243 protein-coding genes, 7 tRNA genes, 2 riboswitches and 2 other annotated features (1 of these 254 running past the window's edge) are annotated in these 230,686 nt (G+C 39.5%); of the genes, 203 read left to right on the top strand and 47 right to left on the bottom strand.

Features of this window, described 5'->3' with window-relative positions; genetic code table 11:
* Nucleotides 1–115: 115 nt before the first annotated feature.
* From FS458_RS06550 to FS458_RS06660, 23 genes are all read left to right on the top strand, one after another.
* Nucleotides 116–775 (top strand): tetratricopeptide repeat protein, encoded by a 660-nt coding sequence (locus tag FS458_RS06550; RefSeq protein WP_144698871.1) that lies wholly within the window; start codon nucleotides 116–118, stop codon nucleotides 773–775.
* Nucleotides 776–787: 12 nt separating this feature from the next.
* Nucleotides 788–3,118, top strand: a complete 2,331-nt coding sequence (recD2, locus tag FS458_RS06555) for an SF1B family DNA helicase RecD2 (RefSeq protein ID WP_144698873.1) — start codon at nucleotides 788–790, stop codon at nucleotides 3,116–3,118.
* A gap of 147 nt (nucleotides 3,119–3,265) precedes the next feature.
* A complete protein-coding gene (locus FS458_RS06560; RefSeq protein ID WP_066240196.1) occupies nucleotides 3,266–3,463 on the top strand; it encodes a hypothetical protein in 198 nt (65 codons plus the stop codon).
* Between the two features lie 35 nt (nucleotides 3,464–3,498).
* A complete protein-coding gene (locus FS458_RS06565) occupies nucleotides 3,499–3,678 on the top strand; it encodes a DUF3918 domain-containing protein (protein WP_144698875.1) in 180 nt (59 codons plus the stop codon).
* Nucleotides 3,679–3,734: 56 nt separating this feature from the next.
* Nucleotides 3,735–4,808: an AI-2E family transporter gene (locus FS458_RS06570; protein ID WP_144698877.1), complete on the top strand. Its 1,074-nt coding sequence runs from the start codon at nucleotides 3,735–3,737 to the stop codon at nucleotides 4,806–4,808.
* A 40-nt stretch (nucleotides 4,809–4,848) separates the two neighbouring features.
* Nucleotides 4,849–5,070, top strand: a binding site (T-box leader).
* 312 nt (nucleotides 5,071–5,382) lie between these two features.
* Nucleotides 5,383–8,019 carry an alanine--tRNA ligase gene (gene alaS, locus FS458_RS06575; RefSeq protein ID WP_144698879.1) on the top strand — a complete coding sequence of 879 codons (2,637 nt, stop codon included), beginning with the start codon at nucleotides 5,383–5,385 and terminating at the stop codon, nucleotides 8,017–8,019.
* 78 nt (nucleotides 8,020–8,097) lie between these two features.
* Nucleotides 8,098–8,373, top strand: a complete 276-nt coding sequence (locus FS458_RS06580; protein ID WP_144698881.1) for an IreB family regulatory phosphoprotein — start codon at nucleotides 8,098–8,100, stop codon at nucleotides 8,371–8,373.
* A 1-nt stretch (nucleotide 8,374) separates the two neighbouring features.
* Entirely contained in the window at nucleotides 8,375–8,794 is a 420-nt protein-coding gene (gene ruvX / locus FS458_RS06585; RefSeq protein ID WP_144698883.1) for a Holliday junction resolvase RuvX, read from the top strand.
* Nucleotides 8,795–8,816: 22 nt separating this feature from the next.
* On the top strand, nucleotides 8,817–9,113 hold the full coding sequence (locus FS458_RS06590; RefSeq protein ID WP_137788788.1) for a DUF1292 domain-containing protein: 297 nt from the start codon (nucleotides 8,817–8,819) through the stop codon (nucleotides 9,111–9,113).
* A 120-nt stretch (nucleotides 9,114–9,233) separates the two neighbouring features.
* Entirely contained in the window at nucleotides 9,234–10,370 is a 1,137-nt protein-coding gene (gene mltG, locus FS458_RS06595) for an endolytic transglycosylase MltG (protein ID WP_144698885.1), read from the top strand.
* Nucleotides 10,371–10,556: 186 nt separating this feature from the next.
* On the top strand, nucleotides 10,557–11,201 hold the full coding sequence (locus FS458_RS06600; RefSeq protein ID WP_260858498.1) for an O-methyltransferase: 645 nt from the start codon (nucleotides 10,557–10,559) through the stop codon (nucleotides 11,199–11,201).
* Nucleotides 11,202–11,231: 30 nt separating this feature from the next.
* Nucleotides 11,232–11,873, top strand: coding sequence for a uridine kinase (gene udk, locus FS458_RS06605; RefSeq protein WP_144698887.1), 642 nt, complete (start codon nucleotides 11,232–11,234; stop codon nucleotides 11,871–11,873).
* A 153-nt stretch (nucleotides 11,874–12,026) separates the two neighbouring features.
* Nucleotides 12,027–12,503, top strand: a complete 477-nt coding sequence (gene greA / locus FS458_RS06610) for a transcription elongation factor GreA (RefSeq protein WP_144698889.1) — start codon at nucleotides 12,027–12,029, stop codon at nucleotides 12,501–12,503.
* A gap of 106 nt (nucleotides 12,504–12,609) precedes the next feature.
* Entirely contained in the window at nucleotides 12,610–14,358 is a 1,749-nt protein-coding gene (locus FS458_RS06615) for a peptidoglycan D,D-transpeptidase FtsI family protein (protein ID WP_144698891.1), read from the top strand.
* A 93-nt stretch (nucleotides 14,359–14,451) separates the two neighbouring features.
* Nucleotides 14,452–15,084 (top strand): YrrS family protein, encoded by a 633-nt coding sequence (locus FS458_RS06620; RefSeq protein WP_144698893.1) that lies wholly within the window; start codon nucleotides 14,452–14,454, stop codon nucleotides 15,082–15,084.
* A 286-nt stretch (nucleotides 15,085–15,370) separates the two neighbouring features.
* Nucleotides 15,371–16,009, top strand: a complete 639-nt coding sequence (locus tag FS458_RS06625) for a class I SAM-dependent methyltransferase (RefSeq protein ID WP_144698895.1) — start codon at nucleotides 15,371–15,373, stop codon at nucleotides 16,007–16,009.
* Nucleotides 16,010–16,026: 17 nt separating this feature from the next.
* Complete coding sequence (gene mtnN / locus FS458_RS06630; protein ID WP_144698897.1) at nucleotides 16,027–16,731, top strand: 5'-methylthioadenosine/S-adenosylhomocysteine nucleosidase; 705 nt, start codon at nucleotides 16,027–16,029, stop codon at nucleotides 16,729–16,731.
* A complete protein-coding gene (locus tag FS458_RS06635) occupies nucleotides 16,728–17,195 on the top strand; it encodes an S-ribosylhomocysteine lyase (protein WP_144698899.1) in 468 nt (155 codons plus the stop codon). Before mtnN ends, FS458_RS06635 begins: the two co-directional genes overlap by 4 nt.
* Before the next feature lie 12 nt (nucleotides 17,196–17,207).
* Nucleotides 17,208–18,131 carry a PLP-dependent cysteine synthase family protein gene (locus FS458_RS06640; RefSeq protein WP_144698901.1) on the top strand — a complete coding sequence of 308 codons (924 nt, stop codon included), beginning with the start codon at nucleotides 17,208–17,210 and terminating at the stop codon, nucleotides 18,129–18,131.
* A gap of 2 nt (nucleotides 18,132–18,133) precedes the next feature.
* Complete coding sequence (locus tag FS458_RS06645) at nucleotides 18,134–19,267, top strand: bifunctional cystathionine gamma-lyase/homocysteine desulfhydrase (RefSeq protein WP_144698903.1); 1,134 nt, start codon at nucleotides 18,134–18,136, stop codon at nucleotides 19,265–19,267.
* 488 nt (nucleotides 19,268–19,755) lie between these two features.
* Nucleotides 19,756–19,992, top strand: coding sequence for a YrhC family protein (locus tag FS458_RS06650; protein WP_137788796.1), 237 nt, complete (start codon nucleotides 19,756–19,758; stop codon nucleotides 19,990–19,992).
* Between the two features lie 216 nt (nucleotides 19,993–20,208).
* Nucleotides 20,209–21,063 (top strand): GRP family sugar transporter, encoded by an 855-nt coding sequence (locus FS458_RS06655; RefSeq protein WP_144703351.1) that lies wholly within the window; start codon nucleotides 20,209–20,211, stop codon nucleotides 21,061–21,063.
* A 13-nt stretch (nucleotides 21,064–21,076) separates the two neighbouring features.
* Nucleotides 21,077–21,868 (top strand): SDR family oxidoreductase, encoded by a 792-nt coding sequence (locus FS458_RS06660; protein WP_144698905.1) that lies wholly within the window; start codon nucleotides 21,077–21,079, stop codon nucleotides 21,866–21,868.
* Between the two features lie 39 nt (nucleotides 21,869–21,907).
* Here FS458_RS06660 and menA read toward each other — a convergent pair whose 3' ends face one another.
* The gene (gene menA / locus FS458_RS06665) at nucleotides 21,908–22,798 is read right to left on the bottom strand and encodes a 1,4-dihydroxy-2-naphthoate octaprenyltransferase (protein WP_186320474.1); all 891 of its coding nucleotides are present in this window, start codon (nucleotides 22,796–22,798) and stop codon (nucleotides 21,908–21,910) included.
* Nucleotides 22,799–23,316: 518 nt separating this feature from the next.
* Between menA and FS458_RS06670 the strand changes: the two genes are divergently transcribed.
* Nucleotides 23,317–23,469 (top strand): YrzI family small protein, encoded by a 153-nt coding sequence (locus tag FS458_RS06670; protein ID WP_144698909.1) that lies wholly within the window; start codon nucleotides 23,317–23,319, stop codon nucleotides 23,467–23,469.
* Nucleotides 23,470–23,497: 28 nt separating this feature from the next.
* Here FS458_RS06670 and FS458_RS06675 read toward each other — a convergent pair whose 3' ends face one another.
* Entirely contained in the window at nucleotides 23,498–24,739 is a 1,242-nt protein-coding gene (locus FS458_RS06675) for a glutathionylspermidine synthase family protein (RefSeq protein ID WP_144698911.1), read from the bottom strand.
* An 82-nt stretch (nucleotides 24,740–24,821) separates the two neighbouring features.
* On the opposite strand from FS458_RS06675, the gene FS458_RS06680 reads away from it, so the two are divergent.
* Nucleotides 24,822–25,268 carry an RNA helicase gene (locus tag FS458_RS06680; RefSeq protein WP_260858499.1) on the top strand — a complete coding sequence of 149 codons (447 nt, stop codon included), beginning with the start codon at nucleotides 24,822–24,824 and terminating at the stop codon, nucleotides 25,266–25,268.
* A gap of 28 nt (nucleotides 25,269–25,296) precedes the next feature.
* Here FS458_RS06680 and FS458_RS06685 read toward each other — a convergent pair whose 3' ends face one another.
* Complete coding sequence (locus FS458_RS06685) at nucleotides 25,297–25,695, bottom strand: DUF350 domain-containing protein (RefSeq protein ID WP_144698915.1); 399 nt, start codon at nucleotides 25,693–25,695, stop codon at nucleotides 25,297–25,299.
* A 19-nt stretch (nucleotides 25,696–25,714) separates the two neighbouring features.
* Nucleotides 25,715–26,038, bottom strand: a complete 324-nt coding sequence (locus FS458_RS06690) for an aminotransferase yhxA (RefSeq protein ID WP_144698917.1) — start codon at nucleotides 26,036–26,038, stop codon at nucleotides 25,715–25,717.
* A 176-nt stretch (nucleotides 26,039–26,214) separates the two neighbouring features.
* Between FS458_RS06690 and sigK the strand changes: the two genes are divergently transcribed.
* The 3 genes from sigK (at nucleotide 26,215) to FS458_RS06705 (ending at nucleotide 29,382) form a co-directional block, all read left to right on the top strand.
* On the top strand, nucleotides 26,215–26,922 hold the full coding sequence (sigK, locus tag FS458_RS06695; RefSeq protein ID WP_066237772.1) for an RNA polymerase sporulation sigma factor SigK: 708 nt from the start codon (nucleotides 26,215–26,217) through the stop codon (nucleotides 26,920–26,922).
* Nucleotides 26,923–27,006: 84 nt separating this feature from the next.
* Nucleotides 27,007–27,288, top strand: a complete 282-nt coding sequence (locus FS458_RS06700) for an alpha/beta-type small acid-soluble spore protein (RefSeq protein ID WP_144698918.1) — start codon at nucleotides 27,007–27,009, stop codon at nucleotides 27,286–27,288.
* Nucleotides 27,289–27,600: 312 nt separating this feature from the next.
* Nucleotides 27,601–29,382 (top strand): M3 family oligoendopeptidase, encoded by a 1,782-nt coding sequence (locus tag FS458_RS06705; protein WP_144698920.1) that lies wholly within the window; start codon nucleotides 27,601–27,603, stop codon nucleotides 29,380–29,382.
* A 185-nt stretch (nucleotides 29,383–29,567) separates the two neighbouring features.
* On the opposite strand, the gene pssA is transcribed toward FS458_RS06705, so the two are convergent.
* From pssA to FS458_RS06740, 7 genes are all read right to left on the bottom strand, one after another.
* Nucleotides 29,568–30,113, bottom strand: coding sequence for a CDP-diacylglycerol--serine O-phosphatidyltransferase (pssA, locus tag FS458_RS06710; RefSeq protein ID WP_144698922.1), 546 nt, complete (start codon nucleotides 30,111–30,113; stop codon nucleotides 29,568–29,570).
* A 170-nt stretch (nucleotides 30,114–30,283) separates the two neighbouring features.
* The gene (gene mnhG, locus FS458_RS06715; protein WP_313957518.1) at nucleotides 30,284–30,637 is read right to left on the bottom strand and encodes a monovalent cation/H(+) antiporter subunit G; all 354 of its coding nucleotides are present in this window, start codon (nucleotides 30,635–30,637) and stop codon (nucleotides 30,284–30,286) included.
* Nucleotides 30,609–30,899 (bottom strand): Na(+)/H(+) antiporter subunit F1, encoded by a 291-nt coding sequence (locus FS458_RS06720; RefSeq protein WP_144698926.1) that lies wholly within the window; start codon nucleotides 30,897–30,899, stop codon nucleotides 30,609–30,611. Before FS458_RS06720 ends, mnhG begins: the two co-directional genes overlap by 29 nt.
* Nucleotides 30,896–31,372 carry a Na+/H+ antiporter subunit E gene (locus FS458_RS06725; RefSeq protein ID WP_144698928.1) on the bottom strand — a complete coding sequence of 159 codons (477 nt, stop codon included), beginning with the start codon at nucleotides 31,370–31,372 and terminating at the stop codon, nucleotides 30,896–30,898. The genes FS458_RS06720 and FS458_RS06725 overlap by 4 nt, the downstream gene beginning before the upstream one ends.
* A gap of 4 nt (nucleotides 31,373–31,376) precedes the next feature.
* Nucleotides 31,377–32,852: a Na+/H+ antiporter subunit D gene (locus tag FS458_RS06730; protein WP_144698930.1), complete on the bottom strand. Its 1,476-nt coding sequence runs from the start codon at nucleotides 32,850–32,852 to the stop codon at nucleotides 31,377–31,379.
* Complete coding sequence (locus FS458_RS06735; RefSeq protein WP_137788810.1) at nucleotides 32,845–33,183, bottom strand: Na(+)/H(+) antiporter subunit C; 339 nt, start codon at nucleotides 33,181–33,183, stop codon at nucleotides 32,845–32,847. The genes FS458_RS06730 and FS458_RS06735 overlap by 8 nt, the downstream gene beginning before the upstream one ends.
* Complete coding sequence (locus FS458_RS06740) at nucleotides 33,183–35,525, bottom strand: Na+/H+ antiporter subunit A (protein WP_186320475.1); 2,343 nt, start codon at nucleotides 35,523–35,525, stop codon at nucleotides 33,183–33,185. Before FS458_RS06740 ends, FS458_RS06735 begins: the two co-directional genes overlap by 1 nt.
* Before the next feature lie 178 nt (nucleotides 35,526–35,703).
* On the opposite strand from FS458_RS06740, the gene FS458_RS06745 reads away from it, so the two are divergent.
* The gene (locus FS458_RS06745; protein WP_144698932.1) at nucleotides 35,704–36,114 is read left to right on the top strand and encodes a hypothetical protein; all 411 of its coding nucleotides are present in this window, start codon (nucleotides 35,704–35,706) and stop codon (nucleotides 36,112–36,114) included.
* Nucleotides 36,115–36,130: 16 nt separating this feature from the next.
* On the opposite strand, the gene FS458_RS06750 is transcribed toward FS458_RS06745, so the two are convergent.
* A complete protein-coding gene (locus tag FS458_RS06750; RefSeq protein ID WP_144703357.1) occupies nucleotides 36,131–36,274 on the bottom strand; it encodes a sporulation histidine kinase inhibitor Sda in 144 nt (47 codons plus the stop codon).
* A gap of 498 nt (nucleotides 36,275–36,772) precedes the next feature.
* Between FS458_RS06750 and FS458_RS06755 the strand changes: the two genes are divergently transcribed.
* The 13 genes from FS458_RS06755 to FS458_RS06815 all read left to right on the top strand — a co-directional run bounded on the left by FS458_RS06755 (nucleotide 36,773) and on the right by FS458_RS06815 (nucleotide 49,601).
* Nucleotides 36,773–37,288, top strand: a complete 516-nt coding sequence (locus FS458_RS06755; protein ID WP_144698934.1) for a YqeG family HAD IIIA-type phosphatase — start codon at nucleotides 36,773–36,775, stop codon at nucleotides 37,286–37,288.
* Nucleotides 37,285–38,388, top strand: a complete 1,104-nt coding sequence (yqeH, locus tag FS458_RS06760) for a ribosome biogenesis GTPase YqeH (RefSeq protein WP_144703360.1) — start codon at nucleotides 37,285–37,287, stop codon at nucleotides 38,386–38,388. The genes FS458_RS06755 and yqeH overlap by 4 nt, the downstream gene beginning before the upstream one ends.
* 15 nt (nucleotides 38,389–38,403) lie before the next feature.
* Nucleotides 38,404–39,231, top strand: a complete 828-nt coding sequence (gene aroE, locus FS458_RS06765) for a shikimate dehydrogenase (RefSeq protein ID WP_144698936.1) — start codon at nucleotides 38,404–38,406, stop codon at nucleotides 39,229–39,231.
* A 2-nt stretch (nucleotides 39,232–39,233) separates the two neighbouring features.
* The gene (gene yhbY, locus FS458_RS06770) at nucleotides 39,234–39,524 is read left to right on the top strand and encodes a ribosome assembly RNA-binding protein YhbY (protein WP_144698938.1); all 291 of its coding nucleotides are present in this window, start codon (nucleotides 39,234–39,236) and stop codon (nucleotides 39,522–39,524) included.
* A 14-nt stretch (nucleotides 39,525–39,538) separates the two neighbouring features.
* Entirely contained in the window at nucleotides 39,539–40,123 is a 585-nt protein-coding gene (locus FS458_RS06775) for a nicotinate-nucleotide adenylyltransferase (RefSeq protein ID WP_144698940.1), read from the top strand.
* Complete coding sequence (gene yqeK / locus FS458_RS06780; protein WP_144698942.1) at nucleotides 40,110–40,700, top strand: bis(5'-nucleosyl)-tetraphosphatase (symmetrical) YqeK; 591 nt, start codon at nucleotides 40,110–40,112, stop codon at nucleotides 40,698–40,700. The genes FS458_RS06775 and yqeK overlap by 14 nt, the downstream gene beginning before the upstream one ends.
* Nucleotides 40,697–41,065 (top strand): ribosome silencing factor, encoded by a 369-nt coding sequence (gene rsfS, locus FS458_RS06785; RefSeq protein ID WP_144698944.1) that lies wholly within the window; start codon nucleotides 40,697–40,699, stop codon nucleotides 41,063–41,065. Before yqeK ends, rsfS begins: the two co-directional genes overlap by 4 nt.
* Nucleotides 41,066–41,806 carry a class I SAM-dependent DNA methyltransferase gene (locus FS458_RS06790; RefSeq protein WP_144698946.1) on the top strand — a complete coding sequence of 247 codons (741 nt, stop codon included), beginning with the start codon at nucleotides 41,066–41,068 and terminating at the stop codon, nucleotides 41,804–41,806.
* A gap of 99 nt (nucleotides 41,807–41,905) precedes the next feature.
* Nucleotides 41,906–43,273, top strand: a complete 1,368-nt coding sequence (locus tag FS458_RS06795) for a sigma-54 interaction domain-containing protein (RefSeq protein WP_144698948.1) — start codon at nucleotides 41,906–41,908, stop codon at nucleotides 43,271–43,273.
* Between the two features lie 459 nt (nucleotides 43,274–43,732).
* The gene (locus FS458_RS06800; RefSeq protein ID WP_144698950.1) at nucleotides 43,733–45,127 is read left to right on the top strand and encodes a GntP family permease; all 1,395 of its coding nucleotides are present in this window, start codon (nucleotides 43,733–43,735) and stop codon (nucleotides 45,125–45,127) included.
* A 30-nt stretch (nucleotides 45,128–45,157) separates the two neighbouring features.
* Nucleotides 45,158–45,943, top strand: coding sequence for a 3-hydroxybutyrate dehydrogenase (locus FS458_RS06805; protein WP_144698952.1), 786 nt, complete (start codon nucleotides 45,158–45,160; stop codon nucleotides 45,941–45,943).
* Between the two features lie 57 nt (nucleotides 45,944–46,000).
* Nucleotides 46,001–46,202, top strand: a riboswitch (cobalamin riboswitch).
* A 131-nt stretch (nucleotides 46,203–46,333) separates the two neighbouring features.
* Complete coding sequence (locus FS458_RS06810; RefSeq protein WP_144698954.1) at nucleotides 46,334–48,559, top strand: ribonucleoside-diphosphate reductase subunit alpha; 2,226 nt, start codon at nucleotides 46,334–46,336, stop codon at nucleotides 48,557–48,559.
* Nucleotides 48,549–49,601 carry a ribonucleotide-diphosphate reductase subunit beta gene (locus FS458_RS06815; RefSeq protein WP_144698956.1) on the top strand — a complete coding sequence of 351 codons (1,053 nt, stop codon included), beginning with the start codon at nucleotides 48,549–48,551 and terminating at the stop codon, nucleotides 49,599–49,601. Before FS458_RS06810 ends, FS458_RS06815 begins: the two co-directional genes overlap by 11 nt.
* 59 nt (nucleotides 49,602–49,660) lie before the next feature.
* Here the strand turns inward: FS458_RS06815 and comER are convergent, their stop codons facing one another.
* Nucleotides 49,661–50,497: a late competence protein ComER gene (gene comER, locus FS458_RS06820; RefSeq protein ID WP_137788823.1), complete on the bottom strand. Its 837-nt coding sequence runs from the start codon at nucleotides 50,495–50,497 to the stop codon at nucleotides 49,661–49,663.
* Nucleotides 50,498–50,589: 92 nt separating this feature from the next.
* On the opposite strand from comER, the gene FS458_RS06825 reads away from it, so the two are divergent.
* The 3 genes from FS458_RS06825 (at nucleotide 50,590) to FS458_RS06835 (ending at nucleotide 54,047) form a co-directional block, all read left to right on the top strand.
* A complete protein-coding gene (locus FS458_RS06825) occupies nucleotides 50,590–51,231 on the top strand; it encodes a helix-hairpin-helix domain-containing protein (RefSeq protein ID WP_144698958.1) in 642 nt (213 codons plus the stop codon).
* A 69-nt stretch (nucleotides 51,232–51,300) separates the two neighbouring features.
* On the top strand, nucleotides 51,301–51,762 hold the full coding sequence (locus FS458_RS06830; RefSeq protein WP_066396327.1) for a ComE operon protein 2: 462 nt from the start codon (nucleotides 51,301–51,303) through the stop codon (nucleotides 51,760–51,762).
* The gene (locus FS458_RS06835) at nucleotides 51,759–54,047 is read left to right on the top strand and encodes a DNA internalization-related competence protein ComEC/Rec2 (protein ID WP_144698960.1); all 2,289 of its coding nucleotides are present in this window, start codon (nucleotides 51,759–51,761) and stop codon (nucleotides 54,045–54,047) included. Before FS458_RS06830 ends, FS458_RS06835 begins: the two co-directional genes overlap by 4 nt.
* Nucleotides 54,048–54,081: 34 nt before the next feature.
* On the opposite strand, the gene FS458_RS06840 is transcribed toward FS458_RS06835, so the two are convergent.
* Nucleotides 54,082–54,213: a YqzM family protein gene (locus FS458_RS06840; protein WP_082820577.1), complete on the bottom strand. Its 132-nt coding sequence runs from the start codon at nucleotides 54,211–54,213 to the stop codon at nucleotides 54,082–54,084.
* A 277-nt stretch (nucleotides 54,214–54,490) separates the two neighbouring features.
* On the opposite strand from FS458_RS06840, the gene holA reads away from it, so the two are divergent.
* Entirely contained in the window at nucleotides 54,491–55,525 is a 1,035-nt protein-coding gene (gene holA, locus FS458_RS06845) for a DNA polymerase III subunit delta (protein WP_260858501.1), read from the top strand.
* Nucleotides 55,526–55,753: 228 nt separating this feature from the next.
* Here the strand turns inward: holA and rpsT are convergent, their stop codons facing one another.
* Nucleotides 55,754–56,020: a 30S ribosomal protein S20 gene (rpsT, locus tag FS458_RS06850; RefSeq protein WP_066291124.1), complete on the bottom strand. Its 267-nt coding sequence runs from the start codon at nucleotides 56,018–56,020 to the stop codon at nucleotides 55,754–55,756.
* A 156-nt stretch (nucleotides 56,021–56,176) separates the two neighbouring features.
* Here rpsT and gpr point away from each other — a divergent pair, with 156 nt between their 5' ends.
* The 37 genes from gpr to FS458_RS07035 all read left to right on the top strand — a co-directional run bounded on the left by gpr (nucleotide 56,177) and on the right by FS458_RS07035 (nucleotide 92,867).
* Nucleotides 56,177–57,286 (top strand): GPR endopeptidase, encoded by a 1,110-nt coding sequence (gene gpr, locus FS458_RS06855; RefSeq protein ID WP_186320477.1) that lies wholly within the window; start codon nucleotides 56,177–56,179, stop codon nucleotides 57,284–57,286.
* A 68-nt stretch (nucleotides 57,287–57,354) separates the two neighbouring features.
* On the top strand, nucleotides 57,355–57,708 hold the full coding sequence (locus tag FS458_RS06860) for a DUF3679 domain-containing protein (RefSeq protein ID WP_186320478.1): 354 nt from the start codon (nucleotides 57,355–57,357) through the stop codon (nucleotides 57,706–57,708).
* Nucleotides 57,709–57,949: 241 nt separating this feature from the next.
* Entirely contained in the window at nucleotides 57,950–59,785 is a 1,836-nt protein-coding gene (gene lepA, locus FS458_RS06865; protein WP_144698966.1) for a translation elongation factor 4, read from the top strand.
* Nucleotides 59,786–59,856: 71 nt separating this feature from the next.
* Complete coding sequence (gene hemW, locus FS458_RS06870; RefSeq protein WP_144698968.1) at nucleotides 59,857–61,002, top strand: radical SAM family heme chaperone HemW; 1,146 nt, start codon at nucleotides 59,857–59,859, stop codon at nucleotides 61,000–61,002.
* A gap of 80 nt (nucleotides 61,003–61,082) precedes the next feature.
* Nucleotides 61,083–62,108, top strand: coding sequence for a heat-inducible transcriptional repressor HrcA (gene hrcA / locus FS458_RS06875; RefSeq protein WP_144698970.1), 1,026 nt, complete (start codon nucleotides 61,083–61,085; stop codon nucleotides 62,106–62,108).
* 25 nt (nucleotides 62,109–62,133) lie between these two features.
* The gene (gene grpE / locus FS458_RS06880) at nucleotides 62,134–62,706 is read left to right on the top strand and encodes a nucleotide exchange factor GrpE (protein WP_144698973.1); all 573 of its coding nucleotides are present in this window, start codon (nucleotides 62,134–62,136) and stop codon (nucleotides 62,704–62,706) included.
* A 34-nt stretch (nucleotides 62,707–62,740) separates the two neighbouring features.
* The gene (dnaK, locus tag FS458_RS06885) at nucleotides 62,741–64,573 is read left to right on the top strand and encodes a molecular chaperone DnaK (RefSeq protein WP_144698975.1); all 1,833 of its coding nucleotides are present in this window, start codon (nucleotides 62,741–62,743) and stop codon (nucleotides 64,571–64,573) included.
* A gap of 173 nt (nucleotides 64,574–64,746) precedes the next feature.
* Nucleotides 64,747–65,859, top strand: a complete 1,113-nt coding sequence (dnaJ, locus tag FS458_RS06890; RefSeq protein WP_144698977.1) for a molecular chaperone DnaJ — start codon at nucleotides 64,747–64,749, stop codon at nucleotides 65,857–65,859.
* Between the two features lie 290 nt (nucleotides 65,860–66,149).
* The gene (prmA, locus tag FS458_RS06895) at nucleotides 66,150–67,091 is read left to right on the top strand and encodes a 50S ribosomal protein L11 methyltransferase (protein WP_144703366.1); all 942 of its coding nucleotides are present in this window, start codon (nucleotides 66,150–66,152) and stop codon (nucleotides 67,089–67,091) included.
* Between the two features lie 17 nt (nucleotides 67,092–67,108).
* Nucleotides 67,109–67,861: a 16S rRNA (uracil(1498)-N(3))-methyltransferase gene (locus FS458_RS06900; RefSeq protein ID WP_144698979.1), complete on the top strand. Its 753-nt coding sequence runs from the start codon at nucleotides 67,109–67,111 to the stop codon at nucleotides 67,859–67,861.
* 5 nt (nucleotides 67,862–67,866) lie between these two features.
* Entirely contained in the window at nucleotides 67,867–69,219 is a 1,353-nt protein-coding gene (gene mtaB / locus FS458_RS06905) for a tRNA (N(6)-L-threonylcarbamoyladenosine(37)-C(2))-methylthiotransferase MtaB (protein ID WP_144698981.1), read from the top strand.
* Between the two features lie 160 nt (nucleotides 69,220–69,379).
* On the top strand, nucleotides 69,380–70,054 hold the full coding sequence (gene deoC / locus FS458_RS06910) for a deoxyribose-phosphate aldolase (RefSeq protein WP_144698983.1): 675 nt from the start codon (nucleotides 69,380–69,382) through the stop codon (nucleotides 70,052–70,054).
* Nucleotides 70,055–70,201: 147 nt separating this feature from the next.
* Nucleotides 70,202–70,375, top strand: coding sequence for a 30S ribosomal protein S21 (gene rpsU, locus FS458_RS06915; RefSeq protein WP_066237650.1), 174 nt, complete (start codon nucleotides 70,202–70,204; stop codon nucleotides 70,373–70,375).
* A gap of 20 nt (nucleotides 70,376–70,395) precedes the next feature.
* Nucleotides 70,396–70,839, top strand: coding sequence for a GatB/YqeY domain-containing protein (locus FS458_RS06920; protein WP_137788838.1), 444 nt, complete (start codon nucleotides 70,396–70,398; stop codon nucleotides 70,837–70,839).
* A 101-nt stretch (nucleotides 70,840–70,940) separates the two neighbouring features.
* Nucleotides 70,941–72,269, top strand: a complete 1,329-nt coding sequence (locus FS458_RS06925) for an NfeD family protein (RefSeq protein WP_260858502.1) — start codon at nucleotides 70,941–70,943, stop codon at nucleotides 72,267–72,269.
* A 22-nt stretch (nucleotides 72,270–72,291) separates the two neighbouring features.
* Nucleotides 72,292–73,299 carry a flotillin-like protein FloA gene (gene floA / locus FS458_RS06930; protein WP_066396287.1) on the top strand — a complete coding sequence of 336 codons (1,008 nt, stop codon included), beginning with the start codon at nucleotides 72,292–72,294 and terminating at the stop codon, nucleotides 73,297–73,299.
* 2 nt (nucleotides 73,300–73,301) lie between these two features.
* Nucleotides 73,302–73,736, top strand: coding sequence for a hypothetical protein (locus FS458_RS06935; protein WP_144698985.1), 435 nt, complete (start codon nucleotides 73,302–73,304; stop codon nucleotides 73,734–73,736).
* 72 nt (nucleotides 73,737–73,808) lie between these two features.
* A complete protein-coding gene (gene yqfC / locus FS458_RS06940; protein WP_137788840.1) occupies nucleotides 73,809–74,090 on the top strand; it encodes a sporulation protein YqfC in 282 nt (93 codons plus the stop codon).
* Nucleotides 74,091–74,117: 27 nt separating this feature from the next.
* Complete coding sequence (gene yqfD, locus FS458_RS06945; protein WP_144698987.1) at nucleotides 74,118–75,308, top strand: sporulation protein YqfD; 1,191 nt, start codon at nucleotides 74,118–74,120, stop codon at nucleotides 75,306–75,308.
* Nucleotides 75,309–75,313: 5 nt separating this feature from the next.
* Nucleotides 75,314–76,276, top strand: a complete 963-nt coding sequence (locus FS458_RS06950; RefSeq protein WP_144698989.1) for a PhoH family protein — start codon at nucleotides 75,314–75,316, stop codon at nucleotides 76,274–76,276.
* 193 nt (nucleotides 76,277–76,469) lie between these two features.
* Nucleotides 76,470–78,590, top strand: a complete 2,121-nt coding sequence (locus FS458_RS06955; protein ID WP_144698991.1) for an HD family phosphohydrolase — start codon at nucleotides 76,470–76,472, stop codon at nucleotides 78,588–78,590.
* On the top strand, nucleotides 78,587–79,054 hold the full coding sequence (gene ybeY / locus FS458_RS06960; protein ID WP_144698993.1) for an rRNA maturation RNase YbeY: 468 nt from the start codon (nucleotides 78,587–78,589) through the stop codon (nucleotides 79,052–79,054). Before FS458_RS06955 ends, ybeY begins: the two co-directional genes overlap by 4 nt.
* On the top strand, nucleotides 79,051–79,416 hold the full coding sequence (locus tag FS458_RS06965; protein WP_144698995.1) for a diacylglycerol kinase family protein: 366 nt from the start codon (nucleotides 79,051–79,053) through the stop codon (nucleotides 79,414–79,416). Before ybeY ends, FS458_RS06965 begins: the two co-directional genes overlap by 4 nt.
* Before the next feature lie 28 nt (nucleotides 79,417–79,444).
* On the top strand, nucleotides 79,445–79,843 hold the full coding sequence (locus FS458_RS06970) for a cytidine deaminase (protein ID WP_137788846.1): 399 nt from the start codon (nucleotides 79,445–79,447) through the stop codon (nucleotides 79,841–79,843).
* On the top strand, nucleotides 79,836–80,744 hold the full coding sequence (gene era / locus FS458_RS06975) for a GTPase Era (protein ID WP_144698997.1): 909 nt from the start codon (nucleotides 79,836–79,838) through the stop codon (nucleotides 80,742–80,744). The genes FS458_RS06970 and era overlap by 8 nt, the downstream gene beginning before the upstream one ends.
* Before the next feature lie 294 nt (nucleotides 80,745–81,038).
* Nucleotides 81,039–81,182 (top strand): YqzL family protein, encoded by a 144-nt coding sequence (locus tag FS458_RS06980; RefSeq protein WP_144698999.1) that lies wholly within the window; start codon nucleotides 81,039–81,041, stop codon nucleotides 81,180–81,182.
* Between the two features lie 47 nt (nucleotides 81,183–81,229).
* The gene (recO, locus tag FS458_RS06985) at nucleotides 81,230–81,973 is read left to right on the top strand and encodes a DNA repair protein RecO (protein WP_144699001.1); all 744 of its coding nucleotides are present in this window, start codon (nucleotides 81,230–81,232) and stop codon (nucleotides 81,971–81,973) included.
* Between the two features lie 67 nt (nucleotides 81,974–82,040).
* The gene (locus tag FS458_RS06990) at nucleotides 82,041–82,724 is read left to right on the top strand and encodes a helix-turn-helix transcriptional regulator (RefSeq protein WP_231607259.1); all 684 of its coding nucleotides are present in this window, start codon (nucleotides 82,041–82,043) and stop codon (nucleotides 82,722–82,724) included.
* Nucleotides 82,725–82,742: 18 nt separating this feature from the next.
* A complete protein-coding gene (locus FS458_RS06995) occupies nucleotides 82,743–83,558 on the top strand; it encodes a pyruvate, water dikinase regulatory protein (RefSeq protein ID WP_137788849.1) in 816 nt (271 codons plus the stop codon).
* Between the two features lie 185 nt (nucleotides 83,559–83,743).
* Complete coding sequence (locus FS458_RS07000) at nucleotides 83,744–84,211, top strand: YaiI/YqxD family protein (RefSeq protein WP_144699003.1); 468 nt, start codon at nucleotides 83,744–83,746, stop codon at nucleotides 84,209–84,211.
* 59 nt (nucleotides 84,212–84,270) lie between these two features.
* Nucleotides 84,271–86,079: a DNA primase gene (gene dnaG, locus FS458_RS07005; protein WP_144699005.1), complete on the top strand. Its 1,809-nt coding sequence runs from the start codon at nucleotides 84,271–84,273 to the stop codon at nucleotides 86,077–86,079.
* A 42-nt stretch (nucleotides 86,080–86,121) separates the two neighbouring features.
* Nucleotides 86,122–87,252, top strand: a complete 1,131-nt coding sequence (gene rpoD, locus FS458_RS07010) for an RNA polymerase sigma factor RpoD (RefSeq protein WP_066396256.1) — start codon at nucleotides 86,122–86,124, stop codon at nucleotides 87,250–87,252.
* Between the two features lie 253 nt (nucleotides 87,253–87,505).
* The gene (locus FS458_RS07015; RefSeq protein WP_144699007.1) at nucleotides 87,506–88,645 is read left to right on the top strand and encodes an acyl-CoA dehydrogenase family protein; all 1,140 of its coding nucleotides are present in this window, start codon (nucleotides 87,506–87,508) and stop codon (nucleotides 88,643–88,645) included.
* A 33-nt stretch (nucleotides 88,646–88,678) separates the two neighbouring features.
* Nucleotides 88,679–90,292: an AMP-binding protein gene (locus FS458_RS07020; RefSeq protein ID WP_144699009.1), complete on the top strand. Its 1,614-nt coding sequence runs from the start codon at nucleotides 88,679–88,681 to the stop codon at nucleotides 90,290–90,292.
* A gap of 239 nt (nucleotides 90,293–90,531) precedes the next feature.
* On the top strand, nucleotides 90,532–90,876 hold the full coding sequence (gene cccA / locus FS458_RS07025; RefSeq protein WP_144699011.1) for a cytochrome c550: 345 nt from the start codon (nucleotides 90,532–90,534) through the stop codon (nucleotides 90,874–90,876).
* 171 nt (nucleotides 90,877–91,047) lie between these two features.
* Nucleotides 91,048–91,749 (top strand): tRNA (adenine(22)-N(1))-methyltransferase, encoded by a 702-nt coding sequence (locus FS458_RS07030; protein ID WP_144699013.1) that lies wholly within the window; start codon nucleotides 91,048–91,050, stop codon nucleotides 91,747–91,749.
* Nucleotides 91,746–92,867: a Nif3-like dinuclear metal center hexameric protein gene (locus FS458_RS07035; RefSeq protein ID WP_144699015.1), complete on the top strand. Its 1,122-nt coding sequence runs from the start codon at nucleotides 91,746–91,748 to the stop codon at nucleotides 92,865–92,867. Before FS458_RS07030 ends, FS458_RS07035 begins: the two co-directional genes overlap by 4 nt.
* A 57-nt stretch (nucleotides 92,868–92,924) precedes the next feature.
* Here the strand turns inward: FS458_RS07035 and FS458_RS07040 are convergent, their stop codons facing one another.
* Both FS458_RS07040 and vrrA read right to left on the bottom strand, forming a co-directional pair.
* Nucleotides 92,925–93,872 (bottom strand): 4-hydroxy-3-methylbut-2-enyl diphosphate reductase, encoded by a 948-nt coding sequence (locus tag FS458_RS07040; protein WP_144699017.1) that lies wholly within the window; start codon nucleotides 93,870–93,872, stop codon nucleotides 92,925–92,927.
* Between the two features lie 118 nt (nucleotides 93,873–93,990).
* Complete coding sequence (vrrA, locus tag FS458_RS07045) at nucleotides 93,991–94,626, bottom strand: VrrA/YqfQ family protein (protein ID WP_186320479.1); 636 nt, start codon at nucleotides 94,624–94,626, stop codon at nucleotides 93,991–93,993.
* Nucleotides 94,627–94,801: 175 nt separating this feature from the next.
* On the opposite strand from vrrA, the gene FS458_RS07050 reads away from it, so the two are divergent.
* Together FS458_RS07050 and FS458_RS07055 are read left to right on the top strand one after the other, a co-directional pair.
* Entirely contained in the window at nucleotides 94,802–96,085 is a 1,284-nt protein-coding gene (locus tag FS458_RS07050; RefSeq protein WP_066396238.1) for a DEAD/DEAH box helicase, read from the top strand.
* Nucleotides 96,086–96,108: 23 nt separating this feature from the next.
* Nucleotides 96,109–97,002, top strand: a complete 894-nt coding sequence (locus FS458_RS07055) for a deoxyribonuclease IV (RefSeq protein WP_144699021.1) — start codon at nucleotides 96,109–96,111, stop codon at nucleotides 97,000–97,002.
* Between the two features lie 62 nt (nucleotides 97,003–97,064).
* On the opposite strand, the gene FS458_RS07060 is transcribed toward FS458_RS07055, so the two are convergent.
* Together FS458_RS07060 and FS458_RS07065 are read right to left on the bottom strand one after the other, a co-directional pair.
* Nucleotides 97,065–97,325, bottom strand: a complete 261-nt coding sequence (locus FS458_RS07060; RefSeq protein ID WP_066396234.1) for a DUF2624 domain-containing protein — start codon at nucleotides 97,323–97,325, stop codon at nucleotides 97,065–97,067.
* Nucleotides 97,326–97,425: 100 nt separating this feature from the next.
* Nucleotides 97,426–98,685, bottom strand: coding sequence for an NCS2 family permease (locus tag FS458_RS07065; protein WP_144699023.1), 1,260 nt, complete (start codon nucleotides 98,683–98,685; stop codon nucleotides 97,426–97,428).
* A gap of 291 nt (nucleotides 98,686–98,976) precedes the next feature.
* On the opposite strand from FS458_RS07065, the gene FS458_RS07070 reads away from it, so the two are divergent.
* The 9 genes from FS458_RS07070 to FS458_RS07110 all read left to right on the top strand — a co-directional run bounded on the left by FS458_RS07070 (nucleotide 98,977) and on the right by FS458_RS07110 (nucleotide 105,246).
* Nucleotides 98,977–99,726 (top strand): metal ABC transporter ATP-binding protein, encoded by a 750-nt coding sequence (locus FS458_RS07070; protein WP_144699025.1) that lies wholly within the window; start codon nucleotides 98,977–98,979, stop codon nucleotides 99,724–99,726.
* Nucleotides 99,723–100,595, top strand: a complete 873-nt coding sequence (locus FS458_RS07075) for a metal ABC transporter permease (protein ID WP_144699028.1) — start codon at nucleotides 99,723–99,725, stop codon at nucleotides 100,593–100,595. The genes FS458_RS07070 and FS458_RS07075 overlap by 4 nt, the downstream gene beginning before the upstream one ends.
* A gap of 13 nt (nucleotides 100,596–100,608) precedes the next feature.
* Nucleotides 100,609–101,529 carry a metal ABC transporter substrate-binding protein gene (locus FS458_RS07080; protein WP_144699030.1) on the top strand — a complete coding sequence of 307 codons (921 nt, stop codon included), beginning with the start codon at nucleotides 100,609–100,611 and terminating at the stop codon, nucleotides 101,527–101,529.
* 102 nt (nucleotides 101,530–101,631) lie between these two features.
* Nucleotides 101,632–102,285 carry an HAD family hydrolase gene (locus FS458_RS07085; protein ID WP_144699032.1) on the top strand — a complete coding sequence of 218 codons (654 nt, stop codon included), beginning with the start codon at nucleotides 101,632–101,634 and terminating at the stop codon, nucleotides 102,283–102,285.
* Between the two features lie 123 nt (nucleotides 102,286–102,408).
* Complete coding sequence (locus tag FS458_RS07090) at nucleotides 102,409–103,185, top strand: metal ABC transporter ATP-binding protein (protein ID WP_144699034.1); 777 nt, start codon at nucleotides 102,409–102,411, stop codon at nucleotides 103,183–103,185.
* 12 nt (nucleotides 103,186–103,197) lie between these two features.
* On the top strand, nucleotides 103,198–104,046 hold the full coding sequence (locus FS458_RS07095; protein WP_144699036.1) for a metal ABC transporter permease: 849 nt from the start codon (nucleotides 103,198–103,200) through the stop codon (nucleotides 104,044–104,046).
* 8 nt (nucleotides 104,047–104,054) lie between these two features.
* Nucleotides 104,055–104,468, top strand: coding sequence for a Fur family transcriptional regulator (locus tag FS458_RS07100; protein ID WP_144703375.1), 414 nt, complete (start codon nucleotides 104,055–104,057; stop codon nucleotides 104,466–104,468).
* A gap of 69 nt (nucleotides 104,469–104,537) precedes the next feature.
* The gene (locus tag FS458_RS07105; RefSeq protein ID WP_144699038.1) at nucleotides 104,538–104,750 is read left to right on the top strand and encodes a DUF1540 domain-containing protein; all 213 of its coding nucleotides are present in this window, start codon (nucleotides 104,538–104,540) and stop codon (nucleotides 104,748–104,750) included.
* 115 nt (nucleotides 104,751–104,865) lie between these two features.
* Entirely contained in the window at nucleotides 104,866–105,246 is a 381-nt protein-coding gene (locus FS458_RS07110; protein ID WP_144699040.1) for a DUF4190 domain-containing protein, read from the top strand.
* A gap of 621 nt (nucleotides 105,247–105,867) precedes the next feature.
* Here FS458_RS07110 and ispG read toward each other — a convergent pair.
* A complete protein-coding gene (gene ispG / locus FS458_RS07115) occupies nucleotides 105,868–106,980 on the bottom strand; it encodes a flavodoxin-dependent (E)-4-hydroxy-3-methylbut-2-enyl-diphosphate synthase (RefSeq protein WP_066396210.1) in 1,113 nt (370 codons plus the stop codon).
* 101 nt (nucleotides 106,981–107,081) lie between these two features.
* On the bottom strand, nucleotides 107,082–107,405 hold the full coding sequence (locus FS458_RS07120; protein ID WP_144699042.1) for a LysM peptidoglycan-binding domain-containing protein: 324 nt from the start codon (nucleotides 107,403–107,405) through the stop codon (nucleotides 107,082–107,084).
* 168 nt (nucleotides 107,406–107,573) lie between these two features.
* On the opposite strand from FS458_RS07120, the gene FS458_RS07125 reads away from it, so the two are divergent.
* Nucleotides 107,574–108,449 (top strand): DUF1002 domain-containing protein, encoded by an 876-nt coding sequence (locus FS458_RS07125; RefSeq protein WP_144699044.1) that lies wholly within the window; start codon nucleotides 107,574–107,576, stop codon nucleotides 108,447–108,449.
* A 31-nt stretch (nucleotides 108,450–108,480) separates the two neighbouring features.
* On the opposite strand, the gene FS458_RS07130 is transcribed toward FS458_RS07125, so the two are convergent.
* Nucleotides 108,481–109,020, bottom strand: a complete 540-nt coding sequence (locus tag FS458_RS07130; RefSeq protein WP_186320480.1) for a DUF1189 family protein — start codon at nucleotides 109,018–109,020, stop codon at nucleotides 108,481–108,483.
* Nucleotides 109,021–109,210: 190 nt separating this feature from the next.
* On the opposite strand from FS458_RS07130, the gene FS458_RS07135 reads away from it, so the two are divergent.
* The 9 genes from FS458_RS07135 (at nucleotide 109,211) to FS458_RS07175 (ending at nucleotide 113,013) form a co-directional block, all read left to right on the top strand.
* Nucleotides 109,211–110,815, top strand: a complete 1,605-nt coding sequence (locus tag FS458_RS07135; protein WP_144703378.1) for a Na/Pi cotransporter family protein — start codon at nucleotides 109,211–109,213, stop codon at nucleotides 110,813–110,815.
* Between the two features lie 58 nt (nucleotides 110,816–110,873).
* Nucleotides 110,874–111,356: a DUF456 domain-containing protein gene (locus FS458_RS07140; protein ID WP_144699048.1), complete on the top strand. Its 483-nt coding sequence runs from the start codon at nucleotides 110,874–110,876 to the stop codon at nucleotides 111,354–111,356.
* 153 nt (nucleotides 111,357–111,509) lie between these two features.
* Nucleotides 111,510–111,584, top strand: a tRNA-Asn gene (locus FS458_RS07145).
* Between the two features lie 4 nt (nucleotides 111,585–111,588).
* A tRNA-Met gene (locus FS458_RS07150) sits at nucleotides 111,589–111,665 on the top strand.
* 22 nt (nucleotides 111,666–111,687) lie between these two features.
* Nucleotides 111,688–111,763, top strand: a tRNA-His gene (locus FS458_RS07155).
* A gap of 25 nt (nucleotides 111,764–111,788) precedes the next feature.
* Nucleotides 111,789–111,865 (top strand) — tRNA-Ile (locus FS458_RS07160).
* A gap of 7 nt (nucleotides 111,866–111,872) precedes the next feature.
* Nucleotides 111,873–111,965: transfer RNA gene (locus tag FS458_RS07165), tRNA-Ser, on the top strand.
* A gap of 143 nt (nucleotides 111,966–112,108) precedes the next feature.
* A tRNA-Phe gene (locus tag FS458_RS07170) sits at nucleotides 112,109–112,184 on the top strand.
* Nucleotides 112,185–112,401: 217 nt separating this feature from the next.
* Nucleotides 112,402–113,013, top strand: a complete 612-nt coding sequence (locus FS458_RS07175; RefSeq protein WP_144699050.1) for a superoxide dismutase — start codon at nucleotides 112,402–112,404, stop codon at nucleotides 113,011–113,013.
* On the opposite strand, the gene FS458_RS07180 is transcribed toward FS458_RS07175, so the two are convergent.
* Nucleotides 113,014–113,274: a hypothetical protein gene (locus FS458_RS07180; RefSeq protein WP_144699052.1), complete on the bottom strand. Its 261-nt coding sequence runs from the start codon at nucleotides 113,272–113,274 to the stop codon at nucleotides 113,014–113,016.
* A 181-nt stretch (nucleotides 113,275–113,455) separates the two neighbouring features.
* Between FS458_RS07180 and FS458_RS07185 the strand changes: the two genes are divergently transcribed.
* From FS458_RS07185 to phoU, 7 genes are all read left to right on the top strand, one after another.
* Entirely contained in the window at nucleotides 113,456–114,736 is a 1,281-nt protein-coding gene (locus FS458_RS07185) for an MFS transporter (protein ID WP_370630040.1), read from the top strand.
* Between the two features lie 120 nt (nucleotides 114,737–114,856).
* Nucleotides 114,857–116,908: a penicillin-binding transpeptidase domain-containing protein gene (locus FS458_RS07190; protein ID WP_144699056.1), complete on the top strand. Its 2,052-nt coding sequence runs from the start codon at nucleotides 114,857–114,859 to the stop codon at nucleotides 116,906–116,908.
* A gap of 235 nt (nucleotides 116,909–117,143) precedes the next feature.
* Nucleotides 117,144–118,103, top strand: a complete 960-nt coding sequence (locus FS458_RS07195; RefSeq protein ID WP_144699058.1) for a PstS family phosphate ABC transporter substrate-binding protein — start codon at nucleotides 117,144–117,146, stop codon at nucleotides 118,101–118,103.
* A gap of 106 nt (nucleotides 118,104–118,209) precedes the next feature.
* Nucleotides 118,210–119,166, top strand: coding sequence for a phosphate ABC transporter permease subunit PstC (gene pstC, locus FS458_RS07200; protein WP_370630026.1), 957 nt, complete (start codon nucleotides 118,210–118,212; stop codon nucleotides 119,164–119,166).
* Nucleotides 119,166–120,044: a phosphate ABC transporter permease PstA gene (gene pstA, locus FS458_RS07205; RefSeq protein WP_144699060.1), complete on the top strand. Its 879-nt coding sequence runs from the start codon at nucleotides 119,166–119,168 to the stop codon at nucleotides 120,042–120,044. Before pstC ends, pstA begins: the two co-directional genes overlap by 1 nt.
* A 46-nt stretch (nucleotides 120,045–120,090) precedes the next feature.
* Entirely contained in the window at nucleotides 120,091–120,876 is a 786-nt protein-coding gene (gene pstB, locus FS458_RS07210) for a phosphate ABC transporter ATP-binding protein PstB (protein WP_370630039.1), read from the top strand.
* 24 nt (nucleotides 120,877–120,900) lie between these two features.
* The gene (gene phoU, locus FS458_RS07215; RefSeq protein WP_144699064.1) at nucleotides 120,901–121,560 is read left to right on the top strand and encodes a phosphate signaling complex protein PhoU; all 660 of its coding nucleotides are present in this window, start codon (nucleotides 120,901–120,903) and stop codon (nucleotides 121,558–121,560) included.
* A 483-nt stretch (nucleotides 121,561–122,043) separates the two neighbouring features.
* Here the strand turns inward: phoU and FS458_RS07220 are convergent, their stop codons facing one another.
* Nucleotides 122,044–122,511, bottom strand: coding sequence for an endolytic transglycosylase MltG (locus FS458_RS07220; RefSeq protein ID WP_144699066.1), 468 nt, complete (start codon nucleotides 122,509–122,511; stop codon nucleotides 122,044–122,046).
* Nucleotides 122,512–122,530: 19 nt separating this feature from the next.
* Complete coding sequence (locus FS458_RS07225) at nucleotides 122,531–122,722, bottom strand: hypothetical protein (protein ID WP_066396184.1); 192 nt, start codon at nucleotides 122,720–122,722, stop codon at nucleotides 122,531–122,533.
* Nucleotides 122,723–123,090: 368 nt separating this feature from the next.
* On the opposite strand from FS458_RS07225, the gene FS458_RS07230 reads away from it, so the two are divergent.
* The 10 genes from FS458_RS07230 to FS458_RS07270 all read left to right on the top strand — a co-directional run bounded on the left by FS458_RS07230 (nucleotide 123,091) and on the right by FS458_RS07270 (nucleotide 134,185).
* On the top strand, nucleotides 123,091–123,738 hold the full coding sequence (locus FS458_RS07230; protein ID WP_144699068.1) for a DUF4912 domain-containing protein: 648 nt from the start codon (nucleotides 123,091–123,093) through the stop codon (nucleotides 123,736–123,738).
* Nucleotides 123,739–123,749: 11 nt separating this feature from the next.
* Nucleotides 123,750–126,548: a 1,4-alpha-glucan branching protein domain-containing protein gene (locus tag FS458_RS07235; protein ID WP_144699070.1), complete on the top strand. Its 2,799-nt coding sequence runs from the start codon at nucleotides 123,750–123,752 to the stop codon at nucleotides 126,546–126,548.
* Entirely contained in the window at nucleotides 126,548–128,959 is a 2,412-nt protein-coding gene (locus FS458_RS07240; RefSeq protein WP_144699072.1) for a sugar phosphate nucleotidyltransferase, read from the top strand. The genes FS458_RS07235 and FS458_RS07240 overlap by 1 nt, the downstream gene beginning before the upstream one ends.
* A gap of 3 nt (nucleotides 128,960–128,962) precedes the next feature.
* Nucleotides 128,963–130,945 carry a glycoside hydrolase family 15 protein gene (locus FS458_RS07245; protein ID WP_144699074.1) on the top strand — a complete coding sequence of 661 codons (1,983 nt, stop codon included), beginning with the start codon at nucleotides 128,963–128,965 and terminating at the stop codon, nucleotides 130,943–130,945.
* A 99-nt stretch (nucleotides 130,946–131,044) separates the two neighbouring features.
* Nucleotides 131,045–131,194: a 50S ribosomal protein L33 gene (gene rpmG, locus FS458_RS07250; protein WP_066242361.1), complete on the top strand. Its 150-nt coding sequence runs from the start codon at nucleotides 131,045–131,047 to the stop codon at nucleotides 131,192–131,194.
* Between the two features lie 108 nt (nucleotides 131,195–131,302).
* Nucleotides 131,303–131,860 (top strand): 5-formyltetrahydrofolate cyclo-ligase, encoded by a 558-nt coding sequence (locus tag FS458_RS07255; protein WP_144699076.1) that lies wholly within the window; start codon nucleotides 131,303–131,305, stop codon nucleotides 131,858–131,860.
* The gene (locus FS458_RS07260; RefSeq protein ID WP_144699078.1) at nucleotides 131,861–132,646 is read left to right on the top strand and encodes a DUF92 domain-containing protein; all 786 of its coding nucleotides are present in this window, start codon (nucleotides 131,861–131,863) and stop codon (nucleotides 132,644–132,646) included.
* Nucleotides 132,631–133,236 (top strand): molybdenum cofactor guanylyltransferase, encoded by a 606-nt coding sequence (gene mobA / locus FS458_RS07265; RefSeq protein WP_144699080.1) that lies wholly within the window; start codon nucleotides 132,631–132,633, stop codon nucleotides 133,234–133,236. The genes FS458_RS07260 and mobA overlap by 16 nt, the downstream gene beginning before the upstream one ends.
* Before the next feature lie 44 nt (nucleotides 133,237–133,280).
* Nucleotides 133,281–133,457 carry a hypothetical protein gene (locus FS458_RS20615; protein WP_186320636.1) on the top strand — a complete coding sequence of 59 codons (177 nt, stop codon included), beginning with the start codon at nucleotides 133,281–133,283 and terminating at the stop codon, nucleotides 133,455–133,457.
* 2 nt (nucleotides 133,458–133,459) lie between these two features.
* On the top strand, nucleotides 133,460–134,185 hold the full coding sequence (locus FS458_RS07270) for an HAD family hydrolase (RefSeq protein ID WP_144699082.1): 726 nt from the start codon (nucleotides 133,460–133,462) through the stop codon (nucleotides 134,183–134,185).
* Here the strand turns inward: FS458_RS07270 and FS458_RS07275 are convergent.
* Nucleotides 134,166–135,029, bottom strand: a complete 864-nt coding sequence (locus FS458_RS07275; protein WP_144699084.1) for a hypothetical protein — start codon at nucleotides 135,027–135,029, stop codon at nucleotides 134,166–134,168. The two genes, FS458_RS07270 and FS458_RS07275, sit on opposite strands and share 20 nt — an antisense overlap.
* A gap of 116 nt (nucleotides 135,030–135,145) precedes the next feature.
* On the opposite strand from FS458_RS07275, the gene FS458_RS07280 reads away from it, so the two are divergent.
* The 6 genes from FS458_RS07280 to FS458_RS07305 all read left to right on the top strand — a co-directional run bounded on the left by FS458_RS07280 (nucleotide 135,146) and on the right by FS458_RS07305 (nucleotide 142,763).
* On the top strand, nucleotides 135,146–136,189 hold the full coding sequence (locus tag FS458_RS07280; protein WP_144699086.1) for a M42 family metallopeptidase: 1,044 nt from the start codon (nucleotides 135,146–135,148) through the stop codon (nucleotides 136,187–136,189).
* 155 nt (nucleotides 136,190–136,344) lie between these two features.
* A complete protein-coding gene (locus FS458_RS07285) occupies nucleotides 136,345–137,808 on the top strand; it encodes a spore germination protein (protein WP_144699088.1) in 1,464 nt (487 codons plus the stop codon).
* 105 nt (nucleotides 137,809–137,913) lie between these two features.
* Nucleotides 137,914–138,105, top strand: a complete 192-nt coding sequence (locus FS458_RS07290; RefSeq protein WP_137788894.1) for a YqgQ family protein — start codon at nucleotides 137,914–137,916, stop codon at nucleotides 138,103–138,105.
* 12 nt (nucleotides 138,106–138,117) lie between these two features.
* Nucleotides 138,118–139,077, top strand: coding sequence for an ROK family glucokinase (locus FS458_RS07295; protein ID WP_144699090.1), 960 nt, complete (start codon nucleotides 138,118–138,120; stop codon nucleotides 139,075–139,077).
* Between the two features lie 477 nt (nucleotides 139,078–139,554).
* Complete coding sequence (locus tag FS458_RS07300; RefSeq protein ID WP_260858504.1) at nucleotides 139,555–141,468, top strand: LTA synthase family protein; 1,914 nt, start codon at nucleotides 139,555–139,557, stop codon at nucleotides 141,466–141,468.
* Between the two features lie 101 nt (nucleotides 141,469–141,569).
* Nucleotides 141,570–142,763 (top strand): M14 family metallopeptidase, encoded by a 1,194-nt coding sequence (locus FS458_RS07305; RefSeq protein WP_144699092.1) that lies wholly within the window; start codon nucleotides 141,570–141,572, stop codon nucleotides 142,761–142,763.
* Nucleotides 142,764–142,870: 107 nt separating this feature from the next.
* On the opposite strand, the gene FS458_RS07310 is transcribed toward FS458_RS07305, so the two are convergent.
* Nucleotides 142,871–143,056: a DUF2759 domain-containing protein gene (locus tag FS458_RS07310; RefSeq protein WP_066242324.1), complete on the bottom strand. Its 186-nt coding sequence runs from the start codon at nucleotides 143,054–143,056 to the stop codon at nucleotides 142,871–142,873.
* An 86-nt stretch (nucleotides 143,057–143,142) separates the two neighbouring features.
* A complete protein-coding gene (locus FS458_RS07315) occupies nucleotides 143,143–143,571 on the bottom strand; it encodes a hypothetical protein (protein ID WP_144699094.1) in 429 nt (142 codons plus the stop codon).
* Nucleotides 143,572–143,642: 71 nt separating this feature from the next.
* Here FS458_RS07315 and FS458_RS07320 point away from each other — a divergent pair, with 71 nt between their 5' ends.
* A complete protein-coding gene (locus FS458_RS07320) occupies nucleotides 143,643–144,275 on the top strand; it encodes an MBL fold metallo-hydrolase (protein WP_144699096.1) in 633 nt (210 codons plus the stop codon).
* A gap of 2 nt (nucleotides 144,276–144,277) precedes the next feature.
* Nucleotides 144,278–145,363: an SAM-dependent methyltransferase gene (locus tag FS458_RS07325; RefSeq protein ID WP_144699098.1), complete on the top strand. Its 1,086-nt coding sequence runs from the start codon at nucleotides 144,278–144,280 to the stop codon at nucleotides 145,361–145,363.
* 33 nt (nucleotides 145,364–145,396) lie between these two features.
* Here the strand turns inward: FS458_RS07325 and FS458_RS07330 are convergent, their stop codons facing one another.
* Nucleotides 145,397–145,645, bottom strand: a complete 249-nt coding sequence (locus FS458_RS07330; protein ID WP_066242314.1) for a DUF2626 domain-containing protein — start codon at nucleotides 145,643–145,645, stop codon at nucleotides 145,397–145,399.
* A gap of 185 nt (nucleotides 145,646–145,830) precedes the next feature.
* Between FS458_RS07330 and FS458_RS07335 the strand changes: the two genes are divergently transcribed.
* Nucleotides 145,831–146,220 carry a Spx/MgsR family RNA polymerase-binding regulatory protein gene (locus FS458_RS07335; RefSeq protein ID WP_144699100.1) on the top strand — a complete coding sequence of 130 codons (390 nt, stop codon included), beginning with the start codon at nucleotides 145,831–145,833 and terminating at the stop codon, nucleotides 146,218–146,220.
* A gap of 39 nt (nucleotides 146,221–146,259) precedes the next feature.
* Here FS458_RS07335 and FS458_RS07340 read toward each other — a convergent pair.
* A tRNA-Gln gene (locus tag FS458_RS07340) sits at nucleotides 146,260–146,334 on the bottom strand.
* A 123-nt stretch (nucleotides 146,335–146,457) separates the two neighbouring features.
* On the opposite strand from FS458_RS07340, the gene comGA reads away from it, so the two are divergent.
* Genes comGA through FS458_RS07385 form a run of 9 tightly spaced genes read left to right on the top strand, consistent with a single transcriptional unit; the run spans nucleotide 146,458 to nucleotide 151,178 of the window.
* Complete coding sequence (gene comGA, locus FS458_RS07345; protein WP_144699102.1) at nucleotides 146,458–147,564, top strand: competence type IV pilus ATPase ComGA; 1,107 nt, start codon at nucleotides 146,458–146,460, stop codon at nucleotides 147,562–147,564.
* Entirely contained in the window at nucleotides 147,515–148,546 is a 1,032-nt protein-coding gene (gene comGB / locus FS458_RS07350) for a competence type IV pilus assembly protein ComGB (protein WP_186320481.1), read from the top strand. Before comGA ends, comGB begins: the two co-directional genes overlap by 50 nt.
* An 11-nt stretch (nucleotides 148,547–148,557) precedes the next feature.
* Nucleotides 148,558–148,860, top strand: coding sequence for a competence type IV pilus major pilin ComGC (comGC, locus tag FS458_RS07355; RefSeq protein WP_144699106.1), 303 nt, complete (start codon nucleotides 148,558–148,560; stop codon nucleotides 148,858–148,860).
* Nucleotides 148,857–149,315, top strand: a complete 459-nt coding sequence (gene comGD / locus FS458_RS07360; RefSeq protein ID WP_144699108.1) for a competence type IV pilus minor pilin ComGD — start codon at nucleotides 148,857–148,859, stop codon at nucleotides 149,313–149,315. The genes comGC and comGD overlap by 4 nt, the downstream gene beginning before the upstream one ends.
* Nucleotides 149,299–149,631 (top strand): hypothetical protein, encoded by a 333-nt coding sequence (locus FS458_RS07365; RefSeq protein ID WP_144699110.1) that lies wholly within the window; start codon nucleotides 149,299–149,301, stop codon nucleotides 149,629–149,631. Before comGD ends, FS458_RS07365 begins: the two co-directional genes overlap by 17 nt.
* Entirely contained in the window at nucleotides 149,558–150,055 is a 498-nt protein-coding gene (locus FS458_RS07370) for a competence type IV pilus minor pilin ComGF (RefSeq protein ID WP_144699112.1), read from the top strand. Before FS458_RS07365 ends, FS458_RS07370 begins: the two co-directional genes overlap by 74 nt.
* Complete coding sequence (gene comGG, locus FS458_RS07375) at nucleotides 150,048–150,422, top strand: competence type IV pilus minor pilin ComGG (RefSeq protein WP_144699114.1); 375 nt, start codon at nucleotides 150,048–150,050, stop codon at nucleotides 150,420–150,422. The genes FS458_RS07370 and comGG overlap by 8 nt, the downstream gene beginning before the upstream one ends.
* Before the next feature lie 2 nt (nucleotides 150,423–150,424).
* Nucleotides 150,425–150,943, top strand: a complete 519-nt coding sequence (locus FS458_RS07380) for a shikimate kinase (protein ID WP_186320482.1) — start codon at nucleotides 150,425–150,427, stop codon at nucleotides 150,941–150,943.
* Nucleotides 150,944–150,989: 46 nt separating this feature from the next.
* A complete protein-coding gene (locus FS458_RS07385; RefSeq protein WP_066396097.1) occupies nucleotides 150,990–151,178 on the top strand; it encodes a YqzE family protein in 189 nt (62 codons plus the stop codon).
* A 46-nt stretch (nucleotides 151,179–151,224) separates the two neighbouring features.
* On the opposite strand, the gene FS458_RS07390 is transcribed toward FS458_RS07385, so the two are convergent.
* Nucleotides 151,225–152,001: a YqhG family protein gene (locus FS458_RS07390; protein WP_144699118.1), complete on the bottom strand. Its 777-nt coding sequence runs from the start codon at nucleotides 151,999–152,001 to the stop codon at nucleotides 151,225–151,227.
* Entirely contained in the window at nucleotides 151,970–153,667 is a 1,698-nt protein-coding gene (locus FS458_RS07395; RefSeq protein WP_144699120.1) for a DEAD/DEAH box helicase, read from the bottom strand. The genes FS458_RS07390 and FS458_RS07395 overlap by 32 nt, the downstream gene beginning before the upstream one ends.
* Before the next feature lie 117 nt (nucleotides 153,668–153,784).
* Nucleotides 153,785–153,870, top strand: a riboswitch (glycine riboswitch).
* Between the two features lie 173 nt (nucleotides 153,871–154,043).
* Between FS458_RS07395 and gcvT the strand changes: the two genes are divergently transcribed.
* The 3 genes from gcvT to gcvPB are packed head-to-tail and all read left to right on the top strand — an operon-like array spanning nucleotide 154,044 to nucleotide 157,969.
* Nucleotides 154,044–155,144 carry a glycine cleavage system aminomethyltransferase GcvT gene (gcvT, locus tag FS458_RS07400; protein ID WP_144699122.1) on the top strand — a complete coding sequence of 367 codons (1,101 nt, stop codon included), beginning with the start codon at nucleotides 154,044–154,046 and terminating at the stop codon, nucleotides 155,142–155,144.
* A 21-nt stretch (nucleotides 155,145–155,165) separates the two neighbouring features.
* Nucleotides 155,166–156,530, top strand: a complete 1,365-nt coding sequence (gcvPA, locus tag FS458_RS07405) for an aminomethyl-transferring glycine dehydrogenase subunit GcvPA (RefSeq protein WP_144699124.1) — start codon at nucleotides 155,166–155,168, stop codon at nucleotides 156,528–156,530.
* On the top strand, nucleotides 156,506–157,969 hold the full coding sequence (gcvPB, locus tag FS458_RS07410) for an aminomethyl-transferring glycine dehydrogenase subunit GcvPB (RefSeq protein WP_144699126.1): 1,464 nt from the start codon (nucleotides 156,506–156,508) through the stop codon (nucleotides 157,967–157,969). The genes gcvPA and gcvPB overlap by 25 nt, the downstream gene beginning before the upstream one ends.
* Before the next feature lie 47 nt (nucleotides 157,970–158,016).
* Here gcvPB and FS458_RS07415 read toward each other — a convergent pair whose 3' ends face one another.
* Nucleotides 158,017–158,394 (bottom strand): rhodanese-like domain-containing protein, encoded by a 378-nt coding sequence (locus FS458_RS07415; RefSeq protein ID WP_144699128.1) that lies wholly within the window; start codon nucleotides 158,392–158,394, stop codon nucleotides 158,017–158,019.
* A 149-nt stretch (nucleotides 158,395–158,543) separates the two neighbouring features.
* Between FS458_RS07415 and FS458_RS07420 the strand changes: the two genes are divergently transcribed.
* From FS458_RS07420 to FS458_RS07440, 5 genes are all read left to right on the top strand, one after another.
* Nucleotides 158,544–159,380 (top strand): lipoate--protein ligase family protein, encoded by an 837-nt coding sequence (locus FS458_RS07420; RefSeq protein WP_144699130.1) that lies wholly within the window; start codon nucleotides 158,544–158,546, stop codon nucleotides 159,378–159,380.
* A 362-nt stretch (nucleotides 159,381–159,742) separates the two neighbouring features.
* Nucleotides 159,743–162,304: a vitamin B12-dependent ribonucleotide reductase gene (locus FS458_RS07425; RefSeq protein WP_144699132.1), complete on the top strand. Its 2,562-nt coding sequence runs from the start codon at nucleotides 159,743–159,745 to the stop codon at nucleotides 162,302–162,304.
* A 102-nt stretch (nucleotides 162,305–162,406) separates the two neighbouring features.
* Nucleotides 162,407–163,444 (top strand): spore photoproduct lyase, encoded by a 1,038-nt coding sequence (gene splB / locus FS458_RS07430; protein ID WP_144699134.1) that lies wholly within the window; start codon nucleotides 162,407–162,409, stop codon nucleotides 163,442–163,444.
* A 111-nt stretch (nucleotides 163,445–163,555) separates the two neighbouring features.
* Nucleotides 163,556–163,972 carry a transcriptional regulator MntR gene (mntR, locus tag FS458_RS07435; RefSeq protein ID WP_144703387.1) on the top strand — a complete coding sequence of 139 codons (417 nt, stop codon included), beginning with the start codon at nucleotides 163,556–163,558 and terminating at the stop codon, nucleotides 163,970–163,972.
* A gap of 292 nt (nucleotides 163,973–164,264) precedes the next feature.
* Nucleotides 164,265–165,194, top strand: coding sequence for a patatin-like phospholipase family protein (locus FS458_RS07440; protein WP_144699136.1), 930 nt, complete (start codon nucleotides 164,265–164,267; stop codon nucleotides 165,192–165,194).
* A gap of 3 nt (nucleotides 165,195–165,197) precedes the next feature.
* Here the strand turns inward: FS458_RS07440 and FS458_RS07445 are convergent, their stop codons facing one another.
* Nucleotides 165,198–165,572 carry an SA1362 family protein gene (locus tag FS458_RS07445; RefSeq protein WP_144699139.1) on the bottom strand — a complete coding sequence of 125 codons (375 nt, stop codon included), beginning with the start codon at nucleotides 165,570–165,572 and terminating at the stop codon, nucleotides 165,198–165,200.
* Between the two features lie 19 nt (nucleotides 165,573–165,591).
* A complete protein-coding gene (locus FS458_RS07450) occupies nucleotides 165,592–166,536 on the bottom strand; it encodes a DUF1385 domain-containing protein (protein ID WP_144699141.1) in 945 nt (314 codons plus the stop codon).
* Nucleotides 166,537–166,724: 188 nt separating this feature from the next.
* Between FS458_RS07450 and FS458_RS07455 the strand changes: the two genes are divergently transcribed.
* The 27 genes from FS458_RS07455 to spo0A all read left to right on the top strand — a co-directional run bounded on the left by FS458_RS07455 (nucleotide 166,725) and on the right by spo0A (nucleotide 190,964).
* Nucleotides 166,725–167,240, top strand: a complete 516-nt coding sequence (locus FS458_RS07455; RefSeq protein ID WP_144699143.1) for a YqhR family membrane protein — start codon at nucleotides 166,725–166,727, stop codon at nucleotides 167,238–167,240.
* 76 nt (nucleotides 167,241–167,316) lie between these two features.
* A complete protein-coding gene (aroQ, locus tag FS458_RS07460) occupies nucleotides 167,317–167,769 on the top strand; it encodes a type II 3-dehydroquinate dehydratase (RefSeq protein WP_144699145.1) in 453 nt (150 codons plus the stop codon).
* Nucleotides 167,766–168,839 carry a M24 family metallopeptidase gene (locus FS458_RS07465; RefSeq protein ID WP_144699147.1) on the top strand — a complete coding sequence of 358 codons (1,074 nt, stop codon included), beginning with the start codon at nucleotides 167,766–167,768 and terminating at the stop codon, nucleotides 168,837–168,839. The genes aroQ and FS458_RS07465 overlap by 4 nt, the downstream gene beginning before the upstream one ends.
* 22 nt (nucleotides 168,840–168,861) lie before the next feature.
* Nucleotides 168,862–169,419, top strand: coding sequence for an elongation factor P (gene efp, locus FS458_RS07470; RefSeq protein ID WP_066396040.1), 558 nt, complete (start codon nucleotides 168,862–168,864; stop codon nucleotides 169,417–169,419).
* A 627-nt stretch (nucleotides 169,420–170,046) separates the two neighbouring features.
* Nucleotides 170,047–170,976 (top strand): stage III sporulation protein AA, encoded by a 930-nt coding sequence (gene spoIIIAA, locus FS458_RS07475; RefSeq protein ID WP_144699149.1) that lies wholly within the window; start codon nucleotides 170,047–170,049, stop codon nucleotides 170,974–170,976.
* The gene (spoIIIAB, locus tag FS458_RS07480) at nucleotides 170,976–171,488 is read left to right on the top strand and encodes a stage III sporulation protein SpoIIIAB (RefSeq protein WP_144703390.1); all 513 of its coding nucleotides are present in this window, start codon (nucleotides 170,976–170,978) and stop codon (nucleotides 171,486–171,488) included. The genes spoIIIAA and spoIIIAB overlap by 1 nt, the downstream gene beginning before the upstream one ends.
* 16 nt (nucleotides 171,489–171,504) lie before the next feature.
* Nucleotides 171,505–171,711, top strand: coding sequence for a stage III sporulation protein AC (spoIIIAC, locus tag FS458_RS07485; RefSeq protein ID WP_066290831.1), 207 nt, complete (start codon nucleotides 171,505–171,507; stop codon nucleotides 171,709–171,711).
* Between the two features lie 13 nt (nucleotides 171,712–171,724).
* Nucleotides 171,725–172,114, top strand: a complete 390-nt coding sequence (gene spoIIIAD / locus FS458_RS07490) for a stage III sporulation protein AD (protein WP_066396033.1) — start codon at nucleotides 171,725–171,727, stop codon at nucleotides 172,112–172,114.
* 17 nt (nucleotides 172,115–172,131) lie between these two features.
* Nucleotides 172,132–173,316: a stage III sporulation protein AE gene (spoIIIAE, locus tag FS458_RS07495; RefSeq protein ID WP_144699151.1), complete on the top strand. Its 1,185-nt coding sequence runs from the start codon at nucleotides 172,132–172,134 to the stop codon at nucleotides 173,314–173,316.
* 10 nt (nucleotides 173,317–173,326) lie between these two features.
* Entirely contained in the window at nucleotides 173,327–173,953 is a 627-nt protein-coding gene (spoIIIAF, locus tag FS458_RS07500; RefSeq protein WP_144699153.1) for a stage III sporulation protein AF, read from the top strand.
* The gene (spoIIIAG, locus tag FS458_RS07505) at nucleotides 173,950–174,591 is read left to right on the top strand and encodes a stage III sporulation protein AG (RefSeq protein ID WP_144699155.1); all 642 of its coding nucleotides are present in this window, start codon (nucleotides 173,950–173,952) and stop codon (nucleotides 174,589–174,591) included. Before spoIIIAF ends, spoIIIAG begins: the two co-directional genes overlap by 4 nt.
* A gap of 4 nt (nucleotides 174,592–174,595) precedes the next feature.
* On the top strand, nucleotides 174,596–175,108 hold the full coding sequence (locus tag FS458_RS07510) for a SpoIIIAH-like family protein (protein ID WP_066396025.1): 513 nt from the start codon (nucleotides 174,596–174,598) through the stop codon (nucleotides 175,106–175,108).
* Between the two features lie 309 nt (nucleotides 175,109–175,417).
* Nucleotides 175,418–175,921 (top strand): acetyl-CoA carboxylase biotin carboxyl carrier protein, encoded by a 504-nt coding sequence (gene accB, locus FS458_RS07515; protein ID WP_144699157.1) that lies wholly within the window; start codon nucleotides 175,418–175,420, stop codon nucleotides 175,919–175,921.
* Between the two features lie 12 nt (nucleotides 175,922–175,933).
* Complete coding sequence (gene accC, locus FS458_RS07520; RefSeq protein ID WP_137788932.1) at nucleotides 175,934–177,292, top strand: acetyl-CoA carboxylase biotin carboxylase subunit; 1,359 nt, start codon at nucleotides 175,934–175,936, stop codon at nucleotides 177,290–177,292.
* Nucleotides 177,293–177,311: 19 nt separating this feature from the next.
* Complete coding sequence (locus FS458_RS07525) at nucleotides 177,312–177,719, top strand: Asp23/Gls24 family envelope stress response protein (protein WP_137788933.1); 408 nt, start codon at nucleotides 177,312–177,314, stop codon at nucleotides 177,717–177,719.
* A gap of 616 nt (nucleotides 177,720–178,335) precedes the next feature.
* Nucleotides 178,336–178,731 carry a transcription antitermination factor NusB gene (nusB, locus tag FS458_RS07530; RefSeq protein WP_144699159.1) on the top strand — a complete coding sequence of 132 codons (396 nt, stop codon included), beginning with the start codon at nucleotides 178,336–178,338 and terminating at the stop codon, nucleotides 178,729–178,731.
* A 40-nt stretch (nucleotides 178,732–178,771) separates the two neighbouring features.
* Complete coding sequence (folD, locus tag FS458_RS07535; RefSeq protein WP_144699161.1) at nucleotides 178,772–179,635, top strand: bifunctional methylenetetrahydrofolate dehydrogenase/methenyltetrahydrofolate cyclohydrolase FolD; 864 nt, start codon at nucleotides 178,772–178,774, stop codon at nucleotides 179,633–179,635.
* The gene (xseA, locus tag FS458_RS07540; RefSeq protein WP_144699163.1) at nucleotides 179,635–180,996 is read left to right on the top strand and encodes an exodeoxyribonuclease VII large subunit; all 1,362 of its coding nucleotides are present in this window, start codon (nucleotides 179,635–179,637) and stop codon (nucleotides 180,994–180,996) included. Before folD ends, xseA begins: the two co-directional genes overlap by 1 nt.
* Nucleotides 180,989–181,228 carry an exodeoxyribonuclease VII small subunit gene (locus tag FS458_RS07545; RefSeq protein ID WP_066396014.1) on the top strand — a complete coding sequence of 80 codons (240 nt, stop codon included), beginning with the start codon at nucleotides 180,989–180,991 and terminating at the stop codon, nucleotides 181,226–181,228. Before xseA ends, FS458_RS07545 begins: the two co-directional genes overlap by 8 nt.
* Nucleotides 181,225–182,106, top strand: a complete 882-nt coding sequence (locus FS458_RS07550) for a polyprenyl synthetase family protein (RefSeq protein WP_231607256.1) — start codon at nucleotides 181,225–181,227, stop codon at nucleotides 182,104–182,106. Before FS458_RS07545 ends, FS458_RS07550 begins: the two co-directional genes overlap by 4 nt.
* Before the next feature lie 695 nt (nucleotides 182,107–182,801).
* A complete protein-coding gene (locus FS458_RS07555) occupies nucleotides 182,802–183,398 on the top strand; it encodes a hypothetical protein (RefSeq protein WP_066396012.1) in 597 nt (198 codons plus the stop codon).
* Between the two features lie 20 nt (nucleotides 183,399–183,418).
* The gene (gene dxs, locus FS458_RS07560) at nucleotides 183,419–185,317 is read left to right on the top strand and encodes a 1-deoxy-D-xylulose-5-phosphate synthase (RefSeq protein ID WP_144699165.1); all 1,899 of its coding nucleotides are present in this window, start codon (nucleotides 183,419–183,421) and stop codon (nucleotides 185,315–185,317) included.
* Complete coding sequence (locus tag FS458_RS07565) at nucleotides 185,314–186,132, top strand: TlyA family RNA methyltransferase (protein ID WP_144699167.1); 819 nt, start codon at nucleotides 185,314–185,316, stop codon at nucleotides 186,130–186,132. The genes dxs and FS458_RS07565 overlap by 4 nt, the downstream gene beginning before the upstream one ends.
* 107 nt (nucleotides 186,133–186,239) lie before the next feature.
* On the top strand, nucleotides 186,240–186,689 hold the full coding sequence (gene ahrC / locus FS458_RS07570) for a transcriptional regulator AhrC/ArgR (protein ID WP_144699169.1): 450 nt from the start codon (nucleotides 186,240–186,242) through the stop codon (nucleotides 186,687–186,689).
* Between the two features lie 24 nt (nucleotides 186,690–186,713).
* Nucleotides 186,714–188,411 (top strand): DNA repair protein RecN, encoded by a 1,698-nt coding sequence (gene recN, locus FS458_RS07575; RefSeq protein WP_144699171.1) that lies wholly within the window; start codon nucleotides 186,714–186,716, stop codon nucleotides 188,409–188,411.
* A gap of 135 nt (nucleotides 188,412–188,546) precedes the next feature.
* Nucleotides 188,547–189,833 (top strand): SpoIVB peptidase, encoded by a 1,287-nt coding sequence (gene spoIVB, locus FS458_RS07580; protein ID WP_144699173.1) that lies wholly within the window; start codon nucleotides 188,547–188,549, stop codon nucleotides 189,831–189,833.
* Between the two features lie 327 nt (nucleotides 189,834–190,160).
* Entirely contained in the window at nucleotides 190,161–190,964 is an 804-nt protein-coding gene (gene spo0A, locus FS458_RS07585) for a sporulation transcription factor Spo0A (RefSeq protein WP_144703396.1), read from the top strand.
* Between the two features lie 43 nt (nucleotides 190,965–191,007).
* Here spo0A and FS458_RS07590 read toward each other — a convergent pair whose 3' ends face one another.
* Nucleotides 191,008–191,244 (bottom strand): DUF2627 domain-containing protein, encoded by a 237-nt coding sequence (locus FS458_RS07590; RefSeq protein WP_144699175.1) that lies wholly within the window; start codon nucleotides 191,242–191,244, stop codon nucleotides 191,008–191,010.
* A gap of 145 nt (nucleotides 191,245–191,389) precedes the next feature.
* Here FS458_RS07590 and FS458_RS07595 point away from each other — a divergent pair, with 145 nt between their 5' ends.
* The 9 genes from FS458_RS07595 to FS458_RS07635 all read left to right on the top strand — a co-directional run bounded on the left by FS458_RS07595 (nucleotide 191,390) and on the right by FS458_RS07635 (nucleotide 202,146).
* Nucleotides 191,390–193,447: a sigma 54-interacting transcriptional regulator gene (locus FS458_RS07595; RefSeq protein WP_425589494.1), complete on the top strand. Its 2,058-nt coding sequence runs from the start codon at nucleotides 191,390–191,392 to the stop codon at nucleotides 193,445–193,447.
* A gap of 131 nt (nucleotides 193,448–193,578) precedes the next feature.
* Nucleotides 193,579–194,484, top strand: a complete 906-nt coding sequence (gene yqiS / locus FS458_RS07600) for a phosphate butyryltransferase (protein WP_144699177.1) — start codon at nucleotides 193,579–193,581, stop codon at nucleotides 194,482–194,484.
* 19 nt (nucleotides 194,485–194,503) lie between these two features.
* Nucleotides 194,504–195,604, top strand: coding sequence for a branched-chain amino acid dehydrogenase (gene bcd / locus FS458_RS07605; RefSeq protein ID WP_144699179.1), 1,101 nt, complete (start codon nucleotides 194,504–194,506; stop codon nucleotides 195,602–195,604).
* Between the two features lie 27 nt (nucleotides 195,605–195,631).
* On the top strand, nucleotides 195,632–196,744 hold the full coding sequence (gene buk, locus FS458_RS07610) for a butyrate kinase (RefSeq protein WP_144699181.1): 1,113 nt from the start codon (nucleotides 195,632–195,634) through the stop codon (nucleotides 196,742–196,744).
* Nucleotides 196,745–196,770: 26 nt separating this feature from the next.
* Nucleotides 196,771–198,192 (top strand): dihydrolipoyl dehydrogenase, encoded by a 1,422-nt coding sequence (gene lpdA / locus FS458_RS07615; RefSeq protein ID WP_144699183.1) that lies wholly within the window; start codon nucleotides 196,771–196,773, stop codon nucleotides 198,190–198,192.
* A gap of 13 nt (nucleotides 198,193–198,205) precedes the next feature.
* Nucleotides 198,206–199,198, top strand: coding sequence for a thiamine pyrophosphate-dependent dehydrogenase E1 component subunit alpha (locus tag FS458_RS07620; protein ID WP_066395980.1), 993 nt, complete (start codon nucleotides 198,206–198,208; stop codon nucleotides 199,196–199,198).
* A gap of 14 nt (nucleotides 199,199–199,212) precedes the next feature.
* Nucleotides 199,213–200,196, top strand: coding sequence for an alpha-ketoacid dehydrogenase subunit beta (locus tag FS458_RS07625; protein WP_066395978.1), 984 nt, complete (start codon nucleotides 199,213–199,215; stop codon nucleotides 200,194–200,196).
* An 18-nt stretch (nucleotides 200,197–200,214) separates the two neighbouring features.
* A complete protein-coding gene (locus FS458_RS07630) occupies nucleotides 200,215–201,552 on the top strand; it encodes a dihydrolipoamide acetyltransferase family protein (RefSeq protein WP_144699185.1) in 1,338 nt (445 codons plus the stop codon).
* Nucleotides 201,553–201,717: 165 nt separating this feature from the next.
* Nucleotides 201,718–202,146, top strand: coding sequence for a BrxA/BrxB family bacilliredoxin (locus FS458_RS07635; protein WP_144699187.1), 429 nt, complete (start codon nucleotides 201,718–201,720; stop codon nucleotides 202,144–202,146).
* 273 nt (nucleotides 202,147–202,419) lie between these two features.
* Here the strand turns inward: FS458_RS07635 and FS458_RS07640 are convergent, their stop codons facing one another.
* Nucleotides 202,420–202,845, bottom strand: a complete 426-nt coding sequence (locus FS458_RS07640) for an NUDIX domain-containing protein (protein WP_144699189.1) — start codon at nucleotides 202,843–202,845, stop codon at nucleotides 202,420–202,422.
* Nucleotides 202,846–202,974: 129 nt separating this feature from the next.
* On the opposite strand from FS458_RS07640, the gene FS458_RS07645 reads away from it, so the two are divergent.
* From FS458_RS07645 to FS458_RS07665, 5 genes are all read left to right on the top strand, one after another.
* Complete coding sequence (locus FS458_RS07645) at nucleotides 202,975–203,760, top strand: transporter substrate-binding domain-containing protein (protein ID WP_144699191.1); 786 nt, start codon at nucleotides 202,975–202,977, stop codon at nucleotides 203,758–203,760.
* An 18-nt stretch (nucleotides 203,761–203,778) separates the two neighbouring features.
* Entirely contained in the window at nucleotides 203,779–204,438 is a 660-nt protein-coding gene (locus FS458_RS07650; RefSeq protein ID WP_066395966.1) for an amino acid ABC transporter permease, read from the top strand.
* On the top strand, nucleotides 204,431–205,144 hold the full coding sequence (locus tag FS458_RS07655) for an amino acid ABC transporter ATP-binding protein (protein WP_144699193.1): 714 nt from the start codon (nucleotides 204,431–204,433) through the stop codon (nucleotides 205,142–205,144). Before FS458_RS07650 ends, FS458_RS07655 begins: the two co-directional genes overlap by 8 nt.
* 111 nt (nucleotides 205,145–205,255) lie before the next feature.
* Nucleotides 205,256–206,203, top strand: a complete 948-nt coding sequence (locus FS458_RS07660; protein ID WP_144703402.1) for an aromatic acid exporter family protein — start codon at nucleotides 205,256–205,258, stop codon at nucleotides 206,201–206,203.
* Between the two features lie 308 nt (nucleotides 206,204–206,511).
* The gene (locus FS458_RS07665) at nucleotides 206,512–207,003 is read left to right on the top strand and encodes a L,D-transpeptidase (RefSeq protein WP_144699195.1); all 492 of its coding nucleotides are present in this window, start codon (nucleotides 206,512–206,514) and stop codon (nucleotides 207,001–207,003) included.
* A 41-nt stretch (nucleotides 207,004–207,044) separates the two neighbouring features.
* Here FS458_RS07665 and prli42 read toward each other — a convergent pair whose 3' ends face one another.
* Entirely contained in the window at nucleotides 207,045–207,137 is a 93-nt protein-coding gene (gene prli42, locus FS458_RS20620; RefSeq protein ID WP_197130929.1) for a stressosome-associated protein Prli42, read from the bottom strand.
* Nucleotides 207,138–207,322: 185 nt separating this feature from the next.
* Here prli42 and FS458_RS07670 point away from each other — a divergent pair, with 185 nt between their 5' ends.
* From FS458_RS07670 to FS458_RS07700, 7 genes are all read left to right on the top strand, one after another.
* On the top strand, nucleotides 207,323–208,963 hold the full coding sequence (locus FS458_RS07670) for an acyl-CoA mutase large subunit family protein (protein ID WP_144699197.1): 1,641 nt from the start codon (nucleotides 207,323–207,325) through the stop codon (nucleotides 208,961–208,963).
* Nucleotides 208,964–208,986: 23 nt separating this feature from the next.
* Entirely contained in the window at nucleotides 208,987–209,838 is an 852-nt protein-coding gene (mce, locus tag FS458_RS07675; RefSeq protein ID WP_144699199.1) for a methylmalonyl-CoA epimerase, read from the top strand.
* Nucleotides 209,838–211,385 carry an acyl-CoA carboxylase subunit beta gene (locus FS458_RS07680; RefSeq protein ID WP_144699201.1) on the top strand — a complete coding sequence of 516 codons (1,548 nt, stop codon included), beginning with the start codon at nucleotides 209,838–209,840 and terminating at the stop codon, nucleotides 211,383–211,385. Before mce ends, FS458_RS07680 begins: the two co-directional genes overlap by 1 nt.
* 19 nt (nucleotides 211,386–211,404) lie before the next feature.
* A complete protein-coding gene (locus tag FS458_RS07685; protein ID WP_144699203.1) occupies nucleotides 211,405–212,535 on the top strand; it encodes a M20/M25/M40 family metallo-hydrolase in 1,131 nt (376 codons plus the stop codon).
* Between the two features lie 195 nt (nucleotides 212,536–212,730).
* Entirely contained in the window at nucleotides 212,731–213,228 is a 498-nt protein-coding gene (locus FS458_RS07690) for a MarR family transcriptional regulator (RefSeq protein ID WP_186320483.1), read from the top strand.
* A gap of 101 nt (nucleotides 213,229–213,329) precedes the next feature.
* Nucleotides 213,330–214,505: a DNA polymerase IV gene (locus FS458_RS07695; RefSeq protein WP_260858508.1), complete on the top strand. Its 1,176-nt coding sequence runs from the start codon at nucleotides 213,330–213,332 to the stop codon at nucleotides 214,503–214,505.
* A 17-nt stretch (nucleotides 214,506–214,522) separates the two neighbouring features.
* Nucleotides 214,523–215,182 carry a phosphatase PAP2 family protein gene (locus FS458_RS07700; RefSeq protein ID WP_144699207.1) on the top strand — a complete coding sequence of 220 codons (660 nt, stop codon included), beginning with the start codon at nucleotides 214,523–214,525 and terminating at the stop codon, nucleotides 215,180–215,182.
* A 39-nt stretch (nucleotides 215,183–215,221) separates the two neighbouring features.
* Here FS458_RS07700 and namA read toward each other — a convergent pair whose 3' ends face one another.
* From namA to FS458_RS07715, 3 genes are all read right to left on the bottom strand, one after another.
* Nucleotides 215,222–216,259 (bottom strand): NADPH dehydrogenase NamA, encoded by a 1,038-nt coding sequence (gene namA / locus FS458_RS07705; protein WP_391503392.1) that lies wholly within the window; start codon nucleotides 216,257–216,259, stop codon nucleotides 215,222–215,224.
* A 58-nt stretch (nucleotides 216,260–216,317) separates the two neighbouring features.
* The gene (locus tag FS458_RS07710) at nucleotides 216,318–217,073 is read right to left on the bottom strand and encodes a glycerophosphodiester phosphodiesterase (RefSeq protein ID WP_144699208.1); all 756 of its coding nucleotides are present in this window, start codon (nucleotides 217,071–217,073) and stop codon (nucleotides 216,318–216,320) included.
* 327 nt (nucleotides 217,074–217,400) lie between these two features.
* Complete coding sequence (locus FS458_RS07715) at nucleotides 217,401–217,580, bottom strand: hypothetical protein (RefSeq protein ID WP_144699210.1); 180 nt, start codon at nucleotides 217,578–217,580, stop codon at nucleotides 217,401–217,403.
* Nucleotides 217,581–217,721: 141 nt separating this feature from the next.
* On the opposite strand from FS458_RS07715, the gene FS458_RS07720 reads away from it, so the two are divergent.
* Nucleotides 217,722–218,060: a DUF3889 domain-containing protein gene (locus FS458_RS07720; RefSeq protein WP_144699212.1), complete on the top strand. Its 339-nt coding sequence runs from the start codon at nucleotides 217,722–217,724 to the stop codon at nucleotides 218,058–218,060.
* Between the two features lie 4 nt (nucleotides 218,061–218,064).
* Here the strand turns inward: FS458_RS07720 and proC are convergent, their stop codons facing one another.
* The gene (gene proC / locus FS458_RS07725) at nucleotides 218,065–218,883 is read right to left on the bottom strand and encodes a pyrroline-5-carboxylate reductase (RefSeq protein ID WP_186320484.1); all 819 of its coding nucleotides are present in this window, start codon (nucleotides 218,881–218,883) and stop codon (nucleotides 218,065–218,067) included.
* Between the two features lie 50 nt (nucleotides 218,884–218,933).
* Nucleotides 218,934–219,143, bottom strand: a binding site (T-box leader).
* 96 nt (nucleotides 219,144–219,239) lie between these two features.
* Between proC and FS458_RS07730 the strand changes: the two genes are divergently transcribed.
* Together FS458_RS07730 and FS458_RS07735 are read left to right on the top strand one after the other, a co-directional pair.
* Nucleotides 219,240–220,217, top strand: a complete 978-nt coding sequence (locus FS458_RS07730) for an MBL fold metallo-hydrolase (protein WP_144699216.1) — start codon at nucleotides 219,240–219,242, stop codon at nucleotides 220,215–220,217.
* Entirely contained in the window at nucleotides 220,214–221,005 is a 792-nt protein-coding gene (locus FS458_RS07735) for an SDR family NAD(P)-dependent oxidoreductase (RefSeq protein ID WP_144699218.1), read from the top strand. The genes FS458_RS07730 and FS458_RS07735 overlap by 4 nt, the downstream gene beginning before the upstream one ends.
* A 249-nt stretch (nucleotides 221,006–221,254) precedes the next feature.
* On the opposite strand, the gene FS458_RS07740 is transcribed toward FS458_RS07735, so the two are convergent.
* The gene (locus FS458_RS07740; protein WP_144699220.1) at nucleotides 221,255–221,455 is read right to left on the bottom strand and encodes a YqzH family protein; all 201 of its coding nucleotides are present in this window, start codon (nucleotides 221,453–221,455) and stop codon (nucleotides 221,255–221,257) included.
* 164 nt (nucleotides 221,456–221,619) lie between these two features.
* Between FS458_RS07740 and FS458_RS07745 the strand changes: the two genes are divergently transcribed.
* Nucleotides 221,620–222,876 (top strand): DNA polymerase thumb domain-containing protein, encoded by a 1,257-nt coding sequence (locus FS458_RS07745; protein WP_144699222.1) that lies wholly within the window; start codon nucleotides 221,620–221,622, stop codon nucleotides 222,874–222,876.
* 15 nt (nucleotides 222,877–222,891) lie between these two features.
* Nucleotides 222,892–223,221, top strand: coding sequence for a YolD-like family protein (locus FS458_RS07750; RefSeq protein WP_144699224.1), 330 nt, complete (start codon nucleotides 222,892–222,894; stop codon nucleotides 223,219–223,221).
* Between the two features lie 67 nt (nucleotides 223,222–223,288).
* On the opposite strand, the gene FS458_RS07755 is transcribed toward FS458_RS07750, so the two are convergent.
* On the bottom strand, nucleotides 223,289–224,020 hold the full coding sequence (locus FS458_RS07755; RefSeq protein ID WP_137788969.1) for a ZIP family metal transporter: 732 nt from the start codon (nucleotides 224,018–224,020) through the stop codon (nucleotides 223,289–223,291).
* 145 nt (nucleotides 224,021–224,165) lie between these two features.
* Between FS458_RS07755 and FS458_RS07760 the strand changes: the two genes are divergently transcribed.
* Nucleotides 224,166–225,596, top strand: coding sequence for an N-acetylmuramoyl-L-alanine amidase (locus tag FS458_RS07760; RefSeq protein WP_144699226.1), 1,431 nt, complete (start codon nucleotides 224,166–224,168; stop codon nucleotides 225,594–225,596).
* A gap of 241 nt (nucleotides 225,597–225,837) precedes the next feature.
* Here FS458_RS07760 and FS458_RS07765 read toward each other — a convergent pair whose 3' ends face one another.
* A complete protein-coding gene (locus FS458_RS07765; protein ID WP_066395916.1) occupies nucleotides 225,838–226,086 on the bottom strand; it encodes an HPr family phosphocarrier protein in 249 nt (82 codons plus the stop codon).
* Between the two features lie 93 nt (nucleotides 226,087–226,179).
* Between FS458_RS07765 and FS458_RS07770 the strand changes: the two genes are divergently transcribed.
* Nucleotides 226,180–226,833 carry a TVP38/TMEM64 family protein gene (locus FS458_RS07770; RefSeq protein ID WP_186320485.1) on the top strand — a complete coding sequence of 218 codons (654 nt, stop codon included), beginning with the start codon at nucleotides 226,180–226,182 and terminating at the stop codon, nucleotides 226,831–226,833.
* Between the two features lie 3 nt (nucleotides 226,834–226,836).
* Here FS458_RS07770 and FS458_RS07775 read toward each other — a convergent pair whose 3' ends face one another.
* Nucleotides 226,837–227,100 (bottom strand): HPr family phosphocarrier protein, encoded by a 264-nt coding sequence (locus tag FS458_RS07775; RefSeq protein WP_066395914.1) that lies wholly within the window; start codon nucleotides 227,098–227,100, stop codon nucleotides 226,837–226,839.
* Nucleotides 227,101–227,320: 220 nt separating this feature from the next.
* On the opposite strand from FS458_RS07775, the gene FS458_RS07780 reads away from it, so the two are divergent.
* Nucleotides 227,321–227,584 carry a hypothetical protein gene (locus FS458_RS07780; RefSeq protein WP_144699230.1) on the top strand — a complete coding sequence of 88 codons (264 nt, stop codon included), beginning with the start codon at nucleotides 227,321–227,323 and terminating at the stop codon, nucleotides 227,582–227,584.
* A 247-nt stretch (nucleotides 227,585–227,831) separates the two neighbouring features.
* Here the strand turns inward: FS458_RS07780 and FS458_RS07785 are convergent, their stop codons facing one another.
* Nucleotides 227,832–230,686: the 3' portion of an efflux RND transporter permease subunit gene (locus tag FS458_RS07785; RefSeq protein WP_144699232.1), read on the bottom strand. It continues 307 nt past the right edge of the window; the window shows 2,855 of its 3,162 coding nt (coding positions 308–3,162); its start codon lies beyond the right edge, outside the window; the stop codon is at nucleotides 227,832–227,834.

Below are 230,686 nucleotides of genomic sequence, written 5' to 3' on the forward strand. Positions count from 1 at the left end.
GAGCGATTCAGAAAGCCTGAACGCACTATCCACAAGAGGAACCGACAAAAAATTATGCTTCAGTTGCCCTCATTTGTTATACTTTTGAAGGAAATTAAAAGTGGGGGTAATGAAGATGGAACCTTCAAAAGGTCTTGAATACTTACAAAAAGGAAAGTTTGAAGAAGCAGCAAAAAGTCTGGAATCCATGATCGAGGCAGATCCAGAAAACCCAGTACATTATATTAACTTTGGAAATCTGCTTTCTGCTGTTCATGAACACGAAAAAGCGATTCAATTCTTTGATAAAGCTCTATCGCTCGACGAAAATGCAGTTGCTGCATACTATGGTGCGGGTATTGCCTGCTATCATCTTGAAGAATTCTCTAAGAGTGCAAAATTGTTTCAAGAAGCACTTAAAGGCGGTCTGCAAGATAGTGACACTCACTTTATGACAGGCATGTCGTTCGTTTCACTAGGAGAACATAAGCTTGCATTCCCTTACTTAATGAGAGCAACTGAGCTTAACGATCAAGACCATGAAGCATTGTTTCAATTCGGTCTCTGTCAGGCACGAACAGGGGATATCATGTCTGCATCAACAACCTTTGAAAAAGTTGTTGAGCGCGATGAAACACATGCCGATGCTTGGTACAATCTAGGTGTGACGTATAGTTATTTTGACAAAAACATAGAAGCTCTAGAAGCTTTTAAAAAAGCGTTAGACATCCAGCCTGATCATTATCTTGCAGGGAATGGAAAACGAAATATCGAAAGTAAAAATACCAACCATTAAAGGGGGTGCTTTATGGCACAGCAGCCTTCTTTTCATTTAGAAGATGATTCGACTGAAATAAAAAAGTATATAAAAGGTACGTTGATCTCTACAATTTATCATCAAACAGAGAGTCTCTATACGGTCGCTAGAATACGGGTTAAAGAGACGAACGAAAATTACAATGAAAAAGAAATCATGATTACAGGCATCCTTCCTCCGTTAAGAGAAGATGAACTTTATGTGTTTTATGGAAAATTTAAAGATCATCCGAAATATGGTAAACAATACGAAGTTGATCTGTTTCAAAAAGAAATGCCTCAATCCAAAGAAGCGATGATTCAGTATCTTTCGAGCGATCTGTTTAAAGGGATCGGTAAGAAGACTGCCGAGCATATTGTAGAAGTCATGGGAAACGATGCGGTCACAAAGCTCTTAGAATCTCCAGAATATATCAGTCAGATTCCAAAGCTAACAGAAGAGCAAGCTCAAAGTTTGCAAAAATCCCTCATGCAGAATCGAGGATTAGATCAAGTGATGATGGTCGTTCAACCCTACGGGATCGGACCGCAGCTTGCGATGAAAATCTTTCAAACGTATCAGGATGATGCTGTAAAGATCATTAAAGACGAGCCGTATCGACTGATCGAAGACGTTTCTGGAATTGGGTTTCACCGGGCTGATGAAATCGCAAAAGGAAATGGGATGCAAGTCAACCACCCAAAACGAATTCAAGCTGCCTGTCAGTTCGTGCTTCGTGATCAAGGTACAGACCTTGGACACTCATATCTACCGATGGACGAACTGTTAGAAGGTGTAAGAAAGCTTTTAGCAGATGGAAAGAATACGGTAGATGAGATGAGTATTTTTCGAGAGATTCAAGATATGGAGACTGAGCAACGATTGATCGTAAAAGAAAACGTTGTATATCTGCCATCCCTATATTTCGCGGAGCGTGGATTTGCTCAAAAAATGAATCAATTATTACATAGTCAGAAAAATGAATATCACATTGAGGATTCAAAATTGGAATCTGAGCTAACAGCTCTTGAAAAAAGACTCAACATGAAATATGCGAAAAGTCAAAAAGCGGCGATTAAAAAGGCGTTAACCTCTTCTTTAATGGTTCTGACAGGAGGGCCTGGAACAGGGAAAACGACCGTAATTAAAGGAATCGTCGAACTTTATAGTGAGATTCATGGTGTAAGTCTAAATCCTGATGATTACCGAGGAAAAAAAGAGTCGTTTCCAGTTTTACTCGTTGCTCCAACAGGTCGAGCGGCAAAGCGTATGACTGAGTCTACAGGAATACCCGCTCACACGATCCATCGCTTATTAGGATGGAAAGGTGGAGGTACCTTTGAAAAAAATGAAGATGAACCCATTGAAGGAAAACTTTTGATCGTCGATGAAATGTCGATGGTCGACATATGGCTTGCTCATTCTTTAGCAAAAGCTCTGCCACCTCATATCCAGATCATTGTTGTTGGGGATGAAGATCAGTTACCATCAGTTGGTCCTGGTCAAGTACTAAAAGATCTACTGCAAGCACAGCATGTTCCACAATCTCGTTTAGTGGATATTTATAGACAGGCAGAAGGATCATCTATTATCCGGTTAGCTCATGAGATGAAGAACGGAAACGTGCCTCAAGATCTGCTTGTCCCACAGAACGACAGACGTTTTTTTGCATGTTCCGGTGAACAAGTGTTTCAAGCGATCCTTCAAGTTTGTGAAAATGCGATTAAAAAAGGATACAGTTCTCGAGATATCCAAGTGTTAGCACCTATGTACAAAGGGCCAGTTGGAATTGATCGATTAAATATGGAACTTCAGCGTCTGTTTAATCCCGAGAAACAAAAACAGCGTCAGTTACAGGTCGCAAATGTGTTTTATCGAAAAGGAGATAAGGTGCTTCAGCTCGTCAATCAACCTGAAGATCAGGTGTTCAATGGTGATATCGGTGAGATCGTTGCTGTTATCTATGCAAGAGAGAACACGGATAAAGAAGATCAGATCGTCATCAGTTTTGATGAGATTGAGGTTACGTATAAAAGAAGTGAATTTCATCATTTTACTCATGCATTCTGTTGTTCGATCCATAAGTCGCAGGGAAGTGAGTATCCGATCGTCGTTCTACCTGTCTTAAAAAGCTACTACCGAATGTTAAAACGGAACTTATTATATACAGCAATAACGAGAAGTAAAGAATATCTGATCCTGTGTGGAGAACAAGAAGCGTTTACTTGGGCTGTTGAACGATCAGATGAAACAGAACGATACTCGGGTCTTACTTCCCGACTTCAAGAGACCATACTGGAAAAAGATTTAATGAATGATACCCTTCTAAACGAAACAAACTAGAAATGTTCGAGAGATGTAAGATGTCATCTTGTCGGACATTTCTTTTTTGTATTTCTAGAAGTCATGATCCTTCAGATATATTTTCTGTATATTTTCTACAAATTCAGGACACCCTTGTAAAAGTAAAATTTAAAGGAGAGAGAGCAAGTGGAATGTCCGAACTGCAGTAGAAAAGATATCGGTAAAATCGGGGTGAACCAGTATTATTGCTGGAACTGTTTTATAGAGCTTTCCATTGTTAAAGGAAGACTGTCCCTTCATCAGGTGGAAGAAGACGGCTCTCTAACATCACTCGATGATTTATTTGAAGATCAAGATCTGACTTATAGAGAAAGCACATCATAAAAGAAAACAAATCTCTGATGTCGAGGTGATTTAGCATGAGCAGGACGATGAGTTCTCTTTTCGCACTTGGTATTGGAGCGGCAACATATGCGATGAGAAATAAGAGGATGTCAAGAATGTCTAAGATGAACTATAACCTTTCAGATATAGGTGATCTTTGGACATCACGACGTGTTAAGAAAATACGTAAAAAAGTCGCAAAAGCCATTTATTAAAGAAAGCAAACCCCGTCTCAAATAAAGACGGGGTTTTTTAAGAAAAGGGTGAAGAGATGACAAAAGACATTCGAATGAAGTGGGTTTATAGGCTTGCCCTTTCTTTATTATTGTTTTTATGTTTGTTTCTGTTAATGAAACTTTACCCTCTTTACGAGCCATTATGGAGTGCGATAAAAGGGGTCTTTCTACCTTTTTTTCTTGCTGCACTAATTACATATCTACTCCATCCCGTCGTGGAATACGTACATGAAAAAGGATTACCTCGCTTTGTTGCGATCTTGAGCATATATATCCTTTTCTTTGGTGGTCTAGGGATTGCGGCAGTAAAAGGGTTTCCTTATTTCGTTGTGCAGATGAAGCAGCTGTTAGTGAATGTGCCGGTTCTTGCAGAGGATTATAAGGATCTATTGTACCAAGTTGACAGAGGTACATCTGCACTGCCATATTCGGTACATTCTAAAATCGAAAATTATATTGTGAAAATGGAAAGTAACGCACAGGATGTGTTGACTAATGCCATCTTTTCACTAAGAAAGATCGTGGACTATTTCTTCGTTATCATCGTTGTCCCTTTTTTAGTGTTTTATTTTCTAAACGATTTTGAAAAACTGAAAAAAGCACTGTGGTACCTCACACCGAGAAAATACCGTTATGAAGGAAAGCACTTATTAAAAGATATCGATCAATCCCTTGGAGGATATATTAGAGGACAGCTGTTTGTAGGAGCTATACTTGGAGCTGCAGCCATGATTGCTCTATGGATCGTTGGTATGCCATACCCCATACTTTTAGGGCTCGTGATAGCGATAACAGACATCATCCCATACTTTGGTCCGATCTTAGGAGCGATACCTGTCGTATTGATCGCACTCACGATCTCTTGGAAGATGGTGTGGATCACAGTTGGCATCATGCTTGTTCTGCAGTTTATTGAGGGGAACATTCTTGGTCCGTTTATCGTCGGCAAGAATCTGCATATCCATCCTGTGTTTATCATTTTTTCATTACTACTTGGGGGAGAATTGGCCGGTGTACCAGGAATGATTTTAGCTGTTCCGATTTTTAGTGTGATCAAGGTAGTAATCATACACATCAGGGAACATCGACTTCAATCATCATCCGATTGACAAGTAAGAATAAATAAACGTATACTAACGCTAGAAGATCAAAAAATCGCTGAAAGAGAAAAGTACGTTTCAGTCCTTCCAAAAGAGAAAAACATCCATCGGCTGAAAGATGTTTTAGGAAGAAGAGAAACAGAAAGCTACTCTGGAGTGCAGAAGGAAAATCTGCCGTTATGCCGCGTTAAGGCTTTAATCAAGGTGATATGCTTGTATCTAAGCATATAACCAGGGTGGTACCGCGTGAATTCAAACTCTCGTCCCTGTATTTTTTATAGGGATGGGAGTTTTTTTATTGGCTTTTTTCGTTCGAAAGTAGTTGATTTCCTCTCCAGGTTGCTCGCTTTCCATGGGGCGAACGGTGAGCCTCCTGCCGCTTTGCGCCTTTAGGAGTCTCCACCTATTCACTCGTCCCATAGGAGTCTCGCACCTTGCGCTCCAATCAACTTACAAGGAAGACAAAAGACATTTAGAAGCAACATTTTGTTTTTCTGTTAATGAAACAAAATCAACTACTAAAAAAACAACCAAGTTTACGAAATCAGTCTTTATATTTATCTAAAAAAGGAGAATGAAAACGATGAGAAATTTGACTTCAGCTCAAGTAAGACAGATGTTTCTAGATTTTTTCCAGGAAAAAGGTCATGGTGTAGAACCTAGTGCATCCTTAGTTCCGCATGAAGATCCTACACTACTATGGATCAACAGTGGTGTTGCAACACTGAAAAAATATTTTGACGGACGTGTGATTCCTGAGAACCCTCGTATTACAAACGCACAAAAATCGATTCGTACGAACGATATCGAGAATGTTGGTATAACAGCAAGGCACCATACATTCTTTGAGATGTTAGGAAACTTCTCGATCGGTGATTATTTTAAAGTGGAAGCTATTCTTTGGGCATGGGAGTTCCTAACGAGTGAAAAATGGATCGGGTTTGATCCTGAAAAACTCTCTGTTACAATCCACCCAGAAGACGATGAAGCATTTGATATTTGGACAAAACAAGTAGGATTACCTGAAGAGCGTATCATTCGTTTAGAAGGAAACTTCTGGGATATCGGTGAGGGACCGAGTGGACCTAACACTGAGATTTTCTATGACCGCGGTGAAGCATACGGCAGCGATCCGTCAGATCCTGAACTATATCCGGGTGGAGAAAACGACAGATACCTTGAAGTATGGAACCTGGTGTTCTCACAGTTCAACCATAATCCAGACGGTACGTATACACCACTTCCTAAGAAGAATATCGATACGGGTATGGGACTTGAGAGAATGGTTTGTGTGATCCAAGACACGAAGACGAACTTTGAAACGGATCTTTTCATGCCGATCATCAAAGAAACAGAAAAGCTTTCTGACACGTCTTATGGCTTGAGTACAGAAACAGATACTGCATTTAAAGTAATCGCTGACCATGTACGTACGGTAAGTTTTGCGATCGGCGATAGTGCTCTACCATCAAATGAGGGAAGAGGATATATCCTTAGACGTTTGATCAGAAGAGCGATTCGTTTTGCGAAAAAGATCAACATCAACAAGCCTTTCATGTATGAACTAGTACCAACAGTTGCAGACATCATGGTAGACTTCTACCCGGAAGTAAAAGAAAAAGTTCCTTTCATCCAAAAAGTCATCAAGACGGAAGAAGAGCGTTTCCATGAAACGATCAACGAAGGTCTTGCTATCTTAGAAGATGTTATGGCAAGAGAAAAAGAAGAAGGAAGAAACGTCATCTCTGGAAAAGACGCGTTCAAGCTATACGATACATTTGGTTTCCCATTCGAGCTTACACAAGAGTATGCAGCTGAAAACGGAATGGATGTAGATTTAGAAGGCTTTGAGAACGAGATGAAGGCACAACGAGAACGTGCACGAGCGGCGAGACAAGAAGTAGACAGCATGCAAGTACAAGGTGGGGTTCTTTCTGATATTACCGTAAAAAGCGAGTTCTCTGGTTATGATAACTTAGCAGGAGAATCAAAAATTTTAGAAGTGCTACAAAACGGTGAACGCGTGGCGATGGTCGCATCAGGAGAAGAAGCTCAAGTTATTTTAGATGTAACACCATTCTACGCTGAGAGCGGTGGTCAGATCGCTGACCAAGGAAAAATAGCAGGGAAAGAACTTTTACTTTCAGTAAAAGATGTTCAAAAAGCACCTAATGGACAAAATCTTCATACCGTTGTTGTTGAGAAAGGCGTTCTTGAAAACAATATTGATGTTTCTGTCGAGGTTGACCCTGAAATTCGTGCAAAAGTTGTAAAGAACCATACGGCTACTCACCTTCTTCATCAGGCATTAAAAGATGTGCTTGGAACGCACGTAAATCAGGCAGGATCTCTCGTACAAGAAGGTCGTTTACGCTTTGACTTCACACACTTTGGTAGTATTTCTACAGAAGAGCTTGAGAAGATCGAAGAGATCGTTAACGAAAAAGTATGGGGTAACATTCCTGTCGAAAAGATGGTTAAAAACATAAACGAAGCAAAAGCGATGGGAGCAATGGCTCTGTTCGGTGAGAAGTATGGTGAAACAGTACGCGTTGTAAAAGTAGGAGACTATAGTCTAGAACTTTGCGGTGGATGTCACGTGAATAATACTTCAGAGATCGGTTTGTTTAAGATCGTATCAGAATCAGGGATCGGTGCTGGAACACGCAGGATCGAAGCTGTTACTGGTGAGAACGCGTACCGCTTGATGAACGGACAAGTACAGCTTTTAAAAGACACAGCTGCTAAGTTGAAAACGAATCTTAAGGACGTCCCACAGCGAATCGATGCGTTAAACGAGCAAATTCGTGAGTTGCAAAAAGAGAAAGAATCTCTTGCAGCTAAGATTGGAAATATGGAAGCAGGCAGCCTTGTTGATGAAGTTCAAACGATTAACGGTGTTTCTGTTATCGCTAAGAAACTAAGCGGCGTGGATATGAACGGCTTGCGTTCAATCGTAGATGATCTAAAGAATAAACTTCAAAGCGGAGTGGTTATCCTTGGTGCGGAAAACGGCGGAAAAGTAAATATCGTAGCGGGAGTAACAAAAGATTTAGTGACAAAAGGCTATCATGCAGGTAACCTAGTAAAAGAAGTGGCTGTCCGTTGCGGCGGAGGCGGTGGTGGCCGTCCTGATATGGCCCAAGCTGGAGGTAAAGATCCCCAAAAGCTGCAAGAAGGAATAGATTCTGCAGTTGAAATGATCAAAACCGTTTCCTAAGCTTTCATCTTTCATGTACAATAGAGACAAGAACTAATTTGTCCCTTAAGGGAGATCTTCAGAAAGAGGTGTTCGCCAGTGAGTTCAATGGACAAAACGATGAAGTTTAACTTCAACGAAGAAGATGCTTATAAGACGAATGTAGAAACTGTCCTGTTTTCTGTTTACGACGCCCTGCAGGATAAAGGATACAATCCTATCAATCAGATTGTAGGTTATTTGCTCTCAGGGGATCCGGCTTATATTCCTCGTCACAATGATGCGAGAAGCATGATTAGAAAACTGGAGCGAGATGAGCTTATTGAAGAGCTTGTAAAATCATATCTATCCACTCAAAAAGAAGGAAGTCGTTAATTTGACAAAAACACTCGGACTGGATGTTGGAACGAAGACGATCGGTGTTGCCGTCTCAGATGCACTGGGATGGACAGCACAAGGAGTAGAAACGATACGACGCCGTCCTAATAAGCCAGAAGAAGACTATGCAAGGATCCAAGAGCTGATTCAGTTACATGACATCAGTAAGATCGTAGTAGGTCTTCCGAAGAACATGAATGGTACGATCGGTCCCAGCGGAGAAGCTTGTCAAAACTTTGCTAAAGATATTGAAAGTCTGACAGGTCTTTCGGTTATCCTATGGGATGAGAGGCTGACCACCATGGCAGCTGAAAGAACATTGATTTCAGCTGACGTGAGCCGAAAGAAACGAAAACAGGTGATCGATAAGCTAGCAGCTTCGATCATTCTGCAAGGTTATTTGGACAGCCAACAATAAGAAAAGTAGAGGTGAGCCAATAATGGCAAAAGAAGAACGCGAACGCATCGTTATTCCAGACGAGAATGGTGACGAAAATCTATTTGAAGTTTTATTCAAATTTGATGTAGATCAAACAGGAAAATCATACATGGTAACTATACCTGTAGCTGATTCAGAAGATGATGATACAGATGAAGTAGAAGTTTTCCCTTTCCGTTATGAAGAAAATGGAGAAGAAGACGATCTTGCTCTATTCCCACTTGAGTCTGATGAAGAATGGGACATGATCGAAGAAATGTTAAACACATTTCAAGATGACGAATACGAAACAGAATAAGTATCAAAAAAAAAAGAAGTTGGTTTTCTAACCAACTTCTTTTTTTATTCCATTTTACGGCCAATCTCGACAATTTCTGCTAGTAAACGTATAATTAAACAGGTGGAAGGGGGAAATACCATGTTACATCTCCAGTCATCTGGGAATTACATAAATGAAAATAAAAGTAAAAAACGTACTAAAACCATTGTTCTATCTATCTTATTTCTATTTCTTGCGTTATTCATTGCTGCAGCTATAGGTGCTTATTTTTATTACAATAAGAACATTGGACCGATCGATTCAGCTAATAATGAAAAAATTACGGTGGAAATTCCAATTGGTTCTTCCTCTTCAAAAATAGGACAAGAGCTCGAGAATAAAGGATTGATAAACAACGGTGATTTCTTTAGAATCTATACTCGAGTTAAAGGTGAAGGAAACTTCCAAGCCGGTATTTACGAACTAACTCCTTCCATGAATCTTACAGAGATCATTTCAGCACTTAAAGACGGAAAGATGTTCAAGAAGCCAGCTTTAACCATAACGATTCCAGAAGGATACAATGTCCCGCAGATCGCAAAATTAATCAGTCAGAAAACGGGTTACAGTGAAGCGGATATCATCAAAAAGATGGCCGATAAAGCTTATTTGCAACAGCTTAAAGATAAGTATCCGATCTTACCTGATGATATAATGAAAGCTGGACTGTACTATCCGCTAGAAGGATTTTTGTTTCCTGCCACATATGATTTCGATGTAAAGAAACCAGAATTATCAAATGTGATAGACAAGATGGTCGAACAATCTTCTGTTGTCCTAACTAAACATGAGAAAGATATCAAGAATAGCGGTTATTCACTCTTTCAGATCATCACCTTGTCATCTCTTATAGAAGAAGAATCTCAGCTTGAAGAGGATCGCAAAAAGATTGCTGGTGTTTTTTATAATCGCTTAAGTAAAGATATGAAGCTTGATTCTGATCCAACGGTGAAATATGCTCGAAAGAATTTCGATGTTCAAGTTTTATACGAACATCTGAAATTTGATTCAAAGTACAATACGTACCTTTATAAAGGCATACCGATCGGACCGATCACTTCACCAGGTGAAAAAGCGATTGAAGCTGCACTTCAACCCGTGAAGATGGACGAGCTTTTCTTTTATGCGAGACCAAACGGTGAGGTCATCTACACGAAAACCTTGAGCGAACATAATGCTGTATATAAAAAATACAGAGATGAATGGAAAGTTTGGCAGGAAAAAGACAATAATTAAGCATGTTTCTGAGGATACTAGTATGTATTCTCTTTTTTATTGCTGCAAAACTTACATCTTATATAGCATTTTAAGAGTGAATAACTCAGTTATCTTATTGATAACAAAAGTATAGAAATAGGACTCTCGCCTTCAAATAAAGATTATGATACAATATACCGGTTAGTGTGAAGGAGGCGTGTTACTTTGGTCTCAAAAGAAGTGAACCAATATATCGAAAAAATTATTCCAACGCGCTCTGAACAAGTACTAAAAATGGAGCAATACGCGAAAGAGCATAATGTGCCGATCATGGATCTAACAGGTATGGAGACTCTATTGTCCTATGTTAGATTGAAGAAACCGAAACGTATATTAGAAGTAGGAACAGCGATTGGATATTCAGCCATTCGAATGGCTCTTGCATGTGAGAATGCTGAAATTATTAGTATTGAAAGAGATGAAGAACGGTACAATATAGCAAAAGATAATGTTAGATCGTTTCATCTAGAGAGCAGAATTAATTTGTTACTTGGAGATGCAAATGAATTGCAGAGCCAAGTAGAAAAGTATGCCCCATATGACTTTATTTTTATAGATGCAGCAAAAGGACAATATCAAAACTTTTTTGATCATTATTCTTCCATGCTGTCACCTGATGGCATCATCGTAACAGATAATGTTCTTTTTAGAGGGTATGTCGCTGATGAAAGCGGCTTAGAGAGTAGAAGACTTCGTTCTCTCGTAAAAAAAATTAGAAGTTTTAACGAATACATGATGCAGCATCCTGACTATCAGTCTTCAATCTTACCGGTTGGAGATGGAATGATGGTGAGTATTAGAAATTCTTAATGGGACATGCAGTTTGGAGGAGTAATCAAAATGGCACAAAAACCAATAGTAATTGGGGTTGCAGGTGGATCTGGATCAGGTAAGACGACGGTAGCAAAAGAAATTTACAGGCAGTTTGCTAACCAATCCATCTTAATCATAGAGCAAGATGCGTATTATAGAGATCAATCAGATAAATCAATGGAAGAACGATTGGATACGAACTATGATCATCCTCTTGCTTTCGATAATGATTTGTTAATCCAGCACATTTCTTCACTTCTAAAATACGATTCCATCGAAAAACCAGTGTACGACTATACAGCACATACAAGAAGTGATAAAATTATCCCAGTTGATGCTAAAGATGTCATTATACTGGAAGGTATTTTGATCCTTGAAGACGAACGACTACGTGATTTGATGGACATCAAGCTGTTTGTAGACACGGATGCAGATGTTCGTATTATTAGAAGGATGGTTCGAGATATCCGAGACCGTGGAAGAACACTTGAATCTGTTATCGATCAATATACTTCAGTGGTTCGGCCGATGCATAATCAATTCATAGAGCCAACGAAACGATATGCGGATATCATTATTCCAGAAGGCGGTCAGAATCTTGTGGCGATCGACTTAATGGTAACAAAGATTAAGACGATATTGGAAGACAAAGCATTATTGAAAAAATGAGGAACATCATCCTCATTTTTTCGGTATACACGGACAAAAATTTCAGCTTTAAGCCATTTGGCAATCAACTAATGACCCATATTTTATACATACCCTAGCCGAATTATCATATAACGTAACAAGGGTACTGATTATTTAAGGAGTGAAAAAACAATGGCAGACGAGAAAAAACACTATATGACCTTAGAAGGTAAAGAGAAGTTAGAGAACGAACTAGAGTTTTTAAAAACAGAACGAAGAAAAGAAGTTGTTGAACGAATTAAAGTAGCTCGCAGTTTTGGAGACCTTTCTGAGAACTCTGAGTATGATGCAGCAAAAGACGAGCAGGCATTCGTAGAAGCTCGTATCGTTCAACTAGAAAAAATGATTCGTGATTCGGTTATTATTGAAGATAATAAAGACCAATCTGATAACGTTTCCATCGGGAAAACAGTTAAGTTTAAAGAGCTTCCAGACGGTGACGAAGAAACATATATCATCGTAGGTAGTGCAGAAGCAGATCCATTCGAAGGGAAAATTTCTAACGATTCTCCAATGGCTAAAAGTCTTTTGGGTAAAAAGCCTGGAGATAAAGTTTCTGTTCAAACGCCTGGTGGAGAAATCAGCGTTGTGATTCTAGAAGTAAAATAAACGTATTATGTATTAGAAGACTTGTATTTATCTGCAAGTCTTCTTTTTTTTGTAATCGTTTAGGAACAAAAGTAGTGGGTGAGAATAGGGGTAAGGGGGTGAGCCTATGTTATCAAAGAAAAGAACGATGGTCGTAGCACTTTTATTCCTGTTCCTTATCCTTGGTCTTACGTATCGGCTAGCAGATATACAGCTGATCTCTACTACTTCCTTTTCCAAAAATAAAGTGAACCTCATTCAAGAAAGTGTGGATCAGCGTACACATCGTTTCATGATCAACGATGGAAGAGGCTATTTTCTTGATCGAAATGGTGAACTGCTCTCAACAGATGTAAGAGCTCAAGTCATCGTTTTTCCGAATCTTTACTCCCGTAGATGGCCGATTGATTCGATAACTAACATCCTCGATACATCAAGCAGAAACTTAACAAAAAGTATCAGTGAACTAAAGAAGCCATCTGCCCTCTCTCTTTCAAAAGAAATAAGTATCGAGCAGATGAATGAGATTAATAAACTAGAAATTCCTGGGCTTTACGCTCAGCTTGTCACAAAACGAAACCCTACTCCATTTGCTAATCATATCCTTGGGGCAGTCGGACAAGATCCGGATCTGATCAAAAGAAAGTATGAAGATAAACTAAAAAAAGGCACGGTTACGATCAGTACAAAAACAGGAAAGAATGGCATGCAGTATACGTTTGATCCCTTCCTAATATCAGAAGGGGAAACAGAATATATCTATCATGTAGATCGTCAAGGACATCCGTTGTTTGGACTTGATGTTAAGTTCCGTTCACAATCCAATCCCCTATATCCTCTTCACGTGAAGACGACGCTTGATAAGAAGATGCAGGAAACAGTGGAGAAAACACTTGATGCCCACAATGTAATAGAAGGTGGAGCTGTTTTGATAGATATAGAAACAAACGAGCTGTTGGCAATGTCAAGCAGACCTTTGTTCTCGAGTGAAACTATCTATAAACATGTTGACCATATGACGTCTCAACAAATTCCTGGTTCTGTTTTTAAAATTGTAACAGCAGCTGCAGCTATTGAAGAAAATAGGATACAAAACGATAAGATGTATGATTGTAACCTAAACATATATGGTGATAAAGATGAAAGACAGTTAGGGATGTTAAATGTAGAGAACAGTTTTACACAAAGCTGCAACAGAACATTCGGAGATCTAGCTAATGAATTACAAAAAAAAGATCCGGATTTTATGGAAAAGTATGCTGAAAAATTAGGACTACTTACGCACAACGGCTGGCAAGGAGAAGTCTATCATCTAGAAGCATTCTCGCACTTTTATAAAGAAGAAGCGGGTCAGATCTACAACTCAAAAAAGAAAGAATCCAATTACAAAAGTTCATTAGCGACTTCTCAAACTGCGATTGGCCAGCTGGATGTGAAAGTTACCCCCCTTGCTGTTGCTAACATGATGGCGACGATCGCTAGAGGTGGGGTCAGTTATGAGGTAAAGTCAGCTAAAAGCGTGAATTTTGCTAATGGTACCGAACTGATTGAGTTTGCAGATCATAAGAAAGAGGGTGAAAAGCTTTCTCCCTATACGATTATGAGACTTCAATCCCTGCTTTTGAATGTCGTAAAAAACGAAGAAGGAACTGGACACGCATTACAGTCATTGCCTTTTCAAGTTGCAGGCAAATCAGGAACGGCACAAAAAGGAGGGGATCAACGCTTTAACAATAAATGGTTTGCAGGATACTTTCCAGCCGAAAATCCACGTTTTGCACTAGTAATAGTAGATTTAAAACATGATACCGTTAATCGAACAATCCCTGTATTTCGGGGTATCGCAACAGAAATCATGGAAGAAAAAGATCGATAAAGAATATAATCTCAAAAAGAGTAATAGGAAATAGTGTTCCTATACCACTTCCTCGTGGTAAAATAAAAAAAGTATTTTACTGAGGAGGATATTATGAAACGAAACCAGCGTTATGAATCAAGACTAGAAAAACGAAAACAAAATCGTTTTTTAAACATAGCAATCGGGTTAGTTGTTTTGCTGATTGTTGTTGTTGCATTCAATCTTTTCTCAGGCGATGATAACGAAACAGCTTCAACGAACAAATCTAATTCTGAACAAAATGAAAACAACGAATCCAATAACAGTTCAATTGAGATGGAAACGGATGATTCAAAGTCAAAACCTGATAATGAAGATTCTGAGTCTCAAGATAAAGAAGAGTCAGCTGAAGATCAAGACAAAGCAGATGAAGAAACAACTGAAGAAGAAAAAACAGAATCAGAAACGCCTGAAGGTGGCGGTCCTGAGGGTCCATGGCAACCAATCGGAACTTCACAAGCAGAACCTCATACAAAGACGTATGATGATGGTTCACAAGATTGGAACGAGATGGTCCAAGCCCTTTCATATGCGACCAGCATTCCACAAGACCAGATGACCATTTTTTGGTTAGGTAACGGTGGAGGTCCTGATCTTTCAAAAGGTACTGTACAATCGAAAGCCGATGGGAAAAAATATGATGTTATGCTTCAGTGGGTGCCGGAAAAAGGATGGCAACCTACAAGCGTAACACCTGTTCAATAAAACGAAGAAAAGCAACCTGTTAATTATTGCAGGTTGTTTTTTTTGTTTATAGAGCTTAACCGAGCAAGATTACAAAAAATCAGATACAAAAAACGCGGAGGTCCAATAGTCTATATATTATTGCTAATAACGTTCGTTCGTGAAGTGGCATGTATACGTAATTTTTGCCAATTGAAAAAGATTTTTCATTTGAAAATTTTTAGGAATTATGATAATTTGGAACCTGTAAGATTTTAATTCATAGTATATTGATAGGAATTATATAAATTAAAGGTGAGTGTGAAAAATGGGACGAGAATTTATTGATCTGTTTGATGAGTGGTCATCCTCTTATGATGAGACGGTTTCAGGAAATGATCAGGAATATAAGGAAGTTTTTCATAAATATGATGAAATTTTAGAAACGGTTGTTCAGCGTTCAGGAAGTGTTGTTTTGGAGTTCGGCGTCGGAACAGGCAATTTAAGCGAAAAACTTCTTCGCAGCAAAAAGCAAGTCATTGGGATTGAGCCTTCAAAAGGGATGCGAGAAAAAGCATCTGACCGTCATCCGGATCTAACTCTTCATGATGGTGACTTTTTATCTTTTCCAAAGTTCGATCAAGAGATTGATACAATAGTAAGTACTTATGCGTTCCACCACCTAACCGACGAAGAAAAAGATCTGGCGATCGGACAGTATAGCCAGCTGCTTAAAAAGAATGGTAAAATTGTGTTTGCAGATACCGCTTATCTTCACGAGGATGATAAAAAAGAGCGTCATGAAAAAGTAAGATCTCAAGGCTTCCTTAATCTGTTAAAAGACCTTCAGACCGAGTATTATACAACACTTGGCGTACTAGAAGAACTATTTAAAAAACATGATTTTGAAGTCTCGTTTAAAAAACTAAATGAATATGTCTGGCTGATGGAAGCGGTAAAAAAATAGACATTGGAGAATCACTCATGAAAAAAATTGGAATTATTGGTGCAATGGAAGAAGAGGTTGTTCTTTTAAGAGAGCAATTAGAAAATCTTGAAGAAAAGAAGCTTGCAGGTTGTGAATTCTATAAAGGTTTACTTAACGGTCAAGAAGTCGTGCTATTAAAATCAGGGATCGGAAAAGTAAACGCAGCGATCGGAACTACGTTGTTGATCCAACTTTATGGACCAGATGTTATTTTGAACACGGGATCTGCTGGTGGTTTTCATTCAGACCTGAACGTCGGCGATGTAGTCATCTCAACAGATGTGCGCCATCATGATGTAGATGCAACGATCTTTGGTTATGAACACGGTCAAGTGCCACAGATGCCGCCAAACTATCTGCCTGACGAAAAACTTGTGCATGCAGCAGAAAGAGCTGGAGCGCGAGTAGAAAACATACAAGTAGCAAAAGGTTTGATCGCTTCAGGCGATTCGTTTATGAGTGATCATGCTAGGGTAGAAGATATCAGAGGCAAGTTTCCGGCTCTATATGCAGCTGAGATGGAAGCTGCAGCTATCGCTCAAACGTGTTATCAATTTAAAGTTCCTTTTGTGATCATCCGCTCTTTATCAGATATTGCAGGAAAAGATGCACGTGTGTCTTATGATCAATTCTTACAAACTGCATCTAAGAACTCAGCAGAACTAGTACAAAAAATCGTAGAGGAGCTGAAATCATTATGACAAAAAAAATGAACGTTGAAAGCTTTAACCTTGACCATACGAAAGTAGTCGCGCCTTATATTCGTTTAGCAGGTACAACGACAGGTGCTAACGGAGATATCATCCACAAGTATGACATCCGTTTTTGTCAGCCGAATAAAGATCATATGCCGATGGAAGGACTTCATTCTATCGAACATCTGATGGCGGAAAATATTCGTAATCATCATTCTACTGTAGTTGATATAAGTCCTATGGGTTGTCAGACTGGTTTTTATCTTTCTGTGATCAACCATGATAACTATGATGAGATTTTAGACGTTCTTGAGAAGACGTTGAACGATGTTTTAGAAGCGACTGAAGTGCCTGCATGTAATGAAGTTCAATGTGGCTGGGCCGCTAACCATAGTCTTGAAGGTGCAAAAGAAATCGCGCGCAAGATGCTTGCAAAAAAAGACGAGTGGCATATTGTTTTCGGAGAATAGAGGACGATATTTATGAAATACTTTAAAAACGTGCATGAGATGATCGGTAATACACCTCTTATGGAGATCACTCAGTTTTCACTTCCAGAAGGAGTTCGTTTGTTTGCCAAACTCGAATTTATGAACCCTGGAGGAAGTGTAAAAGATCGTCTAGGTATGGAACTGCTAGATGCAGCCCTAGTTAAAGGTGATCTTGTAGAAGGCGGAACGATCATCGAGCCTACAGCAGGAAATACTGGAATCGGTCTTGCTCTTGCAGCGATCAATAAAGGGATAGACGTAATCTTTGTTATTCCAGAAAAGTTTAGTATTGAAAAGCAAGAGCTCATGAAGGCATTGGGCGCGACCATCGTTCATACCCCTACTGCCGATGGAATAAAAGGAGCGATCAAAAGAACGAAAGAATTGCTGAATGAGATTCCGAATTCTTTTTCTCCTTCTCAATTTTCTAATCCGGATAACCCGAACACGTACTACAAAACATTAGGTCCAGAAATCTGGGATGCGCTTGATGGTCATGTAGATGTTTTTGTAGCCGGGGCGGGTACAGGTGGTACATTCATGGGTACAGCTCGCTATTTAAAAGAAAAGAACGAAAACGTGAAGACGGTTATTGTTGAACCTGAAGGCTCTATTCTTAATGGTGGAGAATCCGGACCTCATAAGACAGAAGGTATCGGCATGGAATTTCTTCCAGCATATATGGATTCATCTTATTTCAACAGCATCCATACGGTAATGGATGTTGATGCATTCCAAAGAGTTGCTGAACTAGCAAGAAAAGAAGGGCTTCTTGTTGGAAGTTCTTCAGGAGCAGCGTTGCACGCAGCCCTGATTGAAGCTCAAAGTGCACAACCCGGGCAAAACATTGTGACTATTTTTGCTGACAGCTCAGAGCGATATTTAAGCAAGAAAATCTATGAAGGAGGCATCTGATAATGAAACGTAAAACAAAATTAATCCACGGAGGCATTCCTTCTGATAAGACAACAGGAGCTGTGTCTTTTCCAATCTACCAAGTAAGTACTTATAAGCAAGAAGATGTGGGAGTGCATAGCGGATTTGAATATTCACGTACAGGAAACCCAACAAGACATGCGTTAGAAGAACTGATCAAAGATCTAGAAGGTGGCAAACGCGGATTTGCGTTTGGTTCTGGTATGGCTGCCATTACAGCAGTTATGATGCTGTTTGATTCTGGTGATCATGTTATTTTAACAGATGATGTTTACGGCGGTACGTATCGTGTGATGACGAAGGTCTTGAACCGTCTTGGAATCGATTCAACGTTTGTAGATACAACGGACATCGAACAGATCGAAGCTGCATTAAAACCAAACACGAAAGCGGTGTATGTAGAAACACCTACAAATCCTCTATTAAAGGTTACAGACATCGAAGCTGTAGCTTCTTGGGCAAAAGCGAAAAACCTTCTGTTCATGGTGGATAATACGTTTAATACACCATACTGGCAGAACCCGATCGAATTAGGAGCAGATATAGTTCTTCACTCTGCAACGAAATATATTGGTGGTCATAGTGACGTTGTAGCAGGTCTAGTCGTAGTAAACGATGAAAAGCTAGGAGAAGATCTGCATTTCGTACAAAACTCAACAGGCGGCGTTTTAGGGCCTCAAGATTCATGGTTGCTTATTCGCGGGATCAAAACGCTTGGTTTGCGAATGGAAGCTCACGAAAACAATACGAAAAAAATCGTTGAATTTTTAAAATCTCATTCAGCGGTAGAGAAAATTTATTACCCAGGACTTGAAGATCATCCTCAGCATGATATCGCTAAAAAACAATCTGGCGGCTTTGGTGGTATGGTATCGTTTGATGTTGGATCACAAGCGAATGCTGATGCCCTTCTTAAAAAAGTAAAATACTTTACACTTGCAGAAAGCCTAGGTGCAGTTGAGAGTTTGATCTCGGTACCTGCCCGTATGACACATGCTTCAATACCTGCAGAGCGAAGAGCAGAATTAGGAATCACAGATGGATTGGTACGTATCTCAGTTGGTATTGAAGATGCTGACGATTTGATCGATGATTTAAAAAATGCTTTAAGCTAAATGAAGAACACAAATAAAAGAACAAGTGCTTTAACAGGCACTTGTTCTTTTATTTGTGCTGGCTTAGTATGTCAATTACACGAGGGCAAAATGTGAACCTGAAAAAGTGCATTGGAGAGGGTATAAGACACGTTTTGATTGTCGAAATTTGTAAACTCGCCGGTTTAGAAGTAAACTCGCTGTATTAAAGTCATAACTCGCCGGATTAATCCCAAAATTTCCAGAAATAATTACTAAATTTCCTGAATTCCCTCTTTGGATACCCCGTAAGGTATAACCTGCTAACCTTTTCAAGACGCACAATGAACCTTTTTTTAACCTTTTTTGGCTCTAATAAATTTATCCTCAAATTAAAGCGTACGATGCTAATTTTTGATCACAATTTAGACAAAATTACTTCACGCTTTTGTCAAAATCTGCTTGGTAGGTTGCTATCTTACCTATGTTATCCTTTATATAGAGATTAGGAGTAGGAGGTAGACACCGCTATGAAAAACAATGCTGAATTCATTCAAAAGAAAATCGCTGACTACCAGCGCTTCGGTTTTATTTTATTGGCTGTTAGCACGTTCTTTTATTTAGGACTAGTACTTCCTGTTGAAGACAAAAACTTTGTTCAATCCATCACACTAGGTATTGCATCTACAACGTGCTTAGGGTTCACTGCACTTATGTATAAAGTCGTAAGAAAGTGCAAAACACAATTACAAGAATTAAGTGAATAAACCATATAGATAATTTCACGTACCGTCCCTTAAGTAGGGGCGGTATTTTTTATGTCTTCAAAAGAAAGCGATTACGCTGAATGTATTCTTTTATATCACTCAAAGAAGTTCGGTTGAGATAGTTTATTTCGTTAGAACAATAGGGTATGGATACAGAACGGCCGAAGAAGGTCATACTAAGTTTTAACAATCTATATGGAGAAAGAAGTGGAGTTAGTGGGTATCATCTGGGCACTTATTACAGCAGTCTGCTGGGGAAGTATCGTATTAGTAAGCGAAAAACTTGGCGGAGACTTTCACAGTCAAACTTTTGGAATGACACTCGGAGCATTGTTGTTTTCGATTGTTGCATTCTTTATCGTTCAACCGGACCTGAATATAACAGTTTTTGCGATCGGTATCGTGTCAGGAATCTTTTGGGTGATCGGACAGCGAAATCAATTTGCTAGTGTAGATTATTTAGGCGTTTCTAAAATCGTTCCGCTTTCAACAGGCATGCAGTTGTTCGGAACAACATTGTTCGGTGTTATTGTTTTTCATGAATGGAAAACCATGACGGAAATCATAATCGGGATTATTGCAATCTGTGCAATTATAGCAGGGGCCCTATTAACATCTAGAAGAAGTGAGCAAGGCGACCAAAAAGACAAACAAAACTTTAAAAAAGGACTAACCATCCTCCTTATTTCAACGATTGGGTATGTTACATATGTTGTAATCATCAGATGGTTTGAAGTAAACGGATGGCAGGCGATTTTACCGCAAGCGGTAGGGATGTTTATAGGTGCGCTCGTTTTATCATTTAAACATAAGCCTTTTAATAAGTACTCTTATCGCAATATCTTAACTGGTTTAATCTGGAGCACAGGTAATCTGACATTATTGCTGTCATTGCCTCTTATCGGAATCGCGACCAGCTTCTCGCTCTCACAGACCGGTATCATCATTTCAACGCTTGGAGGAATTTTTCTTTTAGGTGAAAAAAGGAGCAAAAAAGAGATCATTTGGGTAATCTCAGGCTGTGTTCTCATCATAGCGGGTGGCGTCATGTTAGGATTTACAAAATCATAAGGAGATGAACAATATGTATCCAGATTTAAAAGGGAAAACGGTTATTATTACAGGTGCCGCTACGGGTATCGGGAAGGCTTGTGCATTAAGATTTGGACAAGAACATGCTAACGTTGTTATTAATTTTCATTCAGATAAACAAGTGAAAGAAACAGAAGAAATGATAAAGGAAATTAAGAATAGCGGTGGAAATGCAATTGCTGTTCAAGGAGATGTAACAAAAGAAAGTGACATCAAACAACTTATTAAGAAAGCAATTGATGAATTTGGGTCGTTAGACATCATGATTAACAATGCTGGTATTGAAAATGAAGTTCCTTCACATGAGCTCACATTGGACGATTGGAACAAAGTTATATCTACGAATTTAACAGGTCAATTTTTAGGTTGCAGAGAAGCAATCGATTATTTCCTCGAACATGATATCCAGGGAGCCATAATCAACATGTCGAGTGTACATGAGATCATACCATGGCCGCATTTTGTACATTACGCAGCAAGTAAAGGTGGAATTAAGCTGATGACACAAACGCTCGCACTTGAATATGCTCCTAAACGTATCAGAATCAACAGCATTGCGCCGGGTGCGATCAATACACCGATCAATGCTGAAAAGTTTTCAGATCCAAAACAAAAAGAAGGGGTATTAAAGTTAATACCTATGGGCTATATCGGAGAGCCAGAGGAGATTGCAGCGACAGCAGTTTGGCTTGCTTCAAACCAAGCAAGTTATGTTACAGGTCTAACGCTGATTGCTGATGGCGGAATGACATTATATCCAGGATTTCAAGCTGGAAAAGGGTAAAAGGAAAAGTCCACTTCTAACAAGTGGACTTTTTCACGTCTATAATAGGATTCCCGTTAAAGTACCTACACAAAGTAGAATACCAAAAGCCATATGAAGTAGCGCTGTTAAACCAAGTGCTTTGTTTAATTCTTTTGCATCCCACGTGGATATCGCAATCTTTAATCCTTTTAACGCGATAGGAAGAGTAATCGCAGCTATAAGGCTCCATAGGGGTAAGATATTTAAGAATATAAGAGCTAATAAACTTACATACGCACCAAGCATTAAGACATAATATTCTAGTCGTGATGCTTTTCTTCCGATCAAACCAGCAACTGTTGTTTTACCGATCTGTTTATCTGTATCGAAGTCACGCAAGTTGTTAGCGTGTAAGATAGCCATAACTAGAAGGGCGTTAGGAATAGCGGCTAAAAAGATTTCTGTGTTTATTGTTAAAGTTTGAGTGTAGAAAGAACCAACAACTGCGAGAATACCTAGCGTACTTCCAGATGCGATCTCACCTAGTCCGTTGTATGCAAGCGCATAACGAGTAGCTGTGTAAAAGTAGCCTACAAGGAGTGACGGAATACCGAAGTAAAGAACAACAGGGCCGGTAAGTGCAGTTAAAATAAGTCCCACGATAATGCTTAAACTAAAGAAAATAAGACCTGTGATGTATACTTGGCGTGGAGTCATCTCTTTTCGGTCGATAACGCCTGATGGGCTCAACGACCCAGGAATGTCCGCACCTTTTACATGATCGAAATAGTCGTTCACTAAGTTTGTTCCGCACTGAAGAAAAACAGCACCAATAAGTGTTAGAAAGAAAGTAGTCCAATGTATGCTTGTCCACTGCAATGCAAGGATTGTCCCGAAGATGACGGGAATGACAGAAGCTGTTAATGAAAAAGGCCGAGTCGAAGCGAAGATGACCTTAGGATGTATCATTTGTGTTTCCCCCTTTACACTCATAATTATAGTAAAAGTTTGTGAAAGTGTACACATAATTATCTTGTAATGGTATTGCCTATTTATAGAAAACCTTAACAATCTTTGTGTACTTTCCATTTTACGTGCATATACTTATCTAGGAGAAAAAAGCTTTACACAACTTGGTAAATAGTGTAAGGTTTTCTAAGTAAAGTAAATTTTAAAAAAGGAGGTTGAACACAATGATGATTTACATGAAAACGATCTACCAACTGAATAAGTCTTTACGTTCGACCGCCAATCAGCGCAGTATGTCTATTTAACCTTATTTAAAAGACACCGCAGGTCGAATGCCTGCGGTTTTTTGTGTGCTTTTTTAACACCGCAGGGGTTATTCTGCGGTGTTTTTTATATACAACTTAAAGGAGGAGAAGAAGATGATAATGATTGGAATTACACTGCTGACTTGGCTATTAACGGAGAAAGATTCAACCTGAGGGAAAAAATATGATTGAAACGAAGGAGCTAAAAAAGATATGTTTACACTACATTTGTTTTTTGTAACGATTACCTTTTCTATTAAGAGGAACCGTCGACCTGATGAGCTTTACGCTCGTGATAGGGAAGTAAAAACACTTTATGATCGTGCTAAAGAAAAAGCATCTTATAATTTGTCTTCATGGCTGTAAAAAGTAGCGCGTGCCGGTTCGGCATGCGCTATTTTTTTATGCAAGAAGGCAAGAAATAGGATAGGTTATCAGTTATAGCATTTCCGATACGGTATCCAAAAGCGCTTGGTTTTCCGTTAATGAGAAATGTTCCTGTCATTCGGTGACCTTCTTGACTGCCTTTTTCAGATTGAAATGTCATTTTGGGAAGTGATACATGTTTTTGATAAACACTTGCATAGTTGTCATAACTCTGATGTTTGTCTTGATCTACCAAGTAGCCGTTACCGTCAAATATACGAACCGTATCTCCTTCTCGGCCAAAAACAGGCTTTTGCACATACTTTTCTTTGTTTTTCAAAAACGTGTCGGGTTCAAGGTAGGTCGGTAAGAAATAGCGTTCGATCCATTCGTGTTCTTCACTTGAAAAGTAAGGAGAGCGTTCCTCATGTAATCCCCATATGACAGCTAAAATGGCTTTGCTCTGTAATAAAAAGGCGGATGGTGGGTTGATGATGGCCAATTGGTTTTGAACCACAAGCTGCGTTAACTGTAACCCTATATCCTCGTTCGTCACTTTATCTACATCTTGAATAAGAAGCTCGATGGGAAAAGTCTGTCTATAGAGTACATCGATTTTTTTCCCGTTTTGATCGAATAAACCGATTCCTTTTCGTATGACCAATTCTTCCAAAGGTACAAACTGAGAAGGAAATCCTAAAAGTTCTTTAAGATAAAGGACAGTCTGCTTGTCTTCAATATTCTCTTCATGTGCTGTAAAAACGATATGCGGGGCGTGTTCCATCTTCAAGTGTCGATATGCACTCAAGATGGAGGAACGTATAGCGTTCTTTAATTGCTTCTCTTTGTTTTCGTTAGGATTGCGGTATCCGTGCTGCTTACAGATCAATTCGTTTACTTTAAAACATTCATAAATAAACGTTGGCGTATCGCTGTTAAACTCCATGATCTTATGTCCCTCGGGTGTTTCGATTGAATCGATCCTGCCAATGACCGTTTTAGCTAATGGCGTTTGATAGCGGAGAAACGAATTAAGCACCTCAGGGAAACCGAGAAGCTGTAAGATATCATCTTCTATATTTTCTGACTGTAGAAGGGAAGCTGTCTTAAACAAGATGTGGCCACCTCTCTCACCTAGAAGTTCCACATCTCTTGAAGCGTCTTCTGATATTTCAGCAGGTTCGTATAAAGCATATTCTTGACCATACATATCGGCCCAAAATTCAGGTAGCTGATTATAAAATTTTTGTCTATTATCTATATAGGTCATGCGTGTGATTACCTCCAAAACATACATATAAAACTGTAAACTGGTATGATAAACATAACAAATTATAAAGAGGATGAAAATAATGGAACTTACTTATTTTATCGAAAGAGATAACGAATATGAAGCTTTCTTAACCTATAAGATTCCTGAGAACATGCATAACGATGAAAAATATGCACGACAGCTCTGCGAATTTTTTGTAACAGGAGGAAAAGAGTACGAGCTGCAATCGAATGAGATGAAAGGCAGCGAGGAGATCTTAATCGTAAAAGAAGTCGGAGAGGCTCGAAGATTTACGGAGGAAACGATTTACAAAGGAAGAGGGATATTTTTAGAATTCCGGTCTTATCATTCTTCAGGAGATATGCCAGTACTACATACCCAAGCTTTAAATAGCCATTGGGATGTTATACGGTATTTATTAAAAGACGTAGTGGATATACCGGGAAAAGGACAGTATTTACGCGATTCAGCTGAAATAGATGAAGACCGTGCTGTTTACGTGATGTATGTGGGAGATAAAATTTAAGCATGTGGCGGAAGCCACATGCTTTTTTTTAATATGTAAGACACTGAGCGATAACCCAACCAACGGAAACACTCAAAAACATAACGAGAAGTCCAACCGCTTTGTTATCTGCATCGATCGCTTTTGAGATGCTCGAACGAATCGCTAAGTGTTCAGCTACGAATAAAGCTACGATTTGTGCAATAATCCCGACTGATCCCCAAATCAGCAGATCAACAATGCTCAATGAATTTGCGATTGATGATCCAATGACAAAAGCAAGACCAAACAGCCGTCCGCCAAGTGATAGAGCTGCTGCACAGTTCCCTTTACTGATTAATTGAAGTTCTTTCGTTTTGGTTGTTAACTCGAAAATGATAAAGCCGACAAAAAGTAATCCAAGCCCTGTAGCCGCATAAAGGGCAAAATTAAGAAATAAGTTCTCCATCTTTACAACTCCTCATGTTTTATCCGCCAAATCCTTTACTTCCTCCGAAGCCAGATCCGCCGCCTTTGAAACTTGAACTACTTTTGTAGGATTTATAAGCAGAACTTTTTAATAAGCTGCTTTTTCCTTTGTAGTAACTTCCGCCATGATAATAATGGCCGAAATAGCGAGAACCGGTATCATCACATTCATATACCCCATCGTCTTCATCCCATTCCCAATCTTGGCATTCCGTATCAGTTGGCTCTGGTGGGATATCTTGTGCTTGGTCGTTACAACCAGAGAGCATGACTGCAACAGATGCAGAGGATACACCTGCAATAAGCTTTTTTGTTTTATTCATATCTTCACCTCATTCCATGCTCAATTATAGTATGGATCACTCTGTATTTGAACCATTTATTTCTAGTACGTTTTAAAAAATAAAAAGGTTCCTTTGTTTTTAAAGATGTACAGACACACCCAAGCCCAGCACCGCATAAAGATAAGGGAATAGAGAATCGTCTTGGAGGTGCTGTCATGTCATTAGTAGGTGTGTTGGCTTACTTTTTTAAGGAAGTTATGCTTTTCGTTTCATACGTAAAAAACAATGCGTTTCCCCAGCCCCTGTCTGAAAATGAAGAAAAGCAGTACTTAAAAGAGATGGCCGAAGGAAACGAACATGCAAGAGCTATGTTGATCGAGCATAACTTAAGGCTTGTTGCACATATCGTGAAAAAATTCGAAAACACAGGTGAAGATACGGAGGACTTAATATCAATTGGTACGATCGGACTGATAAAAGCCATTGAGAGTTACTCGAGAGGCAAGGGCACGAAGCTTGCAACGTATGCAGCTCGATGTATAGAGAACGAGATCTTGATGCATTTAAGGGCTCTAAAGAAGACGAAGAAAGATGTTTCCCTTCACGACCCGATCGGAACAGACAAAGAAGGAAATGAGATCACATTGATCGATGTGTTGAAAGCGGAAACAGAAGATGTTGTGGATGCCATCCAATTAAAGATGCAAAAGAAAAAGATATATGATTACATTCATGTATTGGATGACCGGGAAAAAGAAGTGATCGTCGGACGGTTCGGACTCGATCTTCAAAAAGAAAAAACGCAGCGTGAGATCGCAAAACAATTAGGGATATCTAGAAGTTATGTCTCAAGGATCGAAAAGCGAGCGCTTATGAAGCTGTTTCATGAATTTTACCGAAGCCGCCAGCAATCAGAACGATAAATACTTACGTAAGAAGACTGGTAACAATTACAGTCTTTTTATTTTTTTAATCGGACAAACTAAAGAAAAAAGGAGTTTTTATATATGGCAAGAAGAAAGCGTCAACCCATCGTCCCAGAAGCTAGAGAAGGGCTCGATCGGTTAAAAGCAAAAGTAATGAGGGAAGCGGGTTATAACGTATCAGATCAGTCACCAGATGATGTGAAATATGAAGTAGCCAGAGACATGGGTGTTAACTTACAAAAAGGATATAACGGTACGATCACTTCAAAAGACGCTGGAAAAGTTGGCGGACAGATCGGCGGAAGAATGGTGAAAGAACTCATTTCGCAGGCAAAAGCGAATTTAGGAAAACAAGTACGATAACTTGGTGTTTAGATATACAAAACAGGGAATAGAATAGGTAAAAAACCAGGAGGGGTTCTTATGCAAGATGCTGTACTATATGGATCATTCGTAGTGATGCTGGCCTATTTTGTCTATGTTTCAATCGCTGAATAATTTGTATGGGAGTTCTCCTTGCTGAGGAGGGCTTCTTTTTTTTGTTCTTAGAATCATTATGACCCTACTTTTGTCATGTAAAAAAATATCAAAAAAATAAACTTCATAGTCGATTTTTGTTTGAATATTTTTTATAATAAGAAAAGAGTGGAAATATGTACATATGGGGGAGAAATAATGTTATTACAAGATTTAAGACAAACATGGGAACTTGATTCCGTTTTTCCTGGTGGTAGTGAATCGAAAGAACTATTAGCTGAAATAAATTGGACGGAGAACGAAGCGAAAGAATTAGCAAAAAAAGCAGATTCCTTCACGTTTTCAAACGAAACTTTCTTATCATTGATCAAAGAGCTTCAAAGCTTTTCTGAAAGATTATCAACTGCTGGAGCTTTCATTGGCTGTTTGATCGCTCAAGATGTAAAAGACAAGAAGGCGATGGCTCTTCGTGGTAGATTAGAATCGGTATACGCAGCATTCTCTAACGTGGGTTCAGTTATCGATCAAAAGCTAATGGATATCTCTGAAGATGCATGGAAAGATCTGATGAGTCTTCCTGAGTACGAACATATTGCGTTCTCTTTGAACGAGAGAAGAATGAATGCAAAAGAAAAGCTTGGTATCTCAGAAGAATCATTGATCAATGATCTAGCTGTAGACGGCTATCATGCTTGGTCAACGTTATACGATCTAGTGGTGGGTAGAATCTCGATCAAAGTTGAGATTGATGGAAAGGAAGAAGAACTCTCTGTAGGGCAAGCGGAGAATAAGTTTTCAAGTCCTGACCGCAACGTAAGAAAAGATACGTTTGAAAAATTTGTTCAAGCTTGGGATCATGAAGGTGAGTTCTGTGCGGCGTCACTAAATCACATCGCAGGATTTAGAAACGATATCTACAAGCACAGAGGCTGGGAAGAAACATTAAAAGAGCCCCTCGCGATCAATCGTATGAAAGAAGAGACACTTTCAGCGATGTGGAAGGCGATCACTTCTCAAAAAGAAATCTTCGTAAAATACTTAGATCGAAAAGCGAAGCTCCTAGGTCTAGAAAAATTAAGCTGGTACGATGTTGATGCACCGTTATCTTCGGCAAACAGTAAGATGAGCTATGACGAAGCCGCTCAATTTATCGTAGAGCATTTCCGTACACTCGCGCCTAAAATGGCTGATTTCTCTGAAAAGGCATTCCTAGACGGCTGGATCGAAGCTGAAGATCGTTCTGGAAAAAGACCAGGAGGATTTTGTACCGGGTTTCCAACAAAGAAAGAAACAAGGATCTTTATGACGTTCTCTGGAACACCAAGCAATGTTTCAACGTTAGCACATGAGCTTGGTCATGCCTTTCATACGGATGTTTTAAAAGAGATGCCTTATTATGCAACGAATTATGCGATGAACGTAGCTGAAACGGCTTCGACTTTCGCGGAGATGATCGTTGCTGATGCAGCAGTTTCGAACGCAAAAACGAAAGAAGAGAAAATTGCTCTTTTAGAAGATAAAGCTCAACGTTCCGTAGCATTTTTCATGAACATTCATGCTCGTTTTCTGTTTGAAACAAGAATGTACGAAGAAAGAAAAGCAGGTCAACTATCAGTAGAACGCCTATGTGAGCTGATGGAAGAAGCTCAAAAAGAAGCGTTTAACGGTGCACTCGATGAGTATCATCCTTATTTCTGGGCGTCTAAGCTTCATTTCTATATTACGGACGTACCATTCTATAACTTCCCGTATACATTCGGTTATCTATTCTCTGCGGGAATCTATGCAAAAGCGAAAGAGGAAGGTCCTTCATTCGAAGAAAAATATATCGCCCTTCTGCAAGATACAGGAAAGATGGAAGTGGAAGAGCTCGCACAAAAACATCTTGGCATAGATGTAACAAAGCAAGACTTCTGGTTAAAAGGTATTGAGCTTGCTGCAGCCGATGTAGAAGAGTTTTTGGCATTAACAGAAGAATAAACATAGAAACGGCGGTTCCTTTAAGAGGAATTGCCGTTTTTCATTATCACTGAAATTTCTAGCATTAGTTAACAAAGTTCTCAAATTGTAAAAGGTTTATACAATTGGCGGGTATTAATTCGAACGATCGAATGCACACAAAAAAAGCTTGGCAACAACATGCCAAGCTTTTTTAATGACCTAATTCATCTCTTTTCAATCGTAATGGTACTAATCATAAGTACAGATAATCCAAAGGTCAGGAACATATATAGAAATCCTGGTACCAGATCAACTGTCAGATAACCTGCAGCCATCAAACACCCAGCTAGAGTGATCGGCACGCCTACAAAAGAACCGGTAAACTCTGTAATGTTAAATCGAGCCAGCCGAACCGCACCACAAACAATAAAGATAATGGTGAAAATCATGCCAGGAACACCAAACTGATGAAGTACGACTTGATAGATTAAAAATGCAGGTGCGATCCCAAATGAGATCAAGTCGCAAAGAGAGTCTAATTGTTTTCCGAACTCGGACTCAATATTTAACTTTCGAGCTACCATTCCATCAAAACGATCAAAAAGACCGGCTAAGAAGATTAATATGAATCCTAACTTTAAATCTCCTGAGATCATAAATAATAAAGCTAAAGTTCCTAGTGATAAATTGATCAAAGTTAAGAAGTTAGCGGTCTGACCCTTCACTTTCTTAAACGTTGAATCAATACGCTCTCTTTCGAGCATGAACATACAATCACTCCTCAAACGGGTAACCGGCTAGAACGCAGTAAGTGTGCATCTTTCAAAGAGATAAATAAGTATTCTTTGATAAATAAACGTATCCTTGTTCGTTGCTTAAAATTATATACCCATTCTAATCATTATATGACAACGAGTAAGTGATTAATAGTAGTTATAATTTAAGGAGTATTGGAGCTATCTTTCTTTTCAAGTTCATTGAATACCGTTTTTTCAGAGAGTGGTACTCCTGTTCTGTATGCTGCTCTTGAGATCATATGCCCGGCTACTGGAGCAGTCATCAGAACAAACAGGATACCGAGTATCAATTTACCGCTGAACACATGCATTTCAGACAACACATAGATAAAGGACCCGATTAAAATTCCGGATACTCCTAATGTTGAGGCTTTACTTGCAGCATGGAGCCTTGAATAAACGTCAGGAAAACGTAGTACACCGAGTGTTCCTGAGAAAATAAAAAAGGTGCCAGCGATGAGGAAGAAGCTAATCACGATCTTGATCAATGATAACACCCTTTTCTAAAAATTTTGCAACAGCGACAGTTGCAATAAACGTCAATATGCCGATCAGCAAGATAATATCGTTCAACTGAACAGTGTCTAATATTATGGCCATAATACCAGTGATCGCGATCAAGTTAATGCCGATCGTGTCGAGTGCTACTACGCGATCTGGATTTGAAGGCCCCCTGACCGCTCGATAGAGAAGAAGTAGAATCGAGATGGTCGTGACGAATAAACAAACATGTACAACAATACTGAACCAATCTGTCATCGAGTTACCTCCCTTATTGCTTTTTCAAATGATTCCTTAATGCTAACGATGGTTTCATTAACATCTGGAAGATCGAGCGCATGGATATAAATATATCGTTGGTCTCGAGAGACATCTACAGACAGCGTTCCAGGAGTTAAGGTAATCAAATTAGCAAGTAAGGTGATCTCCCAATTTTTTTTTACGTCAATCGGAAGTGCGAGTATACCTGGCTGAAAATCAAGCTTGGGTTTATAAACCCATTTTAGAACTTCGATATTAGCAAGAAGAAGTTCTCTTATGAATAAAAAGACGAGATAAAGAATCGCTCTCACATGTTTAAAATAGTACGAATCAGGAATGAAACGATTCAGCAAGTAGAGAAGTGCCGCTCCAATCACAAATCCAACTATAAAACTTGCGAAAGAGTAGCTCTCAGATAAAAACATCCAAATAACGCCGATCAGCAAATTTAGAATAAGTTGAAATGTCATGGAATTACTCCTTTAATACATAATCGATATAGATTTGCGGATCGATCAGACTGTCTGCTGCTGCCTGAACATAAGGATAGAACCATTCTGCTCCAACACCTAGCAAGATAGAAATCGCGATCAATACAGCAGATGCTGCTAAACCAGAAGTTCTCACAGACTGTTTTGGCTCTTCTTTAAGCTCACCCCAGAATGCACCGATAAAGATGCGGATCACAGAAAATAAAATTAACAGACTCGATAGTAATCCGACCCCAGCTGCAATATAATGTCCTTCATCCATCGCACCTCTTAAAAGAAGGTATTTTCCGATAAAGCCACTAAAAGGCGGGATTCCAGCTAATATGAGAGATGCGATAAAGAACATCCAACCCATAAGCGGTGCGGTTTTTATATATCCGCCCATCTTTTTTAGGTTAGAAGTTCCAGCATGCCAAACAAGTAGGCCGGCAAGGAAAAATAAAGCGGCTTTAATTGCCATATCATGAACAAGATAGTAGATCGTACCTGCAAGTGATTCTGCTGAGAAAGTTCCTATACCAAGAAGCATAAAGCCGATCGCTGGCATGATATTGTATGCAATAATCAATTTCACATTAGATGTTGAAAGAGCACCAATGACTCCGATGATCATGGTTAGAGTGGCTATCCATATGAAAAAGGTGTGTGTGAGCTCAAGTTTATGAGAAAAAATGAGTGTAAAGACTCTTAGCATAGAGTACACACCAACTTTAGTTAACAGCGCACCAAAAAGGGCAGAAACGATAGGTGATGGTACGATATACGATTTAGGAAGCCAAAAGTACAATGGAAATAGAGCACCTTTTGTTGCAAAAACGATAAATAGCAGAATCCCTATTCCTGTTAAGATACCTTGCTGTTCAACTTGGGCAACACGTTCCCCTAGTTGTGCCATATTTACTGTTCCTGTGACTGAGTAGAGAAAGGCTACCGTTGTAACGAATAGAATGGACGAAAACAAATTTAGTAAGATGTACTTTACAGATTCCCGAAATTGGTGCTTAGAACCACCGATGATGATCAGTCCATAGGATGCCATTAACAACACTTCAAAAAACACGAACAGGTTGAACAGATCTCCTGTTAAGAATGCACCACTCACCCCTGCGATCAGTAAGAAGAACAAAGGGTAAAAATAGTGCTCTACCATTTTCTCCGTAACAGAAGATAGTGCAAAGATCGCGGCAGTTAGAGCGATCACATTCACAGCGAGTATCATGATGACGGACAGCTTGTCAGCTACAAGGATGATTCCGTATGGGGCTTTCCAACCCCCAGTTTCCAAGATTAAGGGTCCGTTCGAGAATACATGATAACTTAAGAAGATCGATACACCGAAACTTAACAAGACCACTAGAAATGAAATGTTAACCGTTGCCTTTTGTTTCTTATTGAAGAAAACAAGCAAAGCTCCGAAAAACAAAGGTATAAATATTGGCAAGAATACTAAATTACTCATCATCTGTTCCCCTTAGCTGATCCATCATATCTGTCTTATTGCTTTGATAGGTTCGATAAGCTAGTACAAGTAAAAAGCTCGTAACCCCAAAACTAATAACAATAGATGTCAGTATTAGCGCTTGAGGAAGAGGATCCGTATAGTCCTTGATCCCCTCTATTAAAATAGGAGGTTTTCCACGGTTTAGTTTTCCCATCGTTAAGATAAACAAGTGAGCTCCATGTGACAAAAGCGCCGTACCAAGTACAATTTTTAATAACTGTTTCTGAAGAATAAGATAAACGCCGGCTGCAAATAACGTTCCGGCAAGTATAGACATAAGAATTTCCATTAGTGGTTCATGTCTCCTTTATCCCGGTATTTTATCATGGCATAAATGCCTAAAGCAGCTAGACCAAGTACTGCTATTTCAAATAAAGTATCCAAGCCACGGAAGTCAACAAGGATAACGTTGACGATATTGTCTCCACCGCCAAGCTTATAAGAGTTATCTACAAAATATTTTGAAATGCTCTCAAAATATTTAGAGCTATGAGAAGAGATCGCTACAACAGTTAAGAGTGCTCCCGTTGAAGCTGCTATAACAAAATCAACAAGCTTTTCAGAAGATTTTTTGTCCGATTTCTTCAACTTTGGAAGATGCGCAAAGCATAGCAAGAAGAGAGCAACCGTTATGGTCTCAACGATAAGCTGTGTTAAAGCGAGATCTGGTGCTCGGAAGAAAACAAACAATAATGAAAGACCATAACCCACAACTCCGATTACAATAATTGCCGCTATTCTTTGTGTCATCCAGATCGTTGCAATGGCAGCAACAGCCATAACGAAACCGACTAACACCTCAGGCCACGTAACAGGTGCTAAGTCATCAAACGCTATCTTAAATCCATCTGTAACATATATAAAGATTGAAGTAGATACAACCAAGAATACAAGAATGATGGATGTATACAGTCGTAAGGAACCAGTCATATAAAACTTCGTGAATTTACTCGAGAAACTCAATAGACCGTTTACGATAGTCTGATATACGCGATCGGTTGAAAACTTTCCAGGTACTCTATTATAGATAGGTTGCCATCTTTTTAGCGTTAGAGCGAGAATAGTTCCAACTGCAACTACAATTAGAGACATGTAAAGCGGTCCGTTTAAACCGTGCCAAAATTTAAGATGAATTTGTGCGAAATCTCCTGTTACTGAAGCAACCGCCGGTGCAAGTAACGATTCATTGATCAAGTTTGGCAATAACCCGATCAAAACGACAAATCCAATAAGGATAATCGGAGAAATCAGCATACCAATTGGCGCTTCGTGAGGTTTTTTCTCCAGTTGATCTAACTTGGCTTTACCTGCAAATGTCCCAAAAACTAAATACATAGAATAGACGAATGTAAAGATACTTCCGATTACGGCTAGCAATGGAATCCACTCTGCAAACGTTCCGGCAAAGCCGCTCGTTTGTTCTAATTTTAATGAAGAATCAAAGAACATTTCTTTACTTAAAAATCCATTGAAGATCGGAAGCGGAACGCCAGCCATTGAGAATGCTCCAAAGAATGCTAGAGTAGCTGAGATCGGCATAAAGGTATAAAGTCCACCAAGTCTTCTGATATCCCTCGTACCTGTCTCATGGTCAACAATACCCGCTATCATAAACAAGCTGCCTTTAAAGGTAGCGTGGTTAAAGATGTGGAAGATCGCTGCGAGTGTAGCAATACCAGTACCAAAGCCGAGCATCGTCATGATCATACCAAGCTGGCTGATCGTTGAATAAGCTAGTATAGCTTTTAAATCAGTCTGGCGAGACGCGAGGATCGATCCTAAACAGAGTGTGATCAGACCCACTCCAGAAACGATGATGAAAAATACATCCGTCCCACTAAAGATGAGAGAGAACCTCGCTACAAGATAGATACCTGCTTTAACCATCGTTGCAGAGTGAAGGTATGCACTAACTGGAGTTGGTGCTTCCATCGCATCAGGTAGCCAGCTGTGAAAAGGAAACTGTGCCGATTTTGTAAAAGCTCCAATCAGTAACAATAGTAATATAGGTATGAACAAGTCACTCTCAATGATTTCAGAACGATTAGCAATCATTTCTCGAATGCTGTTCGTTTCGGCTGTGATGGATAGGAGTATGAGAGCACCTAGCATTGCCAGACCACCAAAAACCGTTACGAGCATTGATTTTTGTGCACCATATGTGGACCGTTCACGATAGAACCAAAATCCAATTAATAGAAAGGATGAGATACTCGTGAACTCCCAAAACGTATAGAGTACGAATACATTGTCAGATAGTACGACACCAAGCATCGAACCCATAAATAATAGTAAATAAACATAGAAATGCACGAGCTGTTCTTTTTTCGATAAATAAAAGATCGAATAAAGAACGACTAGTGATCCGATTCCTGTTATTAAAAGTGAAAAAAGCATGCTAAGTCCATCTAAATAAAAACTTAATTGGATATCGAGAGATGGAATCCAATTCGCGATGCTTTGTACGATTTTCCCTTCTGCCAATATAGGCAGTTTTGAAATGAACAGGATAAAAAGCACTGCTGGAACAGGCAGCACAAACCAACCAGTATGTATCCGGTCTACTTTCTTAGCGGCAAGTCCAATTAATAATGCTGCTAAAAAAGGTAAGAGTATGTAGATGTGCAACATGAGTACCGGTAAACCTCCTTAAAACCCAAAATAATCGTCATAGTCCATTACATTGTAAGCAAAACCTTTCCTTTTTAGCAAATACTTTACCAGATAGAAACTGTGTAATCAGATTGATTTTGCAACTCTTGAATATCCTTCCCAAAAAATACCTAACCTATTTGAGAGGTGATTGAAAATGAGACTACTACATACATACGGAATACTATTGATTTTGTTTCAACTAACTGGCTGTTTTAATGATTCTATTTACAAAAAAGATGAGACGAGCCCAGAGTTTCAACCAAGAGAATACTATAGAAAGCATATTAGTTTTTCTGAAGCCGGGGTTTCAACAGCATCTTCACTTGCTGAAGAAATGAAACGTGAAATTAAGAAAAATAAATTTATTAAACGTGCAGTGGTTGTAAAAGAAGAAGAAAAATACGTAGTTGCGATACAGATGAAATCTTATCATTATAAAAAGGCAGACTTATTAAGTAAAAAGTATAAGCTAGCCTGGGAAGAAAAGTGGAAAATTCCAATTGAAATAACATTCGATCCAGAAGAATATCGTAAAGTTGAAAGAGAATTGGCCACAAAAAAATAGAGCGTATATTTACGCTCTACATTAAAACTTGCTGTAATCTAGCATGAAGAGATCTTCTGTCAATCTCTTTCTTTATGAGTAAAATAAAGTCATTACTAAGTTTCAGTTCTCTAGCTTTTAAATAAGATTCAATCAACAGGTCGTCTGAAAGTTTTTCCATAATATAGCCCTTTAATAGCGGCATGGTCACCTCCTGCTTTTAATAAAAAATGGTGAAAAGTATTCTACATTCATATTTGTGTGAATATGATGATAAGTTCATGATTTATGTACTTGCTTTATGTACTTTGAAGCTTACCATGTATTGTAAAAAGGAACAACCGTTCGTTTATCCACAGTGTTTGGTGGATAAGTTGTGGGTAAAATGTTAACATCTTTAAGAAAGATAGCGGATACTTAGGTAAATAATGTGAATAAGATTATCCACACTTCGGGTAGGGGAACAATTTGTCGAAAACTTTTTATTTATTTCAAATAGCGAATGTTTTTATCATCGAATAAAAATTATCTTGCTTAAATATTTTATTTAGCCGAAAAACTTGATGGAAAGCTCTTTAAAATTATATATAATGACAGTTATTGTAGAAAAATCGTTTGTACTTCCTTTCATTACTGGTAAAATAGATACGTTGAAAAGGAAACGTGAAGAGGTGCTAGAATGTTAAAACATTTTTTGCCGGATCAACATGTTCAAAATATATTGGACATCACACCGGAAATGTTAGTTGAACGAGGAGTAAAAGGTATTATCACGGACTTGGATAATACGCTTGTGGAATGGGACAGACCTGAAGCTACTCCAGAATTAATCGAGTGGTTTACTTCTATTAAAGAAAAAGGTATTTTGATCACAATTGTTTCAAACAATACACAGCATAGAGTAAAGAGCTTTTCAGACCCTGTGGGTATTCCGTTTATCTACAGTGCAAGAAAACCAATGACCAAAGCTTTCAAGCGTGCTCTAAAAGATATGAAGCTTAAAAATGAACAAGTTGTTGTTATTGGAGATCAACTCCTTACTGACGTACTTGGTGGGAATCGATTAGGTTTGCATACTATACTCGTAGTACCAGTGGCAAGCAGTGACGGTACTTGGACAAGGTTTAACAGAAAGATCGAACGCATCATATTGTCTTGGATGAAAAGAAAAGGCATGCTGCATTGGGAGGAATAGGTTTGGAACAAATTAAATGTGTGGGTTGTGGAGTTACCATACAAACAGAAGACAAAGAAGCGCTTGGATACGCACCTCTTTCCGCACTGACGAAAGAGCTGCCTATTTGCCAGCGCTGTTTTCGTTTAAAACACTATAACGAAATTCATGACGTAAGTTTGACAGATGATGATTACCGTAAAATCGTTTCAAGTATTGGAGATGAAGATGCACTAGTTGTTAAGATCGTTGATATTTTTGATTTTAATGGAAGCTGGTTACCGGGACTTCATCGTTATGCAGGAAACAATCCGATACTTCTTGTCGGTAACAAGCTCGATCTGCTTCCAAAATCAGTGAATCCGAACAAGGTTATACATTGGATGAAGAAGGAAGCTAAAGAGTTAGGCTTAAAGCCGATTGATGTCAAATTGATCTCTGCTGACAAAGGTTATGGTATTGAGGAATTGGCAGAATCTATCGATCATTATCGACAAGGAAAAGATGTATATGTTGTAGGCTGTACGAATACAGGAAAATCTACTTTTATAAACCGTTTGATCAAACAATTTGGCGAGGAAGCCGCTGACTTGATCACAACTTCTCATTTTCCAGGAACAACACTAGATCTTATTGATATTCCACTTGATGGAAGAAGTCACATGTACGACACGCCTGGAATCATTAATCACCACCAGATGGCGCATTTTGTATCTAAAAAAGAATTGAACATCATCATGCCTAAAAAAGAAATCAAACCTATGGTGTTTCAGTTGAATGAGTTGCAGACTCTGTATTTTGGCGGACTCGGAAGAATGGATTATATAAAAGGCGGCAAACAGTCATTTGTATGCCATTTTTCAAACCATTTGAACATCCATCGAACGAAGACCGACAAAGCGGACGAACTATATGAGAAACATCTTGGTGACATGTTAGCTCCACCTGAAGATACGGAGAACTTTCCGAAGCTAAAACGCTATGAATTTGTTGTAAAGGAAAGCAAAACAGATATTGTGATATCTGGACTAGGCTGGGTAACCTTCCCAGAAGCAGGTGCGAAGGTCGCTTTTTATGCACCAGAGGGTGTAGCAGTAACGGTTCGAAAATCCTTAATCTAAGGAGAGATTTTCATCATGATTAAAGCACTTGTCATCGGAGATCCAATCGATCATTCCTTATCACCTATCATGCAAGCGGCGGCATTCCAAGAATCGGGCATTTCGGGAACCTATGAAAAAAAACGTGTACCTTCAGATGAATTGGAGAAATTCGTTAAATTCCTAAAAGAAAGCAACTATGCAGGATGTAACATTACGATTCCTCATAAAGTAGCCATTCTTCCGCTATTAGACGAGGTTGATGAAGAAGCAAAAGAGATAGGCGCTGTTAACACAGTCGTGAATAAAGATGGAAAACTGATTGGGTATAACACAGACGGTAAGGGATTCTTATTAGGTTTAAAAGAAATGATCCAAAAGCCATTGTCGGAGTTAAACGTACTTTTGATTGGAGCTGGCGGAGCTGCACGATCTATCGCTTATGCACTAAGTAAGGAAGCACCTAACTATATGGCGATAGCGAATCGTTCAGAAGGTCGTCTTCATTCTTTGTTAAAAGACTTGAACGATGAACGCATTAATGGCTTGTCTTTACAAAAAGCTGAAGAAGATCTTGCTCTTTTTGATATAGTAATCAACACGACCAACGCGGGTATGCATCCACATACTGAATCTATTCCACTGAAACTTAACTTTTTAAAGAAAGGCGCAGTGGTAAGTGATATCGTATATAATCCGCTAACCACAAGATGGCTTAAAGATGCACAGGAAAGAGGCGCCGCAACGGATAATGGTGTATCTATGCTCGTTATGCAAGGAGCTATGGCGTTTGAAAAGTGGACGGGCACTTTTCCAGATACAAATAAAATGAAACAAGTCGTTTTGGAACAACTTAGGAGGTAACTATGCTTACAGGTAAACAAAAACGTTTTTTACGATCAAAGGCACACCACATTCAACCAATTTTCCAGGTTGGAAAAGGTGGAGTAAATTCAAATTTAGTCAAACAGGTTGACGAAGCACTTGAAGCAAGAGAACTAATAAAAGTTAGCGTGCTTCAAAACTGTGAAGATGATAAAGATACGGTAGCGTCACAGCTTTCTTCTGGTTCAAAAGCAGAGTTAGTACAAGTGATCGGAAGCACAATCGTACTTTACAAAGAATCGATCAATCAAAAACGCATCCAACTCCCATAAGGAATGACATTGTAATGAATAAACATATAGGGCTTTTTGGAGGTACGTTTAATCCACCACATAATGGACATCTGCTTATTGCACAAGAAGCATTCACTCAATTGAATCTAGATGAAGTGTGGTGGATGCCTTCCTCTTCACCTCCTCATAAAGAGAAAGACATTGAAGTCTCAGATGAGGAGCGCATAGAAATGGTTCGAAAAGCGATTGGTAACAATGAGCATTTTTCCCTTTCTTTACTTGAATTTGAGAGAAGTGGACCTTCATATACTATTGATACGATACGACTTCTAAAGGAAAAATATCCACAAGCTACATTTACTTTTATTATGGGTGGAGATATGGTTCATTCCTTAAGCAATTGGCATAAAATTGATGAGTTAAAGAACCTTATTGATTTTGCAGGTGTCGGTCGTAGAGGTTATGACGTGGACCAACATTGGGAGAGGTATCAGGTAAGACATGTAGAAGTACCTATTATCGAGATCTCGTCATCGTTTATCCGTAATCGATCACGCTCAGGTCAGAATATACGTTACTATGTCTCTGATGAGGTCTGGAATCATATAAAGGAGAACCGCCTTTATGGAACGAACTAAAGCACTGGAAATTGTGAAAAAACAGCTTACAGAGCACCGCTTTATCCATACGTTAGGAGTGGAAGAAACAAGTCTTGCCCTAGCACAGAAATATGGAGTGGATTTAAAAAAAGCAGAAACAGCAGCAATTTTTCATGATTATGCTAAATTTCGGCCAAAAGATGAAATGAGAGATATCGTACGAAGCGAAGGACTTTCCCAAGACTTGTTGCTCTATGGAAACGAAGTGTTGCATGCACCAGTTGGAGCGTTTTTAGTTGAAAAGGAAGTTGGAGTAACAGACAGAGATGTTTTAAGTGCTATCTATTACCATACAACGGGTCACGGAGCAATGACTAGGCTTGAAAAAGTGATATTTTTAGCAGATTACATCGAGCCGAACCGTCAGTTTCCTGGTGTGGAGAGTGTTAGAGAGATGGCAGAGCATGATCTTGATGAAGCTTGTTTGATGGCCGTTAAAAACACGATAACTTTTTTAATGAAGCAGAATCAAAAAATCTATCCACTCACGTTTGAAGCGTATAACGGATTGCTTCAAGAGATTAAATTTAAAAAAGAGAAGGAGTGCACTGGATGAACGTAAAAGAGCTTATGGAATTGGTCGTGAAGACAGCAGATGATAAAAGAGCAGAAAACATTGCTGTGTTAGATATGGAAGGAATATCGCTTGTAGCAGATTACTTTGTTATCTGTCATGGTAATTCTGAGAAACAGGTTCAAGCGATTGCGAGGGAACTGAAAGATGTTGCCCTAGAGAATGAAATTCAAATTCGCCGGATGGAAGGCTATGACCATGCAAGATGGGTTTTAATCGATTTAGCAAATATTGTTGTTCATGTATTTCATCGTGATGACCGCAGTTATTATAACCTTGAGAAATTATGGGGAGACGCGAACAAGATTGACGTAGATGCTATTATTGCCCCACAACAAAACATATAGATGAGTTATCAGCGATTTGCCTATCTATACGATGAGTTGATGGAGGACGCTCCATACGATGAATGGCTTAACTTTGTTAAAACATCAGCTTCGAACCATTTGGAAGACGGGAAGCGGTTTTTAGATGTAGGTTGTGGTACGGGATCGATGACGGTTCTACTCGCAAAAGAAGGGTTTGAAGTAACCGGGGTTGATCTTTCTTCAGACATGTTGATGGTTGCAAAAGAGAAAGCTGAATTAGAAAAAGTTAACCTGTCGCTTTTTCAGCAAGATATGCGAGAGTTAGAAGGACTGGGTATTTATGATTGTGTCACGATATTATGTGACTCACTGAATTATATTCTGACAGAAAAAGATGTGAAACGCACATTTCTTTCAGCAGGTAACCACCTGAAAACAGGAGGACTTCTTCTTTTCGATGTGCATTCCTTACATAAGATCAATGAAATTTTTATTGGACAAACATTTGGAAGTAACGATGAAAAGCTTTCTTACATATGGCAATGCTATCAAGGTGAGCTTGAAAATAGTGTAGAACACGACCTGTCTTTCTTTATGCAGAATGGAGAACGATACGAAAGATATGATGAACTGCATACACAAAGAACATTTTCCGTCGAGGACTATTGCAATTGGTTAAGAGAATGTGGTTTTGAACATCTAGAGGTCTCCGCAGATTTTAAAGGAATAGAACCTACCGAAGAAAGTGAACGAATCTTATTTGTTGCGAGAAAAAAATAAAATGATGAGAAGGCAGCCTATGTGCTGTCTTTTTGATTAGGAAGCGTTACAATTACACTTAAGATTTAATACTTTTCTATAGAATTAGGTGTGATATACATGTTTGATCAAGATCCATTGTTCAAGAACAACATTCTAGAAACGATCATCGATAGTGCCTACGAGTGGATAGTCGTTGTTGATCACGAAGGAATCGTCAGATACATGAATAAAACGTACTGCGAGTTTCTTGGCGAAAATCCTAAAGAAGTAATAGGAAAGCATGTTACAAAGGTAATTGAAAACACAAAAATGCACAAAGACGTATTACAAGGAAAAGTTGAGATTGCAGACCTTCAGTTCATTAGAGGCAACTACATGATCGCAAACCGCATTCCTATCCTAAACGAAGGAAAAGTGATAGGAGCTGTTGGTACAGTCATATTTAGAGACACAGAGCAATGGAAAAAGATGAACTCTCACATAAAAGCCCTTCTTCACGAACTCAATTTTTACAAAAAAGAGTGGGAAGAAATTAATGGTGCTTCCTATACATTGAATGATTTTGCAGGGACATCAAGAGAAGTCCAAAAAGTAAAGAAGCATGTGAAAAATATTGCCAGTGGAGATCTATCGGTGTTGATTCGCGGGGAGAGCGGAACAGGAAAAGAGTTACTGGCTCATAGCATTCATCAATTGAGTGAAAGAAGTGGAAAGCCCTTTATCAAATTAAATTGTGGAGCGGTTCCTGAGCACTTGTTTGAATCAGAACTATTCGGCTATTCTGAAGGAGCATTTACAGGAGCTAAAAAGGGCGGTAAATTAGGTAAGTTTCAGCTTGCAGACGGTGGCACATTGTTCTTGGACGAAATTGGGGATCTTCCTCAAAGTATGCAAATAAAATTGCTGCGTGTTCTTCAAGAAAAGGAAGTAGAGCCTGTAGGTTCAGTATATACACAAAAAGTAAATGTTCGAGTGATTGCGGCTACAAATCGTCCTTTAGAAAGCTTAATCAATGAAAATAAGTTTCGCGAAGATTTGTTCTATCGTATAAATGTTCTCCAAATTCAAATCCCGCCACTTCGTGAGAGGAAAGAAGATATATGGCCTCTCGCAGAAAATTTTATCCGATTGAACTGTGCTGAAACAGGTAAAAGAATCCTTAGTATCGATGATGATGTTAAAGAAGCATTCTTAGCTTACAGCTGGCCGGGTAATGCGAGAGAACTTAAGAATTTTGTAGAAGCAGCCATCCAGCTTACACATAGTGACAGATTATCGTTAGATGTCTTTCCTGATTTTTTAAAAGAAAAACTCGGGATTAATAAAAAACAGCTGACCCTTAAAGAACACGTTCAAGAAACTGAAAAAAATGTGATTTCTTACTACTTGGAGACGATGGATGGGGATATTATGCGTGTTGCCAAACATCTAGGAATCGGAAAAACGAACCTGTATGATAAGATCAAAAAATATAACATTCGTTAATCAGCTCAGCTTTTCCGAAAAACCGGAATCAACTTCCGATTTTTCGGAATGCTTCATTTTGTTAATTAAAGTCGGACTTACCAATAACACTTTGTTTTATTTTTATTTTTATCATTAAAAAGCGGAAGTATTTTTGTTTTTTTGTTCCGTTTTTCCGGAAAGGTATAATTGGTGCAGCTAGTTTCACACTAGGTATTTTGATTTTTAATCTTTAGTATTTTCTTCTTGACTGTTGATTGAAATATAAGCTGCGAGACTCTTGGTTAGGACAGGAAGTCTTTAAAGTGGAAGTCGGAAAGTGAGCATCTAAAACGGAAATCAACCACTTACAAAAAAGAACAAAAGTTGGCATGAAACTTGCAAATGAAATACAGGTGTAATTAGTATGGAAAGGTGATGATGCTAAAAAAATGAAAGCGCTTCAAAAATGTTAAATTGATAGAATGGGGGAACTTGAAAATGGACATTATTATTATTTTATTAGCTTTATTCTTTTTAATGTTCGTAGCTTACAGAGGATTCAGCGTTATTTTATTCGCGCCGATCGCCGCATTGTTTGCTGTATTGCTTACTGAACCTGGTCACGTATTGCCTTTCTTCTCTGGAGTATTTATGGAGAAGATGGTAGGCTTCATTAAACTATATTTCCCGGTTTTCTTACTAGGAGCGATATTCGGAAAAGTTATCGAAATGTCAGGCTTTGCAAAATCAATCACGCAGTTTGTCATCAAACTGATCGGACCTGCTAGAGCGATGCTTGCGATCGTACTTGTTGGGGCAATTTTAACTTATGGCGGGGTGTCATTATTTGTTGTTGCTTTTGCACTCTACCCGTTTGCATCCGAACTTTTTAAACTTGCTGATATTCCTAAAAGACTCATACCGGGTACGATTGCGTTAGGTGCTTTTACGTTTACGATGGATGCTTTTCCAGGGAGTCCGCAGATTCAAAATATAATTCCTACATCTTTCTTCGGAACAACAACATGGGCTGCACCATGGCTCGGGTTTATCGGAGGAATGTTTGTTTTCATCTTGGGTATGATCTACCTTGAGTGGAGACGTAGACAAGCGGCGGCAAAAGGTGAAGGATACGGAACAGGTCATACGAATGAGCCTGAAAAGCTGGATTCTGAAAATTTACCAAATGCTTTTATAGCGATACTTCCGCTTATTTTAGTAGGAGTTTTCAATAAATGGTTCACCGTCCTAATTCCTCAGTATTACGGTAAGACCTTTGATTTTTCTGCTATTGGCATGAAGAACGTGCCCGAAATTCAGATTCCGTCACTTGCTGCTGTATGGGCAGTTGAAGGAGCCTTGATCATTGGAATCGTTACCGTTCTGTTGTTCTCTTTCAAAAGAATTAAAAACAATTTCAATAAAGGAATTAATCTATCCATAGGCGGAGCGTTACTTGCAACATTAAATACAGCATCAGAGTATGGATTTGGTGGTGTAATTGCAGCACTTCCTGGCTTTACTGCAGTAAACTCTGCGATGTCAAATACGATTAAAGACCCGTTGATCAATGAAGCGGTTACGACTACAACGTTAGCAGGTATTACTGGATCGGCGTCTGGCGGGATGAGTATAGCACTCGCAACCATGAGTGAAACGTATATCGCACAAGCAGATAAACTAGGAATTGATACAGAAGTGCTTCACCGTGTTGCTTCAATGGCGAGTGGTGGAATGGATACACTCCCTCATAACGGTGCTGTTATTACTCTGTTAGCCGTTACAGGTTTGACTCATAAACAAGCGTATATCGATATTTTTGCGATGACGATCATTAAAACGGTCGCCGTGTTTGTAATTATTGGTTTGTATTATGGATTTGGTATTGTTTAAACCATTTTTCTAAAAAGGAGTAATTATTCCATGAGAGCTTTTGTTGAGGGGAAAGTTGTTTTTATTACGGGAGCAGCCAGTGGAATCGGTTTGCAGTTAGCAAAGGCTTTTGCTGAACAAGGTGCAAAAGTTGTAATCAGTGATTTGAATGATGAGAAGGCAAAGGAATCTGCACAACTGTTAGCTCAAGATGGTCTTGAAGCAATCGGCCTTGGCTGTAATGTGACCGAGGAAGAAGATATAATAAAAGCTTTGGACGAAACACTGAAATATTTCGGACGCATTGATGTCCTCGTCAATAATGCAGGATTGCAGTATGTATCTCCACTTGAAGAATTCCCGACTGAGAAATTCCAGCAATTGATCAGTGTAATGCTTACGGCTCCATTTATTGCAACGAAACATATATTTCCTATCATGAAGCAACAAGGATTCGGACGCATCATCAACATGGCGTCCATTAATGGGCTTGTAGGTTTTGCGGGGAAATCTGCATACAACAGTGCGAAGCATGGAGTTATTGGTCTAACGAAGGTGGCTGCCTTAGAAGGTGCACCATATGGAATAACGGTAAATGCGGTTTGTCCGGGGTATGTTGACACACCTCTTGTAAGAGGGCAATTAGAAGATCTGGCTAAAACGAGGAACGTAGAGTTAGAAAAAGTTTTGGAAGAAGTTATCTATCCTCTAGTTCCACAAAAAAGACTGTTAGATGTTCAGGAAATTGCAGATTATACACTCTTTCTTTCAAGTGAAAATGCGAAAGGTGTTACAGGGCAAGCGATTGTGATCGACGGTGGATATGTCGCACAATAAACGATAGATAATTTATTGACATTCACTATATTTAGTGTCAAAGTATATAGTACAAACCTATATATGGAGAATTCAGGTGCCGGATTATCCGGCTTAAAAGGGAATTCGGTGCAATGCCGAAGCTGTCCCCGCAACTGTAATTGTGGACGAAATGGAATAGCCACTGTACAGATTAGTTATTTATAATGACTGCTGTATGGGAAGGCCCAAAGTAGGGAGAAGCAAAAGCCAGTAGACCTGCCTGAAGACTCCTATTTTCTTTTCCTCGGGGATTGGGAGAAAGAACTGCGGCTATTTTATACGGACGTTCGTCTGGCAAAAAACACGTGATTCTTTCACCCTCTTCCTAATGGAAGAGGGTTTTTATTATGACTAAGGAGTGTATTAACTATGAAAATGACAACTGAAAACTCTTTACTCGGGGAGTGGTTGAGGAGTTGTGTCAAAAATTTCCCGAACATACAAGCTGAAAACTTTTTAAGAAATGCCGAGAAATTGGAAAGTCATACACAAGAACCCAGCTCACTTTATAGACAGTTGATCATGGAGGCATTAAATGGACTAAATGCAGAGAACCCACAGTGGACGTTTGTAGCTTCAGAGATCTATTTGAGGCAATTATATGAAGAAGTGATGATTAATCGAATGGAGACAGAAAATCTGCCATATACAAACTTCTATGGATTGGTTACAAAGTTAGTAAGTATGAATATCTATGATGATACCATTCTATCAGCATACTCAAAGGAAGATTTGAAGAAAGCTGAACATATGATCGATCCATCTAGAGATAAGCTTTTCACATACATCGGACTTAAAACGCTCGCTGATAGATATTTGGCAAAAGGATTCAATCATGAAATCTATGAATTGCCACAAGAGCGTTGGATGATGATCGCATTGTTTTTAATGAGAGACGAGAATCCAACGAATAGACTTCAATTAGTCGAAGAAGCATACTGGGCGCTCTCGAACCTTTATATGACGGTTGCCACCCCTACTTTAGCGAATGCGGGCAAGAGTTATGGTCAGCTTAGTTCTTGTTTTATTGATACGATCGACGATAGTTTAAGAGGGATCTTTGATTCTAATACAGATGCAGCAACTGTTTCCAAAGGTGGCGGCGGACTTGGTATCTATCTCGGTAAGATTAGGGCTAGAGGTTCCGACATTAAAGGATTCAAAGGAAACTCATCAGGTGTAATACCGTGGATGAAGCAATTGAATAACACGGCCGTTTCTGTAGATCAGCTAGGACAGAGGCAAGGAGCGATAGCAGTCTACCTGGATATTTGGCATAAAGACATCTTGGAGTTTTTAGATGCAAAGTTAAACAATGGTGATGAACGAATGAGAACACATGACCTATTTACTGGTGTGTGTCTGCCAGATCTTTTCATGGAACTCGTGGAAAAACGCGAGGATTGGTATCTGTTCGATCCTCATGAAGTAAGAAAAATTAAAGGCTATTCGTTAGAAGATTTCTATGATGAAACGGTTGGATCAGGAAGCTTTAGAGAGAGATATCGAGATTGTGTAGAAGATGAGAGACTTTCAAAAAAGTGTGTTCCTGCTATTGAGATTATGAAACGGATCATGAAGTCGCAACTTGAAACGGGAACACCGTTCATGTTTTATCGAGATACTGTAAACCGGTTAAATCCTAATTCTCACAAAGGGATGGTCTATGCTTCTAACCTGTGCACAGAGATCATGCAAAATATGTCTGCAACAGTTGTCACGTCAGAGGAAGCAGAAAACGGAGAGATCGTTATCAGAAAAACGCCAGGAGATTTTGTTGTTTGTAACCTATCCTCTCTTTCACTGGCAAAAGTAATCAGTGATCATGTACTTAAAAGAGTTATCGATATCCAGATCCGAATGCTCGATAACGTTATTGATCTAAATCGCATTGATGTACCTCAAGCAGAACTTACGAACAAGAAATATCGTGCGGTAGGTGTAGGTACGTTTGGATGGCACCACCTTTTAGCGAAAGAGGGAATCAAGTGGGAAAGTGAAGAAGCGGTTTCGTATGCTGATAACCTTTATGAAATGATTAATTATCATGTAATCAATGCTAGTTGTGAGCTTGCGAAAGAAAAGGGAAGATATCCGGCATTTTCAGGTTCAGATTGGGAGACCGGAAACTACTTTTCGAAGCGTAACTATTTCTCTGAAGAGTGGAAGAGTTTAAAAGAAAGAGTCAATATGCACGGTCTAAGGAATGGATACCTTATTGCGGTTGCACCGAATTCATCTACGTCGATCATCGCAAATTCGACACCGAGTGTGGATCCAATATTTAAAAAATTCTATTCTGAAGAAAAAAAGAATTACAAAATACCTGTAACGGCACCTGACTTAAATGCAGACACAACTTGGTTCTATAAATCTGCGTTCTTAATCGATCAAACATGGAGTATTGAACAGAACGCAGCAAGACAAAGACACGTGGATCAGTCCATTTCGTTTAATCTCTATGTCAATCACAATATTAAAGCAAAAGAATTGTTACACCTTCATATGCTTAGCTTTAAAAAAGGCTTGAAGACTACCTATTATACCCGATCTACGTCGATTGAGTTAGAAGGGTGTGAAAGCTGTGAAAGTTAAAGAGGTTGAACAACTCAAAGAGAGAAAAATCTATGATGTGGAAGCTCCTAACCGATCTACAGGAATAATCAACGGTAAGAGTTCAAATATATTAAACTGGGACGATGTGAGATATAAGTGGGCTTATCCTTTATATAAAAACATGTTGGCTAATTTTTGGACGCCATTTGAGATCAACATGTCGAGTGACAGCAAGCAATATGTTAACTTGAGTGAAAAAGAACAAGATACTTTTAATAAGATTATTGGTTTATTGGCGTTCTTAGATAGTGTTCAAACAGATTATTCGAGCAAGGTTGCAGCGTATTTAACAGATTCAAGTCTTGCTGCGCTCATGGCCACTCTATCGTTTCAAGAAGTCGTTCATAATCAGTCGTACTCGTACGTGTTGTCTTCCTTGGTACCGAAGTCCAAGCAGGATGAAATATTCGAATACTGGAAAACGGATGAGGTGCTAAGAGAGAGGAATGATTTCATTGTAGAAGGGTATCAGGAATTTCTTCAAAATCCTACCCCTCAATCCTTTTTGAAATCTATTATTTACGACGTGATTCTTGAAGGGTTGAATTTTTATTCTGGTTTCAGCTTCTTCTATAATTTAGCCAGAAATCAAAAGATGGTCTCAACCTCAACGATGATCAACTATATTAATCGAGATGAGCAGCTGCATGTGTATCTGTTTACTCAAATTTTCAAGGCTGTAATTGAAGATGATCCACATTTAAGAGATGAAGAGCTAGAGAGGTTTGCGAAAAACACGTTTCAGCGAGCCGCGGAGCTCGAGATCAAATGGAGTAAATATATAATAGGAAATTCATTTGAGGGCATCCATGAATCTGATCTAGAAGCTTATATTAAATTCATGGCTAATAAACGATTGAACGAATTAGGCTTTAACAAGCTATACCCAAATCACAATAAGAATCCACTTCCTTGGATAAAGGCATATTCTGATGTGAATTCAGGAAAAAGTGATTTTTTTGAGCAGAAATCGAGACAATACACGAAAGTTTCTGATGAAAACGGGTTCGATGAACTATAGAAAGCCGGGATTTAGATCCCGGCTTTCTTTTTTTAGATGTTTTATAATGACGATAGAAATTACTTAAGTTCTTCTTTCACTTCAAACTGTTGACTTACTTTGTCGCATTCTTCATGATATTTTTCGTGTGTACGCTTAATGACATGGTCGAATACTTCATCTACCTCATTACTTAGAATCTTAATACCCTCTCCTGTGATACCACCCTTTACACATACCTTCTGAATGAGTGTTGGTAATGTATAGATATCTTTTTCAAGTAGTTTTCCCATTCCGATGATCATATCGCTTGCGAGTTGGGTTGCCTGTGCTTTTGTGATATCGGTCTGATCGACTGCTGAATTAATAAAGCATTGCAGAACATAACCGATAAATGCAGGACCGCAACTTGCAATATCAGAAGAGATTCTCGTGATGTTTTCATCGATAACGAGTGGTGTAGAAATATAGCTCATCAAAGATAACAGCTTCTCTTTGTAATCAGGGTGACACCTTTTGCCGAACGATACAAGAGATGATCCGGCTAGTGCCCGGTTATTTATGCTCGGGATAGCTCTTGCAATATTGCAATCTAGCAGATCTTCCAACTGTTCACAGGAAATAGGACTCGTAATAGAAACGAGCAGTTGATGTTTAGAGATAGAATTTTTATTGCTAGAAAGCAACGAATAAAACTCGTGTGGTTTCACACATATGAACACAATCTCAGCGAAACGAAAAACCTCTTCAGGATTATTCCCAACCTTCATTTTCGGATAGGCATTCTGCAGCCTCTCCGCTTTTGACAATGTACGGTTAGTGACCATGAGCCTTGATGGCTGAATGGCTGAAGATTCGATAAAAGAAGAAGCAAGAACGCTTCCCATATTTCCGGTTCCGATAATTCCAACCTTCATATCTGAACCTCCTTCCTCTACGTTCAAATTTATGCACGTTGTTTATCAAATATGTTTTTTGCAAGTTCAAGCCTATTTAAGAAGGTGAATTTATGGAAAAGTATAAGCAGCATATGAGCTGGTTCATTGGCGGTGGCATATTTTTGATCCTTGTAATTATTGTATCTCTAATGAATTATTTTCAAAGTGAACCAAATATGCCTACTACCTCACAAATACCTAAACAAATAGAACCGGAAACGCCGATTCCCACCGATAAGCCTAAGCGTAATAGTAAGGATATCAACGAAGAAAAGAATGAAATTATGGTTGATGTACAAGGAAGTGTAATGCGTCCAGGAGTTTACGAGTTGAAAGAAGGAGACCGCGTGTTACATGCCATACGGATGGCAGGGGGCTTTACAGATGGAGCTGAAGTTCGTTCTGTTAACCAAGCGTTAAAAATATCCGACGAGATGATCGTATATGTTGCTGAGAAAGGTGAAAAGTTTGAATTGAATCTTGCATCTGCATCAAGTAAGCCAGCGGACGAAAAAACCACACTAATTAACATTAACTCTGCGGATGAAACAGTGCTCCAAACGTTAAACGGAGTGGGTCCTGCGAAAGCTCAAAGCATTATTTCCTATCGCGAAGAGAATGGTCCGTTCACTTCTTTTGAACAGTTATTAGAAGTAAGAGGAATCGGAGAAAAGACCATTGAACAATGGAAAGATCAAATTAGCTTTGAGTGAGAGTTTTTATTGATTCTTTAATAGACGGATACTACACTAGGGTTATAGAAATAGAGGAGGCGGTTAGCGTTGCAGCGAATATCGTGGAACGAATATTATATGGCACAAAGCCAATTGCTTGCCCTAAGAAGTACATGCACTAGATTAGCTGTAGGGGCAACAATAGTAAGAGATAAACGCATTATCGCTGGAGGTTATAATGGCTCGATCTCCGGTGGTGTTCATTGTATTGATGAAGGCTGTTATGTAATCGATGGACATTGTGTGAGAACGATTCATGCAGAGATGAATGCACTATTACAATGCGCGAAGTTCGGTGTACCGACAGAAGGTGCTGAAATGTACGTTACCCACTTCCCTTGTCTGCATTGTTGTAGATCGATCATACAAAGCGGTATTAAAAAAATCTATTATGGTCAGGATTATAAAAATCATCCATATAGCATTGAACAGTTTAAAGAAGCAGGAGTAATCGTTGAAAAAGTTGAAATGAACTTCTTGCCTTCTACATTTCTTACTCATAAAGCATGAACCCTAGATATGCCGTCTTGAGTGCATGCTCTGCATTCTATGGGCTATGGCTATTTCAGCATTTTTCGGTAACCGGGATAGTATTACTGGCTATCCTGGTTATCGTTAATGTTGTACAGCTCAAAAAAAAATCAGTTTATGTCCTCGTTTTTCTCCCAGTCTTCTTCGTTTATTCTTATTACGATAACACGAATAGTTTCTCAAAGCTTCCACAGGAGCAGATGAAGTTTTCAGGCAAGATAAAATCAATCCCCAACATAGACGGTAACCTATTGAGCTTTGAACTTGTGACGAATGATGAAACAATTATTGTTTACCATAGAATAAAATCCGCAGCCGAACAGGAACAGCTTAAAAAGTTAAGCGTAAATTTTTCATGCGTCTTAGAAGGAAAACTTGAGGAACCCCGGAAAAAAAGCCATTTTTATGGAATGGATTATCAAGAGTATTTAAAGAACAATGATATCTATTGGATTCTCAAAACGATTGAGTTTGGTGTGGATCACTGTGTGAAGTCAAAAAATTTAAGTGTTCACGATCACATAAAAGGTTATAGAAGTAAGAATATTAATGGTTTAGAAAGTCATTTTTCCAATAACACAGCTGGTTTGATGAATGCTCTGCTCTTTGGATATAGAGACGGAATTGAAGCAGAAACACTACACTATTATCAAAGTTTAGGACTGACCCATCTATTGGCCGTATCGGGATTTAATGTTGGAATTGTTACTTACTTTTTATACTTAATCCTTGTTCGAATAGGTGTTATGAAAGAGATAGCTTATGGGTTAATCATCCTTTTTTTGCCGATCTACATTGTTCTAACGGGTGCAGAGAGTTCGATCATACGAGCAGGTATGATGGGGATCATCGTGATACTCGTTATGATGTTAAGAAGAAAAGTGCACCCTGTTACACTGTTGTCAGCTGTATGCATAGGGATGCTATGCTTCAATCCTTCCTTTGCTTTTGATCTTGGGTTTCAACTCTCGTTTTTAATGACCTTCGTATTGATCACTTCTATTCAAGTTCTCAAAAACGCGTCACCTCTCAGATTACTGATTATCACTTCCTTTATCTGTTCCATATTTTCCTTTCCGATCATTCTGTATCATTTCTTTGAATTTTCCTTACTGTCGATTCCCTTTAATGTGTTATATATCCCTTTTGTATCAATGTTGCTGTTTCCCATCTCTTTTATTAGCCTGCTTCTTTCTATATTTGCTCCGAAAGTGATTTTAATCGTTAATGAGCTTATTGAACTCTTATTTTATTTTTCTGTCGTGTTTATGGAAAAAGCACAATTTCTCAAAATGGCAGTTGTTTTCGGAAGACCGGCAGAATGGATATTCATCCTTTATTTTGCGGGGATCTTATTCTTTCTTTATAGATGGGAAGTTACTAAACGTATTCACATAGTGATTATAGTGCCATTTCTAATTGTTTGCTTCATCCATTGGGGACTGCCTTATGCGAACCCTAAAGCAACGGTATCTTTTATTAATGTAGGACAAGGAGATAGTATCCTTGTGGAATTACCTTATAGAAAAGCGGTCTATTTGATTGATACTGGTGGTACAGTCTCATTCGAGCAAGAAGATTGGGAAAAAAGAGAAGAAGAATATGACGTTACAAAAGAAGTCGTGCTTCCTTTCTTAAAAGCAAAAGGAATTCGCCATGTAGATGGGTTAATCATTACTCATGGAGATACGGATCATGCTGGAGGAGGAGAGTTTTTGCTTGAAAATATAAAGGTGAGCAATGTTTTTTTGCCTAATAAACAAAAAGGCAATAACCTTGAGACGCTTATCGAGACTACAGCAGCCAAGAAAAACATAAATGTGGTGAAGTTAGGTAAGGGAATGCAATGGGAATCAACTCACTCCTTATTTTTCGTTCTGCATCCAGGATCTAAAGAAAGTACCTCAAATAATAATTCTATCGTTCTTTGGCTAAAGATCTACGATCGTACTTTTTTACTAACGGGTGATATTGAAGCTGAAGCTGAAACTGAGATCACGAACAGTTTTCCAAGAATAAAAACGGATGTTCTTAAAGTTGGTCACCACGGAAGTGAAACATCTTCAACTGCTTCTTTTTTAGACAGCGTCTCTCCACGTTATGGAATTATCTCAGCCGGCGAGAATAATTTATATGGCCATCCAGCACTAGATGTTTTGAAAAGATTAAGAGAAAGAGGTATTGCTATTTATCGGACAGATGAACATGGGGATGTTTCAATAGTGGTAGACAAAAAGAGGTTAAAAGTTAGAACAGCAAAATAAAAAAGGACCGAATAAATTCGGTCTTTTTTATGTATTATGCGATTGCTTTTAGAATGACCCCGATAGCGAAGATTACCGTAAAAAATCCAAACGATACAACAAACCCCATACCGGAATCAATAAGGTCGTTACGCTTACTCTGTACATCTTTTTCGAAATGATTCATGTGACAACCCTCCTAATCCATCCTTAGTATACGTTATCATTTTTAAAAAATCCATACTGAAAATGCTTTCTTTCACTTGTTTTATCTAAAACTTACCAAAGATGAGATTCGTTGTCACCAATATTCTTAAAATGCATAGGATATCCTATTAAAGCTAACCTTAAACGATTATATCGTTTTGGTGTTAGTGTTTATCATAAATGAAGGAACAGACATATGCGCTGTTCCTTCTTTTGCTTGCAAATGCACTTAGTTCCTCATAGGATAAGAGGTAGAGGTGAAAAAGGTGCTCACAGTAGAAACATTAAAAAAGAAGATTAAGAACGGTGAATCATCCCCAATCTATCTGATTTGGGGCACAGAAATATATTTAGCAGAAGAAGCGATACAAACTATATCTGGACTTTTGTCTCCCGACGAAAAGGACTTTAACTTAAGTGTACATAATCTGGATGAAACCTCGATTCAAGAGATAATGGAAGACGCAGAAACGATGCCCTTTTTGGGAGATCGCCGCGTCGTGGTTATAAAAAATGCAGCGTTCTTAACAGCTGCCAAAGAAAAATCAAAGATCGAACACGACTTCAAAGTATTTGAACAGTACATACAAAATCCGGCAGATTATACAACGTTAGTCATCGTAGTTCCTCATGAAAAATTAGATGAACGCAAGAAAATAGTAAAATTGGTTAAAACACAATCTGAAATGATTCAGGTTTCAGAACTAAGTAACGATACTGCTGAAAAATGGCTTCAAAAAGAAGCTGCGAATCAAGAGGTATCCATCGATGGAGAAGCGATACAATTGCTTCTTTCAAGACTAGGTACACGCATGGCAGTATTGGCAAAAGAAATGGAAAAAATGGCTCTCTTTGTAGGTGAAGAAGGAGTTATTACGAAGGAGACCGTGGATTCATTAGTAGCAAGAACTCTTGAGGATGATGTCTTTGCATTAGTTGATCATGTGGTGCATAAAAGAACAGAATTCGCTCTTAGAAGTTTTTATGATCTAATGAAACAAAATCAAGAGCCGATTCAGATCCACGCTTTGATCACGAGACAATTTCGAATGATTAATGGCGTAAAAGAGTTGCAGAAGAAAGGTTACGGAGAAAAGCAAATCGCTTCTTCTCTAAAACTGCATCCTTACGCGGTAAAACTTGCTGCAAAACATGCAAATCGATTTGATGAAGTTTTTCTTAGGAACTGTCTAAATGAATTTGCAGAAACAGATTATAAGTTAAAAACCGGCCAAATGGACAAAACGCTTTTGCTGGAGTTGGAGATCGTTAAACTCTCTCAAGGCTCATAAGTCTAAGTCAAACCTCTTTTCATACGTTGAAAAGGGTTTTTTTGTGCTCATTGTCAAAAAAAATGAGGATGATGGTTTGTCTAGGTATGACGACTCGCCGAATTTAATTCAAAAACATACAAAAATCCAGCTCTGCTATAAAACTCGAGCTGGATTTTTAGCATTTTTGAGCAAAATAAAAAAACGACCTATTGGTGTAAGGCCGTTTTTCGGGTTTCATCCTTCAATTTATGCGTTAACACCGTTTAAAGCCTTAGCAAGACGAGACTTTTGGCGAGAAGCTGCATTTTTGTGGATAAGTCCTTTGTTTGCTGCTTTGTCAATCTTCTTAGAAGCAGTAACAAAAGCTGCTTGAGCACCTTCTGCATTGTTTGAAGCTGCAAGTGCTTCAAAGTTTTTGATAGCAGTACGCATGCCAGACTTTAGTGAAGCGTTGTGTGCACGACGCTTTTCGTTAGTTTTTACACGTTTAATCGCTGATTTAATATTAGCCAATCCATTCACCTCCCTAAATGAACCATGAGCAACAAAATTACTTTCCGTTGCAAAAAATAGGACACAAAGTATTCTATCAAAATCGCCCCCTAAATGCAATACAAGAATGAAAAGGAAGAGTTGCGGCAAAAATAATACAAAGGAAGGTGGTAGATTATGGGTAAGGATTTGGACCTGTCAGCCTATTCAGTTCGAACAGATCTGGCTATAGAAGCGCACGATATGCTGCTAAAAGAAGATGAGGTTGTAAATAAAAGCACGCTTGAAGGTGTCATTATACATGAAAAAGATAGAGATGGAATTAAGATTGTCAGAGTAGAGATCGATGAAAAGGGTGCAGAGACTACCGGGAAAAAAGCAGGCGTGTATGTCACTTTTGAGGTTCAAGGAATTCGTGAAAAAGATTCGAAGCTTCAAGAACGCGTACAAGAAGTTTTTGCACATGATTTTAATCATTTCTTAAAAGAACAAGGAATTAAGGAGGATGATACTTGTCTCGTTGTAGGGTTAGGTAACTGGAATGTTACACCAGATTCTCTAGGACCATTAGTTGTAGAGAATTTGACTATCACAAAGCATCTGTTCGAGTTAGCTCCTGAAAATGTTGAAGAAGGGTTTAGGCCAGTTTGTGCGATTTCACCAGGAGTTATGGGCATTACAGGGATAGAGACGAGTGATATCATCGATGGCATCGTGAAAAAGGCGAATCCAGATTTCGTTATAGCGATTGATGCTTTAGCATCTCGTTCGATCGAAAGGGTGAATGCTACGATTCAAGTTTCAAATACAGGTATCCATCCGGGGTCTGGGGTTGGAAACAAACGTAAAGAACTTAGTAAAGAAACGTTAGGGATTCCAGTTATCTCTATCGGAATCCCTACGGTAGTTGATGCGGCTACGATCACCAGTGATACGATTGATTTTATTCTAAAGCACTTTGGACGTGAGATGAATGAGAAGGATAAACCTTCTAAATCACTTTTACCAGCGGGTATGACGTTCGGGGAAAAGAAAGTCCTTACAGATGATGATCTACCTGACGAGAGTCATCGTAAATCGTTCTTAGGAATCGTTGGTGTCTTAGAAGAAGATGAAAAGCTGCGATTGATCCGAGAAGTGCTAGCTCCTATCGGTCATAACTTGATGGTTACACCGAAAGAGGTGGATGTGTTTATTGAAGATATGGCTAATGTTTTGGCGAACGGTTTGAACACAGCTCTTCATGGCGGCATCGATCAAGGAAATACTTCTTCTTACACACATTAAGTTGTAGTCATGTTTGGACAAGCTTGTGCATAAATTTAAATCGTATATCCCCGCGTGGAGGAATGATCATGACAAAATTTATGTTAAAGTGTTTCGGACTAGTAACTATTCTTTTATTTGGGGTTTTATTTGGTATTCAAAAAGCACAGGTTGAGATGGATGATCTAAAAGGCTCTTCACAAGAAAGTGTTGAGTCTATCACCAGTCCTGGGATCAAACAAGAAGAAACGGAAAAGAACCCTGCTTCAATTACAAGTCATGACATCAAGTCGAAACAAGAAAAGTTAAATAAAATAGATTCGTTCAATGTATTTTCAGCTCTTGGACAAAGACTTACATCTTGGATCTCTTCAGCTTTTGGTGTCATGATCTCTATATTTGGTGTTATTATTAGTGAGATGTTAGCTGTATTCTCACCCTAGAACCATAAAGGATATTATCCTTTCGTGGTTCTTTTTATTTAGGTGACATCCAGCCAAGAATTTAAGAATGAATGAATTTAAGAATTTAATAACATGAACAGAACGAAAAACTAGTAAAGAAGTTACTGCTGACTTAAAACATAGTTTCACCCTATTTTTTAGGTTGTGATTGAAACGGATACTTTGTATTGCTATAATCAAAGCTAGTGACTTTTCCTAAAATTGTAGGAGTGAACGTATAATGAACAGAGAAGAAAAATTAAAAAGACAAGCTAAAATTAGGAATTTCTCCATAATTGCTCATATTGATCATGGAAAATCCACTTTAGCGGACAGAATTTTGGAAGAAACGAGTGCACTAACACAGCGTGAGATGAAAGAGCAGCTGTTAGACTCGATGGATCTTGAACGCGAACGTGGAATAACGATTAAATTAAATGCTGTTCAGCTGCAATATAAAGCTAAAGACGGTGAAATTTATACGTTCCACTTAATTGATACCCCAGGACACGTAGATTTTACATACGAAGTGTCTAGAAGCTTAGCAGCCTGCGAGGGAGCATTGCTTATCGTAGATGCTGCTCAAGGCATCGAAGCACAGACGCTCGCGAACGTGTATCTGGCATTAGAGAACGACCTAGAGATCCTGCCGGTTATCAACAAGATCGATCTTCCGAGTGCAGAGCCTGAACGAGTGCGTCAGGAGATCGAGGATGTTATCGGGTTGGATGCTTCAGAGGCAGTACTTGCTTCAGCAAAAGCAGGTATTGGTATTAAAGATATTCTAGAACAGATCGTAGCAAAAGTTCCGGCACCACCTGGAGATCCAGAAGGACCGCTTAAAGCGCTTATCTTCGACTCTCTTTATGATCCTTATCGAGGGGTCGTTACGTATATTCGTGTGGCAGAAGGAACGGTTAAAGTCGGCGATAAGATTAAGATGATGGCGACAGGGAAAGAGTTTGAAGTACTTGAACTTGGGGTGTTTACGCCTAAAGCCGTTCAAAAAGACTTCTTAACGGTTGGAGATGTAGGTTTCCTAACAGCTTCGATCAAAAATGTTGGAGACACACAAGTCGGTGATACGATAACGAGTTCCGTTAAAGGTGCATCTGAGCCTCTACCTGGTTATAGAAAGATGAACCCGATGGTATACTGTGGCCTATATCCAGTAGACACAGCGAAATATAACGATCTTCGCGAAGCGTTAGAACGATTAGTGTTAAATGATTCTGCTCTTCAATATGAGCCTGAAACCTCTCAAGCGCTTGGTTTTGGTTTCCGTTGCGGATTCTTAGGTCTGCTTCACATGGAGATCATTCAAGAGCGTATCGAGCGAGAGTTTAATATTGACTTGATCGCTACAGCTCCGAGTGTTATCTACAATGTTACGATGACAGATGGAGAAAAAATCGTTGTTGATAACCCAGCGAACATGCCAGAAGCACAGAAGATATCTGTTGTGGAAGAACCGTATGTTAAAGCATCTATCATGACACCGAACGATTATGTTGGTACGATTATGGAGATCTGTCAGAAGAAACGCGGTATCTTCATGACGATGGATTATTTAGAAAACAACCGAGTAAATGTTCTTTATGAGATTCCGCTTTCTGAGATCGTGTATGATTTCTTTGATCAGTTAAAATCAAGCACGAAGGGTTACGCATCTCTAGACTACGAATTGATTGGCTATAAGCCATCTAAACTGGTTAAAATGGAAATATTACTAAATAATGAGAAGATCGACGCATTATCGGTAATTGTTCATAAAGATTTTGCATATGAGCGTGGAAAAGTAGTCGTTGAAAAGTTGAAAGAGCTTATTCCTCGTCAACAGTTCGAAGTGCCGATACAAGCGGCAATCGGACAAAAGATCGTGGCACGTTCAAACATTAAAGCATTACGTAAGAACGTTTTGGCTAAATGTTACGGTGGGGACATCTCACGTAAGCGTAAGCTTTTAGATAAGCAAAAAGAAGGTAAGAAGCGTATGAAGACGATCGGTAGAGTAGACGTTCCTCAAGAAGCGTTCATGGCCGTTCTTCGTATGGATGATACAAATAACAACAAATAAAAGAACTTAAGACCGCGAAGGCAATTCTAGCGGTCTTTCCTAATTTATGAGACAAAAAGGCGGTGAACATCTTGCTTAAAGCTGCATATCTGCATATTCCATTTTGTGTTCAAATTTGTCATTATTGTGATTTTAACAAGATATTTATTCATCAGCAGCCAGTGGATGAATATTTACAATCTATGAAAAAAGAGATGGTCCATACAACGTCCAGGTTCAAGGATTATGAGATGGAAACCATCTTCGTAGGTGGTGGAACGCCAACCTCTTTGAGCGAAAAACAGCTGCAAACGTTTTTGAGTGATGTGAATGAAGTGCTTGGTAACAGATTCCTAAAAGAATTCACTGTTGAAGCGAATCCAGAGCAGACTACTAAAGAAAAAATTGCCGTGTTAAAAGACAATGGAGTTAACAGGCTAAGTGTTGGTGTTCAAGCTTTTCAATCTTCTTTGTTAAAAAAATTAGGAAGAACACATACCAAAGAAGATATCTATTCTACGGTTGCAGAAGCAAAAAAAGCGGGTATCGATAACATGTCGATCGACCTCATGTTTGGGCTGCCAGGCCAAACGATGGATATGTTTAAGGAATCGGTAGATGAAGCATTAGCATTAGATGTTCCTCACATTTCTTCTTATTCGCTGCAGATTGAAAAGAAAACCGTTTTTTATAACTTGGCTCAAAAAGGCAAGCTGATTCTTCCAGAGCAAGAGCTTGAAGCTGCGATGTATGATTATTTGATTGAGGCTCTTGATAAAAAAGGATTCAAACAATATGAGATCAGCAATTTTGCAATTCCGGGGTTTGAGAGCAAGCATAATCTCCAATACTGGAACAATAACGAATATTTCGGCATAGGTGCTGGAGCTCATAGTTACGTAGAAGGTACAAGAAGAAGAAATGCAGGTCCATTAAAACAATATATGAATTTAGTCGAGGAACATGGTTTTCCGTATATCGAAGAACATCAAGTTCCACTATCTGAAAAGATGGAAGAAGAAATGTTCATGGGACTTCGTAAACAGGAAGGTGTTTCTGATGCTACTTTTATGAGTCGATATGGCAGATCCATGTTTGATATATATAAAGAACCTATTCAAAGACTCATTCAAAAGGGTTGGCTACAACAGAGAGAAGACACTCTCGTTTTAACGAAGGATGGAAGACCTTTAGGCAACGAAGTCTTCCAAGAATTTATTGGTGTAGTTTTAGATTGACAACGGAGAGTACCTTTTGGTAACTTATATTATAGATTTAGCACTCGCTCTTCAAGAGTGCTAACAAGTGGGGTGATGGTATGTTAACGGAACGACAACTCTTTATTCTTCGTGTTTTAATAGATGACTATATTAAGCATGTTGAGCCCGTAGGTTCCCGTACGATCTCTAAACGAGAGGACATTACCTACAGTCCAGCAACGATTCGAAACGAACTTGCGGATTTGGAGGATCTTGGATTTCTAGAGAAAACCCATACATCATCTGGTAGAATACCATCTGAAAAAGGATATCGATTTTACGTGGACCACCTGCTTCCTTCTCTTTCTATGAAAGAAAGAGAGATCGGTCATTCAGAACTTCTATTTACAGAAAAGGTCCAGGAAGCAGAGGCATTATTTGATCAATCAGCTAAGATTCTATCAGATTTGACAAACTACACATCTGTTGTGTTAGGACCTAACGCATTAGATATGAAGTTAAAGCACATGCAGATCATTCCGATCTCTTCCCAAGTGGCCGTTGCGATCTTTGTAACGAACACGGGGCATGTTGAGAACAGACAGATCGTGCTGCCTGATACGATTGAACCTTCAGAACTAGAAAAGCTTGTGAATATTCTAAACGAAAGACTTGCAGGTGTTCGATTGATAGAATTGAACACACGTATACAAAAAGAACTTTCGGCGGTGTTTAAAAAGCACCTTAAAGATTATCAGAACATGGGTGTTTTTTTAGATCAGCTTCTTCTATGGAGCAAGAAGGAAAAGCTTTTTTATGGCGGGAAGACAAATATGCTTTCTCAGCCGGAATTTAGAGATTTAGATAAAGTTAGACCGCTTCTAGATTTTTTAGAAACGCGTGATTTAATGGAAAAGCTCGTGTCATCTACAGAAAAAGGGCTTACTATAAGGATCGGAACGGAAAATGAGCATGAAGCGATGAAAAACTGTAGTGTGATCAATGCCTCTTACACGATGCATGGTAAACATATAGGTACGATCTCATTAATCGGTCCAACCAGAATGGAATATCAAAAGGTCATCTCTTTACTAGATTCATTATCAAAGGAAATGACGAACCGATTAAACGATTTTTCAAATTAGTGGATTACTTTAGGGAGGTGAAAGCATGAACAAAGAGGACATCACTCAAGATCAATCACAAACTGATGTGAATGAAGAAGTAACAGAAACTGAAGAAGTAGTTGTTGAAGAAGTCGAATCTACTACAGAAGAACCTCTAACTGAAGAGCAGCAACTTATTTCAGAGCTAGAAACAAAGCTTGAGGAAGCCAGCCAAAAGAATCTTCGCCTTCAAGCGGACTATGATAATTTCCGCCGTAGAACGAGAGAAGAACAGGCAGCTAGCCTTAAATATAAATCTCAAAGTCTTCTTGAACAGTTATTACCTGCACTCGATAACTTTGAGCGTGCTTTGAAGACAGAAGCTACAAACGAGCAGACCAAAACCCTTATTCAAGGAATGGAAATGGTTTATCGTCAACTAGCAGATGCACTGAAACAAGAAGGGCTGACAGAAATTCCGTCAGTCGGTCAAACATTTGACCCCAACCTGCATCAAGCAGTTATGCAAGTGGAGGATTCTGAAGCGGAGTCTAATACAGTAATTGAAGAACTGCAAAAAGGTTATATGTTAAAAGATCGAGTTATTCGACCAGCAATGGTCAAAGTAAACGCGTAGATAAAACTACATATGAATGATGGAGGGAAAAAACATGAGTAAAATCATCGGTATTGACTTAGGTACAACAAACTCTTGTGTAGCTGTTATGGAAGGTGGAGAAGCGGTAGTTATTCCAAACCCGGAAGGTAACCGTACGACACCATCTGTTGTAGCGTTCAAAGATGGAGACCGTTCTGTTGGAGAGGTAGCAAAGCGCCAAGCTGTAACGAACCCGAACACGATTATGTCGATCAAACGTTACATCGGAACAGATCACAAAGAAACAGTTGAAGGTAAAGACTATACGCCGCAAGAGATTTCTGCGATCATCTTGCAAAAATTAAAATCTCATGCAGAAGACTATCTTGGAGAAAAAGTTGAAAGAGCGGTAATTACAGTTCCGGCTTATTTCAATGATGCACAGCGTCAAGCTACGAAAGATGCTGGACAGATTGCTGGACTTCAAGTTGAGCGTATTGTCAACGAGCCAACAGCAGCAGCATTGGCTTACGGCCTTGAAAAGGATGAAGACCAAACAATCCTAGTATTTGACCTTGGTGGCGGTACGTTTGACGTATCTATCCTTGAACTAGGTGATGGGTTCTTCGAAGTAAAAGCAACATCTGGTGATAACAAGCTTGGTGGAGATGACTTTGACCAAGTAATCATCGACTATCTAGTAAGCGAATTTAAGAAAGAGAACGGTATCGACCTATCCCAAGATAAGATGGCACTACAACGTCTAAAAGATGCTGCAGAGAAAGCGAAGAAAGATCTTTCAGGTGTAACAACTACACAGATTTCATTACCGTTTATCACTGCTGATGCTTCTGGACCTAAGCACTTAGAGTTAAACTTATCCCGTGCGAAATTCGAAGACCTTTCTTCAGACTTAGTTGAGCGTACGATGGGACCTACTCGTCAAGCTCTTAATGATGCTGGAATGTCACCTTCTGACCTTGATAAAGTTATTCTTGTTGGTGGATCGACTCGTATCCCAGCTGTACAAGAAGCAATCAAGAAATTTACAGGTAAAGAGCCGCATAAAGGAGTAAACCCTGACGAAGTTGTTGCACTTGGTGCTGCAATTCAAGGTGGAGTACTTGCTGGAGATGTGAAAGATGTTGTTCTTCTTGATGTAACACCACTTTCATTAGGTATTGAAACGATGGGCGGCGTGTTTACTCGATTGATCGATCGTAACACGACGATTCCAACTTCAAAATCTCAAACGTTCTCAACGGCTGCTGATAACCAAACATCTGTTGATATCCATGTTCTTCAAGGAGAGCGTGAAATGGCAGCGCACAATAAAACACTTGGAAGATTCCAATTATCTGAGATCCCACCAGCACCACGTGGAGTGCCTCAAATCGAAGTTAGCTTTGACATCGATGCGAACGGTATCGTAAACGTACGTGCAAAAGATCTAGGAACGAACAAAGAGCAATCCATCACGATTAAATCTTCTACAGGACTTTCTGATGAAGAGATCGATCGCATGGTAAAAGATGCTGAAGAAAATGCAGAAGCAGATAAAAAGAAACGTGAAGAGATCGACACTAGAAACGAAGCGGATCAGCTTGTGTTCACAGTGGATAAGACGTTGAAAGACCTTGAAGGTAAAGTAGACGAAGCTGAAGTGAAAAAAGCTGAAGAAGCTAAAGAGAGCTTGAAAAAGGCTCTTGAAGGTGACGATATCGAAGCGATCAAGAAAGAAAAAGAAGCTTTGAGCGAAATCGTTCAACAACTTTCTGTAAAACTTTATGAGCAAGCAGCTCAACAAGCTCAAGCTCAACAAGGCGATGCAGAAGGACAATCAACAAAGAACGATGACAACATCGTTGACGCTGATTATGAAGAAGTAAACGACGACAAAAAGTAACACTTAGCAGATAAAAGTCAAAGTCAGGTCATCTTGACTTTGACTTTTTTTCTGAGTTGACTTTTGAGTTGATTTGGCTTAAGACCGTAACAAAACCTTTGCAGTTTTCGTCTTGAGTCAGGTGGTATTCAATGGTAAGATAACTTTTATGTGAGAAATCGGGAGTGTCCTATATGAGTAAACGAGATTATTACGAAGTACTTGGATTAGATAAAAATGCCTCAAACGATGAGGTGAAAAAAGCATACCGTAAACTTGCCAGAAAATATCACCCAGATGTTAATAAAGAGGCAGATGCGGAAAATAAATTTAAAGAAGTAAAAGATGCATATGAAACATTGAGTGACCCTCAAAAGAAAGCTCATTATGATCAATTTGGCCATACAGATCCTAACCAAGGTTTCGGTGGCGGCGGAGCGGGCTTTGATGGCTTTGGCGATATTTTTGATATGTTCTTTGGTGGAGGCGGAGGACGTAGAAACCCAAACGGTCCTCGTCAAGGAAACGATCTTCAGTATGGACTTAGACTATCTTTTGAAGAGGCGGTTTTCGGTAAAGAAACCGAGATACAGATCCCTACAGAAGAATCATGTGAAACATGTCATGGTTCCGGTGCTAAACCAGGAACAAAGCCTGAAACGTGTTCACATTGTAACGGAAGCGGTCAGCTCAACGTTGAACAGAACACACCGTTTGGCCGTATTGTAAATCGTCGAGTATGTAACCACTGTAGTGGAAAAGGTAAAATCGTAAAAGAAAAATGTAAGACGTGTCATGGAAATGGGAAAGTGCGCAAGAACAAGAAAATTTCTGTTAAAGTGCCAGCTGGTGTAGATAACGGTCAGCAAATCCGTATGTCTGGACACGGCGAAGCAGGTGTGAACGGTGGCCCTGCAGGTGATCTTTATGTGGTGTTCCAAGTAGCGGATCACGAGTTCTTTGAGCGTGATGGAGATGATATCCTTTGTGAGATGCCGTTAACGTTCTCGCAAGCAGCGCTTGGTGATGAGATTGAAGTTCCAACATTGTACGGTAAAGTTAAGCTGAAGATTCCAGCAGGTACTCAGACAGGAACTCATTTCCGTTTAAGAGGAAAAGGTGTTAAGAATGTTCATGGAAGAGGTCAAGGTGACCAGCATATCCAAATCAAAGTTATAACACCGAAAAACCTTACAGAAAAACAAAAACAGCTTCTTCGCGACTTCTCAGAAATCAGCGGAAGCATGCCAGACGAACAACAAGATGGATTCTTCGACAAAGTAAAACGAGCATTTAAAGGCGAGTAAAATAAGTTGTTCCTACATGCATTAAATAAGCTTTCATAATTCTCTTTCTAAAGCCTGTTGTTTTGTATGTATTAACATCTTTAGCAGGTTGATTGTAACGGAAGGTGGCGAGACTCCTGCGGGACTGGCGGTCAGGTGAGACCTTTAACGGCGCAAAGCGGCAAAGGGCTCACCGCCTGCCCCCGCGGAAAGCGAGCCACATGGAGTGGAAATCAACCACTCACAAGAGCAACAAAGTAATAACCTATAAATATGTTCTAAAAGCCAAACTAACAAACGGAGTTGATATGATGAAATGGTCAGAGATTAGCATCCACACTACTCAGGAAGCTGTTGAACCAGTATCAAATATTTTACATGAGGCGGGAGCTAGCGGAGTTGTGATTGAGGATGTAGATGACCTCTCTAAAGAGCGTCAATCCGTATTTGGCGAAATCTATCAGCTTAACCCTTCTGATTATCCTTCTGAAGGCGTAATTTTAAAAGCTTACTTACCCGTTAACAGTTTTTTAGGTGAAACGGTTGAAGAGATCAAACAAGCGATCACAAATCTTGTGAAATACGATATTGATATCGGAGCAAACACGATTTCCATCTCAGAAGTAAATGAGGAAGAATGGGCAACTGCTTGGAAAAAGTATTATAAACCGGTAAAGATCTCAAAGCGGATCACGATCACTCCTACATGGGAAGATTATAAACCTGTACATTCTGATGAACTTATTATTGAGCTTGATCCAGGTATGGCTTTTGGTACAGGAACACACCCAACAACAGTCATGAGTTTGCAAGCTATTGAAAAATATATAGCTGAAGGGGATTCTGTCATTGATGTAGGAACAGGCTCTGGTGTATTGAGCATTGCATCAGCTATGTTAGGTGCCAATAAAGTTGAGGCGTATGACCTGGATGAAGTTGCAGTGAATTCTGCACGACTTAATGTAAAGCTGAACAAAGTGAACCAAAAAGTGCATGTTGATCAGAATGATCTTTTAAAGGGGATTGAAGGTCCAGTTGATCTTGTAGTAGGGAATCTCTTAGCAGAAATTATACTCTTGTTTGTTGAAGATACAGCTAAAGTATTGAAGCCAGGTGGTTATTTTATTACGTCTGGGATCATCCAAGGCAAAAAGCGCGATGTAAAAGCTAAATTGGAAGAGCATGGATTTACGATCGTAGAAGTATTAGAAATGGAAGATTGGGTTGCGATCGTTGCTCAAAATAAGAAATAGGATAGGACGTGCATTTCATGCAAAGGTACTTTGTTTCATCAGAAAACTGGAAAGATGCCTCTGTTACGATTACAGGGGATGATGCCAAGCACATCTTAAAGGTGATGAGGATGCAAGTAGGAGACAATTTCATCTGCTGTGATAACAAAGGTCGTACATCTTTGTGTGAGATCATAGAGGTTGACGGTAATGAAGTAGAGACGAAGATTGTGAATGATATCGAAACAGTAGTTGAGCTTCCTGTCTCTGTTACCATTGCTCAAGGATTGCCAAAAGGGGATAAGTTAGAGTATATCATTCAAAAAGGCACTGAACTCGGGGCTTTCTCCTTTTTTCCATTTGCGGCTGACCGTTCTGTAGTAAAATGGGATGACAAAAAAGCGGTGAAGAAAAAAGAAAGACTTGAGAAAATTGCAAAAGAAGCAGCAGAGCAATCACATAGAAACCGGGTTCCAGACATTTTGAATCCTGGTTCTTTTTCTGATTTGCTAAAAATGGCAGAACAGTATAAGATAAAAATCGTTGCGTTTGAAGAAGAAGCTAAACAGAACGAAATTTCTAATTTTGCTTCTGCTTTACGCACAGCTGAAATAGGAGACTCAATTCTATGTGTGATCGGTCCAGAAGGCGGCATCAGTGAGAAAGAAGCAGCCTCTCTTAATGATCATGGATTTTTATTGTGTGGACTGGGTCCAAGAATCTTAAGGACTGAAACAGCACCATTGTACTTGTTATCAGCTATTTCTTATCATTTTGAACTAAAGGGGTGATCTATATGCCATCCGTTGCATTTCATACATTAGGTTGTAAAGTGAATCATTACGAGACTGAAGCAATCTGGCAGCTTTTCCAAGCTGAAGGATATGAACGTACAGATTTTGATAGTACAGCTGACGTCTATGTGATCAATACATGTACCGTAACGAATACGGGAGATAAAAAGAGCAGACAAGTTATTCGAAGAGCTATCCGGAAAAATCCGGACGCTGTTATCTGTGTAACAGGTTGTTATGCTCAAACATCGCCAGCAGAGATTATGGCGATTCCTGGAGTAGACGTTGTTGTAGGTACACAAGACCGTTCTAAGATGCTGACTTACATTCAACAATATAAAGAAGAACGTATGCCTATTAATGGTGTGTCGAACATCATGAAAGCACGTGTATATGAGGAATTAGATGTTCCTGCATTTACCGATCGAACACGAGCATCGCTTAAGATACAAGAAGGGTGCAACAATTTTTGCACGTTCTGTATTATTCCTTGGGCAAGAGGCCTTCTTCGCTCTCGTAAACCTGAAGATGTACTTTCTCAAGCTCAACAGCTTGTAGACTCTGGTTACAAAGAGATCGTTCTAACGGGCATTCATACTGCTGGGTACGGAGAAGATATGAAAGACTACTCTTTTGCGAAGTTGTTAGATGATCTTGATAAGAACATCTCTGGTTTAAAACGAATCCGTATCTCATCCATTGAGGCTAGTCAGATCTCAGATGAAGTGATTGAAGTTATGGGTAGATCAGACAAAGTAGTTCCTCATCTGCACATACCCCTACAATCAGGATCTAATACCGTGCTTCAACGAATGAGACGAAAATATTCAATGGAAATGTTCGGTGAAAGATTGGATCGACTAAAAGAAGCACTTCCAGGACTTGCGATTACATCTGATGTAATTGTTGGTTTTCCAGGTGAGACTGAGGAAGAGTTCATGGAGACGTATCGTTTCATAGAGAAACATAAATTTATGGAACTTCATGTGTTCCCTTACTCCAAACGGACTGGTACACCAGCTGCTAAGATGGAGGATCAAGTTCCAGAAGATATTAAAAACGAACGCGTCCATAAGCTTATAGCTCTATCTGATCAACTAGCCAAAGAATACGCATCCGACTATGAAGATACAGTTGTGGAAGTCATTCCTGAAGAGGCGTTTAAAGAAGATCCTACGAACAAACTATATGTAGGGTATACACCGAACTATCTTAAAGTTTTGTTTGAAGGAAACGAAGAGATGATAGGTAAATTGGTTAAAGTGAAAATTACTGAAGCTGGGTATCCTTATAATAAAGGTGTATTTGTAAAACAAGAAATGGAAGAAATCCTAAAGCAAGCTGTTTCAAGCTAACATCCTGGAGTTCTAACCAGGATGTTTTTTATTGATAACTGAGGACTTAGCGATTTCTTGCACCTTACCGTAAATATTTTTAAGATGCTCGATTTATGTCGAAAAATTTGTTATGATACAAACGGTGTTTAATTTTTTTATTTAGAAAGGGTTTGTTGAAATGAGCAATTTAAACGTTGCAAGAATGATCGATCACACAGCATTAAAAGCTGAAACTTCAAAGAAAGAAATCTTAACTCTTTGTGAGGAAGCTAAAAAATATAATTTCTTTTCTGTATGTGTTAATCCAACTTGGGTTTATACTGCATTCGAACAACTAAAGGATTCAGATGTAGCAGTTTGTACGGTAATTGGTTTCCCGTTAGGTGCAAACACTCCGGAAGTAAAAGCGTTCGAAACGAAGAATGCAATTGAAAACGGTGCAACTGAGGTAGATATGGTAATCAACATCGGTGCACTAAAAGATGGAAACTACGAGCTAGTAGAACAAGATGTTCGTGCAGTTGTTGAAGCAGCTAAAGGCAAAGCTTTAACAAAAGCGATCATTGAAACTTCTCTTCTTACAAACGAAGAAAAAGTTAAAGCTTGTGAGATCGCTGTTAAAGCAGGTATCGATTTCGTTAAAACTTCAACAGGATTCTCTACTGGTGGAGCAACTGTAGAAGATATTAAATTAATGCGTGAAACAGTTGGTCCTAACATCGGTGTCAAAGCATCTGGTGCAGTACGTGACCGTGAGACTGCTTTAGCTATGATCGAAGCAGGTGCTACACGTATTGGAGCAAGTGCTGGAATCGCGATTGTTGAAGGCGGAACATCTACTTCCGATTATTAATTTTTATTTTTAAGTCATTTACCTTATCTCCTAAGACCAACTTGTTTAAATTAAGTTGACCGTACTGCAAGGATATATTATAATGGCAAAAGATATGTGACGCATCTTTACTTTATGTAAGGGTGGTCTGGAGGGAGGGAAATACAAATGGCAGAAACACGTATTCGCAAGAATGAATCCATTGATGATGCTCTTCGTCGTTTTAAAAGATCCGTTTCCAAAGATGGAACATTGGCTGAAGTTAAAAAGCGCAAGCATTATGAAAAGCCAAGCGTAAAGCGTAAGAAGAAGGCTGAGGCAGCAAGAAAGCGTAAGTTCTAAGCGGGGTGTAAGTTAGTAATATGAGTCTTCTTAATGATTTAAACCAAGATATGAAACAAGCGATGAAGGACAAGAACAAGCAGAAACTTTCTGTAATTCGCATGCTTAAGGCATCACTTCAAAATGAAGCCATCAAGCAGGGACGTGAATTAAACGAGGAAGAAGAGCTTACCGTTCTTGTACGCGAAATGAAACAAAGAAAAGACTCCCTCCAAGAATTCGAAAAAGCTGGCCGCGATGATTTAGTCGCTGGACTTCAAGATGAAATCGCTGTTCTTACACCATATTTACCAAAACAGCTGACTGAAGAAGAACTTCAAGAAATTGTTGCTCAAACGATTTCTGAGATAGGTGCTGCTTCTAAAGCTGATATGGGTAAAGTTATGGGGGCTCTTATGCCTAAAGTTAAAGGGAAAGCCGATGGCGGACTCGTTAACCGTATTGTTCAGCAACAATTATCATAATTGAAATGACAAACGCTCTGTATTTATACAGAGCGTTTTCTTATTTTTTGAAACTTTTTTCCACAAATTAACGTAAAATAAAGTGGAGGGGGTGTTAGTTTGTGAAAAGGGTTCGATTGTTCATCTATATGCTTTGTCTGATTTGGGGTATTTATGGTGTGCTTTCAACTTCACTCGTCTTTTCAGCAGGTAAAGGTAAGACAGTTACGTTCATACCTGTAGAACATGAAGTTGAAAGAGGCCTTGAAGCATTCTTAGATCGAAGTATTCATAAGGCAGAGAAAGATGGAACGGATCATATCGTTCTAGAGATCTATACTCCTGGTGGCCGAGTAGATGCTGCACTACATATCGCAAAAGTCATGAGAGAAACAGAAATTCCAATCACAGCGTATGTGGTGAAAAACGCTTTCTCAGCAGGAGCGTATATCGCTTTAAACGCAGACGAGATTGTTATGAAACCATCTACAACGATTGGATCTGCCGCAGTGATCGACAGTCAAGGAAATACCGCTGGACAAAAAGCTGAGTCTGCATGGAAAGCAGAAATGCTAGCAGCGGCAGAGTTGAATGAAAGAACTCCCATATATGCTGAGGCGATGGTAGACCCAGACGTTGAGATTCCTGAACTCGGTTTAGAAAAAGGTGAGTTGCTTACGCTAACAGCCAGTGAGGCATTGAAAGTGGGCTACGCAGAAAAAATTGCAGAAGATCGTCAAGAACTGCTAGCACATCTGAACATGGAAGATGCAAAAATTTTAGAGTCAAATCCTACTTTCGCCGATAAGATCGCGCGTTTTGTAACTAACCCTGTTGTAGTCCCTATTCTCTTATCATTAGGAAGCTTAGGTCTTGTATTAGAGCTTTATACACCTGGCTTTGGAATTGCAGGGTCTATCGGAGCTTTATCATTACTGCTGTTTTTTTACGGTCATATGATAGCCGGTCTAGCCGGATGGGAAGCAATCATTTTATTTGGTGTTGGTCTTATCTTGCTGATTCTAGAGTTGTTTCTGCCTGGTGGTATAATCGGTATACTGGGGGTGTTGGCAGTGTTAACAGGATTGATCATGGCGGGTGGTTCTTTAACAGGAATTTTGATCGCCATAGCAATTGCCATTGTTGTTACGATTATCGGATCGTATTTCTTCTTACGATCATTTGGTTATAACGGTTCATTAAAGAAACTCGTCCTATTTGATTCCACGAGCTCTGAAAAGGGTTATCTATCTCATAATGAGCGGAAAGATCTAACAGGCAGGATCGGCGTCACTGCTACAACACTGCGACCTTCTGGAAGTTTAAAACTTGATGATGAGTTCATAGATGTAGTGACAGAAGGATCGTATATTGAAAAAGGAACCCCTGTAAAGATTATTAAAGCCTCAGGTGGACGTGTTGTAGTGAGAGAAATAGAAAATAATGAATAGAAAAAGAATGGAGAGTGTGTAGATGTTAGAATTCGGATCGATCGCCAGCATTGTAGTCATCGGATTGATTGTAATCGCTCTAGCTGTGTTATTTACGTTTGTACCGGTTATGTTATGGATTTCTGCATTAGCAGCAGGGGTAAGAGTGGGAATCTTTACATTAGTTGGGATGAGGTTAAGAAGAGTTATCCCGAACCGTGTAATTAATCCGCTAATTAAAGCTGTAAAAGCGGGACTTGATTTAAGTACGAACCAGCTCGAAAGTCACTATCTAGCTGGGGGGAATGTTGACAGAGTAGTAAATGCGTTGATTGCAGCACATCGTGCAAATATTGAACTAAGCTTTGAACGTGCAGCAGCGATTGATCTTGCGGGACGTGATGTACTCGAAGCTGTTCAGATGAGTGTTAACCCTAAAGTGATAGAAACACCTTTTATTGCCGGTGTAGCATTAGACGGGATTGAAGTAAAAGCAAAAGCAAGAATTACTGTACGTGCAAATATAGATCGTCTAGTAGGTGGAGCTGGTGAAGAAACGATAATCGCCCGTGTTGGGGAAGGAATCGTTAGTACGATTGGTTCTTCGGCAACACATAAGAAAGTGCTTGAGAATCCAGATTTAATCTCTCAGACGGTATTATCAAAAGGGCTAGATGCTGGTACGGCGTTTGAAATTCTGTCCATCGATATTGCAGACATTGATATTGGGAAGAATATTGGTGCAGAACTTCAAACAGATCAAGCGATGGCCGACAAGAATATCGCTCAGGCAAAAGCAGAAGAAAGACGTGCGATGGCTGTTGCAAAAGAACAAGAAATGAAAGCAAGAGTCCAAGAGATGAGAGCGAAAGTTGTAGAAGCGGAAGCAGAAGTGCCGATGGCATTAGCAGAAGCTCTTCGTTCTGGAAACATGGGTTTTATGGATTATATGAATATGAAGAACATTATGGCAGACACTACGATGCGTGAATCGATCAGTAAATCATCAAACCCTGATAAAGAGAATGATGATAAAGGACGGAAGTTGTAAGTATGAACATTATAGAAGCGATTATTGAACTCCTACTAGCTAATATCGCTTTTGTTATTCTAATTGCAGGCGGCATATATAGTGTCTTTAAACGCCAAAAAGAAATGAAAGAAACGAAACGCTCTGAGCCAAATCGACGTAAAGCAGAAGCACCAAGACCAACAGTTTCACCTTTTGGTTTGCCTGCTGAACCCCGAGTTAAAGAAGTTAAAGAAGCGATTGATATCCAAAAGGAAAAAATCAATCAAAAAGTATACGAACAACCTTCATATACACGTGAATTGAATAAGGCGCGAACAGAAAAAGTCTCTAACCGATATCAAGATAAAGAAGATCAAATTATGAACGATTTTAAGATAGATCAAAAAGAATTACAAAAAGCGATCATATGGTCAGAGATCCTTTCTAAACCTAAAGCGCTGCAAAAGCGGTCTTAACATGAGGTAACTTGTAATAAGAGTGATAGTTTCCCCCCTTCTCTCATAAAAATGGAGAGAGGGGGTTTTTTTATGGGCAAATTGCGGCAGCAAGTAAACAAATGGATGATGCAAAACCTTGAGCTACCAGCAGATGTAGTGATGGATTTACCCCGGATCACGATGATTGGACAACTGCACATCTATATTGAGAACCATAGAGGAGTTAAGGCTTTCTCGAATGAACAGCTCACACTCAAACTAAAACAAGGTGTGCTTCATATAAAAGGAAGTGAGTTTGTTATTAAAACGATCTTGCCTGAAGAAATCTTGTTAGAAGGTACGATATCTTCAGTCGACTTTGAAAACGAATAATTATCTCAGGTAACAGGGAGGGACAAGATGAAAACCAAATGGAACCATTTGAAAGGGTATGTAAGGGTAGAAATTATTGGACAAGATTCTAGTTCGTTTATCAATACGTGCATTCAATCTGGTATTAGCCTATGGGATATCCAGCCTCTTGACGACAACCGTGCACTCGTCTCTATATCTGTTTCAGATATACAAAGAGCGAGAAGTATATTAAAAGAAAATAAGTTGAAGATCAGGATTAAAGAGAAGAAGGGGACACCGTTTCTTCTCAAGAGAATGTGGAAGAGAAACGGTTTTATCCTCGGGATGCTGTCGTTTATTTGTCTTTTATTTTTATTATCTAACATGATTTGGAATATTAATGTTACGGGGGCAAATCCTAAGACGGAATACGAGTTAAGAAAAGCAGCTGTAGAACTTGGAGTAATTAAAGGGAAATTCATCTTCTTGCTGCCGAATGTTAGAGAGATACAGCGTGATCTTACAGAGAAGATGGATAACGTTACATGGATCGGTGTAACTCAGCATGGTACTTCATACCGATTTGAGGTCGTTGAAAAAGAGATTCCAGAAGCGAAGCAGGTTACAGGACCGAGACATCTTGTGGCTACTAAAGAAGCTGTTATTCACTCTGTATTCGTCGAAAAAGGACAACCTATTGTAGGAGTTAACGACTATGTAAAAAAAGGATCGCTACTAGTCTCAGGATTGATCGGAAAAGAAAAAAAGCCTCAGCTAGTAAGTGCGAAAGGTGAAATTTGGGGAGAAGTTTGGTACCAAACTGAAGTTGAGGTCCCGTTAAACACTTCTTTTCAAACATATACCGGTAAATCTAAAAATAGGCATTATGTTTCACTTTTTGGTTTGAATGTTCCTGTCTATGGATTTTCAGAAGGAGAATTTAAGGATAAAACGGAAACACTAAATGAATCACCTCTTTATCTAGCTAAATGGAAAATGCCGTTTTCTTATATAAAGAAAGAGATCAGAGAAACGGATGGAGTGAAACGTTCTTATAGTAAAGCCGAGGCAATAGAAGTAGGAAAAAAGATGGCAAAGAAAGAACTTTCAAAAAAATTGCCCCATGATGCAAAAATTAATGGTGAAAAAGTTTGGCAACAAAACGTCTCGAATGGTAAAGTTAAACTAACGATGCTCTACCAAGTAATTGAAAATATTGCATCTGCACAACCTATACCTATCCAACAAGGAGAATGAGTAGTTTGTCAGAAACGAAAAGACTTAATTCATTACAACTCGAAAATACGACAGAAGCAGCTTCACTCTTTGGGCCTAACGATGCCTTCTTAAAGGTGATTGAAGACAAGCTTAACGTAAGTATAGTCACCAGAGGAGAAGACATTTTAGTATCAGGTGAACTGAACAAAGCAGAAATGGTTGAAGAAACTTTGTTTGTCTTGTTGAAATTGGTACGAAAGGGTATCAAGATCTCAGAAAGAGACATTGTTTATGCTGTTCAGCTTGCAGAAAAAAATATGCTTGATGAATTAAGTGAACTTTATGAAGAAGATATTGCTGTTACTGCAAAAGGAAAACCTATTCGTGTAAAAACCCTCGGTCAGCGTCATTATGTTCAGTCCATGAGAAAGCGCGATCTTGTTTTTGGTATCGGTCCTGCTGGTACAGGGAAAACCTATCTTGCGGTAGTTATGGCAGTCAACGCATTAAAAGAAGGTAAGATGAAAAAAATCGTGCTGACCCGTCCTGCGGTTGAAGCAGGTGAGAGTTTAGGATTTCTTCCAGGTGATCTGAAAGAAAAAGTAGATCCTTATCTGCGTCCCCTCTATGATGCTCTTCATGACCTTCTCGGAGCGGAACATACCGAGAGGCTAATCGAGCGTGGCACGATTGAAATTGCTCCACTGGCGTACATGAGAGGCCGTACGCTAGATGAAAGCTTTGTCATTTTAGATGAGGCTCAAAACACTACACCAGAACAGATGAAGATGTTTATAACGCGTCTTGGTTTTGGATCGAAGATGGTCATAACAGGTGATCTTACACAAATAGATCTTCCTCGTGGAAAAGAATCTGGATTAAAAGTTACTGAAAAAAGGCTCGAAAGCGTTAAAGGCATCGATTTTATATACTTAAAACAACTTGATGTGGTTCGTCATCCACTTGTTCAGCGAATTATTGAAGCATATGAAACATACGAAGATTAAGGACTCCAAGCATTTTGGAGTCTTTTTTTGTCTTAAAAGATGTTCTCTTGTCCTATTTTGTATGTATGGCGGGATTTAGTGGCAAATTGAATAAATAAGCAATTAATTAAGCTATTCTTTTTGAGAAGTACCATAATTGACCAACTTTTGCTAAGATTAGAATAAGATGTACAAGTTTAAGGAGTGGTAGCGTTTGGCCAATTTCAGGCATCTTTTGTCTAATTACTTTCGTTTGAGTGTAGCAACAGTATCCTTTATCGTTATGGGAATCATTTTGTTTTCCTTGTTAGTCAGCAACGTAACTCCTAATGTAGTGGATGTGAATGTTTATGAGCGTTCACCACGGGACATACAATCACCAATCACGATCCCGTTAGAAGATCAGACAGAAGCCAGGAAGAAGCTCGCTGAAGAGAGTATTAAGAATGAGTATACGTTTAATAAAGACCTCGCCTTAGTACAGGCAGAAGCCTTAAAAGATTTATTAGATATCGTAATAACGATTACCGAATCTGAAGAGAAGAAGAAAAAGGAAGATGAGGCTACCCTTACTTTAGAACAAAAAGTTATTCAATTAAAAGACTCGATCAATAAGTCGGATATTTCTGATGAAACATATATCGCACTTGCTGAAGCAAGTAAAGCAGAATTAAATAATGTGAAAAATTTAGCTCCTGATGTAGTAAATAAAGTCTTATCTGAGCCCGTAATGGTTGAAGAAGTGGAAGAAGCGAGAAGTGAAGCTATTCAGCTGATACGTGATAACAACCTCCCCTATTCTCTTCGAAATGCAACAGAGGAGATCACAAGAAGCTTTATCATCGCCAACAGAACGTTGGATACAGAGAAAACACGTCAAAAACGTAAAGAAGCGAGCGACAAAGTAGAAGAAGTTGTGATCAGGGAAGGAGAAGTCCTCGTGAAAAGCGGGGCAGTTATTACGCCTGAGATCTTTGATAGACTCAAAAAAGTCGGACTATTAGATCAGGAAATGAAAACGTATCCGTATTACGGATTATTCCTTTTTGTGCTGATCGTTATGGCGGGCTTATATTATTTTATGAAAGAAGAGCGTGAGAAAGAGCATTTTCGAAAATATGTAACCATCTATGCTTTATTATTTACTTTGACACTCGTAGTGATGAAAGTGTTGAGTGTTAGTACAGAACTTGGTCTTATGAGTCTCATGTATGCTGTCCCTGTTGCGGCAGGTGCGATGATGATCAAGATGTTGTTCAATGAAGAGCTTGCAGTTGTATCCACAATTATCTTTGCCTTTAGTGCAGCACTGATCTTTAATGAACAAACAGCTGGAAACTTTAACTTTATTATGAGTATGTATGTCTTGTTTAACGGTATGTCAGGAATCGTGTTTTTAGGAAAAACTCAACAGCGATCTAAAATCTTGCAAGCTGGATTTTTCGTATCTTTTATAGCCATCCTAACAGTAGCGAGTGTGCTATTGCTGCAAAACGGAAAATTCACATCTCTGCAGATTGGATTAGACCTTGGCTGTGCAGCCATTTCAGGTTTTATTTCAGCTGTTTTAACACTAGGGCTTCTGCCGGTCATAGAATCGTCGTTTAACATCTTATCTGTGACAAAGTTAATAGAGCTCTCGAATCCTAACCACCCAATTTTAAGAAAAGTACTCATGGAAGCGCCAGGGACGTATCATCATAGCATCATGGTCGCCAACCTTTCAGAAGCAGCATGCGAGTCTATAGGGGCTAATGGTTTACTAGCTAGGGTAGGATCTTATTACCACGATGTAGGAAAAACGAAGAGACCGCATTTTTTTATTGAAAATCAGATGAATATGGACAATCCGCATGATAAGATAGCACCACAGCTAAGTAAGACCATCATCACAGCGCACCCATATGACGGAGCGGACATGCTCCGTGCAGAAAAGATTCCGAAAGAGATTATTGATATTGCTGAACAGCATCACGGAACGACTCTGTTAAAATTTTTCTATCATAAAGCAGCTCAACTTACTGATAAGGAAGTAGCAGAGTCGGACTTTAGATATCCTGGCCCGAAAGCTCAAACGAAAGAAGTTGCGATCATCGGGATCTCTGATGCTGTAGAAGCAGCCGTTCGATCGCTTTCGAAACCAACACCAGTTAAAATCGACGGGATCATTCGCAAAATTATTAACGACAGGCTAGAAGATGGGCAGTTCGATGAATGTGATATCACGCTAAAAGAATTAGATATAGTTGCAAAAACACTTACAGAAACGTTAAAAGGAATTTTTCATTCCAGAATTGAGTATCCAGAAGAAACAAAAAAGGTGGAGAAACAATGATGCTACATGTTGAATATTTAAACGAGATCGATGAAAACAGTACTGATTTTCAAGAGTTATTAAGCAATGTTCTTGAGAAAGCAGCAGAGATGGAGAAAACAGGTCAAGCGGAAGTATCAATCACTATCGTATCAAAAGAACGAATTCAGGAGATCAACAAGGAATACAGACAAAAAGATAGTGTAACAGATGTTATTTCCTTTGCTATGGAAGAAATGGGTGAAGATGAGACAGAGATCATCGGAGGAGAAGAGACAAGGTTCTTAGGCGATATCATCATCTGTCTAGATGTTGCGAAAGAGCAAGCGGAAGAGTACGGACATTCATTAGAGAGAGAAATGGGCTTTCTTGCGGTTCACGGCTTCTTGCATTTATTAGGCTATGACCATATGAACGATGAAGATGAAAAAAGAATGTTTGGAAGACAAGAAGAAATTTTGGAGCAATATGGTCTGAAAAGATGATCCATTGGAAAAAGTTATTTTCAAGTTTTGTTTTTGCATTTACAGGAATTATCTCAACGTTTAAATCAGAACAAAATTTTAAGATCCATACTTTTATAAGTGTAATCGTGATTATTTTCGCGGTTGCACTTGATTTTTCTAAAGAAAGATTCGTCCTTTTATTTATTGTAATCGGAATCGTTCTATCACTCGAACTTGTAAACACGGCGATTGAGAGTGCGATCGATCTTATAACAGAGAAGAAACATCCACTCGCGAAGAAGGCGAAAGATGCCGCTGCAGGTGCAGTTTTGGTTTTTTCAATGTTTGCTGTTATAATCGGTATACTGCTATTTATTGAACCGCTGATAAATAGTATGTAGCTATTTTTGTTAAGAAGGTGAAAGAGTAATGAATAAAGAACAATTGATGGAACAAGCGAAAATCGCACGTGAAAAGGCTTACGTACCATACTCTAAGTTTCAAGTAGGTGCAGCTCTTCTAACGGCTGATGGTAAAGTATATAACGGAGCGAATATTGAGAACGCTGCGTATAGCTTAACGTGTTGTGCTGAACGTACGGCATTATTTAAAGCGTATACAGAAGGTGACACAAAGTTCAGTGCAATCGCTGTTGTAGCAGATACAAAGCGTCCTGTACCTCCTTGTGGGGCATGCCGACAAGTTATCTCTGAATTATGTCCGCCAGAGATGCCAGTTTATCTAACAAACCTTAAAGGTGATGTACAAGAGATCTTAGTAAAAGATTTATTACCTGGTGCTTTTTCGCCGGAGGATCTAAATGACTAAAGAAGGCTATAAATCAGGTTTTGTAACGATTATCGGCAGACCTAACGTAGGTAAATCCACTCTTTTAAACAAAGTGATCGGACAAAAAATCGCCATAATGAGTGACAAGCCTCAAACAACAAGAAATAAGATACAAGCGGTTTATACAACAGATGAGTCTCAAGTTATCTTTATTGATACACCTGGTATTCATAAACCGAAGCACAAGCTAGGCGATTTTATGACTAGAACTGCACAGCAGACGTTAAACGAAGTCGATCTTATCCTATTCGTTATTAATGCAGAAGAAGGATATGGACGAGGTGATCAGTTCATTATAGACAGACTTCAAAACGTGAAAAATCCTGTCTTTTTAGTCGTAAACAAAATCGATAAAGTACATCCTAATCAATTGTTGCCGTTGATCGATATGTATAGAAATAAGTTAGACGTTGCTGAAGTCGTGCCAATTTCCGCTCTTAATGGAAATAATGTGGATACACTTCTTGAACAGATCGTTTCCTACATGGAAGAAGGGCCGCAATTCTACCCTGAAGACCAAGTAACCGATCATCCAGAGCGATTTATAACGGCAGAATTGATCCGCGAGAAAGTTCTACATCTTACTCGTGAAGAAATTCCTCATTCCGTAGCCGTAATCATTGAAGAGATGAAAGAACGGGAAGAAAAGAACGTCGTTTTTGTTAACGCAACGATCATCGTAGAACGTTCGTCTCAAAAAGGAATCATCATCGGTAAACAAGGAAAGATGCTAAAAGAAGTCGGAAAAAGAGCAAGAGAAGACATTGAAACTCTCTTAGGATCGCGTGTCTTTTTAGAATTGTACGTAAAAGTACAAAACGACTGGAGAAACCGCCAAAAGCAGCTAACCGAGTTCGGTTTTAATGAGGATGAGTATTAAACAGCAGTTACTTTAAATGGGTTTGTAGTTCGTCTTTGAATAGTTGTTTGGAGTGAAAGGTGCGAGACTCCTGGGGGATGAGTGTGACAGGTGAGACACCTTAGGGCGCAAAGCGTCAAGGTGGCTCACCGCACGCCCCCCGGAAAACGAGTACCTGAAACGGAAAACAACCACTTACAAGAATGACCCCCTGCGAAAAGTATAAAACTGTTAAAATTTCCTTGACATGAAATAAACAATTAAGGTGAACCTAGTTATTACAGGAGAAAAACAAATAGAAAGGTGTGTCCAAACATGAAAGAATTTACTTGGAAAGTATTCTGTGAGACGGGCAGTATTGATACCTATTTGTTATACAAAGAGCTAGACCATGAAATAACAGCACTATCAGCAGTTATTCCTTATGATGAGTCTCTTGAGGAACCTCCATTTCATTAATAAGTAACTACGGTGCCTTCTTAGATTTGAGAGGGTGGTGATTTACCTTGCTTTATAAAGTTGAAGGAATCGTCATTAAAACCGTTCCGTATGGTGAATCCAATACGATCATCACTTTGTATACAAAAGAATTTGGGAAAGTCGGCGTAATGGCAAGAGGAGCCAAAAAGCCCAAAAGCCGCTTTACTTCCATTACGCAACTTTTTACATACGGAATTTTTGTTTTTCAAAAAGGCCGAGGACTCGGAACTTTACAGCAAGGCGAAGCGCTTTCTTCTTTTAGAAAAATAAGAGAAGATCTCGTGAAAACCGCTTATGCCGCTTATCTAGCAGAACTATTAGACAGAAACACCTCTGAGGATGATCTTAAACCGGATCTTTTCGGATGGATCAAACAATCCTTAGAATATATCAATCATGGGATAGATCCCGAGGTCATAACCTTTCTATTCGAACTAAAAATAATGAAAACATCCGGAATCGTACCTGAGTTGAGTAAATGTGTTTCATGTCACTCAACAGAAGGCGATTTTTCTTTCTCGATTAGAGAAGGTGGTTTCCTTTGTGAGAGGTGTTCATACAAAGATCCTTATAGAATGCGGATCTCACGGGGCGCAGTAAAACTGCTTCATATGTTCTATCACCTTGATCTTGCACGACTTGGAAACGTTTCTTTAAAAAAAGAAACCAAAAGAGAGCTTCGAATGTTGTTTGACGCCTACATGGACGAATATTCAGGAGTGTTTTTGAAATCAAAGAAGTTTCTGAAACAATTAGATGATTTATCGTGAAAAACTGTGAAGCTTTTATTCTTTACAGTTTTTTTAGTTCGCTTTCTCACATGAATAGGTTATAATAATGAGAATAAGTATAACACATTGGATGCGGCAAAAGGTGGTGTACACGATCGAACTTAATAAGAGGCAGCAAAAAATCATTGAAATTGTTAAAGATAATGGGCCTATTACAGGTGAACAAATCGCAGATCAACTTGATCTTACAAGAGCTACACTCAGACCCGATCTTGCCATTCTAACGATGGCAGGTTATTTAGATGCTAGACCAAGAGTTGGTTATTTTTATACAGGGAAGACAGGGTCGCAGCTTCTAACGGAAAAAATAAAAAAGATTAAAGTTGCGGAATTCACATCCATGCCTGTTGTCGTTCAAGATTCAGCGACGGTATACGAAGCTATATGTACGATGTTCTTGGAGGATGTTGGTACTTTATTTATCATTAATAAGAACGGACATCTTGCTGGCGTAGCTTCACGAAAAGATTTATTAAGAGCAAGCATGGGTAAACAAGAGATCAACAGTATCCCAATTAACATTATTATGACAAGAATGCCTAATATCACATATTGTTTTAAAGAGGATTATCTCTTAGATATCGCACACATCTTGATCAGAAAACAAATTGATTGTCTTCCAGTCGTAAAACGCTCAGATGATGAGAGTGGTTTCGATGTAGTCGGTAGGATTACGAAGACGAATATCACAAAGGCATTTGTGGAATTAGCACATGATGAATTACTATAATTGAATGGGGAGGCCAACATGACAGGACGTCCTATCGTATATGTCGTTTCCGATTCAGTCGGAGAAACGGCAGAGTTGGTTGTTAAAGCGGCGGCGAGCCAATTTAATTCAAATGGAATAGAGATTAAGAGAGTTCCATATGTGGAAGATAAAGAGACGATTGATGAAGTCATCTCATTAGCGAAGGATCACAACGGGATTATCGCATTTACTCTTGTCGTGCCTGAAATAAGCGAGTACGTTGCTAAGCAGGCTGCGTTGCACAACATACCTACAGTGGACATTATGGGTCCGATTATGAATCAGCTGCAATCTCGGCTAAATCAAGTTCCAAGATATGAACCCGGAGTCGTGCATAAGCTTGATGATGATTACTTTCGAAAAGTTGAAGCTATTGAGTTTGCCGTCAAATATGACGATGGCAGAGATCCTAGAGGAATATTAAAAGCGGATGTTGTACTAATCGGTGTATCAAGAACTTCAAAAACACCACTTTCACAATACTTAGCACATAAACGTTTAAAGGTTGCGAATGTACCTATTGTTCCGGAAGTAGAACCGCCCGAAGAATTGTTTAAAGTTTCACCTAATAAATGCTTCGGTCTTAAGATAACCCCTGAGAAATTAAACGATATTCGTAGAGAACGTTTAAAGGCGCTTGGTTTAAATTCTGAAGCGAACTACGCAAACATGGAGAGAATCAAGCACGAGCTCGTCTACTTTAACAAAATCGTTGATCAGATCGGATGCAGAGTGGTTGAAGTCTCAAATAAAGCTGTCGAAGAATCAGCTAACGTGATCTACAATTTGTTTCAAGGAAAGTCTTATAAATAAAGCGCAAATGATTGCGCTTTTTTATTTTCATCATTTTACTGGTAAAAAGGAGAGAGTTTTATTATAATATTACATTGTGATTAAATTTTATAAGTTTGTCCAAAATAGTGATAAATTGAGGATGCTAATTTAAGGCAAATGCTCTTATATGAAGGAGAATCACTGTAAAAGTAGAACATAAGAATATGGAAAAATTAATTGGTAATGTATTTGTAGATGCAGATGCTTGTCCTGTTGTGATAAAGGAAGAAATTTTTAAGTTCTCCAAAATGTTTGATTTTGAACCCATATTTGTTACTTCATACGCTCACGCGAGTAACACGGACCAGCCTGGCCGTTGGATATTGGTCGATGCAAGTCCTGAAGAGGTTGATCTTTACATACATAATCATTCTAAAAAAAATGATCTTGTTGTGACTCAAGATCACGCCCTCGCGAGCCTTCTTCTTTCAAAAGGGGTTTACGTCATCACCCCTAGAGGGAAACAGTTTCAAGGGAATGAAATGGAACGAGTGCTTCATGAACGTTATATGTCTGCAAAAGCTAGGCGTTCTGGCAAGCATTCAAAAGGACCTGCTAAATTTAAAAAAGAGGACACAGAAAGATTCTGCACAGTTTTTTGCGAAATCCTGTCGAATGTTGAAGGAAAATAGAATTGTGCCACGAATATATATCTAGTGTCTAAAAGAAACAGAGATTCTGTGGTGGTTATATGGAACGTATACCTGAGGACTTAATAGAGAAGGTCAGGTCATCAAGCGATATTGTTGACGTGATCAGCGATTATGTTCCTCTTAAGAAACAAGGCAGAAATTATTTTGGCCTATGTCCTTTTCATGGGGAAAAATCGCCATCCTTTTCTGTCTCACCTGAAAAACAAATTTACCATTGTTTCGGTTGTGGAGCAGGAGGCAATGTTTTTTCTTTTTTGATGAACATTGAAGGATACTCTTTTATTGAAGCTGTAACGCAGCTTGGGAAAAAAAGTGACATCGAACTTCCTCAAATTCATCAGCAAAACTTCTCTGAAAAAAGCTCTGACGAGAAAAAGGCGATGACTGAGATTCATGAGTTGTTGGCTAAATTGTATCATCACTGCTTACTTCACACAAAACAGGGAAGGCCGGCGTTAGAATATTTGGAGAAGAGGGGATTCACTAGAGAATCCATAGAGCGGTACCAAATTGGTTATGCTCCAGATTCTTGGGAGACCGCATCACAATTTCTCCAAAAAAGAGGAATGGACCTACACATCGCTGAAAAAGTTGGGTTGATCGGAAAGAGACAATCTGATGGAAAACCGTATGATCGATTTAGAAATCGAGTCATGTTTCCGATTTGGGATCGTACAGGTGCAGTGGTCGCTTTTGGTGGCCGGGTTTTAGACGGGAAGGACGAGCCGAAATACCTTAATAGTCCAGAGTCTAAGATCTTCCAAAAAGGAAGAACTCTTTATGGTTTAAACCTTGCACGTGCAGAGATGAGGCAGAAACAACATGCTGTCATTTTTGAAGGGTATGTAGATACAATTGCAGCTTTTAGAGCAGGAGTTACAAATGGTGTTGCTTCATTAGGTACTTCGTTAACGGAAGATCATGCAGCCATTTTGAAACGAAATGTTCAATCTGTCACAATCTGCTATGACTCTGACCGAGCTGGCGTGGAAGCAGCGTTTCGAGCTTCAGAAGTTTTAACAAAACAAGGCTGTACCGTGAAGATTTCACAGATGCCTGATGGAATGGACCCCGATGACTATATTTCGAAATTTGGAAACGATTCGTTTTTAAAAGATATAATAGGGGCTAGCCTAACTGTGATGGCATTTAAAATACAATATTACAGACGCGGGAAAAACCTTCGAGATGAAGGAGAACGGATGATCTATATCGAAGAGATTATTCAAGAAATTGCGCGTCTGCCAAAAGCGGTTGAACGAGATCATTATCTCCGCCAGATCGCTTCTGAATTTAATCTTTCATTGGATGCTCTAAAACAACAGCAGACACAGACTACAAAGCAACTGCAAAGGTCTAAGGATAACGCCCCTAAAAAGCGGGATAATAATTTTAGAATACAAACACTTTTGCAAAAGTCATTGTTGCCGAGAAATCTGAATGCTGAACGTATTGTCCTTGCTCATATGTTAAAAAGTGAGGAAGCCGCTTTTTTAATTCAAGAAAAGTTGGATTCAGGCTTTAATGTTGAAGAGCATAATGCGATTGCTGCATACTTATATGCCTTTTATGAAGAAGGAAATAAACCCAATGTAGGGTTGTTCATGCAGCGTATCGACGATGACAAATTAAGGAAATTAGCTTCGGAATTGGCGATGCTTACAATCAGTGAAGAGCTGAATGAAATAGAGCTCGCGGATTATATTCGTATTATTTCTAGCTATCCTTTATTGCGGGAGATACAAGAAAAAGAAAAACAGCAAGAAGACGCAATAAGAAGGAATGAAATAAAACTGGCAGCCCAAATTGCCCAAGAAATTATGAGAATGAAAAGATCTCTTAAATAATCGGGATGTAGGATGGTTGAAGTTTTGGAAGGAGGGGATCGAATGGCTGAAAAACCAAACCGTCAAGGTACGGAAGGCGAATTAACCATCGATCAAGTTAAAGAACAATTAGTTGAGGCCGGTAAAAAGCGAGGACGGCTAACATATACTGAAATCACAAGTAAGCTGGCACCTTTTGAACAGGATTCTGATCAAATGGACGAGTTCTATTCTTACCTTGAAGAACAAGGTGTTGAAGTTGCTGAAGCGTCTGAAGATGCAGAAGACGAAGAGGACCCTAAGTTCGAAATGGAAAAAGAGGAAGAAGAATTCGATCTTAATGACTTGAGCGTACCACCAGGTGTTAAGATCAACGATCCAGTCCGTATGTACTTAAAAGAAATCGGACGTGTAGACTTACTTTCAGCAGACGAAGAGATCGAACTAGCTAAACGTATTGAGAACGGTGATGAAGAAGCCAAACGCCGTCTTGCAGAAGCTAACTTACGACTTGTTGTAAGTATTGCCAAGCGTTATGTTGGTCGTGGAATGCTGTTCCTTGATCTTATCCAAGAAGGTAACATGGGATTGATCAAAGCTGTTGAAAAGTTCGACTATGACAAAGGATTTAAATTTAGTACGTATGCAACATGGTGGATTCGTCAAGCGATCACGCGTGCGATTGCTGACCAAGCTCGTACGATCCGTATCCCGGTGCATATGGTTGAGACGATCAACAAACTGATTCGTGTTCAACGTCAGTTACTTCAAGATCTTGGGCGTGAACCATCACCAGAAGAAATCGGTGCTGAGATGGAACTAACTCCTGAAAAAGTGCGTGAGATTCTCAAGATCGCTCAGGAGCCAGTCTCTTTAGAAACACCTATCGGTGAAGAAGACGATTCTCATCTTGGTGATTTTATTGAAGATCAGGATGCATTAGCTCCTTCAGAAGCTGCGGCTTATGAGTTATTGAAAGAGCAGCTTGAAGATGTTTTAGATACCTTAACGGATCGTGAAGAAAACGTTCTTCGTCTTCGTTTCGGACTTGACGACGGACGTACTCGTACCCTTGAAGAAGTAGGTAAAGTGTTTGGCGTAACGCGTGAACGTATCCGTCAGATCGAAGCTAAAGCACTCCGTAAACTCCGCCATCCAAGCAGAAGTAAACGATTAAAAGACTTTTTAGAGTAGAAAGTTTGCCCAATTCTGGGCAAGCTTTTTTTATTTCTTTCATTTTACTTATTATTCCACCTCAATGCAAACTCATCAAAAACTCATTATCTCATACAATTTCCTGCATAATTCTTTTTGTTGCTTGCTTATTCTTCTGTATATTAAATTAAAAATTCTTTAAATCTTGTAAAAATTCAGCCTTTATATCTATAATAAATATGTAAGCGCATACAAATAAAAGCGTAAATTTATTAAAGGGTGGGATGCAACCATGAATTTTACATTAACAGAAGAGCAGTTGATGATTCAAAAAATGATGAGAGAATTTGCAGATGAAGTGGTAGCTCCGGGAGCTGAAGCAAGAGATAAAAATAAAGAATTCCCGGTAGAGATTTTTCAAAAGCTATCTAAATTAGGAATGATGGGTCTGCCTTTTCCAGAAGAATATGGTGGAGGCGGAGCTGATACTATAAGTTTTGCCATTGCTGTAGAAGAACTGAGCCGCGCTTGTGGATCTACTGGAATTACATATTCTGCACATGTATCTTTAGGTGGAGCTCCCTTAAACCTATTTGGCACGCACGAACAAAAAGAAAAATATCTGACCCCAATCTGTACAGGTGAATCTCTGGGAGCTTTCGGATTAACAGAACCTAATGCAGGCTCTGATGCAGGTGGTACGGAAACAACGGCGAAAGCGGAAAATGGTGAGTGGGTGATTAATGGCTCAAAATGTTATATCACGAACGCGAGCTATGCCAAGCACTTAGCGTTAACTGCTATTACAAATAGAAATGGTAACGATAAAGAAATCTCTGCGATTATTGTACCAACAGATGCTAAAGGATTCCGTGTTATCGATAATTACGAGAAAATGGGTCTTCACTCTTCAAACACCACTGAACTTTTTATGGAAGATGTGAGAGTACCTGAAGAAAACCTTTTAGGAAAGCGCGGAGACGGCTTTAAACAGTTCCTGGTGACCTTGGATGGAGGAAGAATAGGTATTGGTGCGATGGCAGTAGGAATTGCACAGGCGGCCTATGAGAAGGCTCTAACATATGCAAAAGAGCGGAAACAATTCGGAAGATCTATTTCGAAATTCCAAGCGATCCAATTTAAGTTGGCCGATATGGCGATGAAGATCGAATTGGCTAGATTAATGGTATATAAAGCAGCATGGCTAAAAGATCAAGGTAAGAAGTTCTCAAAAGAAGCCTCGATGGCAAAATTATACGCATCTGAAGCATGTATGCAGATCTGTTCTGAATCGGTTCAAATACATGGCGGTAATGGCTATATGAGGGATTACCATGTAGAACGTTATTTCAGAGATGCTAAACTTCTTGAGATTGGAGAAGGTACATCAGAGATTCAGCGTATCGTTATTGCAAGAGAGATCGGCTGCTAACAATCGTTAAAAGACCAAGTGATGGGGTGAATTATGGCTGAACTAATGAAAGTAACTGTAGGGGATTGTTTAAGAAAACAAGCGTTGAAACTTAAGGATCAAGAAGCTATGGTTTACAGCAAACTAGGAATTCGCTATACCTATCAAGAATTTTATGAATTAACGACTAAGGTTGCCAAAGGTCTGATGGCAATGGGAATAGAAAAAGGAGATCATATAGCTGTTTGGGCCACAAATGTACCCGAATGGCTGTTGCTCCAATTCGGGTCAGCTAGAGCTGGAGCCGTTTTAGTCACGGTCAATACGAATTATCAATCTTCTGAATTAGATTATTTATTGAAGCAGTCTGATGCAAAAGCTTTATTCTTTATCGAACAATTCCGTACTACTTCATACAAAGATATGGTAGATTCTGTTAAAGGCAGGTTAACGGAATTTCCTGTATTGAAACATTTCGTTCAACTAGATGCTGAATCTTCATCTTATGAAACATTCTCAGATATGTTGAAAGCTGGGAACGTCGTATCTGATGAAGAACTTCAAAGAAGAGAATCATCTCTTCATTGCGATGATGTGATCAACATGCAATACACTTCTGGAACGACAGGGTTTCCGAAAGGGGTCATGTTGACGCATTACAATATTGTTAATAATGCGAGACAGATAGCAGATAGTATGAACTTAACAAGTGCAGATCGATTGTGCATTCCTGTTCCTTTCTTTCATTGTTTTGGCTGTGTTTTAGGGACCCTTGCTGCCGTTTCAGTCGGAGCTACGATGGTGCCGATCGTCCAATTTGATCCTCAAGAAGTTTTAGAAACGGTTCAAAACGAAAAGTGTACAGGGTTGCATGGAGTTCCTACAATGTTCATCGCGGAATTGAATCTTCCTGATTTTGATTCTTATGACTTGCAAACACTTCGAACAGGAATCATGGCAGGATCACCTTGTCCGATAGAAGTGATGAAGAAAGTGATCGAAAAGATGGGAATGTCAGAGATCACGATCGCATATGGCCAGACAGAATCTTCTCCTGTTATCACTCAAACGAGAACAGATGACCCGATCGAGCGCAGAGTTGAAACAGTCGGAAAGAAGCATTCTCAAGTAGAAGCAAAAGTGGTCGACCCGATAACGAATAAAGAAGTGAGTCCTGGTGAACAAGGAGAACTTTGTACACGAGGTTATCATGTTATGAAGGGCTATTACAAGATGCCTGAAGCGACGAACGAAGCGATTGATTCAGATGGATGGCTTCATACTGGAGACCTAGCTACTGTAGATAAAGAAGGCTATTTTAAAATCACAGGTCGTTTGAAAGATATGATCATCCGTGGCGGTGAGAACGTATATCCGAGAGAGGTTGAAGAATTCCTCTATTCACATCCTTCTATCCTTGATGTACAAGTAATCGGTGTCCCGGATAAAAAATTTGGAGAAAAAGTAGCGGCATGCATCCAAATAAAAGAAGGTCATTCACTTTCTGAAAATGAATTGAAGGCTTATTGTAAAGGAAAAATCTCGCACTTTAAGATTCCAGAATATTATCTCTTTCTTGATCAGTATCCGATGACTGCTTCTGGAAAAGTACAGAAATTTAAGCTTCGAGAACAAGCGATAGAGGCACTTTCAGTTATACATGAATAGCCACCAGTAGTGTGGCTTTTTTCTTTTTTGTACCTCTTCATTTAAAGTGAATGACTGAATCTACAAAAGTTAGGTAAAAAAGTTTAAAAAGTTAATGCTGTGACAAAACTGGGAAAAATAGAGTTTGTACTTCCCAAGTAAACGCTTTTACAGTACAATAGGTTATGGATTGTTTACTATACATATTAAGTTTATCAAGATCACAACACATGTAGTGTACAGACGAAGGAGGAATTTGCATGAAACGTAATCCACTCATTCCTTTTGCCATTATTGGAGTTATTGGAATTGTTCTTATGCTTACAATGGGCGGATATGGTATCAACAAAATTCATACGGCTAGTGAAAATAAAGAAAAGGCTGCTATGGATCCGGAAGCTATTTTTAAACAAAACTGTTCTTCTTGTCATGGACAAAACCTTGAAGGTGCATCTGGACCAGCACTTGATAAGATTGGTGGCAAGTATAAGCCGGAAGAAATTGCTGATATTATCAAAAACGGTAAACCAGGTGGAATGCCAGCTGGTGTCGTAAAAGGTGAAGAAGCTAAAATACTAGTTGATTGGTTAGCAGAAAAAAAATAAAATAAGAAGAGCTTCTTGTTATTTATAACAAGAAGCTCTTTTCTTTGTATGATCAGATCGTAAATTCGTACTTTTTCTAAAAGTTTTATGTCTTTCTAGCTTTTTTTTACAAAAAATGATCGAACGTGTGAATACTAAAACTAACAAATTAATTGAAACGGTGATGAAAAAATGAATTCAGAAAAATTATCAAATCGACTCGAGCGAGTTGCTTCATACGTACCTGAAAACACAATTTTGGCAGATATCGGATCTGACCACGCTTATCTACCCTGTTATCTCGGGCTAAAAAAGGGAATAAAAAAAGGAATCGCAGGTGAGATTACACAAGGTCCTTACTTATCCGCTAAGGAGCAGGTGGAATTAGACAAACTAAACGATGTGATCGAAGTTAGAAAAGGTGATGGACTTTCAGTACTTAAACCAGACGAAGCAGAAGTAATCACGATTTGCGGCATGGGTGGTTCTTTGATCACATCTATTCTTGAAAAAGGAAAAGATAAGCTTGGACGAGCACGTCGTCTAATTCTCCAACCTAACGTTGGGTCAAAAACAGTAAGAAAATGGCTATTAAAAGAGAACTGGGTATTGATTGCTGAAGAAATTTTAAAAGAAGATGGCAAGATCTACGAGATTCTTGTCGCCGAACGCACAGGCGATCAACCATATACTGATCGTGAAGAAGCGGAATTATTGTTCGGCCCATTCTTATTAAAAAATCAGAACGAAGCGTTTAAAGACAAGTGGGCAGGGGAAGTCAAGCAATGGAAAGCGATTTTGGCTCAAATGGAAAATAGTTCAGGAGTAACTGCAGAGAAAAAAAGAGAAGAATTAAGAAGAAACATAAAATTTGCAGAGGAGTGGATTTCTTGAGTAGAAGTGCGAGCGCGCAATATATCATTTCTCTTTTAGAAAGTTTCGCACCTAAAAAGATGGCTATAGAAGGTGACCCTATCGGATTACAAGTAGGTTCATTGAACAAACCCGTAAAAAAGGTGATGATCGCACTTGATGTATTAGAAAGTGTCGTGGATGAAGCGATTGAAGGAAAAGTTGATCTGATCATTGCTCATCATCCTCTGCTATACCGTCCATTGAAAAGAATTGATATCAACACATCAAAAGGTAAGGTTATTGAAAAATTAATCAAGAACGATATAACGGTGTATGCGGCACATACGAACTTAGATGTTACATCGCTAGGGGTTAATGAATGGCTGGCTGATCAATTGCAATTAACGAGCACTGAAGTGTTATCAACAACATATGAAGATAAACTCGTAAAGTTATCTGTGTTTGTACCTAGCACACATGAAGATCAAGTCAGGGTTGCCATCGGTAATGCTGGAGCTGGTCATATCGGAAATTATAGTCACTGTTCGTTCTCAAGTAATGGTATCGGTACATTTACACCATTAGAAGGTACGGAACCTTTTATCGGAAAACAGGGTGAATTGGAGAGAGTAGAAGAAGTCAAAATAGAATCAATCCTGCCAGAATCTATTGTAAAAGTGGTTGTTTCAGCAATGAAAAAAGCACATCCATATGAAGAGGTAGCGTATGACCTCTACCCGCTTTTGAACAAAGGGGAGGAGCTTGGAATTGGAAAGATCGGAAAGCTTCCTAAAGAAATGGACCTTCAGGAATTTGTAGAGCATGTGAAAACCGCTTTTGGAGTATCGCATCTTCGAGTTATTAAAGGTAAAAATTCTATTATTAAAAAAGTTGCCGTCGTAGGCGGTGATGGAAACAAATATATTTATCCAGCTCTTCATAAAGGAGCAGATGTATTAGTTACAGGAGATATCTATTATCACAATGCACATGATGCTCAAGAAGAAGGGCTTACAATCGTAGATGCTGGACATCATATCGAACAGATCATGAAGATTAAGCTCAAGGATATACTTGAAGAGAAACTTATGAATAACAAATATGAGACTGTTGTTGTAGAATCAAATATTATTACAGATCCTTTTACGTTTATGTAGACGGGGATTTTAATTTAAATAAAGTCAAAAAAAAAGCTGGAGTACTCCAGCTTTTTTTTATGACTTTTTCTCTTTAACTTTAGGAAGAATGCGATTAAGGGTCACTTTACGCTCTTTTTTCCATGTCTCTTCATTTTGGTCATCATAGTTTTTAAGGAAATCGATAACTTCTTTCGTTATTGGTGTTGGTGTAGAAGCACCAGAAGTAATTCCTACCTTCTTTACGCCTTCTAACCAACTAAGTTCGATTTCAGATACATCAGAGATTCTGTATGCTGTTGTTCCTGCAATCTCTTCTGAAACTTGAGCTAACCGATTTGAGTTATTGCTTCTAGGATCTCCAACTACAAGTACCAGGTCACAATCACCTGCTTGATTTGCAACAGCTTCTTGTCTGACTTGAGTAGCCAAACAGATCTCTTTATGAACTTCAGCAGAAGGATATCTCATAAGCAGTCTCTTAATGAGTTCAGCTACATCCCATTGACTCATCGTCGTTTGATTTGTAATGAGAATCTTTTCACTGTTCACGTTTAGTGAATCTAAATCATCGGTATTTTCAACCAGGTGTACGATATGAGGTGCGATTCCGATCGCTCCTTCTGGTTCAGGGTGACCTTTCTTACCGATGTAGATGATCTCATACCCCTCTTTTTCTTTCTCACGAATAAGGTCATGCGTTTTTGTAACATCAGGACATGTAGCATCAATCTCATATAAGCCTTTTTCATGAGCAATCCGTCTAACTTCTGGGGAAACACCATGAGCGGTATAAATAACCGTGCCTGTTTCAATATTTTTAATGATATCCAGTCTGTTCGCACCATCGAGGGTAATGATACCTTCATCTTCAAAGGCATCTGTCACATGTTTGTTGTGAACGATCATACCTAGTATATAGATGGGTCTAGGCAATGTCGGGTCATTAGCAGCTTGGCGTGCCATGACCATCGCGTCCACTACACCATAACAATATCCTCGTGGAGATATTTTAACGATTTCCATATTGGATCTCTCCTTTATTTCATATAAAAGACAGCACAGAGATCTATGCTGTCTTGGGAGATTTACTTCTGTATGTGTTTATTATAAAGGAGAGACCATAAGAACTCAAACACTATACTCATACATATAGTTTCGGCCCCGATAAGTGGTAGCCCTTAGGTACGTTTGTCTTAGGTGCTGACGGTACAGCTTTTGTAGCATTTGGCGTTTTTTTGATCATTGGCGGTGCCTCGGTCTGCGTGGATGACTTTGTAGACTTTGGTCCAGCCACAACCACCTTTTCTTCTGTTTCTGTTTTTACTTTTTCTTTTTTTTCGTTTTTCTTTATAACGCTTTTCTTAGCATCACTTTTTTCATCCGTAACCTTTGTTTCAGTCGTTTGATCTGTGTTTTCCGGTTTTTCGGAGGTATCTGCCTCAGTATCATTCTCTGCCTTTGAGCTCGATCCGCTTTGGAAATCTTTAAGAGCTGTCATGATGGAAGGCAGATTTCTCATTGCAGGTCCATATTGTTTGATCATAGGTCCCATCGTCTCAGCAACTTTTAAGACCTTTTGCACGTTGTTCAACATCGTAAACACACTTGTTCCACCTGTTATACTTCCACCGCTGCCAATCGTCCCCAAGAATCTGTCAACAGAACCCATCTGACGCGGCATACCATTCATCCCATTCATGTTTTGAAGATATGGATTTACTTGAAAGGGCTGCATAGGATGCTGAGGTTGATTTGGATATCTATAAAAAGGCTGCATAATTCCCCCTCCTTTCCAAAATAATACGCTCATATATAGAATATGAAATAAGAAAAACATGTGTGATATTTATCCCTGTTTTCTTATTAATCTTAAGGATGGTTGGCTTAAATGCAAAACTTACTCTATAATACTAAAAGTGAAGAATTTATATTTGAAAAGAAAAGGTGAGCGTATGAAATCTCCGTTTGAACGGTTAAAAATAAACGAATCGCTCCAGACCGCTTTAAGTGGTATTGGATTTGAAAGACCAACTGATATTCAAGAGCGTGTAATTCCTGGAATAATCAACGGACAAGACATGATCGGACAATCGCAAACAGGTTCAGGAAAGACATTTGCGTTCCTGCTGCCATTGATGCATAGAATAGACATCACAAAAGACGAGGTACAAGCAGTAATTACAGCTCCTACTCGTGAATTAGCACAACAGATCTACAACGAGTTTCTAAAGATCTCTGAGCATATGCCTGAGGATAAGCAAATCCGCGCAAAAGCAATCGTTGGTGGAACGGATAGAAAACGTATGGCTGAAAAACTGAAAACAGTTCCTCAATTAGTGATTGGAACTCCTGGTCGTATTAAAGACTTGGTAAACGCTCAAGAGCTAGTTGTCTTTACAGCGAACATGCTCGTAGTTGATGAAGCCGATCAGATGCTAGATATGGGCTTTATTGAAGATGTAGATCTGATCGCTTCTCGTATGGCCAACGAATTACAAATGATGGTGTTCTCTGCCACTGTTCCAGAAAAACTGCAGCCATTCTTGAAAAAATATATGCAGAACCCTAAGCATGTTCACGTTGAACCACAGCATATTACAGCAAAGGACATCAAGCACGTTCTTATTCAAGCAAAACACAATGACAAACTTCCTACGCTTATCAAAACAGCAAGAAACTATAATCCATATTTTGCGATTATATTTGCTAACACAAAAAAAGCAGTTGATGAGATCGCGGATGCTATGAGTGCTGAAGGAATGAGTGTTGAACGTCTTCATGGTGATATTCCGCCTCGTACAAGAAAAAGCATCATGAAACGTGTTCAGAAAGCTGAGTTTCAGTTCTTAGTAGCAACTGACCTTGCAGCTCGTGGAATTGACATCAAAGGTGTCAGCCACATCATCAACTACGAGTTCCCGAAAGATCTTGATTTCTACATTCATAGAGCAGGAAGAACGGGCCGTGCGGGAATGTCAGGAATCTGTGCATCTCTTTACGAGCAAACAGATCAGCATTCTGTACAAAAGTTAAAAGAGAAAAAAATCATTTTCCACATCGAACAATATAAGAACGGTGAATGGGTACCTGTAAAACCGAGCAAGAAAAGTACGGGTGCAAAAGAGCAGGATGGCGTTTATGTACCAAAACCGCGCAAAGTAAAGCCTGGTTATAAGAAAAAGATGGACGAACAGAAAAAGAAACTAATGAAGAAGAAAAGAAGAAACATCAGATAGTAGGTTAGGGAAGAGGGGAAAATATGATTAAACTAGGATCTCACGTTTCAATGAGCGGTAAAAAAATGCTTCTCGCTGCGAGTGAAGAAGCTGTTTCATATGGTGCCAACACTTTTATGATCTATACAGGTGCACCCCAAAACACGAGACGAAAAAAAATTGAAGACCTTAATATCGAAGCTGGAACGAAACACATGATCGAGAACGGTATCGTTGACATTGTTGTTCACGCACCGTATATCATCAACATCGGGAATGCTGTTAAGCCGGAAACGTTCGAGCTGGGGGTCGATTTCTTAAGAAGAGAGATCGAACGAACTGACGCACTTGGTGCAAAACAGATCGTACTTCATCCAGGAGCACATGTTGGAGAAGGTTCCGAGATCGGAATTAAGAAGATCATCGAGGGGCTTAACGAAGTATTAACGAAAGAGCAGAATGTTCAAATCGCACTAGAGACAATGGCAGGTAAAGGATCTGAATGCGGCAAGACATTTGAAGAACTTGCACAGATTATTGATGGTGTAACGCTTAACGAAAAACTATCTGTTTGTTTTGATACATGTCATACTCATGATGCAGGTTATGATATCGTTAATGATTTTGATGGAGTAATGAACCAGTTCGATAAGCTGATCGGAATCGATCGTATTAAAGTTTTCCACATCAATGACAGCAAAAATGTAACGGGAGCTGCTAAAGACCGACATGAAAACATTGGCTTTGGACATATTGGCTTCGATGCCTTAAACTACATCGTTCATCACGAGCAATTTAAGGATATCCCAAAAATTCTTGAAACACCTTATGTAGGTACTGATAAAAACAACAAAAGACCTCCATATCAATTAGAGATCGAGATGATCAAAGCAAAAACATTCGATCCAGAACTTCAGAACAAGTTATTGAACGCATAACTATTGCACAACTGATTAATGTAAAAAGATAAAGAGCCGCACAGCTGTGCGGCTCTTTTGTGTTACCTATCAATGTACGTTTGGATTAAGTATTGGATATAGTTCGCTTTTTCAGGGCTAACTTCTTTTGCGATGGTAGCAATGATCATCTTACGCTGTGATAGATTCTTGATATCAATTGTCTGCCTTCGCAATATGTTTACGATCTGTACGGCTTCTTTTTGTGAAATGGGAAGCTGATATTGCGCGGCAAGTGAGATCAGTTCGTTCGGACTGATCGAATTAAGTTTCTGATTTACAAAATGAACAATGATTGGATTCATTTAGAAATCCCTCCCGACTTTCTCATTGTATGAGGAAGGAGGGAAGAAAGTGCTAAAAAAAGACTTTGGAATATTGTCCAAAGTCTTTTTGTTTATATTTTTATACAATTGTATGAAGAATAAAATTCATAAAGAATAAAAAGGCGATCACATACATCGGTGCTGTAACCTGTTTTTTCTGTCCGGACATCCATTTAACAAGTGGATATGCGATAAATCCAAATGCAAGACCATCCACGATGCTGTACGTTAAAGGTATGAGCGCAATAATAAGAAATGATGGAAACATCTCTGTAAAATCAGCAAAAGGAATATGCTGAATCTGCTGAACCATCAGACCGCCAATGATAATCAAGATAGGAGCGATAGCCCCATCAGGAATATAGGCTATGAAAGGTGCTGCAAACATGGATAAGAAGAACAATACAGCAACTGTAATACTTGTTATCCCCGTTCTGCCGCCTTCTTGTATTCCAGATGCACTCTCTACCGTGGAGATCGTAGGACTAGTTCCGAATAAACCAGAAACGATTGATGAAGCTGCATTCGCTTGAAAAGCTTTTGGAAACTTTTCTTGATCAGGTAATAAGCCGTATAACAATCCCATGTTCTCGAATGTGATGATCATGGTCAATGAGAACGTTGCGATCCAAAAGGAAAGCTCTGTTATCCCTGAAAAATCAAACGCAAAAAATAATTCACCAAACGGTTTAAAAGAGAATCCATCAGACATGCCTTTCACTTCTTGTGTATGGCCCATAAAGAATCCTACAAGAGTGGTCAAAGCAATCCCGATCAGAAAACTTCCTTTTACGTTTTTTAGAAACAGAGCCAGTGTTACCGAAAGGCCGATTACTGTCAGGATTGCGTCGGGACGATCTAAATGTCCTAACTTTACAAAAGTTGCAGAGCTCGCTTCGATGATACCGCCTTTTTGTAACCCAATAAACGTTAAAAACAAGCCGATTCCTACTGTTATGCTATGTTTCAATGATTGCGGAATACTTTTTGAAAGTATGTCCTTTAAAGGTGTTGAAGCTGCGATTAAAAAGAATATCCCAGACATCACCACAGCAGCAAGAGCTTCTTGCCAGCTTAAATTCATACCTTGCACGATAGTATACGTGAAAAACGCGTTTACCCCCATGCCTGGCGTTAATACGATCGGAGCCTTTGCATACAGCCCCATGATCAGACACCCAACTACAGAAGTAAGGATCGTAGCTAGAACTACTCCCTCATACGGCATACCAGCATCTGCTAATATTAGTGGATTAACGACAATAATATAAGCGATGGTGAAAAATGAGGTGATCCCTGCAAGTACTTCTTTCTTTAGTGAAACTTGATTTTGTTCCATTTGTTCCTTCCTTAAATCTTAAAAACATCCCTCTCCCACCCAGCAGTTTCCTGCCAGAGTTGATTATATAGCAAATGTAGAAATATGGCTAGAAAAAATCGTTTACAATCTTGTGTCCACACTATATAATTTGACTTAAGTAAAAAAGTTGCCTAAAGGAAACATTTACTTCTTCCGAAAATATTCACTTTCCTTCTATTCATTTCATACAATTGTGAAGGGATTATTTTTTTATATTAAAGTTGCGCTTGGGCAAAAAAAGTTACTGAATGAAAAAGGAGGTCTTTTTCAATGAATGAAGCACTAAAGATAGATCACTTGTACGTGTCTTATTTAGGGAACCAAGTAGTTAAAGATATATCATTCTCAGTGAATCAAGGTAGTTTAGTGGGGGTCATTGGGCCTAATGGTGCCGGTAAATCGACTATGATGAAAGCTGCTTTACATTTAATACCAAGAGACAAAGGTGATGTAGAGGTATTTGGAGAGCCGCTTAAAAAATGGAGAAAAAGAATCGCATATGTTCCGCAGCGCTCAGATATCGACTGGGATTTTCCGATCACAGTATTTGACGTGGTATTGCTTGGAACATATCCAAAATTGGGATTATTTAAGCGCCCTTCAAAAAGTGATAAAGAATGGGCATATGAGTGTTTGAGAACGGTAGGTATGGAAACGTTCAGTGATCGACAGATCGGTGAACTTTCAGGAGGACAGCAGCAAAGGGTATTCCTTGCAAGAGCATTGGCTCAAAAAGCAGAGTTGTTCTTTCTCGATGAACCTTTCGTGGGGATTGATGTTGCAAGTGAAGAAACGATCATTCATATTTTGAGAGATCTAAAAAAAGAAGGAAAGACCATTCTGGTCGTACATCATGATCTTAGTAAAGCTGAATCCTACTTCGATCATTTGCTGCTATTGAATAAGAATATGATTCATTACGGTGCATCTGAAGAAGTTCTTCAGCCAGAGGTGATCACAAAAGCTTACGCCAACCAGTTCTCATTTCTTCAGCCTAAAGGAGTGAATGTGACATCATGAGTATTTTTGAATTCTTTCAAGCGTTGTTTCAATATGAATTTTTACAAAAAGCGTTATTTACCTCAGTAGTTGTAGGTATTATTTGTGGAATTGTAGGATGTTTCATCATCTTAAGAGGCATGGCTTTAATGGGGGATGCGATCTCTCATGCTGTGTTGCCTGGTGTTGCGATCAGCTATATGTTAGGGATTAACTTTTTCTTTGGAGCTGTTATAACTGGGGTTCTTACTGCGATCGGAATCGGATATGTGAGTCAGAACAGCAGGATCAAACATGATATGGCTATAGGAATCATGTTTACGAGTATGTTTGCTGTAGGAATTGTCATTATAACCATGATGAAAAGCTCTGCCGATCTTTATCATATTCTTTTTGGTAACGTTCTTGCAGTACGAATGAGTGACATGTGGATCACACTTGGAATCGGTGTACTGGTAATTGGGTTAGTTGTTCTATTTTACAAAGAGCTTCTCGTTTCAACCTTCGATCCAACTATGGCACAAAGCTATGGATTGCCTAACAAATGGATTCATTATTGTTTAATGGCCGTTTTAACGATGGTCACAGTTGCATCGCTGCAAACGGTAGGAATCGTTTTAGTAGTTGCGATGCTGATCACACCGGCAGCTACGGCTTATCTATTAACCAACCGATTGTCGGTCATGATCTATCTTTCTGCATTAATAGGTGTCATCTCTTCTGTGTTTGGCTTATATTTCAGCTTTACGTATAACTTGGCATCAGGTGCAACGATCGTATTAGTTTCAGCTTTTCTGTTTGCACTCGCGTTCTTCTTTTCACCATCACAAGGAATCGTTTGGAAAGCGCACAAATCTAGAAAAAACAGGCTAGAACTGTTAGAGAAATAGGGAGGATGATAGTATGTTTAATAAAGTAACAAAGCTCTTTTTAGCAGGAACATTATTAGCAGCTGCAGCTGGATGCAGTGCGGGTGGAAATGAATCAGAAAAGGTAGAAGTCGTAGCTACTTATTCTATCATCTATGATTTAGTTAAGAATGTCGGAGGTGACAAGGTAGAAGTTCATAGCTTAGCACCTATTGGTTCGAATCCACATGAATATGATCCGCTTCCAGAAGATGTTTTAAAAACAACGGATGCAGATGCAGTTTTCTATAATGGTTTAAATCTTGAAGAAGGAAATTCATGGTTTGACAAATTGATGAAAACAGCTGATAAAGATGGTAAAGATGCACCTGTTTACCGTGTTAGTGAAGGGGTAGATGCGATCCATCTGGAATCTAAAGGTCTTGAAAAACAATATGATCCACATGCATGGCTGAATATTGAGAATGGGATCAAGTATGTTGAAAACATTCGAGATGCATTGATGAAAGAAGATCCAGAAAATAAAGAATACTATCAAAAGAACGCTGAAGAATATATTGGTGAATTAAAAGCTCTTCACGACAAAACTATCGCAGAATTAAGCAAGATCCCTAAAGAGAAACGCGTACTTACAACAAGTGAAGGAGCGTTCAAATATTTTGGAGAAGCCTACAACATGGAAACGGCTTATGTTTGGGAGATTAATTCTGATAATCAAGGTTCACCACAGCAGATTAAAAGCTTAGTCGATTTCCTAAAAGAAAGAAACGTTCCAGCTCTGTTCGTTGAAACAAGTGTCGACGCTAGAAGTATGGAAACAGTATCTAAGGAAACAGGTATTCCTATTAAAGGAAAAGTGTTTACCGATTCTCTAGGTAAGCCTGGTAAAGATGGAGACACTTATAAAAAAATGATGGAATGGAACACAGAAACGATTATTGAGGGGTTAAAATAAGAATTATAAAAAGAAGCTGAAAATGTTCAGCTTCTTTTTGTTTTTACTAAACAATGCTTTATAATACGTAGAGTGAAGTTTGCAATAAAGGTGGAAAAAGGTATGAATATAAAAGCAGTCTGTTTTGATATGGATGGTGTGATTGTTGATACGATGCGTCACCATGTTGAAGCGTGGCGGCATGCATTTAATATAAATGGCTTTGATCATGAAGAACTCGTCTTTTACTTAAGAGAAGGAATGCCAGGAAAAAAGACAATCGTAGATGTTTTTAATCATTCTAATGTCGAAGTTAATGAAGAGTTGATCGAAAGTATATATGTTCAAAAAAGAGATTATTTTAAGGAACATGCACAATATGAATTTATAGAAGAAACCGTATCTACACTTATAGCCTTAAGTGATGAGCACATTCCTATTGCAGTCGTTACAGGCAGTAGAAAAGAATTTGTTTCTGAAGTTTTAAGTAAACTGCCTGTTACTTTTGATATAATTGTTACTGGAGATGATGTGAAAGAAGGAAAACCATCGCCTGAACCGTATTTATTAGCTATGGATCGACATTCTTTTAAGCCAGCAGAGTGGCTGGTTATAGAGAACGCACCACTTGGTATACAATCTGCCAAGAGTGCAGGAGCTTATTGCTTGGCCGTTGAAACGACTCTTGAAGAAAAGTACCTAAAAGAGGCCGATCAAATCATCCGACCAAAAGATTTGCTGCGCCATGTTAGGAGACTCATAAAAGGTATGAAATAAAAACGTTTATAGGCATGCTCATAGAGCATGTTGTTTTACTTTGTTCATAATTCGTGTATACTATGAGACAGTTTAAATCGTACTCATTACTACTTATTTTCATTTTTCTCACGGAGGTTAATCATGAATAACAATATAGGATCGATAGCCATTCGTGTAGATGATTTATCGTTTCATTATGGCGATAAAAATGTTCTCCAGCATGTAACGATGGAGATTAAGAAAGGATCTTTCCTTGGACTAGTTGGTCCGAATGGTTCAGGTAAATCTACACTAATCAAATGTATATTAGGGCTACAAAAGCCTCAAGAAGGACATGTTTTTCTTTTTGGGGAAAAAGTAAATAAATTTAATGACTGGGACAAAGTAGGGTATGTTTCACAGAAAGCAAATAGTTTTAACACAGCCTTTCCTGCAACCGCGTTCGAAGTCGTATCGATGGGGCTTTTTGGTAAAGTGGGATTGTTTAGATTCTTAAAAGCTTCGGATAAGAACAAAGTATGGGAAGCATTAAGGTCAGTGAAAATGGATCAGTATGCCCACCAGAACATAGGAGAGTTATCTGGAGGACAGCAACAGCGAATTTTTATTGCTCGTGCACTAGTAAGCGATCCCGAACTATTAATATTAGATGAGCCAACTGTTGGAGTCGATACGGAATCATCAGACTCTTTTTATAAGATGCTTAAAGAACTTCATCGTGAGAATAACATGACGCTTGTGTTGGTAACTCATGATGTCGGTGTGATGACGAATTATGTAACAGATGTAGCTTGTTTGAACAAACAGATTCATTTTCATGGAAATACAAAAGAGTTTGAAGAGAGCTCATCTGAAAATATGTCTGCTTTTTATGGTCATCATGTTCATGTTCTTCACCATGATCATGGTCACGAGTAAGGGGAGGAACACATGTTACCGTTTTTAAAATACGAATTTTTACAGAATGCCTTCTTAACAGGAATCATGGTTGGCTTGCTTGCTCCTGTATTAGGGGTTTTTATTGTGGTAAGAAGGCAAGCGTTAATCGCAGATGCTTTGTCTCATATCACATTAGCAGGTATTGCTGCTAATTTACTTTTAGGAAAATGGTCTTCCTTCTTTGCTGCAGCTAATCCTATTTACATGGGGATGGCGTTCTCGGTAGGTGGAGCTATTTTTATTGAGCAGCTAAGAAAAGTGTACAAGCATTATGAAGAGCTTGCTATACCTATCATTATGTCTGCGGGAATCGGTCTGAGTGTAATCTTCATTTCAATGGCAGATGGTTTCAACACAGATCTGTTCAACTATCTATTCGGAAGTATCATTGCTGTTAAACGTTCAGATGTTTGGACCGTTTTTGCGATTCTTGTTGTTGTACTCTTGTTTGTATTTTTCATGTACAAAGAATTATTTGTTTTATCTTTCGACGAAGAGCAAGGAAAGCTATCTGGCATTCGAAGCAACTGGATCTTAGTTGCTTTTATGGCAATAACGGCTTTAGTTATTGCTGCTTCCATGAAAATTGTAGGTATTTTGTTAGTTTCAGCACTTATGACGTTACCTGTTGCAGCTAGTATTCGAATCGCTAAAGGCTTTAAGCAGGCGATTTGGCTTTCAGTTCTTTTTGGTGAGATTTCAGTCATCGCCGGTATGTTTCTGTCATATTACCTTGATCTAGCATCAGGTGGAACGATTGTTTTATGTTTGGTTGTTATATTGTTCTTAACCATTCTTTATAAAAAATTTACAGGTTCCAGAAAGGTGGGTCACTTGTGAAATTTGCGATGACGATCGAACAGGCAATGGACCTTCTAAAGGAAAAGGGCTATAAGTATACAGAAAAGAGAAAAGATCTTCTTTCATTATTTGCTCGTGAAAAGAGATATCTTACAGCTAAAGAAGTTCAAGAAGCACTTAAAGATAAGTATCCTGGTCTTAGTTTTGATACGATCTATCGAAATCTAACCACTTTTGTCGAGTTAGAATTACTCGAAGAAACAGAGTGGGAAGGGGAGAAAAAGTTTCGATTTACGTGTTCACATAATGAACATCATCATCACTTGATCTGCCTTACATGTGGAAGTACGAAGTCCATTCATACGTGTCCGATGGAAGTGTTAGACAGTGAATTGAACGGCTTTGACGTGACAGGACATAAATTTGAGATCTATGGTTATTGTAAAGCGTGCAAAAATTAAACTTTTTATAACGAATGGAGTATGTATCTCCTTTTATTTAGCCAAGCTAAAGTGAAAGGAGGTTTTTTTATGCCTGAAGTTAAATGTAATGTATCGAATTGTACGTATTGGGGGGAAGGTAACAACTGTGTAGCAGATGCTATTCTTGTTGAGATCGACAAACATGCAAATATGTCTATTGACATGAGTGCAGACGGTAGCCTCCATGGTGATGCAGCTCATAAAGATGCTGCCCACGATACAGCTGAAACATGCTGTCACACGTTTAAAGCAAAACATTAAACAAAGAGGCCAAAAGAGGGCCTCTTTTTCAATGTCCATAAACTAACATCTATGAAAACGTTACTTTAAAGCCATAATAAGAACGCTCCTTAACACGATAAGAGGGGGAATCATCATGGCATACGAAAGAGATGAACGTACTATTAATAATGAAGCAGCATTTCGTGAAGAGATGGCTGCGGAAGCTGTACCGGTTCCTGTAAGAAGTGATATGACGTTACCTGAGAATGAGAGACCTCGTTATTCAGATGTAGACGACGATCACAGACATGAACACGAAGATTCACGGGAAAGAGCAGGAGGTAAAGCGACTGGAATCATCGCAATCATCCTATCTGTTTTATCTTTGTTCATACTTCCTGTGCTGTTTGGGGCAGCGGGTATTATTGTCGGATTCATTGCCAGAAGACAAGGTGCACATTCGCTTGGTAATTGGGCGATCGGAATTGGAGTCGTATCGATTATCATTTCGTTGTTTTTTGCACCATTCTTTTAAAGGAAAAAGGAGCAAAGAAGAAGCTAATCGCTTCTTCTTTTTTATGGAGTAAAAGGGCTTTAAAATTACAGTTTGAGCAGGCTTTGTAGCTTGTGGAAGTAATTGATTTCCCTTTCAGATTGCCCGCTTTCCGTGGGGCAGGCGGAGCCACATTTGGACGTTTCACTTTTAAGTGTCTCACCTGCCCACCTGTCCTAGCCGAGAGTCTCGCACCTTGCACTCCAATCAATCCATCTTCGAAGAAAAGAAAAAGTCCTTTTCTGTAAGATTGTTGCTTTTAGAACGTTTTCATTTCTTCTTCTAGCAAGTTGATTGTAGCGTAAGGTTGCCTGCCTGCCACATGAGGAGCTTCTTGCAAGGCATGCGACGAGGAGATTCACTTCTTTAGCATAGACTTGTAGACGCAGGAGCAGAGAGACAACCTTGGAGCGGGCTGGTGGAGACTCCTAATGGCGCAAAGCGGCAGGAGGCTCACCGTTTGCCCCATGGAAAGCGTGCAACCTGGAGCGGAAATCAACTACTTTCAGGAAACACCAATGTATACGAAAACAGTTTTTTGAAAAAGCAAAGATCGATTATAGCAAAAGAAAAAAGCTCCCGAAGATGGGAGCTGTTTCGAATTTATACTTGCTGAGCCGCAGCTTCAGCTTTTAATTTTTCTTCATGTGCTTTTGCTAAAATGTCGACTTCTTTCTTAAGTTCATCTAATAGCTGATCTTCTGGAATTTTCCTTACGATTTCTCCGTGGCGGAATAACAATCCTTCACCACGAGCTCCAGCGATTCCGATATCCGCTTCACGAGCTTCTCCAGGTCCGTTAACAGCACATCCAAGTACAGCAACTTTGATCGGTGCACGCACATTTGAGATATATTCTTCCACTTCATTTGCGATTGAAATGAGGTCGATCTCAATTCGTCCGCATGTCGGGCAAGAAATCAATGTGGCAGCATCGGAAAGAAGTCCGAAAGATTTCAATAGTTCACGTGCAACCTTAACTTCTTCAACAGGGTCTGCACTTAGCGAGATACGAACGGTGTTTCCGATCCCTTTATGAAGGATCGCGCCTAGTCCTGCAGCACTTTTTACGGTACCTGCAAAAAGTGTACCTGATTCTGTAATCCCAAGGTGTAATGGATAATCAAAGGCTTTTGCAGCTTTTTCATAAGCTTCGATAGCAAGATTAACATCAGATGCTTTCATGGAAACGATAATATCATGAAAATCAAGATCTTCTAGAATTTTAATATGGTGTAGAGCACTCTCGACCATACCATCTGCTGTAGGATAACCGTACTTTTCAAGATATTTCTTTTCAAGTGAGCCTGCGTTAACACCGATTCGAATCGGAATCCCTTTTTCTTTTGCGGCTTTTACTACAGCCTCAACCTTTTCACGGCGACCGATGTTACCTGGGTTGATTCTAATCTTGTCAGCTCCACCTTCGATGGCTTTCAGCGCAAGCTTATAATCAAAATGAATGTCTACGACTAGTGGGATATTAATTCTCTTCTTTATGTCTGCGATCGCTTCTGCAGCACGCATATCTGGACATGCGACACGTACCACTTGGCAGCCCGCTTCCTCCAAACGTAAGATTTCGGCTACTGTAGCCTCAACATCGTGTGTCTTTGTAGTTGTCATACTTTGTACAATAACCTGATCAGTACCACCTATTGTTAAGTTTCCTACTTTTACAGGTCTTGTTTTAGAACGGTGGGTGATTTCACTCATTGGTGAATCGCTCCTTTTTTCAAATTGACAGTATTATTCTGTCCTATCATCAGTTCATTTTAGCAGGGAACATTTTGTTTTGACAAGTAATGTTATCTCACTTACTTATGATACAAAGGGAATTTGTAGGATTTACCTATTTGTATATTCTCAGGATTCACATCAGGGTTAAGTGATTTAAAGTCTTTCAGCATAGATACAATAGAATAATTTTTATTTGAATTCAGTTCTTCTACAACAGAAATTAGTGTGTCTCCAGGTGTTACTTCATAGGTTTTAAAATTTTGTTTGTTCTTATCTTTTTTACTTTCTGTATGTATTTCTGCGTTGGCTGGACTAGACTGAGGGAGTGTCCCGATTTTTAAATCATAAGCTACCACATATAAAATTAACATGATTACACAAACCCTTATGAATCGTTTCATAAAATCCCTCTCCTTTCGCATATGTTACTATATGCTTGTCCATTTTCTTTATGACAAGTTTAAAGTGACTTCTTTCTTGAGCATGGTGTAAAATGGAAAGGCGGAAGGACAGAAAAAAATGAATTTCTGCGTATCTTTGTAGTTGTACCGATTGGAGAGGTGAAATTAATGAAAAAAGCGAAAATCCTTGCTCTGCTTTCTATAATGACCGCAGCGCTATTTATTGCTCCTTTAACAATGTATGCTGATGCTGCACCTGGCGACATTATCGTTACATTGGGTGAGAACTTAACAGAACAACAAAAAAACGAACTATTAAAAGAAATGGACGTTCCTCCTGATGTCGAATCTGTAGTTGTTACAAACGAAGAAGAACATCAATATTTAGGCAACTATATTTCAAAAGCACAAATCGGGTCTAAAGCCATCTCGTCTACAAAGATTACAATTGGTGATAAAGACCAAGGATTATCGGTTGAGACCAATAATATTAATTGGGTAACAGAAGAAATGTATATGAACGCTTTAACGACTGCAGGTGTGACTGATGCAAAGATCTATGTAACAGCACCATTTGAAGTTTCAGGGACTGCAGCTTTAACAGGTATCATAAAAGCGTACGAATCTACAGCGCAGATTGAGATTCCAGAAGCTCAAAAACAAGTGGCGAATGAAGAGATGGTAAAGACTGCAGAACTTGGTGAGAGAATCGGAACGAAAGAAGCCACTGAGCTGATGACACGTGTCAAAGAAGAAATTGCAAAAAATCCGGTACAGTCAGAAGAAGATCTGCGAGCTTTGATTGAAAAAGTGGCAAAAGACATGGGGATTGAACTTACACAAGAAGAACTGAACGGTTTACTTGCGTTGTTTAATAAGATGAAAGATCTAAATATTGATTGGGATCAAGTTCAAAATGGGTTAAAGGACATCAGTGATAATCTTGGTAATTTTTTAAATGATGAAGAGACACAGTCCTTCTTTCAAAAGATAATCGATTTCTTTATGGCTATCATTGATGCGATTAGATCTCTCTTTAAATAGACATAAAAAAAGCGGCTACCAGGCCGCTTTTTTATTTTTTTCTTGGAATCTTGGTGATAGAGATAACACAAATGAGAAAAGCCAACATCCAAAACCACAGAAATGAATAAGGGATATGTACGTTTACAAAGAAAAGGGCTGTTAATAATATTGATGGAATGGTGATGGAGTAACAAGATAGTACCCAAAGATGTCTATATGACTGTCTTCTCTTAAGAAGTTTTGCAACAGGTATGGCTAGGACTGCTAATATAGAGGCACCAGAAAACAAAATTCCTGAAAAGAGTACATACATCACTACATAAATGACGGCAATGATGATAGGGAAAATGCCGTCCAATGTGGAGGCGAAGTTTTGCATTTGATCAGGGTTCAACCCAAAACTTTCAAAATTGTTCAACGGATTATTTTTAGACAAAAGGCTAGCTAAAAATAAGCTAAAAACAGGTATCATGCATAACAGAGTTAACAATAATACATACATGATGGTACTGCCGACCCCTAAGAAACGGAAACTTGCAATTGATTTGAAAGACCACAAGCTTTTAGCAAAACGGATATGTAATTTCATATGAGAAGCTCCTTTAATTGTTAGCATAATTAGTGTACATGAACCGGGAACTTTCGACAATATGCTTCAATTGTAAAGGTAATGTTACAAATGCTCTGTTTTTATTTACACAAACAATACAAATAGAGATAATGGCGTAGGTTGATAAATGATAGTTAATAAGGAGCTGTAAACATTGAATTATCAAGAAATGTTATTTCAATTTATCGGAGGACTGGGGATCTTCTTATTCGGTATTAAGTACATGGGAGATGGCCTTCAAAACTCTGCAGGAGACCGATTACGAGAAATACTTGATAAATTAACAACAAATCCTTTTATGGGAGTTTTAGCAGGGATATTTGTAACAGTATTAATTCAAAGTAGTTCAGGTACGACAGTTCTTACTGTCGGACTAGTGAATGCTGGTTTCTTAACATTACGCCAAGCTATTGGTGTCATCATGGGTGCCAATATCGGTACTACGATTACATCTTTTATTATCGGTATTGATGTTGGAGAATACGCACTGCCGATTATTGCAGTTGGTTCGATCTTGATCTTCTTCTTTAAGAATCCGAAGTACAATTATTTTGGACAGATTACATTTGGTTTTGGAGCATTGTTCTTAGGACTTGAACTTATGGGAGACGGTATGAAGCCCCTACGCAGTCTTCAATCATTTCAAGATTTAACCGTTTCTATGAGTGACAATCCGATTCTAGGTGTAGTAATCGGGACGTTATTTACGGTAATCGTTCAATCATCAAGTGCAACAATCGGAATCTTGCAAGAACTTTATTCTCAAAACATGATCGATCTAAAAGCAGCACTTCCTGTATTGTTCGGTGATAATATCGGAACGACGATCACAGCTATTCTTGCAGCGATTGGAACAACAGTTGCAGCAAGACGTGCGGCACTAACTCACGTTATCTTTAACTTACTTGGAACACTGATCTTCTTAATCATACTTGTTCCGTTCAGGCACTATATTGAATTTTTATCAACAAAATTAGACTTAGAACCTGCTATGCAGATTGCCTTTGCGCATGGAACATTTAATGTAACGAACGTTCTGATCCAATTCTGGTTTATCGGGGCATTAGCTTTCATCGTAACTAAGTTAATAAAAGGTGAAGATGTTCTCATTGAATACAAAGCAAAACATCTCGATGAAATCGTATTAGAAACTGCTCCATCATTAGCTATCAGACAAGCGAAACAAGAGATTATACGAATGGCTAATTATTCGCAGAGCGGTTTAAAAGAAGCAATCACATATTTGAACGAAAAAGATAAAAAGAATGCAGACCTTGCCCTGCAATATGAAGAAGCGATTAATAACTTAGATCGTCAAATCACTGCTTACTTGGTCAAATTGTCTGCACATCCATTAACTCCACAAGAATCGAACGAACACTCTATGCTATTAGACACGTCTCGTGATATCGAGCGTATTGGAGACCATATGGAGAATATTATTGAGCTTGTGGACTATCAATTACGAAACAATGTTCGTTTAACAGATACCGCAAAACAAGACCTTGATGAAATGTTCACGTTAACAGTTTCTACTGTTGATAAAGCTGTTAAGGCACTTGAAGAAGGTAATGTTGAACTAGCTCAGGAAGTCTTAGGCTTAGAGGACAAAATTGATAAGATGGAACGTACACTTCGTAAGCAACATATCATGCGTATGAATGAAGGCCAGTGTGATGGTAATGCTGGTATCGTCTTCGTTGATATCATCAGCAACCTTGAAAGAATAGGTGATCATGCTGTAAACATTGCAGAAGCAGTATTAGAGAAGTAAAATGAAACCAAGAGGCTGTTTAGTCTCTTGGTTTTTTTTATGTAAAGGAGAAGTACATATGGATATTTTATATTGGATCATCATCGGTCTAGCTTTTGCCATTAGCTTTATCGCGTTGGTCTATCCCATCTTACCGGGTGTATTATTTCTTGCAGCGGGTTTTATCATCTATGGATTTGCGTTTTCGTTCGAACCTTTCACACCATTCTTCATCATTGTTCAGGTGTTATTGTTTATCAGTTTATTTATTGTTGATTATGTAGGAAATGCATATGCAGTGAAGAAAAAAGGCGGGTCAAAGGCTGCCCTATGGGGAAGTACGATCGGTTTGATCGCAGGACCATTTGTTATTCCTGTAGCAGGGATCTTGATCGGACCGTTTATAGGTGCTGTGTTAGCAGAACTTCTGTTTCAAAAGAAAGGTCTAAAAAGAGCTGTATCAATAGGGATAGGGACTGTTCTTGCCTTTGTCGGTACAACCCTAATTAAAGTGCTTACGCAAGCGATAATGATTGGTTATTTTTATTTCCAAGTCTTATAAACGCTCTTGCTAATTATGTACCACCATGCTATATTATTTTTGTTCTGAAAAAGCACATGTGTTCGTTTGAACTAATTTTTAAAAATGTTATTGACTTTAAATGACGCATCGTGCTATAGTAGTTCTTGTCCTTAACAAACGTTAAGACGTTATTCCACAGTAGCTCAGTGGTAGAGCTATCGGCTGTTAACCGATCGGTCGTAGGTTCGAGTCCTACCTGTGGAGCCATTTTGGCGGTGTAGCTCAGCTGGCTAGAGCGTACGGTTCATACCCGTGAGGTCGTGGGTTCGACTCCCTCCGCCGCTACCAAAATGTTTTTATACTCACGATGGCGGTCGTGGCGAAGTGGTTAACGCATCGGATTGTGGTTCCGACATTCGGGGGTTCGATTCCCCTCGTCCGCCCCATAACATTTACATAAGTTTCTCCATTGGACCCTTAGCTCAGTTGGTCAGAGCGGTCGGCTCATAACCGATTGGTCGTAGGTTCGAGTCCTACAGGGTCCACCATAATCGAGGAGGTATACCCAAGTCCGGCTGAAGGGATCGGTCTTGAAAACCGACAGGGGTTTAACGACCCGCGGGGGTTCGAATCCCTCTACCTCCTCCATTACATATTGGCTCGGTAGCTACGAGCATTAGAGCACGAGTATGCTACGAGTTGTCTCGACAGGTACACCCTAGAAGAAGACGTGTAGAGGAAGAGACACAGTTATTGAATAAGACTAATAAATTTTGGTTCTTAAAATTTTTGGCTCGATAGCTCAGTCGGTAGAGCAGAGGACTGAAAATCCTCGTGTCGGCGGTTCGATTCCGTCTCGAGCCACCATACATATATAACATCAACCTTACGATAAGCGTGTCGTAAGGTTTTTTTATGTTTAAAAAGGGTACAGTGTTTAAGAATTGAAAGTTCATCCTAAATTTGATAAGGTAAACATGTTGAATACTTTCTAAACAAGAAAGTTGATTAAATGGGTTTCACTTTTCAAGTAACTCTTGAAAATGAACATAAAAATTTTACATATTATGAGGAGGAAATGAACATGGCTAAATTTGAACTGCCTGCATTACCTTATGAAACAAGTGCACTTGAACCGCATATCGACAAAGAAACAATGGAGATCCACCATGGTCGCCATCACAAAACATACGTTGATAACTTAAATGCTGCTCTTGAAGGGCAAGCTGAGTTTGAAAACAAAAGCTTGGAAGATCTTTTAACTAACTTAGATGCACTTCCACAAAGCATCCAAAACGCTGTTAGAAACAATGGTGGTGGACATGCTAATCATAGCTTATTCTGGGAAGTGATCGCACCAGGCGGAGCAAACACACCTTCAGGTGAGCTTGCTGACAAGATCAACAACAAATTTGGAAGTCTTGATGCATTTAAAGAAGAGTTTGCAAACGCTGGGAAAACAAGATTCGGTTCTGGTTGGGCTTGGCTAGTAGTAAACAATGGTGAACTTGAAGTAACTAGCACTCCAAACCAAGATACTCCGGTTATGGAAGGAAAGACACCTATCCTTGGACTTGATGTGTGGGAGCACGCTTACTATTTAAAATATCAAAACAAGCGTCCAGATTATATTTCAGCGTTTTGGAACGTTGTAAACTGGGATGAAGTTGAAAAGCGTTACAACGAAGCAAAATAATTACGTAACTAAGCCGCTGGCATGCCAGTGGCTTTTTATTATGCCTTTATCATGAATTTCATAATGGTCAGATAATGTTACAAGTAATTCATCTAGCATGAAATTTCCATCACCAAAGGGAACAGTGGACTGAACAACAAAGATGTTTTTAGTTTGAAAATACCAAAGTTGTCTTTGATCAGCATTTTTATTCTTAGGACTCAATAAGGATTGATTCAAGATTTCTTCATCTACAGAATCAAATATCCAATACTCAAACAAATTGGTTCACTCCTTCTTTTTCGCTGCTTATGAAAAATGATTAACCTAAGTGGAAACCCACTACTTTCAAAAAGAGTTTTAATGGATACGATAACAACCTTGCAATAAAATCCAATTTCTTTAAAAGTGAATAGCTCTCATCGTCTTGAAAGACACTAACGACGAAATGTAAGGGGGCGAAATCATGAGAATCAAAAAATTCATGGATACCGACCAATACCCTAGAGATTTGTTTTTGTTGTTATTTGTAGGTGGATTATTTACGTTAAGTACGGCTCTATCTAATACATTTGTTAACATATTTCTTTGGAAACAATCGGGTAAGATCACGGATATTGCCTGTTATAATCTATCCATTGTAGTCATGCAGCCAATAGCATTTTATTTTGCCGGTTGGTTTGCAAAAAAAATTGATCGCGTCATCGTATTGAGGATCGGAGTTTTTATCCTCGCTTTATTTTATATCGGAGTCCTTTTAATGGGATCAATGGCAAGCAAATATCTCATTGTATTAGGAGCCATGTTAGGATTTGGATTGGGATTTTACTGGCTTGCATTTAATGTGTTGACTCTTGAAGTTACAGAACCTGAGACGCGAGACTTTTTTAACGGATATTTAGGTGTTTTAAACTCTATATCGGGAATGATCGGACCACTGAGTGCGGGTTATATCATTACTAGGATGGACAAACATCTTGGGTATGAAACCATATTCAGTATCTCGATGGTTTTATTTTTGATAGCTGTTGTCATTAGCTTCTTTTTAAAGAGGAGAAAGGCGGATGGACTGTACGGTATCCGCAAAGTTTTACAAGAACGAAAGCAGGATAAAGCTTGGCTACAATTGTTAAGAGCACATTTTTTTCAAGGTTTTCGTGAAGGTACTTTTATTTTTTTAATCGTGATTTGGGTATACACTGCTTCTAAAAGTGAGTTTGCACTCGGAACGTATGGTTTCGTTCAATCTTTTGTGTCATTTATCGGGTATTATTGTGTGTCGCATTACTTGAATCCAAAAGATAGGATGAAAGCGATATTTGGGGGAGGACTGCTCTTGTTCGTTTCTCCATTCATGCTCTTGTTTCCTATTTCGTTTACGCTTTTAATTATTTATGGAGTTTCTGTATCGATCGCTTATCCCTTATTGTTAGTGCCTTATGTCTCATTGACTTATGATATTATAGGAAAATGCCGTGGTATTCATGAAAAAAGGATTGAGTATATCGTTGTTCGTGAGATGTATCTGAATGCTGGACGAATCGTTTCAATCGTAACGTTTATCACCGTTGTTCATTTCCTAACAGAAAAAACAGGTATTCCTTTATTACTTCCTATTTTAGGAGCGGGGCACTTTATGATTTATTTCTGTTTACGAAAAGTGTCAGTCCCTATTCATCACTCTTCAAAACCCATTGAGATTGCCGAAACTCAACAAGATGGAAACAATTCAAATAAACAATGATTATCTTTTGACATAATTACCTTGGTAAGGATACTATTATTATGGAGATATAATTACCGGTTCGCTTTAGACACCCTTCTCAGGGTGTCTGTGCTGTTTTAAAGGGAGATTTACAATATTATGAAAACAAAAGATAAAAAGAAGAAAAATCATGTTCCGATTCGAATCAATGCCCTGTTCATATCTGTATTTTTTCTCTTTTCTGTTCTAGTTCTCCGCTTAGGCTACGTGCAGATCGTAAAAGGAGAAGAATATCAGCGTACAGCTTATTTAACAGAAAATGTAACAACGAAATTGGATGCTCCGCGTGGCAAGATGCTGGATGCTAACTATCGCGTAGTTGTTGATAATGAACCTGTTTTCTCTATTACATATACGAGAACACAAGAAGCTGATGCTGAGGAAAGACATCAGCTGGCACTGAAGTTAGCGGATCTAATCGAAAAGGGAACTGATGAGCTGACTGAGCGAGACAAGAAAGATTATTTTATTTTTTTAAACGAAAAGAAAGTCGAATCAAGAATTTCTAAAGAGGAAAAGAAGGATACACCTCCAGAAGAACTATACGATTTAATGCTAGAAAAGGTAACAGAAGAGGATATTAACTCATTTTCTGAAAAAGAACTTGAGGTCTTGGCGATAAAAAGTGAGATGGACCGAGGATATACTCTATCTCCACAACGTATAAAGATCGGAGCTACTGAAAAAGAGATTGCGATGATCAGTGAACACTTACCTGAGTTAGAAGGAGTGGACATTAAGCCGGATGCTGAACGCTCATATCCATTTAAGAATTCATTCCGAGATATATTTGGCCAAGTAAAACAAATTCCTAAATCAAGGATGGACTACTATACTTCTCGCGGCAACGATCGCAATGATATGGTTGGAACGAGTTTTCTGGAAGAACAATACGAATCTCTTCTTCGCGGCACAAAAACGAAGATCAAATATGTAACTGATAAAAAAGGAAATCCGGTTGGAGATCCTGTTGAAGAAGAAGGTGCAAGAGGGAGCGATCTTGTATTAACAGTAGACATGAGTCTTCAACAAGAGGTCGAAAAAGTCATTGAAGAAAAGTTGAAAGACGCGATCCGAGGGAAAAATGCATACGCAAACAGTAAATTAGATAGTGCTTATGTTGTGATGATGGATCCGAATACAGGTGCGATCCTTTCTATGGCTGCAAAGGAATATGATCGAAAAACCGGGAAGTTTATCGATATACCTTTTGGTAACGTTTATCATTCGTATGCAATGGGCTCAACAGTTAAAGGAGCTACTGTACTCACAGGTTTACAACAAGGCGTTGTTTCTCCTAATACCGTGATAAACGATGCGCCACTCACTTTTGGAGATGGAAGATCTCTGAAATCACATGAAAGTATGGGTCCAGTTGATGCTGTTGAAGCATTAGAACGTTCATCAAACGTATATATGTGGCATATTGCCATGAAACTAGCAGGGTACGATTATTCAAACAAACGATTTAATGAGAACAAGGTTCAAGAAGCGTTTGAAATACTAAGAAACTCATATAGCCAGTTCGGGTTAGGTGTTCCAACTGGAATTGACCTGCCTTCTGAAGCTACTGGTTACAACACCGGAATGAGCCGTGAACTCTCTCAAGCGATGTTCTTCTCTATCGGACAATTTGATACGTATACACCGATGCAGATGGCACAATACGTTTCAACCATTGCGAATGGCGGTTTAAGAATGCAACCGCACCTGTTGAAAGAGGTGAGAGAGCCATCCGTTGATCCAAATAAATTAGGAAAGCTTCAGTACCGTTTTGAGCCAAACGTTCTGAACAAGATTGAGATGTCACCTAGTCAGATCAAGGTTGTACAAAAAGGATTTTATGAAGTTATGCACGGCAACCAGGGTACAGCTGCTTGGATGTTTAAGAATAAAGATTATAATCCGGCAGGAAAAACAGGTACAGCCGAAATTGATAAAGCTACAGGAATCGTTAACAAAACATTGATCGGATATGCCCCTTACGAAAATCCAGAAGTAGCATTCGCTGTTGTAGTCCCTGATATTAAAGAAGGAAATACGAATAGTGAAATTGCTGAAGGTGCGTTGGATGCTTACTTCTCTATGAAAAAAGAAGGTATACCAACTAAGGCTGATCCAAAAGAAGAAAATATTGAAGAACCACGCTAATCAAGCGTGGTTCTTTTTTTGTATAGATAAATTAGGATTGCAAACAATAAGAACATATTCATGGATAAGCCAGTCTTAACAATACCTTTACAATTCATTAAAACCTAGTTCACATTCAAGGTTTATTGTAGAACATGTAAGAAAGAAACAAGCTTTAAAAAAGGGATCATGACCTGAGAAAAACTTCTCTAACATGATAAGACGAAATAATCATATTTTAGGGGGACCTATCAAGATGAAGAAAATGAAGTCTGTGTACCTTTTGGCAGTAATGTCGCTAATCTTAGTTTTTGCAGCAGCATGTGGAAACAAGAGTGAAGATGGAGCTGCAGGCGGCGGAGATCTTAGCGGAAAGATTAAAATTGATGGATCTTCCACAGTATTCCCGATCATGGAAGCTGTTTCTGAAGAGTTCCAAGCTGCAAATCCTGATGTGCAAGCACCTGTAGGAGTATCTGGAACGGGTGGAGGATTTGAAAAATTCGTTCGTGGAGAATTAGATCTTGCTAACGCTTCTCGTCCAATTAAAGATGAAGAAAAAACAGCAGCTGAAGAAAAAGGCATTGAATATACAGAATTTGAACTCGCGAAAGATGGTCTTTCAGTAGTTGTTTCAAAAGAAAACGACTTTGTTGATCACCTTACGCTAGATGAACTTAAAAAGATTTTCTTAGAAGAAAACCCTGCTAAGACATGGGCAGATGTTCGTGAAGGTTGGCCTAAGAAAAAAATCGAAGTTTTCTCTCCAGGAACTGACTCTGGAACATATGACTACTTCGATGAAGTAATCCTTGAAGAAAAACCAATGCGCCGTGACGCACAGCTTTCTGAAGATGATAACGTACTAGTGCAAGGTGTAACAGGTTCTAAGAATGCGATTGGATTCTTTGGATACGCATATTACCAAGCAAACAAAGAAAAAGTGAAAGCTGTCCCGATCGATGGAGGTAACGGACCTGTCGAGCCAACACCAAAGACAATTGAATCTGGAGAATACGCACCACTTTCTCGCCCATTGTTCACTTATGTAAATAACAAAGCGTTAAAAGATAACGAAGCAGTGTATGAATATATGAAGTTTGCTCTTGAAAACTCAGGTGAACTTGCTTCTTCTGATACGATTGGATACGTTTCTCTTCCTAAGGAAAAATACGAAGAGCAAATGAAAAAGCTAGATGAGCTTGCAGGTAAATAATTGTCCTTTATGGAAGTAGAGGAATAAGAATCTTAAACAAGGGTGAGGAGCGAGGAATCTCCTCACCTTTCACCTGTTTAGTATTGTCGAATTATAGGAGGTCTTGTTGGTGTCCAGAGATAAAACAAACCAAAAATCAATCCGCTCTATGATTCAGGAGAATAAGTCTTCAAGAAGTCAATCGGCGGTAATGGAAAAGGTAGTTCCAAAAATCTTTCTAATCTGTGCAATCATATCTATCTTTACAACAATAGGTATCGTCTTTACATTGTTAACAGAAACTTTTACATTTTTTAACCGAATCTCAATTGTTGAGTTCTTTACAAATACTCGATGGTTTCCTTTTACATCTGACGAAAATGCAGACTTCGGGATCATTGCTCTTATAATGGGTACATTGACAGTAACAGCTATTGCTATGGTTGTCGCTATCCCGATTGGTCTTGCTGCAGCTATATATTTAAGTGAATACGCATCTGCAAAAACGAGAAAAGTTATTAAACCTATCTTGGAAGTATTAGCGGGAATTCCTACAATTGTATATGGATTCTTTGCTCTCACTTTTGTTACACCCTTATTGGATAAGATCATTCCAGGTGGAATCTCGATCTTTAACGCACTAAGTCCCGGAATTGTAGTAGGGATCATGATTATTCCTATGATTGCTTCATTGTCTGAAGATGCGATGAATGCAGTTCCGAACTCTATGAGAGAAGGTGCGTTGGCTCTTGGTGCAACCCGTTTTGAAGTGGCAATGAAAGTGGTACTTCCGGCAGCACTCTCGGGAGTTATCGCATCATTCGTACTAGGGATATCTAGAGCAATCGGTGAAACAATGATCGTTACCATTGCGGGTGGTTCTAGACCAACTGCAGATATTAATGTAACGGAGTCTATCCAAACGATGACTGCTTATATCGTTCAGGTAAGCCAAGGAGACACGGGCTATGGTACAACGATTTATTACAGTATTTATGCAGTAGGTATGACTTTGTTCGTCTTTACATTAATTATGAATCTACTTGCTCAATTCATTTCCCGCAAGTTTAGGGAGGAATATTAATGCCATTAATCAATAAAGAATCTGTTAAAAAAAGAATGGGAACGAGATTAGCAGCAAATGGGGTTGCTAAATTCCTTTTTATACTTGCAACGTGTTTTTCTTTACTCGTACTAGGAGTTTTGATCTACAGAATCTTATCAGAAGGTCTGCCCTATCTAAGTTTGGATTTTATTACGAATTTTGCATCCCGAATGCCTGAACGTGCTGGTATATGGGCTGCGCTACTCGGTACGATCTGGGTAATGGCTGTAACTGCACCGGTCTCATTTATTCTTGGTGTCGGTACGGCGATCTATTTAGAAGAATATGCGAAAAAGAATGCTTTTACAAAGTTCGTTCAAATCAATATTTCTAATTTAGCAGGTGTTCCATCAATCGTTTTCGGATTGTTAGGTCTAACGATTTTCGTTCGTCTACTTGGTTTAGGATCTAGTGTTCTTGCAGGTGGTTTGACGATGAGCCTTTTAATTCTTCCTGTAATCGTTGTTGCTTCACAAGAAGCGATACGAACTGTGCCGAGAGAAATCCGAGAAGCTTCTTTCGGGATGGGTGCTACTAAATGGCAGACGATTAGAAGAATAGTGTTCCCTGCAGCGCTTCCTGGGATTTTAACAGGAACGATTCTTGCTTTATCACGTGCTGTAGGTGAGACTGCACCTCTATTAGTACTAGGTGCATTAGCTTATGTAGCATTTGTTCCAGAAAACATCTTCTCGCAGTTCACAGTGTTACCAATTCAGCTGTATAACTGGACGAGCAGACCACAAGAAGAGTTCCATATGATTGCAGCAAGTGGAATTATCATCTTGTTGATTATCTTGCTGATCATGAATTCAATCGCAGTATTGATTCGAAATAAGTTTCATAAACGCTTCTAATTGAGAGTAGGAGGACGAGAACATGGATATTACAATCAACAAACAAATGGTTCAAAAAAATGAAAAAGAACAGGATTTTACACCTGTTTTTAAGATCAATAATCTAAACTTGTGGTACGGACAGGATCATGCCTTAAAAGATATTAAATTTGATATTCCAGAAAAACAGGTTACTGCTATCATCGGTCCATCAGGATGCGGAAAGTCAACATTTATTAAAACGTTGAACAGAATGGTAGAGATGGTACCTATCGTACGTATGTCTGGAGAAATTGTATACCGTGAGAAGAATATTTTTAATCCGAAGTATGGTGTAGAAGAACTTCGTACCCAAGTCGGTATGGTGTTTCAAAAACCAAATCCGTTTCCTAAATCTATTTATGAGAATGTAGCTTACGGACCACGGATTCATGGAATTAAGAATAAAAAAGTCTTAGATGAAGTTGTAGAGAAAAGTTTAAGAGGTGCTGCTATCTGGGACGAAGTAAAAGACCGTCTTCATGAGAATGCATACGGCTTATCAGGTGGTCAACAACAGCGTTTATGTATCGCTAGATGCTTAGCGATCGAACCAGATGTCATTCTTATGGATGAACCTACTTCTGCGCTAGACCCGATCTCTACTTTAAAGGTTGAAGAGCTCGTACAAGAGCTTAAGAAAGACTACAGCATTGTTATTGTTACACATAACATGCAACAAGCAGCTCGTATATCTGATCGCACGGCATTCTTCCTTAATGGAGAAGTTGTGGAATATACAGATACGAGCACATTGTTCTCAAATCCATCGGATAAGCGAACAGAAGATTATATTACAGGACGATTCGGTTAATCAAAGAAAATAGGAGTGAGATAAATGGTTGTTCGTGAAAATTTTCAGCTTCAGTTAGAAGAGATGAAACAAGCGATCGTACAGATCTCTAAATTGACAGAGGAAGCATTAGAACTTTCTGTTGAAGCATTAAAGAATCAAGATCTCGATAAAGCCCTACAGATTATTGAAAATGATAATCGTATCAATGTCCTTGAAGATGAAATCAACGACATGGCCATTCTATTAATCGCTAAACAAGCACCTGTAGCATCTGACCTTAGACGAATCATTGCTGCCATCAAAATATCATCAGATATTGAACGAATGGCTGACTTTGCTGTTAATATTGCGAAGTCTACGATTCGAATCGGAAAACAAGAGCTCATCAAACCTTTAGAAGAGCTTCCTAAGATGGCACATCATGCGATCGCTATGCTAACAACTGCTACCAAGGCATATGTGGAAGAAGATGTGGCTCTAGCGAAGCAACTAGCAGAACTAGACGATGAAGTAGATGAAACGTACGGAAAGATTATTAAAGAACTATTAGAGCTTATGACAAAAAATCCTGAACATCTTTCTCAGATCAGTCAGCTTCTGTTTGTGTGCCGATATATCGAGCGTACAGCGGACCACGCAACGAATATTGCAGAAAGCATCATCTTCCTTGTAAAAGGGAAGAGATATGGTTTAAACGATTAAACAAATAAAAGAAGCGAGCACTGAAATGATCAGTGCTCGCTTCTTTTTATATTGCTCTTTTCTAAAAGATTGTTGTTTTGAACTCCTTGTCTCCTTTGACAATTGATTGGAGTGGAAGGTGCGTGCCTACCACCTGAAATGCATCTCGTAAGGCATGCGACGAGGAAGCTTACTCCGCTAGCATTAACTTGTAGACGCAGGAGCAAGGAGCATAAAGGCGGGCAGTTTGAAAAGTGGAAGTGGCTTGACAGCCCTGACAAGCAAAAGTTGAATGGGCTATGAAGGCGCATTTTGCTCATCACAGACCGTTCAACTTTTGACCTCGAGAGGCTAGCCACTGCAACTAGACAGCTGAGCCACTTAAGAGTGAAACGTTCGAATGTAACTCACCGTCTGCCCCGTGGGAAGCGAGCAAGCCCTGGAACGGAAATCTTTCAAAAGCAACAAAGTTTACGAAAACAGCCTTTATTATGTTATGTAGAATTATGAACTTGTTATTTCTTTCGCGATCTCATCAAAACTCATTTTACTGTTTACTTGATGAGATTCAGCTCTTACTGCACCTTCTAAATTGTTCGTACGCAAATATTTTAAGAACTCATCACTATTTTTAATGATGTTTTCTTTTTGCAGAAGGTCGCATACTTCTCCAGTACTCATTCCTTGAGTAATTGTTAAAGTCATCTGATACACCTTATCTTCCTCTTTTGGAGGAACGGTTTTAGGTTCTTCTTTTGCAACCGGAGCCGCAGCTGTTTCAGTATCTTTAAGTGAAGTATACTCTTCCTTTGAAATTGCTAATTCGCCTTTTTCAGAAAGATATTGAGCTACCGATTCTTCTGTTAGTTCAGAAGTTTTATCAGCATCATCAGCCGTATAATAAAAACCAGCCAAAATTCCTGTTGAAAGGATTATACCTGCTGAAAATCCGCGAAGGTTTTTGCTTGTCATACTCATTACCCCTCACAAATTAGTTCTTATCGTTAATCATCATTTCATCTTCAAGAACTTTTAGTTTCTTTTTTATTTGATAGATCTCTTTCATTAACTGAATAGTAAAGTTCTCGAGCTGTGTTTCAACTGAAGCTTCCTTGTTTTTTCTAAAGGAAAGAATCAAAAGAATAACACCTACTAGTAACAATCCAAAAATAGCAAACTCCATAATATCCTCCCTAATTTAAAGCTATACTCTTTACTTTTATAACATAGTATTCTGCTGTGGTATAGGTTTTTTCGCAAAAGTTTACACAAATTACTACAATTCGACTATATTCTCATTTTAATCCATTAGAACCGTTGAAAGTTGGAAATAAAAACGACGATTTTTGTCTTACTTTGTCAATTTGACAGAATAATCAGAGATATTAACCGGTTACAAAAACTTTACATATTCGGAAATCTCAAGTGGGATAAGGAAGCGCCATTTTTCGACTTTTTTGACACATTGTATATAAAAATATCCAGTGATACGATTATAAAAAATACGGTAATAAAAAATCATTTCTTAGAATAATTGATTAGGATGAGGTGATGAACTTGATCGAAGATATTGTCAAATTAAAGGAAAACGGATTAACCCTTCAAGAGATCGCACAAAGGATGAACATGTCTTTAGGAAAGGTTCAGTATCGCTGGAACAAATATCGGCAGCAGCAAACACCATCGAATCATGAACTTCCATCTCAGCCCGTTCTTAAAGAAGAGAAGTGGTCTATGCCTTTTGAATATGAAGAGGCAAATGTTCATCTGATGCCAAGGACTTCAGATAGTTTGTATGTGTATTGGAGTTTTTCAGAATCAACAAAACAGATGGCAGAACATCATTTCCGCACAAAATGGGAAGACCTTCCTTCGATATTGAAAATCTATGACGTAACTGACATCGACTTTTTCGGCCATAATGCTCATCGAACATTTGAGGTAGTGCTACCTCCGATGACCAACAATTGGTTTCTTCATTCCTTAGAATCTGGAAGAACTTATATCGTTGATATTGGTACGCAAACATTTGATGGCAGTTTTTTTACTTTATTACGATCAAATCCTGCAGAGACTAGTCCTTCGCTATTTAACAGTTTTCATGATGAAAAGATCGACAGATGGAAACACCAAAATGTTGAACAACCCGAATGGCTAGAAAACTTCTCGACATATTCATATTATCAAAAAATTAGATAGGAGAGTAAAACATGTCTAACGGGTATTTTTCATTAGTCTTGCACGCTCACCTTCCTTATGTGAGGCATAAAGAAGCGAATCGGTTAGAGGAAAGATGGGTATTTGAGGCACTTACTGAGACATATATCCCGTTGTTATGGGTACTCGAAGAACAGCCTGAAGCCTTGTCTTGGACCCTATCATTCTCACCTCCTTTGTTGGAGTTATTAAACGATCCAGTCATTCAAAAGCGTTATCTAGAACATTTAGACCTTACGATAAAATTGGTTAAAAAAGAAAAAAAGCATTCTATTAATAAGGAAGAAGAAAAAATTATCGATTTTTACGAAGAACGCTATAAAAGAATCATGGAAACTTATCAAGAATTCGATTGTAAAGTTACAGATGCTTATAAGCGCTATATGGATATAGGGAAGGTTTATTGCATTACTTCCTCTGCAACCCACGCGTTCCTTCCCTATGTTCAAACTGAGCAAGGAGTTAAGGCTCAGATCTTTGCAGGCGTTCAAACTTTTGAAAAGTATTTTGGTGAAAAGCCTAAAGGCTTCTGGCTACCAGAATGTGCATACTCTCCCGGCGTAGATAAAGCGTTAGCTGATGCAGGGATACAGTTTACTTTTGTAGATGAAGAAACTTTACTCCGAAGTAAGCCTGTTCCATCAAAAGGTATTGGAGCACCTGTTTATTCTCCACATGGGGTAGCACTGTTCTCACGAAATCAATGCATCTCAGAAACGATATGGAATTCTTCTGTTGGTTATCCGGGTGATTTTGATTATAGAGAGTTTTATCGAGATGTTGCTTATGAACGGGAGAACGAATATATAAAGAGCTTCATACATCCAGAAGGAATTCGAGTTGATACAGGTTTAAAGTATTGGCGAATAACTGGGGAAACGGAGAACAAGGACTGGTACCAAAGAGACTGGGCATTAAATAAAGTACAGAATCATGCTAATGATTTTTGTCATCGTATTAAAGAATATCTACATACCAACGAACAATCTTACCCTCCTCAATTAATAACTGCACCATTTGATGCAGAACTATTTGGACACTGGTGGTTTGAAGGACCAGAATTTTTACTTCAATCCATGAACGTTTCAACTGAACAAAACATCACGTGGATCACACCTCAAGAATTTTTAACAAGACATTATCAAGATTTAGAAACTGTAAGACCATGCTTTTCAACATGGGGACGAAACCAAACAGGCGAAGTATGGCTGAATGAGTCAAACGCTTGGATGTATAGACACCTGCATCACTGTGAAAGAAAACTTGTTCAACTCGCAGCTCGTCTTTCACATGACGAACCTAACATCGTTATGGAACGTTATGCAGATCAGATGGTTCGCGAATGGATGCTTGCCGCTAGTTCTGATTGGGCTTTTATCATTGAAGGCAATAGTGCAACAGAATATGCCAAGTCAAGATTCCAAGAACATATCGAGAGGTTTCATGAACTGTATCGATCGATTGAAAATAAGACGTATCAGCTTTCAGAGATAGCAGACTATGAAAACAAATATCCTTTCATGTTAACAACTGGCTTATGGCACTTTTTTAAGAGTAAACATGATGAATACGTAGCTTCTCAGTACAATGAACTAAAAGCTAAAGGCAAAAAGAAGATATTAATGCTTTCATGGGAGTTCCCTCCTATGGTAGTGGGTGGGTTAGCACGGCATGTATTCGATCTTTCAAGAAAATTGGTCGAGCAAGGAACGGAAGTATATGTTATTACATCTTCTGTTCCAGGATATCCGGAACATGAAGTGAACAACGGAGTACATGTATACCGAGTTGCTGGTAAACAGCCGAAGTTTGAGTCGTTTTTCCACTGGACTGGAAGCTTGAATTTGGCCATTACGGAACAAGCGATGGCATTAGCAAATAAGTTTGATTTTGATTGCATTCATGCTCATGATTGGCTTGTCTCTGTTTCGGCACTAGCCATTAAGAAAGAATTAAACATTCCGTTGATCACCACAATTCATGCAACAGAACATGGAAGAAACAATGGGATTACATCACCCCTTCAATACGAGATCAATCAGAAAGAATGGGAACTGATGGATGGATCAGACAGTCTGATCGTATGCAGTGACTATATGAAGAATGAGTTAACCGGGGTCTTTAGTATCCAGGAAGAAAAGATAACGATTCTACCAAACGGAATAGATCCAGAACAAATCACATTCCAATCAAGTCCTTCGATAGAAGATAAAAACGATCATAACCTTCTTCTTTTTTCGGTTGGCAGGCTTGTAAGAGAAAAAGGGTTTCAAACGATCATAGAGGCTGCAGATATTTTAAGGAATTCGGGCAAACACGTCAGGTTTGTGATTGCTGGAAAAGGTCCTTTAATGGATGAACTAACAGCAATGATCAAACAGAAGAATCTTGAAGAATATGTTCATCTTGCAGGATTCGTTAGCGATGAGGAAAGAAATGAATGGTTTGCAAAAGCTGATGCTGCTCTATTTCCGAGTCATTATGAACCGTTTGGCATTGTTGCACTAGAAGGGATGGCCGCAGGTAAACTGACAATCGTTTCTGATACGGGTGGATTAAGAGAAATTGTTGACCATGAAAGGACAGGGCTAAAAATATACCCTAACGATCCAGAGAGTATTGTGTGGGCTGTAGAATATATCCTTAGCAATCGTGAGCATTGCTTAGAAATGGCAAAAAGCGGTGAAGAAGTAGCTAGAACCGTTTTCAGTTGGGATTCTATTGCAGAAAAGACTGCAGAACTCTATAAGACAGAACAAAATAAAACATCAAAAGTGGGAGGTATCGTTTAATGAAGGGTGTAATTATGGCTGGTGGAAAAGGAACACGATTAAGACCTCTTACATGCAATATGCCAAAACCAATGGTGCCGATGCTTCATAAACCTGTTATGGAGTATGGTATCGAACTTCTTAAGAAATTTGGTATCACTGATATCGCCGTTACCGTTCATTACTTACCAGACGCAATTAAAAACTATTTTGGTGATGGTCGCGACTTTGGTGTTAACCTTCATTATTTTGTTGAAGATTCTCCACTCGGAACAGCAGGCTCCATTAAGAATGCTGAGGAATTTTTGGATGAGCGTTTTATTGTGATATCAGGTGATGCATTAACAGATTTCAACCTTGAAAAAGGAATTCAATTTCATGAAGATAAAGAGTCTCTAGCAACAATCTTTATGAAACAAGTAGATTCTCCTTTAGAATATGGTGTGATCATGACTAACCAAGAAGGAAAGATCATTCGTTTTCTTGAAAAGCCAAGCTGGAATGAAGTCTTTAGTGATACGGTGAACACAGGTATCTATGTACTCGAACCAGAAGTGTTCCAATATATTGAAAAAGATGTGCCAGTTGATTTTAGTAAAGATTTGTTTCCGCTGCTTATGAAAGAAGATAAAAATTTGTTCGGTTACCAAGCAGAAGGATATTGGTCTGATATCGGGAGCCTTCAGCAGTATCGTCAATCGCATTATGATATGTTGAACGGTTTAGTGAATCTACCTTTTGCAGGAGAGGAAAAAGAGCCTGGTGTTTGGATCGGTGAGAATGTATTTATTGAAGATGGAGCTGTGATTGAAGCACCTGTAAGCATTGCAGATGGGGCAGTTATTCGTAAAGGCTCTCATATTGGCAAGCTATCTGTTGTTGGGAAGAATAGTGTAGTAAGCACTGGAAGCTCTTTAAAGAAAACGGTTCTATGGAACGATGTTTTTGTAGGAGATCAGTGTGAATTAAGAGGGGCAACGATCGCGAACGGTACGAAAGTAGAAAAAGATGCTTCTGTCTTTGAACATGCGGTAGTAGGTAACCATTGTACAATTGGTAGAAACGCGACGTTAAAGCCAGATGTAAAAATCTGGCCAGAAAAAGAGATCTTCGAAGAAGCTCTTGTTCACACTTCGATCGTATGGGGAAAAAAAGCTACAAAATCTTTGTTTGGATCTAGAGGCGTCTCTGGAATTGCAAACGTTGAGATCACACCAGATTATATTGCAAGACTTGCATCAGCCTATGGAGCTGTTCTTCCCTATGGGTCACAGATCATCATCGCAAGTGACTCACATGACTTTTCAGTTATGATTAAACAATCTTTTATTCAAGGACTTCATTCTTCAGGAGTGCATACGCTTGATATTAGTCCTACTGTCGCACCTGTCGTTCGTTTCTCGATCGAAGAAGAACGTTTAGAAGGCGGTGTCTACGTAAGGTTCTCGAACCCTACGGGAGAAAAACAACTGATGATCGAATTCTATGATAACAAAGGACTTCCGATTCATTCTGATCTTGAAAGAAAGATTGAGAATGCCTATTGGCAGGAAGATTATAGACGTGCTTCATTTGATCGAATCGGAAAAGGTGCTGTTCAAGCGAACAAACATGAAGATTACATTTCTGCTCTACTAGAAGAAATTCAAGAAAAAGGGATTCAAGAAGCTAAGTTCAGAGTAGTGGTAAATTACAATCACCAGCCGTACCTTAACTTTATTCCTAATCTATATAATCGATTGAACTGTGAGATCCTAACCGCTCCATATCAGACGAAGCCAGAGGAAATGGCATCTTTTGTGAGAGTTACAAATGCCAATATTGGTGTATTGATCGGAGAAGCGGGTGAAACGTTGCGCCTCATTACAGAAACAGGTGAAGTGTTGGATGAAGAGACTATGCTTGCTCTCTACGTTTTCACAGCATTTTCACAAGGTAAGCAAAAGGAGATGGCTATCCCTGTATATGGATCATCTGCTTTAGATTCCATTGCTGAACGTTTAAAAGGAAAGCTGATACGGACGAAAGCTAACCCGCGTTCAATCATGGAAGTAGGGGATGGGGTCCTTAATTATCAATACGACGCTCAATACGCATTTGTTCATATCTTAGAGATCATGGCGATGCAGAAGATCACACTATCTGAACTCGTCAAAATGCTTCCTGACGTGCATATGTTAAGAGAATATGTACCTTGCCCAAAAGATAAGAAAGGCCGAGTAATGCGCAGACTGATGGAGGATATCCGTGACAACAATGTAGAATTGCTTGATGGGATTAAAGTTTTTCATCCTGAAGGAGGATGGACACTTATCCTTCCAGATGTAGAACAGCCTGTTTTTACCGTGTACTCACAGAATACAGATCCAGAACAAGCGAAACAAGCAGCATCACAATACATTGAAAAAATTCAGTTATATCAGCAGGTGTAACAGATGCCAAGACATTTGGTTTTAGGAAACGGAAAATTATTGATCAATTTAGATGAATATTTGCAGATCAGAGACATCTATTTTCCTTACGTCGGTCAGCAAAATCATGTCCAGGGGCATGTTAACCGTCTAGGAGCCAGTATCAATGGCTCCTTTTCTTGGCTTTCTTCAAAAGAATGGGTGATCGAACCAGGTTATCATTTAGATTCACTCGTTACCCTCTCATACGCCAAAAACGTAAAGGAAGGCATAACGCTTAAGATTGAAGACGCCGTTCATCAAAGAGAAAATATGTTTATGCGAAGAATCACCGTATTAAACGAATCACATGAAGAAAAAAGGATCAAACTGTTCTTTCACCAAGATCTTTCGATATATGAGAATGAAGTAGGAGACACAGCCTACTTTGATCCTGAAAAATCTGTGATCATCCATTATAAGAAAAATCGTTACTTTCTTTTTGCAGCTTCATTCGATCAAAAAGGGATCGACCAGTACACAACAGGGGTGAAACGTTTTTTAAGTGCAGAAGGAACATGGAGAGATGCGGAAGATGGTCATCTTCATGTGAACCCTATCGCGCAAGGATCTGTGGATAGCACTTTCTCTGTGCAAGGTATCGTTCCGCCACATGGAAAAGGAGACGTAAACTATGCTTTAACCGTTGGGAAAAGTAGAGAAGAAGTATTTTCTCTCTACGATTATCTCATGGAGATCGGTCCATCGTTAACACTAGATAAGATCGATGTTTACTGGAGGAGATGGGTAAACAAAACAAAGATCAATCCATGCAACCTTTCTGATGAACTTCTTGATCTGTATAACAGAAGTTTACTCATCATTCGTACACAGACCAATGAGAACGGTTATATCATAGCGGCTAATGATTCTGATATTCAGCACTATAATCGAGACCATTACAGTTATATGTGGCCGAGGGATGGGGCGTTAATCGCTGCTGCTGTTGCAAAAGCAGGCTTTCATGGAATGGTGAAGAACTTCTATCGAAGATGTGCGGATGTTTTAACAAAAGAAGGATACCTTCATCATAAGTATAACCCCGATGGTTCGATCGGATCATCGTGGCATCCAATGATCGATAAAGAAGGATCAAGTCAGCTGCCGATCCAGGAGGATGAAACTGCACTCGTACTTTGGGCGTTTTGGGAACATTATAAAGAAACAGGAGATATTGAGTTTGCTCAATCTCTCTATCGGTCATTAGTTCGTCCGAGTGCAAGATTCTTGCTTCAATATATGCAAGAAGAACTAGACCTGCCGTTACCTTCTTATGATCTATGGGAAGAAAGAAGAGGAATCTTTACTTTTACAACAAGCTCTGTGTATGGTGGTCTAATGGCCGCATACTCATTCGCGACGCTCTTTGGTGAGGATGACCGAGCAGAGAGGTATAAGAAGGGTGCAGACCGAATAAAAGCAGGAATGGAAAAGCATTTGTATGATGAAGATTCAGGAAGATTCTTAAGAGGTATCTATCTGTTGGATGATAACGCTTATAAGAAAGATTTCACGATGGAATCCAGCATGTATGCTCTCTTCGCGTTCGGCGTATATCCTGCCGATGATGAACGGATTGTCCGGACGATGCAGCAGATGAATGAAGAGTTGAGCATTAAATCGGGTGTAGGCGGGATTGCGAGATATACAAATGACTATTATTTTCAGCAAACGCATGACATGACAAGAGCTCCTGGGAACCCTTGGTTGATTTGCACGTTATGGCTTGCGAAATGGTATGTTCAATGTGCAAAATCACTTCAAGATCTAGAGCGTCCACATGAAATTTTACGCTGGGTTCACGAGCATAGCTTTTCTACAGGTGTCTTACCTGAGCAGCTTCATCCGTTTACAGGAGAAGCTTTATCGGTTGCCCCTCTCACTTGGTCACATGCTACTTTTATTGATGTTCTAAAAGAATATACAAAAGTCTATGAGAAACTTTCGCAAAACTCACTTGCTCGTTAGAAAAGAATTTGTTATCATGTTATGGTATGGTTTAATAGAGAATATGACTGTTAGTAACCATGATAATGTACTTTGGTAAAGATGTGGAGGGAAACAACAATGCGTGTAAACATTACTTTAGCTTGTACTGAAACTGGTGATCGTAACTACATCACTACAAAAAACAAGCGTACGAATCCAGACCGTTTAGAGCTTAAAAAATACAGCCCGCGTTTAAAGAAATACACAGTTCACCGTGAAACTAAGTAATTTCACTTAGAAGCGCCTGAGACCCATGCAAATGAGGGATCAGGCGTTTTTTCATGCAATCGGAACCATGATATGATAAATAGATCACGTTATAGAGGTGTTTAATTCATGGATAAAATACAATGGCGAAAAGAGTTGAAGAAAGTACTGCTCTCAATGGGAAAAGAAGAAAGGAAATCAAAAAGTAAAGCGGTTTCTAATCTCTTATTTCAAACAGACGAATGGAAAACAGCTGATTGTTTTGGGATTACAGTCTCGCGAGGATTTGAGCTTGATACCTCTTACATCATAGATCAAGCATGGAGGGAAGGAAAGACCGTCGCTGTGCCAAAGTGCTACTCTAAACATAAACAGATGGAGTTCAGAAAAATTCGTTCGTTTGAAGAATTAGAAAATGTATACATGGATCTTTATGAACCTAAGTTAGAAGTAACTTCTAGCATAGAGGCATCTCAAATGAATATGATCATCGTTCCAGGTCTTGTGTTTGATCGTGAAGGATACAGAATCGGTTATGGAGGTGGGTACTTTGATCGTTACTTACAAACTTATACTGGATCAAAACTTTCACTTGCTTATACATTGCAGACAACGACATCTGTTCCACATGAAAACTATGATATTCCAGTAGAAAAAATTATTACAGAAGATGGTCGGTTTAAGTAGATGATCTTCTTACTAGTGAGTATCGCTCTTCTTTCCGCAATGTCAGCTTTATTCAAGTGGCTGACGATCGCAGGAAGTGTAACAGCGTTTATATTGGGAGTAATCATATATATAGCATTCGGTTGGCAGGGTTTGATCATACTTGGTCTGTTTTTCATAACTTCTACCCTGTTGACAAAATGGAAGAAAGACAAAAAGCAGGATCAAGACGCATTGCAAACCGAAGACAAAAAAGGAAGGTCTGCTTGGCAAGTGCTTGCCAATGGTGGGGCAGCGCTGCTAACAGCAATAGGTCACTTGATACTTTCAGATCCTGTTTGGCTTATCGTGTTTGCGGCTACCTTCGCGACAGCTACTGCAGATACATGGGCTTCAGAGATCGGTGTCCTTTCAAAGCGAAGACCTTTTCATATTAAAGAATGGAAGAAGGTTGAACCTGGTTTATCAGGTGCAGTATCAAGTCTAGGAACAATGGCAGCAGCGACAGGAGCATTATTAATAGGCTTTAGTTTTTATTTTCTATATGACACCACGATTACCATTCTGCTGTGTATTGCGATTTCTGGATTTTTAGGGAACGTCGCAGATACCCTTTTTGGGGCTTGGTTTGAACAAAAGTACGTTTGTTCCGTTTGTAAAAGAGAAACCGAAAGCCACGTTCATTGTGGTGCCAAGACGGTAAAAGTATTTGGGTATGCCTATTTTACAAATAATCTTGTAAATTTTTCATCGACGATTATTGGAGGTCTGATAGCGGGTGGTTTATACATATGGATCATAAGTTGAAGGTGATCGGTGTTGTACTTGCAGGTGGGGAGTCAAGAAGGTTTGGAAGTCCGAAATTGTTCGCTGAATGGGGCGATGCTACTTTTTTTGATAAAGCTCTAAATACGATCACTCCATATTCAGATGAACTTGTAGCTGTCGTTCGCAAAGAATGCATAGAGATTTTAGAGCGAAAGCATTCTCATGCTGTTGAGATAATTTCCGATGTTGAATCTTTTAAAGGTAAAGGTCCTCTAGCAGGAATATACAGTGCCATGATGAGAAAAAAGGGAGATTATTATTTGATCACGCCATGTGATATGCCTAGAATGAGCAGCGATATGTATAAAAAATGGTTGGAATCGGCTTTTAAGCATCCGATGTATGATTGCATCATCCCGGTTTTAAACGGAAAAATATATCCACTTAACGGTGTATACAAGAGATCATGTCTTCATGAAATGAAAGAGAATTTAATGAAGGATAACTTAAGAGTTTTATCCTTATTGAGCCGTAAAAATACGAAATACATAGAAGTACGAAAAGAAGAGGCTCACTTTTTCGAAAATGTGAATACAAAAGAGGATCTTTTAAATCTACGAGACGAATAAAAATCGCATTCCAAACAGAAAGTAGTAGCAAGGAGGTTTTTTACATGAAAGGATTCGTGATTAAAAGCTTTTTGATATTCCTCGCTGTTGCGCTCGGTTATAGAATGCGATACCGATTGATGAACAGTGCTCTCGGCAATCCCTTAATTCGTCGTTTCTTAGTTGGAAGTGCCATGTCATTTCCAGGGCTGAGATCTAAAATGATGGATGAGATCATTTGACCATGCGATCGAAAAAAGCAGCATTCTTCTTTGATTTAGACAATACGCTGTTTGATTATGAAGCCTCCTTTAAGAAGGCTTCTTTATTTGCATTTCGTTCCATCTTTTCTTCAGGTGAGCAAAATAACAAGTTAGAAGAAAAATGGTTTTCTCATTATAAAACGTTCTGTGATTTTTATTGGCAGGCTTATGAAAAAGCATGGATCACCCGAAAAGAATATCAAAAAAACCGTCTGTCATCTTCTTTACGTGCAGTAGGAATAAGTAAGGTTAATGACCATGAGATCCAGCGATATCAACAGCTTTTTGAAAGAAATATACACCTTTTTGTAGAACTCTATCCTTGGATACAGGATATGATTCAAATCTTAAAACGTAATGAGATCATGTACGGAATCATCTCGAATGGAGAAGCTGATGTTCAGAGAAACAAAATAAAGCATCTAAACCTCGATATTCCTGAAAAACAAATTTATATTTCATCGGAAATAAATGTAGCTAAACCTAGTCCGGAAATCTTCCATCTTGTGAGAAAAGATGTGAAAGCAAGTGCTTTCTTCTATGTTGGCGACTCATATTCGCTAGATATGGTCCCAGCTATCCAGGCAGGGTGGACTGCTATCTGGTGGAATCCTTCGATGCTTGATGTAACGAATGACAAAGTTCCTCATTATAACTGTTATTCAAGCGATGAATTAGTAGAAGCCATCATGAGATATATTGAATGAGCTGGATGTTCTCCCCATTCGTTGTTTGGAATAGAACGAATAGATATTTTTTGTCTTTGCTGATTAAGATGAAAGGCATCGAACTTCCGATCGGACTTATTCTCTGTCCATTCTTTGTAGTAATTCCTAGAAAATAATTTTTGTATAATCCTTCCCATAGCTTTCCGATAATTTCCTGACTTTTAGATAGAGAGAACCCAGACAGCGGTTTGTTGTTAAAATCAGTTAGCGATTCTAGAGAGATCACGTTATATTCATTGAGATCAATCTGATAGAAGTTTGTTGTTTGGGTAAGTGTTTGTTGCAGATATTTATTTGTTTTTTCATCCAGATCATTTTTAGCTTTTCGTTCAGTGCTATCCTTAGGAATCTTAAAACCTGAGAACGATTGACCAAGTTTTGCTGCATATAAATAATCATTACTCATTCTTTGTACAGAACGATATTTCTCCTCACTAAGATGGATTTCTCCTTGATGATAGGAGATGGCCTCCCAAAGCCCCGGTATCGAACTTAAAACATCCTTTTCAAGGTCAATTGCATTTGCAGAGGTTTTCCACTCTGTCATCTTATTGTTAAGCAATCCGTTCTCGAAAATCATCGCCATGTCTTGTCTGAGATAAACACGTTCAGAAGTCATTGAGTTCACTTTCCAAAGTAAGTCATAATTTGATGAAGTACCATTTAAGAAGGAAAGCTTCGTTTCTGCTTCTTTAAAAGAGAACGTACTATCCAATGGAAAGAAAGTAATGCTTTCGCGTGCTTCTTTTTTCACAAACGGCTGGTAGATGATACCTATTACAAGTATAATAATTAACAGATAAATTGAAATTTTCCACTTCATACAAATCAGCCTCCCTTTCGGACAACTTGTTCCTAAATTCTATGCAATCCTGTTCAAATTAGAAGGCCTGAGTTAAAGAAAACGTATGGAGCGGTTAATCGAGAGGGGTTAGATTAATGGAAGTTGAAACAAAAGAGATCGTAAGCTATTTGAAAAAACTCGTACATATCCCAAGCCCATCTGGGAATACAGAAGCCGCAATCAATTTTATGAAATCATTCTTTGAAGTAAATCAGGTGATGCATAAAACAACCAATAAAGGTGCTGTCATCGCGACCATTCCAGGTGAGAATGATTCAAAACACCGCCTGCTGACTGCTCATGTTGATACGTTAGGTGCTATGGTAAAAGAGATTAAAGGCGATGGCCGTCTTAAATTAGACTTAATCGGCGGGTTCTACTGGAATACGATTGAAGGCGAATATTGTTCGATACATACGAATTCAGGAAAAGTGTTCAACGGCACGATCATGATGCACCAAACAGCTGCTCATGTTTACAAAGGAATGAATGAACTAAAGCGTGATGAAAAGAACATGGTAGTTCGCGTAGATGAAGAGTTTCATTCTAAAAAAGATGTTGAAGAAGCGGGGATTTCTGTTGGGGATTTTGTCTCTTTCCATCCTAGATTCGAACAATTAGAAAGTGGGTTTGTGAAGTCGCGTCATCTAGATGACAAAGCTAGTGTTGCGATCTTAATGCATGTGATCAAACAATTGAAGACTCAATCAACCAAGCTGCCTTATACGACCCACTTTTTGATCAGTAATAATGAAGAGATCGGATATGGCGGTAATTCAAACATACCAACTGAAACAGTGGAGTACTTAGCGGTAGATATGGGTGCGATCGGTGATGGTCAGGCAACAGACGAATTTACTGTAAGTATCTGTGCAAAAGACTCTGGTGGACCCTACCATTATGGGTTAAGAAAACATCTTGTTGGTTTGGCAGAAAAACATAATATCGGATATAAAGTTGATATCTATCCTTACTATGGTTCAGATGCAACAGCAGCCATTCGCGCTGGAGCCGATATTGTGCACGGCCTGATTGGACCTGGGATCGATGCATCTCATGCTTTTGAGCGAACACATATCAAATCATTAAAAAATACAGCAGAGCTTATTCACACTTATTTGAAGTCTCCTCTAGTTTAGCCTTCAGCCCCTTAGCCATAGCTAGGGGTTTTTCTTTTTTTCTGTCTAGTCCTTCCAAAGTTGAACTTATGATGGCTTCTAGAATAATCGTAGTTCACCAAGGTATGAAACAGGAAAAGAAAGTGAAGGATGATAGGCAGAGGAGTGATGAAAAAATGTCTTATCTGCCAAAAAAACAACCTCTTTCAACAAATTTTGATGAAAACGTTCAATATATGAAAAACCAATTAGGCGTGGACATCAGTTTTGATTGCATACACCTTGACTTAGAATATGCCGGAAGAAGAATGGCTTTATTCATGGTTGATGGATTCGTTAAAGATGATATTCTTCATTATTTAATGAAGTTACTAGCCGATCTTGAACCAGGTCAATTAGATCCGGATCCACTTGTAAAACTGATGAAGACTTATCTGCCTTATATAGAAATCTCTACGTCAGATGATCTGAATCAAGGAATCGATTGGGTATTAAGTGGTCCGACAGTTCTGATCGTTGAGGGAGTTTCGGAAATCCTTCAAATCGATGCTAGAACGTACCCGGTTCGAGGACCTGAAGAACCGGATGTTGAGCGTGTTGTAAGAGGAGCAAGAGATGGTTTTGTTGAAACGATCGTATTCAATACCGCACTTACAAGAAGAAGAGTTCGTGACCGTTCACTCCGAATGGAGTACATGAGTATCGGAAGGCGCTCTAAGACCGATGTATGTATTTCTTATATTGAAGATATTGCAGATCCGCATATCGTTGACCGTATTAAGGAATCATTGAAAAAGATTGATACAGATGGACTTCCGATGGGTGAGAAAACGGTCGAAGAATTTATTTGTGGCCGTCACCTCAATCCATATCCGTTAGTGAGATATACAGAAAGACCAGATACAGCAGCCGTTCATTTATTTGAAGGCCATGTTTTAGTTTATGTAGATGGATCTCCGTCTGTCTTGATCACCCCAACAACATTTTGGCATCATCTGCAACATGCAGAAGAATACAGGCAGAAACCTGTAGTTGGAGCATATTTAAGATTTGTGCGATTTTTAGCTGTTTGGATTTCAATATTTTTGCTGCCGTTGTGGTATCTATTTTCCGTACACAAGGAACTTTTACCTGTGAATTTATCATTCATAGGTCCTGAAGAAATTGGTGTTGTTCCTTTGTTTTTGCAATTTGTGATCATCGAGTTGGGTATGGATATGCTCAGGATGGCTACCATACATACGCCGACATCGGTTTCCACCGGACTAGGATTAGTCTCAGCCATTGTGGTCGGACAAGTTGCGATCGAAGCAGGTTTATTTGTAAATGAGGTCGTGCTCTATATCGCAGTAGCTGCAATCGGAACATTTGCTACTCCTACGTATGAGCTTAGTTTAGCAAATCGATTATTAAGGCTTTCTTTATTAGGTTTAACTGCATTGTTAGGTGTACCTGGATATATAATAGGCTTCACATTAGCTGTATTATTCTTTGTATCGTTCAAATCCTTTCATATACCGTACCTCTGGCCGTTTATCCCCTTCAACCCAAAAGCGATCAGAGATGTGATCTTAAGAATTCCTATGCCTCTAAAGAACAGAAGACCGATCGTATTACACCCGAAAGACCCCGATCGTTAATATTAGACAGCTGAACATTCTTCAGCTGTCTTTTTCTATGTAAATTGTGTGCAAAGGCTTGCATCTTTCCCTATATTATTTGTTATAATGACAAAGGTGATTATAATGAAAACAATGTATGATGTTCTTCAGCTGTTAAAAAGGTTTGGAACCTATATATATACCGGAAACAAGATAGCTGATTTAGAATTAATCCAAGAAGAGGTCAGAGAACTCTATGAGCAAAAACTCATTGATGTAAACGAATTCAAAAATGCGATCATCATTATTCGAGCAGAACACAATAAATTACAATAGAGGATGAGACAGATGGAGAAATGGTTAGTAGGTGTTGATCTAGGTGGAACAACAATTAAAATCGCTTTTGTAACCTTAGATGGTCATATTGTAGAGAAGTGGGAAATCCCTACGAATATAAATGAAGATGGAAAGCATATCGTTATGGATATTACTGACTCTATCCATTCAAAACTAAAAGAACTATCTGAACCTAAAGAAAAGCTTGAATCCATTGGTATGGGAGCGCCAGGTTTCATTGATATGAAAACAGGTTTCATCTATCATGCTGTAAATATCGGTTGGAGAGATTATCCGTTGAAAGAAGAGCTTGAAAAAGCAACGGGCCTTTCTGTTATCGTTGATAACGATGCTAACATCGCTGCGATCGGAGAAATGTGGCGTGGTGCTGGTGATGGTGAAGGAAACGTACTGATGGTTACATTAGGTACAGGAGTCGGAGGCGGAATTATCGTAAATGGACATATCATGCATGGAACGAATGGTATGGCTGGTGAGATCGGTCACATAACGGCGATTCCAGAAGGTGGAGCCCCATGTAACTGTGGGCGTACAGGATGTATTGAAACAATAGCTTCAGCAACAGGAATCTCACGGATCTCAAAAGAAAAGGCTCTTCAAGACACATCTTCTTCTCTTTATGCTCTTTTGCAAGAGAATGGTGAGATAAAAGCTAAAGATGTTGTAGCAGCCGCTGAAAAGGATGACAAAGCGGCAATTGAAACGTTGGATGAAGTAACTTTTCATTTAGGGTTAGTAATAGCAAACCTTGCTAACAGCATTAACCCAGGTAAGATCGTAATCGGTGGAGGAGTCTCTAAAGCGGGTCATACCTTAATGGAGCGGTTGGAGCAGAAATTTAAACACTTTGCACTTCCAAGAGTTGCTGAAGGCGCTGAGATGAAAGTAGCTACGCTAGGAAACGACGCTGGTGTCATCGGAGGAGCTTGGTTAGCCAAACACAATCGCTGATCATTCTTGTTTAAGAAACAAAAAAGTCTAGATTTAACGTGAAGGTCTCTATAGGTAAATAGAAGGAACTTTCTTTTGCAAAGTTTTTTAGTGAGATCTTCTCAAACATATATAATGAGTGATTTCTTCTTAAGAGACGTAATAATAGCGAACCGCTTCAGTGCGGTTCGTTTTCGTTTTTTTGAAACTTTTTTGAGTGAAGTTCGTCTAATGGTTTATGGATTTAAAAAAGGGGTAAAACTAATATAGTTTTGTTGTCCTATTTGTCAGAATCTTGAAATAGTACGTAAGGGTATTGAATTCTTGTGTGAAACCATTTAATATACTCTTTATGTAATCCTTTGATTAAGGTTTTGTAAATATGTAAAAGATGAATTTACATTCTTGATCAATGCTTACCGGATGCAAAGAGAGACTAGTTAAGAGGGAATAAATTGAAAACGAGAGTTCTTTTTGATTGAGGAGGTCAGAGAACATATGAAAGAAAAAATGAAACAAGCTTTTGCTGAATATAGATTCTTCTTTATAGCAATTGCTTTATTATGGATTAAAACATTTATCATTTATAAAACAGCATTTGAACTGCCTATGGACAACAAAGTTCAAGAGTTAATCCTGTTTATTAACCCAATTAGTTCGATTGTTCTTTTCTTAGGAATAACGCTTTATTTTAAAGGAAGAACGCACAGAAGAATGATTGTTGCAGTCAGTGCGATCATGAGTTTTGTGATGTATGCCAATATGGTGTTCTATCGTTTCTTTAATGACTTTATTACCATTCCAGTCTTGTTCCAAACTAGCAACATGGGTGATTTAGGTAATAGTGTATTTGAGTTGATACAACCTACTGATTTATTGGTATTCATCGACATCGTCATTTTGGCTTACTTCATGAGACGAGCTGATTACCGACCTGCACGTGCTTCACGGAAGCAAATCACGATTACTTTTGCTGCTGCAATCGTATTTTTTATCGTGAATGTTGGTATCGCAGAAACTGAAAGACCGCAGTTGTTAACTCGTACGTTTGACCGTGAAATGTTGATTAAAAACATCGGTTCATATAACTATCACATTTATGATTCCATTATCCAATCTAAAGCTAAAGCGCAGCGTGCATTTGCTGATGGAAGTGAAATTACAGATGTCGAGAACTACTCACGTGCCAATTATAAAGAACCAAATCCTGAGATGTTCGGAAAAGCAAAAGGCAAGAACGTTTTCGTCATTTCAGTTGAATCAACACAGAACTTTGTTATTAATGAATCTGTAAACGGCAAAGAGATCACACCGTTTATGAATGACCTGATCAAAGACAGTTATTACTTCCCGAACTTTTATCACCAAACAGGGCAAGGTAAAACGTCTGACTCAGAGTTTTTATTAGATAATTCTTTATACCCACTTCCAAGTGGTGCAGTTTTCTTTACACACTCTCAGAACCAATACAATGCAACACCAGAAATTTTAAAAGAGCAAGGTTACTATTCATCCGTACAGCATGCTAATAATAAAAGTTTCTGGAACCGTGATATTATGTATGATAATTTCGGTTACGACCGTTATTATTCATTAAAAGATTTTGAAGTAACTCCTGAGAATTCAATTGGATGGGGCCTAAAAGATAAAGATTTCTTTAAACAATCCATTCCACATCTAAAAGAAATGCAAGCAATGAACAAACCGTTCTATACAAAATATATTACGTTAACAAATCACTTCCCGTTCACATTAGAAGAGGAAGATGAAACGATTCCAGAATGGACTTCTAACGATGGAACAGTTAACCGTTACTTTACAACCGTTCGCTATACAGACGAAGCTTTGAAAGAATTCTTTGATGATGTTAAAGAAGCTGGTCTTTATGAAGATTCAATCTTTATCATGTATGGTGACCATTATGGGATCTCTGAAAACCATAATGATGCGATGGGTCAATTCTTAGGAAAAGAAATCACTCCTTTTGAGTCTACTCAATTGCAGAAAGTACCATTAATCATTCACATGCCAGGTGAAAAAGGTAAGACGATGGATACAGTTGGTGGACAGATCGACCTTAAACCAACGATTCTTCACTTGCTAGGTATTGATACAAAGGGTGACATACAGCTTGGCTCAGATTTGTTCTCTAAAGAGAGAGAAGATTTCGCTGTGCTTCGTGACAATTCTTATATCACTAAAGACAATGTGTTCACAGATGGTAAGTGTTATGACAAATCAACGGGTAAACCTGTTGAAGGTGAGAATAATGCTTGTGAACCATACAGTGAACGTGCTAAGACTGAACTTGATATGTCTGACCGTATCATATATGGAGATTTACTAAGATTCTACGATAAAGATAAAGCAAAAGATAAAGCTGTTATACAAGAAGAAAAGCAAAAACAGTAAAGACATTAGAGCACTCAACTTCGGTTGAGTGCTTTTTTTCTGCATAACTGCTTTACGTGAACATACATCTTAAAGAGGAATGTTTTAAGGGAGGGCTATGTTTGGAAATTGTCATGCGTAACGGCGATTCGTTCTGGTACTACTCACGTCTATTATCTATCCCTTACGTGTTGATCAAAGACTCTAATCCTAACGTCACAGCAGCAAGTATGATTGCAGGGGAGAGTATAGAGATCCCTGGAATGTTTTTAGAAAAATATAAGATTAAAAATGGCGACACTTTTTTTTCAATAGCAGATAAATTTGATATTCCTTTAGATGCATTATATTTAGTTAATCCAACTGTGAAACCAAAGGAAATATTTACAAAGGACATCATCAATATTCCTAGAATGCTGCCGTATCCATCTATAAAATGTCAGAGAAAGTACAATACAGCTGCACTGAATCATGATATGGATAAACTTATTAACGTTTATCCATTCATAAAAAAACAGGAGATTGGTAAATCTGTTCTCGGCCAACCTATAGATATGCTTATAATAGGAAATGGAAAAAAGAAAGTGCACATTAACGGTTCGTTTCATGGAAACGAATGGATTACTTCAGGAGTTCTGATGAAGTTTATCAATGAATATGCAGCTGCGCTAACAAGTGATAAAGTTTTGAATGGACACAAAGCTTCGGACCTATATAGAAATACTACACTTTACGCAGTACCTATGGTCGATCCGGATGGTGTCGATCTCGTTTTGAATGGTCTCCCTGAAAATCCCGAATGGAGAGAGCTTGTTTTAAAATTAAATAAAGGAAGCAAAGACTTTTCTGCTTGGAAAGCAAATATTCGCGGTGTAGATCTCAATAATCAATTTCCGGCAAGGTGGGAGCTTGAACAAGTAAGAAAACCAACTTCACCTGCACCAAGAGATTATCCTGGTAACGCTCCGTTAAGTGAACCAGAAGCAATAGTGATGGCAGAGATTACAGAAAAGCACCAATTTAATCGAGTGGTGGCTCTGCATACACAAGGAAAAGAACTATACTGGGGTTTTGAAGGGGAAGAACCTATGCCGATCTCAGGAGAGATCGCCGCTGAATTTGAAAGGGTTAGCGGCTATAAAGCGATCAGGTATGTGGATAGTTATGCTGGTTACAAAGATTGGTTCATTCAAGAGTACAGAAAGCCGGGATTCACGATTGAGCTTGGAATAGGGGTTAACCCGCTTCCATTAAGACAGTTTGATACGATTTATGAAGATACAAGGGGTATCTTGTTAGCAGCTCTATACATGTAAGATAGAATTTAGACTTCTTGAAATATTGCTTCACATCAACCAACTTTATGGTTGTTAAAAGAAAGAAAAAACCATCAGAAATTGAATTCTGATGGTTTTTTGAGTTTTTAATGGCCTGTAGAGCCGCCGCTGCCTACTAAAACGTCCAGAACAGTCATGACTGTAAACCAGCCAAAAACTGCAAACGTTAAAAAAGCAAAACCAGCTGCCATTAAATTTTTAATTTTTAACGAACGCAATAGTCCCAACGCAGCTAGAATAGCTACTAAGCCGAATATAATGGCTAATCCCATTATTCTGTGCCCCCTTGCTCTGGAGTAATACCAATCCTATGTATAACGCTTTCACACAGGTATAACCTTGTATTATTTTACTTGTTTTATTCTGGTTTGTCGAGTGCACATTGGAACAAAATGAACTCAATTGTTAGTTTATAGGCAGAAGCCCACTTTTTAACAAGGGGTTTATGCTGGTTCCCAACGACCAAATACTGCTGTTCATTATCTGTGAACTCAATAATTAATTCTTCTTCTGTTTGAAGTAAAAACATTGCTTTTTCTTGCTCTTCACCTTCCTTGATATAAAAGACACAGATCATATCAAGATAAAGATACGTTCGATCTGAGTCAGAAGTGAACCCATAATCCTCAAATAATAGAGTCTTTCTGAAAGGGTGGATTGAAAGTAAAGGGATTGCTTCAAAAAGTTCATCATCTCTTTGAGAAGAAATGATCAAATCTTCTTGTTGATCATGCACAGAAATAGGAGCGGGCGTATCCATATTTTCGTATCCGAAAAAGACTTTCATGTGTTTCCTCCGAAATATTGTTTGTTTTAGTGTAAGATAGAAAGTAATAACTTGCAATTGGAGGCTTGAAAATGAAGTGGAAAAAATTAACGGTAGGACCTGTACAAGAGAATACATATATTATCTACAATAATCATAAAGAAGCAGTGATCATTGATCCAGGCAGTGAAGGAAAAAGAATCATACAGACCATAGAGTCATTAAAAGTAAAACCTTTAGCCGTCTTGTTAACGCATGCTCATTTTGATCATATTGGAGCTGTTGATGACGTGCGTGAAAAATATAACATTCCGTTGTATGTTCATAAAAAAGAAGCTGATTGGCTGAGTGACACAAAAAAGAATGGATCAAAATATTTTGGTCAAAGCATAACGGCTAAGCCAGCAAGCCATATTCTAACGCATACAGATAATACCTTAAAGATCGGCAACTTCTCATTTGAGGTATTAACAACCCCTGGTCATTCTCCTGGAAGTGTTTCGTATTATTTAAGAAGCAGTGGTGCTGTTTTTTCCGGTGATGCTTTGTTCGCAGGAAGCATTGGAAGAACAGATCTACATGGCGGGGATCAGGAAGTATTGATCAACAGCATTCATGAAAAACTGCTTAATCTGCCAGAAGAAACGGTCGTGTTATCAGGTCATGGCCCTGAGACCACTATTGGAATGGAAATGGACTCGAATCCATTCTTAAGCGGATTCTAATCGTGCCTAACACGAGTTTGTTACAAAAAAAATTGGCAGATAGCGAATGGCTAACGATGGAAGAGTACATGGAACATGCCCTGTATCATCCGCTAGAGGGCTATTATATGAAAGAGAACACGAAGATTGGAAAGAACGGTGATTTTTATACAGCTAGCCTTGTGTCAGATGTATTTGCTAAGGTGTGGGCTGACTTATTCATAAGAACGATAGCGGATCAGAACCTTCAGCCAATCGTTGTGGAGTTTGGAGGAGGAAGTGGTCACTTTTCTCAGCAAGTTTTAGAGAGTTGGTATTCGCAATCAGTCGAACATATATCGTATGTCATTGTAGAACCTAGTCCTTATCACAGACGAATATTAGAAGCGAAGTTAGCTGAGTACCCCATTACCATTCTAAGTTCATTGAATGAACTTATAGAGCGATACCCATCATTTAGGGGGATTATATTTGCAAATGAAGTTCTTGATGCGTTTCCGCTTCGGATTTTTCAACAAAAGAATGATGAATGGTATGAAAAAGGAGTATCTCTTCAAAAAAACACGGATGAACTTCGTTTTCTTTATAAGAAAGTAGAGAATTCATCATTACAAAAAAAGTTAGATGAAATCTTTTGCTCTAGAGATAAAGCGAATGAACTTGAAATTTCTTTTTCAATGCTATTTTGGCTTAAAAACCTCTACGAATGGATAGAAATAGAGACTTGCTTATTCTTTGTCGATTACGGTTTGATAGGCGAAGAATGGAACACGATACGTTTAAAAGAAGGAAGTATTAGGGGCTATTATAGACATCAAATACAAAGCAATCCATTAGCATTTCCCGGGATGATGGATATAACGTACCACATAGATTGGGAACAAGTGATAAGAGTAGGAAATGATTCGGGTGTTACTACACTTCCCGTAAAGAATCAAGGAGACTTCTTATTAGAAGAAGGACTATTATCTCTGCTACAGGATACACAAAATAGAGATCCATTCTCGTTAGAGCATAAGAGAAATCGGGCAATTCGTTCATTCCTACTCGATCATACTCTAGCAAATGGATTTCAAGTTATACAACAAAAAAAGCAGACCGTATTATAACGGCCTGCTTTTTTTGATGCTTCGGAGAACGTATTAATGTCCTCCACCGGCGCCAGGAGTCATCATAAACGTTGACCAGTATGTAAAACCAACAAAGAAAACAGTTAAATAAGCACCAAAGATATAAATATACATACGCTCAGATAAGTTCAAATACCCTAAAGAAACGAACATAATCGTTTGTCCTAAGAACAATAACGCCATGTCTTGCATATCACCTAGATACGCCATGACTCCGATGATTCCAGTCCAGAATCCTAAAACCTTATACATTCTTGACATATGTATCCCCTCCTTTTTTCGCCAATACTTGTATCCTTTAGTATTATATATGAGTTTCCACTCACTTGTAAATGCCAATTGTAAGCGGATAAATACACAATTAAAAGATAATTCATGAATATTAGCTGTTTTTTGGTTTATTATGCCTCTTTTAAAGGTAATGTAAACCAAAAGGAGTGAGTCTGATGAGTTCTATAACATTTTACACCTACCCAAGCTGCACTTCGTGTCGCAAAGCGAAAATGTGGCTTAAGCAAAATAAAGTTTCGTTTGATGAAAGACATTTATTCAAAGAAACCCCAACTGTTGAAGAGCTTAGAGAGCTATTAAAACTTACAAAGTATGGAACAGAAGATATCTTGGCTAAAAGAAGTCAGTCATTTAAATCACTAGATGTTGATATCTATGATCTTTCAACAAATGAACTATTAACGCTCTTGACTAAAAATCCTAAACTTTTAAAAAGACCGTTAGTAACAGATGGTAAACAGCTCATAGCGGGTTATAGTCCTGGAGATATGAAAAAATTATGTGCAACAAAAGAAAAAGAACACATTTCAAGTCATGTGTCCTGAGCATAGCACTCTTTACTTTTAAAGAGTGTTATTTTTTTTTGGCTGGGCTAGCTGGATTCGAACCAACGCATGACGGAGTCAAAGTCCGTTGCCTTACCGCTTGGCTATAGCCCAATGCAACAATACTAGTATGAGCTGTGTCGAAATTTATATACATATCTTTTTTGAAAAAATGCAGGAATTGTCGTTTTATGAGAGAAATGATTATTCAATAAAATAAAAGGGAGATGATAGTGCTTGCCAATTAAGTTGTTAGGCAATTCAATCCTGCATGAGGCATCTATTCAGAAAGCATCAGACATTCATTTTATACCAATCAAAAAAGGGGGTATCGTTCAATTTCGAATAGATGATCGACTGATTGAACACAGAACGCTTTCTCAAGAAGAGTACATCAGAGTTCTTCAGCATTTTAAATATTCCGCAAGAATGGACATTGGCGAACATCGAAGGCCTCAGAGCGGATCAATGGACGTTATGATCAATAATGTTAATGTACATCTTCGTTTTTCATCTATACCTTCCGCATTTAATGAATCACTCGTCATACGATTGCTTCCTCAGCAAGAAACAATAACTCTTCATGAACTATCACTTTTTCCTCACATGTTTCAGAAACTTTTATCCCTCATTAAACGTTCCAGTGGTCTATTATTGTTCTCTGGTCCAACCGGATCAGGTAAAACCACCATCTTATATTCCTTGCTTCATCACCTGCAAAAAAACTATAAACGGCAAGTAGTAACACTGGAAGATCCCGTAGAACGCAAAGTTGATACGTTTTTACAAATGGAAATTAATGAAAAAGCAGGTCTGACATACGGTGAAGGTTTCAAGTCATTATTGCGTCACGATCCCGATGTGATTATGATCGGTGAGATCAGAGACGAAGCAACAGCGAGGCTCGTTATTCGAGCATCACTGACTGGACATCTTGTTCTGTCTACGATGCATGCTGCAGATTGTATCGGTTGTATCGAGCGTCTTCGAGAATTTGGTATTCAAGAATCAGAACTGCAACAAACGTTGATGGGAATCGTGTCACAGCGTCTGATCTCGATACCATGTCCGTTTTGCGGGGAAAAGTGTGTTGATTTTTGTTTTAAGTCTAGAACGTATAGAAGAGCCGGAATCTACGAGATGCTTTGTAATCAGGAATTAATCTCTGTTTTAAATAAGGTGAGTCGTGAAAAGACTACCTACAAAAATCTCTCATTTTATTTTAACCATGCTTTTGCAGCAGGCTATGTGACAAAAGAGAGCTATGAAAGATGGATGGGAGGAGAATCACAAAGTGATAAGAAGGGGCTGGAAACGGGCTTCTCAAGGGACATTTCTTTATAAGCTTGGTTTTTTGTTAGATCAAGGCTATACCATTAATAAGAGCATAGAGCTCGTCAGGTCACAGCTTCCACAAAAACGGCGAGAAGATGCTGATCACATGCTGGAGATCCTTGCTTCTGGTCAGTCTGTGATCGAGATCTTTTCACCATTACAATTGCCAAATGAAATAGTAAGTTCATTATCCATAAACAGTGCGAATGGCAATTTGACGAAAAGTCTTATGGAGAACGGAAATTTTTTGAGAAAAAAAGCTGATTGGCGTGCCCGTTTGAACAAAGCCATTAGATATCCTCTATTCCTGCTATTCCTTACCGTATGGATCGCGATCGTATTCTATCAATTTCTATTTCCTCAGTTTTCTATACTATTCTCATCATTAGATGTTAAAACCCCGTTGTTTACGAAATGGATGCTTATGTTTCTAGGAAGCATGCCACTCATCGGATTGTGTTTCCTAACTTTAGGCATCGCATCATGGATCGTTTTGATCGTTATGAGAAAGAAAGCAAAGCCTTCTACTCAGATGGATCTACTTATGAGAATCCCCATCTTAAAACAATTTCTTTTGTTAATGAACACACATTTCTTTAGTGTGAACTTCGGCTCGATGCTGCAAAGTGGCTTATCTGTATCTGATGCTCTTCTTGTAATGGAGAAACATTTAAACAAAGGTTTTTTTAAAGAGGAGAGTCAGAGGCTACAGAAAGGTCTCTTAAATGGATCCGAACTAACAGAGCTTTTGCTTGCGAGGTCCTATTTTAAGAGTGAACTGGCTGAGATTGTCCGCTTTGGATTAGCTCATGGAGAGCTCGGCAGAGAGTTAATCTCTTATGGCGAGTGGATTTTTAAAGAGTTAGAAGAAAAGGTTTATTCTTCCTTGCAAAGAATTCAACCCATCCTATTTGCAGGGATCGGAGTGTTTGTTTTATTAATGTTTGCCTCTATGTTATTGCCTATGTTTAAACTCATGGAAGCATTATGAGGAGGAAGAATATGAATAATGAAAAAGGATTTACTTTAATAGAAATGATGATCGTGCTCTTGATCATTTCGGTACTGATGCTTATCGCCCTGCCGAGTATGACCAAGAATAACAGTCTCGTAAAATCGTTAGGCTGTGAAGCAACCATCGATCTTGTGCAAGGACAAGTTGGAGCGTATGAGGCAGAGAAAAATGCACTGCCTACGATAGAAGAACTGAAAGATGGCGGATATATTGATACTATAACGTGTCCAGACAAAAAACCTTTGCTTATCGATAGTAAAGGAGTCGTTTCAGTGAGCGATGAAGAGTGAACGCACAGTTAGAAAAAATAAAGAAGCAACAGTTAGGATTTAGTTTGATCGAGATGATGATCGTACTTTTAATCATCGGTATGATCAGTACGGTTGCATACCCTTCGTATGATCGTTTTAGAAAGAATCGGGAGACCGAATATTTCATCCGTACGTTTCAAAAAGACATCGTTCACATGCAGCAAAAAGCAGTAAATGAGAACCGGATCTATAACTTATCGATCGATAATGAAAAACATAAATATGAAGTGCGAGGGAACGGCAGTAAAGAACCTGTAAAAAAGAATTTTCCAAAACATATCTGGTTCGAGAGTTATTCAATGTTATTATCTGTGCAATTTAATCAGAATGGAAATATCAGTCGTGCGGGGACTCTCTATATTCACTCTGCTACTTCTTCGTATAAGATGGTTTTTCAATTAGGCAAAGGTAAATTTTATGTTGCTAAACAATAAAGGTTATCTACTGATTGAAGCTATGTTTAGCCTTTTGTTGATCTCAGTAGTATTTTCAATATGTTTGCCTTTCATCTATATTTCATATCAAGAACAAAGAACATCAGAGCAACTTCTATATGCGATGACAGAAGCAGACCATGCAGCTGGCATGAGAAGTATATCACAGCGTATGTCTGATGAGCGTTATTGGATTGATAACGGCATTGAGTTTCAGCTATTAACAAGAAAAGGTGTGACGGATGAATACGAGACTTGTATTTCGTTCAGAGGTTCAAACCAAAAAAACTATACAACGTGTGCGAGTTCATTCTGAAATCCCCGCAAACAAGAACGGTTATACGCTCGTAGAATCGATGATCGCATTAGGAATTTTAATCGTAACAAGTTTTATGATCACAATGTTGTTAACTCATCTACAAAAACAACCACAATCCGTTCAGTCTGAAGAAACTGCATTGTTTTTTTCAATGATCGGAAAAGAAATAAGGGAAGCTGCGACTTTTGAGGTGCGCAACAACGCGTTGTTCATTACACTGTCTACCGGTGAAGTGATCAGTTTCACACGTTATCATTCTCTTATCCGAAAACAAGTTAATGGATTAGGTCACGAAGTTTGGGTTCAAAATATTCAAGAGATGAAAGTAGAAGAAATAGAAGAGCATTATGTGTACGTCACGCTGACGGATAAAGAAGGAAACCAAGCACGTCGTGGCTTTAGGAGAATTAGACATGAATGAGAGAGGAATGATATATCCGCTCGTTCTAACGCTTTGCTTCATCCTATTAATTTTCTTTAGTTACCTAACAGAAAAAGTAGCGTCAGAACGACAGTTTGTTTATATGCAGGAAGAGCAATATAGACAAGTCCGTCTGATTCAGCAAGGTGTGGATCGTGCTCTTGTTTGGGTAGATGAACTCGCGGTTTATCCGGCAGAACGTACACTAAACGTTAACGAGGGACTATTAAAGGTTGTTTTTACGAAAACATCTGTTAATGAAGTGATGTTTACGGTTGAAGCTGTTACAACTCGACAGTCTACAAAAAAGGTGAAAGTGTATTATAATGTAACCCAGAAAAGCGTTACAAAATGGGTGGAGGGTTAAAATTGAACACCATATATTTAGTCGGTTTCATGGGTTGTGGAAAAACATCTGTAGGAAGAGAGCTTTCAAAACGTTTAGAGGTTCCACCATATGATGTTGATTCGACAGTGGAAAAAGATCGGAGACAAACGATAAGAGAAATATTTAAGAACGAAGGGGAAGAGGCGTTCCGTAATTACGAGTCTCTTGCTATTCGCCAACTTCCCGTACAACATGCTGTCGTTATGACTGGAGGGGGTGCGGTCGTAAGAGAAGAAAACTTAACGTACATGAAGAACAATGGGATTGTCATCTACTTAAAAACGAGTTTTCCGATTCTTTGGAGTAGGTTGATGACGGAAGAAGAAAGAAACAAGAGGCCAATCCTATTAACTTCAACAAGAGAAGAAGTTCAAAAACTCTTTAACGAAAGAAGTTCACATTATGAAAAAAGTGATATCGAGGTTGTTACAGATCAATTAACAACAGAAGAAGTATGCGACCAAATTTTAGAAAAGTTAAGCCGTTTAAACGTACAATAATTGGCCAAAACTAGAATGTGAATGCTTCTAAAAGGGAGTTTTGCCAATGGCTGCAGGATCAGATGTTATCAAGTTTCTTACACAGAGGGTCGTCAAATATTTGGATGAACCAAAATCAGTAAGAAAGGAAAGGCGTATCACAAAAAAAAATGAACGCGAACCTTTGCTTACTTATCTATTTGGGGTCGTTCCGATGGGTCTCGGTTTAGTGTTTCGAAGAAAGAAAAAGAAATAAGGCTGGAAAAAGGAAGAGCCGGGATACAGTTCCCGGCTCTTATTTATTAGGCAAGATAGAAAAGTCCGCCATTTATGATCTCCACGATAATCTGTGGCTCATATTGGGTACGAAGTGCTTCTTTTTCAATGTGATAGGCTTCAGGTTTCGTTAAAGAATCCTCATAAAAACTCTCTAATAGTTCGAGATCTTCATTCCATCTTTTTTTAGCATCCTCAGCCCACGTGTGATCATCTCTATCAATCACTTCCTGTATTTGATTTTCTAATCTTTTTATTGCACTCTGTGGCTTGATAAACGGAGAGAGGGTATAACAAAAATCAGGAATTCTCTTCGTTAACAGCATCTTTTGAAGACGTTGATGAAAGTGATCTTCAATCGTCCCGTTGATCAGTTGTATCCCGTATGAAAGTACTTGATCTTTCTTTTGATCACACTGATACGTAACTTTAACGTTCAAACATAACCAGGGTTGCAGAGGTACCTGTGCTCCTTGCTGAGGAACAGATTCATACAGTCGAATAAAAGAGGCGAGCTTCTTTGTCGATCCAAAGATCTGATGAAGTCTAGGTGAACCAAAGTGGATAAATTCACCTTTTCCATCAGGAGCTTGCTGTTGACCGGTGACTAGAGTCAACGTCATCGGATTCGGGGTACCTCCCGTTTTTTCGAGATAGTGCCAGTAGAACGGACGATTCATTAAAACTTTATCAAGTTCAGTGGTCAATTGAACTTTCATATAACTAAAGTTTTTCTCTTGAATTCTGCATTCGTTCGCATCAAAATAGCGCTCAAGAAAGCGATGAATCTCGTGCTGCTGCATGCTCTTCCCATCCTTTCTGTTTGATACCGCCATCAAGGTTGATCAAGGAAGCCAGATTATCCATCTTTACTCGGATCTCCCCTTCGCTTTCAGACGTATTCATGATATCTGCAATATGGCGTTCTATGTTCTTGATCTCAAATTTTGTTAAGATTTCATCAAGTTCCCCAATGACACTCTCAAAAAGATTGATCTTGTTATACAGCAAGTTTAAGATGTGCTCTTCAATCGTATTCTGCGTAGCGAAGTTATAGATATGAACGTCCCCTTGCTGTCCGATACGATGGATACGTCCGATCCGCTGCTCGATCCTCATCGGGTTCCATGGCAGATCGTAATTGATGATATGTTGACAGAACTGAAGGTTGATTCCTTCACCACCGGCTTCTGTTGCGATCAAGACTTGTGCTCTTGTCCGAAAGAGATGAGTCATCCAGTCCTTTTTACTTCGCTTGAATCCTCCTCTAAACGGTACAGAAGAGATGCCATGCTGTTGTAAAAACCACTGTAAATAAAGTTGTGTAGCACGATATTCTGTAAAAATGATGACCTTGGAATCGATCGCTTGAATCAGTTCTAACGCTTTTAGAGCTTTAGAGTTTTGATCAACAAGTTCAATTTTTTTCATTAGTTCTAAGACTCGTTGTTCCATTAACGAGTTTGAAACATCCTTTTGAAGCATATTTTTCAAAGTTAGAAAAACAGCTTCACGCGAACTGCATGCTTCCCGCTGCAGGGTGACGATAGAAAATTTACTTCGGTCAAAGTAAGAATCTTTTTTTAGTTGAGAGATTTCATCGTATAGGTCACGTTCTGTTTTTGATAATGTAATAGGAATGGTTTGAACAAGACGCTTCGGCCATTTCAGCCCAGTCTCTTCTCGTCGGTTACGGACCATCACTTTATTTACGAGCTGCTTGAGCTTTTCTTCATTTTTAAGCGAATACTTATCTTCCTTGTAATCTTTGTCAAAGTTTTCTCGGTTACCTAGATGGCCAGGCTTTAATAGGGATACAAGATTAAAAATCTCCTCAACTCTGTTTTGTACAGGAGTTGCCGTTAATAATAAGCAGAACTTCTTTTTTAATAACTGTACAAATTCATAGTTTTTCGTTTTCTTATTCTTTAATTTGTGCGCTTCATCGATGATAACTAGATCATAGTCTTGATTAAGAACGATATCTCGATGCGGTGCGCGTTTTGCAGTATCAATGGAAGATACGACTACATCACATTGCTCCCATACATACGCTTTTTTCTGAGCGATCGCAGGAATAAAGAACTTCTGATTCAGCTCGTTCGTCCATTGAATAACGAGTGATGCTGGAACGAGGATCAAAATTTTCTTAGCGAGCCGGCGTATCATGTACTCTTTTAGAATCAATCCTGCTTCGATCGTTTTTCCTAATCCTACTTCATCTGCCAAGATTGCTTTTCCGTTCATCTGTTCAATAACGGTAGTCGCAACGTCCAGCTGATGAGGCAAAAAAGTCATCTGTGGGAGGTGATCTGGAGCTTGAAGGCCAAGGAAATCAGGAATTGCTAAGTGGTGTTCGGCTTCAAGAGCTAAATTATATAATTCCCAATTGGCCCAAGGTCCATCTTCTTCCACACGCTTTAAAAAGTCATCATGCCATTCTCGCTGAAACTGAACGTCGATTTTCATAACGGATTTCCTTTCTTTAAAAAAGTTCGTTGCCATTCCTTTTGTAAAAATGATAGGATAATAATGTAGTAAACATAGTAATAGTATGTGCGACCTTGGACAATAACATACTCGCGAATGAAAGTAAGAGGAGAGACTGCGTTAGCGGCGCCGAAGGAGCAAACAATTGTGAAACTCTCAGGCAAAAAGACTCTTGCTAGACGCATCTCTGGAGAGTGCTTTTTAATAGATGAAAGCCACCAACGAAGAAACTCAAAGAATTTTTTGAGAAACTTACAGGTTGCAGGACAGAGGATCCCATTTTAAGGGGTCTTTCTGTCCTTTTTTTGTCCAGAAAAGTCTGAAAATTTTTAAGTATGAAAAAGGAGGAATTCACATGGCTACATTGTTACGAACACCGTTATTTGAGACTTACAAAGAACACGGTGGAAAAGTAATTGATTTTGGCGGTTGGGAGTTGCCTGTTCAGTTCTCAAGTATTAAAGAGGAACACGAAGCGGTTAGAACGAAAGCTGGTCTATTCGATGTCTCTCACATGGGAGAATTTGATGTTAGAGGACCAAATGCATTATCGTTTCTGCAATATACAATGACCAATGATGTTTCGAAACTTCAAAACGGTCAAGCGCAATATACAGCTATGTGCTATGAGAACGGTGGTACAGTAGATGACCTTTTAGTTTATAAAAGAGATGAAAACGATTACTTACTCGTTGTGAATGCCTCAAATATTGAAAAAGATTTCGAATGGCTTATGAGCAAGAAGCCTGAAGGTGTAGAACTTGTGAACGTATCTCCTGAATATGCACAGCTCGCGATTCAAGGACCTAAAGCAGAAGGAATTTTACAAAAGCTGACGGATACCAATCTTTCTGAGATCGGATTCTTCCGTTTTAAAGAGGATGTTTCACTAGCTGGAATATCTGCTCTTGTGTCTCGAACAGGCTACACAGGAGAAGATGGCTTTGAGATCTATTTAAAAACGGAACATGCTGAAAAACTGTGGAGATCTGTACTTGATGCAGGCATTGAAGATGGATTGCTCCCTGCAGGACTTGGCGCGCGTGACACGTTGCGTTTTGAAGCAAAGTTGGCTCTTTACGGTCAAGAACTTACAAAAGAGATTACTCCGATAGAAGCAGGTATCGGATTCGCTGTAAAAACAGATAAAGAAGCAGATTTTATTGGAAAAGAAATTCTAGCAGATCAAAAGAAGAATGGCGCACCACGTAAGCTAGTTGGTATCGAAATGATCGATAAAGGAATTCCTCGATCACATTACGAGGTATTTAAAGGTGATGTGAAGATCGGAGAAGTTACAACGGGGACACAATCGCCAACATTGAAGAAGAATCTTGGACTTGCTCTTCTTGAGAGAGATTTCACAGAGCTCGGAACAGAGGTAGAGGTACAGATTCGTCAAAAACGTTTAAAAGCAAAAGTAGTCGCTTCACCATTTTATAAACGAGGAAAATAAGACATTTAAGGGGGAGAAACCATGACGTTCCGCTATTTGCCGATGACTGATCAAGACAAAAAGGAAATGCTTGAAACGATTGGAATCGAAACGACAGAAGATCTTTTTCAGGATATTCCGGAAGAAGTTCGGTTTAAAGGACGCTTACAAATCGAGGAAGCTTTGTCAGAACCTCAACTAGTGAAAGAGATGGGCCGCTTGGCTGCATTAAACAAAAATACAAAAGATCATGCTTCATTCTTAGGAGCAGGGGTGTATGATCATTACACACCATCGATCGTGAACCATATGCTTCTTCGTTCAGAGTTCTATACGGCTTACACGCCATACCAGCCTGAGATCTCTCAAGGAGAACTTCAAGCGATCTTTGAGTTCCAGACGATGATCTGTGAATTAACCGGCATGGATGTCGCTAACTCTTCTATGTACGATGGTGGAACTTCACTTGCGGAGGCTGGATTATTATCAGCAGCTCAGACGCGCAGAAAGAAAATCGTTGTATCCAAATCCGTACACCCAGAATCACGCGCTGTTCTGCACACTTACGCAAAAGGGCAGCATCTTGAAGTGGTAGAAGTGGATACAGAAGATGGTGTTACTTCATTAAATGCATTGCGTGCTGAAGTGGATGAACAAACAGCGTGTGTGATCGTCCAATATCCGAACTTCTTCGGTCAGATCGAACCGTTAAAAGACATCGAAGAAATCGTACACAGTGCAAAAGGAATGTTCGTAGTTTCTTCAAATCCTTTAGCACTTGGTGCACTGACTCCTCCTGGTAAATTTGGTGCCGATATCGTAGTCGGTGATGCACAGCCGTTTGGGATCGCGCAAGGATTTGGCGGACCACACTGTGGATATTTTGCTGTAACAACAAAATTGATGCGTAAAGTTCCTGGCCGTTTAGTAGGTCAAACGGTTGATGAAGACGGTAAGCGAGGATTCGTTCTAACACTTCAAGCAAGAGAACAGCATATCAGACGTGATAAAGCGACGAGTAACATCTGTTCGAACCAAGCGCTTAACGCACTTGCAGCTTCAATCGCTATGACGGCACTTGGAAAACAAGGTGTGAAAGAAGTTGCGCACCAAAACATACAAAAAGCTCATTATGCGAAAAAAGTTCTTGAGGAAAAAGGATTCAAGACATCATTCACTGGACCTTTCTTTAACGAGTTTGTTATTGAGTTAAAATGTACAGCGAAAGAAGTGAACAGAAAACTATTAGAATCTGGCATCATCGGTGGATATGATTTGGGTCTTTCGTATTCAGAACTTAAGAACCATATGCTTCTAGCGGTTACAGAAATGAGAACAAAAGAAGAGATCGATCAGCTTGCAAATGTATTGGAGGGATTAGCATGCGTACAGAACATCAGTCATTAATTTTTGAATTGTCTAAACCAGGTCGAGTAGGGTACAGCATCCCTGAACTTGACGTTCCAGAGATTAACGTAGAATCTATCATTCCTTCCGATTATTTGCGTACAGAAGAAGCGGATCTTCCTGAAGTGTCAGAGCTTCAAATCGTTCGTCATTACACAGCGTTATCCAATCGTAACCACGGTGTGGATTCTGGTTTCTATCCACTAGGCTCATGTACGATGAAATATAATCCTAAGATTAATGAAGATGTAGCGCGCTTCCCTGGATTCGCACACATCCACCCTCTTCAAGATGAAGAGACCGTTCAGGGTGCGATGGAGATGATGTACCGCTTGCAAACATCACTTGCTGAGATCACCGGTATGGATGAAGTGACGCTTCAACCAGCTGCGGGTGCTCATGGTGAGTGGACAGGACTCATGATGATCCGTGCTTACCATGAAGCAAATGGTGACTTCAATCGTACAAAAGTAATCGTTCCTGATTCAGCACACGGAACGAATCCGGCGTCTGCAACGGTTGCAGGTTTTGAATCGATCACAGTGAAATCTGATGAGCGTGGTCTAGTTGATCTTGAAGATTTGAAGCGAGTGGTCGATCAAGATGTGGCGGCACTAATGCTTACAAATCCAAATACGCTTGGTCTTTTCGAAGAGCATATTCTAGAAATGGCAAAAATCGTCCATGAAGCTGGCGGAAAGCTTTACTACGATGGAGCTAATGCAAATGCGATATTAGGATTTGCTCGACCTGGAGACATGGGCTTTGACGTTGTTCACTTGAATCTTCATAAAACATTCACAGGACCTCACGGTGGTGGTGGACCTGGATCTGGACCAGTTGGAGTAAAGGCAGACCTGATTCCATTCTTGCCAAAACCAGTTCTTGTTAAAGAAGATGATCTTTATAAATTCGAATATGATCGCCCGCAATCGATCGGACGAGTGAAGCCTTTTTATGGTAACTTCGGCATTAACGTACGTGCGTTTACGTACATCATGACGATGGGGCCAGACGGATTAAATCAAGTATCAGAGAACGCCGTGTTAAACGCGAACTATATGATGCGCCGACTGGAGCCTCATTTCGATCTCCCGTTTACACAACACTGTAAACACGAGTTCGTATTATCAGGACGTCGTCAAAAGAAACTTGGCGTGAGAACACTTGATATCGCAAAACGTCTCTTAGACTTCGGCTATCACCCGCCAACGATCTACTTCCCGTTAAGTGTAGAAGAAGCGATCATGATCGAGCCGACAGAAACGGAATCAAAAGAAACACTCGATGAATTTATCGAGAAGATGATTCAGATTTCAAAAGAAGCAGAAGAAACACCTGAATTGGTTCAAGAAGCTCCTCATACTACCGTTGTTAAACGACTGGATGAAGCAACAGCTGCAAGAAAGCCAATCTTAAAATATTCAAAACAAGTTTAAACATACAAAAAAGCAGCTCTGGAAATTTTCCTGAGCTGCTTTTAATATTAGTTTGATTTTACACGGCCAGTCCATTTGCGGAAGCCGCCATGTAGGTGATGAAGCTGGCCATATTTTTTCTTCTTTAGAAAATTCGCTGCACGAGCACTTCTGAATCCACTTTCACAATATAGATAAACAGGCTGATCGCTGCGCACTTCTTTTAATCTCTGTCTCATTTGAGAAAGAGGAATGTTACGTGCTCCTAGGATATGTCCTTTTTTAAACTCTTCAGGCTCACGAACATCGATCAGTTGTGCTTTTCGATAACCTGCTTTAAACTCTTCCTCGTTTAATGTAGTTAAAAATCTCTTTTGATAAAGCCCCATACCAATTACATACGCCAATAAAGCTACTACAATACCTGCTAAAACTATCCATCCCATAACGCTTGCACTCCTTTAAACAATCTACCACAATTATAGCGGTGCGCGGCTCTATAGGCAAAAGAAAAATCTGACTTTAAGCGATTGTTTTGACACAATCGCCGAATTTGGTACACTAGTTACGAATGAATGGCAGGGAGACGAAAAACGTGGAAAAAGAAAACTGGTATTATATCGATTCTGGAAATTGCGAACCTGCAATTAATATGGCAATGGACGAAGCACTTCTAACTTGGCACAGTGAAGGAAAGATTCCACCTGTTATCCGCTTTTACGGATGGAATCCAGCTACTCTATCTATTGGATACTTTCAAAAAGTAGAAAAAGAGATTAACCTTGATGCTGTAAAAAAATATGGACTGGGCTTTGTGAGACGTCCAACAGGTGGTCGCGGAGTTCTTCATGATCAAGAACTCACATATAGCGTCATCGTATCTGAATCACACAAAGATATGCCACAAAGTGTAACCGAAGCTTATCGGGTGATCTCAGAAGGAATCAAAGAAGGGTTTCAAGGTTTAGGCTTGGATGCTTACTTCGCTGTTCCGAAAACAGAAGAAGAGCGTGAAGGGTTGAAGAATCCCCGGTCAGCAGTTTGCTTTGACGCTCCTTCGTGGTATGAATTAGTCGTAGAAGGAAGAAAAGTAGCGGGAAGTGCTCAAACGAGGCAAAAAGGTGTGATCCTGCAACACGGATCAATTCTTTTGGACCTAGATGAAGACAAACTGTTCGATCTGTTTAAGTATTCTAGCGACAGATTACGAGAAAGAATGCAAACCGCATTTAAGAAAAAAGCAGTAGCAGTCAATGCACTGCTAGATGTTCCTGTTACAATTGAAGACGCGAAGATTGCCTTTAAAAAAGGCTTTGAGGACGGTTTGAACGTAAATCTTGTACCATATAAACTTACAGAAGATCAGTGGTCAGAGGTTGAACACATAGCCGAGACTCGTTATCGAAATGACGATTGGACGTTCAGACGATAATAGTAAAAAATCGAAATCTCAAAAAGAGATCTCGATTTTTTATTTTTGCTCTGTAAAGATCAGAAAAAAAGATGTCAAGATATTAATTTTTTTTGGAAAATAGCAGGAATTTTTGAAAACCAAGAGTTTGTACGGCTTTTCAAAACTACCAAATTATACAAATCTAGAATAAAGCCAATTCATTAATAAAATCATCATAAATTTACAAGAATCAAGGAATTGCTGTAAAATCCTCATGATTTTAAGTTTGACAATTTTTTTTCTTTGACATGAGGTTTACGTATATATAGTATAAGGGTAGAACTTATACATACAAGATATAGATATGCATCCGTATGTGATTTATATAGAGGAGGAGAAATATGGACACAGTCGCAACTGTTAAAAAGGGTATTAACATTGACGCTCTCAACAGTGATATAGCTCAATTTCCACAAGTACACCCCGTAACTTCTACGATGAAAACAACACATAAAGGTGTTTCTCGGCTGGTGATGCTGGACCGATATAGCTTTAAAGACACAGAGAAGAAAACGTTAAAACCAGGTGATTTTGTAGTATTAACGGTAAAAGAGGATCCGAAATTTCCGGCAAGAGGGCTAGGCTATATTCAATCTGTCAATTGGGACGATAAAAACGCAGTCGTATTGGTTGAAGATGAGTTTAAAGCTGTACTAGAGAAGCCGGAAGAAGCTGAATCTGGTTTGATCACACGTTCACTTGATGTGATGGACAAGCCGTTAGAAGTTTACTACGAGCAGATCGCGCTTAGAAATGCAACAGGGTTAGCATCTGTAGAGACAACGGAAGAAAAGCGCCAAGAATCATTCCAAAAGTTCTACAAAGAACTTTCAGAGATGAACTTTGTACCCGCTGGCCGCGTGCTTTATGGAGCAGGGGCAGAAACGGATGTAACGTATTTTAATTGTTATGTGATGCCATATGTAAAAGATTCGCGTGAAGGCATCTCTGATCACCGTAAGCAAGTTATGGAGATCATGAGCCGCGGCGGCGGAGTTGGAACGAACGGGTCTACACTTCGACCAAAGAACGCCTTAGCAAGAGGCGTAAACGGAAAATCATCTGGATCTGTATCCTGGTTGGATGATATCGCGAAGTTGACGCATCTGGTTGAGCAGGGCGGAAGTCGCAGGGGAGCTCAGATGATCATGCTTGCTGACTGGCACCCTGACATTATTGACTTCATTATTTCTAAGATGCAGAATCCCCGCATTTTACGTTACTTAATTGAAAATACAAATGACGAGAAAATTAAACAAGTCGCTCAAGATAAATTAAAATTCACACCACTGACACCAGCTCAAAAAGCGATGTACGAAGGAATTCTTCGCTATAAGGATATTCCAGGTACAGGTGGATTTGATTCAGATGTTCTACGCGATGCTGAGACAATGCTTCGTGATGGAGGAACGTACAGCGTTCATAATTCTGAGTTCTTAACAGGTGCGAACATATCTGTTACGATCACGAAGGAATTTATGGAAGCTGTAGAAAATGACTCTGAGTATCTATTACGTTTTCCAAGTGTCGAGGCTTACACGCCTGAAGAGATGGAAGCATACAACAACGAATGGCATGAAGTCGGAGATGTTCGAGTTTGGGAAGAGAAAGGCTATGGTATTCGTGTCTACAAACGAATCCAAGCTCGTGAACTGTGGAATCTGATCAACATTTGCGCAACATACTCAGCTGAGCCAGGAATTTTCTTTATCGATAATGCAAATGAAATGACGAACGCTACAGCATATGGACAAAAGGTCGTAGCAACGAATCCGTGTGGAGAACAACCACTTGCGCCATACAGTGTCTGCAACCTCGCTGCAGTTAACCTTGGAAACATGGCTGACAAAGACAACAAAACGGTCGACTTTGAAAAGTTAAAGCAAACCGTTGAAGTTGGCGTTCGTATGCAAGACAACGTAATTGATGCAACACCTTACTTCTTAGAACCAAACCGCGTTCAAGCGTTGGGTGAACGTCGTGTAGGACTTGGTGTAATGGGACTTCATGACCTTTTAATCTATTGTGAGACCGTATACGGGTCTGAAGAAGGAAACAAGCTTGTTGATCAAATTTTTGAAACGATTGCCGTTACGGCTTACCGCACTTCAATCGAACTTGCTAAAGAGAAGGGAAGCTTCCCGTTCTTAGAAGGCGATTCAGGTGAGACAACTAACGAGTTGCGTAGACGATTTACTGAAACAGGTTATATGAAAAAGCTTCCTGAAGATGTACGCAAAGACATTCTAGAATTTGGGATTCGTAACTCTCACTTGTTAACTGTTGCTCCAACTGGATCCACAGGAACCATGGTAGGCGTCTCAACAGGATTAGAGCCTTACTTCTCATTCTCATACTTCCGCAGTGGTCGTCTTGGGAAGTTTATTGAAGTGAAAGCTGATATTGTTAAAGAATACTTAGACAGCAATCCAGATGCGAACGAAAATGAGCTTCCTGAATGGTTTGTTGCTGCAATGGAGCTTGCACCAGAAGCCCATGCAGATACGCAATGTGTCATCCAGCGTTGGGTAGACAGCTCGATCTCAAAAACGGTAAACGCTCCTAAAGGTTATACGGTTGATCAAGTTCAAAAAGTCTACGAACGTCTTTATAAGGGTGGAGCAAAAGGTGGAACAGTGTACGTTGATGGAAGCCGTGACTCACAAGTTCTTACACTTAAAGCAGAAGAGACTTTTGAACAAACTGAGATCGATCTAGGTATGGAAGAAGAAAAAAGCAAAGTTGTTATTTTAGATACGATTACTGATCTTCGTTCTACAGATGTAACCATCGGTAACGAAGTTGGAAACACTTGCCCGGTATGTCGAAAAGGGAAAGTGAAAGAAATCGGTGGCTGTAACACGTGTACAAATTGTAACGCTCAATTAAAATGCGGATTATAAGAAGGAAGGGAAGGAACTGGAAAAGTTCCTTCCCTTTTCTTTTGTGGATATTAGCACATACTAACTCCATCATTTGTAATAAAAATTGTGGGGTGTATGACTATGGCTGGTGCCAATAAACCGTTTATGCCGCAGTTGATCTATTTCGAACCGCGTGCATTAGAGTATCCATTGGGAAAAGAACTGTTCGACCGTTTTAGCAAGTTAGAAGTTGAGATCAGAGAGACAACATCACATAACCAAATTCGTGATCTGCCAGGCGATAATGATTTTCAAAAGTATAGAACGGCAAAATCAACGCTCGTTGTCGGTATCAGAAAAACGTTGAAATTCGATACATCTAAACCATCTGCAGAATACGCGATTCCACTCGCAACAGGATGTATGGGACATTGTCATTATTGTTATCTGCAGACGACCCTCGGCAGCAAGCCGTATCTACGAACTTATGTGAATACAGATGAAATCTTTGCTCAGGCTGAAAAGTATATGCAAGAACGAGCTCCTGAGATCACGCGATTCGAAGCTTCATGTACATCTGATATTGTAGGCATCGATCATCTTACTCATAATTTAAAAAGAGCGATTGAATTTTTTGGGGCCACAGATCTAGGAAGGCTTCGATTTACGACGAAATATCATCATGTAGATCATCTACTTGATGCAAAACACCAAGGTAAAACGCGTTTTCGTTTTAGTGTAAATTCAAACTATGTGATAAAGAACTTCGAACTTGGAACAAGTCCGCTTGAAGAGCGCATTAATGCTGCCATTAAAGTGGCTGAAGCAGGATATCCATTAGGCTTTATCGTGGCCCCTCTTTATCTTCATAAAGATTGGGAAGAAGGCTATAAAGAGCTTTTTGATATCTTAGAAGCGAAAATTCCAAAGCATTTAACGAACGATCTTACGTTTGAACTGATTCAGCACCGTTTTACGAAACCTGCAAAACGAGTTATTGAAAAAAACTACCCAAAATCAAAGCTTGAGATGAATGAAGAAGAGCGGAAATATAAGTGGGGAAGATATGGAATCGGAAAATATGTTTATCAAGATGATCAGGCGACAAGACTGCGTGAAACGGTAGAAAATTATATTCATACGATGTTTCCACAAGCGAAGATCGAATATTTTACTTGATAAAATGCAAAGATACCTTCCCTTGTCACGCTTACCATTCTATAGTATCCTTTTTATAGAGACCAAGCTGGTTTAGTATAGGGAGTGAACAATTTGCCGCCAACCCCAAGTATGGAAGACTATATAGAACGCATCTATGCCCTAATCGAAGAGAAAGGCTATGCCAGGGTATCAGATCTTGCTGAGAACCTAGAAGTGCATCCCTCTTCAGTAACCAAGATGATTCAAAAGCTCGACAAAGGCAAGTATGTCGTTTATGAAAAATACAGAGGCTTCGTTCTTACACCGAATGGAAAGAAACTTGGAAAACGTCTAGTGTACAGACACGAGTTACTTGAAGAATTCTTAAAAGTGATCGGGGTCGACCAAGAGAACATCTACCAAGATGTTGAGGGTATCGAACATCATTTAAGTTGGAACGCTATTGATCGAATTGGAGATCTTGTCCAGTTTTTTGAAGAAGATGAAAATAGGATAAAGTTATTAAGAGAAGTTCAAGCAAAAAATGAAGAACAAGAACAATCATAAATTTTTTATGGTTGTTTTTATTTTGGATTTTTTGTGTGGTGCGGTGTATGGAAACACAAGTGGACAGTATTTTATAAGAAGTGGACAGTAAAACCTGAAAAGTGGACAGTAAACAGAGGAAACCGGACAGTATTCTTGTAAAAGTGGACAGTATACATAATCTTTCAAACTACACGGACGTTCAATGCATGAACAAACCAACTTTTTGAAGTTATGACAAAAGACTTTATTTTGAAGAATCGGTTATAAAGGACATCTTCTGCTGATTAGGATAATAGTGGAGGAGATGTTTATGCGAATTGATGGTGTTTTTTCAGGTGGAGGCATCAAGGCGCTTTCGTTGATTGGTGCTGTTGAAGCAGCTGAGAATCGGGGACTCAGTTTTGAGAGGGTAGCGGGGACAAGTGCGGGGGCACTGATGGCTGCTTTGATCAAGGCAGGCTATACGGCGGGTGAAATGAAGGATATTATTGATAAATTAGACTTTAGAAAATTTCTCGATACAAGTAAAACGATAGTACCTGTACCTTTTATGAACTGGTTGAAGCTTTATTGGAAACTTGGTCTGTTTAAGGGGGATTATCTGGAGAACTGGGTAGCTTCTCTTCTAGCGGCGCGTGGAATTGTTACATTTGCGGATATTCCATATGGCAGTCTTAAGATTATTGCGTCTGATATTTCTCGAGGCAGGTTAATCGTTTTGCCAGATGATCTTGAGGAATACGGTTTATTGCCAGAGCGTTTTCCAGTGGCACGAGCGGTTAGGATGAGTTGCAGTCTTCCTTATTTCTTTTATCCGATCAAACTTTTCAATCGGGTTGGACAAAAAAGTTTTATTGTTGATGGAGGCGTTTTGAGTAATTTTCCGATGTGGCTTTTCCAAAGAAAAGATAGGGTGCCCGTTCGGCCGGTGTTAGGTTTTCAATTAAGTTCATATATCAATGACCACATTCCAACACACAATGTGAAGAATGCGGTTCAGCTTTTTAAAGCATTGTTTGAAACGATGATGCAAGCGCATGATAATCGATACATTGATTCCCACGATGCAAGGGATATTATTTTTATGCCTGTAAAGCATGTATCCGTTATCGATTTTCAACTGTCTTCAGAAGCGAAGAATGAACTTTATACCTTTGGTCATGATCGTGCTGAGCAATTTTTACAGGGCTGGATCGCAAGTAAGAGATATCCAAATCCAGCATATAAAAATCGAGCCTAGTCCTTAAAAGGAGGCTCGATTTTTTTTCTTGTTCTTTTTCCCTTCGATCACGGTTAAGTGATGTTCACGTGTTTTCTTTCTCTGAGCGGAACTCTTTGCAGTCTTTTTGCTCGAAAACAATGGAGAAGCAGCTTTTGCCGGCTTTTGGTTCGTACCATAGCGTTTTTGAGATTGCTTGACTGCTTTTCTATACTTGCCGTTTACACCCGATGAGGTTCTGCGAAAGATAAAGTAAAACACGGCGACCACTGCTGCCCCGATCAGAATGGTCGTAAATAAGTCGCGAGGTGAAGTGACTAGTTGATAAAGAATACCGACAATAGCCAGTGAAATAACAAACCAAATGATAGGATGCAATCTTCTTTGATTCTGTTGCAACAGGTTCACCTCCTTATGATTAAACGATTTTACTTGCGTTAAGTTCACTTTCATAGGATGCGTCACGACGTAACATTTCATTAAAAGAAATAATAGAAACTTCTATTTGTTTTTCATCGGGTTCTTTCGTTGTTAAAAGTTGAAGCCATAACCCAGGATATCCAAGGTAACGAAGAACAGGAACATCTCTTAGTTTATTAGTTAACTGTAATACTTCAAAAGATACCCCTAAAACCACAGGAATAAGCGCAAGTCTGCATAAAATTCTTAGCCATAACGGATCTGATGGAAAGAAATAATAGATAAACATGCCGACGATTACGGTAAATAGAATAAAACTGCTGCCGCAACGATAATGAAGTCTTGAATGCTTCTTTACGTTTTCAACGGTGAGCTCATCTCCTGCTTCATACGTGTTGATTACTTTATGTTCAGCTCCGTGATACATGAATACTCTCTTGATCGCAGGTGTTAAAGAAACAAAATAGATATAGCTTAATAAAAAGATAAACTTGAACAAACCTTCTAATAAATTCTGCCCTAAGTGCCCGGGCACGATAAAACGAAAAGCTTCTGCTAAAAAAACGGGTACGAGCGTAAAAACAAATTTTCCAAAAAGGAAAGATAAGACACCGATAATGGCTAAAGAAAAGAAAAAGGCAAATTTAGATGGTTTTTCTTCTTCCTCTTTTTCTTCCTCACCGGGGTTAACACCAAATCGTTCAGCTGAAAAATTTAAATGCTGAGTACCGTTCATACTCGCTTCAATTATGGCAATAAATCCTCTTAAGAAAGGAATCTTCTTTAATTTTGATAAAACAGGAGAAGGTTTCTTCTTAAGTTCGAAATACTCAATCGTATCGTCATTTCTGCGTATTGCCGTTACATATGTGTGCTTTCCGGCAAACATAACCCCTTCTAATACGGCCTGGCCGCCGTAAGCGGGCTTTTTCTCTTTTGTCATGTTGAACCCCCAGCCTAAAGTTTTGTAGGTACTTTCTATTCTACAGGAAAGCGGGATATTCCTCCACAAAGGATGATTGTATTTTTCCCATTTTATACATGTTTTACACGGAATATGATTGGTTAAGAGTGTTAGAAGTTTGGGCAATGGTTTTGTGGACATACTAGTGGTGTTGGAGGTGGTCGTCAATGAGCGATTCAAAACTAGAACAAAATAAACAGGAATCTCAATCTTCATTTATGAGCAGAGTAGTTGGTGTTGGCTTCTTTGGAGGCTTGATCTGGGCTTGTTTCGGATTTATTGCCTACTATTTAAATTTCTCAAAGGTAGGTCCCGCACTCGTTCTGGCGCCATGGGCTCTTGGGAAGTGGAAAACAGAGTGGATTGGTCAACTGATCAGTATTTTGATTATTGCTCTACTTTCAATCTTAGTCGCCATTGCCTATCGCTATGCGTTTGCCAAGATCAAATCCATGTGGGCTGGTATCCTTTTTGGTGTAGCACTATGGGGAATCGTCTTTTTCTTGCTTCATCCGATCTTTCCAGGATTGGAGCCTATGAATACAATAGGTAAAAATACGATTACAACGACGCTGTGCATCTATATTTTATATGGTGTTTTCGTAGGTTACTCGATCTCATTTGAATACAGTGAACGTCATGGCCAGTCCCAAGGAAACAAGGAATCAACACAGAGTTCGTAACTATTCAAAAGAACAGACGCTATGATAGAATGTTTTATGAACATTCTATTTTTTATGCAAAGGCTAGGTGTTTCAGGTGAAAAACAGAAAATATCTTGTTATAAACGGACCGAATTTAAACCGATTAGGTAAACGTGAGCCTGGCATATATGGTGCGCAAACTCTGGAAGATCTTCAAGCAGAACTTGTTTCATTTTCAAGAGGGCTACTCATGGATCTTTCGTTTGAGCAGAGCAATAATGAAGGAGATATCATTGATTTCATTCATGGAGCTGAAGGTGAGTTTTGTGGTATCGTTCTAAACGCAGGTGCCTATACTCATTATAGTTATGCGATTAGAGACGCGATTGCCAGTGTGGATGTCCCCGTGATCGAAGTCCACTTATCAAACGTGCATGCTAGAGAAGAATTCCGACGCGAATCTGTTATTGCTCCAGTTACGATCGGACAGATTTCAGGATTTGGTTTTGATAGTTATAGATTAGCTCTTCAAGTTTTTCATAATCAACAGAAGGGGGATACGTTATGAATCGTGTAGAACGGGCAAGACATTTATTCGATACGTTTGATATTGATGCACTTTTAGTTACATCTTCTTCAAACCGTTTTTATTTAAGTGGTTTTAAAGGAAGCTCAGGAGTACTTTTGATCACGAAAGAAGAAGCGATTTTAGTAACTGATTTCCGTTATAAGACGCAAGCTCTAGAACAAGCAGAAGGTTATCGTGTTGTGATGCACACGGATCCGATTCCGCAAGAGGTTGCAAAGTTAACGAAGGAGCTTTCAATTTCTAAGATTGGTTTCGAGCAAGACCATGTTACATACTCTACATACCGTACATATGAGACACAATTAAATAACAATACGACTGAACTTGTTCCAGTATCCGGTCTTGTAGAAAAGTTGCGCTTGATTAAGGATGAATCAGAGATTAAGATAGTAAAGGATGCAGCATCTATTGCCGATGCCGCTTTTTCACATATTATCGAGTATATTCGCCCAGGACTTACTGAGCGGGAAGTATCGAACGAACTAGAATTCTTCATGAGAAAAAATGGAGCCATCTCTTCATCGTTTGATATTATTGTGGCCTCTGGCTACCGATCAGCCCTTCCACATGGTGTTGCCTCAGATAAGAAGATTGAAACGGGTGAATTAGTAACCTTGGATTTTGGAGCATACTACAAAGGTTATTGTTCGGATATCACACGTACGGTAGCCATCGGAAATGTTTCAGATGAACTGAAAGAGATCTACCAAGTCGTATATGATGCACAGATGCTAGGAATGAAAGGCATCAAACCAGGAATGACAGGTAAGGATGCGGATGCGTTAACTCGTGATTACATCGCTTCAAAAGGATATGGTGAATACTTTGGGCATTCTACAGGACATGGAATTGGCTTAGATGTTCATGAGGGACCAGCTTTATCTATGAAGTCTGATACGATTCTTGAACCAGGAATGCTTGTGACAGTCGAACCTGGTATTTATATCTCAGGTCTAGGCGGAGTTCGAATCGAAGACGATGCACTCGTCACAAAAGATGGCAATGAATCACTTACGCACTCTACTAAAACCCTCTTAACGTTAAGTTAAGGTATTTCAGGAGGATAAAAACATGATTTCAGTAAATGATTTTAAAACAGGATTAACGATCGAGGTTGACAACGGGATCTGGCAAGTTCTCGAGTTCCAACACGTAAAGCCAGGCAAAGGTGCGGCATTTGTTCGCTCTAAACTTCGTAACCTTCGCACAGGTGGTATCCAGGAAAAAACGTTCCGCGGTGGAGAAAAAGTAGCAAAAGCTCATATTGAAAACCGTAAGATGCAATACCTTTATGCATCTGGAGATACGCACACTTTCATGGACAACGAGTCTTATGAGCAAATTGAACTTCAAGCTTCTCAAATTGAGTACGAGTTGAAGTACTTGCTTGAAAACATGACTGTTCACATCATGACATATCAAGGTGAAACGATTGGTGTTGAACTTCCAAACACAGTTGAATTAGTAGTGGCAGAGACTGAGCCTGGTATTAAAGGCGACACAGCTTCTGGTGGAACTAAGCCAGCAACGCTTGAAACAGGCTTGATCGTACAAGTTCCTTTCTTCGTAAACCAAGGTGACAAGCTGATTATCGATACAAGAAATGCGGCTTACGTTTCTCGTGCATAGGCTATAGTATTTAAACCTCATTCCATTTTTGGAGTGAGGTTTTTTTATGTAGTAGACAGTTAACAAGAATGATGGCGCCACCAATGGACAGGATAAAATGGATGCGATGTTTATTTGAGTTTAGGGTATCTGACATTCCTGGTTGTCGATTTAAGTAGACTCGCGGATATATGGCAAAAACTCGCGGAATAAAGTAAGAAATTTTTTGATTGTCTTAAAAATTTTTAGGGATTCTTATTTAACTTATTTAAAATACCCCACTCCGTATTAGTGAGAATACAGTGGCTAAACCGTAATGCACATATTTGGTTTTCTTTTAAGTAAAAACAGCCAGTCATAAGCTAAACTAGCACCAAAAGATAAATTTTCATGAATAATAACCACAATCCTATTAACTTTATTGCTAATAGGTAAATCCTAATCCATTCTTTTCAAACACAAGTGTACTTGCCGCCATAGAAGTCTTACCTTCTAGCCAGGCTTCTCCGCGTAGTGTTTCACTATCATTCTATCAAAGTCTTCTCTACCTTCCCTTCTAACTTTAAACTTTTACCCACCTTTATTGGCATAAAGCTTAAATGTCAACCATACGTTTATAGTACTAGCCTCTTAAAGGAGAAATCGGTCATGGAGACGATCTTTAGACTTTTTCCAGATAACATACAACAAACCTTGAAAAATTTGCCGCCATCTGTCCTTCAATCTATAGAAGAGATCAGGGTTCGAATTGGACAACCGATAGAAATCCTTTGTTGGGGTAAACCGATCTACCCGACTGAAGGCCAGATCTCGGCTGAAGAGTCGCAAGTATTGCTCAATCGTTTAAGTCAGCACTCACTCTACGCGCTTGAAGAGGAACTAAAAAGAGGCTATATCACTATATCAGGCGGTCATCGTGTTGGACTAGCTGGAAAAGTGATCACTGAACATGGATTCGTAAAAGCCATCAAGAATATTAGTTCGTTTAACGTAAGGATAGCGAGAGAGAAAATTGGCATCGCTGAACCGCTAATTTCTTATCTTTTTCAAAAAAAATGGGTCAATACATTATTAATCGGCCCGCCGCAAACCGGGAAAACCACGATATTAAGAGATATTGCGAGGGTTGTTAGTTGTGGCGTTCAACAAAGAAACATCCCTTCTTTTAAAGTGGGAATCGTAGATGAGCGCTCTGAAATAGCGGGTAGCATAAAGGGTGTTCCTCAACATACTCTTGGACGACGTGTTGATGTTCTTGATGCATGTCCGAAAGCGGAAGGGATGATGATGCTCATTCGTTCGATGAGTCCTCAAGTGATGATCGTCGATGAAATCGGTCGAAGAGAAGATGGTGAAGCGATATTAGAAGCGATGCATGCGGGTGTTCAAATGATTTTTACCGCACATGGCAGCTCTGTTGAAGATGCAATGAAACGTCCTGTGATGAAACCATTAGGAGATCTTTCATTGTTTGAAAGGTATGTTATCTTGAGCCGGGATAAAGGACCAGGAACGATTGATAGAATTTATGATGGAGCTTTAAAGGAGATCTACAGATCATCGGGTGGTAGAGCATGATGAGTTGGTTAGGCGCGATCGCCATCCTTTCAGCCACTACGATCTTTGGTTTTGAGTGGGCAAAACGAGTAAGAGAACGACCAAAGAAGTTGAGAGAACTAAAAGTGACACTACAAGCCTTGGAGGCTGAGATCATGTATGGATCTACTCCGCTTCATGAGGCATTTTTGCATATAGGAAGACCTTTAAAAGAACCGTTGTCCACTTTTTTCCTTACCATTTCAGACCGATTAGTAGAAGGTGAACTCTCGGTGCAAGAAGCATGGGATTTACAGTTGGCTGTTCTGGCTAAAGAGACTTCTTTTAAGATGGGTGAGATTGAAGTGCTTCGCCAATTTGGGGCGACTCTTGGCAGGCATGACAAAGAGCATCAGCAAAAGCAGATTCAATTGACGCTTGCTCACCTTAATCGGGAAGAAAAGGAAGCAAGAGACATACAGGAACGTTATGAAAAAATGTGCAAAAGTCTTGGAGTCCTAATGGGACTTTTAATCGTTATTCTCTTACTGTAACAAGGAGGTACCATCGATGGGATTGGATGTAAACGCAGTGTTTCAGATCGCTGGGCTTGGGATAATCGTCGCGATGCTTCATACCGTGTTAAAAATGATCGGCAAAGAGGATTATGCCCATTGGGTCACTCTATTAGGTTTTGTTGTTGCCCTTTTTATGGTCATTACTCTTTTAGATGATTTGTTTCAGAAGGTAAAAGGCGTCTTTTTGTTTCAGAATTAAGGAGGGGGCCAGATTGGAAATTATCCAAATTGTTGGTTTTGGACTGGTTGCTGCTTTTTTAGCATTAGTCCTTAAAGAACAAAAAGCAAATTTTGCTTTTTTGGTCACACTCATGGTTGGAGCAGGAATCTTTTTATTCTTGATTGATAAGATTGGACAAATTCTCACGATGCTTCAACGACTTGCCATCAACGCAAACGTAAACATGGTCTATGTTGAAACGTTGTTAAAAATAATCGGTATCGCTTATATTGCAGAGTTTGGAGCACAGATCACACGAGATGCTGGTCAGGGAGCTATTGCCTCTAAGATCGAACTAGGTGGGAAGATACTGATTCTGGTGATGGCGATACCGATCTTAACGGTTATTATCGAGACCGTACTGACGCTTATTCCGAAATAAGAAAGCGGGTTGTAAAGATGCAGAAAGTGATGGTGCGGACAAGTCTTCTTCTATTCATAATCTTTTCCTTCATCCTATTTGGTCCCATAGAATCCGCATCAGCGAGCTCAATCACTTCAAAAATGGTAGATCAACAAGTTTCCTCCATGCAGTTAGATGAGATCAAACAATATTGGGATAGCATCTCCCGAGAGTACGGCGGTTTCTTGCCAGAAAGCCAGAAAGGGACCTTCCTTGAATTTGTAAAAGGAGAAAAAGATTTTTCAATAAAAGGATACATGCTTGGTCTTTTGAAGTTTATGTTTCATGAACTTGCTGTTCACGGAAAGCTGTTAGGAACCTTAATTCTGCTCACCGTTTTCAGCATGCTCCTTCAATCCATACAAAATGCTTTTGATCGATCTGCTATTTCAAAAGTGGCGTATGGCATTATCTATATGGTCTTGATCATATTAGCTTTAAACAGTTTTCACGTTGCCATCTCTTATGCGACAGAAGCGATCGATAATATGTTAAGTTTCATGATTGCACTTATACCCCTTCTTCTTGCCTTGATGGCAACTGTAGGAAGCATTGCTTCAGTCGCCTTTTTTCATCCGGTTATCTTGTTTTTGGTAAATACAAGCGGTCTATTAATAAAGAATTTTGTATTGCCGCTTCTTTTTTTATCTGCACTATTAAGCATCGTTTCTACGATGTCAGAGCATCACAAAGTTACTCAGTTGGCCAAGCTTTTGCGAAATGTCAGCATGGGAGCGCTCGCCTTTTTTTTCACGGTATTCCTTGGTGTCATGAGCGTGCAAGGTGCAACAGCGGCAGTGGCAGATGGCATTACGATCAAGACCGCAAAATTCATCACAGGAAATTTTATTCCGGTTGTCGGACGTATGTTTACAGATGCGACAGATACAGTTATGAGCGCTTCTATCTTACTTAAAAACTCGGTAGGCATAATCGGAGCACTCTTATTGCTACTACTGGCTATCTTTCCTGCCATCAAAGTTTTAATACTAGCTTTTATATATAGCATGGCTGCAGCCCTCCTTCAGCCTTTAGGCGGTGGGCCGATCGTTGAATCATTAGGCATCATCGGTAAGAGTGTCATGTTTATCTTTGCTGCCCTTATGACGGTCTCGATCATGTTCTTTTTAGCGATAACGATTATAATCGCAGCTGGCAACGTTACACTGATGGTCAGATAGGAGGTGAGTCATGGCATTCTTAACCGAATGGATAACCAATATTATTATTCTTGTACTATTGGCTGGAGTCATCGAGCTGTTGTTACCTGGTAATCAATTCCAAAATTATATCAAGATGGTGGTAGGATTGCTCATCCTGCTTGCCATGCTCTCGCCACTGTTCAAACTAATAAACGCAGATCTCGATCAAGTGTTTCTCGCTATGGATCTACCAGCCGCTGCGAAAGAAGACGAAATAAAAAATTCAATAGAAGAGAATAAAAGTGAAATACAATCCGCACAACGTGCATATATATTAGAGCAAATGGCTGTCCCAATGAAAAAACAAGTTCAAGAGGAGTTGAAACAGACTTATGAGTTAGAGATAGTCGATCTTCAAATTCAAACGGAAATCGGTAAAGAGCCGTTGGATGCTGAAGATATTAGGGGTGCCAAAGTGATACTTACAAAGTATCACGATCAAGCAAGAATCTCTGAAGTATCAGAAGTGGATGTAAGTGTTTCTGGTCCAGAGAGAAAAGAATCTCTCGAACCACCAGTTACAAGCGAAGTCATCCAGTTTCTAGCCGATCAATGGCAGCTGGATGCAGACCAAGTTGATGTACATTTGGAAGGGGGAGAGGAGTTATCCCAATGAAACGTTCATTTTGGGAACAGATAAAAAAACGGCTGCAGCTTAGTGATAAAGCAGGGAATAAACAAAAGTACTTACTTGTCTTACTTCTATTGGGAATTTCTCTAATGTTTCTTAGCAAGATGATAGACTCCCCTGCTCAAAAAAGTTCATTTAACGGGCTAGTGCCAGAAACAAAGGTTAAATCTGAGGCGGTTTTTAAACAAGCGAAAGAAGTCACAGACAAGAATATTAAAACTTATGAAGATCGTTACTCGAACGAACTGAAAGACCTATTAGAGCAAATGCAAGGCGTAGGCAAAGTGTCAGTCTGGGTTGAACTCTCCACAACAGAGAAAAAAGAGTTCGTAACTGATGATAGCACACAGAGTCAAACAACTTCTGAAAATGATAAAAATGGCGGGAAGAGAACCATAGAAGATCAAAAGATAGATGAAAAAGTAGTCATCATCTCAAATGATGGCAGAGAAGAGCCGATCATCGTTACAACAGAAAAACCAAAGATTAAAGGTGTAGCCGTGTTGGCGCAAGGTGCAGAGAACATCCAGACAAAGTCTATGATCATAGAGCTCGTTAAAAAAGTTTTTGATATAGGTAGTGACCAAATTTTCGTAGGACCAAAAAATCCTGAGGGGGAATAATCAAATGTTATTGAAAAAACAAACCGTTTGGCTTTTGACTATGCTTAGCTTAATCATTGTATTGTCGGTGTATTACATTACAGCGCCTGGTGGAACAGATGATCTTGCATACTTGGAGGCAGGAAAGAAGTCAGGTAAAGAAGCGACGGTTTCAGGTGTTGCAAACGATGATGTGTTTACAGCACTTCGCCTTGAGCGAGATGAAGTTCGTGATGAGATGAGTGCTGACTATGTAGCGGTTGCAGGGTCTGAAGATGCTTCTGCTGAGGTTCAAGCTGATGCTTGGGCGAAGATGACAGAGCTTCAGTCACTTACGATGCAAGAATCAACAGTAGAAACATTGATCAAATCGATGGGATTCAATGATGCATTAGTAAGCACGATGAACAATGAGATCAAAGTAATCGTAAAAGCTGATAAACTATCGAAAAAAGAAGTCGTTGAGATCATGAATGTTGCGAACGAACATCTTGGTAGTAATAAAACGGTAGCTGTTGAATACCATGCATCTAAATAAATTCAGAGTTTAAAAGCCGGAGTTCCGGCTTTTTTCTTTTTGGGTTTTCATGATATATTGGATAGAAACTTAAAGCGTCTGCGTCATTAAGTTTGCATTTCTTTGTGAAGGGAAATGATAGAAAAATGTGAAGAGTATTCGCAAACGCTTACAATGTTAAGTGTTATCGTGTACTATTAACTTGAACATGATTCTAATGTATCCACGAAAAGAGAAATGTGGTATATTACATGTGTTAAGACCTAGTCACAATAGAAGGTGCTAAATAAAAAATCTAAACTGGATAGGATTGTTAAAGGAGTAGAGATCATGCTAAAAATTCAAGAAATACGTGAATTGATTAAACTTATTGACAAATCAAGTATCAACGAATTCAAATACGAAAATGACGGCTCTAAGATTGTTCTTAAAAAGGACAGTGGTACGGTCGTTTCTCATGGAGCAGAAGAAGTAGTTTCTCAACCCGTTGTCACTCAAGCGCCACCAGTAAAGGAACAGGTTCCTGCAGCTGAAACAGTGAAAGAGAACACAGAAGTTAAACAACAAACAGAGAAGGCAGAAGAAGACGCTAACTTACATAAAGTAGTCTCACCTATGGTAGGAACGTTTTATGCTGCTTCATCTCCAGATGTTGAAGCATTTGTTAAGCCAGGAGATAAAGTTTCAAAAGATAGCATCGTTTGTATTATTGAAGCAATGAAATTATTTAATGAGATCGAATCTGAAGTGAATGGTGAAATCGTAAAAGTATTAGTTGAGAACGGACAATTAGTAGAATACGGACAACCTCTGTTCCTTGTGAAAGCAGAATAGGAGGGTATGTCTATGATTAAAAAGCTATTAGTAGCAAACCGTGGTGAGATTGCTGTAAGGATTATTCGTGCATGCAAAGAGCTTGGTGTTGAAACAGTAGCCGTTTATTCAGAAGCTGATAAAGATGCCTTGCATGTCCGTTTGGCAGATGAGGCTTATTGTATCGGACCGACTGCTTCAAAAGATAGTTACCTAAACTTCACTAACATAATGAGCGTTGCCACACTAACTGGTTCAGAAGCCATCCATCCTGGATATGGATTTCTGGCAGAGAACGCCGACTTTGCAGAACTTTGCAGCGAATGTAATGTAACATTTGTTGGTCCAAGTGCTGAAGCAATCAACAAAATGGGTATTAAAGATGTTGCAAGAGCAACGATGGCGGATGCTGGAGTTCCAATCGTACCAGGTTCTGACGGGATTATTAGGGACAAGGAAGAAGCCATTGAACTCAGCAACAAAATTGGGTATCCTGTAATTATTAAAGCAACAGCAGGCGGTGGGGGTAAAGGGATCCGAGTAGCAAAGAATGAAACGGAACTCTTAAAAGGCATTGCGATCACTCAGCAAGAAGCAGCAACTGCTTTTGGTAACCCTGGTGTGTATATTGAAAAATACATTGAAGATTTCCGACATGTTGAAATACAGGTGCTTGCAGATAACCATGGGAATGTGATCCATTTAGGAGAACGAGACTGCAGTATCCAAAGACGTCTTCAAAAGCTCTTAGAAGAGACTCCATCTCCTGCCATCTCTCCATCTAAACGCCAAGAGATGGGAGAAGCGGCAGTAAAAGCAGCTGAAGCCGTTCAATATTCTGGTGCTGGTACAGTTGAATTTATCTTTGATCATAATACAGGGGATTTCTATTTCATGGAGATGAATACTCGTATCCAAGTAGAACATCCTGTAACAGAGATGGTAACCGGAATTGATCTTATCAAGGAACAGATTAAAGTAGCTTCAGGTGAGAGATTGCGATACAAACAAGAAGATATTGAGTTTGATGGCTGGTCGATCGAATGCAGAATAAATGCTGAGAATCCTGAGAAAAACTTTATGCCATCTGCTGGGAAGATTGAAATGTATCTTCCGCCAGGCGGTCTAGGTGTTCGAGTGGATTCAGCTGTTTATCCTGGCTATACGATTCCACCATTTTATGATTCTATGATTGCTAAAGTTATTACTTACGGAAATACTAGACAAGAAGCGATCGACCGTATGAAGCGAGCACTAAGTGAATTCGTGATCGAAGGAATTCATACGACCATTCCGTTCCACCTGCGTCTGTTAAACCATGAGACTTTTGTGAATGGTGACTTTAATACAAAGTTTTTAGAAAATCATGATTTAACTTCAAAAAGCGAATAAGTACGGAGGTGTTTAATTGATGAATGAACTATCATTTGAAATGGAAAGTTACTCATCAGAATTAGGGAAAGTGGAGATCTCACCTGAAGTTATCGAAGTTATTGCAAGTATTGCAGCTTCAGATGTAGAAGGTGTGGCTTCCATGAGAGGCAGCTTTGCAAGTGGTGTAGTAGAGCGACTTGGAAAGAAAACGCATGGCAAAGGCGTTAAAGTTGAACTCTCAGAAGCAGGTATTTCAATCGATGTATACGTATCAATGAAATATGGAGTTGCGATTCCAGATGTAGCTCAAAAAATTCAAGATTACATCAGACAAGCGCTTCTAGACATGACAGCACTAGAAGCAACGGATATCAACGTATTCGTAGTTGGTGTTCAATTTGATTCAAAAGAAAAACAGAATGAAGCACCAGAAGTAGATTATTAAAAAGATCAAAGGGTGAGTTCTACTTGCCCTTTGATCTTTTTTCTTGTTTTATATTACGAGTGAATAGTTTGATGAAGTAGAGTTAGCATGTTGATGTTATGAGATAGGGTATATGTAGTGCAATTTTAGTCAAGTGATGTCGACTCGCCGCTATATGGGAAAATCTCGCCTAATTATTGTTCAAACTCGCCGGATTAAGCCTGGAATTTCTAGAATTTTCTCTTGAAATTACTGAATAAACAGCTTAGATACCCCATCTGGTATTATGTAGAAATCTTTTTATCTTTTTCTTCTTTGACTGTTGATTGGAGTGGCAGGTGCGTGACTCTAGGCTAGGACAGGTGGGCAGGTGAGACGCTTATTCGAAACGTACGAATGTGGCTCACCGCCTGCCCCGCACAAAGCGAGCACCTGTAATAGAAATCAACTCCCTACAAAGCAACAATGAATTATAATACATTAGTAATTACTTTTTTAACTATTTGACCCTTAACAGATTGAAAAAAACTGAATGTTCGGAAGGGTTAGTAAGTCCATTGTTCGGATTGTAACGAGTCCTAACAATATGGTATTATGCTAGATAGAAATTGTTCGCAAATAGAAAGGAAGTCGGATTATGAAACGCAGACTTGCCAGAGAAAAGGCATTTCAATCGCTTTTTCAAATTGAAGTAAGTGACATCTCAGCTAATGAAGCTATGGAGCATGTTTTAGAAGGAGAGCCATCAGACGAATTTTTAACAAGTATGGTTCATGGTACCGTTGAAAAGAAAGAAGAAATCGAGCGTTTTCTAACGCCTTATTTAGAGAAATGGAGCTTTTCAAGACTAGCAAACGTAGAACGCGTTGTTCTTCAGATGGCTGCTTACGAATGGTTGTTCATGGAAGAGGTTCCAAAGAACGTAACGTTGAATGAAGCGATTGAAACAGCAAAAATCTTTGGCGGTGAAGAAGCAGGACGTTTCGTAAATGGTGTCTTAGGAAAGATAGTCAAAGATATTAACAATAATTAATTTAATAATAAAACCAACTACTTTTGAGGGGGACTTTAGAATGGCTGTGTTAGACGGAAAACAAATTGCGAGAGAGATCAGAGAAAAACTTGCAAAAGAGATCCAAGACCTTAAACAAGAAGGAATTGTTCCAGGTTTAGCTGTTATTCTAGTAGGCGATCACCCAGCGTCTCGTTCATATGTATTAGCAAAAGAAAGAACGTGTAAAGAGCTCGGTATGCATTCGGTATTGACGGAGCTTCCTGAATCTATTTCTGAGAATGAATTATTACAATACATTCAAGCATTTAACAATGACGAACAAATCGATGGGATACTCGTACAACTTCCCCTTCCTTCACATATTAGTGAATCAAAAGTAATTGAAACCATTCTGCCTGAAAAAGATGTAGACGGTTTTCATCCGATTAATATCGGACGGATGCATGCAGGAGATGAGCAAGCTTTCATACCTTGCACTCCGCTTGGAATTTTAGAGATGGTTAAACAAACCGGTGAAGATATTTCAGGAAAACATGTTGTCGTTGTAGGCAGAAGCAACCTTGTAGGAAAGCCAGCAGGCCAGCTTTTCTTGCAAGAAAATGCGACGGTGACGTTTTGCCACTCAAGAACTAAAAATCTTCGTGAACAAACATTGCAAGCTGATATTTTAATTGCGGCGGTAGGAAAACCGAACCTTATTACAGAAGATATGGTAAAAGCAGGTGCCGTTGTCATTGATGTAGGGGTTAATCGCAAGGAAGATGGAAAGCTTTGTGGAGATGTAGACTATGAGGCTATTAAACCGAAAGCAAAGCATATCACTCCTGTTCCAGGAGGCGTAGGCCCTATGACGATCACGATGTTGATGAACAATACGGTTCTTGCTTCAAAATGGAGAAAGCAGTTAAAGGAAGTACATTAATGCAAAACAACAATCGGTATGTTCCAATATCGGCTGTAACCCGGTATATTAAAAGGCTATTTGAAAATGACGGTAACTTACAAGACGTTTGGGTAAAAGGTGAACTTTCCAATGTTAAGCTCCATAGTAGGGGCCATCTGTATTTCACGTTGAAAGATGCAAACAGCAGAGTTTCTGCGGTTATGTTTGCAGGAAACAACAGACATCTAAATTTCAAACCTGAAGAAGGAATGAATGTTTTAATCCAAGGTTCGTTCTCTGTTTACGAACCTCAAGGGCAATACCAGCTCTATGTCAGAACGATGCAGCAAGACGGTGTTGGTAATTTATTTCTGGCGTATGAAAATCTTAAGAATATGTTAGATCAACAAGGGCTTTTTGATCCTATACATAAAAAGCCGCTGCCTAAATTTCCTTCTACGATTGGTGTGGTCACTTCACCAACGGGAGCTGCCGTCAGGGATATCGTGACTACTATAAAACGAAGGTTTCCGCTAGCTGCTGTCACAGTATACCCAGTGCTTGTTCAAGGACCAGGTGCTGCCCCGTCCATCGTTCGGGCGATTGAACGAGCGAATGCTTTGAACGAATCAGATGTTCTCATCGTGGGACGTGGTGGAGGATCGATAGAAGAGTTATGGGCGTTTAATGAAGAAAGTGTTGCAAGAGCAATCTTTCAATCGCATCTGCCGATTATTTCAGCTGTGGGACATGAAACTGACTTTACAATTTCTGATTTTGTAGCTGACTTAAGAGCACCAACACCTACAGCTGCTGCTGAGATGGCAGTGCCTCATCTAGATGAACTGAAGGATCGATTATTCCAAAGAAATGTTCGCTTGAAAAGGGTGATGAATGAGTTTGTAGCGGGTCATCAACAGCATCTTTCGCGACTGCAAAAATCATATGCTTTTAAGTACCCAACTCAATTGATCAAACAAAAAGAGCAAGAACTAGATAGGTGTATGGATCAATTAAAACGTACGGTTGGAAGTTTTGTTGATCAACATCAAAATCAACTCTCACAGGTTAAACGTCAACTTTTACTGTTTTCACCTAGAGGTCAGCTTCAGAAGGCAAACGAAAGAGTCGTTTCTCTGCATAAGACATTGCTAAAAGAAACAAACCGTCACGTAAGGCAGCACCAGAGGGATTTTTCTAACAAGATTTCTAGACTCTCTTCCCTTAATCCTCTGGCTGTAATGGATAGAGGATACAGCTTGACCTATAAACAAGGCAAAGGCGAATTGGTTAAATCGGTATCACAGGTAAAGGCTGGAGATGCATTAACGATAAAGTTAAAAGATGGACAGATCGATTGTCACATCACTGGAACGGAGGCGTCTTTTACGAATGACTGAAAAAACAAGCAAACTTACATTTGAAGAAGCGATGATACAGCTAGAAGAGATCGTTGAAAAGCTTGAACAGGGAGATGTTCCTTTAGAAGAAAGTATCGATCTGTATCAACAAGGAATGAAGCTCTCAAAATTATGTCATACGAAATTACAGAACGTTGAGAAGAAGATGGATACGATTCTGCATGAAGACGGAAAAGAAGAACCATTCGCGATTCAGGAGGAAGATCATTGATAGCGTTTGAACAATATCTTCGAGATAAAAAAACATTGGTTGAAGAAAAGATGGTCACATACTTAGACAATTTGGATGCTCCAGAAACATTAAAAAAATCGATGCTATATTCAATTTCTGCAGGTGGAAAGCGAATACGTCCAATCCTTGCTCTTGCAGTTATGGAAGCTTTTGAAAAGAATATAGAAAAATTAGTAGATGTTGTTTGTTCGATTGAATTTGTTCACACTTATTCTCTCATCCATGATGACCTTCCTTCTATGGATAATGATGATTATAGAAGAGGGAAACTAACGAACCATAAAGTTTTTGGGGAAGCTCAAGCCATTTTGGCCGGAGATGCTTTATTGACAGAGAGCTTTAGCTTGATCACAAACAACTCTTATTTAACTTCGGACCAAAAAGTTCAAATGATTGCTGTTCTATCAAGAGCTGCAGGTGCAACAGGTATGGTTGGTGGTCAAGTAGAAGATATAGAGGGAGAGAACAGAGACCTCACGTTAACAGAATTAGAAAGCATTCATGAAAAAAAGACGGGTAAGATGCTTGAATGTTCAGTGATCATAGGTGGAATTGCAGCGAGAGCTTCTGATGAAGACCTTATCCATTTAACGAACTATGCACGGCATATCGGAATTGCATTTCAGATTCAAGATGACATATTAGATGTAACAGGGAATCAAGAAGAAATTGGTAAACCTGTTGGAAGTGATGAGGCTAATCTGAAAACTACTTATCCTAAGATTCTTGGTCTTATTGGTGCAAAGAAAGAAATGGAAAACCATATACATATTTCTTTGGAACATTTAAACAAGATCAACGGAAATACAGGCATATTAGCGTCCATCGCTGACTACATTATAAAAAGAAACCACTAAGAGATTGTTGCGAAATTGGAAGTATGATATGATATTATTTGCTTTGGAGTGGTGCAGTATTCTAGTCAGCCCCCCATTCCTGAAGGCGGGCCTAAAAATCCGCCAAAGGGCACATCGATGAAGTTCCTTGTATTGGCTTGAGGCGCCCAGCCTTGGGTCATCGCTGGGAGTTAAGGTTGAAGGGCGATCCACAATGGCATGTGGGCGAGGACCCTTCTTCCGCGGAGGCCCCCATATTTGCGGTTTGTGTTCAAAAGACCTTACTGCGAAATGGGGTTTGAACCTGCTTAGCTTTTTTTCTTGTTCACAGGAAAAGAAGGCGAGCAGCGTAGCCTGCCTTGAGTGGAGCTTGAGGGGATTATGGTGTGAAAAGCCTGTATCGGTTGGCCGCTGATTATGAGCTTTATACCATATGAAATCTTCTCTGCAAAAGAGGCTAGGGAATGTGCGCGAGGCTGTTGAGGAAAACTCCTAGACTGTTCTGCCCTGACACCTTTTAGGGATTATAGTGCGGACTAAGTGGTAATCTAGTCTAACGTTTGGCAACAGCGTTAAGAAGAGAGTAAAGGGAAACCGCGAACATGGCGACATTTCGTACTCTTCTGGGAAAACCTACTGGACCTAAGCCGCAGTCTTTACTTAATAAGGTGACCACTCCCTATTACATAAAGTGACCAAAAAGTGAGGAGTTATGCATGAAGCATTCCTTTACTAAAACACTCAAATGGAGTACAAGCATTGCCGTTATCACTCTTGTGTTAGCGGCTATTTTTACAGTTGTATCATCTTTTTTGTTAAATGGAGTTTCGTGGGCGATAGGGATGGGAATCGTGTTTCTAATCGTATTAACCGGGGTTCTGTTTGACATAGTAGGGGTGGCATCAACTGCTGCGAAAGAAGTTCCGTTTCATGCGATGGCTTCTGAGAAGGTTCCTGGAGCAAGACATGCTATAATCATTACAAGAAACGCAGATCGTGTAGCGAATTTTTGTAACGATGTTATTGGAGACATCTCTGGGATCGTTAGCGGAACGGCATCTGCTGCAGTAGTAGTAGAACTTACACTTTCAATGGGGAACAGATCTGGATCAAACTCTGAGTATTTGATCTCAATCGTATTCACCAGTGTAGTTGCTGCACTTACTGTAGGAGGCAAAGCGCTAGGAAAATCATATGCGATCAACCACTCAACCTTTATTATTTTTCAGGTTGGGCGTTTATTATATTTTTTAGAGGAAAAATTAAGAATTAAACTGCTATCGCCTGCTAAAAGAGAGAAGAAAAGGCGTTAATGGAAAGAGAGGCATATTCCATGAACCTGGAAGAAATTCAAGATCCTCAGTTTTTGAAAACGTATGAAACTGAACAATTAAATAAATTAGCTGCCGAGATTCGTTCTTTTCTAATTGAAAAACTTTCAGTTAGAGGAGGCCATCTTGGGCCTAATCTTGGCGTTGTAGAATTAACGCTTGCCATGCACAAAGTCTTTGACAGTCCTAAAGACAAGTTTATTTGGGATGTTGGTCATCAAGCCTATGTGCATAAGATTCTTACGGGAAGAGCATCGCAGTTTGATACACTTCGACAGTATAAGGGTCTCTGTGGATTTCCTAAAAGGATCGAAAGCGAACATGATGTTTGGGAAACAGGGCACAGTTCTACATCACTTTCTGCAGCTATGGGTATGGCTATCGCTAGAGACCTTAAGAAAACAGATGATAAAGTTCTTGCGGTCATTGGTGATGGTGCTTTAACGGGCGGAATGGCTTTAGAAGCGCTGAACCATATCGGTCATGAAAAGAAAGACTTAATCGTTGTTCTTAACGACAACGAGATGTCTATCGCTCCAAATGTTGGAGCTCTTCACAACGTTTTAGGACGCATGAGAACAGCTAGAAAATACAATAAAGCAAAAGATGAGTTAGAATCATTGATTCGTAAGATACCCGCTTTTGGCGGTAAATTGGCTGCTACAGCTGAACGTGTTAAAGACAGCTTAAAGTATCTGTTAGTATCAGGAATGTTTTTTGAGGAGCTAGGCTACACCTATTTAGGGCCAGTTGATGGTCATGATGTAGATGACTTGATCGAGAATCTAACATATGCCAAAAAAACGAAAGGTCCGGTAATCATCCACGTTCTTACGAAAAAAGGCAAAGGATATGAACCGGCTGAAAGTGATAAAAAGGATAGCTGGCATGGCGTTGGTCCTTATAAGATTGAATCAGGTGAGCAGATCAAACCGCAGCAAGTTGGACCATCTTACAGCGGAGTGGTCAGTAAAACTCTTGAGACGCTATCCCATAAAGATGATCGTATTGCTGTCATAACGCCTGCCATGACCATTGGCTCTAAGCTAACGGATTACGGCAAAGCGTTTCCTGATCGGTTGTTTGACGTTGGTATTGCTGAACAGCATGCCACAACGATGGCAGCTGGACTTGCTACGCAGAATATGAAACCGGTCCTATCGATCTATTCTACGTTCTTGCAGCGAGGTTACGACCAAGTAGTTCATGATGTAGCCAGACAGAATTTGAATGTTGTTTTCACAATAGATAGATCTGGTCTCGTTGGTGCTGATGGAGAAACGCACCAAGGTGTATTTGATATTGCCTTCTTGCGTCATATTCCAAACATGGTATTGATGATGGGGAAAGATGAGAACGAGCTTCAGCATATGGTATATTCTGCTCTTAAATATGAAGATGGTCCGATTGCGATCAGATTCCCTAGAGGTAACGGTTCAGGAGTTCCGATGGATGAAGAGTTTGAGAACATTCCAATTGGTTCATGGGAAGTGCTGAAAGATGGAGATGACGTTGCGATTCTAACGTTTGGAACGACGATTCCAATGGCGCTTGAAGCTTGGGAGATTCTCGCTAAATCAGGTATCTCAGCACGCGTGATCAACGCTCGTTTTATCAAACCGCTTGACTCAAAAATGCTCAAAGAGCTTTATGCGGAAAACATGCCTATTTTAACGTTAGAAGAGGCTGTTCTTCAAGGCGGTTTTGGAAGTGCGGTATTAGAGCATGTGGCTGACCATCAGGCAAATGTGATCATTGATCGAATGGGTATACCAGATTGCTTTATCGAGCATGGAAGTGTGACAAAACTTTTAGAAGAGATCGGAATTACAACGCCTGATCTTGTTGAGCGAGTGAAAACGCTTGTTAAAAGAAAGGCAGAAAAGGGTCTTCTTACATGAAAAAAGAACGGGTAGATGTACTGCTTGTCAATCGAGGACTTTGTGAAACACGAGAGAAAGCCAAACGATCTGTTATGGCTGGCCTCGTGTACTCAGGAACGAACCGGATGGATAAGCCAGGAGAAAAGATAGAACAAGATGCGCCTCTTCAAGTTAAAGGAGATGTAATCCCTTATGTGGGAAGAGGCGGGCTTAAGCTTGAAAAGGCACTTAAAACCTTTGATTTTGAAGTTAAAGAAAAGATAGGAATGGATATTGGGGCTTCAACAGGTGGCTTTACTGACTGTGCCTTACAAAATGGCGCCTCCTATATTTATGCGATCGATGTGGGCTACAATCAACTTGCTTGGAAGCTGAGAAACGATTCTAGGGTAGCGGTGATGGAAAGAACAAACTTTAGATATGTAACTCCTGATCAGCTTCAACAGGGAATCCCTCACTTTGCAACGATCGACGTTTCATTCATTTCACTACGAATCATTCTTCCTGTGCTGACTCAGCTTATGCCAACTGGAGATGTGATCGCTTTGATCAAGCCTCAGTTTGAAGCAGGGCGTGAAGAAGTCGGGAAAAAGGGAATTGTTAGAGATCCTAAAGTTCATAAACGCGTGATTGAAGAGATTACGGATTTTGCCCGCAAAACAGGGATTAATCCTGTTGCATTGTCCTTCTCACCTATAACGGGTGGGGATGGAAATATCGAGTTTTTAATGCATGGAAAAGTAAATAATGAGGACTGCATGTCGATAACTTCAAAAACTATTGAAGAAGTTGTGAAGTCAGCTCATGAAACATTAAAGAAAGAGCGAGAATAAAATTTCTCGCTCTTTTCATCATTTCACTAATGAAAAATTTACATCCTATGCACAATAGTATAAGATAAAGGCAGAATGTGACAGTGTAAATTGAGGTGGAATCACGAGTGAATAAAGGACAACGACATATTAAAATACGTGAAATGATCAGCAACCATGATATTGAGACACAAGACGATTTAGTGGAACTGCTTAAGAAAGCAAACTTTAATGTAACGCAAGCAACTGTTTCCCGAGATATTAAAGAACTGCATCTTGTGAAAGTGCCGATGAACGATGGTCGCTATAAATACAGTCTTCCGGCTGACCAAAGGTTCAACCCACTGCAGAAGTTAAAAAGAACACTGACTGACAGCTTTATTAGTATTGATTATGCAGATCACCTGATTATCATGAAAACACTTCCGGGTAATGCAAATGCCATTGGTGCGTTAATTGATAAGCTGGATTGGGAAGATTTAATGGGAACGATCTGTGGCGATGATACAATCTTAATTATTTGTCGTTCTAAAGAAGTTAGTTCAGATGTTTCGCAGCGCTTTTTAGATATGCTGTAATTTTTATAATAAGGTGTGATGTAATTGCTGGCAGAATTAAGTATTCGTAATTTTGCTATAATTGATTCTCTGAGTGTTTCTTTTAGTAAAGGGTTAACCGTATTAACAGGTGAAACCGGTGCAGGAAAGTCCATCATCATCGATGCGATCGGACTTCTGATCGGTGGCCGCGGCTCTACGGAATTTGTACGCTATGGTACTCAAAAAGCTGAAATCGAAGGTTTGTTTCATATTCATCCAGGTCATCGTGTATATGACAAATGTGAGGAATTTGGAATTGCGATTTCGGATGAAGATGAGATGGTCGTGCTTAAAAGGGATATAACGGAGAACGGAAAAAGCATCTGCAGAGTAAACGGAAAGCTTGTTACGCTCTCTGTCATTAAGGAGATCGGACAGGCCTTAGTAGATATTCATGGGCAGCATGAAACGCAATATTTAATGCAGCCTGACAAGCATCTTTTTTTACTCGATAGTTTTGGTGATAAGGATTTTAAACAAGAGCTGATTTCGTACGAATCAACCTTCAGAGACTACAAAGAAATCAACAAGCAGCTTTCAGAGCTCTCTAGAAACGAACAAGAGATCGCGCAGAGAATAGACTTGCTCGAATATCAGTACCAAGAGATAGCGGGTAGCAACCTCATTCCTGATGAGGATGTTAAGCTTGAGGAAGAAAAAAGAATGCTTTCGAATTTTGAAAGAATTCATGGCTCTCTTCAGGATGCTTACCATAATCTTTATGGCGAAGGAAAAGCGCTCGAACTTGTATCTAGTGCACTAGCTGATTTTTCGCAGGTCGCAGCACTTGATGAATCATTAAAAGCCGACGAAGAGCAATTTGGAAACAGCTTTTATGTACTTGAAGAGCTTACATATAAGATTCGGGATATGTTTGATTCATTAGAATACAACCCGGAAAGGCTTAACAGCATCGAATCACGTCTTGATGAACTAAGTAAGCTTAAACGCAAATACGGTTCTTCAGTAAAAGAAATGATCGATTATAGTGAAAAAATTAAAAAAGAGTTAGAACTCATTCAGAACAAAGATAATCATATTGAAGAACTCAAGAAAAAGCAGGATAAGCTCATTGCTAAACTTGAGGTATCAGGTAAAAAGCTGACTAAGCGGAGAACAGAGACCGCTAAAGTCTTAAAGAACAGTATACAGCAACAGCTTAAAGAACTTTATATGGAAAAAACCAAATTCGAAGTCGTAATGAAGCGGATTGAGGATAATCAGTTTTTAAGAACAGGAATGGATTCTGTAGAATTTTATATCTCCCCGAATCCTGGAGAACCCCTTAAACCACTATCAAAAGTAGCATCTGGTGGAGAGCTTTCCAGAATTATTCTAGCATTGAAAACCATTTTTTCTGAAAACCAAGGAATTACCGCCATTATCTTTGATGAAGTAGATACAGGAGTCTCAGGACGAGTCGCTCAAGCAATAGCGGAAAAGATCTATAAAGTTTCTGTCGGTTCACAAGTACTTTGTATCTCTCACCTTCCACAAGTTGCAGCGATGTCTGACACGCATCTTCATATCTCTAAAGACACACTTCAAGGAAGAACGGTTACAAAGGTCCTAACATTAAAAACGGATGAAAAAGTAAATGAGATAGGCAGAATGATCTCTGGTGTTGAGATTACTGACCTTACGAGGCAACATGCTCAAGAATTATTAGAGCTTGCAGCGTCAATCAAAAAGACATCATAAAACTTTATTCATGAAAAAGCTATCCATTTAAGGAATAGCTTTTTCTTTTTTCTAGGTTATAAACTCATGGTCCGTAGGCTAAATTAAAGGTACAGCCATGGTGAGGGTGTGAGCTAGGAGCGAGGAGAGTGTATGATGTATAAGGATTTACTTCGGCGAATGATCGGCGTTATTCTCCTTGGAAGTTTAGTGGGAATCGGTTTTTTGTCTCCTGTGCGAGAATATGTAGCACTGCCTGAATCGATTACCTTTTTTGAAGGACAGCATGTCTTACAAGCCCTTCCTGTTGGAACAAACATGAAGCAGGAAGAAACAAACATTTATACAACCGCAATGGAAAGCGAACATAAAGTTTCGATACAAGCCAAAACAAACGGTGATAGCATGGCAACTCTCGAAGCAGCAAGTTTTCCCATAAAGAAGATGAATGTAAAAGTGTTATCTGACCTTAAAGTTGTACCTGGTGGACAATCGATAGGAGTGAAATTAAATACTCTAGGGGTACTGATTGTGGGACATCACCTCGTAAATACAACTGCAGGTAAACAATCTCCAGGTGAAATTGCCGATATTCAAGTAGGAGATATTATTACCAAAATCAACGGAAAAAATATTAAAAAAATGGGAGATGTAAGCCCATTTGTTAAACAGTCTGGGGAAACTTCAAATCCTTTAGATGTAACCATCATTCGAGATGGTAAAACGTTTCATAAAACACTTACTCCTCTGCAGGACAAGAATGATCAGTCTTATCGCATTGGACTATATATTCGTGACTCAGCGGCGGGCGTAGGAACACTAACTTTTTTTGATCCAGCGTCATTCAAATATGGGGCACTCGGTCATGTTATTTCAGATATGGATACTAAGAAGCCAATCAAGGTAAACAATGGGGAAATCCTTGGATCTACCGTAACTTCCATCGAAAAAGGATCTAACGGTCATCCTGGAGAAAAGCTGGCGCGTTTTTCCAACGATCAAAGAGTTTTAGGGGACATTTCAAAAAATAGTCCTTTTGGGATTTTTGGAAAGTTAAACGATGAATTATCGAATGGGGACTGGAATAAACCATTGCCAATCGCCTTATCTCATCAGGTAAAAGAAGGTCCAGCGAAGATTTTAACTGTTGTTAACGGGTCGAAGGTTCGAGAGTTTGATGTTGATGTCGTAAGCTCTGTTCCTCAAAAGTTTCCGGCTACAAAGGGAATGGTCATTAAGATTACAGATCCCGAGCTTTTAAAGATTACCGGTGGAATCGTTCAAGGTATGAGCGGCAGCCCAATCATTCAAAATGGCAGAATTATTGGAGCAGTTACACACGTGTTTGTAAATGACCCAACTTCGGGCTATGGCGTTCATATCGAGTGGATGCTTGATGAAGCTGGTGTCAATATCTATAAAGATGCAAAACAAGCGAGTTAACATTTTTTAAAACCGGTTGAGATCTCACCGGTTTTTTTATTTTGAACACATATAAATAGGAATGGGTGCTGAATCATTTACTTTTAGATAATTTAGACAATCCTATGAAAATTTTGTATAATGAGGGATATAAAGAAAATTCGACAAAAACACTTTTGAAAATATAATAACTGTCGAAATTCAAAGTAAATTGAAGAAAACAGCTCTATCTGCTACAAAAACAAAATAATTTTAAAAAATTTAAAACAAAATAAAGGGATTTAAGATTTATTGTTGAAATCTTACATTGGGAAAAACAAGAAATTGTTGGATGGGGAGGAAATAATGGTGCAAAAAATTAAAGTTTGTCTAGCTGATGATAACCGTGAACTGATTAGTCTTTTGAGGGAGTATCTTTCAAGTCAAGATGATATGGAGGTAATTGGGGTAGCTTACAACGGTCAAGAATGTTTGTCCGTTTTAGAGAATAAAGATCCTGATGTTTTAGTTCTTGATATTATCATGCCTCATTTAGATGGGTTAGCGGTGCTGGAGAAAATCAGATCTAGCGATGATCTGCCTCAGCCGAATGTTATCATGTTAACGGCGTTTGGTCAGGAAGATGTAACGAAAAAAGCCGTAGACCTAGGTGCATCATACTTTATCTTAAAGCCATTCGATATGGACAATCTTGCGAGTCAGATCCGTCAGATCTGCGGAGCAGAAAAATCAACTGTTCAGCGTGCGTCCGGAAGTAATCGAAATAATTTCCAATCTACAATGAACAATAAACCACGCAATCTAGATGCGAGTATCACAAGTATCATTCATGAGATCGGCGTTCCTGCTCATATTAAAGGATATATGTACTTAAGAGAAGCGATCTCTATGGTATACAATGATATTGAACTATTAGGATCGATCACAAAGGTTCTTTATCCAGATATCGCAAAAAAATTCAATACAACATCAAGCCGTGTTGAACGTGCTATACGCCATGCGATCGAAGTAGCATGGAGCCGTGGAAACATCGACAGCATCTCATCCTTGTTCGGCTATACAGTATCCATGTCAAAAGCAAAGCCTACAAATTCAGAGTTCATCGCGATGGTCGCGGATAAGCTTCGAATCGAACATAAGGTCATGGCATAATTACTTACTTAAAAAATAACCATCCCTCAAGTACGAGGGATGGTTATTTTTTTCTGTATTTTAACTGGACTTTATTTCTTTTGCGGTCTCTGTAAAAGATGAATCCGCCTACAAAAGCTAAGCCTGCTAAGAAGCTTAGCAACCCAGCAATAAATTGTAGCCATAAGAACGGAAACGGAAACTGCAAAACACCAAACAAAGTGTCTCTCATCCATTTAATGCCCATCACGGCCATGATTCCAGGAATTAATACAATCACCAAAGCTGCATATCTGCTCATGAAGAATTTCACTCCTTTACTCGTCTTATTGTACATAAAGTTAAAATTATTGTCGATGCAAAATAAGTTTGCAAACCCTTTCATAGTGAGCTATGATGAGTATGTGAAAAATATTGCATGTTATAATAAAAGGGTGGGCTAATTGTTGCAAAGGATCGTATTGTTGGCAACGCAAGAAGAAATTGAATTGGTTCAAAAGATCAATCAATCCGAACTTTTTGAACTTGCAGCTATCTTTCAAGAACCTCTTCAATCGCTGCCGGCCAAATTTAATAACACACCAGTTTTTACATATTCATCGGCACCTGAAGAGGTAATAGATGTAATTGTTTATTCTGATTCACTTAAAGAAACGGCAGATCTGCTAAACGAAACCAAATATCCAATGGCGGGAAGATTGACTACAACACAGTTTCAATTTTTGTTAACCATATCTGACGAAACGAAAAATAAAAAAGACATCAGCCATCTTCAACAGCTCAAAACAATTTTAGATAATACACATGATGGCATGATTGTGATCGATCAAGATCTAACGATCACCATATTTAACAAGAGTGCTGAGAAGATGACAGGATTATCGAAAGAGGAAGTTGTAGGTAAATCCATTCTAGAAGTCATGCCTAATAGTCAGCTTCCAAGAGTTATGGACTCAGGCATAGAAGAAGTTAATCAAGAACAAATTTTAGCGAATGGCACCAAAATCTATACAACAAGGACACCAATCCTAAATCATGAAGGTCGAAAGCTTGGCGCTTTTGCTGTTTTTAAAGATATTACAGAAATCGTCGATCTGGCAGAAGAAGTAACGAATTTAAAAAGCATCCAAACGATGTTAAGATCGATCATCCAATCTTCTGAGGAAGCTATATCTGTAGTTGATGAAGAAGGAAAAGGGATCATGATCAATCCTGCTTATACGAGACTCACAGGATACACAGCCGAGCAAGTGATTGGAAAACCGGCAACAACCGATATATCTGAAGGTGAGAGTATACACATGCAGGTTCTAAAAACAAGAAAACCTGTGAGAGGTGCCCGATTACGAGTTGGGCCAAACCGGAAAGATGTGATTGTTAATGTTGCGCCTGTTATCGTGGATGGTCTATTAAAAGGCAGTGTAGGTGTCATTCACGATGTATCTGAAATAAAAGGACTTACTGAAGAGCTCAACCGTGCAAGACAGATCATTCGGACACTTGAAGCTAAATATTCGTTTGAAGATATAATTGGTTCGTCAGAAGAGATGAGTTTTGCGATCGATCAAGCAAAGCTCGCAGCTTCTACTCCTGCAACCGTTCTCCTTCGTGGTGAATCTGGAACGGGAAAAGAACTTTTTGCTCATGCGATACATAATGCGAGCAGTAGAAAGTTTAATAAATTTATACGCGTCAACTGTGCAGCTTTGTCTGAATCGTTATTAGAGAGTGAACTGTTTGGCTATGAAGAAGGAGCTTTTTCTGGTGCTTTAAGAGGTGGGAAAAGAGGGCTGTTTGAAGAGTCCAACGGCGGAAGCATCTTTTTAGATGAGGTGGGAGAGTTGTCTCAGAACACACAAGCTAAACTTTTGCGTGTTCTTCAAGAGAATGAAATCAGACGAGTTGGTGGGACGAAAGCCATTCCGATCAACGTCCGTGTGATCGCCGCAACCAATGTTAACCTTGAAAAAATGATCGCAGATGGTACGTTCAGACAGGATTTGTACTATAGACTCAACAGGATGCCGATCTATATTCCGGCATTAAGAGCAAGAAACAATGATATTTTGCTCTTAGCATATCACCTCCTGCAGAAGCTAAATCAAGACTATGGAAGAAACATTGATTATATCAGCAAGGATGCAGAGGACTTTTTACTAGCGTATCATTGGCCGGGAAATGTTAGAGAACTTGAAAACGTATTAGGCAGAGCGATTATCCACATGAGTCATACTGATTCACAGATCAATCGAAGTCATATATCGCTGTTATCTTTAGAACCATCGAAGAATAAGGATGTTCATCTGAAAGATATCTCCGATACGGCTGTTAATGAAAAGAGCTTAGCTGAACAAATGGATGCGGTTGAAAAACGTATTTTAACAGAAGCTATAGAGAGGTTTCGTGGCAATAAAACGAAAACAGCTAAATCACTAGGTATTTCACTTCGGAATTTTTATTATAAATTAGAAAAATATGATCTTGACGAAAAACTGCGCAAATAATTTCATGCAAAATATTGCAAGTTATCTGCAAGGTATTGCATATTCATATTAGGATATCGACTTTTATAACACTTTTAATTGTTGGCATGAAAATTGCATTGTTAATAAAGCGGTTAACAAGGGGGGATAGCATGCGTTTACAAAACTTGGTGAGCCAAGCCAAAAATCAACAAGAGAAACCAGTCATCGCAGTGGCAGAAGCTGGTGATCAGGAGGTTTTGGAAAGCATACTGAAATCGTACAAAGAGGGGCTCGCCCACTTTATTCTGTTTGGAGACGGTAACAAAATTTCTGACTGGTTAGAAAGAAACGCAGATGTTTCGTTAGATGGGATTAAAGTTGTTCCGACCGATACAGCTTCGGCTGCATTAAAGGCAGTAAGAGCTGTTCATGATGGAGACGCTGATATTTTAATGAAAGGGCTCATCTCAACGTCTGCTCTTTTAAAAGCAGTTTTAAATAAAGAATTTGGTCTCCGTACAGGCAAAGTGCTATCACATGTTGCTGCATTCGAAGTAGAAGGATTTGAAAAATTAATCTTTGTTACGGATGCTGCCATGAACATAGAGCCTGATCTTAATCAAAAAGTTCAGATTCTGCAAAATGCTATCGATTTTGCGGTTAGAACGGGTGTTGAAGTTCCGAAAGCAGCTGTGCTTGCTGCCGTAGAGAATGTCAATCCCGCTATGCAAGCAACATTGGATGCAGCGAGTCTGATGGTTATGAACCTTAGGAATCAAATTCAAGGTGGTATTGTAGAAGGTCCTTTGGCCTTAGATAATGCCATATCAAAGGAAGCTGCAGCTCACAAAGGAGTCACGGGAAGTGTTGCAGGGAATGCTGACATCCTTCTTGTTCCAAATATTGAAACAGGAAATGTATTGTATAAATCACTGATCTACTTTGCTCGAGCAAAAGTTGGAGCAGTAATATGCGGAGCTAAAGCGCCAATCGTTCTAACATCCAGAGCGGATTCAGCAGAAAGTAAATATTATTCTATCGCTTTAGCGGTAAATTCAGTCATCACTGATAATTAAAACTTAGGAGGAAAACACAATGGAAATTTTTAAATATATGGAAACTTATGATTATGAGCAAATGGTGATCTGCCAAGATAAACAATCTGGTCTAAAAGCAATTATCTGTATTCATGATACGACATTGGGTCCTGCACTTGGCGGAACAAGAATGTGGACGTATGAAACAGAAGATGCAGCGATTGAAGATGCACTCAGACTTGCTAAAGGCATGACTTATAAGAACGCAGCTGCGGGATTAAATCTTGGTGGCGGTAAAACAGTAATTATCGGTGATCCAAAGAAAGACAAGAACGAAGAAATGTTCCGTGCGTTCGGTCGTTATATTCAAGGACTTAACGGTCGTTATATTACAGCAGAAGATGTGGGTACAACGGTTGAAGACATGGATCTTATCTACCAAGAAACACAGTTCGTTACGGGTGTATCACCTGCTTTCGGTTCAAGTGGTAATCCATCTCCAGTAACGGCTTACGGTGTATACCGTGGTATGAAAGCAGCAGCGATGGAAGCGTTTGGTACAGATTCTCTAGAAGGAAAAGTGATTGCTGTTCAAGGTGTTGGACATGTTGCTTATACACTATGTAAGCACCTACACGAAGAAGGCGCATCATTGATTGTTACAGATATTAATAAAGAAGCTGTACAACGTGCGGTTAGAGATTTCGGAGCAAAAGCTGTTGAGATCGATGAGATCTACAGCGTAGATTGTGATATCTTTGCGCCATGTGCACTAGGAGCTATTATTAACGATGATACTATTCCACAGATCAAAGCTAAAGTTATTGCAGGTGCTGCTAACAACCAACTGAAAGAAACACGTCACGGTGATGCGATTCATGAGATGGGAATCGTTTATGCACCAGACTATGTAATCAACGCTGGTGGAGTTATCAATGTTGCTGATGAGCTTAACGGCTACAACCGTGATCGTGCTATGAAAAAAGTAGAAACAATCTATGACAACATCGCGAGTGTTATCGAAATCTCAAAACGTGATAACATCCCGACTTACTTAGCAGCAGATCGCCTTGCAGAAGAGCGTATCGAACGCATGAGAATGTCTAGAAGTCAGTTCCTATTAAACGAAAGACATATCTTGTCTAACCGATCTCGTTAAGAGTTCGTATCAATGGAGGTTTGAAACGTGCATCAAAAAGAATTTCGCATACTAGTGATCAATCCGGGGTCAACCTCTACTAAGATTGGAATTTTCGATAACGAACGGCCAGTATTTGAAAAAACGATCCGTCATGATACAGAAACCATCCATTCGTTTGATTCTGTTATTGATCAGTATACTTTTAGAAAAGAAACGATCTTAGAAGCTTTAGACTACGAAGGCATCAATATTTCAAAATTAAGTTGTGTGGTCGGCCGTGGCGGTTTGTTAAGACCGATCGAAGGCGGTACGTACAGCGTTAATGAACCGATGCTCAAGGATCTGAAAAATGGTTACGCTGGTGAACATGCTTCGAATTTAGGTGGAATCCTCGCATTCGAAATAGCAGAAGGTCTGAATATCCCATCTTTTATCGTAGATCCAGTTGTCGTCGATGAGATGGATGAGATCGCAAGAATTTCGGGTGTTCCCGAAATGGAAAGAAAGAGTATTTTTCACGCGCTTAATCAAAAAGCTGTTGCTCGACGCGTAGCGAAACAGTTGAATAAATCATACGAAGCTCTACGGCTTATTGTCGTTCACATGGGCGGGGGGATCACGGTAGGTGTCCATAAGGACGGAAGAGTGATCGATGTAAACAACGGACTGCATGGAGAGGGACCTTTCTCTCCTGAACGTGCAGGCACTGTTCCGATAGGTGATTTGGTCTCACTCTGCTTCTCTGGTGAGTTTTATGCAGAAGAAGTGATGAAGAAGCTCGTTGGCCAAGGTGGTCTTGTGGCTTACCTGGGAACAAACGATGCAAGAACCGTTGAAGAAAGAATCGAGAACGGTGACAAAAAAGCTGAGCTTATCTATGACGCGATGGCTTATCAAGTCGCAAAAGAGATCGGATCAGCAAGTACCGTTCTCTATGGACAAGTTGATGCGATCATCCTTACAGGTGGTCTCGCTTTCGGAAAAGAATTTGTTAAGAAGATAACTGACCGAGTTGAATGGATTTCTGATTGTATCATTCAGCCGGGTGAGAATGAGCTTCAAGCGTTAGCAGAAGGTGGCCTTCGAGTACTAAGAGAAGAAGAAACAGCAAAAGTTTATCCGGGTGGAAAAACAGTTGCTAGAGTGTCACTGGATTAACTAACAGCAAAAGGAGATATGAGCTTATGTCAAAAGACTTTGATTTGGTCATATTGGGCGGAGGGACTGGCGGCTATGTAGCTGCCATCCGAGCTGCTCAATTAGGAAAAACCGTTGCAGTAGTTGAAAAAGGAAAGCTTGGAGGTACTTGCTTACATAGAGGGTGTATCCCGAGTAAAGCGTTATTAAGAAGTGCTGAAGTATATAAAACAGCTAAAAAAGCTGCAGACTTTGGTGTTGAGATCGAAGGGCTTCGCTTAAACTTTTCCAAGATGCAAGAACGAAAGCAATCCATTGTAAATCAACTGCATATGGGTGTACAAAGTTTGATGAAAAAAGGAAAGATTGAAGTCTATGAAGGAATCGGACGTATCCTTGGACCATCCATCTTTTCACCTATGCCTGGCACGATTTCAGTTGAGTTTAATGATGGCACAGAAAATGAGATTTTAATCCCGCAAAACGTAATTATTGCAACAGGATCTAGACCACGTTCGTTACCAGGGTTAGAGATCGACGGAAACCTCGTAATGTCTAGTGATGAAGCGTTAGAGATGGAGTCTTTACCAGCATCAATCATCATCGTCGGTGGTGGGGTAATCGGGATTGAATGGGCGTCTATGCTCAATGATCTCGGTGTGGAAGTAACCGTACTTGAATATGCTGACAGAATTGTACCAACAGAAGACGAAGAGATTTCGAAAGAAGCGGCGCGTGTTCTTAAGAAAAAAGGGATCAAACTCGTAACGAGTGCGAAAGTCCTTCCAGATACGTTAGAAAAAGGCGAAGGGGTAATGATTTCGGCTGAACATAAAGGCGAGACAAAACAATTTAGTGCCGAGAAGATGCTCGTTTCTGTTGGACGTATGGCGAACACAGAAGGAATCGGTTTAGAGAACACCATCATAAAAGTTGAAAACGGATACATTCAGACGAATGAATACTTCCAAACCGCAGAAAGCCACATCTATGCGATCGGAGATGTAATCGGAGGACTTCAGCTGGCGCATGTAGCATCTCATGAGGGAATCACAGCAGTAGAACACCTTTCTAACCTGAAACCTGAACCGATCAACTACGATAATATCTCGAAATGTATCTATTCAAGTCCAGAGATGGCAAGTGTAGGTCTTACCGAGAAACAAGCTAAAGACCAAGGTTTTAACGTTAAAGTTGGCAAGTTTCCTTTTAAAGCGATTGGAAAAGCTCTTGTTTATGGTGAAAGTGACGGGTTTGTAAAGATCGTTGCAAATAAAGACACTGATGATCTTTTAGGTGTTCATATGATCGGACCTCACGTAACGGATATGATCTCTGAAGCTGGTTTAGCGAAAGTTTTAGACGCAACACCGTGGGAGATGGCACATACCATCCATCCACATCCATCTCTATCAGAAGTATTTGGTGAAGCAGCATTAGCTGTTGAAGGAAAAGCGATCCATTTCTAAGGAGGTAAAACAAATGGCAGAATTACGTCATGAACAATTAGGTTTAACGAATGAAGATGTCATCCATATGTATAGAACGATGTTATTAGCAAGAAAAATTGACGAGCGTATGTGGCTGTTGAACCGCGCTGGTAAGATTCCTTTCGTTATTTCTTGTCAAGGTCAAGAAGCAGCCCAAGTTGGTGCAGCGATGGCGCTAGATAACGAGAAAGATTTTGTGTTGCCGTACTACCGCGACATGGGTGTTGTTTTGCAGTTTGGTATGACAGCGAAAGACCTGATGCTTTCTGGCTTTGCAAAAGCAGAAGACCCTAACAGCGGCGGCCGCCAGATGCCAGGACATTTTGGTTCTAAAAAGCTTCGCATCGTAACAGGTTCTTCACCGGTTACAACACAAGTTCCTCATGCTGTAGGAATAGCGCTTGGCGGGAGAATGGAAGGAAAAGACCTTGTAACGTTCACGACATTTGGTGAAGGATCATCAAACCAAGGAGATTTCCATGAGGGAGCAAACTTTGCTTCTGTTCATAAACTTCCTGTTATCTTTATGTGTGAGAACAATAAATACGCAATCTCGGTTCCAATCTCAAAACAGCTAGCTTGTGTGAACGTTTCTGACCGTGCGATCGGTTATGGTATGCCAGGAGTAACGGTGGATGGAAATGACCCACTAGCTGTTTATGAAGCTGTAAAAGAAGCTGCTGATCGCGGTAGACGCGGTGAAGGTCCAACTTTAGTTGAAACAGTTGCTTATCGTTTAACGCCTCACTCATCCGATGATGATGATCGTGCGTACCGAACTCGTGAAGAGGTTGAAGAAGCAAAAGCAAAAGATCCGATTCATACGTTTGCTGCTTACTTAAAAGAAAATAATATCTTAACAGAAGAATTAGAAAAACAGATCACAGACGAAATTCAAAAAGAAGTGGATGAAGCTACAGAATATGCAGAGAACGCAAAATATGCTGATCCTGAAAGCGCACTTCTTCATGTTTACGCAGAGTAAAGGGGGAAAACGAGATGCCGGTAATTTCATATATTGATGCTGTAACACAAGCGATTCGCGAAGAGATGCAACGCGATAAGCGAGTATTTGTAGTAGGTGAAGATGTAGGTGTACGCGGAGGAGTTTTCCGTGCAACGACTGGGTTAATTGAAGAGTTTGGTGAAGAGAGAGTGATCGATGCACCCCTCGCGGAATCTGCTATTGCAGGTGTAGGTATCGGTGCGGCGATGTATGGAATGCGCCCGATCGCAGAGATGCAGTTCGCTGACTTTATCATGCCTGCCGTTAACCAGATCGTTTCTGAAGCGGCTAAGATCCGCTATCGTTCGAACAATGATTGGACTTGCCCGATTACGATCCGTGCTCCTTATGGTGGCGGTGTCCATGGTGCGCTTTATCACTCTCAATCTGTTGAGGCGCTATTCGCTAACGTACCAGGCTTAAAGATTGTAATGCCTTCTACACCTTATGATGTAAAAGGTCTTTTGAAATCTGCTATCCGTGACGAAGATCCTGTTCTTTTCTTTGAACATAAACGTGCTTACCGACTGATTAAAGGTGAAGTACCGAGCGAAGAATATACATTGCCGATCGGAAAAGCGGACGTGAAGCGTGAAGGTGAAGATATTACCGTTATTACATACGGACTTTGTGTACACTTTGCTCTTCAAGCTGCTGAAAAGCTTGAAAAAGACGGAATTTCAGCTCATATTCTTGATCTTCGTACCGTGTATCCGCTGGATAAGGAAGCGATCATCGAAGCGGCTTCAAAAACAGGTAAAGTACTTCTTGTAACAGAAGACAACAAAGAAGGAAGCATCATGAGCGAAGTTTCTGCGATCATTGCTGAAAATTGTTTGTTCGAACTTGATGCACCTGTCCAACGTCTAGCTGGTCCAGATGTGCCTGCAATGCCTTATGCACCAACGATGGAAAAGCACTTTATGGTGAATCCTGACAAAGTAGAAAAAGCCATGAGAGATCTTGCGGCATTTTAACAATAGGAGGGGACTTTAATGGCTACAGAGAAAATTACAATGCCCCAATTAGGGGAAAGTGTAACAGAAGGAACGATCAGTAAATGGCTCGTTCAGCCAGGGGATACGGTAAAAAAATATGATCCATTGGCTGAAGTGATGACAGATAAAGTAAACGCAGAAGTTCCATCATCTTTTTCTGGAACGATAAAAGAACTCGTTGCAGGTGAAGGAGATACTCTTTCTGTAGGCGAACTGATCTGCTACATCGAAACAGAAGGAGAAGGTGGGGGAAGTATACCTGCATCCTCATCTTCAACAGAAAAGCCAGCTGAGACAGTTTCAACACCTACCGAATCTACGAGGGAAACTGCAGCTAAGCCTGCTGCAAACGTTGATCGAGCGGCGAGAGGGCGTTTTTCACCTGCAGTAGTGAGAATGGCATCTGAGCATGGTATTGATCTAGACCAAGTAGAGGGATCAGGACAAAGCGGAAGAATCACTCGTAAAGACCTTCAAAAGATCATTGACTCTGGCCAAATTCCTACAAAAGGTAACAAGCCAGCGACAGAAGAGGTTTCTTCTGCAGCACCTGTTTCTTCTAGTTCTCAAGAAACGGCTCAACCACAACAATCAGCACCAGCATTAAAGCCGGTTGCGATTGACACTATGCCTGGGGATATTGAAATTCCGGTATCGGGTATTCGTAAGGCGATCGCTCAAAACATGGTACGCTCAAAGCACGAAGCGCCTCATGCGTGGACAATGGTAGAAGTGGATGTAACGAACTTAGTAGAATATCGTAATTCTGTAAAAGGTGATTTTAAAACAAAAGAAGGATACAACCTTACGTTCTTGCCTTTCTTTATCAAGGCTGTTGTAGAATCACTAAAAGAATTCCCGCAGATCAACTCCATGTGGGCAGGAGATAAGATCATTCAGAAAAAGGACATCAACATTTCGATCGCTGTTGCAACAGATGATGCACTGTATGTTCCAGTCATTAAACACGCGGACGAAAAGTCAATCAAAGGAATCGCACGCGATGTGAAGGAACTAGCAGATAAAGTAAGAACAAATAAATTAGCTGGTGATGACATGAAAGGCGGTACATTTACTGTAAATAATACTGGTTCTTTCGGATCTGTGATGTCTACGCCGATCATCAACTATCCGCAAGCGGCTATCCTTTCTGTAGAATCGATCGTTAAGCGTCCGGTTGTCATGAACAATGGTATGATCGCTGTTCGAGATATGGTTAACCTTTGTCTTTCTCTAGATCATCGTGTTCTTGATGGCCTTGTATGCGGACGCTTCTTAGCTTCTGTAAAAGCACGTTTAGAGAGCATGACAAAAGAAAATACATCAATTTATTAAAAAATGTGTTTTTCAGGTTTATGAGGTTTTTATTGCGGGTAGAGATAACTATCAACACCTCCAAACCCCATAACCCCCTAAGAAAAATGCCGTATATGTTACGGCATTTTTCTTTTTTATATCGCGATAATTGAGTACAATAAGAAAGAAAGGAGCTGAATACGAATGAACTTTCAATTTAATCTTTTTAATGATGTAGTAGAAACGGCTCGTAAAGAAATGGTAGAGGCTGGCTATACGCAGCTATTCAAACCAGAAGATGTTGAAGAAGCTTTCAAAAAAGAAGGTACAACACTTGTTATGATTAATTCCGTTTGTGGCTGTGCAGGAGGAATCGCACGCCCTTCGGCTTCATATTCGGTAAAACAAGACGTTCGCCCGGACCATCTTGTTACGGTATTTGCCGGACAAGATAAAGAAGCAACAGAAACAGCACGTTCTTATTTTACAGGCTATCCACCGTCATCCCCATCATTTGCTCTATTAAAAGATGGAGAGATTCAAATGATGGTCGAACGTCATGAGATCGAAGGCCACGAACCGATGGAAGTTGTGAACAAGTTAAGAAGTGCATTTGAAACGTATTGTAAGTAAGGATTTAAGTGTGTATGAATGAGAGAAGCTGGCTCGAAATTGAGCCAGCTTTTTTTATTGTTCATTAAATGAAAGTGAACATGAATTTATGAGCGATTCTAGGGATTTATGAGCGATTCTAGGGATTTATGAGCGATTCTAGGGATTTGTGAGCGATTCTAGGGATTTGTGAGCGATTCTAGGGATTTGTGAGCGATTCCAGAGATTTATAATCGATTCCAAGAATTTAGGATTGATCACTGAACTATTGTTCTCAGACCCACAAGAACTCTCTTAATCCAACCCCAGCTCCTTTTTCACAGCCCAAATATGAGACGAATGAAATAGTAGCTTCTCAGCTTGATCAACTTTCATCCATACTAACTCATGATCCTGATCTAACGGCTCATTTGCATACTCCCCAAATGAACCTGTATAAAAATACCCATCATTTATTAAATACTCGCCTTGTCTCGTTTGAAAATATTGCTTAGCATGTCCCACAAAATGCGCCATCTTGAAAGTAAAGCCTGTTTCCTCGATACATTCTCTTTTCAAACAGACTTCATGATCCTCTCCAGTTTCTATACCGCCACCCGGTAAGAATCCTTTGCCGTTCTGAACCATGACGGCTATATTTTTATTTTCATCCAAGACTATGGCATACACTGCTTCTCGTTTCAGATAGATAACATCTTCCATCACTTCACCAAATTGCATTTAATCAACCACCTTAATAAAATGCATATAAATACATTCAGAATTATTAAAATACTTAATTTTGCATATTTATGTGTTAATATTCATTTTAACGAATAAATATAAGATTTTTTTACAGGGGGAACAACAATGAAACGAAATCTTTTTAGCATTTATTTTATCATAGTACTCGCGCTGTTGGCGGGATGCGGAGCGGTAGAAGAAAAAAGTTCTACAAATACTGGGAGTAATTCATCCGAGAAGACGATAGTGATGGCAACTTCAGCTGATTATCCTCCATACGAATACGTGGAAACAGCAAAAGGCGGAGAAATCGTAGGCTTTGACATTGATGTAGCAAATCATATCGCTAAAAAACTAGGATACAAGGTTGAAATAAAGGACATGGACTTTAACGGATTGATTCCTGCATTAGACAGCGGCAAAGCTGACTTTGTAATCGCTGGTATGACACCGAATGAAGAACGGAAAAAGACAGTAGATTTTTCAGATGAATATTATGCTGCTCAACAATTAATCGTTACAAAGGATAAAGCGATTAAAAGTGTGGATGATCTTGAAGGGAAAACAATTGGAGTTCAGTTGGCTTCCATTCAAGAGAAAGAAGCAGATAAATTATTAAAGGACCACAAATTTGAAGTTGTACAGCGTAACAAAGTAACTGAATTGGTTCAAGAGATGAAATCGAACCGCGTAGATGCGGCAATTATTGAAGATGCTGTCGCTTACGAATTTTTAAAGAAAAATAAAGACCTTTCCTCGTTTGCCTTGCCAAACACAGACGCTGCAGGGTCGGCTATCGCTTTTCCTAAGGATAGCGAGCTAACAAAAGCGTTTAACGCTGAACTTAAGAAGATGAAAGAAGACGGTACATTGGACGAGCTTGTTGAAAAGTGGTTCGGTGTTAAAAAATAGAGAAAGAGAGTGGTAGGCATGAACTTGGATTTTGCCCAGCTCGTGCCTTCTATTCCGTATATCTTATACGGAATATGGGTTACGTTGCAGTTCGTGGCGGTATCGTTAGTACTAGGATTCTTATGGGGAACGGTACTTTCCCTATTTAAAATAGGTAAGATTACGGTCTTAAGATGGTTTGCAGATGCATATACTTCGGTCTTCAGAGGAACACCTTTAATTCTTCAGATGTTATTGATCTATTATGCTGTACCTCAGTTGACAGGGATAGATATCGGCGCATTTTCAGCAGGGGTTTTGACGTTTGCTCTAAACTCGGCAGCGTATATATCTGAAATCATTCGTGCGGGTATTAATGCAGTCGACAAAGGGCAGAAAGAAGCTGCCATGGCTTTAGGTGTTCCATACCGAACGATGATGTTGAAGATCATTCTGCCTCAAGCCTTTAAGAACATTTTACCGGCATTGATGAACGAATTTATTACACTAACAAAAGAATCAGCAATCGTCTCAGTTATCGGAGCCCTTGATATTATGAGACGAGCTCAAATCGTTGGCGCAAGCAACTATCGCTTTTTTGAACCGTTATTATTAGCGGGGCTTGTTTATTATCTATTAGTTATGATGTTAACGTTGGCTGGTCGAGTTATGGAGAGGAGGCTGGCTAAGAGTGATTGATGTTCAAAGTTTGAAAAAAAGTTTTGGAAGTAATCAAGTGTTAAAAGGGATATCAACTTCTATCAAAAAAGGTGAAGTTATCGCTGTGATCGGACCTTCAGGATCAGGTAAGTCTACGTTTCTCCGCTGTTTGAACCTTTTAGAAACACACGATGAAGGATCTATTCTCCTAGAAGGCAAAGACATTAACGAGATGGAACTTCATCTTCGTAAAAAGATAGGAATGGTGTTTCAGCATTTCAACCTATTTCCTCATCTTACTGTTTTAGAGAATGTTACATTCGCGCCGCAGCAAGTATTAAAGATCTCGAAAAGTGAAGCTGAGAAGGAAGCTTTAGATCTCCTAAAAACCGTTGGGTTGAGTGATAAAGCGAACAGCTATCCTTCTAACCTTTCAGGTGGTCAGAAGCAGCGTGTGGCTATAGCGAGAGCACTTGCAATGAAACCTGAAGTTATGCTTTTTGATGAACCAACTTCTGCTCTAGATCCTGAGATGGTGAAAGAGGTGCTGCAAGTGATGAAGAACCTCGTCAAGCTTGGAATGACGATGATTATCGTGACACATGAGATGGGCTTTGCAAAAGAAGTTGCTGATCGTGTTCTTTTTATGGATGATGGAAAATTAGTCGAAGATCAAGAACCTGCTATTTTCTTTGAAAACCCGAAAACAGATCGAGCTAAAGCTTTCTTAGAAAAAGTGCTATAATGCTTAAAAAAGGACTTCTTAGCTGAAGTCCTTTTTCGTTTCTAATTATCCTTGAATTATGGAATAATGGTACAAGGTGCAGAACGAGATCGGAAAGAAGGCATGCATTTGATGAAATTTACAATTGGCTATCGAACATTAAAGACTGCAATCGGAGCAGGCCTTGCTATCGCTTTAGCAGAGTGGCTAGGGTTAGATTTTTATACGTCAGCTGGAATACTAACTATTCTCTGTATAAAGATAACGAAAAAGAAGTCGATCATCTCTTCATGGGAAAGATTTGGAGCTTGTATTCTTGGAATAGGATTTGCGAGTGCGATCTTCTCGCTGGTCGGCTATCATCCTTATGCGCTAACCATACTTTTGATTCTGTTCATCCCAACGCTCGTATCCCTAAACCTGAAGGAAGGGATCATCACATCGTCAGTCATTATCCTTCATCTATATACCCTTCAGAAGGTTACATGGGAAATCGTGCTTAATGAATTTAGCATTATCGTAATCGGTATAGGGATGGGATTAATCATGAATCTCTACATGCCTTCGGTTGAAAAAATACTGTTAAACATGCAAAGGGAACTCGAAAAAAGATACAAAGTGATCTTTCATGAATTTCATCTGTATTTAGCTCATGATAAACACGAATGGGACGGAAAAGAGATTACAGAATGCGCAGATCTTATCTCAAACGCAAAAAGCATTGCCTTTCGAGACATAGAAAATCATTTTCTTCGATACGAAAACCAGTATTATCACTATTTTAAAATGAGGGAAAAACAGTTTGAGATCATTCAACGAATGCTTCCTATCATTTCTTCCATCGATAAGACATATGTACAGTGTGAAAAACTAGGCAGTTTCTTTGAACGCCTAAGCGCTGCAGTTCACCCAGGAAATACAGCCGTTTTGTTCTTAGATGATCTGGAAAACATGAGACAAGAATTTCGAGAGATGCATCTGCCAAAAGACAGAGACGAATTCGAAACACGCTCAAAGCTTTACCAATTACTCCAAGACATCGAGGATTACTTAATCATCAAAAGTAAATTTAAGAAGTAAACGAAAAGTTTTTGATTGTATTTTTCATTCCTGTTTCACTTTCAACATAGACATTGTCATCTTTTTTTACTTCTCTTCATTGAAAAGTCGTTCGAAGTGTAAGGCGCGAGACTCCTGGGGGATCAGCGGGACAGGTGAGACACCTAAGGGCGCATAGCGCCGAGGTGGCTCACCGCACGCCCCCCGGAAAGCGAGCACCTGAAACGGAGATCGGCTACCCTCATCTGGCTCTAAGAAAAACTAAAAAAGCAACTCATGACTTCCCCTGCATTTACAAATACTAAGTAAAAAATGACAGGGTGATGAAAATGGTAAAACTCAAGTTAGCTTTTATCTTGTTATTTTCACCAATATGGCCGATCGGAGACGCACATGCCTTAGGAGACCCTTATCTAATCATTAACAAAACATCCAACAGACTTGCATACGTTGAAGATGGGACCATTAAAGAAATCTACAAAGTAGCAACAGGAAAGTCGAAAGAACTAACACCAGAAGGCGAATTTACCATAACGGTAAAAGCTGTAGATCCTTATTATCGAAAAAAGGATATACCAGGTGGAGATAAAACGAACCCTCTCGGCACACGCTGGATCGGTTTTGACGCAAACGGTACAGACGGTCGCACTTTCGGAATACATGGAAATAATAATCCATCAGCCATCGGAAGATATGTCACAGCTGGCTGCATCCGGATGTATGAAAAAGATGTTCAGAAGCTTTACAGCAAACTAAAGATAGGTACTAAGATAAAAGTTGTCCACTCCCAAAAAAGCTTTGATGACATCATAAAACAGTAACGTAAAACCCCCAGTCCTTCGAGGACTGGGGGTTAACTATTTTATAAGAAAAAAGCGACTCCTGTTAAAAGACTGCTTAGAACAAGACAGATAATCATAACGTACACAATCGTTTTTATTAGTTTTTGATTCAAAGCCATAACCCTCCTATAAACATTTCCAACTTAATTGTACCGTGTTTGGAAAGCAGAAACAAGAAATCCTAAAAGACCAAATTGCAAATTTAGTCGAAAATTTGCGCTTTCAAGCAGGAAAAAGCGCTTACAAAACGAAAGATGTTATGTTGAGACTATTTTCTTTGTTAAACAGGAGGCTTCTAATGGATAAACAACAGCGTATAAAAGAATGGCAAGAAAAGACCGCACGATCAATGAATAGATTTCCAGAACGAAAAGAGAGGTTTCATACTTCATCAGATATAGAGATAGATAGGCTGTATGGTACGGAAGATGAGCATTATCCGATGGAATCCCTCGGGCTTCCAGGAGAGTATCCATACACACGTGGATCTCAATCTACGATGTATCGTGCAAGATTCTGGACGATGAGACAATACGCAGGATTTGGTTCTGCTGAAGAAACGAATAAACGTTTTCGCTATTTACTTGATCAAGGGCAGACCGGACTTTCTGTAGCATTCGACCTTCCTACACAGATCGGGTATGATTCAGATCACTCGATGTCACGCGGTGAAGTAGGAAAAGTAGGAGTAGCGATTGATTCAATCGAAGACATGGAAGCTCTTTTAAAAGACATTCCGCTTGATAAGGTAAGTACTTCTATGACGATCAACGCACCTGCTTCTGTTTTGCTCGCTATGTATATCGCTGTTGCTGAGAAGCAGGGAGTGGCTCCTGAAAAACTTTCAGGAACGATACAGAATGATATTTTAAAAGAATACATCGCACGGGGTACATATATTTTTCCGCCAAAGCCTTCTATGCGATTGATCACAGATATCTTCGGTTATTGTCAGGAATTTGTGCCAAAGTGGAATACCATCAGCATCTCTGGCTATCACATCCGAGAAGCTGGGGCAAATGCTGCACAAGAACTTGCTTTTACAATCGCAAATGGACTTGCCTATGTGGATGCTGCCATAGAAGCTGGATTACATATCGATGACTTTGCCCCACGTTTAGCCTTTTTCTTTAATGCTCATAATCAATTCTTTGAAGAAGTTGCGAAGTTCAGAGCGGCTCGTAGAATGTGGGCAAAACTTATGAAAGAACATTATGGAGCTAAGAATCCAAAGTCGTGGCAGCTTCGTTTTCATACGCAAACAGGAGGCTCGACCCTCACTGCGCAGCAGCCAGATAACAATATCGTACGTGTTACAACTCAAGCACTGTCAGCCGTCCTAGGTGGAACGCAGAGTCTTCATACGAACTCAAGAGATGAAGCACTTGCTCTTCCTACAGAAGATTCGGCTCGAATCGCTCTTCGTACTCAGCAGATCTTAGCTCATGAAACAGGTGTAGCTGATACTGTTGATCCACTTGCGGGTTCTTATTACGTAGAACATTTAACAGATGAGCTAGAACGAAGAGCAAACGAATATATTGAGAAGATCAAGCAGATGGGTGGAGCGGTTGCGGCCGTCGAACAGGGATACATGCAGCGTGAGATTCACCATACGTCCTATGAAACACAGAAAAAGATCGAGAGTGGCCAAGAGATCATCGTAGGGATGAACAAATTTAGTATTGAAAATGAAGCTCAGCCCGAATTATTAAGAGTCGATCCAACTTTAGGAGAAAAACAGAAAGAAAAACTGCAGGCACTGAAAGTAAAGAGAGATCAAAACCGAGTGAGCGCTCAGTTGGAATCGTTACGTAATGCTGCTAAAGGTGATGATAACTTAATGCCAATCATCGTTGAATGTGTGAAATCATATTGTACGATCGGAGAAATATGCGGTGTACTTCGTGAAGAATTTGGAGAGTATACAGGGGTCTAAAAATAGAGAGGAGTGGAGAAACGATGAAGAAAACAATTCGTGTTTTAATTGCTAAACCAGGACTCGACGGTCATGACCGAGGAGCTCTTGTTGTTTCTCAAGCGTTAAGAGATTATGGAATGGAAGTCATTTATACAGGATTAAGACAAACACCAGAACAAATCGCAGCTGCTGCTGTTCAAGAGGACGTGGATGCGATCGGTTTATCTTGTCTGTCAGGCGCGCACAACGAACTTTTTCCAGAAGTGATGAGACTTCTTCATGAAAAAGGAGCAGACGATATTATCGTTGTCGGTGGTGGGGTAATTCCATGGGAGGACATTCCCTTCTTAGAGTCCAAAGGGATACAAAAAGTATTCACACCAGGAACCCCGACGATTGAAACAGCTAAATTTATCGAACAAGCCGTATATAAGCGTGATGGGATTACAGAAGTAGTGTTTTCAGGAGTGGCGCCAGAACGGATCGATCATATTGGAATCGCTGTAAAATCTTTAGATGAAGCGCTCCCGTTCTACGTGAATGTTCTGGGGTTAACACTTGAAGCGATCGAGGAAGTTCCTTCACAAAAAGTAAAAGTGGCATTCATAAAAATCGGTGAGACGAGGCTAGAACTGCTTGAAGCCCTAACTTCAGAAAGTCCTGTCGCACAGTTTATTGAAAAGCGCGGTCAAGGCGTCCATCACGTTGCTCTTGGTGTTACAAACATTCAAGATCGCATAGATGAGATGAAAGCAAACGGCATTAAGATGATTCATGATGCTGCTGTACCTGGCGCAGGTGGTGCATCCGTTGCATTCATGCACCCTTCTTCCACACACAAGGTATTGTTTGAGCTTTGTGAGAAGACGAAAAGTAAGGAGGAAGCAAAATAATGGACATCTATGACAAGATTAATGAACTTTATGAAAAGAAAACAGAAATTGAATTAGGCGGCGGTGATGACCGCATCGATAAGCAGCATGAACGCGGAAAGTTAACGGCGCGAGAACGTATCGATCTTCTACTTGATGAAGGTACGTTTGTTGAACTAAACCCTTTCATGGAGCACCGTTCACATGACTTTGGCCTTTCTGGAATGAAAGCGCCGGGAGAAGGTGTGGTAACTGGTTATGGAAAGATCCATGGTCGTCCCATTTATTTGTTCGCCCAAGATTTCACGGTTTTTGGCGGAGCTCTTGGAGAGATGCATGCAAAAAAAATCGCTGCTGTTATGGATCTTGCGGCTAAGAACGGAACTCCTTTTATCGGGTTGAACGATTCAGGAGGGGCTCGTATACAAGAAGGTGTCATGTCACTTGATGGCTATGGGCACATCTTTTATCGAAACAGCATCTATTCTGGTGTGATTCCTCAGATCTCCGTCATCATGGGACCTTGTGCAGGGGGAGCGGTGTATTCTCCTGCGATCACAGATTTTGTGTTCATGGTGGAAAAAACAAGTCAGATGTTTATCACAGGACCAAAAGTAATCGAAACGGTGACAGGGGAAAAGATTTCTTCTGAAGATCTAGGCGGAGCTGAAGTTCATGGCTCTAAGAGCGGTAACGCACATTTTACTGCACCATCTGAATCAGAAGTGTTAGAAGATGTTCGACGTTTAATCTCTTACCTTCCGCAGAATAATAAAGAAAGAACACCTGTCTTACCTTGGGGAGATGAAGAAGATGATCGCCCTGAACTGACAGAGATCATTCCATTTGATTCAACTAGGCCTTATGATGTAAGAACGGTTATCCAAGAAGTGGTGGATAAGGACTCATTCATGGAAGTGCATGCTCAATTTGCAAGAAATATAGTTGTAGGTTTTGCAAGGATAAAGGGTGAAGTGATAGGATTAGTATGTAATCAGCCAAAAGTCATGGCTGGAGGACTAGACATTGATTCTTCAGATAAAGCATCGCGTTTTATCCGTTTATGTGACTCTTTCAACATTCCGATCATCACGTTTGAAGATGTAACAGGATTCTTTCCAGGAGTCAAACAAGAACATGGTGGCATTATCCGTCATGGAGCAAAGATTCTTTATGCATACTCAGAAGCTACGGTTCCAAAGATAACGATTATCCTGCGAAAAGCATATGGCGGTGCATACGTAGCTTTAAATAGTAAATCTATCGGAGCAGATCTAGTATTCGCATGGCCGAATGCAGAGATCGCTGTTATGGGACCACAGGGAGCTGCAAACATCATCTTTGCCAAAGAGATCGAACGAAGCGAAGATCCAGAAGCGACGAGAGCCGCAAAGATTGAAGAGTATCGTACCAAGTTTGCTAACCCGTATATCGCTGCTGCAAACGGGATGGTAGATGATGTGATCGATCCGAGAGACACAAGAATTAAGTGTATTCAGGCGCTTGACATGCTGCGCAACAAGAGTGAAGACAGACCTTACAAAAAGCATGGCAACATACCACTATAAGAAGCGAGGGAATACATAAATGGTAAATGCAGACCGTTTGTTAAACGAATTTTTAGAGCTTGTTCAAATTGACTCTGAGACTAGACATGAGAAGGAGATCTCAATCGTTCTTAAAAAGAAGTTTGAAGAACTTGGTGTTGAAGTTTATGAGGATGATGCTGAATCCACGACAGAGCACGCAGCAGGAAATTTAATCTGTACCTTAAAGGGAAATAAAGAAGGCGTGGACACGATCTATTTCACTTCTCATATGGATACAGTTACTCCTGGTAACGGGATCAAACCTTCTATAAAAGATGGCTATGTAGTAACAGATGGTACTACGATTCTTGGAGCGGATGATAAAGCAGGTCTTGCTGCGATGTTTGAAGCGATTAAAGTCTTAAAAGAAAAAAACATCTCTCACGGTGATATTCAATTTATCATTACAGTAGGAGAAGAATCTGGATTAGTGGGCGCAAAGGCAATGGATGCGTCAAAAATCACAGCTAAATATGGTTTTGCCTTAGACAGTGATGGCCCTGTTGGGGATATTATCGTTGCTGCTCCTACCCAGGCGAAAGTCCGAGCAAAAATCTATGGGAAATCTGCACATGCCGGTGTCGCTCCAGAAAAAGGAGTTTCAGCTATCACGATCGCAGCTAAAGCGATTGCTCGCATGCCGCTTGGCAGAATTGACGAAGAAACTACAGCTAACATCGGTCATTTCCACGGTGGAGGTACAGGAGAGCAAACAAATATCGTTTGTGACACTGTTTTTGTTCTAGCTGAGGCACGTTCATTGATCAACGAGAAAATGGAAGTTCAAACAGCGAAAATGAAAGAAGCTTACGAATCAGCTGCTGCAGAATTAGGCGGGCGTGCAGAAGTTGAGATTGAAGTGATGTACCCTGGATTCAAGTTTGGTGAAGGCGATCATGTTGTAGAAGTTGCCAAAAAAGCAGCTGAGAAGATCGGACGCCCTCACAGACTTCTTCATAGTGGTGGTGGAAGTGATGCGAACATTATCGCAGGTCACGGTATTCCAACTGTAAATCTAGCTGTAGGTTATGAAGAGATTCACACAACGAATGAAAGAATGCCGATCGAGGAATTGACGAAGACTGCAGAAATGGTACTTGCGGTCATCGGAATAACAGCAGGCGAATAAGAAAAATGACGAAACTTGGCGGATTTCCGCCAAGTTTTTATTGTTTAATAGGCCTTGTTGCCTGTTTTTGTTGCTCTATAAAACAAATTGTCGCAAAAAGTTGACAGTCACTTTATGATTTATGTAAGATATTTTTATCATATAAATGAAAATATTGGTAATTTAAAAGAATCTTATTTCGGGGGAGGAAATGGGATGAGTCAACTATCTGACATGCATATGATGGTAAATTATATGCGTGGCGTGTATAAAGTTTTAGAAGAAGATTGGCAGAAAGCTGCGAAAGCCATTGGGTTAACACAGGCAGAGCAGCATATTCTATGGATCGTTTCACTAGAAGAAGACATTACGATCTCTAAGATCGCTTATTACGGATTGTGGGATGTATCTACAGTTATGCAAGTGATCAAACGACTAAAAGATAAAGGCTATGTGAGATTAGAGAAAAAGAACGATGACCGCCGAATTTCTTATGTTTATTTAACAGAAGAAGGATTGGTAAAACACAAGGAGTCTACGAGCTTCAATTGCCAAATCTATGGCTTTCTTCAAAAATGGATGGAAGATGAAAGTAAAAAGGACTTCTATCGAGATCTTGTTCAATTACATAAAGATTTAAACAAGCATTTTCATGGTGAAGAATTTGTTGAATGGGTAGAAGATACTGGAAAGCGGCTTCACAAGACAAGGTAGATACCTTGTCTTTTTCTTTTGCAGAGGCAGTCTTTCCTTTTGTTTTTAAACGCTGTTCTAACATATACTAATAGATAAGTTTTGATAAAGGGAGTGTTCATGTGTATCAGTCTCCTGGGTCTAAAAGAAGAATCATATTTCATGTGGACATGAACAGCTTCTATGCATCAGTAGAGATGGCTGAAAACCCTGATCTTCGAGGAAAGCCAGTTGCGGTAGCCGGAAATGTAGAAGAGCGAAAAGGAATCATCGTGACGTGCAGTTATGAAGCGAGGGAAAAAGGCGTAAGAACAACGATGCCGCTTTGGCAAGCTAGAAAACTCTGTCCGAATCTAGTTGTTGTTCCTCCAGACTTTGAAACATACAAAATGTATTCATCACGCATGTTTCAGCTTCTGCAGGAATATACAGAAAAGGTAGAGCCTGTTTCCATCGATGAAGGCTACATGGATGTGACAGACTGTAAAGAACCACTCGATTTGGCAAAGGAAATTCAATCCAGATTGTTGAATGAGCTGAACTTGCCATCATCTATCGGAATTGGTCCGAATAAATTTCTAGCTAAAACAGCTTCTGATATGAAGAAACCGCTCGGAATAACAGTTCTTAGAAAAAGAGATATCAGAGAAAAGCTTTGGCCGCTGAAAGTTGGGGAGATGCACGGAATCGGTAAGAAAACAGAAGAAAAGTTAAACAAGTATGGCATCATGACAATAAAGGATCTGGCAGATGGCGTAGATTATGAATTAAAACATCGTTTTGGCATCAATGGTATAAAGATGAAAGAAAGAGCAAACGGCATCGATACGCGTCCAGTCGATCCAAGTGCGGCAAGTGAATATCGGTCGATCGGCAGTTCTACGACATTAAGTGAAGATCTTGTCTCTGTTATGGAATCAGAAGCTGTTTTTAAAAAGCTCGCAGAAAAAGTATCGTCTCGGCTTAAAACAAAAGGATATGTAGCACTAACCCTTGCGATCACCATTCGCTACAGCGATCGGAAAACAATTACGAGAAGCAAGATGCTCGCGAACGGAACACAGCATTCAATAGATATCCAAAAATCAGCGGTCGAGCTCTTTCGCAGACATTGGAATCAGGAACCTGTTCGTTTATTGGGCATAACTGCTACAGAAGTAGTGGAGAAAGAACAAGCGACTTATCAGCTGGATCTATTCTCTGTCGAAAAGAATGAAAAAGATGCTCTGCTTCACGATGTATTGTCATCGATCGAGAGAAAGCATGGAGAAGGCATCATAAAAAAGGGAAAAAAGTAACAGGAGCTGATCGTACCATGATCTTTAAGAACAGCGTGATTAGAACAGTGGTGTTAACTGCTCTTTGCCTTGGGCTTTTTATTCTGTTTGCTTCTATCTACGAACAATCAAGAATAGAAGTTCTTGATGTGTGGGCGATGAAAAATGTGTCTGTTATCCATCAGCCTGCTTTAAACGAAAGCTTTACATTCCTGACAAACATCGCTTCTAGACCCTATCAATATGCGATTTTTATCTTCTTTGCTGTAATCTGGCTAATCGGTGAAAGAAAGTGGATAGAACCGTTCGTGTTAGGCGTTTGTCTCATCGGAATCCGCTTTGAGAATCATTGGTTCAAAGAATGGTTTGAGAGGGACAGACCAATGTACGATCGAGTTATTGAGATCACGGGTTATAGCTTTCCTAGCGGGCATGCAATGATCTCCATCGCTTTTTTTGGTCTGCTTTCTTATCTTCTTGTACAAAACTATTCGTTTTTGTACAGATATCGTAAGTTCATATATGGCGTTACGGTTCTTTTTATTGGATCAGTCGGCTTTAGCAGAGTGTATTTAGGTGTTCATTATCCTACAGATGTTCTAGGCGGTTTCGCGGCTGGAGGAACCTGGCTCTTAATCTGCGTTTTACTGTATCAGGGGCTGAACTACTTTTTCAAGAGGAATGTGTCATATAAATAAGAAAAGCTGACTCTTTAAAGAGCCAGCTTTGTTTCATTATTACCAACCACGTTCATATTGTTTTGGACTTTCGATCTCTGTTCCAAGATCTTGTGCGGCTGATCGCGGCCAATACGGATCTTTCAAAAACTCTCGACCGATAAAAATAAGATCAGCTCTCTTGTTTTGTAAGATCTCTTCCGCCTGTCTGCCTGTTGTGATCAAGCCAACAGCTGCAGTTGCAATCTCAGCTTCGTTTTTAATCTTGTCAGCAAAAGAAACTTGATACCCAGGAAACGTCGGAATCTTTGCTGGTACAACAGCTCCTGAACTACAGTCGATAAGATCGACCCCGTCTTCTTTCATCCACTTTGAATAGGTTACAAAATCTTCTGGTGTATTTCCTTCTGGGTGATAATCATTTGCTGAAATACGAACAAACAGCGGACCTTGCCATTCTAATCTGACAGCAGCAATGATTTCTTGTAAGAATCGGTAGCGATTTTCTTGGCTGCCTCCATAAGAATCAGTTCTTCTGTTAGACAGAGGGGAGAGGAATTCATTGATCAAATATCCATGCGCTCCATGAATCTCAATCACATCAAATCCTGCAGTCTTTGCTCTCTTTGCTGCACTTCGAAATTGCTTCACTGTCTCTTCGATCTGCTGAAGTGACATTTCTTCTGGTGTCTTCATCTTTTCAGAAAAAGCGATAGCAGATGGGGCGATGATCGGTCCGTCTATCATAGCCTTGCGTCCTGCATGGGCGATTTGAATCGCTGCTTTTGAGCCGTTTTCTTGTATGGATGAAACGAGCTTTGACAGACCTTCTACATGGCTGTCATCCCAGATTCCTAAGTCTTCAGCACTTATTCTTCCTTGAGGGCTTACTGCTGCTGCTTCGGTCATGATCAGCCCGGTCTGACCCATTGCTCTAGACGTGTAATGAGTCATATGCCAAGGGGTCACAATCCCATCTTGCTCATAACAAGAATACATACACATAGGTGACATAACAATCCGATTCTTTAACGTTACGTCACGGATGGTCAATGGTTGAAACAATAACGGTTGAATATAAAACAACTCCTTTTTCATTAAGACAAGCTTTTTTTAGCATCATTACTTTTCTTTCTCATTGTAGTACGTTTAATCACTATTTTTGAAGAAATCTGCTCTTTGAATGTGAAAGACTGTTCAACACATCTCTTGCTAGAATCGGATAGTCGGTTATGATCGCTTCGGAGCCCCACTCAAAAAAATACTTCATCCACTTCTGACTGTTAACCGTATATGGACGAACAGGAATATTATTTGTTTTAAAACCTTTCATGATGTAAGGGTGCAGAGATTTATAGTTTGGGTGTGCACTTTGTGAACAAACAGCTTTTACATACTCCCACGGTTCAAATAATCCAGAAGAGTATAGGGGGGCGGTCTGCACGTAACCGTTTATTTTTCTAATCTTGACTAAACTGTAATGATTGAATGAGGAGATCACTGTTCGATCCATTATTCCATAGTGATGCAACAATTGAAGTACCTTTTCTTCAAGACCGTTATATTCGATGATATTGTTTTTTAATTCGATATTAAGCAACATAGGCAGCGGGGCTATCCATTCTAAGAATAGCTGAAGAGAAGGGATGGCTTCTTTGCTAAATCCCTTTGAAAACCAGCTTCCCGCATCTAATTGGGCTAGTTCTTCATAAGTGTAATCAACAACATAGCCTTTTCTGTTAGTAGTCCGATCTACCTTCTCATCATGGATGATGACAGGTACACCATCTTTAGAAAGCTGTACATCAAGTTCGATCCCATCAGCACCATCATTAAATGCTTTTTTGAATGCAGCCATCGTATTTTCAGGACAATCCTTACTCGATCCTCTATGAGCAAATATATAGGTCAAGAATGTAAGCTCCCTTCATAGAAAAAGATTATTGACAGTATAAGCTAAATGAAAACGGAGATGAAATGAAAGGCTTCATAGTAAACTTATGAAAGTGGTTGATTTCCGTTTCAGGTGCTCCCTTTCCGCGGGGCGACCGGTGAGCCACTTGCCGCTTTGCGGCTCTAAGTGTCTCACCTGACCGCTCGTCCCGCAGGAGTCTCGCACCTTCCACTCCAATCAACATTCAAAGGAGACAAAAATCTAAAAGCATTTCTAATTTAGACCAACATACTAAAACACAGCCAGAATGAAAGAAACCCTTCCTGTTTGTAGAGGAAGGGTGAGTTATTTTCTGCGTCTAGAACGCTTCTTTTTTTCTTCTCTGTTGTGTTCTTCAACAGTGGCTCCTTTTTCTGTCAGCCAGTGGATAAAAACAAGCTCTTTGTCAGTAAGAGATCGTTTCGTAAACTTTTCAAACTGAACGCGCAATTCAAGGTATCTTTGGGAAATTTCTACTTCGGTCACACAAATCCCTCCCTAAATCTAGCTCTAGCTTCTACTTAAATGATAAAGAGTAAGTAAAGGGCTTGTCAATTTTTTCTAATCGCCAATTTCTGCAGAGAAAACGAGAGAATTGGTGCAAAATAACGAAAAGGAGTTGATAGTATGAAGATTTCCAGCAAGTTAATCTGCTTGATTATGGCCAGTTTTTTGATTTGTAGCTCACTTTCCCTTACAGTCTCTGCAGAAAGTCCAAGGGTTCAAGAACCTACTTATGCAAAATGGGGAAGGCTCGCTGTTTTTGAAACAGGGAAACGCTACCCCGATTATGATATCGTTGATTATTTGTATGTTGGACGAACGACAGCCCAAAATGAAGATATTGTCGAAAGATTTAAACTGTGGATCAAGAAAGGTGCTTCAGAAAAGGGAGTTATTATAACGATAACACTAACTCCAAGTGGTGTATTTAAGAATATTTCATTTCAAGAGACAGTCCGTTAACACATCAGTTCATTCTTCCTAACTCTTCTGACCGTTTCACCGCTCTTTTGATACAAGCCAAAAATGCATCTTGAACTCCAAATTGATCAAGTTTACCGATTCCTGCCTCTGTCGTACCGCCAGGACTGGTTACTTTTCTTCTAAGCTCAATAGGGGATTCTGTTGTTTGTTTGAGCATAAGAGAGGCACCTAAAAGCGTTTGAGAGATTAAAGTCTTTGCTTCTTCTTCAGAAAGATTTAATTCTTCAGCAGCTTTTTGCATGGCTTCAGCGATATAGTAAACATAGGCAGGACCGCTTCCAGAGAGGCCTGTAACGATATGAAGTTTTTCTTCAGGGACAAGAGTAACCGTTCCGATCGTCTCAAACAGCTCGAGAGATTTTTCAATATGCGATTGCAAGGCATACATTCCTGAGGAGAGTGCAGTCGCAGAATGTCCGATCGATGCGGAGGTGTTTGGCATCGCTCTCATTATAGGGTTATTAAGATCAAGCCAGTTTGTTAGCGTTTCAGTGGATATGCCAGCCATAACAGAAATGATCAGCTGATGACTCTTAACAAATGGCTTGATGGTGTTAACCGCATTGTGCGCATCCTTTGGTTTTACCGCAAGAATAATAATATCGGCACCAACGATCGCTTCTTCTATCGTTGAAGCCGGTACTACACCATACTTTACTCGAAGATCATTCACTCGTTGTGTATTACTTCGATTTTTTATCGTAATCAGATCAGCTTGCCATTTCTCTTTTTTGATCAATCCTTCCATAATGGCCTCAGCCATCGATCCGGCACCAATAAACGTTATCTTTTCTGTTCCCACGGGTGATCCCTCCCAAAATTTTGAGTATAAAAAAACTCCCAGTCCTAAATATAAAGGACGGATGGGAGTGATCCGTGGTACCACCTTTGTTGGCATGATTGCTTGCCCGCTCAAGATGTCTTTATCGCAGAACTGCGCCAGATTTCTCCAGTCTGCTCCAGGGCAGGTTCAGTAATTCCTTTACGGTGAAATCTTGCAGCCTATGGATTCCACTCTCTAAACGGAGGAGATTACGTACTAATCCCTTTCAACGCATTTATTTATTGGCCATAATTGGCATTTCTTTTATATTTTAAAAAACATTATGCTATGATTTCTATATGTATGTCAACTAGTTATTTTATTTGGAGGAAAAGATGAATCAAAAAACAGCTATTATTCCGATTACTCTTCCTACACCGTTTGATGTAGGTCCTGTAAACTGTGTCCTCCTAAAAAGTGATGCGGTTACGCTCGTTGATTCCGGAGCAAAAACCGAAGAAAGCAGACAACTGCTTATCTCTATTCTCAAGGATCACGGACTCACTTTCAAGGATTTAGACCATTATATCTGCACGCACTACCATCCTGATCATGCGGGACTATCAAAAGAGATCCAAGAGAATGGTGTTCAGACCCTCATGCTTAAAGAAGCGGTTCCTTACGTGAGTGGCGATTTTCATTTTATTGAACAGGGAGAAATGTTTTATACGAATCTCTATCATTCTTTCGGAGTGCCAGATGCTCTCGGTAGATTAGAACTGTTAAAGCTGCGGAAATATCGTACGTTCTCAAGCTCGTTTGTTCCAGACACCTTGCCTTTACCTGGTGATGAAGTACCTGGTCACGAGGGATTTATCTTTTTAAAGACGCCCGGACATGCCCCAGATCACCTTTCTCTTTATCATGAAGAAGATGGCATCTTAATCGGTGGGGATGTGCTGCTGCCTCATATTTCGTCAAATGCCCTATTAGAACCGCCTGCTGTAAACGAAACAGATCGGCCCAGAACATTGCTTCAATACCGAGAGACATTGCAATACCTATACACGCTGAACTTACAAACAGTATACCCTGGACATGGCGAGCCTTTTACTAATGCAGCACAGTTGATCACAAAACGACTTCACGATCACACCGAGCGTGCAAAAACGCTTGAACATCTGTTGAGCGATGAGCCGTTAACTGTTTATGAACTGTGCAGACGCCTGTTTCCAAAACTATATGAAAAGCAACTTGGTTTGGTAGTTTCCGAAGTTGTAGGGCATCTCGATCTGCTTCAGTCAGAAGGACGAGTACGAGTAGAGGAAGAGAACAAGGTATCACATTATCGCAGAACAGGAGTTATAAGATGAGTACATTAAAAAACAAAGTGGTCTTGATAACAGGAGCATCTGGGGGGCTCGGGGCTCACCTCGCCATGGATGTTGCTAAAAAAGGAGCGACGCCCATCCTTACTGCAAGAAGAGAAGATCAGCTGAAAGTTGTACAGGAAGCGATCTTAAAAGCTACGAATGTTACAGCGCCTTATTATATTTTAGATGTTTCAAACACAGACAGCGTTGAGGAGGTTTTCTCAACGATCCTTAGTGAACATGAGAACATACATATTTTAGTGAACAATGCGGGCTATGGTATTTTTGAAGAGTTTGTAGATTCGCCATGGAAAAATATCGAAGGAATGTTTTCAACGAACGTTCTTGGGCTTATGGCGTGTACGAGAGCTGTTCTGCCTCACATGCTTCAAAGAGGAAGCGGTCATATTGTGAATATTGCTTCTCAGGCCGGTAAGATCTCAACGCCAAAATCGAGCGTATACGCAGCAACGAAACATGCTGTGTTAGGATTCTCAAACGGGCTGCGTTTAGAAGTCGCACATAAAGGAATAGACGTGACAACCATCAACCCTGGACCAATCGCGACCAACTTCTTTACACTTGCTGATCAGTCTGGCAATTACGTTAAAAACGTTCAAAAACTGATGCTTCAGCCTTCACATGTCTCAGAAAAAATTGTTAGAGCAATGGAGCGTCCGGTTCGTGAGATCAACCTGCCATGGTGGATGAACGTAGGAAGCACGATGTATCAAGTGATGCCAAAATTGATTGAAACACTAGGTGGGAAATCGTTCAGACAGAAGTAAGTTTCTATAATATTATTATGTAAACAAAATGGAGAGTTATAAGACTTTTGGAGCTAGTTATGAAACTCGTGGATTGAAGTCCAAAACTCGTGGATTGAAGCCTAAAACTCGTGGATGGAAGTCCAAAACTTGTGGATTGAAGCCTAAAACTCGTGGATTGCCGCTTAAAATCCATCAATCACAGTCCAAACTTCTCACACCAACATCAAAAAAATAAGCAGGTTCCCCTCTTCAAAAGACGGAACCTGCTTATTTATTTGTAAAATAGGCATACACAACGTCCTGAATGATGCTGTAAACAGCCTCATTTTGATCTTCCTCCTGCATCTGGCGCAATACTTTTTCTTCGAGATTTCTCCACTCTTCCTCTGTTAATGTACAATTTTCTTCTTCCCATAAATAATCCTTCAACGATCGTTTAATCATTTTTCTTATCAATAAGGGGTTCATTTCTTCACCTGTCTTTCCTTATAAATCCTAGACTTTTGGCTCAAAAACGTCAATCTGCAAAATTTGCTGAAAAAATTACCATTGTTATAAGAACATACATTCGGTTAAAATGGGTATACATATAAAGAACAGATGTTCGTGAAATGACGAAAGGGGTGTGTCGAATGAACTATGATGAAATGCCTAAGCGTACGATCCTATGTATGGACATGAAAAGTTTTTATGCAAGCTGTGCTGCTGTTCGCTTAGGGTTAAATCCGCTGACATGTCATTTGGCAGTAGTAGGGGATACGGAAAGACAGGGAAGCGTTGTGCTTGCAGCATCACCAAGACTAAAGGCTGATTTTGGTATTCGAACAGGCAACCGTCTGTTTGAGATTCCAAAAAATAAAAACATTATCGTTGTAAACGCCCAGATGGCTTATTTCCTAGAAAGATCGATGGAGATTACGAAGATGCTGCATCGCTACGTTCCACCAGAGTCGATCCACACATATAGCGTGGATGAAAGCTTTCTTCAAGCTGACGGAACAGAAAGGTTGTGGGGAAGCGCACAAGAACTTGCTGAGAGAATTCGCCGTGACATCTGGCGAGAGTTTGGATTGCCATGTGCGATCGGAATCGGTCCGAACATGCTCATGTCAAAACTTTGTCTCGATCTTGACGCGAAGAAAAAAGGAGTAGCGCAGTGGGGTTATGAAGATGTAGAGAAGAAGTTATGGCCTCTATCCCCGCTAAGCCAGATGTGGGGAATCGGATCAAAAGTAGAGCGGACGTTAAACAGGATGGGTATTGTAACAGTCGGTGACCTCGCACATTATCCTCTCGAACTTTTAGAGAAAAAATTCGGAATCATGGGAAATCAGCTCTATCATCATGCTTGGGGCATCGATCTGTCTGAAATTGGTGCGCCCATTATGCAAGGTCAGGTCAGTTACGGAAAAAGCCAGATCTTACTTAGGGATTATACAGATATAACGGAGATCAAACATGTCATTTTAGAGATGTGTGAAGAGGTGGCAAGACGTGCGAGAAGGGCGAGAAAAGCAGGAAGGACGATTAGTTTTGGGCTAGGGTACAGCAAAGATGAAGGTGGTGGCGGCTTTCATCGTTCTAAATCAATCGATCAGCCATCTAATATTACGATGGAGCTGTATGAAGTGTGTCTAGAGCTTCTTCAAACCTTTTATCGAGGAGAGACGGTGCGTAAGATTTCGATTACTCTTTCTAATGTTTGCGAAGATACTGAAACACAGCTTACTTTGTTTTCTTTAGATCATCCAAAGAAAAGAAAGATCGGCTATGTTATGGATGATATTCGGCAAAAATACGGCTCCAACTCTCTTCTGCGGGCTGTTTCTTATACAAAAGGAGGGACAGCATTATACAGAAGCCGACTTTTAGGCGGACATAAGGCATAAGGGGGCGGAAGAACGGTGATTCGTGACAGAGGAACGATTAAGTGGACGGCAATGATGCTGCCGGAGCATGTAAAAATGTTAAGAGAGCACCAGGACGGTCTGGACTATGGAAGAAAGCCAGAATTAGATGAACAAAAGTACGAAGAATTCAATGAGACAATCTGTGTTGCGATGGAAGAGAACCAAGCGCTGAAGTTTACGTATTTTGAAAAAGGCAGGGCGCTCGTAACTATAGGCCATGTGCATTATATTGACGAATATAAAAAAGAGTTAAGGGTGCTGAATGAAGAGAAAAAGATGCATATCTTAAAAGTGACTGACATTATGGACGTGGAATATGCATAGCTGAGTAAGAATATAGCATGAAAAAAAACAGCAAAAACTAACGTTGAAGATAGTTTTTGCTGTTTATTTATCCAAAGATTTGAGTTAAGTAAATCATGATCAAGAGCCCGGCAATAAAGGATAAAGTAGCAGATCGAGCGTGACCGTCACCATGACTTTCTGGTATGAGTTCTTTATAGACGATAAAGAGCATGGCGCCGGCGGCAAAGGAAAGGCCATAAGGCACAAGATTCTCTACATAAGATGTGAGCACATACCCAAGCAAAGCCGTAACGATCTCAACAGCACCTGTTAATGTTGCAATAAGGAAAGCCTTGAAACGATTCATATTTTGATGAATGAGAAAAAGAGCTACTAACAGACCTTCAGGTGCGTTTTGAAGTCCGATTGCAAATGCGATCAAACCGCCAAGTCCTGTATTTTCACTAGCATAACTGACCCCAACAGAAAGACCTTCCGGCAGGTTGTGCAAGGTGATCGCAGCAATGACAAGAAAGGCTTTAGCATCGATGCCCTTAAAAATCTTAGAATGATCAAGATCAACGTGCGGAACGAACCTTTCTAAAAGTAAGAGTGTTAGGGTACCGAGTGTGATACCAATCGTAAGTACAGTTAGATTTGATAGTTCAAGAGCTTGAGGAATCAAGCTGAACGTTGAAGCAGCGACCATGATACCTGCAGTAAGAGCAAGTAATATGTCGCGAAACCGATGTGTTACCTGAGACCAGAAAAGAACAGGCAGTGCACCAAAACCGGTTGCTAATGCAGATAAAACACTTCCAAATAAAGCAGCTTCCATTCTGTTACCCACCTTAGTCAAATATCCAATTTTATAAAAATAGTCATATGGCTCTTTTAGTATACCGCCAAATCCTTTTTAATAGAAGTAAGCGCCATTTTCATTTCAAAAAGCGCTTCTATCGGAGAAATAAGAAGGTGACAATTTGAAAGTCATAATCATTGACCCGGGCCATGGAGGTAATGATCCAGGAGCGGTAAATAAAGAGCAATTTGAAAAAGTATATAATCTGGCAATCGCCAAAAAGATACAAGCTAATCTTCAAAACAACTATGAAGTGACGGTCATTATGACTCGAACAGGTGATACAACCGTATCATTAGAAGAAAGAACAAATTTAGCAAACAGCAAGAATGCAGAGGTGTTTGTGTCTATCCACCAGAACATCGGTGGGGGAGAAGGCTTTGAAAGCTATGTGCATCAGCGAGCGGGTGCTGAAACGAAAAGGATACAAAACGTTTTACATGCATCAGTCGCTGCTCTTATGAGTAAGTACGGTGCGCGCGACAGAGGACAAAAACAAGCTGATTTTCACATACTTCGTGAAACGAAAAAGTCAGCTGTCTTATTAGAAGTGCTTTTCATGGATAACGAGAAAAACTTGGCACTTTTAAAAAGAGAGGATTTTCAAAACGAATTGTCTATAGCGATTGCACAAGGAATCGCACAAAGTCTTTCTCTTCCAAAAAAACAGGTACAGATTACACAAACACAAATCTTCAATGTGATCGCAGGTGCGTTTGAGCAAAAAGAGAATGCGGTTGCTCGTGTTTCACTCCTAGCTAAACAAAACGTAACAGCTTTTATTGACGAAATAAAAAACGGAAACAAAACGTATTACAGAGTTCAGGCTGGAGCTTTTCAGAATCGAGAATACGCAGAGAATTTTGCTAAAAAGATACGTTCAGAAGGCGTAGCGGATGCTTATGTGGTAGAAAAAAATACAAATGAGCAGCCTCCAGTCAAAGAACCGCCAAAACCAGGTCCCGAGCCACCAAAGCCTAACCCGGATCCACCAAAACCAACACCCGAGACTCCAAAGGGACTGACGATAGGAGGTTCAACGCTATTAACAGCAGAAGAGATGGATCGATTTGTTAGGAAGGTCAATCCGAATGCACCTCCTGTAGCTGCTCTTTACGTTCAGATCGGACAGGTGTATGGGATTAGAGGGGATGTGGCATACGCTCAGGCTATTCAAGAAACAGGGTACTTCCGCTTTGAAGGAAATGTTAAGGCTTCACAGAATAATTATGCCGGAATCGGTGCGACAGGAAAGAACGAATCAGCCGTGTTTAAGACTCCTCAAGAAGGGGTATTAGCACACATCCAGCACTTGTTTGCTTATACGTCTACACAACCTCTTCCTTCCCAATATCCTCTCGTTGATCCTAGATTCCAATATGTTCAAAGAGGCAGTGCTGTGACATGGGCACAGCTCAACGGAAAATGGGCCATTCCAGGAACGACGTACAGTACTATGATATTGGATATTTACAAAAAAATGCTAAATGAAGCGAAAATCCCGTTGCAAACAAGAATGAATTCTCTAAATGCAATGTTGAATGAATTATAAAAAACGTCGGATTCACGAGTGATTTTTCATAAACAGTAAAAAATAAGGCTTCGCATGTGAATCGTTTATGCGAAGTCCTTATTTATTACTTTAAAAATTAAATGTACGCGTATGGAAGCTGTTAGGCTAAAAAACATACGAGTTAAATTTTACATAGCCAAACTGTATTGGCTTTTAAAAGTAAGGAAGAATTAGCCAAAAAAGAGTGATCTGTAATAAGATAATAATAAGAGCGATACGATTAAGATTTACAGCTTGCGAAAAGTCCAGACGAAAGTATCTTTTCTTTTAATTCTGTATTAGGCGGATCGCATATAATTTCAATGAAATCATCAGGATAGATAGACAATGCGATTATTCCGAGAAAACTCTTTCCGTCAGCTGTTCGATCTCCCTTTTGTAGATAGATGGATTCTGTAAAACTGCCTGTTAGTTCAACAAGTTTAGCAGCACGCTCTGCATAAATAGGACGAGTTGCTTTTACAATCATAATCAATAACCTCCTTTGCCAATCACACTATGTATGGATATGTGCATAAGAAGGAAAAATGCTAACTAAATGAAACTTTCACATGGAGGAAACATGAAACTTACAAAAAAGTGGCTATATCTTACGTTATTGGTTGCAGGCTTAATCATTTTTTTTCTCTGGCTGCAAAAAAATTATAAGGGATTTAGTCCTGAAGAATTTAGAAATTGGATTGTACAGTGGGGATGGATCGCACCTTTTGTCTTTGTTGTCCTATATACATTGAGGCCGTTTGTGTTATTTCCATCTTCCATATTTGCCATTACAAGCGGTTTGTCGTTTGGTTTTTATTGGGGCTGTCTGTATACCTATCTCGGGTCACTAGGAGGAGGACTCCTAACGTATTTTGCTGTCAACCGCCTTGGCCGTTTTAAGAAAAATAAACAATGGAAAAACGAAAACTACGAAAAAGTACGAAACAAGATTGAAAGAGAAGGAATTCGTTTCGTCTTATTATTGAGACTGCTACCGGTATTGAACTTTGATCTCGTCAGTTACTTAACCTCCTTAACAAAGGTAAAGTTTAAAGACTATGCGATTGCTACTGCAATAGGGATCATTCCGGGAACAATCGCTTATACGTATTTAGGTACATCCATGACGTCAGGAAGCAAAAAAGTTGTATGGATCGGCACAACTCTTTTATTTGTTCTTGTCGGTCTACCCATGATTTTTAAGAAGAAGATGAAAGCAAAGGTAGGGTTGTAGAAGTTAAGAAGGTTGCTCTGGAGGCAAGATCAGACTCATAGCTGACTCAGCATCAGCACCTTCAACGATATAAAGAAAAGAATCTCCTTCTTTTAACGTTAAAAAGAACGCTACGAGCTGTGATAATCCTGTGGCTTGAATGGTAATACCATCTTTACTTAAAAATAGCTGGCTGTTCAGTCTCTTAGCAGAATGCATGATCTCAATGGCTTTACTCACTGTATATTTAGCGGTCACGATCACTTTTTGAGAGCAGATTTGTTTCATAATCTGAAGCCTCCTGTATGAGATGATTGCTGATATATTTCCCATAAGTAGAGAGGCCGAAACAAGGTCTTTAGTCCCGATGTGCAAAATGATGGAAAATATGTAGTGCTTTTGAATAAAGAAGGGTACATATAAAAACGACATATTCAGCTGAAATGGAGAAGGCTGTAGAGGCAAGGAGGTAGAAAGGGAAATGGACTAGTAAATAGGGGGAGTCTGATTGCGAATTTCATTTAAACTTTTCGTCATGACTGTTTTTCTTTTTAATCTGTCACAAACTTATGTGTTTGCCTCCTCACAGACCGTTGCTGAGAAAAAGGCAGGGGGCTTTCACTATAGCATAATAGCAGATGGAGAAATCTTGACTTGGAGTATTGGAGACGGTAAAAAACAAAGTGAGATCCAAGAAGGTAAAAAGAATCAGAGGGGGCTAGATCAATTCAGGGAAGCAGTTAATGAGATGAGCGTACAAAATTCTCTTTAATTATCTATATATTGTATCTGATCTTTATTGGAATTATAGGGTACACCCTGTATAAAAGGGTTGCGAAGAAAAGGGAAGAACTCATGGCGATCGTTGCGCTTTTCGCGATGTATGCCATATACAAGTGTTATAGGGCGTACGAACTTTTTGTAGAAGCTCAGTGGGATGCCAAGTATTATTTGGCAGTTCTTACATAAAGCAAAAAAGAGTACAGCTGGCATGTGAAAGCCGGGCTGTACTCTTTTTTTTATGAATTTAATTTTGCTTTTTCACGTTTCGCCTGTCTTCTGAAGAATAACTCATACAGAACAGGTACGATGATCAACGTTAATAGAGTAGAAGTTGTTAGACCACCGATTACAACGATCGCTAATCCTTTAGAAATCAGCGTTCCTGACGACGTAGTTAATGCAAGCGGAATTAATGCTGCAATTGTTGCGAATGCTGTCATTAATATCGGACGTAAGCGAGTTTTACCAGCTTCTAATAGCGCCTCGCGAACTGGCATACCTTTAATCTCACGGTTTTGTCCGATGCGGTCTACTAATACGATCGCATTCGTTGTAACGATACCGATCAGCATGAGTATTCCGATCATCGCACTTACAGATAATGGTTCGTTGATCAAGTATAATCCTCCAATTGCTCCAACAGGAACGAATATGAGGGAAGAAAGGATGATGAATGGAATACGAGCTCTACCAAATGTGATCAACATCGTTAAATAAACGAGACCGATCGCAACTAGCATCGCAAGGCCAAGATCTTTGAACGTATCCATCGTTTCTTCGCTTCCTCCGCCACCTTCTGTGGATACAGAAGAAGGAAGGTCTACATTATCTTCAACGCCTTTAATAACGTCTTGTGTTACTTTTTGAACGTTGTCACCTTTTACTTGTGCAGAGACTTGCGCATATATCTTACCATCAAGCTTTTGGATTCCGGTTACAGTGTCTTTCTCAGTTACCTCAGCAACGTCTGAGATCTTAACCGGACCTGATGAACCAAATACAGTTAGATCCTTGATCTCATCAAGAGATTTAACTGCTTCGTCATATTCAACTTTCACGTTCTTTTGATCGCCGTCTAATGTAAGTTCTCCTACTTCAACAGGTTTTGTTACATCTGAGACTGCTCCTAGAATAGCGAAGCCTGATACGCCTTTTTCAGCTGCTTTTTCGGTATCAATGTCAACAGCCCATTGTTTTTGTGTATCTTTAAAGTTGTTTGATACATACTTGATCGAATCAATCGTCTTCATGTACTCTTCAACTTCACTTGCTGCTTTTTGTAGATCTTCTAAGTTGTTTGAATATAGATCAATATTGACTTCGTTGTTAGCTGGAGGCCCGCCGCTTGAAACTTCCTGCAAGCTGATTACGGTTCCTTCTGCTTTTTCGTCTGTGATCTCTTTGATATCTTTTTCTAGCTCTTTTAATTCTGTATCAATGTTTGCTTCTTTTTTGAGGTTAACAAAATAGTTGGCAACATTTTGACGCTTAAGACCGGTTTGGAAATCACGAGAACCGATACCAGCTGTTACATCTTCAATCGTACCGCGCTTAGAGAGGTACTCTTCAACTTCTAAAGACACTTCATTTGTCTTTGTTACGTTTGTACTTGCAGGTAATTCAACGTTAACCGTTAATGTTTTTTGCTCTTCATTCGGCAGGAACACCATTCCAAGTTTAGTTGCAAGGAAGAAAGATCCACCTAAAAGAATGAATGAAGTGAAAAGAACTAGAATCTTATGGTTCAGTGATGCTTTGATCAGTTTTTCATACCCACGCTGCAATGGACCATCGTTCTTTTCTGGTTTTACTGTTTTAAAAGCATACTTTGCTAGGATCGGCACTATTGTAACAGCAACGATCAATGATGCTAATAACGCGAATACAACGGTTAATGCGAACGGCAAGAAGAACTCACCTGTGATACCGCCGACAAGACCGAGTGGTAAGAATACAACGACGGTTGTAATCGTAGAAGACACGATCGCTTTTAAAATTTCGCGTGTGGAATCAATGATCAGCTCATCACGGTCGTAGTCACCATCTGTTTTACGGATTCTTCTAAAGATATTTTCGATAACCACGATACTATCATCTACAACACGTCCGACTGCTACTGCCATTCCACCCAGTGTCATGATATTTAAAGTAATATCAAGACGGTCTAAGAAGATAGCTGACACGAGCAGTGAAAGCGGAATTGAGATGATGGCGATGATGGTTGCTCTGAAGTTGCGAAGGAATATCAATACGGCTAAAGATGCGAACAATGCTCCAAATAATCCTTCTTTAACTAGCGTGTTTACTGAATCTTTAATGCCTTCTGCCTGGCCAAAACCAATTGCATAGTCTAACTTATCATCGTATTTATTTTTGTTAAGCACTTCTAAAACTTTGTCAGCCACTTCGACCGTATTCGCATCTTGTTTCTTTGTTACGGCCATAGAGAGTGAAGCTTTTTGGTTATATCTTGTGATCTCACTAACATCATCTGTTTCTTTAACTTCAGCAAGATCACCAAGCTTTAAGTTTGCTGGTGCTTGAGGTGCTTGTGCTCCACCTGGTGCGCTTTGTCCGCCAGGTGCTCCACCAGCTCCGGGTTGACCTGCTTCACCTGGTGCTCCTCCACCAGCTCCTCCCGGAGACTGTGCAGGTGCGCCTTGACTTGAAGAGATCGTAATCTCCTTTAGTTCGGCAACTGTATCGACTACTTCTTCAACACGAACTGGGACTGTAATCGAGTCATCGGTTACCGTACCAGCAGGGAAGGAGAGGTCACGGCTGTTGATTGCTTCTTTAACAGCATTTAAGGTGATACCAGCTTCTTTTGCTTTTTCTTTATCAAGTGTGATCGAGACGAATGTTTCTTTAACACCACCTACAGATACGTTGTTCACACCTTGGATCTTTTTAAGTTCTGGAACTAATTCGTCATTAACGAATGCTTGGATGTTTTCTCCTTCTTTTTCAGGGAATAGAGAAATATTGTAGATAGGAATCGTTCCAAATGAGAAACGGCTTACCTCTGGTTCCACATCTTCAGGAAGATCCGTTTCTGAAATGATGGATTTGACTTGATCTTCTACCTCAT

Source organism: Fictibacillus phosphorivorans, from assembly GCF_007673525.1.
Classification (GTDB): domain Bacteria; phylum Bacillota; class Bacilli; order Bacillales; family Fictibacillaceae; genus Fictibacillus; species Fictibacillus phosphorivorans_C.

Excerpts from the sequence above, each read along its gene's own strand:
- FS458_RS06725 (WP_144698928.1), bottom strand. The coding sequence starts at position 31,372 with ATGACATTTCAACTTATTCTAAATTTGCTGATCGGCGTTATTTGGATG.
- FS458_RS06675 (WP_144698911.1), bottom strand. The coding sequence starts at position 24,739 with ATGACCTATATAGATAATAGACAAAAATTTTATAATCAGCTACCTGAA.
- FS458_RS07000 (WP_144699003.1), top strand. The coding sequence starts at position 83,744 with ATGGAAAAATTAATTGGTAATGTATTTGTAGATGCAGATGCTTGTCCT.
- floA (WP_066396287.1), top strand. The coding sequence starts at position 72,292 with ATGTTAGAATTCGGATCGATCGCCAGCATTGTAGTCATCGGATTGATT.
- accB (WP_144699157.1), top strand. The coding sequence starts at position 175,418 with ATGCTAAAAATTCAAGAAATACGTGAATTGATTAAACTTATTGACAAA.
- FS458_RS07730 (WP_144699216.1), top strand. The coding sequence starts at position 219,240 with ATGAATCAAAAAACAGCTATTATTCCGATTACTCTTCCTACACCGTTT.
- FS458_RS07240 (WP_144699072.1), top strand. The coding sequence starts at position 126,548 with ATGAAGGGTGTAATTATGGCTGGTGGAAAAGGAACACGATTAAGACCT.
- comGG (WP_144699114.1), top strand. The coding sequence starts at position 150,048 with ATGAATGAGAGAGGAATGATATATCCGCTCGTTCTAACGCTTTGCTTC.
- FS458_RS07255 (WP_144699076.1), top strand. The coding sequence starts at position 131,303 with ATGGATAAAATACAATGGCGAAAAGAGTTGAAGAAAGTACTGCTCTCA.
- FS458_RS07285 (WP_144699088.1), top strand. The coding sequence starts at position 136,345 with ATGTCTTATCTGCCAAAAAAACAACCTCTTTCAACAAATTTTGATGAA.
- mltG (WP_144698885.1), top strand. The coding sequence starts at position 9,234 with ATGTTACATCTCCAGTCATCTGGGAATTACATAAATGAAAATAAAAGT.
- spoIIIAA (WP_144699149.1), top strand. The coding sequence starts at position 170,047 with ATGGAGACGATCTTTAGACTTTTTCCAGATAACATACAACAAACCTTG.
- gcvT (WP_144699122.1), top strand. The coding sequence starts at position 154,044 with ATGGCTACATTGTTACGAACACCGTTATTTGAGACTTACAAAGAACAC.
- FS458_RS07335 (WP_144699100.1), top strand. The coding sequence starts at position 145,831 with ATGAGTTCTATAACATTTTACACCTACCCAAGCTGCACTTCGTGTCGC.
- yqiS (WP_144699177.1), top strand. The coding sequence starts at position 193,579 with ATGCGTTTACAAAACTTGGTGAGCCAAGCCAAAAATCAACAAGAGAAA.
- FS458_RS06565 (WP_144698875.1), top strand. The coding sequence starts at position 3,499 with ATGAGCAGGACGATGAGTTCTCTTTTCGCACTTGGTATTGGAGCGGCA.
- FS458_RS07140 (WP_144699048.1), top strand. The coding sequence starts at position 110,874 with ATGGATATTTTATATTGGATCATCATCGGTCTAGCTTTTGCCATTAGC.
- FS458_RS07110 (WP_144699040.1), top strand. The coding sequence starts at position 104,866 with ATGGCATACGAAAGAGATGAACGTACTATTAATAATGAAGCAGCATTT.
- lpdA (WP_144699183.1), top strand. The coding sequence starts at position 196,771 with ATGTCAAAAGACTTTGATTTGGTCATATTGGGCGGAGGGACTGGCGGC.
- xseA (WP_144699163.1), top strand. The coding sequence starts at position 179,635 with ATGCAAAACAACAATCGGTATGTTCCAATATCGGCTGTAACCCGGTAT.
- FS458_RS07095 (WP_144699036.1), top strand. The coding sequence starts at position 103,198 with ATGTTACCGTTTTTAAAATACGAATTTTTACAGAATGCCTTCTTAACA.
- yqfC (WP_137788840.1), top strand. The coding sequence starts at position 73,809 with ATGGGCAAATTGCGGCAGCAAGTAAACAAATGGATGATGCAAAACCTT.
- FS458_RS07055 (WP_144699021.1), top strand. The coding sequence starts at position 96,109 with ATGATTAAACTAGGATCTCACGTTTCAATGAGCGGTAAAAAAATGCTT.
- greA (WP_144698889.1), top strand. The coding sequence starts at position 12,027 with ATGGCAGACGAGAAAAAACACTATATGACCTTAGAAGGTAAAGAGAAG.
- FS458_RS06795 (WP_144698948.1), top strand. The coding sequence starts at position 41,906 with ATGTTTGATCAAGATCCATTGTTCAAGAACAACATTCTAGAAACGATC.
- FS458_RS06900 (WP_144698979.1), top strand. The coding sequence starts at position 67,109 with ATGCAAAGGTACTTTGTTTCATCAGAAAACTGGAAAGATGCCTCTGTT.
- FS458_RS07590 (WP_144699175.1), bottom strand. The coding sequence starts at position 191,244 with ATGAGCAGATATGCAGCTTTGGTGATTGTATTAATTCCTGGAATCATG.
- rpsU (WP_066237650.1), top strand. The coding sequence starts at position 70,202 with ATGGCAGAAACACGTATTCGCAAGAATGAATCCATTGATGATGCTCTT.
- FS458_RS07270 (WP_144699082.1), top strand. The coding sequence starts at position 133,460 with ATGCGATCGAAAAAAGCAGCATTCTTCTTTGATTTAGACAATACGCTG.
- FS458_RS07775 (WP_066395914.1), bottom strand. The coding sequence starts at position 227,100 with ATGAAACAAATCTGCTCTCAAAAAGTGATCGTGACCGCTAAATATACA.
- FS458_RS06790 (WP_144698946.1), top strand. The coding sequence starts at position 41,066 with ATGAGTTATCAGCGATTTGCCTATCTATACGATGAGTTGATGGAGGAC.
- FS458_RS07070 (WP_144699025.1), top strand. The coding sequence starts at position 98,977 with ATGAATGAAGCACTAAAGATAGATCACTTGTACGTGTCTTATTTAGGG.
- FS458_RS06755 (WP_144698934.1), top strand. The coding sequence starts at position 36,773 with ATGTTAAAACATTTTTTGCCGGATCAACATGTTCAAAATATATTGGAC.
- splB (WP_144699134.1), top strand. The coding sequence starts at position 162,407 with ATGGCTGGTGCCAATAAACCGTTTATGCCGCAGTTGATCTATTTCGAA.
- FS458_RS07075 (WP_144699028.1), top strand. The coding sequence starts at position 99,723 with ATGAGTATTTTTGAATTCTTTCAAGCGTTGTTTCAATATGAATTTTTA.
- cccA (WP_144699011.1), top strand. The coding sequence starts at position 90,532 with ATGAAACGTAATCCACTCATTCCTTTTGCCATTATTGGAGTTATTGGA.
- FS458_RS06800 (WP_144698950.1), top strand. The coding sequence starts at position 43,733 with ATGGACATTATTATTATTTTATTAGCTTTATTCTTTTTAATGTTCGTA.
- FS458_RS07050 (WP_066396238.1), top strand. The coding sequence starts at position 94,802 with ATGAAATCTCCGTTTGAACGGTTAAAAATAAACGAATCGCTCCAGACC.
- era (WP_144698997.1), top strand. The coding sequence starts at position 79,836 with ATGACTAAAGAAGGCTATAAATCAGGTTTTGTAACGATTATCGGCAGA.
- FS458_RS07625 (WP_066395978.1), top strand. The coding sequence starts at position 199,213 with ATGCCGGTAATTTCATATATTGATGCTGTAACACAAGCGATTCGCGAA.
- FS458_RS07635 (WP_144699187.1), top strand. The coding sequence starts at position 201,718 with ATGAACTTTCAATTTAATCTTTTTAATGATGTAGTAGAAACGGCTCGT.
- FS458_RS07525 (WP_137788933.1), top strand. The coding sequence starts at position 177,312 with ATGAATGAACTATCATTTGAAATGGAAAGTTACTCATCAGAATTAGGG.
- FS458_RS07770 (WP_186320485.1), top strand. The coding sequence starts at position 226,180 with ATGAAACTTACAAAAAAGTGGCTATATCTTACGTTATTGGTTGCAGGC.
- FS458_RS07455 (WP_144699143.1), top strand. The coding sequence starts at position 166,725 with ATGAGCGATTCAAAACTAGAACAAAATAAACAGGAATCTCAATCTTCA.
- FS458_RS06705 (WP_144698920.1), top strand. The coding sequence starts at position 27,601 with ATGTTATTACAAGATTTAAGACAAACATGGGAACTTGATTCCGTTTTT.
- FS458_RS07735 (WP_144699218.1), top strand. The coding sequence starts at position 220,214 with ATGAGTACATTAAAAAACAAAGTGGTCTTGATAACAGGAGCATCTGGG.
- FS458_RS07630 (WP_144699185.1), top strand. The coding sequence starts at position 200,215 with ATGGCTACAGAGAAAATTACAATGCCCCAATTAGGGGAAAGTGTAACA.
- FS458_RS06750 (WP_144703357.1), bottom strand. The coding sequence starts at position 36,274 with ATGGAAAAACTTTCAGACGACCTGTTGATTGAATCTTATTTAAAAGCT.
- FS458_RS07665 (WP_144699195.1), top strand. The coding sequence starts at position 206,512 with ATGGTAAAACTCAAGTTAGCTTTTATCTTGTTATTTTCACCAATATGG.
- FS458_RS06550 (WP_144698871.1), top strand. The coding sequence starts at position 116 with ATGGAACCTTCAAAAGGTCTTGAATACTTACAAAAAGGAAAGTTTGAA.
- FS458_RS06620 (WP_144698893.1), top strand. The coding sequence starts at position 14,452 with ATGAAACGAAACCAGCGTTATGAATCAAGACTAGAAAAACGAAAACAA.
- spoIVB (WP_144699173.1), top strand. The coding sequence starts at position 188,547 with ATGTATAAGGATTTACTTCGGCGAATGATCGGCGTTATTCTCCTTGGA.
- FS458_RS07510 (WP_066396025.1), top strand. The coding sequence starts at position 174,596 with ATGTTATTGAAAAAACAAACCGTTTGGCTTTTGACTATGCTTAGCTTA.
- FS458_RS07370 (WP_144699112.1), top strand. The coding sequence starts at position 149,558 with ATGAATACGAGACTTGTATTTCGTTCAGAGGTTCAAACCAAAAAAACT.
- FS458_RS07365 (WP_144699110.1), top strand. The coding sequence starts at position 149,299 with ATGTTGCTAAACAATAAAGGTTATCTACTGATTGAAGCTATGTTTAGC.
- FS458_RS06775 (WP_144698940.1), top strand. The coding sequence starts at position 39,539 with ATGAATAAACATATAGGGCTTTTTGGAGGTACGTTTAATCCACCACAT.
- dnaK (WP_144698975.1), top strand. The coding sequence starts at position 62,741 with ATGAGTAAAATCATCGGTATTGACTTAGGTACAACAAACTCTTGTGTA.
- FS458_RS06970 (WP_137788846.1), top strand. The coding sequence starts at position 79,445 with ATGAATAAAGAACAATTGATGGAACAAGCGAAAATCGCACGTGAAAAG.
- ispG (WP_066396210.1), bottom strand. The coding sequence starts at position 106,980 with ATGAGTGAAATCACCCACCGTTCTAAAACAAGACCTGTAAAAGTAGGA.
- FS458_RS07465 (WP_144699147.1), top strand. The coding sequence starts at position 167,766 with ATGAATCGTGTAGAACGGGCAAGACATTTATTCGATACGTTTGATATT.
- FS458_RS07685 (WP_144699203.1), top strand. The coding sequence starts at position 211,405 with ATGGTAAATGCAGACCGTTTGTTAAACGAATTTTTAGAGCTTGTTCAA.
- FS458_RS07650 (WP_066395966.1), top strand. The coding sequence starts at position 203,779 with ATGAACTTGGATTTTGCCCAGCTCGTGCCTTCTATTCCGTATATCTTA.
- comGC (WP_144699106.1), top strand. The coding sequence starts at position 148,558 with ATGAATAATGAAAAAGGATTTACTTTAATAGAAATGATGATCGTGCTC.
- FS458_RS06730 (WP_144698930.1), bottom strand. The coding sequence starts at position 32,852 with ATGAGTAATTTAGTATTCTTGCCAATATTTATACCTTTGTTTTTCGGA.
- FS458_RS07230 (WP_144699068.1), top strand. The coding sequence starts at position 123,091 with ATGAACTTGATCGAAGATATTGTCAAATTAAAGGAAAACGGATTAACC.
- FS458_RS06825 (WP_144698958.1), top strand. The coding sequence starts at position 50,590 with ATGGAAAAGTATAAGCAGCATATGAGCTGGTTCATTGGCGGTGGCATA.
- FS458_RS07755 (WP_137788969.1), bottom strand. The coding sequence starts at position 224,020 with ATGGAAGCTGCTTTATTTGGAAGTGTTTTATCTGCATTAGCAACCGGT.
- mntR (WP_144703387.1), top strand. The coding sequence starts at position 163,556 with ATGGAAGACTATATAGAACGCATCTATGCCCTAATCGAAGAGAAAGGC.
- lepA (WP_144698966.1), top strand. The coding sequence starts at position 57,950 with ATGAACAGAGAAGAAAAATTAAAAAGACAAGCTAAAATTAGGAATTTC.
- FS458_RS07740 (WP_144699220.1), bottom strand. The coding sequence starts at position 221,455 with ATGAACCCCTTATTGATAAGAAAAATGATTAAACGATCGTTGAAGGAT.
- FS458_RS07295 (WP_144699090.1), top strand. The coding sequence starts at position 138,118 with ATGGAGAAATGGTTAGTAGGTGTTGATCTAGGTGGAACAACAATTAAA.
- FS458_RS06625 (WP_144698895.1), top strand. The coding sequence starts at position 15,371 with ATGGGACGAGAATTTATTGATCTGTTTGATGAGTGGTCATCCTCTTAT.
- FS458_RS07620 (WP_066395980.1), top strand. The coding sequence starts at position 198,206 with ATGGCAGAATTACGTCATGAACAATTAGGTTTAACGAATGAAGATGTC.
- sigK (WP_066237772.1), top strand. The coding sequence starts at position 26,215 with ATGTCATTAGTAGGTGTGTTGGCTTACTTTTTTAAGGAAGTTATGCTT.
- FS458_RS07720 (WP_144699212.1), top strand. The coding sequence starts at position 217,722 with ATGAAGATTTCCAGCAAGTTAATCTGCTTGATTATGGCCAGTTTTTTG.
- FS458_RS07085 (WP_144699032.1), top strand. The coding sequence starts at position 101,632 with ATGAATATAAAAGCAGTCTGTTTTGATATGGATGGTGTGATTGTTGAT.
- gpr (WP_186320477.1), top strand. The coding sequence starts at position 56,177 with ATGGGTAAGGATTTGGACCTGTCAGCCTATTCAGTTCGAACAGATCTG.
- spoIIIAF (WP_144699153.1), top strand. The coding sequence starts at position 173,327 with ATGGCATTCTTAACCGAATGGATAACCAATATTATTATTCTTGTACTA.
- FS458_RS07440 (WP_144699136.1), top strand. The coding sequence starts at position 164,265 with ATGCGAATTGATGGTGTTTTTTCAGGTGGAGGCATCAAGGCGCTTTCG.
- yqfD (WP_144698987.1), top strand. The coding sequence starts at position 74,118 with ATGAAAACCAAATGGAACCATTTGAAAGGGTATGTAAGGGTAGAAATT.
- rpmG (WP_066242361.1), top strand. The coding sequence starts at position 131,045 with ATGCGTGTAAACATTACTTTAGCTTGTACTGAAACTGGTGATCGTAAC.
- FS458_RS07690 (WP_186320483.1), top strand. The coding sequence starts at position 212,731 with ATGAGTCAACTATCTGACATGCATATGATGGTAAATTATATGCGTGGC.
- FS458_RS06570 (WP_144698877.1), top strand. The coding sequence starts at position 3,735 with ATGACAAAAGACATTCGAATGAAGTGGGTTTATAGGCTTGCCCTTTCT.
- FS458_RS06640 (WP_144698901.1), top strand. The coding sequence starts at position 17,208 with ATGAAATACTTTAAAAACGTGCATGAGATGATCGGTAATACACCTCTT.
- FS458_RS06840 (WP_082820577.1), bottom strand. The coding sequence starts at position 54,213 with ATGAATCATTTCGAAAAAGATGTACAGAGTAAGCGTAACGACCTTATT.
- FS458_RS07220 (WP_144699066.1), bottom strand. The coding sequence starts at position 122,511 with ATGACAAGCAAAAACCTTCGCGGATTTTCAGCAGGTATAATCCTTTCA.
- pstA (WP_144699060.1), top strand. The coding sequence starts at position 119,166 with ATGCCATTAATCAATAAAGAATCTGTTAAAAAAAGAATGGGAACGAGA.
- FS458_RS20615 (WP_186320636.1), top strand. The coding sequence starts at position 133,281 with ATGAAAGGATTCGTGATTAAAAGCTTTTTGATATTCCTCGCTGTTGCG.
- FS458_RS06745 (WP_144698932.1), top strand. The coding sequence starts at position 35,704 with ATGAGACTACTACATACATACGGAATACTATTGATTTTGTTTCAACTA.
- FS458_RS07680 (WP_144699201.1), top strand. The coding sequence starts at position 209,838 with ATGGACATCTATGACAAGATTAATGAACTTTATGAAAAGAAAACAGAA.
- pssA (WP_144698922.1), bottom strand. The coding sequence starts at position 30,113 with ATGTTCATGCTCGAAAGAGAGCGTATTGATTCAACGTTTAAGAAAGTG.
- nusB (WP_144699159.1), top strand. The coding sequence starts at position 178,336 with ATGAAACGCAGACTTGCCAGAGAAAAGGCATTTCAATCGCTTTTTCAA.
- comER (WP_137788823.1), bottom strand. The coding sequence starts at position 50,497 with ATGAAGGTTGGAATTATCGGAACCGGAAATATGGGAAGCGTTCTTGCT.
- vrrA (WP_186320479.1), bottom strand. The coding sequence starts at position 94,626 with ATGCAGCCTTTTTATAGATATCCAAATCAACCTCAGCATCCTATGCAG.
- FS458_RS07040 (WP_144699017.1), bottom strand. The coding sequence starts at position 93,872 with ATGGAAATCGTTAAAATATCTCCACGAGGATATTGTTATGGTGTAGTG.
- rpoD (WP_066396256.1), top strand. The coding sequence starts at position 86,122 with ATGGCTGAAAAACCAAACCGTCAAGGTACGGAAGGCGAATTAACCATC.
- FS458_RS07330 (WP_066242314.1), bottom strand. The coding sequence starts at position 145,645 with ATGTCAAGAATGTATAAGGTTTTAGGATTCTGGACTGGAATCATCGGA.
- pstB (WP_370630039.1), top strand. The coding sequence starts at position 120,091 with ATGGTTCAAAAAAATGAAAAAGAACAGGATTTTACACCTGTTTTTAAG.
- FS458_RS07060 (WP_066396234.1), bottom strand. The coding sequence starts at position 97,325 with ATGAATCCAATCATTGTTCATTTTGTAAATCAGAAACTTAATTCGATC.
- mce (WP_144699199.1), top strand. The coding sequence starts at position 208,987 with ATGAAGAAAACAATTCGTGTTTTAATTGCTAAACCAGGACTCGACGGT.
- ybeY (WP_144698993.1), top strand. The coding sequence starts at position 78,587 with ATGATGCTACATGTTGAATATTTAAACGAGATCGATGAAAACAGTACT.
- FS458_RS07015 (WP_144699007.1), top strand. The coding sequence starts at position 87,506 with ATGAATTTTACATTAACAGAAGAGCAGTTGATGATTCAAAAAATGATG.
- efp (WP_066396040.1), top strand. The coding sequence starts at position 168,862 with ATGATTTCAGTAAATGATTTTAAAACAGGATTAACGATCGAGGTTGAC.
- FS458_RS06635 (WP_144698899.1), top strand. The coding sequence starts at position 16,728 with ATGACAAAAAAAATGAACGTTGAAAGCTTTAACCTTGACCATACGAAA.
- FS458_RS06935 (WP_144698985.1), top strand. The coding sequence starts at position 73,302 with ATGAACATTATAGAAGCGATTATTGAACTCCTACTAGCTAATATCGCT.
- FS458_RS07765 (WP_066395916.1), bottom strand. The coding sequence starts at position 226,086 with ATGATTGTAAAAGCAACTCGTCCTATTTATGCAGAGCGTGCTGCTAAA.
- bcd (WP_144699179.1), top strand. The coding sequence starts at position 194,504 with ATGGAAATTTTTAAATATATGGAAACTTATGATTATGAGCAAATGGTG.
- FS458_RS07225 (WP_066396184.1), bottom strand. The coding sequence starts at position 122,722 with ATGGAGTTTGCTATTTTTGGATTGTTACTAGTAGGTGTTATTCTTTTG.
- FS458_RS06720 (WP_144698926.1), bottom strand. The coding sequence starts at position 30,899 with ATGACAGATTGGTTCAGTATTGTTGTACATGTTTGTTTATTCGTCACG.
- FS458_RS07300 (WP_260858504.1), top strand. The coding sequence starts at position 139,555 with ATGAAAGAAAAAATGAAACAAGCTTTTGCTGAATATAGATTCTTCTTT.
- accC (WP_137788932.1), top strand. The coding sequence starts at position 175,934 with ATGATTAAAAAGCTATTAGTAGCAAACCGTGGTGAGATTGCTGTAAGG.
- spoIIIAE (WP_144699151.1), top strand. The coding sequence starts at position 172,132 with ATGCAGAAAGTGATGGTGCGGACAAGTCTTCTTCTATTCATAATCTTT.
- hrcA (WP_144698970.1), top strand. The coding sequence starts at position 61,083 with ATGTTAACGGAACGACAACTCTTTATTCTTCGTGTTTTAATAGATGAC.
- FS458_RS06860 (WP_186320478.1), top strand. The coding sequence starts at position 57,355 with ATGACAAAATTTATGTTAAAGTGTTTCGGACTAGTAACTATTCTTTTA.
- recD2 (WP_144698873.1), top strand. The coding sequence starts at position 788 with ATGGCACAGCAGCCTTCTTTTCATTTAGAAGATGATTCGACTGAAATA.
- FS458_RS07100 (WP_144703375.1), top strand. The coding sequence starts at position 104,055 with ATGACGATCGAACAGGCAATGGACCTTCTAAAGGAAAAGGGCTATAAG.
- dnaG (WP_144699005.1), top strand. The coding sequence starts at position 84,271 with ATGGAACGTATACCTGAGGACTTAATAGAGAAGGTCAGGTCATCAAGC.
- FS458_RS07745 (WP_144699222.1), top strand. The coding sequence starts at position 221,620 with ATGAACTATGATGAAATGCCTAAGCGTACGATCCTATGTATGGACATG.
- FS458_RS07450 (WP_144699141.1), bottom strand. The coding sequence starts at position 166,536 with ATGACAAAAGAGAAAAAGCCCGCTTACGGCGGCCAGGCCGTATTAGAA.
- yhbY (WP_144698938.1), top strand. The coding sequence starts at position 39,234 with ATGCTTACAGGTAAACAAAAACGTTTTTTACGATCAAAGGCACACCAC.
- FS458_RS07195 (WP_144699058.1), top strand. The coding sequence starts at position 117,144 with ATGAAGAAAATGAAGTCTGTGTACCTTTTGGCAGTAATGTCGCTAATC.
- FS458_RS07090 (WP_144699034.1), top strand. The coding sequence starts at position 102,409 with ATGAATAACAATATAGGATCGATAGCCATTCGTGTAGATGATTTATCG.
- grpE (WP_144698973.1), top strand. The coding sequence starts at position 62,134 with ATGAACAAAGAGGACATCACTCAAGATCAATCACAAACTGATGTGAAT.
- FS458_RS06740 (WP_186320475.1), bottom strand. The coding sequence starts at position 35,525 with ATGTTGCACATCTACATACTCTTACCTTTTTTAGCAGCATTATTAATT.
- folD (WP_144699161.1), top strand. The coding sequence starts at position 178,772 with ATGGCTGTGTTAGACGGAAAACAAATTGCGAGAGAGATCAGAGAAAAA.
- gcvPA (WP_144699124.1), top strand. The coding sequence starts at position 155,166 with ATGACGTTCCGCTATTTGCCGATGACTGATCAAGACAAAAAGGAAATG.
- spoIIIAC (WP_066290831.1), top strand. The coding sequence starts at position 171,505 with ATGGGATTGGATGTAAACGCAGTGTTTCAGATCGCTGGGCTTGGGATA.
- FS458_RS07425 (WP_144699132.1), top strand. The coding sequence starts at position 159,743 with ATGGACACAGTCGCAACTGTTAAAAAGGGTATTAACATTGACGCTCTC.
- FS458_RS07315 (WP_144699094.1), bottom strand. The coding sequence starts at position 143,571 with ATGAAAGTCTTTTTCGGATACGAAAATATGGATACGCCCGCTCCTATT.
- FS458_RS07125 (WP_144699044.1), top strand. The coding sequence starts at position 107,574 with ATGAAAAAAGCGAAAATCCTTGCTCTGCTTTCTATAATGACCGCAGCG.
- FS458_RS06615 (WP_144698891.1), top strand. The coding sequence starts at position 12,610 with ATGTTATCAAAGAAAAGAACGATGGTCGTAGCACTTTTATTCCTGTTC.
- spoIIIAB (WP_144703390.1), top strand. The coding sequence starts at position 170,976 with ATGAGTTGGTTAGGCGCGATCGCCATCCTTTCAGCCACTACGATCTTT.
- FS458_RS07555 (WP_066396012.1), top strand. The coding sequence starts at position 182,802 with ATGAAGCATTCCTTTACTAAAACACTCAAATGGAGTACAAGCATTGCC.
- FS458_RS07190 (WP_144699056.1), top strand. The coding sequence starts at position 114,857 with ATGAAAACAAAAGATAAAAAGAAGAAAAATCATGTTCCGATTCGAATC.
- FS458_RS07105 (WP_144699038.1), top strand. The coding sequence starts at position 104,538 with ATGCCTGAAGTTAAATGTAATGTATCGAATTGTACGTATTGGGGGGAA.
- FS458_RS07080 (WP_144699030.1), top strand. The coding sequence starts at position 100,609 with ATGTTTAATAAAGTAACAAAGCTCTTTTTAGCAGGAACATTATTAGCA.
- FS458_RS06980 (WP_144698999.1), top strand. The coding sequence starts at position 81,039 with ATGAAAGAATTTACTTGGAAAGTATTCTGTGAGACGGGCAGTATTGAT.
- FS458_RS06650 (WP_137788796.1), top strand. The coding sequence starts at position 19,756 with ATGAAAAACAATGCTGAATTCATTCAAAAGAAAATCGCTGACTACCAG.
- FS458_RS06590 (WP_137788788.1), top strand. The coding sequence starts at position 8,817 with ATGGCAAAAGAAGAACGCGAACGCATCGTTATTCCAGACGAGAATGGT.
- FS458_RS06660 (WP_144698905.1), top strand. The coding sequence starts at position 21,077 with ATGTATCCAGATTTAAAAGGGAAAACGGTTATTATTACAGGTGCCGCT.
- FS458_RS06700 (WP_144698918.1), top strand. The coding sequence starts at position 27,007 with ATGGCAAGAAGAAAGCGTCAACCCATCGTCCCAGAAGCTAGAGAAGGG.
- dnaJ (WP_144698977.1), top strand. The coding sequence starts at position 64,747 with ATGAGTAAACGAGATTATTACGAAGTACTTGGATTAGATAAAAATGCC.
- FS458_RS06735 (WP_137788810.1), bottom strand. The coding sequence starts at position 33,183 with ATGGAAATTCTTATGTCTATACTTGCCGGAACGTTATTTGCAGCCGGC.
- FS458_RS07245 (WP_144699074.1), top strand. The coding sequence starts at position 128,963 with ATGCCAAGACATTTGGTTTTAGGAAACGGAAAATTATTGATCAATTTA.
- FS458_RS07175 (WP_144699050.1), top strand. The coding sequence starts at position 112,402 with ATGGCTAAATTTGAACTGCCTGCATTACCTTATGAAACAAGTGCACTT.
- FS458_RS07645 (WP_144699191.1), top strand. The coding sequence starts at position 202,975 with ATGAAACGAAATCTTTTTAGCATTTATTTTATCATAGTACTCGCGCTG.
- namA (WP_391503392.1), bottom strand. The coding sequence starts at position 216,259 with ATGAAAAAGGAGTTGTTTTATATTCAACCGTTATTGTTTCAACCATTG.
- FS458_RS07130 (WP_186320480.1), bottom strand. The coding sequence starts at position 109,020 with ATGAAATTACATATCCGTTTTGCTAAAAGCTTGTGGTCTTTCAAATCA.
- FS458_RS07415 (WP_144699128.1), bottom strand. The coding sequence starts at position 158,394 with ATGGGATGGATAGTTTTAGCAGGTATTGTAGTAGCTTTATTGGCGTAT.
- FS458_RS06835 (WP_144698960.1), top strand. The coding sequence starts at position 51,759 with ATGAACCCTAGATATGCCGTCTTGAGTGCATGCTCTGCATTCTATGGG.
- FS458_RS07660 (WP_144703402.1), top strand. The coding sequence starts at position 205,256 with ATGAAATTTACAATTGGCTATCGAACATTAAAGACTGCAATCGGAGCA.
- spoIIIAG (WP_144699155.1), top strand. The coding sequence starts at position 173,950 with ATGAAACGTTCATTTTGGGAACAGATAAAAAAACGGCTGCAGCTTAGT.
- FS458_RS06995 (WP_137788849.1), top strand. The coding sequence starts at position 82,743 with ATGACAGGACGTCCTATCGTATATGTCGTTTCCGATTCAGTCGGAGAA.
- FS458_RS07310 (WP_066242324.1), bottom strand. The coding sequence starts at position 143,056 with ATGGGATTAGCCATTATATTCGGCTTAGTAGCTATTCTAGCTGCGTTG.
- mobA (WP_144699080.1), top strand. The coding sequence starts at position 132,631 with ATGGATCATAAGTTGAAGGTGATCGGTGTTGTACTTGCAGGTGGGGAG.
- FS458_RS07565 (WP_144699167.1), top strand. The coding sequence starts at position 185,314 with ATGAAAAAAGAACGGGTAGATGTACTGCTTGTCAATCGAGGACTTTGT.
- FS458_RS07280 (WP_144699086.1), top strand. The coding sequence starts at position 135,146 with ATGGAAGTTGAAACAAAAGAGATCGTAAGCTATTTGAAAAAACTCGTA.
- FS458_RS07120 (WP_144699042.1), bottom strand. The coding sequence starts at position 107,405 with ATGAAACGATTCATAAGGGTTTGTGTAATCATGTTAATTTTATATGTG.
- FS458_RS07065 (WP_144699023.1), bottom strand. The coding sequence starts at position 98,685 with ATGGAACAAAATCAAGTTTCACTAAAGAAAGAAGTACTTGCAGGGATC.
- mtnN (WP_144698897.1), top strand. The coding sequence starts at position 16,027 with ATGAAAAAAATTGGAATTATTGGTGCAATGGAAGAAGAGGTTGTTCTT.
- prmA (WP_144703366.1), top strand. The coding sequence starts at position 66,150 with ATGAAATGGTCAGAGATTAGCATCCACACTACTCAGGAAGCTGTTGAA.
- FS458_RS07030 (WP_144699013.1), top strand. The coding sequence starts at position 91,048 with ATGAATTCAGAAAAATTATCAAATCGACTCGAGCGAGTTGCTTCATAC.
- FS458_RS06810 (WP_144698954.1), top strand. The coding sequence starts at position 46,334 with ATGAAAATGACAACTGAAAACTCTTTACTCGGGGAGTGGTTGAGGAGT.
- FS458_RS06670 (WP_144698909.1), top strand. The coding sequence starts at position 23,317 with ATGTTTACACTACATTTGTTTTTTGTAACGATTACCTTTTCTATTAAG.
- FS458_RS07135 (WP_144703378.1), top strand. The coding sequence starts at position 109,211 with ATGTTATTTCAATTTATCGGAGGACTGGGGATCTTCTTATTCGGTATT.
- FS458_RS06805 (WP_144698952.1), top strand. The coding sequence starts at position 45,158 with ATGAGAGCTTTTGTTGAGGGGAAAGTTGTTTTTATTACGGGAGCAGCC.
- FS458_RS07640 (WP_144699189.1), bottom strand. The coding sequence starts at position 202,845 with ATGCAATTTGGTGAAGTGATGGAAGATGTTATCTATCTGAAACGAGAA.
- FS458_RS07235 (WP_144699070.1), top strand. The coding sequence starts at position 123,750 with ATGTCTAACGGGTATTTTTCATTAGTCTTGCACGCTCACCTTCCTTAT.
- FS458_RS07260 (WP_144699078.1), top strand. The coding sequence starts at position 131,861 with ATGATCTTCTTACTAGTGAGTATCGCTCTTCTTTCCGCAATGTCAGCT.
- FS458_RS06645 (WP_144698903.1), top strand. The coding sequence starts at position 18,134 with ATGAAACGTAAAACAAAATTAATCCACGGAGGCATTCCTTCTGATAAG.
- yqeK (WP_144698942.1), top strand. The coding sequence starts at position 40,110 with ATGGAACGAACTAAAGCACTGGAAATTGTGAAAAAACAGCTTACAGAG.
- aroE (WP_144698936.1), top strand. The coding sequence starts at position 38,404 with ATGATTAAAGCACTTGTCATCGGAGATCCAATCGATCATTCCTTATCA.
- rsfS (WP_144698944.1), top strand. The coding sequence starts at position 40,697 with ATGAACGTAAAAGAGCTTATGGAATTGGTCGTGAAGACAGCAGATGAT.
- FS458_RS06920 (WP_137788838.1), top strand. The coding sequence starts at position 70,396 with ATGAGTCTTCTTAATGATTTAAACCAAGATATGAAACAAGCGATGAAG.
- alaS (WP_144698879.1), top strand. The coding sequence starts at position 5,383 with ATGAGAAATTTGACTTCAGCTCAAGTAAGACAGATGTTTCTAGATTTT.
- mtaB (WP_144698981.1), top strand. The coding sequence starts at position 67,867 with ATGCCATCCGTTGCATTTCATACATTAGGTTGTAAAGTGAATCATTAC.
- FS458_RS06685 (WP_144698915.1), bottom strand. The coding sequence starts at position 25,695 with ATGGAGAACTTATTTCTTAATTTTGCCCTTTATGCGGCTACAGGGCTT.
- FS458_RS07670 (WP_144699197.1), top strand. The coding sequence starts at position 207,323 with ATGGATAAACAACAGCGTATAAAAGAATGGCAAGAAAAGACCGCACGA.
- FS458_RS06965 (WP_144698995.1), top strand. The coding sequence starts at position 79,051 with ATGATCCATTGGAAAAAGTTATTTTCAAGTTTTGTTTTTGCATTTACA.
- FS458_RS06690 (WP_144698917.1), bottom strand. The coding sequence starts at position 26,038 with ATGAATAAAACAAAAAAGCTTATTGCAGGTGTATCCTCTGCATCTGTT.
- FS458_RS07290 (WP_137788894.1), top strand. The coding sequence starts at position 137,914 with ATGAAAACAATGTATGATGTTCTTCAGCTGTTAAAAAGGTTTGGAACC.
- FS458_RS06990 (WP_231607259.1), top strand. The coding sequence starts at position 82,041 with ATGAGAATAAGTATAACACATTGGATGCGGCAAAAGGTGGTGTACACG.
- dxs (WP_144699165.1), top strand. The coding sequence starts at position 183,419 with ATGAACCTGGAAGAAATTCAAGATCCTCAGTTTTTGAAAACGTATGAA.
- FS458_RS07385 (WP_066396097.1), top strand. The coding sequence starts at position 150,990 with ATGGCTGCAGGATCAGATGTTATCAAGTTTCTTACACAGAGGGTCGTC.
- udk (WP_144698887.1), top strand. The coding sequence starts at position 11,232 with ATGGCACAAAAACCAATAGTAATTGGGGTTGCAGGTGGATCTGGATCA.
- gcvPB (WP_144699126.1), top strand. The coding sequence starts at position 156,506 with ATGCGTACAGAACATCAGTCATTAATTTTTGAATTGTCTAAACCAGGT.
- FS458_RS07020 (WP_144699009.1), top strand. The coding sequence starts at position 88,679 with ATGGCTGAACTAATGAAAGTAACTGTAGGGGATTGTTTAAGAAAACAA.
- FS458_RS07320 (WP_144699096.1), top strand. The coding sequence starts at position 143,643 with ATGAAGTGGAAAAAATTAACGGTAGGACCTGTACAAGAGAATACATAT.
- menA (WP_186320474.1), bottom strand. The coding sequence starts at position 22,798 with ATGATACATCCTAAGGTCATCTTCGCTTCGACTCGGCCTTTTTCATTA.
- FS458_RS07275 (WP_144699084.1), bottom strand. The coding sequence starts at position 135,029 with ATGAAGTGGAAAATTTCAATTTATCTGTTAATTATTATACTTGTAATA.
- FS458_RS07395 (WP_144699120.1), bottom strand. The coding sequence starts at position 153,667 with ATGAAAATCGACGTTCAGTTTCAGCGAGAATGGCATGATGACTTTTTA.
- FS458_RS06680 (WP_260858499.1), top strand. The coding sequence starts at position 24,822 with ATGGAACTTACTTATTTTATCGAAAGAGATAACGAATATGAAGCTTTC.
- FS458_RS07700 (WP_144699207.1), top strand. The coding sequence starts at position 214,523 with ATGATCTTTAAGAACAGCGTGATTAGAACAGTGGTGTTAACTGCTCTT.
- phoU (WP_144699064.1), top strand. The coding sequence starts at position 120,901 with ATGGTTGTTCGTGAAAATTTTCAGCTTCAGTTAGAAGAGATGAAACAA.
- FS458_RS07545 (WP_066396014.1), top strand. The coding sequence starts at position 180,989 with ATGACTGAAAAAACAAGCAAACTTACATTTGAAGAAGCGATGATACAG.
- deoC (WP_144698983.1), top strand. The coding sequence starts at position 69,380 with ATGAGCAATTTAAACGTTGCAAGAATGATCGATCACACAGCATTAAAA.
- FS458_RS07390 (WP_144699118.1), bottom strand. The coding sequence starts at position 152,001 with ATGCAGCAGCACGAGATTCATCGCTTTCTTGAGCGCTATTTTGATGCG.